Source organism: Mangrovimonas futianensis, assembly GCF_021245805.1.
Classification (GTDB): Bacteria; Bacteroidota; Bacteroidia; order Flavobacteriales; family Flavobacteriaceae; genus Mangrovimonas; species Mangrovimonas futianensis.
Map to the genome: position 1 here is coordinate 57,672 of NZ_JAJJNF010000001.1, position 230,686 is coordinate 288,357.

General features: G+C 35.8%; 207 protein-coding genes and 3 tRNA genes (2 of these 210 only partly in view). 94 read left to right on the forward strand and 116 right to left on the reverse strand.

The features are described from left to right. Positions 1-81 carry the 5' end (the start) of a RadC family protein gene (radC, locus tag LOK78_RS00315; protein WP_232633085.1) on the reverse strand. Its footprint begins 618 nt before the window's first position, so the window shows 81 of its 699 coding nt (coding positions 1-81); its start codon is at positions 79-81; the stop codon falls past the left edge of the window. Positions 82-132: 51 nt separating this feature from the next. Here radC and LOK78_RS00320 point away from each other — a divergent pair, with 51 nt between their 5' ends. Next, complete coding sequence (locus LOK78_RS00320; protein WP_232633086.1) at positions 133-582, forward strand: DUF1569 domain-containing protein; 450 nt, start codon at positions 133-135, stop codon at positions 580-582. A gap of 142 nt (positions 583-724) precedes the next feature. Here the strand turns inward: LOK78_RS00320 and LOK78_RS00325 are convergent, their stop codons facing one another. Further along, positions 725-2,131, reverse strand: a complete 1,407-nt coding sequence (locus LOK78_RS00325) for a hypothetical protein (protein WP_232633087.1) — start codon at positions 2,129-2,131, stop codon at positions 725-727. 87 nt (positions 2,132-2,218) lie between these two features. After that, a complete protein-coding gene (locus LOK78_RS00330) occupies positions 2,219-3,577 on the reverse strand; it encodes an MATE family efflux transporter (protein WP_370465551.1) in 1,359 nt (452 codons plus the stop codon). A gap of 338 nt (positions 3,578-3,915) precedes the next feature. Between LOK78_RS00330 and LOK78_RS00335 the strand changes: the two genes are divergently transcribed. Next, positions 3,916-4,482, forward strand: coding sequence for a hypothetical protein (locus LOK78_RS00335; protein WP_232633089.1), 567 nt, complete (start codon positions 3,916-3,918; stop codon positions 4,480-4,482). A gap of 46 nt (positions 4,483-4,528) precedes the next feature. Here the strand turns inward: LOK78_RS00335 and LOK78_RS00340 are convergent, their stop codons facing one another. Together LOK78_RS00340 and LOK78_RS00345 are read right to left on the reverse strand one after the other, a co-directional pair. Continuing rightward, positions 4,529-5,884 carry a UDP-N-acetylmuramate--L-alanine ligase gene (locus LOK78_RS00340; protein WP_232633090.1) on the reverse strand — a complete coding sequence of 452 codons (1,356 nt, stop codon included), beginning with the start codon at positions 5,882-5,884 and terminating at the stop codon, positions 4,529-4,531. A 77-nt stretch (positions 5,885-5,961) separates the two neighbouring features. After that, positions 5,962-6,690, reverse strand: coding sequence for a tetratricopeptide repeat protein (locus LOK78_RS00345; RefSeq protein ID WP_232633091.1), 729 nt, complete (start codon positions 6,688-6,690; stop codon positions 5,962-5,964). Positions 6,691-6,815: 125 nt separating this feature from the next. Between LOK78_RS00345 and LOK78_RS00350 the strand changes: the two genes are divergently transcribed. Next, entirely contained in the window at positions 6,816-13,391 is a 6,576-nt protein-coding gene (locus tag LOK78_RS00350) for an alpha-2-macroglobulin family protein (RefSeq protein ID WP_232633092.1), read from the forward strand. A 33-nt stretch (positions 13,392-13,424) separates the two neighbouring features. On the opposite strand, the gene LOK78_RS00355 is transcribed toward LOK78_RS00350, so the two are convergent. The 5 genes from LOK78_RS00355 to LOK78_RS00375 all read right to left on the reverse strand — a co-directional run bounded on the left by LOK78_RS00355 (position 13,425) and on the right by LOK78_RS00375 (position 17,585). Then, complete coding sequence (locus tag LOK78_RS00355; protein WP_053971482.1) at positions 13,425-14,141, reverse strand: SDR family oxidoreductase; 717 nt, start codon at positions 14,139-14,141, stop codon at positions 13,425-13,427. A gap of 16 nt (positions 14,142-14,157) precedes the next feature. Continuing rightward, entirely contained in the window at positions 14,158-14,709 is a 552-nt protein-coding gene (locus tag LOK78_RS00360) for a mycothiol transferase (protein WP_232633093.1), read from the reverse strand. Between the two features lie 69 nt (positions 14,710-14,778). Further along, on the reverse strand, positions 14,779-15,300 hold the full coding sequence (locus LOK78_RS00365) for a DUF4136 domain-containing protein (RefSeq protein WP_232633094.1): 522 nt from the start codon (positions 15,298-15,300) through the stop codon (positions 14,779-14,781). A 46-nt stretch (positions 15,301-15,346) separates the two neighbouring features. Further along, positions 15,347-16,345 carry a GTPase ObgE gene (gene obgE, locus LOK78_RS00370; protein WP_166957382.1) on the reverse strand — a complete coding sequence of 333 codons (999 nt, stop codon included), beginning with the start codon at positions 16,343-16,345 and terminating at the stop codon, positions 15,347-15,349. A gap of 130 nt (positions 16,346-16,475) precedes the next feature. Then, positions 16,476-17,585 (reverse strand): adenylate kinase, encoded by a 1,110-nt coding sequence (locus LOK78_RS00375; RefSeq protein ID WP_232633095.1) that lies wholly within the window; start codon positions 17,583-17,585, stop codon positions 16,476-16,478. 129 nt (positions 17,586-17,714) lie between these two features. On the opposite strand from LOK78_RS00375, the gene LOK78_RS00380 reads away from it, so the two are divergent. From LOK78_RS00380 to LOK78_RS00430, 11 genes are all read left to right on the forward strand, one after another. Continuing rightward, complete coding sequence (locus LOK78_RS00380) at positions 17,715-18,869, forward strand: 5-(carboxyamino)imidazole ribonucleotide synthase (protein ID WP_232633096.1); 1,155 nt, start codon at positions 17,715-17,717, stop codon at positions 18,867-18,869. Between the two features lie 3 nt (positions 18,870-18,872). Next, positions 18,873-19,355, forward strand: coding sequence for a 5-(carboxyamino)imidazole ribonucleotide mutase (purE, locus tag LOK78_RS00385; RefSeq protein WP_232633097.1), 483 nt, complete (start codon positions 18,873-18,875; stop codon positions 19,353-19,355). Positions 19,356-19,556: 201 nt separating this feature from the next. After that, complete coding sequence (locus LOK78_RS00390) at positions 19,557-21,590, forward strand: M3 family metallopeptidase (protein ID WP_232633098.1); 2,034 nt, start codon at positions 19,557-19,559, stop codon at positions 21,588-21,590. Between the two features lie 187 nt (positions 21,591-21,777). Then, the gene (locus LOK78_RS00395; RefSeq protein WP_053971474.1) at positions 21,778-21,999 is read left to right on the forward strand and encodes a CDGSH iron-sulfur domain-containing protein; all 222 of its coding nucleotides are present in this window, start codon (positions 21,778-21,780) and stop codon (positions 21,997-21,999) included. Between the two features lie 141 nt (positions 22,000-22,140). Then, complete coding sequence (locus tag LOK78_RS00400; RefSeq protein WP_053971473.1) at positions 22,141-22,644, forward strand: GbsR/MarR family transcriptional regulator; 504 nt, start codon at positions 22,141-22,143, stop codon at positions 22,642-22,644. A gap of 50 nt (positions 22,645-22,694) precedes the next feature. Continuing rightward, on the forward strand, positions 22,695-23,099 hold the full coding sequence (locus tag LOK78_RS00405) for a DoxX-like family protein (RefSeq protein ID WP_255673725.1): 405 nt from the start codon (positions 22,695-22,697) through the stop codon (positions 23,097-23,099). After that, complete coding sequence (locus LOK78_RS00410) at positions 23,068-23,835, forward strand: DUF2071 domain-containing protein (protein ID WP_232633100.1); 768 nt, start codon at positions 23,068-23,070, stop codon at positions 23,833-23,835. The genes LOK78_RS00405 and LOK78_RS00410 overlap by 32 nt, the downstream gene beginning before the upstream one ends. Continuing rightward, positions 23,802-24,554, forward strand: coding sequence for a class I SAM-dependent methyltransferase (locus LOK78_RS00415; RefSeq protein ID WP_232633101.1), 753 nt, complete (start codon positions 23,802-23,804; stop codon positions 24,552-24,554). Before LOK78_RS00410 ends, LOK78_RS00415 begins: the two co-directional genes overlap by 34 nt. A 9-nt stretch (positions 24,555-24,563) precedes the next feature. After that, the gene (locus tag LOK78_RS00420) at positions 24,564-24,959 is read left to right on the forward strand and encodes a hypothetical protein (RefSeq protein ID WP_232633102.1); all 396 of its coding nucleotides are present in this window, start codon (positions 24,564-24,566) and stop codon (positions 24,957-24,959) included. Positions 24,960-25,012: 53 nt separating this feature from the next. Further along, entirely contained in the window at positions 25,013-25,564 is a 552-nt protein-coding gene (locus tag LOK78_RS00425) for a sigma-70 family RNA polymerase sigma factor (protein WP_053971470.1), read from the forward strand. Positions 25,565-25,567: 3 nt separating this feature from the next. After that, positions 25,568-25,843: a hypothetical protein gene (locus LOK78_RS00430; RefSeq protein WP_082316561.1), complete on the forward strand. Its 276-nt coding sequence runs from the start codon at positions 25,568-25,570 to the stop codon at positions 25,841-25,843. Here LOK78_RS00430 and LOK78_RS00435 read toward each other — a convergent pair. After that, positions 25,805-26,644 carry a UbiA prenyltransferase family protein gene (locus tag LOK78_RS00435; protein ID WP_232633103.1) on the reverse strand — a complete coding sequence of 280 codons (840 nt, stop codon included), beginning with the start codon at positions 26,642-26,644 and terminating at the stop codon, positions 25,805-25,807. The two genes, LOK78_RS00430 and LOK78_RS00435, sit on opposite strands and share 39 nt — an antisense overlap. Before the next feature lie 119 nt (positions 26,645-26,763). Here LOK78_RS00435 and gcvP point away from each other — a divergent pair, with 119 nt between their 5' ends. Then, positions 26,764-29,613 (forward strand): aminomethyl-transferring glycine dehydrogenase, encoded by a 2,850-nt coding sequence (gene gcvP, locus LOK78_RS00440; protein ID WP_232633104.1) that lies wholly within the window; start codon positions 26,764-26,766, stop codon positions 29,611-29,613. Positions 29,614-29,707: 94 nt separating this feature from the next. Beyond that, positions 29,708-30,766: a 3-oxoacyl-ACP synthase III family protein gene (locus LOK78_RS00445; RefSeq protein WP_232633105.1), complete on the forward strand. Its 1,059-nt coding sequence runs from the start codon at positions 29,708-29,710 to the stop codon at positions 30,764-30,766. Between the two features lie 14 nt (positions 30,767-30,780). On the opposite strand, the gene LOK78_RS00450 is transcribed toward LOK78_RS00445, so the two are convergent. Further along, complete coding sequence (locus LOK78_RS00450) at positions 30,781-32,946, reverse strand: T9SS type B sorting domain-containing protein (protein ID WP_232633106.1); 2,166 nt, start codon at positions 32,944-32,946, stop codon at positions 30,781-30,783. Positions 32,947-33,209: 263 nt separating this feature from the next. Between LOK78_RS00450 and LOK78_RS00455 the strand changes: the two genes are divergently transcribed. Both LOK78_RS00455 and LOK78_RS00460 read left to right on the forward strand, forming a co-directional pair. Then, the gene (locus tag LOK78_RS00455; RefSeq protein ID WP_232633107.1) at positions 33,210-33,734 is read left to right on the forward strand and encodes a class I SAM-dependent methyltransferase; all 525 of its coding nucleotides are present in this window, start codon (positions 33,210-33,212) and stop codon (positions 33,732-33,734) included. Continuing rightward, the gene (locus tag LOK78_RS00460; protein WP_232633108.1) at positions 33,735-34,583 is read left to right on the forward strand and encodes a glycosyltransferase family 2 protein; all 849 of its coding nucleotides are present in this window, start codon (positions 33,735-33,737) and stop codon (positions 34,581-34,583) included. Here the strand turns inward: LOK78_RS00460 and LOK78_RS00465 are convergent. Then, entirely contained in the window at positions 34,580-35,386 is an 807-nt protein-coding gene (locus tag LOK78_RS00465; RefSeq protein WP_232633109.1) for a DNA/RNA non-specific endonuclease, read from the reverse strand. The two genes, LOK78_RS00460 and LOK78_RS00465, sit on opposite strands and share 4 nt — an antisense overlap. Next, positions 35,386-38,019: a valine--tRNA ligase gene (locus LOK78_RS00470; RefSeq protein WP_232633110.1), complete on the reverse strand. Its 2,634-nt coding sequence runs from the start codon at positions 38,017-38,019 to the stop codon at positions 35,386-35,388. Before LOK78_RS00470 ends, LOK78_RS00465 begins: the two co-directional genes overlap by 1 nt. Positions 38,020-38,196: 177 nt before the next feature. Here LOK78_RS00470 and LOK78_RS00475 point away from each other — a divergent pair, with 177 nt between their 5' ends. Continuing rightward, the gene (locus LOK78_RS00475; protein ID WP_053971461.1) at positions 38,197-38,622 is read left to right on the forward strand and encodes a DUF1573 domain-containing protein; all 426 of its coding nucleotides are present in this window, start codon (positions 38,197-38,199) and stop codon (positions 38,620-38,622) included. A gap of 46 nt (positions 38,623-38,668) precedes the next feature. On the opposite strand, the gene LOK78_RS00480 is transcribed toward LOK78_RS00475, so the two are convergent. Then, positions 38,669-40,000 carry a PDZ domain-containing protein gene (locus LOK78_RS00480; protein WP_232633111.1) on the reverse strand — a complete coding sequence of 444 codons (1,332 nt, stop codon included), beginning with the start codon at positions 39,998-40,000 and terminating at the stop codon, positions 38,669-38,671. Positions 40,001-40,129: 129 nt separating this feature from the next. On the opposite strand from LOK78_RS00480, the gene LOK78_RS00485 reads away from it, so the two are divergent. From LOK78_RS00485 to LOK78_RS00535, 11 genes are all read left to right on the forward strand, one after another. Then, positions 40,130-41,320, forward strand: a complete 1,191-nt coding sequence (locus tag LOK78_RS00485) for a pyridoxal phosphate-dependent aminotransferase (RefSeq protein ID WP_232633112.1) — start codon at positions 40,130-40,132, stop codon at positions 41,318-41,320. Next, the gene (gene murB, locus LOK78_RS00490) at positions 41,320-42,333 is read left to right on the forward strand and encodes a UDP-N-acetylmuramate dehydrogenase (protein ID WP_232633113.1); all 1,014 of its coding nucleotides are present in this window, start codon (positions 41,320-41,322) and stop codon (positions 42,331-42,333) included. The genes LOK78_RS00485 and murB overlap by 1 nt, the downstream gene beginning before the upstream one ends. Positions 42,334-42,404: 71 nt before the next feature. Next, entirely contained in the window at positions 42,405-42,938 is a 534-nt protein-coding gene (locus LOK78_RS00495) for an RNA polymerase sigma factor (RefSeq protein ID WP_053971457.1), read from the forward strand. A 7-nt stretch (positions 42,939-42,945) separates the two neighbouring features. Beyond that, positions 42,946-43,773, forward strand: coding sequence for an anti-sigma factor domain-containing protein (locus tag LOK78_RS00500; protein ID WP_053971456.1), 828 nt, complete (start codon positions 42,946-42,948; stop codon positions 43,771-43,773). Positions 43,774-43,875: 102 nt separating this feature from the next. Then, the gene (locus LOK78_RS00505) at positions 43,876-44,079 is read left to right on the forward strand and encodes a hypothetical protein (protein WP_053971455.1); all 204 of its coding nucleotides are present in this window, start codon (positions 43,876-43,878) and stop codon (positions 44,077-44,079) included. Positions 44,080-44,085: 6 nt separating this feature from the next. Continuing rightward, entirely contained in the window at positions 44,086-45,207 is a 1,122-nt protein-coding gene (locus LOK78_RS00510) for a glycosyltransferase (RefSeq protein ID WP_232633495.1), read from the forward strand. Then, positions 45,198-45,746 carry an RNA polymerase sigma factor gene (locus LOK78_RS00515; protein WP_053971453.1) on the forward strand — a complete coding sequence of 183 codons (549 nt, stop codon included), beginning with the start codon at positions 45,198-45,200 and terminating at the stop codon, positions 45,744-45,746. Before LOK78_RS00510 ends, LOK78_RS00515 begins: the two co-directional genes overlap by 10 nt. Then, the gene (locus tag LOK78_RS00520; protein WP_232633114.1) at positions 45,743-46,957 is read left to right on the forward strand and encodes an Nramp family divalent metal transporter; all 1,215 of its coding nucleotides are present in this window, start codon (positions 45,743-45,745) and stop codon (positions 46,955-46,957) included. The genes LOK78_RS00515 and LOK78_RS00520 overlap by 4 nt, the downstream gene beginning before the upstream one ends. 51 nt (positions 46,958-47,008) lie before the next feature. Further along, positions 47,009-47,890 (forward strand): lipoyl synthase, encoded by an 882-nt coding sequence (lipA, locus tag LOK78_RS00525; protein ID WP_232633115.1) that lies wholly within the window; start codon positions 47,009-47,011, stop codon positions 47,888-47,890. Continuing rightward, entirely contained in the window at positions 47,890-48,888 is a 999-nt protein-coding gene (gene gap, locus LOK78_RS00530) for a type I glyceraldehyde-3-phosphate dehydrogenase (protein ID WP_232633116.1), read from the forward strand. The genes lipA and gap overlap by 1 nt, the downstream gene beginning before the upstream one ends. A 24-nt stretch (positions 48,889-48,912) precedes the next feature. Then, a complete protein-coding gene (locus tag LOK78_RS00535) occupies positions 48,913-51,159 on the forward strand; it encodes an ATP-binding protein (protein WP_232393909.1) in 2,247 nt (748 codons plus the stop codon). On the opposite strand, the gene lpxK is transcribed toward LOK78_RS00535, so the two are convergent. Next, positions 51,156-52,163, reverse strand: coding sequence for a tetraacyldisaccharide 4'-kinase (gene lpxK, locus LOK78_RS00540; protein WP_232633117.1), 1,008 nt, complete (start codon positions 52,161-52,163; stop codon positions 51,156-51,158). The two genes, LOK78_RS00535 and lpxK, sit on opposite strands and share 4 nt — an antisense overlap. A gap of 111 nt (positions 52,164-52,274) precedes the next feature. On the opposite strand from lpxK, the gene LOK78_RS00545 reads away from it, so the two are divergent. The 3 genes from LOK78_RS00545 (at position 52,275) to msrA (ending at position 54,940) form a co-directional block, all read left to right on the forward strand. Continuing rightward, on the forward strand, positions 52,275-53,369 hold the full coding sequence (locus LOK78_RS00545; protein ID WP_232633498.1) for a Nif3-like dinuclear metal center hexameric protein: 1,095 nt from the start codon (positions 52,275-52,277) through the stop codon (positions 53,367-53,369). A 3-nt stretch (positions 53,370-53,372) separates the two neighbouring features. Continuing rightward, the gene (locus LOK78_RS00550) at positions 53,373-54,155 is read left to right on the forward strand and encodes a zinc ribbon domain-containing protein (RefSeq protein ID WP_053971446.1); all 783 of its coding nucleotides are present in this window, start codon (positions 53,373-53,375) and stop codon (positions 54,153-54,155) included. A 128-nt stretch (positions 54,156-54,283) separates the two neighbouring features. Beyond that, positions 54,284-54,940, forward strand: a complete 657-nt coding sequence (gene msrA, locus LOK78_RS00555) for a peptide-methionine (S)-S-oxide reductase MsrA (protein ID WP_232633118.1) — start codon at positions 54,284-54,286, stop codon at positions 54,938-54,940. A 66-nt stretch (positions 54,941-55,006) separates the two neighbouring features. Here the strand turns inward: msrA and LOK78_RS00560 are convergent, their stop codons facing one another. Together LOK78_RS00560 and LOK78_RS00565 are read right to left on the reverse strand one after the other, a co-directional pair. After that, positions 55,007-58,486: a T9SS type A sorting domain-containing protein gene (locus LOK78_RS00560; protein ID WP_232633119.1), complete on the reverse strand. Its 3,480-nt coding sequence runs from the start codon at positions 58,484-58,486 to the stop codon at positions 55,007-55,009. 349 nt (positions 58,487-58,835) lie between these two features. After that, positions 58,836-59,642 (reverse strand): class I SAM-dependent methyltransferase, encoded by an 807-nt coding sequence (locus LOK78_RS00565; protein WP_232633120.1) that lies wholly within the window; start codon positions 59,640-59,642, stop codon positions 58,836-58,838. Positions 59,643-59,974: 332 nt separating this feature from the next. Between LOK78_RS00565 and kynU the strand changes: the two genes are divergently transcribed. The 4 genes from kynU to LOK78_RS00585 are packed head-to-tail and all read left to right on the forward strand — an operon-like array spanning position 59,975 to position 63,429. Beyond that, positions 59,975-61,246, forward strand: a complete 1,272-nt coding sequence (gene kynU / locus LOK78_RS00570; RefSeq protein ID WP_232633121.1) for a kynureninase — start codon at positions 59,975-59,977, stop codon at positions 61,244-61,246. Next, positions 61,239-61,586: a hypothetical protein gene (locus LOK78_RS00575; RefSeq protein ID WP_232633122.1), complete on the forward strand. Its 348-nt coding sequence runs from the start codon at positions 61,239-61,241 to the stop codon at positions 61,584-61,586. Before kynU ends, LOK78_RS00575 begins: the two co-directional genes overlap by 8 nt. Positions 61,587-61,616: 30 nt before the next feature. Beyond that, the gene (locus LOK78_RS00580; protein ID WP_232633123.1) at positions 61,617-63,014 is read left to right on the forward strand and encodes an FAD-dependent oxidoreductase; all 1,398 of its coding nucleotides are present in this window, start codon (positions 61,617-61,619) and stop codon (positions 63,012-63,014) included. Between the two features lies 1 nt (position 63,015). Beyond that, positions 63,016-63,429, forward strand: a complete 414-nt coding sequence (locus LOK78_RS00585; protein WP_232393916.1) for a RidA family protein — start codon at positions 63,016-63,018, stop codon at positions 63,427-63,429. A gap of 14 nt (positions 63,430-63,443) precedes the next feature. Here LOK78_RS00585 and LOK78_RS00590 read toward each other — a convergent pair whose 3' ends face one another. Then, positions 63,444-63,794, reverse strand: a complete 351-nt coding sequence (locus tag LOK78_RS00590; RefSeq protein ID WP_232633124.1) for a hypothetical protein — start codon at positions 63,792-63,794, stop codon at positions 63,444-63,446. Between the two features lie 104 nt (positions 63,795-63,898). Here LOK78_RS00590 and LOK78_RS00595 point away from each other — a divergent pair, with 104 nt between their 5' ends. The 6 genes from LOK78_RS00595 to LOK78_RS00620 all read left to right on the forward strand — a co-directional run bounded on the left by LOK78_RS00595 (position 63,899) and on the right by LOK78_RS00620 (position 69,012). Next, entirely contained in the window at positions 63,899-65,341 is a 1,443-nt protein-coding gene (locus LOK78_RS00595; protein ID WP_232633125.1) for an aldehyde dehydrogenase, read from the forward strand. Between the two features lie 78 nt (positions 65,342-65,419). Next, positions 65,420-66,202: an SDR family oxidoreductase gene (locus tag LOK78_RS00600; RefSeq protein WP_232393918.1), complete on the forward strand. Its 783-nt coding sequence runs from the start codon at positions 65,420-65,422 to the stop codon at positions 66,200-66,202. A 91-nt stretch (positions 66,203-66,293) separates the two neighbouring features. Beyond that, positions 66,294-66,830: a 3-hydroxyanthranilate 3,4-dioxygenase gene (locus LOK78_RS00605; RefSeq protein WP_232633126.1), complete on the forward strand. Its 537-nt coding sequence runs from the start codon at positions 66,294-66,296 to the stop codon at positions 66,828-66,830. Between the two features lie 21 nt (positions 66,831-66,851). After that, positions 66,852-67,934, forward strand: a complete 1,083-nt coding sequence (locus LOK78_RS00610) for an amidohydrolase family protein (RefSeq protein WP_053971434.1) — start codon at positions 66,852-66,854, stop codon at positions 67,932-67,934. 1 nt (position 67,935) lies between these two features. Then, on the forward strand, positions 67,936-68,577 hold the full coding sequence (locus tag LOK78_RS00615; protein ID WP_232633127.1) for an O-methyltransferase: 642 nt from the start codon (positions 67,936-67,938) through the stop codon (positions 68,575-68,577). Positions 68,578-68,580: 3 nt separating this feature from the next. Then, positions 68,581-69,012: a TlpA family protein disulfide reductase gene (locus LOK78_RS00620; RefSeq protein WP_232633128.1), complete on the forward strand. Its 432-nt coding sequence runs from the start codon at positions 68,581-68,583 to the stop codon at positions 69,010-69,012. Positions 69,013-69,019: 7 nt separating this feature from the next. Here the strand turns inward: LOK78_RS00620 and LOK78_RS00625 are convergent, their stop codons facing one another. The 5 genes from LOK78_RS00625 to LOK78_RS00645 all read right to left on the reverse strand — a co-directional run bounded on the left by LOK78_RS00625 (position 69,020) and on the right by LOK78_RS00645 (position 73,855). Continuing rightward, the gene (locus LOK78_RS00625) at positions 69,020-69,304 is read right to left on the reverse strand and encodes a twin-arginine translocase TatA/TatE family subunit (RefSeq protein ID WP_157492138.1); all 285 of its coding nucleotides are present in this window, start codon (positions 69,302-69,304) and stop codon (positions 69,020-69,022) included. Positions 69,305-69,380: 76 nt separating this feature from the next. Continuing rightward, positions 69,381-71,693: a M1 family metallopeptidase gene (locus LOK78_RS00630; RefSeq protein ID WP_232633129.1), complete on the reverse strand. Its 2,313-nt coding sequence runs from the start codon at positions 71,691-71,693 to the stop codon at positions 69,381-69,383. A 73-nt stretch (positions 71,694-71,766) separates the two neighbouring features. Next, positions 71,767-72,267: a DUF6702 family protein gene (locus tag LOK78_RS00635; protein WP_232633130.1), complete on the reverse strand. Its 501-nt coding sequence runs from the start codon at positions 72,265-72,267 to the stop codon at positions 71,767-71,769. Positions 72,268-72,303: 36 nt separating this feature from the next. Then, a complete protein-coding gene (locus tag LOK78_RS00640) occupies positions 72,304-73,098 on the reverse strand; it encodes a peptidase associated/transthyretin-like domain-containing protein (RefSeq protein WP_232633131.1) in 795 nt (264 codons plus the stop codon). Continuing rightward, the gene (locus tag LOK78_RS00645; protein ID WP_232633132.1) at positions 73,061-73,855 is read right to left on the reverse strand and encodes a carboxypeptidase-like regulatory domain-containing protein; all 795 of its coding nucleotides are present in this window, start codon (positions 73,853-73,855) and stop codon (positions 73,061-73,063) included. The genes LOK78_RS00640 and LOK78_RS00645 overlap by 38 nt, the downstream gene beginning before the upstream one ends. Positions 73,856-73,971: 116 nt before the next feature. On the opposite strand from LOK78_RS00645, the gene pepE reads away from it, so the two are divergent. Further along, positions 73,972-74,679: a dipeptidase PepE gene (gene pepE, locus LOK78_RS00650; protein WP_232633133.1), complete on the forward strand. Its 708-nt coding sequence runs from the start codon at positions 73,972-73,974 to the stop codon at positions 74,677-74,679. Between the two features lie 36 nt (positions 74,680-74,715). On the opposite strand, the gene LOK78_RS00655 is transcribed toward pepE, so the two are convergent. Beyond that, positions 74,716-74,788, reverse strand: a tRNA-Gly gene (locus LOK78_RS00655). Between the two features lie 135 nt (positions 74,789-74,923). Between LOK78_RS00655 and LOK78_RS00660 the strand changes: the two genes are divergently transcribed. Continuing rightward, positions 74,924-75,868: a GNAT family N-acetyltransferase gene (locus LOK78_RS00660; RefSeq protein WP_232633134.1), complete on the forward strand. Its 945-nt coding sequence runs from the start codon at positions 74,924-74,926 to the stop codon at positions 75,866-75,868. A gap of 62 nt (positions 75,869-75,930) precedes the next feature. On the opposite strand, the gene LOK78_RS00665 is transcribed toward LOK78_RS00660, so the two are convergent. After that, positions 75,931-76,317, reverse strand: a complete 387-nt coding sequence (locus tag LOK78_RS00665) for an ankyrin repeat domain-containing protein (RefSeq protein ID WP_232633135.1) — start codon at positions 76,315-76,317, stop codon at positions 75,931-75,933. Positions 76,318-76,575: 258 nt separating this feature from the next. Here LOK78_RS00665 and gpmI point away from each other — a divergent pair, with 258 nt between their 5' ends. Together gpmI and LOK78_RS00675 are read left to right on the forward strand one after the other, a co-directional pair. Further along, a complete protein-coding gene (gene gpmI / locus LOK78_RS00670) occupies positions 76,576-78,093 on the forward strand; it encodes a 2,3-bisphosphoglycerate-independent phosphoglycerate mutase (RefSeq protein WP_232633136.1) in 1,518 nt (505 codons plus the stop codon). Positions 78,094-78,170: 77 nt separating this feature from the next. Beyond that, positions 78,171-78,584 carry a BT0820 family HAD-type phosphatase gene (locus tag LOK78_RS00675; RefSeq protein ID WP_232633137.1) on the forward strand — a complete coding sequence of 138 codons (414 nt, stop codon included), beginning with the start codon at positions 78,171-78,173 and terminating at the stop codon, positions 78,582-78,584. A 3-nt stretch (positions 78,585-78,587) separates the two neighbouring features. Here LOK78_RS00675 and LOK78_RS00680 read toward each other — a convergent pair whose 3' ends face one another. Next, positions 78,588-79,859: an acetyl-CoA hydrolase/transferase family protein gene (locus LOK78_RS00680; RefSeq protein WP_232633138.1), complete on the reverse strand. Its 1,272-nt coding sequence runs from the start codon at positions 79,857-79,859 to the stop codon at positions 78,588-78,590. A gap of 121 nt (positions 79,860-79,980) precedes the next feature. Between LOK78_RS00680 and map the strand changes: the two genes are divergently transcribed. The 6 genes from map to LOK78_RS00710 all read left to right on the forward strand — a co-directional run bounded on the left by map (position 79,981) and on the right by LOK78_RS00710 (position 86,514). Continuing rightward, the gene (map, locus tag LOK78_RS00685; protein ID WP_166957472.1) at positions 79,981-80,799 is read left to right on the forward strand and encodes a type I methionyl aminopeptidase; all 819 of its coding nucleotides are present in this window, start codon (positions 79,981-79,983) and stop codon (positions 80,797-80,799) included. A 7-nt stretch (positions 80,800-80,806) separates the two neighbouring features. Then, positions 80,807-81,589 (forward strand): DUF3050 domain-containing protein, encoded by a 783-nt coding sequence (locus tag LOK78_RS00690; RefSeq protein ID WP_232633139.1) that lies wholly within the window; start codon positions 80,807-80,809, stop codon positions 81,587-81,589. Between the two features lie 3 nt (positions 81,590-81,592). Continuing rightward, positions 81,593-82,357: a class I SAM-dependent methyltransferase gene (locus LOK78_RS00695; RefSeq protein ID WP_232633140.1), complete on the forward strand. Its 765-nt coding sequence runs from the start codon at positions 81,593-81,595 to the stop codon at positions 82,355-82,357. A gap of 85 nt (positions 82,358-82,442) precedes the next feature. Beyond that, positions 82,443-83,075: a peptide chain release factor family protein gene (locus tag LOK78_RS00700; RefSeq protein WP_232633141.1), complete on the forward strand. Its 633-nt coding sequence runs from the start codon at positions 82,443-82,445 to the stop codon at positions 83,073-83,075. Positions 83,076-83,363: 288 nt separating this feature from the next. Next, positions 83,364-84,413 (forward strand): DUF6340 family protein, encoded by a 1,050-nt coding sequence (locus LOK78_RS00705; RefSeq protein ID WP_232633142.1) that lies wholly within the window; start codon positions 83,364-83,366, stop codon positions 84,411-84,413. 394 nt (positions 84,414-84,807) lie between these two features. Beyond that, positions 84,808-86,514, forward strand: coding sequence for a T9SS type A sorting domain-containing protein (locus tag LOK78_RS00710; RefSeq protein ID WP_232633143.1), 1,707 nt, complete (start codon positions 84,808-84,810; stop codon positions 86,512-86,514). 41 nt (positions 86,515-86,555) lie between these two features. Here LOK78_RS00710 and LOK78_RS00715 read toward each other — a convergent pair whose 3' ends face one another. Continuing rightward, complete coding sequence (locus tag LOK78_RS00715; RefSeq protein WP_232633144.1) at positions 86,556-87,530, reverse strand: FAD:protein FMN transferase; 975 nt, start codon at positions 87,528-87,530, stop codon at positions 86,556-86,558. After that, complete coding sequence (locus tag LOK78_RS00720) at positions 87,531-87,908, reverse strand: DUF8840 domain-containing protein (protein WP_232393933.1); 378 nt, start codon at positions 87,906-87,908, stop codon at positions 87,531-87,533. A 183-nt stretch (positions 87,909-88,091) separates the two neighbouring features. Here LOK78_RS00720 and LOK78_RS00725 point away from each other — a divergent pair, with 183 nt between their 5' ends. Beyond that, positions 88,092-88,547, forward strand: a complete 456-nt coding sequence (locus LOK78_RS00725; RefSeq protein WP_232633145.1) for a Na(+)-translocating NADH-quinone reductase subunit F — start codon at positions 88,092-88,094, stop codon at positions 88,545-88,547. Positions 88,548-88,611: 64 nt separating this feature from the next. Here the strand turns inward: LOK78_RS00725 and nqrF are convergent, their stop codons facing one another. The 7 genes from nqrF to LOK78_RS00760 all read right to left on the reverse strand — a co-directional run bounded on the left by nqrF (position 88,612) and on the right by LOK78_RS00760 (position 96,665). Then, complete coding sequence (gene nqrF, locus LOK78_RS00730; RefSeq protein ID WP_232633146.1) at positions 88,612-89,919, reverse strand: NADH:ubiquinone reductase (Na(+)-transporting) subunit F; 1,308 nt, start codon at positions 89,917-89,919, stop codon at positions 88,612-88,614. Position 89,920: 1 nt separating this feature from the next. Then, positions 89,921-90,670: an NADH:ubiquinone reductase (Na(+)-transporting) subunit E gene (gene nqrE / locus LOK78_RS00735; RefSeq protein WP_166957492.1), complete on the reverse strand. Its 750-nt coding sequence runs from the start codon at positions 90,668-90,670 to the stop codon at positions 89,921-89,923. 73 nt (positions 90,671-90,743) lie between these two features. After that, positions 90,744-91,388, reverse strand: coding sequence for an NADH:ubiquinone reductase (Na(+)-transporting) subunit D (locus tag LOK78_RS00740; RefSeq protein WP_053971407.1), 645 nt, complete (start codon positions 91,386-91,388; stop codon positions 90,744-90,746). Positions 91,389-91,391: 3 nt separating this feature from the next. Then, positions 91,392-92,189, reverse strand: a complete 798-nt coding sequence (locus LOK78_RS00745) for a Na(+)-translocating NADH-quinone reductase subunit C (RefSeq protein WP_053971406.1) — start codon at positions 92,187-92,189, stop codon at positions 91,392-91,394. A gap of 4 nt (positions 92,190-92,193) precedes the next feature. Then, positions 92,194-93,393: an NADH:ubiquinone reductase (Na(+)-transporting) subunit B gene (locus tag LOK78_RS00750; protein ID WP_053971405.1), complete on the reverse strand. Its 1,200-nt coding sequence runs from the start codon at positions 93,391-93,393 to the stop codon at positions 92,194-92,196. A gap of 38 nt (positions 93,394-93,431) precedes the next feature. Beyond that, positions 93,432-94,787 carry a Na(+)-translocating NADH-quinone reductase subunit A gene (locus LOK78_RS00755; protein WP_232633147.1) on the reverse strand — a complete coding sequence of 452 codons (1,356 nt, stop codon included), beginning with the start codon at positions 94,785-94,787 and terminating at the stop codon, positions 93,432-93,434. A gap of 480 nt (positions 94,788-95,267) precedes the next feature. Continuing rightward, on the reverse strand, positions 95,268-96,665 hold the full coding sequence (locus LOK78_RS00760; protein WP_232633148.1) for a glycosyltransferase: 1,398 nt from the start codon (positions 96,663-96,665) through the stop codon (positions 95,268-95,270). Between the two features lie 223 nt (positions 96,666-96,888). On the opposite strand from LOK78_RS00760, the gene LOK78_RS00765 reads away from it, so the two are divergent. Beyond that, positions 96,889-97,227 carry a PadR family transcriptional regulator gene (locus LOK78_RS00765; RefSeq protein WP_232633149.1) on the forward strand — a complete coding sequence of 113 codons (339 nt, stop codon included), beginning with the start codon at positions 96,889-96,891 and terminating at the stop codon, positions 97,225-97,227. Continuing rightward, positions 97,224-97,643: a GldL-related protein gene (locus LOK78_RS00770; RefSeq protein ID WP_232633150.1), complete on the forward strand. Its 420-nt coding sequence runs from the start codon at positions 97,224-97,226 to the stop codon at positions 97,641-97,643. The genes LOK78_RS00765 and LOK78_RS00770 overlap by 4 nt, the downstream gene beginning before the upstream one ends. Here the strand turns inward: LOK78_RS00770 and LOK78_RS00775 are convergent. After that, complete coding sequence (locus LOK78_RS00775) at positions 97,640-99,124, reverse strand: pyruvate kinase (protein ID WP_232633151.1); 1,485 nt, start codon at positions 99,122-99,124, stop codon at positions 97,640-97,642. The two genes, LOK78_RS00770 and LOK78_RS00775, sit on opposite strands and share 4 nt — an antisense overlap. A 214-nt stretch (positions 99,125-99,338) precedes the next feature. On the opposite strand from LOK78_RS00775, the gene LOK78_RS00780 reads away from it, so the two are divergent. Continuing rightward, a complete protein-coding gene (locus tag LOK78_RS00780; protein ID WP_232633152.1) occupies positions 99,339-100,592 on the forward strand; it encodes a type IX secretion system plug protein in 1,254 nt (417 codons plus the stop codon). A gap of 99 nt (positions 100,593-100,691) precedes the next feature. Continuing rightward, positions 100,692-101,078 (forward strand): Co2+/Mg2+ efflux facilitator ApaG/CorD, encoded by a 387-nt coding sequence (gene apaG, locus LOK78_RS00785; RefSeq protein ID WP_053971399.1) that lies wholly within the window; start codon positions 100,692-100,694, stop codon positions 101,076-101,078. Here apaG and LOK78_RS00790 read toward each other — a convergent pair. Further along, positions 101,071-102,063, reverse strand: coding sequence for a DUF6695 family protein (locus LOK78_RS00790; RefSeq protein ID WP_232633153.1), 993 nt, complete (start codon positions 102,061-102,063; stop codon positions 101,071-101,073). The genes apaG and LOK78_RS00790 overlap by 8 nt on opposite strands. Then, a complete protein-coding gene (locus LOK78_RS00795; protein WP_232633154.1) occupies positions 102,056-102,781 on the reverse strand; it encodes an NRDE family protein in 726 nt (241 codons plus the stop codon). Before LOK78_RS00795 ends, LOK78_RS00790 begins: the two co-directional genes overlap by 8 nt. Positions 102,782-102,927: 146 nt before the next feature. Between LOK78_RS00795 and pruA the strand changes: the two genes are divergently transcribed. Further along, positions 102,928-104,553: an L-glutamate gamma-semialdehyde dehydrogenase gene (gene pruA / locus LOK78_RS00800; protein WP_166957508.1), complete on the forward strand. Its 1,626-nt coding sequence runs from the start codon at positions 102,928-102,930 to the stop codon at positions 104,551-104,553. 132 nt (positions 104,554-104,685) lie between these two features. Continuing rightward, on the forward strand, positions 104,686-106,326 hold the full coding sequence (locus LOK78_RS00805; RefSeq protein WP_232633155.1) for a T9SS type A sorting domain-containing protein: 1,641 nt from the start codon (positions 104,686-104,688) through the stop codon (positions 106,324-106,326). Positions 106,327-106,329: 3 nt separating this feature from the next. Here LOK78_RS00805 and rsmG read toward each other — a convergent pair whose 3' ends face one another. Continuing rightward, entirely contained in the window at positions 106,330-106,959 is a 630-nt protein-coding gene (gene rsmG / locus LOK78_RS00810) for a 16S rRNA (guanine(527)-N(7))-methyltransferase RsmG (protein ID WP_232633156.1), read from the reverse strand. Between the two features lie 141 nt (positions 106,960-107,100). On the opposite strand from rsmG, the gene LOK78_RS00815 reads away from it, so the two are divergent. Next, positions 107,101-108,204, forward strand: a complete 1,104-nt coding sequence (locus tag LOK78_RS00815) for a fatty acid desaturase family protein (protein ID WP_053971390.1) — start codon at positions 107,101-107,103, stop codon at positions 108,202-108,204. Between the two features lie 12 nt (positions 108,205-108,216). Then, complete coding sequence (locus tag LOK78_RS00820) at positions 108,217-109,401, forward strand: pyridoxal phosphate-dependent aminotransferase (RefSeq protein WP_232633157.1); 1,185 nt, start codon at positions 108,217-108,219, stop codon at positions 109,399-109,401. A 502-nt stretch (positions 109,402-109,903) separates the two neighbouring features. Here the strand turns inward: LOK78_RS00820 and LOK78_RS00825 are convergent. Both LOK78_RS00825 and trkA read right to left on the reverse strand, forming a co-directional pair. Then, positions 109,904-111,397, reverse strand: a complete 1,494-nt coding sequence (locus tag LOK78_RS00825) for a TrkH family potassium uptake protein (protein ID WP_232633158.1) — start codon at positions 111,395-111,397, stop codon at positions 109,904-109,906. 9 nt (positions 111,398-111,406) lie between these two features. Further along, positions 111,407-112,756, reverse strand: a complete 1,350-nt coding sequence (trkA, locus tag LOK78_RS00830; RefSeq protein WP_232633159.1) for a Trk system potassium transporter TrkA — start codon at positions 112,754-112,756, stop codon at positions 111,407-111,409. 132 nt (positions 112,757-112,888) lie between these two features. Between trkA and ubiE the strand changes: the two genes are divergently transcribed. Both ubiE and porT read left to right on the forward strand, forming a co-directional pair. Then, entirely contained in the window at positions 112,889-113,620 is a 732-nt protein-coding gene (gene ubiE / locus LOK78_RS00835) for a bifunctional demethylmenaquinone methyltransferase/2-methoxy-6-polyprenyl-1,4-benzoquinol methylase UbiE (RefSeq protein WP_232633500.1), read from the forward strand. Between the two features lie 5 nt (positions 113,621-113,625). Next, a complete protein-coding gene (porT, locus tag LOK78_RS00840; protein ID WP_232633160.1) occupies positions 113,626-114,342 on the forward strand; it encodes a type IX secretion/gliding motility protein PorT/SprT in 717 nt (238 codons plus the stop codon). Here porT and LOK78_RS00845 read toward each other — a convergent pair. Continuing rightward, a complete protein-coding gene (locus LOK78_RS00845; protein WP_232633161.1) occupies positions 114,329-115,060 on the reverse strand; it encodes an RNA methyltransferase in 732 nt (243 codons plus the stop codon). The two genes, porT and LOK78_RS00845, sit on opposite strands and share 14 nt — an antisense overlap. A gap of 104 nt (positions 115,061-115,164) precedes the next feature. Here LOK78_RS00845 and tamL point away from each other — a divergent pair, with 104 nt between their 5' ends. From tamL to LOK78_RS00865, 4 genes are all read left to right on the forward strand, one after another. Next, on the forward strand, positions 115,165-117,687 hold the full coding sequence (gene tamL / locus LOK78_RS00850) for a translocation and assembly module lipoprotein TamL (protein WP_232633162.1): 2,523 nt from the start codon (positions 115,165-115,167) through the stop codon (positions 117,685-117,687). A 49-nt stretch (positions 117,688-117,736) separates the two neighbouring features. Further along, positions 117,737-118,804 (forward strand): class II fructose-bisphosphate aldolase, encoded by a 1,068-nt coding sequence (gene fbaA / locus LOK78_RS00855; RefSeq protein WP_232633163.1) that lies wholly within the window; start codon positions 117,737-117,739, stop codon positions 118,802-118,804. Positions 118,805-118,900: 96 nt separating this feature from the next. Then, the gene (gene accD / locus LOK78_RS00860) at positions 118,901-119,758 is read left to right on the forward strand and encodes an acetyl-CoA carboxylase, carboxyltransferase subunit beta (protein WP_166957523.1); all 858 of its coding nucleotides are present in this window, start codon (positions 118,901-118,903) and stop codon (positions 119,756-119,758) included. 181 nt (positions 119,759-119,939) lie between these two features. After that, positions 119,940-122,456, forward strand: coding sequence for a T9SS type A sorting domain-containing protein (locus LOK78_RS00865; protein ID WP_232633164.1), 2,517 nt, complete (start codon positions 119,940-119,942; stop codon positions 122,454-122,456). Between the two features lie 39 nt (positions 122,457-122,495). On the opposite strand, the gene LOK78_RS00870 is transcribed toward LOK78_RS00865, so the two are convergent. Then, positions 122,496-123,317, reverse strand: a complete 822-nt coding sequence (locus LOK78_RS00870) for a hypothetical protein (RefSeq protein WP_232633165.1) — start codon at positions 123,315-123,317, stop codon at positions 122,496-122,498. A 187-nt stretch (positions 123,318-123,504) separates the two neighbouring features. Here LOK78_RS00870 and rpsO point away from each other — a divergent pair, with 187 nt between their 5' ends. From rpsO to LOK78_RS00895, 5 genes are all read left to right on the forward strand, one after another. Next, a complete protein-coding gene (gene rpsO, locus LOK78_RS00875; RefSeq protein ID WP_053971378.1) occupies positions 123,505-123,774 on the forward strand; it encodes a 30S ribosomal protein S15 in 270 nt (89 codons plus the stop codon). Positions 123,775-123,951: 177 nt separating this feature from the next. Further along, a complete protein-coding gene (locus LOK78_RS00880) occupies positions 123,952-126,219 on the forward strand; it encodes a polyribonucleotide nucleotidyltransferase (protein WP_232633166.1) in 2,268 nt (755 codons plus the stop codon). A 263-nt stretch (positions 126,220-126,482) separates the two neighbouring features. After that, on the forward strand, positions 126,483-127,289 hold the full coding sequence (proC, locus tag LOK78_RS00885; RefSeq protein WP_232393954.1) for a pyrroline-5-carboxylate reductase: 807 nt from the start codon (positions 126,483-126,485) through the stop codon (positions 127,287-127,289). 2 nt (positions 127,290-127,291) lie between these two features. Continuing rightward, positions 127,292-128,068, forward strand: a complete 777-nt coding sequence (proB, locus tag LOK78_RS00890; RefSeq protein ID WP_053971375.1) for a glutamate 5-kinase — start codon at positions 127,292-127,294, stop codon at positions 128,066-128,068. 4 nt (positions 128,069-128,072) lie between these two features. Beyond that, positions 128,073-129,272, forward strand: a complete 1,200-nt coding sequence (locus tag LOK78_RS00895; protein WP_232633167.1) for a glutamate-5-semialdehyde dehydrogenase — start codon at positions 128,073-128,075, stop codon at positions 129,270-129,272. A gap of 39 nt (positions 129,273-129,311) precedes the next feature. On the opposite strand, the gene LOK78_RS00900 is transcribed toward LOK78_RS00895, so the two are convergent. From LOK78_RS00900 to LOK78_RS00925, 6 genes are all read right to left on the reverse strand, one after another. Then, positions 129,312-129,677 carry a hypothetical protein gene (locus tag LOK78_RS00900; protein ID WP_232633168.1) on the reverse strand — a complete coding sequence of 122 codons (366 nt, stop codon included), beginning with the start codon at positions 129,675-129,677 and terminating at the stop codon, positions 129,312-129,314. A 132-nt stretch (positions 129,678-129,809) separates the two neighbouring features. Continuing rightward, complete coding sequence (locus LOK78_RS00905; RefSeq protein ID WP_237692812.1) at positions 129,810-130,727, reverse strand: sterol desaturase family protein; 918 nt, start codon at positions 130,725-130,727, stop codon at positions 129,810-129,812. Between the two features lie 2 nt (positions 130,728-130,729). After that, positions 130,730-131,344 (reverse strand): DUF6134 family protein, encoded by a 615-nt coding sequence (locus LOK78_RS00910; RefSeq protein WP_232633169.1) that lies wholly within the window; start codon positions 131,342-131,344, stop codon positions 130,730-130,732. A gap of 303 nt (positions 131,345-131,647) precedes the next feature. Continuing rightward, the gene (locus LOK78_RS00915; RefSeq protein WP_232633170.1) at positions 131,648-132,865 is read right to left on the reverse strand and encodes a radical SAM protein; all 1,218 of its coding nucleotides are present in this window, start codon (positions 132,863-132,865) and stop codon (positions 131,648-131,650) included. After that, positions 132,858-134,543 (reverse strand): hypothetical protein, encoded by a 1,686-nt coding sequence (locus tag LOK78_RS00920; protein ID WP_232633171.1) that lies wholly within the window; start codon positions 134,541-134,543, stop codon positions 132,858-132,860. Before LOK78_RS00920 ends, LOK78_RS00915 begins: the two co-directional genes overlap by 8 nt. Before the next feature lie 452 nt (positions 134,544-134,995). After that, entirely contained in the window at positions 134,996-136,123 is a 1,128-nt protein-coding gene (locus LOK78_RS00925; RefSeq protein WP_232633172.1) for a helix-turn-helix transcriptional regulator, read from the reverse strand. A gap of 274 nt (positions 136,124-136,397) precedes the next feature. On the opposite strand from LOK78_RS00925, the gene LOK78_RS00930 reads away from it, so the two are divergent. Both LOK78_RS00930 and rpe read left to right on the forward strand, forming a co-directional pair. Next, positions 136,398-137,261 (forward strand): sigma-70 family RNA polymerase sigma factor, encoded by an 864-nt coding sequence (locus LOK78_RS00930; RefSeq protein WP_053971370.1) that lies wholly within the window; start codon positions 136,398-136,400, stop codon positions 137,259-137,261. Between the two features lie 139 nt (positions 137,262-137,400). Further along, on the forward strand, positions 137,401-138,063 hold the full coding sequence (gene rpe, locus LOK78_RS00935) for a ribulose-phosphate 3-epimerase (RefSeq protein ID WP_232633173.1): 663 nt from the start codon (positions 137,401-137,403) through the stop codon (positions 138,061-138,063). 15 nt (positions 138,064-138,078) lie between these two features. Here rpe and LOK78_RS00940 read toward each other — a convergent pair whose 3' ends face one another. The 31 genes from LOK78_RS00940 to LOK78_RS01090 all read right to left on the reverse strand — a co-directional run bounded on the left by LOK78_RS00940 (position 138,079) and on the right by LOK78_RS01090 (position 171,389). Beyond that, positions 138,079-140,424: a GumC family protein gene (locus LOK78_RS00940; RefSeq protein ID WP_232633174.1), complete on the reverse strand. Its 2,346-nt coding sequence runs from the start codon at positions 140,422-140,424 to the stop codon at positions 138,079-138,081. Next, on the reverse strand, positions 140,421-141,209 hold the full coding sequence (locus LOK78_RS00945; RefSeq protein WP_232633175.1) for a polysaccharide biosynthesis/export family protein: 789 nt from the start codon (positions 141,207-141,209) through the stop codon (positions 140,421-140,423). The genes LOK78_RS00940 and LOK78_RS00945 overlap by 4 nt, the downstream gene beginning before the upstream one ends. 68 nt (positions 141,210-141,277) lie before the next feature. Then, positions 141,278-142,429, reverse strand: coding sequence for an MraY family glycosyltransferase (locus LOK78_RS00950; protein WP_232633176.1), 1,152 nt, complete (start codon positions 142,427-142,429; stop codon positions 141,278-141,280). Positions 142,430-142,644: 215 nt separating this feature from the next. After that, positions 142,645-143,403: a glycosyltransferase family 2 protein gene (locus LOK78_RS00955; protein WP_232633177.1), complete on the reverse strand. Its 759-nt coding sequence runs from the start codon at positions 143,401-143,403 to the stop codon at positions 142,645-142,647. Further along, positions 143,400-143,957: a WcaF family extracellular polysaccharide biosynthesis acetyltransferase gene (locus LOK78_RS00960; RefSeq protein WP_232633178.1), complete on the reverse strand. Its 558-nt coding sequence runs from the start codon at positions 143,955-143,957 to the stop codon at positions 143,400-143,402. The genes LOK78_RS00955 and LOK78_RS00960 overlap by 4 nt, the downstream gene beginning before the upstream one ends. Before the next feature lie 4 nt (positions 143,958-143,961). After that, complete coding sequence (locus LOK78_RS00965; RefSeq protein ID WP_232393965.1) at positions 143,962-144,909, reverse strand: UDP-glucuronic acid decarboxylase family protein; 948 nt, start codon at positions 144,907-144,909, stop codon at positions 143,962-143,964. 1 nt (position 144,910) lies between these two features. Next, positions 144,911-146,050, reverse strand: coding sequence for a glycosyltransferase (locus tag LOK78_RS00970; RefSeq protein WP_232633179.1), 1,140 nt, complete (start codon positions 146,048-146,050; stop codon positions 144,911-144,913). Continuing rightward, positions 146,043-147,029 carry a glycosyltransferase family 4 protein gene (locus LOK78_RS00975; RefSeq protein WP_232633180.1) on the reverse strand — a complete coding sequence of 329 codons (987 nt, stop codon included), beginning with the start codon at positions 147,027-147,029 and terminating at the stop codon, positions 146,043-146,045. Before LOK78_RS00975 ends, LOK78_RS00970 begins: the two co-directional genes overlap by 8 nt. Continuing rightward, positions 147,026-148,285, reverse strand: coding sequence for an O-antigen polysaccharide polymerase Wzy (wzy, locus tag LOK78_RS00980; RefSeq protein ID WP_232633181.1), 1,260 nt, complete (start codon positions 148,283-148,285; stop codon positions 147,026-147,028). The genes LOK78_RS00975 and wzy overlap by 4 nt, the downstream gene beginning before the upstream one ends. 30 nt (positions 148,286-148,315) lie before the next feature. Beyond that, positions 148,316-149,047 carry a glycosyltransferase family protein gene (locus tag LOK78_RS00985; protein WP_232633182.1) on the reverse strand — a complete coding sequence of 244 codons (732 nt, stop codon included), beginning with the start codon at positions 149,045-149,047 and terminating at the stop codon, positions 148,316-148,318. A gap of 406 nt (positions 149,048-149,453) precedes the next feature. Then, on the reverse strand, positions 149,454-150,473 hold the full coding sequence (locus tag LOK78_RS00990) for a CgeB family protein (RefSeq protein ID WP_232633183.1): 1,020 nt from the start codon (positions 150,471-150,473) through the stop codon (positions 149,454-149,456). Next, positions 150,474-151,601 (reverse strand): glycosyltransferase family 4 protein, encoded by a 1,128-nt coding sequence (locus LOK78_RS00995; RefSeq protein WP_232633184.1) that lies wholly within the window; start codon positions 151,599-151,601, stop codon positions 150,474-150,476. Beyond that, on the reverse strand, positions 151,602-152,597 hold the full coding sequence (locus tag LOK78_RS01000) for an acyltransferase family protein (protein ID WP_232633185.1): 996 nt from the start codon (positions 152,595-152,597) through the stop codon (positions 151,602-151,604). Further along, positions 152,594-153,424, reverse strand: coding sequence for a hypothetical protein (locus LOK78_RS01005; protein ID WP_232633186.1), 831 nt, complete (start codon positions 153,422-153,424; stop codon positions 152,594-152,596). The genes LOK78_RS01000 and LOK78_RS01005 overlap by 4 nt, the downstream gene beginning before the upstream one ends. Before the next feature lie 9 nt (positions 153,425-153,433). Continuing rightward, on the reverse strand, positions 153,434-154,483 hold the full coding sequence (locus tag LOK78_RS01010) for a glycosyltransferase family 2 protein (protein ID WP_232633187.1): 1,050 nt from the start codon (positions 154,481-154,483) through the stop codon (positions 153,434-153,436). Between the two features lie 7 nt (positions 154,484-154,490). Then, positions 154,491-155,366: a glycosyltransferase family 2 protein gene (locus LOK78_RS01015; protein ID WP_232633188.1), complete on the reverse strand. Its 876-nt coding sequence runs from the start codon at positions 155,364-155,366 to the stop codon at positions 154,491-154,493. Between the two features lie 59 nt (positions 155,367-155,425). Next, positions 155,426-156,361: a beta-1,6-N-acetylglucosaminyltransferase gene (locus LOK78_RS01020; protein WP_232633189.1), complete on the reverse strand. Its 936-nt coding sequence runs from the start codon at positions 156,359-156,361 to the stop codon at positions 155,426-155,428. Between the two features lie 62 nt (positions 156,362-156,423). Further along, complete coding sequence (locus LOK78_RS01025; RefSeq protein WP_232633190.1) at positions 156,424-157,374, reverse strand: sulfotransferase domain-containing protein; 951 nt, start codon at positions 157,372-157,374, stop codon at positions 156,424-156,426. Between the two features lie 85 nt (positions 157,375-157,459). Further along, entirely contained in the window at positions 157,460-158,170 is a 711-nt protein-coding gene (locus LOK78_RS01030; RefSeq protein WP_232633191.1) for a sulfotransferase family 2 domain-containing protein, read from the reverse strand. 117 nt (positions 158,171-158,287) lie between these two features. Then, a complete protein-coding gene (locus LOK78_RS01035) occupies positions 158,288-159,268 on the reverse strand; it encodes a glycosyltransferase (RefSeq protein ID WP_232633192.1) in 981 nt (326 codons plus the stop codon). Further along, positions 159,265-160,065, reverse strand: coding sequence for a hypothetical protein (locus tag LOK78_RS01040; protein ID WP_232633193.1), 801 nt, complete (start codon positions 160,063-160,065; stop codon positions 159,265-159,267). The genes LOK78_RS01035 and LOK78_RS01040 overlap by 4 nt, the downstream gene beginning before the upstream one ends. 13 nt (positions 160,066-160,078) lie before the next feature. Next, positions 160,079-161,242, reverse strand: coding sequence for a glycosyltransferase (locus LOK78_RS01045; RefSeq protein WP_232633194.1), 1,164 nt, complete (start codon positions 161,240-161,242; stop codon positions 160,079-160,081). Positions 161,243-161,251: 9 nt separating this feature from the next. Next, positions 161,252-162,346, reverse strand: a complete 1,095-nt coding sequence (locus LOK78_RS01050) for a glycosyltransferase family protein (RefSeq protein ID WP_232633195.1) — start codon at positions 162,344-162,346, stop codon at positions 161,252-161,254. Next, positions 162,346-163,401 carry an NAD-dependent epimerase/dehydratase family protein gene (locus LOK78_RS01055; RefSeq protein WP_232633196.1) on the reverse strand — a complete coding sequence of 352 codons (1,056 nt, stop codon included), beginning with the start codon at positions 163,399-163,401 and terminating at the stop codon, positions 162,346-162,348. Before LOK78_RS01055 ends, LOK78_RS01050 begins: the two co-directional genes overlap by 1 nt. A 12-nt stretch (positions 163,402-163,413) precedes the next feature. Then, entirely contained in the window at positions 163,414-164,547 is a 1,134-nt protein-coding gene (locus LOK78_RS01060; protein ID WP_232633197.1) for a glycosyltransferase, read from the reverse strand. Positions 164,548-164,556: 9 nt separating this feature from the next. After that, positions 164,557-165,795, reverse strand: coding sequence for a glycosyltransferase family 4 protein (locus LOK78_RS01065; RefSeq protein ID WP_232633198.1), 1,239 nt, complete (start codon positions 165,793-165,795; stop codon positions 164,557-164,559). 6 nt (positions 165,796-165,801) lie between these two features. Beyond that, complete coding sequence (locus LOK78_RS01070) at positions 165,802-166,965, reverse strand: glycosyltransferase family 4 protein (RefSeq protein WP_232633199.1); 1,164 nt, start codon at positions 166,963-166,965, stop codon at positions 165,802-165,804. A gap of 27 nt (positions 166,966-166,992) precedes the next feature. Then, positions 166,993-167,877 (reverse strand): hypothetical protein, encoded by an 885-nt coding sequence (locus tag LOK78_RS01075; protein ID WP_232633200.1) that lies wholly within the window; start codon positions 167,875-167,877, stop codon positions 166,993-166,995. Continuing rightward, the gene (locus LOK78_RS01080) at positions 167,871-169,112 is read right to left on the reverse strand and encodes an ABC transporter ATP-binding protein (RefSeq protein WP_232633201.1); all 1,242 of its coding nucleotides are present in this window, start codon (positions 169,110-169,112) and stop codon (positions 167,871-167,873) included. Before LOK78_RS01080 ends, LOK78_RS01075 begins: the two co-directional genes overlap by 7 nt. Positions 169,113-169,119: 7 nt before the next feature. Beyond that, positions 169,120-169,962 (reverse strand): ABC transporter permease, encoded by an 843-nt coding sequence (locus LOK78_RS01085; protein WP_232633202.1) that lies wholly within the window; start codon positions 169,960-169,962, stop codon positions 169,120-169,122. Between the two features lie 35 nt (positions 169,963-169,997). Beyond that, the gene (locus tag LOK78_RS01090) at positions 169,998-171,389 is read right to left on the reverse strand and encodes a UDP-glucose 6-dehydrogenase (protein ID WP_232633203.1); all 1,392 of its coding nucleotides are present in this window, start codon (positions 171,387-171,389) and stop codon (positions 169,998-170,000) included. Between the two features lie 511 nt (positions 171,390-171,900). Here LOK78_RS01090 and LOK78_RS01095 point away from each other — a divergent pair. The 6 genes from LOK78_RS01095 (at position 171,901) to LOK78_RS01120 (ending at position 177,700) form a co-directional block, all read left to right on the forward strand. Next, positions 171,901-174,564, forward strand: a complete 2,664-nt coding sequence (locus LOK78_RS01095) for a T9SS type A sorting domain-containing protein (RefSeq protein ID WP_232633204.1) — start codon at positions 171,901-171,903, stop codon at positions 174,562-174,564. 101 nt (positions 174,565-174,665) lie between these two features. After that, positions 174,666-174,860: a hypothetical protein gene (locus LOK78_RS01100; protein ID WP_166957614.1), complete on the forward strand. Its 195-nt coding sequence runs from the start codon at positions 174,666-174,668 to the stop codon at positions 174,858-174,860. A gap of 4 nt (positions 174,861-174,864) precedes the next feature. Continuing rightward, complete coding sequence (locus LOK78_RS01105) at positions 174,865-175,566, forward strand: hypothetical protein (protein ID WP_232633205.1); 702 nt, start codon at positions 174,865-174,867, stop codon at positions 175,564-175,566. Beyond that, a complete protein-coding gene (locus LOK78_RS01110; protein WP_232633206.1) occupies positions 175,539-176,015 on the forward strand; it encodes a hypothetical protein in 477 nt (158 codons plus the stop codon). Before LOK78_RS01105 ends, LOK78_RS01110 begins: the two co-directional genes overlap by 28 nt. Beyond that, positions 176,012-177,055 carry a nucleotidyltransferase family protein gene (locus LOK78_RS01115; protein ID WP_232633207.1) on the forward strand — a complete coding sequence of 348 codons (1,044 nt, stop codon included), beginning with the start codon at positions 176,012-176,014 and terminating at the stop codon, positions 177,053-177,055. The genes LOK78_RS01110 and LOK78_RS01115 overlap by 4 nt, the downstream gene beginning before the upstream one ends. Positions 177,056-177,127: 72 nt before the next feature. Further along, complete coding sequence (locus LOK78_RS01120; protein ID WP_166957620.1) at positions 177,128-177,700, forward strand: hypothetical protein; 573 nt, start codon at positions 177,128-177,130, stop codon at positions 177,698-177,700. Between the two features lie 220 nt (positions 177,701-177,920). On the opposite strand, the gene LOK78_RS01125 is transcribed toward LOK78_RS01120, so the two are convergent. The 15 genes from LOK78_RS01125 to mraZ form a co-directional block, all read right to left on the reverse strand. Then, a tRNA-Arg gene (locus tag LOK78_RS01125) sits at positions 177,921-177,994 on the reverse strand. 13 nt (positions 177,995-178,007) lie between these two features. Beyond that, positions 178,008-178,457 (reverse strand): GatB/YqeY domain-containing protein, encoded by a 450-nt coding sequence (locus LOK78_RS01130; RefSeq protein WP_232633208.1) that lies wholly within the window; start codon positions 178,455-178,457, stop codon positions 178,008-178,010. Between the two features lie 102 nt (positions 178,458-178,559). Next, a complete protein-coding gene (gene ftsZ / locus LOK78_RS01135) occupies positions 178,560-180,527 on the reverse strand; it encodes a cell division protein FtsZ (RefSeq protein WP_232633209.1) in 1,968 nt (655 codons plus the stop codon). A 15-nt stretch (positions 180,528-180,542) separates the two neighbouring features. After that, a complete protein-coding gene (gene ftsA, locus LOK78_RS01140) occupies positions 180,543-181,874 on the reverse strand; it encodes a cell division protein FtsA (protein ID WP_232633210.1) in 1,332 nt (443 codons plus the stop codon). A gap of 3 nt (positions 181,875-181,877) precedes the next feature. Next, positions 181,878-182,513 (reverse strand): cell division protein FtsQ/DivIB, encoded by a 636-nt coding sequence (locus LOK78_RS01145; RefSeq protein ID WP_232633211.1) that lies wholly within the window; start codon positions 182,511-182,513, stop codon positions 181,878-181,880. Between the two features lie 73 nt (positions 182,514-182,586). Further along, on the reverse strand, positions 182,587-183,939 hold the full coding sequence (gene murC, locus LOK78_RS01150; protein ID WP_232633212.1) for a UDP-N-acetylmuramate--L-alanine ligase: 1,353 nt from the start codon (positions 183,937-183,939) through the stop codon (positions 182,587-182,589). Between the two features lies 1 nt (position 183,940). Beyond that, positions 183,941-185,035, reverse strand: a complete 1,095-nt coding sequence (murG, locus tag LOK78_RS01155; protein ID WP_232633213.1) for an undecaprenyldiphospho-muramoylpentapeptide beta-N-acetylglucosaminyltransferase — start codon at positions 185,033-185,035, stop codon at positions 183,941-183,943. Continuing rightward, on the reverse strand, positions 185,036-186,229 hold the full coding sequence (locus tag LOK78_RS01160) for an FtsW/RodA/SpoVE family cell cycle protein (RefSeq protein ID WP_232394008.1): 1,194 nt from the start codon (positions 186,227-186,229) through the stop codon (positions 185,036-185,038). Between the two features lie 8 nt (positions 186,230-186,237). Further along, positions 186,238-187,572, reverse strand: coding sequence for a UDP-N-acetylmuramoyl-L-alanine--D-glutamate ligase (murD, locus tag LOK78_RS01165; RefSeq protein WP_232633214.1), 1,335 nt, complete (start codon positions 187,570-187,572; stop codon positions 186,238-186,240). A gap of 6 nt (positions 187,573-187,578) precedes the next feature. Beyond that, complete coding sequence (mraY, locus tag LOK78_RS01170) at positions 187,579-188,820, reverse strand: phospho-N-acetylmuramoyl-pentapeptide-transferase (protein WP_166957636.1); 1,242 nt, start codon at positions 188,818-188,820, stop codon at positions 187,579-187,581. Next, positions 188,821-190,284 carry a UDP-N-acetylmuramoyl-L-alanyl-D-glutamate--2,6-diaminopimelate ligase gene (locus LOK78_RS01175; RefSeq protein ID WP_232633215.1) on the reverse strand — a complete coding sequence of 488 codons (1,464 nt, stop codon included), beginning with the start codon at positions 190,282-190,284 and terminating at the stop codon, positions 188,821-188,823. Continuing rightward, positions 190,281-192,239 (reverse strand): PASTA domain-containing penicillin-binding protein, encoded by a 1,959-nt coding sequence (locus tag LOK78_RS01180; protein WP_232633504.1) that lies wholly within the window; start codon positions 192,237-192,239, stop codon positions 190,281-190,283. The genes LOK78_RS01175 and LOK78_RS01180 overlap by 4 nt, the downstream gene beginning before the upstream one ends. Before the next feature lie 61 nt (positions 192,240-192,300). Then, positions 192,301-192,618, reverse strand: coding sequence for an FtsL-like putative cell division protein (locus tag LOK78_RS01185; RefSeq protein ID WP_232633216.1), 318 nt, complete (start codon positions 192,616-192,618; stop codon positions 192,301-192,303). Positions 192,619-192,622: 4 nt separating this feature from the next. Then, positions 192,623-193,519 (reverse strand): 16S rRNA (cytosine(1402)-N(4))-methyltransferase RsmH, encoded by an 897-nt coding sequence (gene rsmH / locus LOK78_RS01190; RefSeq protein ID WP_232633217.1) that lies wholly within the window; start codon positions 193,517-193,519, stop codon positions 192,623-192,625. Next, on the reverse strand, positions 193,506-193,973 hold the full coding sequence (mraZ, locus tag LOK78_RS01195) for a division/cell wall cluster transcriptional repressor MraZ (protein WP_166957642.1): 468 nt from the start codon (positions 193,971-193,973) through the stop codon (positions 193,506-193,508). The genes rsmH and mraZ overlap by 14 nt, the downstream gene beginning before the upstream one ends. A 285-nt stretch (positions 193,974-194,258) precedes the next feature. Here mraZ and LOK78_RS01200 point away from each other — a divergent pair, with 285 nt between their 5' ends. The 3 genes from LOK78_RS01200 to LOK78_RS01210 are packed head-to-tail and all read left to right on the forward strand — an operon-like array spanning position 194,259 to position 196,291. Then, on the forward strand, positions 194,259-195,026 hold the full coding sequence (locus tag LOK78_RS01200) for an alpha/beta fold hydrolase (protein ID WP_232633218.1): 768 nt from the start codon (positions 194,259-194,261) through the stop codon (positions 195,024-195,026). Between the two features lie 6 nt (positions 195,027-195,032). Then, positions 195,033-195,635, forward strand: coding sequence for a ribosome biogenesis GTP-binding protein YihA/YsxC (gene yihA, locus LOK78_RS01205; RefSeq protein ID WP_232633219.1), 603 nt, complete (start codon positions 195,033-195,035; stop codon positions 195,633-195,635). Continuing rightward, positions 195,632-196,291 (forward strand): hypothetical protein, encoded by a 660-nt coding sequence (locus LOK78_RS01210; RefSeq protein ID WP_232633220.1) that lies wholly within the window; start codon positions 195,632-195,634, stop codon positions 196,289-196,291. Before yihA ends, LOK78_RS01210 begins: the two co-directional genes overlap by 4 nt. A gap of 28 nt (positions 196,292-196,319) precedes the next feature. Here LOK78_RS01210 and LOK78_RS01215 read toward each other — a convergent pair whose 3' ends face one another. Together LOK78_RS01215 and LOK78_RS01220 are read right to left on the reverse strand one after the other, a co-directional pair. Continuing rightward, positions 196,320-197,408, reverse strand: coding sequence for an ABC transporter permease (locus tag LOK78_RS01215; protein ID WP_232633221.1), 1,089 nt, complete (start codon positions 197,406-197,408; stop codon positions 196,320-196,322). Between the two features lie 7 nt (positions 197,409-197,415). Then, a complete protein-coding gene (locus LOK78_RS01220; protein ID WP_232633222.1) occupies positions 197,416-199,542 on the reverse strand; it encodes a carboxy terminal-processing peptidase in 2,127 nt (708 codons plus the stop codon). 229 nt (positions 199,543-199,771) lie between these two features. Between LOK78_RS01220 and surE the strand changes: the two genes are divergently transcribed. The 5 genes from surE (at position 199,772) to LOK78_RS01245 (ending at position 204,628) form a co-directional block, all read left to right on the forward strand. Then, a complete protein-coding gene (gene surE, locus LOK78_RS01225; RefSeq protein WP_053971310.1) occupies positions 199,772-200,554 on the forward strand; it encodes a 5'/3'-nucleotidase SurE in 783 nt (260 codons plus the stop codon). Next, on the forward strand, positions 200,547-200,828 hold the full coding sequence (locus tag LOK78_RS01230) for a hypothetical protein (protein ID WP_232633223.1): 282 nt from the start codon (positions 200,547-200,549) through the stop codon (positions 200,826-200,828). Before surE ends, LOK78_RS01230 begins: the two co-directional genes overlap by 8 nt. A gap of 11 nt (positions 200,829-200,839) precedes the next feature. Then, positions 200,840-201,955, forward strand: a complete 1,116-nt coding sequence (gene lpxB / locus LOK78_RS01235) for a lipid-A-disaccharide synthase (RefSeq protein ID WP_232633224.1) — start codon at positions 200,840-200,842, stop codon at positions 201,953-201,955. A 63-nt stretch (positions 201,956-202,018) separates the two neighbouring features. Continuing rightward, a complete protein-coding gene (locus tag LOK78_RS01240; protein ID WP_232633225.1) occupies positions 202,019-202,573 on the forward strand; it encodes a C40 family peptidase in 555 nt (184 codons plus the stop codon). A gap of 21 nt (positions 202,574-202,594) precedes the next feature. Next, complete coding sequence (locus LOK78_RS01245; protein WP_232633226.1) at positions 202,595-204,628, forward strand: ComEC/Rec2 family competence protein; 2,034 nt, start codon at positions 202,595-202,597, stop codon at positions 204,626-204,628. Positions 204,629-204,631: 3 nt separating this feature from the next. Here LOK78_RS01245 and LOK78_RS01250 read toward each other — a convergent pair whose 3' ends face one another. The 4 genes from LOK78_RS01250 to LOK78_RS01265 all read right to left on the reverse strand — a co-directional run bounded on the left by LOK78_RS01250 (position 204,632) and on the right by LOK78_RS01265 (position 210,852). After that, positions 204,632-205,180 carry a thioredoxin family protein gene (locus LOK78_RS01250; protein WP_197276717.1) on the reverse strand — a complete coding sequence of 183 codons (549 nt, stop codon included), beginning with the start codon at positions 205,178-205,180 and terminating at the stop codon, positions 204,632-204,634. Between the two features lie 84 nt (positions 205,181-205,264). Next, on the reverse strand, positions 205,265-207,037 hold the full coding sequence (locus LOK78_RS01255) for a peptide MFS transporter (protein ID WP_232394021.1): 1,773 nt from the start codon (positions 207,035-207,037) through the stop codon (positions 205,265-205,267). Between the two features lie 11 nt (positions 207,038-207,048). After that, positions 207,049-208,611 (reverse strand): peptide MFS transporter, encoded by a 1,563-nt coding sequence (locus tag LOK78_RS01260; protein WP_232633227.1) that lies wholly within the window; start codon positions 208,609-208,611, stop codon positions 207,049-207,051. A gap of 18 nt (positions 208,612-208,629) precedes the next feature. Next, positions 208,630-210,852, reverse strand: a complete 2,223-nt coding sequence (locus LOK78_RS01265; protein WP_232633228.1) for a S9 family peptidase — start codon at positions 210,850-210,852, stop codon at positions 208,630-208,632. A gap of 127 nt (positions 210,853-210,979) precedes the next feature. On the opposite strand from LOK78_RS01265, the gene LOK78_RS01270 reads away from it, so the two are divergent. Both LOK78_RS01270 and LOK78_RS01275 read left to right on the forward strand, forming a co-directional pair. Continuing rightward, on the forward strand, positions 210,980-212,326 hold the full coding sequence (locus LOK78_RS01270) for a hydroxymethylglutaryl-CoA reductase, degradative (protein ID WP_255673735.1): 1,347 nt from the start codon (positions 210,980-210,982) through the stop codon (positions 212,324-212,326). Then, entirely contained in the window at positions 212,323-213,216 is an 894-nt protein-coding gene (locus LOK78_RS01275) for a GYDIA family GHMP kinase (RefSeq protein WP_232633230.1), read from the forward strand. Before LOK78_RS01270 ends, LOK78_RS01275 begins: the two co-directional genes overlap by 4 nt. Positions 213,217-213,270: 54 nt before the next feature. Here the strand turns inward: LOK78_RS01275 and LOK78_RS01280 are convergent, their stop codons facing one another. From LOK78_RS01280 to LOK78_RS01310, 7 genes are all read right to left on the reverse strand, one after another. Beyond that, complete coding sequence (locus LOK78_RS01280) at positions 213,271-215,397, reverse strand: peptidylprolyl isomerase (RefSeq protein WP_232633231.1); 2,127 nt, start codon at positions 215,395-215,397, stop codon at positions 213,271-213,273. Positions 215,398-215,498: 101 nt separating this feature from the next. Further along, the gene (locus LOK78_RS01285) at positions 215,499-216,785 is read right to left on the reverse strand and encodes a hemolysin family protein (RefSeq protein ID WP_166957670.1); all 1,287 of its coding nucleotides are present in this window, start codon (positions 216,783-216,785) and stop codon (positions 215,499-215,501) included. Continuing rightward, entirely contained in the window at positions 216,782-216,976 is a 195-nt protein-coding gene (locus tag LOK78_RS01290; RefSeq protein ID WP_053971298.1) for a hypothetical protein, read from the reverse strand. The genes LOK78_RS01285 and LOK78_RS01290 overlap by 4 nt, the downstream gene beginning before the upstream one ends. 50 nt (positions 216,977-217,026) lie before the next feature. After that, positions 217,027-217,581 (reverse strand): LPS export ABC transporter periplasmic protein LptC, encoded by a 555-nt coding sequence (lptC, locus tag LOK78_RS01295; protein ID WP_232633232.1) that lies wholly within the window; start codon positions 217,579-217,581, stop codon positions 217,027-217,029. Next, the gene (locus LOK78_RS01300) at positions 217,581-218,954 is read right to left on the reverse strand and encodes a tetratricopeptide repeat protein (protein ID WP_232394026.1); all 1,374 of its coding nucleotides are present in this window, start codon (positions 218,952-218,954) and stop codon (positions 217,581-217,583) included. The genes lptC and LOK78_RS01300 overlap by 1 nt, the downstream gene beginning before the upstream one ends. An 18-nt stretch (positions 218,955-218,972) precedes the next feature. Beyond that, on the reverse strand, positions 218,973-220,298 hold the full coding sequence (gene bamG / locus LOK78_RS01305) for a BamG family beta-barrel-assembly machinery protein (protein ID WP_232633233.1): 1,326 nt from the start codon (positions 220,296-220,298) through the stop codon (positions 218,973-218,975). Continuing rightward, a complete protein-coding gene (locus LOK78_RS01310) occupies positions 220,295-221,023 on the reverse strand; it encodes a type III pantothenate kinase (protein WP_232633234.1) in 729 nt (242 codons plus the stop codon). The genes bamG and LOK78_RS01310 overlap by 4 nt, the downstream gene beginning before the upstream one ends. 101 nt (positions 221,024-221,124) lie before the next feature. On the opposite strand from LOK78_RS01310, the gene LOK78_RS01315 reads away from it, so the two are divergent. Continuing rightward, positions 221,125-221,200 (forward strand) — tRNA-Phe (locus tag LOK78_RS01315). A gap of 121 nt (positions 221,201-221,321) precedes the next feature. Here the strand turns inward: LOK78_RS01315 and LOK78_RS01320 are convergent. Continuing rightward, positions 221,322-221,963, reverse strand: a complete 642-nt coding sequence (locus LOK78_RS01320) for a DUF6266 family protein (protein WP_232633235.1) — start codon at positions 221,961-221,963, stop codon at positions 221,322-221,324. A 429-nt stretch (positions 221,964-222,392) separates the two neighbouring features. Between LOK78_RS01320 and LOK78_RS01325 the strand changes: the two genes are divergently transcribed. Further along, positions 222,393-222,989, forward strand: coding sequence for a hypothetical protein (locus LOK78_RS01325; RefSeq protein ID WP_232633236.1), 597 nt, complete (start codon positions 222,393-222,395; stop codon positions 222,987-222,989). 173 nt (positions 222,990-223,162) lie between these two features. Here the strand turns inward: LOK78_RS01325 and LOK78_RS01330 are convergent, their stop codons facing one another. Further along, on the reverse strand, positions 223,163-224,215 hold the full coding sequence (locus tag LOK78_RS01330) for an endonuclease (protein ID WP_232633237.1): 1,053 nt from the start codon (positions 224,213-224,215) through the stop codon (positions 223,163-223,165). Positions 224,216-224,891: 676 nt separating this feature from the next. Here LOK78_RS01330 and LOK78_RS01335 point away from each other — a divergent pair. Continuing rightward, the gene (locus LOK78_RS01335) at positions 224,892-225,035 is read left to right on the forward strand and encodes a hypothetical protein (protein ID WP_232633238.1); all 144 of its coding nucleotides are present in this window, start codon (positions 224,892-224,894) and stop codon (positions 225,033-225,035) included. A gap of 523 nt (positions 225,036-225,558) precedes the next feature. Here LOK78_RS01335 and LOK78_RS01340 read toward each other — a convergent pair. The 5 genes from LOK78_RS01340 to LOK78_RS01360 form a co-directional block, all read right to left on the reverse strand. After that, positions 225,559-226,122 (reverse strand): hypothetical protein, encoded by a 564-nt coding sequence (locus tag LOK78_RS01340; RefSeq protein ID WP_232633239.1) that lies wholly within the window; start codon positions 226,120-226,122, stop codon positions 225,559-225,561. A gap of 17 nt (positions 226,123-226,139) precedes the next feature. Then, positions 226,140-227,174 (reverse strand): putative phage abortive infection protein, encoded by a 1,035-nt coding sequence (locus LOK78_RS01345; RefSeq protein ID WP_232633240.1) that lies wholly within the window; start codon positions 227,172-227,174, stop codon positions 226,140-226,142. 62 nt (positions 227,175-227,236) lie between these two features. Further along, positions 227,237-227,674 (reverse strand): hypothetical protein, encoded by a 438-nt coding sequence (locus tag LOK78_RS01350; RefSeq protein WP_232633241.1) that lies wholly within the window; start codon positions 227,672-227,674, stop codon positions 227,237-227,239. A gap of 123 nt (positions 227,675-227,797) precedes the next feature. Next, on the reverse strand, positions 227,798-228,943 hold the full coding sequence (locus LOK78_RS01355; RefSeq protein ID WP_232633242.1) for a DUF3800 domain-containing protein: 1,146 nt from the start codon (positions 228,941-228,943) through the stop codon (positions 227,798-227,800). Then, positions 228,943-230,686, reverse strand: partial view of an Eco57I restriction-modification methylase domain-containing protein gene (locus LOK78_RS01360; protein ID WP_232633243.1) — the 3' portion only. The gene runs 1,220 nt beyond the window's last position; 1,744 of the gene's 2,964 nt are visible here — the last part of the coding sequence; its start codon lies beyond the right edge, outside the window; its stop codon occupies positions 228,943-228,945. Before LOK78_RS01360 ends, LOK78_RS01355 begins: the two co-directional genes overlap by 1 nt.

A 230,686-nucleotide genomic window follows, 5' to 3' on the forward strand; every position in this document is an offset into this window, starting at 1 on the left:
ACCCTTGTCCCGCAGTTTCTCTCGAGGTTGGTCGTCTTGGGACCAATGTTTAATTGAAAAAGAAGCGTTTTTTTGCGTCATGTAGTAAATATAAATATTGTAACTTTCAACTGCAATTTTTAGCACCTTGTTATGCTATCATTATTTGACCCGACCTCCTATCAAGAGATTTTAAGCCGCCTGGAGCAACTGCAACCTGATAGTGCTCGCCAATGGGGCACGATGGATGCTTCCCAGATGTTGTGGCACTGTCAAGGGCCTTTAAAAATATCATTAGGGGAACTGAAGCCCGACAAGCCCAATGTTTTTATGAGGGCTATGTTCTCGCTGTTTAAATCTTCTTTGTACAATGACAAGCCTTGGAAACCCGGATTGCCCACCTCCAAAGAGTTTGTAGCAACGGAAGCCAAGGATTTTGAAAGCGAAAAGGAAACCTTAGCAAAACTTATTGAGGGGTTTCATGCTAAAAGGGATGCGGGTAGTCTTCCTCCACACCCTATGTTTGGCGATTTTACCATGCCCCAATGGGGACAAATGCAATACAAACATTTGGATCATCATTTTAGGCAGTTTGGGGTGTAGCCATTGGATTTCTTATCTGCCATCGGAAAATTTATAATAAATACGATGACATTTTAAAGTTAACCCAAGAACTTATGGCGCAAATTGAAAGGTAGTTGCGCATTATTTCATGGTTCCTGTAATGAATCATGGTTTATAATTTCTACTTATTATCAGAAGTTATAAAAAACTCATCTATTAAAAGTGGATATATCGTCCTTAGTTTCTCTTGCTCCTCTTTGTAAGCATTACTTTTGTCATATCTGTGCTGTTTAAAAACCGTCTGTTTTTGCTCTCTTAATTGAAAAGCCGCTTTGTAGTGCGCTGATAGGACATCAATATAATTTTGATAAGAAACATCTTTTTCGCATTTATATTGGATTAAGGTTTCCGAATTGATAAAAGGTTTTAAAATAGCAACCAATTTCTCTCTTTGAACCGGTGTATTGTTAAACAGGTAATGCGTTTTACTGAGATAGATCTGCAATGTATCAGTGTATTGTATGGATGATTCATCAAACAATGGAGGAATATGAGGTTGATTTTGACTGAATTTTATTCCTTCCATTTCTTTGTAACTTCTTTTCCTGATAAATTTCCTGTCAAATAGTTGGTACTGGTAGTTATCCTCACCCAATTCATAATTAAACCTATGTATCCCAGCCCATATAACCTGGGCTTCTAGTGATTTTATGTAATGCAAATCTATATGTCTATTGGCGGAAATGGTAACCGAAGTAAAAGGTATTAATTCTGATCTAGTCCTTGATTTGAAGGCAAGCACTTCGGCTGTTACTTCTTCAAGGGTAAACCTTGTTCCCATAGTATTTTGAATAATAACTTCACCATTTTCATCGTAAACAATTTTAAATTGTAATTCTAAACTACCATCAATGAAATGATCCTCCTCGTAATAAAATGATTGAGGCAGCTCTACTATGGGATTTAAATAAAGCATTTGCTTGTCTATTTTATTATAATTGATAACCTCCCATTTGCACAATATTAATGAGAGCATCACTAGGAATAGGGAATGGCCCCCCATCCATTTATACCCTTTTCTTCCTAAGACCTGAGAAATTGTTTTCCAGCTATCTAAAAAGAATACCAAAGGCAGCAATAAAGAGACTTTCAAAAAAACACTGATCTGCTCAAAGGTCAAAAAGGTCATCAGACTGGCTCCCAGCATAAATCCCATTCTTAATGCCCAATATGCAAAATTGAAACTCAGGAAGATTTGGTCTGTTAATATCCTAGAGCGCTTCAGGTTCCTTCTCGAAAAAACTTTTTGAGGCTTACTAAGTAAGAAATTGACCATAATCCCATTTCCAAAAACCAGAGATAAAGAAGCAAACAATAGGTTAGACCACCACCTATCCTGATCGCTCAAGATTTCTGGAATTCTGACAAAGGAAAAGGACATTACTCTAAAAACCTCCCTAATAGTATAGGCAAAAGCATAAATAACCATGGTAGAAGCCAAACCCAACAGAATTCCTACTACCCATGTTTTGATAGAAATCTTTCTAAAATTGACGGATGCGTCATGGAAAACATGATTAAGTTTCATAGTGGGCTAGTTATGCTTTATAGGTGTCCTAATTTCCAAAAAAGTTACTATTGGAAGCAATTACTTTCCTAAAAACAATTGAGCTTCCTAAACCTTAACCAATTTCCAAGCTCCTCTTTTAAACCAAATAATGCCAACAATGGCTATAAGGACTTCTGCCAAGGTGATGGCCAAAAAGACAGCCTTAGGCCCCCAGTCTAAAGTGATAGCGGTCAAGTAAGCAAAGGGTAATTGAAACAACCAAAAGCAGAAAAAGTTGATATAGGTAGGCGTTTTGGTATCACCGGCACCGTTAAAGGACTGGATCACCACCATGCCATAGGCATAAAAGACATAACCCGCAGCCAAAACCCGTAAACAAAGCGAACCATAGGTTATGACCTCGGGCTCATTAGAAAACCACATGATGATCTGTTTGGCGAATATGAGATATACCAGTGACACCAACCCCATAAAAATGGCATTATACTTACCCGTTATCCAAACCGATTTTTCGGCTCGATCGGGTTGTTGGGCTCCTAGATTTTGACCTACCAAAGTAGCTGCTGCGTTGCTCATGCCCCAAGACGGCATGAGGGTAAACATCATCACCCTGATGGCAATGGTATATCCTGCCAACACTTCACTTCCAAATTCGCTCATGATACGCATTAAGAACACCCAACTGGAGGTTCCTATTAAGAATTGGCCAATCCCCCCTAGCGAAACTTTAATCAAGTTGAACATGACCGATATCTTGATGGCTATGTCCTGAAGGGTTACCTTGATTTTCCCAATACCATAAAACAATACCACCAATTGATATAAAACGGCTGTACCACGACCAATAGTAGTGGCAATGGCTGCCCCTTTTACGCCAAAGGCGGGAACAGGACCCCAACCAAAAATAAAAATGGGATCTAAAAGGATGTTCAAACCATTGGAAAGTATTAAGGTCCACATGGCAATGGAGGCGTTCCCCGCACCACGGAAAATGGCATTGATCATGAACAACAGCATAATGGTTAAATTACCACCTATCAGAATTTGGGTATAGCCATAGCCTTCGGAAATGAGATCGGGTTCGGCGCCCATAAGAGCCAAAATTTCCTTGGCATACCATATACCCACGATACTGACTATAATGGATACCAAGATTCCCAAGATAATCACTTGCACCGAGGCCTGTGATGCTCCTTTGAGATCCTTCTCTCCTATTCGGCGTGCCACAATGGCTGTAGCAGCCATACTAAGCCCAATGGCAACGGCATAGACCAAGGTCACCACCGATTCTGTTAAACCGATGGTTGCCACCGCATTGACACTTACCCTAGAGACATAAAAAATATCGACCAGGGCAAAGATGGACTCCATGAGCATTTCGAGGATCATGGGTATGGAAAGCATGAAGATGGCCTTACGAAGGCTCCCGGATGTAAACTCCTGTTCGGCTCCTGAGAGTGCCATTTTGAAATATTTAAATAGCTGTTTTATAGAGGGTGTGGATTGCATGGGATTAAAATAGTTAAATGAAACACTTCAAACTAGTAAAAGCTACTACTTTATCATCTCATTTTGAAATTAATAACTTTTTCAGGTTAATACCTAAAATCGTTTCTCTTTTAATTTTTTTTTACTTTTGATTCATATGAAAAATCCCACATCTTTATTTTCGCCATAACCAACCTCTTTAGATTTACCCAAACAAGAATTAATGAATCATTTAAGACACTTAAAATCAGATATATCTAACTTTATATTTAAGAACAGGTAATCACTTTTATTGAAAAATAAAACCAAAAGACATGAAACAACTTTTTCCTCTAATTGTATTTTTTTTGATTTTCAACTGTAAACCCAAGCACCAAATCACTAAAAGTCAATCCATATCAAAAGAAACTAAATTCACTTATGTGAACCCAATCTATACCTACAGCAGCAATCAAGTATTTCAAAATCTATTCAATCAATTTGAAAAATCAACAAACAAAACCATTGATTCTTTATTTCAGGTAGATTCCAATCAATATAGAATTGTCAACAAATCAAACCTTACACCACAGCCACTAAAAGAAAGTGATATTACTTCTTTTTTTGAATCAATAAGGGAAGGGTCAGTTTTTGTTCCAGAAGCTATTAAGCTGGAGACAACTCAAGATAGACATCCTGTTATGTTTATTTCCATTTCTCCAAAAGCTGAAATGTTCCAAGGTAAAATACCACTTATATCAGACTCAAAAGTAGAAATAGCGATTGTTAAAAAGGATTCTTTAATCTTCTATGATTACTCCTCTTCCGGAACTACTTTGAACAAAGGGTTTAGGAGAAACTTATTAACTGATTTAAATAAAATTTATTCTAATTTAAATTAAGCATATTTGATTTTGATTTATAAAACAGGTATTGAAAATTATTTTTTTAATTAATCAACTCGGTTACCTCATCAAAATCCAAACCACCATAATTACCAGAACTCATTAACAACAAGGCACTGTTTTCTAGATTTCTTGAAAACAGATCGGTTTTAAAATCTTCTGGATTGGTGAAAATGGTCAGGTCTTCCCTGTTAAAAGCCTGTTTGATTTGCTCATGGGTGACCTCATCTAGTTTTTTAATCTCCACGGCATGTGGCGAATAAAATACCACCGCAACATCGGCAGCGTCTAGGGCTCCTTCATATTGTTTTAAAAACTCGGCATTGAGGCTGCTATAGGTATGCAGTTCTAAACAAGCCACCAATTTTCTATCTGGATATTGGTCTTTTACCGCCTTTGTGGTAGCTTCAACTTTGGAAGGAGAATGGGCAAAATCCTTGTATGCCACACTGGTTTTTCCCTCGGCAATTTTCTCTAGTCGTTTACTGGCGCCCTTGAATGTAGAAATAGCTTCATAGAAATCATCTTCATCGATGCCCATGTGCTGACAAATCCATTTGGCTCCGGCCAAGTTGTTTAGATTGTGGGCTCCAAACACTTCAATGGGGAGTTCGCCTTCTGGTGTTTCCAAAAGAGTTTCGCCATCTTCTACCTTATATTCTGGAGTATGATATGGTAACTTTCTGATGGTATTTTCACTAGCTTCTACCACCCTAACTACTTCGGGATCTTCGGCATTGTAGGTAATGCTTCCCCCCTTGACAATGCTATCTACAAAGATCTGGAACTGCTCCACATAGTTTTCATAGGTAGGAAACACATTGATGTGGTCCCAAGCGATGCCACTCAACAAAGCGATGTTGGGTTGGTACAAATGGAATTTTGGACGCCTGTCTATGGGCGAACTTAAATATTCATCGCCTTCTAAAACAATAAAATCATTGTCGTCGGTTAGTTTTACCATGACATCAAAGCCTTCCAGTTGGGCACCCACCATGTAATCTACTTCCATCTCATGGTAATGCATCACATGGAGAATCATGGACGTGATGGTGGTTTTCCCGTGGCTACCTCCAATAACTACACGCGTTTTATCTTTGGACTGTTCGTACAAAAACTCAGGGTAACTGTATATTTTTAAGCCTAGTTCTTGAGCCTTCAACAATTCTGGATTATCCTCTTTGGCATGCATTCCCAATACGATGGCATCCAACTGGGAGGTGATTTTTTCTGGAAACCAACCAAAGGCTTCAGGCAACAAGCCCTTAGCCTGTAGACGCGATTTTGATGGTTCAAAAATAGTATCGTCGCTTCCGGTAACTTGATATCCTTTATTGTGTAAGGCTATGGCCAAATTGTGCATTGCTGCTCCTCCTATGGCTATAAAATGTACGTTCATATGGGTGTAGAATTGTGAATCAAAGATAGGGGATTTGTATTATTTGATAAAGCTTACCGCCTCATTTTATTAGGCTCTTACTCTCCAGATAATTCTTGTAGCTTGTTTCTTAAATCGTCATCCTGTATAGCCTCTACCCCCTGTTTAAGAACTTGTTTGGCCTTTTCCTTTTGGTTGGTTTCCATATATAATTGAGCCAACTCCAAATAGCAGGTTTTAGAGCCTCCTATTTCTAAAGCCCTTTTTAAATGGGTTTCGGCCTGGTTATAATCTTCATTTTCCTTAAAAATAAAACCCTTGGCTAGATGTCCATCTACTGGGGAAAGGGTCTCAAGTTGATTGGCAAATTCTAAGGACTTGTCTGTAGAACCTCCTAAAATGGCAGGCAATTCCATATAAAACTTCACAAGAGCCCACCTTACATCAATATGCCTAGGATCTAATTCGGCAGCCTTTAATAAGGAAGCTTTCACATCTGATATTAAACCGATACCTGCCAGTTTATTGGATGCCGCTTTCATTCCTAAGGCACCGCCATACTTGTATTGGTAGTTGGCATTATCGGGATGTTTGGATTTCAATATGTCATATTGCTCAACGGCTTCATCCCACATTTCTTGATGGGAATAAATATCTCCCAAAAGTTCTACGGTCTCCAAATCATTTGGGTTGGCCTCCAATTTCATTTCCATATAACTTTCTACATCTGCAAACTGGTTGTTCATCAAGATGCTCTTAACCTCATCATCCAAGGTTTGGGATAAGAGGCCTATGGGAAATATAAATATGATACCTAGTCGCCACATATTCCAAAGGTAATTTTTCTTTTTGACTTGGTAAATACCTACTTTAACTCAACAGAACACGTAGTTGCCTCAATATCTATTTTTTGGTACAACTTTTGAACTGTATTTTGTAGAAAATATATTACATGAAACCACTTGCCATCACCTTCTTAATAAGTCTTATGACCCTAACAGGTTTTTCCCAAACCGATCCCTATCCTAAACTTTGGAAACAGGTAGAAAGCTATGAGCTTGACAATTTGCCCAAATCTGCCCTAGAAGTTGTTAATGATATTGCCACTTTAGCGAAAAAGGAAGGTAACAAGCCGCAGGAAATCAAGACCCTTATTTACAAAAGCAAGTTTGCCTTGATTCTGGAAGAAGACGCTCAATTAAAAGTGATTCAAGATTTCAAAACCGAAATACACCAAGCAGAAGCCCCTACCAAAAATCTGTTGGAAAATATGCTAGCCACGATGTATTGGCAATACTTTCAGCAAAACCGCTGGAAGATATACAACCGCACTGAAACTACACAGAAAGTAGATTCGGTGGATTTCAGAACGTGGGATTTGAACACGCTTTTTAAAGAAATACAAAAGCACTATCAAGCCTCTTTGGAACCCGCAGATGTTCTAAAAGAAACACCTATTGAAACCTTTAAGTTATTACTTACCGAACAAAAGGATTCTAAGATTTATAGACCAACCCTTTACGATTTGTTGGCACACAATGCTTTGGAATTTTATAAGACCGATGAGAGTAGCATCACCAAACCAACTGAAGCTTTTGAGATTGACAACGACCGATTTTTATGTCCTGCTGATAAATTTTCAAGCTTAAACATCACTTCGACTGACTCTACTTCGCTACCATTGCAAGCCTTGAAGTTGTATCAGGATTTGATTCAATTTCATCAAACCGACACCCAAGCGGATGCCCTAGTAGATGTTGATATTGAGCGTCTCAACTTTGTAGAAAGCTATGCCAGTTTCCCCGACAAACAGGACATCCTGATTCGTACTTTAAAGGAAAGTCAAGACACTTATTCTGGTCAAGCGGTGAGTACCCTTTATGGTTTTGAGGAGGCTCAGCAATATTATTATCAAGGACAAGGTTACCAACCTCGTACCCAAGAAGAGAACCGTTGGAAAGTCAAAAAAGCTTATGACTTGTGTGAGCAACTTATTAAAAATTTCCCTGAAAGTATAGGCGCTGAAAAATGTGAGGTGCTTCAAAGTTATATCTCCAGAGAAAGTTTAAACTTAATGACCGAAAGCCATCTTCCCATTCAACAGCACAGTAAAGTTCTGGTAACTTATAAAAACATCCAAGCTTTAGAATTTAAGGTGTTTAAACTTACCGAAAAACAATACAAGACCTACCAAGAAAACCATAGGGAAGACTTGCAATGGGAATTCATTAAAAAGTTGACCGCTAGCCATGTTTGGGAAACCACCCTAAAAGACGAAGGTGATTACCAGTCTCATAATACAGAAGTATTGGTGCCTCCATTGGACAACGGCAGGTACCTTATGGTAGCTCTCGTGAATAATGAAGCAAACACCTTTGCTGCCCAAACTTTTCAAGTGACCAACTTGGCCATTACTGAAACTTCTGATGAGTTGAATCAATACTATCAAGTCATTAATCGAATCAATGGCGCACCTATTGCTAAGGCCAAAGTGGTATTAAGCTATCAGAAGAACTACAATGGCTCTTATATTACCAAATCGTTTACTTCGGACTCAAAAGGAATAATCCAAATTCAAAAACCCAATGAGTATTGGAGAAACATAACTATGGAAGTGACCTATGGAAACGACCGAGCCCACTTTGGGAATCATTATATCAGTCAACACTACAATCGTTCTGAAACCGATGTGGATTATAAAGGTTTTGTGTTTACAGATAGGAGTATTTACCGTCCTGGTCAAACGGTTTATTTTAAGGCCATTGCCATGAAAACAGTCCAAGGAAAGTCTGAAGTCATTCCCAATCAATTGTTTTATGTGGATGTGTATGATGTGAACGATGATGAAGTTGCTGAATTGGAATTAAAAAGTAATGAATATGGTTCTGTTGCTGGGGAGTTTATATTACCTAGCTCCGGTCTAAACGGACAATACAACATCAATTTTCATGGAGATGGTAATGATTTGGATGTTGAATATTACTTTTCGGTTGAAGAATACAAACGTCCCAAGTTTGAAACCAAATTTACGCCTATCACTGATACCTTTCGCGTAAATGATTCAGTTACTGTCCATGGAACTGCCCTTGCCTTTGCCGGTAGCAACATTACCGATGCCAAGGTGACCTATCGGGTGGTGCGCCAAGTGCAATACCCTATTTGGTACCGATGGAATCCTCGTGCCTATTACAGTGAACCTCAAGAAATCGCTCATGGAGAAACTACCACTAATGCTCAAGGTGAGTTTGAAGTGGTATTTAAGGCGCTTCCGGACACTGCAGTGAGCAAGGAAGATCAACCCACCTTTCAATATGAGGTTACAGCAGATGTAACAGACATCAATGGAGAAACACGTTCGGCTACCGCTACGGTAAATGTGGGTTATCATGCCTTGACAGCTAGTATCCAAGCTCCGAACAAATGGGATAAAACCTACAAAAAAGAGTCATTGACTCTTATCACCAACAACTTAAATGGGGCATTTGTTCCTACTGAAGGGTCTTTAAAAATTTATAAACTACAGGCTCCTGAGCACGTTTTGAGAGATCGTCCTTGGTCAGCTCCCGATTGTCCTTTGATGACCCAAGCCGAATTTAAAACACATTTTCCCCATGAAGCCTACCAAGATGAAAACGATGTTAATACTTGGGAACTTGGGACTTTGGTCAAAGACATGGCTGTCAACACAAAGGATTCTAAAGAGGTGATTTTGGGGAACATGAAATCCTGGGAATCTGGTTTGTATAAAATCATTTTTGAAACCAAGGACCGCTTTGATCAAGTGGTTAAAGCTGAGCAGCAAATCACGGTGTTTAGCCCCAAAGACAAAACGCTGGCAGACCACCAACTATTCCAATTCCATACAGATAAGGATCGCTATCAAGTGGGTGAACATGCCGTCATTTCGGTAGGATCTGCTGCTGAGAACATCACTGTGACCATAGATATTGAGAAGAACCACCAAATTGTAGAGACCAAACTCTTGACATTGAATAACGACATGGTTTCATTCGAAATCCCCATCACCGAAAAAGATTTGGGTGGTTTTGCCATCCATTACAGTTTTGCCTTTGCCAACGGTTTTGAAAACGGTAGCCAAACCATTCAAGTCCCTTATCCAAGTAGCGATTTACAGATTGAGACTAAGACCTTTAGAGATAAGCTGCAACCGGGAAGTGAAGAAACTTGGAGTTTTATTATTAAAGGACCAAAAGGGGAAAAAGTTAGCGCCGAGTTGTTAGCCAGCATGTATGATGCGTCTTTAGATCAATTTAAAACCCATGATTGGCGTTTTGATCCTTTGTATCAACTTATTTACTCCAGTCGAGGCCATAGAAGTTCTGGACAAAGTTTTGGCAGTAGTAATTTTCGGGTTTTTAATGATACACGTCAGCCATTAAGTTACCCTCATCAAAGTTATGATGGTTTGAATTGGTTTGGGTTCCACTTAAAAAACAAGTGGTTTAATAAACAATATCTCAATGAGATCAGAATAAGGGACATAAAAAGCAAATATGATTCTAGTATAAGTAAAGGATTTATTTCTGGAACAGTCACGGATGAATACGGATCACCATTACCAGGAGTAAATGTGGTCATTAAGGGCACTAATAATGGAACCCAAACGGATTTTGATGGCAACTTCTTAATTCAAGCAGATAATAATGACCAACTTATTTTCAGTTTTGTTGGATACACTAATTTAAATTACCAGGTAAAAACAGATAATGCTCTAGTTATATCCTTGACTCCTGACAGTAACAATTTGGATGAAGTAGTTGTTACAGCTTTAGGATTTAAGAGAAAAAAAGATGAAATTACTACGGCTAATCAGATTGTTAAAGCTGAAGAATTAACGCAACCCCAAAACTCTGATGTCGTTCAAGGTCTTTCCGGTAAGGTATCTGGACTCCAAATAAATACAAATGGTGGTGGCTCCAGAATAGTTTTGCGCGGAAACCGATCAGAAACAGGAGATAAACAAGCCCTCTTGGTTCTCGATGGAAAGATTGTTTCTATAGAAGAATTGGAAAGTATGGACCCAAGTCTTATTGCAAATGTAAATATCCTAAAAGGTGCCAATGGCACAGCTCTTTATGGATCGCAAGGAGCCAATGGGGTTTTTATAATTACCACAAAAAAAGCCATCTTACAAAATGTAACAGCTAGAAAAAACCTTCAAGAAACGGCCTTTTTCTTTCCGCAGTTGCAAACCGATAAAGACGGGAACCTGAGCTTTAGTTTTACGACGCCAGAAGCCTTGACCCAATGGAAACTGCAACTGTTGGCGCACACCAAAACACTGGAAAGTCAAGTCACCCAATTAAACACCATGACCCAAAAAGAATTAATGGTGTTGCCAAACGTGCCACGGTTTTTAAGACAAGGTGATGCCATTTCCATCAGCACCAAAATTTCCAATCTTTCAGACAACGCTTTAAGCGGTAATGCCATGTTGCAACTGCAAGATGCTAGCACGGGTAAGGATATTACAAATGAGTTACTATTCCTTGGACAAGCTCAGGATGACAATCAAGGGATACTACCTTTCTCTGTTGAAAAACAAGGGAACACCCAAGTCTCTTGGAACCTTCATATTCCTGATCATGTAGATGCACTTCAATATAAAATTGTGGCACAAGCTGGGGAGTTTAGCGATGGCGAGCAAAATGCTCTACCTGTGCTTTCCAATAGAATGTTGGTTACCGAAACCCTACCCATGTGGATTAAAAGCAACGAGACCAGAACGTTTACGATGGATAAACTAAAAACCAACACCTCAACCACTTTAAAACACCACAAACTCACTTTGGAAATCACTTCCAATCCGGCGTGGTATGCGGTACAAGCGTTACCGTATTTGATGGAATATCCGTATGAATGTAATGAACAAACCTTTAGTAGGTATTATGCCAATGCCTTGGCAAGTCACATTGCTAACAGTAATCCTAGAATTAAAGAAGTGTTTGACCAATGGCGCAACTCCGATGCTCTAATAAGCAATTTGGAGAAAAACGAGGAATTGAAAAGTCTGTTGATACAAGAAACCCCATGGCTGCGTGATGCTCAAAGCGAAACCGAACAAAAGAAACGTATCGCTTTGTTATTTGACATGAACAAAATGACCAATGAGCTGCAAAACAGCTTGAAAAAACTGGAGCAAAACCAAATGGGTTCTGGAGCTTGGGCTTGGTTCAACGGTGGGAAACCTAACCGTTTCATCACGCAACATATTATTACTGGGTTTGGGCATTTAAGACAATTGGGAGTCACTACAAACAAACTTGGACAAGCTCAGGGTGACACCGAAATGATAAGAAAAGCTCTGAATTATCTAGATCAAGAATTTGTTCAGGAATACAAGGATTTGACCAAATACCGTAAAGATGTGGATCTATCAAAAGACCATTTAAGTTACAGTCAGATTCAATATTTATACATGCGTAGTTTCTATCTTGAGGTTGAACTTTCAAAGGAAGTGGCCACCATCAAGAGCTACTACATGAATCAGATCAAGGACTATTGGACTTCCAAATCCTTATATGCCAAAGGAATGATGGCTATGGTTGCCTTTAGAAATCAAGATTCAGTAACGGCTAACAAGATCCTGAAATCCTTAAAAGAAACCAGTATCACCAATGACGAATTGGGTATGTACTGGAAGGACAATGTGGCTTCTTGGTATTGGTATCAAGTACCTATTGAGACGCAAGCCTTAATGATTGAAGCATTTTCTGAAATTGAAAACGACACTGAAACGGTAGACAATCTAAAAATCTGGTTATTGAAAAACAAGCAAACCAATCAATGGAAAACTACCAAAGCCACTACCGAAGCGGTGTATGCTTTGTTGCTTCAAGGTAGCGATTGGTTGAGCGTCACCGATGCTGTGGAGGTTCTGGTTGGTAATCAAAAAATTGAGCCTTCTAAATTAGAAAACGTCAAGGTGGAAGCTGGTACTGGGTACTACAAAACATCTTGGAGTGCTTCAGAGATTCAACCTGAGTTAGCTGATGTCACATTATCCAAAAAAGGAAACGGAATTGCATGGGGTAGTTTATACTGGCAATATTTTGAAGACTTGGATGCGATTACCTCTGCGGAATCGCCACTTTCTTTAAAAAAGAAATTGTTCTTAAAAACAAATACCCATACAGGTGAAAAGATTTCAGAAATCACAAAAGACACCTCCTTAAAAGTAGGTGATTTAGTGAGAATTCGTATTGAATTAAAGAGTGACAGAGATATGGAGTTTATACACATGAAAGACATGCGCGCTGCAGGCTTGGAACCTATCAACGTACTTTCTGCCTACAAGTATCAAGACGGCTTGGGGTATTATGAAAGCACCAAAGATGCCTCTACCAATTTCTTTTTTGATTATTTACCCAAAGGTGTTTATGTTTTTGAATATGATTTAAGAGTCAATAATGCTGGAGAAATGAGCAATGGTATTACTAACATACAAAGTATGTATGCCCCAGAGTTTAGTAGTCATAGTGAAGGACAACGCATTCACATAAAATAGAAACAAAAAATCCCGCAATTGCGGGATTTTAATTTATTTGGATGGTGGCATACTTGGCCTGACCTCAATTTTACTTGGTAACGTTCGGGGATTCATTTTAATTAAATCGACCACCAACTCACCGATGTCTTCTATCTGGATTTTCCAGGAATCACTGTCATTTGGTTCATGACCATTGAAATAAGTCGATACTGACCCCGGCATAATGGTACTCACCTTGATTCCATATTTTCTCAAATCTAACATAGCTGCTTGAGTAAACCCAGTAACACCAAATTTACTAGCATTATAAGCCGATCCGCTAGCGAAGAAATTAGTCCCAGCCAAACTGGAAATAGTGATGTAATAACCTTCAGTATTTTTTAGAGCATCCACACTTGCCTTTAATGTATAAAAAGCACCTGTCAAGTTGGTATCGATTGTTTCCTGCCATTGCTCTAGTGTCAAATCTTCGATGGGAGCAAAATGTCCCAATCCGGCATTGGCGATGACAATGTCTAGGTGTCCAAATTCATTCACCACATCCTTGACCGCCTCTTGTATGGAATTAAAATCAGTCACATCTCCTTTTAATCCTACTGCTTTGGCCTTAGTTGTTTTATGGGCATTTAATCTTCCAGCAGCATCATGAGCCGCAGCGCTGCTTCTACTGGTCACTGCTACATGTACTCCTTGTTCTAAGAGTGCCTGTGCAATTCCAAATCCGATGCCTTTTGAGCCACCTGTGATTAAAGCTACTTTATTTTCCATTTTTTTGATATTTAAATTATTCTTTCGGTAATCTTTTGGTTAAATAGGCCAATTGTCCCATATGGTTGGCTTGATGCTCCATCACATGAAACCAAGCCCAATGATTGGACATGCCTTTATTGGTTTTTGAAAACCACTTATCATCTTTGGTTTTCATGAGTTCCTTTGTTTTGTTTCTCACTTCATTATATAAATCCATGTAATACTGAATGGGTTTTCCTTGAAATTCTGCTCTAGCTTCATCCCCAAGGCTTAGTGCCATCATCCATTTATCCTTTTCAGCTTCATTAAAGTCTCGCTTTTCAAAGGTAAATACTTGGTAATAGGCCTCAGTTGCGGCTAGGTGATAAATGAGTGCGCCAATTCGGTTGGAATTATCGTCCAACAGAAAATCTGTCTGTTCCTGATTTAAATCTTTCACTAAATATTCAACCCTACCCTTTAAATTGTCAAGCATGACAATCATATTCCCTATATCATGGGAATATTCTTTGGGAGGTTCAATGGTATACTGGGCCTGTAAATTGATACAAACTAATAGAAAAGTAATAAGGATTGCTTTTTTCATTATTTTTTGGATTGGTTTCCAACGAAGTTAAAACAACCCAAGAGTAATCAAAATAGCCTTAACAGCATCTTAACGAACTTCCTGAGGAGGCGGGAACTTTTCAAAGGCTTTCTCTACAATATTTTGCATGTGCTTGGTGCGCTCATCTGGTGTAGCCTTATCAAAATAGGGAGAATCCATTATCGCTTGATAAATCAACCCATTTTGATCTAAAACATCTATTTGTATCACCCGGTTTGTTTTATCCTGACCTAAAGGAATACCAACCGAAACACCACCGCCTACCTGGCCTCCACCACCGCCTAGACCCAATCCAACAGTGCTCTGCTGCATGGAATGATAATCGGAAGTTTTAATATTTATAAGCAACTCGGCATTCTCTGATAAGGTAAGTCCTTTGTTTGTCAAATGAGCATCAATGGCATCCAACAACCTATTTTCATCCAACTCACTCAACCCAGAGTTCATCTGTGGGTAATAGTTAAATGTTTTGTATTTGGAAAAATCAATATTTCTATCGTAGTCATGAGTAACCTGAATACTGTGGCACCCCATAAAAAGCAATAGAAAAAGAAAACTTAATTTTCTCATATCTTTTATTTTAAAGATATAAAATTAGAAATTAAGAAGGGGCCTTTTAGTCATTCAACATGCCCCACAATTTATCTTTCAAAGTTTGAAGTCCTTGATGTGCCACCGAAGAAATAAACATATAATCTATAGGTAAGATAGCGTCCAATTCGGTTTTCATCTCTGCCTTTAATTCTTCATCCAACATATCACTTTTGGAAATAGCAATCATACGCTGTTTATCCAACATCTCTGGATTATATCTTCTAAGCTCATTTAAAAGGATATCATATTGTTCCTTGATATCTCCCGCATCGGCAGGAATAAGAAACAACAATACCGAGTTTCTCTCAATGTGTCTTAAGAAATAATGCCCCAAACCTTTACCCTCTGCAGCTCCCTCAATAATACCAGGAATATCGGCAATTACAAAAGTTTGATAATCTCTATGTTGAACAATACCTAAATTAGGTTTTAGGGTTGTAAACTCATAATCTGCTATTTTAGGTTTGGCAGCTGTGACCACAGATAACAACGTAGATTTTCCTGCATTAGGGAATCCCACCAAACCAACATCGGCAAGAACTTTAAGTTCCAGAATAATCTCCTTTTCTTCACCAGGAATACCTGGTTGTGCATATCGAGGCGTTTGGTTGGTGGGACTCTTAAAATGCCAGTTTCCACGACCTCCCATACCACCTTGAGCGATGATTTTTTCTTCGCCATCGTCGGTAATTTCAAAAAGGATTTGATTGGTTTCTTTATCACGAATGACCGTTCCCAAAGGCACTTCCATGTAGATATCTTCTCCATCTGCCCCCGTACTTCTTTGCTTACCCCCATGTTCACCATGACCGGCCTTAAAGTGGCGCTTAAATTTATAATTGTAAAGCGTCCAAAGGTTTTTATTCCCTTTCATTATCACGTGACCTCCACGACCACCATCGCCTCCATCAGGTCCACCCTTGGCTATATATTTTTCACGGTGTAAATGTGCAGATCCTTTACCTCCATTTCCAGAAGCTATATGAAGCTTCACATAATCAACAAAATTCCCTTCAGTCATATTTCTAAGTAACTGCCTATTTATTTAATGATTTTTTTATATCCCTAAAGTAAAGGGTATATAAAGAGGTTTCACTTTTACAAAAGTCAAACCCCTTGCAACTTTTCAAGTTTAATTTACAAACTTCGTATTAAAGTTTATCGATCACCTCGCTTAAACGCTGGGTGATTTCTTCAATACTACCAACGCCATCTACTCCAAAATATTTATCTTCCTTGGTGTAGTAGTCTTTCAAAATAGCTGTTTTACTGTAATACTCTTTGATTCGATTTCTGATGATGGATTCATCAGCATCATCGGCTCTACCACTGGTCTCTCCTCTTTTTAACAAACGTTCCACCAATATTTCATCATCTACTTCTAAAGCAATCATGGCGTTAATTTGAGAATCCTTCTCATCCATTAACTCTGCTAAGGCATCTGCTTGAGCAGAAGTTCGCGGAAAACCATCAAAGATAAAACCTTTGGCATCTGCATTTTTTTCTACCTCAGCATTCAACATATCAATGGTTACCTTATCGGGTACCAACTCACCCTTATCCATATAGGATTTGGCCAACATACCTAAAGCGGTCTCGTTTTTAATGTTATAACGAAACACATCTCCAGTAGAAATGTGAACCAGATTATACTTTTCCTTTAAAAATTCTGCTTGTGTTCCTTTACCGGCACCTGGAGGGCCAAATAGGACAATATTAGTCATATGTTGTGTAGTTTTTAATTGATAAATTTCAGGCAAATCACGTCCCAGACCATTATAGTCAAGGCCATAACCAACAATAAATTTTTTCGGTATTTCGATACCTTTATAGTGAATTTTGAAATCCTTTTTGTAAGCTTCCGGTTTATAAAACAAAGAGGCTATGATAAGTTGTTTTACTCCTTCGTTATTAAATATTCGATGCACTTCATGAAGGGTGTTTCCAGAATCGATAATATCCTCAAGTATCACCACTGTTCTTCCTGATAAATCTTGAGTCAAGCCTATGAGACGTTGTATATCCTCTGTAGATTTCAATCCCTCATATGAAGCCAATTTTATAAATGTTACCTCACATGCACTGGGGTATTTTTTAACAAAATCACTGACAAACATGAAAGAACCGTTGAGAATACCCACAAACACTGGAATTTCATCCTTTAGGTCACGAGAAATTTCATCAACCATTCGTTGCACAACGGCATCTATTTCTTGGGCTTTAATAAAAGGTCTGAATTCTAAATCGTGAAGTTTTACCACCGGTTTATTTATTTTGGAAAACAAAGATAATCAAATGTTAAAAGTTTTGCGAATTTGACGCCACATTGTTGCGCTTTTTGTTTTATCACAGGCATTTGATTTGTATTTTTGCCCAAAAACAAAGCCTTCATGAATTTATTTTCTTCAGATTTTAAACTAGGTATTTTAGGTGGTGGTCAATTAGGAAAAATGCTCCTTTACAATACCAGAAAATTTGACATATACACCAGCGTTTTAGACCCCAGTAACGAAGCTCCTTGTAAAATTGCCTGTAACGAATTCCATCAGGGAGACCTAATGGATTATGATACGGTGGTTGCTTTTGGGAAACAGGTTGATGTTTTGACTATAGAAATTGAAAACGTCAATGTAGATGCCTTGGAAACCTTGGAAAAAGAAGGCATTAAAGTGTACCCTTCTTCTAGAACACTAAGAACCATTCAAAATAAAGCCAAACAGAAGCTTTTTTATGTAGACAATCAAATTCCAACAGCTGATTTTAGTCGGTTTGCTTATACTTCAGAAATCAAGGAAGCCATTAGCAATGGCGGCATTCAATTACCATTTGTATGGAAAAGCGCCCAATTTGGATATGATGGAAATGGTGTTAAAGTGGTACGCAAAGTTGAAGATTTAGAAGGACTTCCCAATGTGGAATGTATTACTGAAACAATGATTCCTTTCAAAAATGAGCTTTCGGTCATTGTAGCCAGAAACCCAAAGGGAGAAATTAAAACCTATCCTGTGGTAGAAATGGAATTCCATCCTGAAGCTAACCAGGTAGAATATGTAATCTGTCCTGCCAGAATCGATGAGGGTGTAGCAAAAAAAGCTCGTGAGGCAGCTTTAAAGACTTCTGAAGCATTTAACCATGTAGGGCTGTTGGCGGTAGAAATGTTCCAAACCCAAGAGGACCAAATTTTGGTTAATGAAGTGGCCCCTAGACCGCACAATTCGGGGCACCAAACCATTGAGGCAAGCTATACGTCTCAGTTTGAACAGCACCTAAGAGCCGTTCTCAACTTACCTTTAGGAAAAACGGAAAGTACTGTTGGCGGAATTATGGTAAATTTGGTTGGCGCTGAAGGTTATACCGGTGATGTCATTTATGAAAATATTGAAGCCATTATGGGTATGGAGGGTGTAACTCCACATATCTATGGGAAAAAACAAACCAGACCATTCAGAAAAATGGGACATGTGACCATAGTGAATGAAGATATAAATGAGGCCAGACAAATAGCCGAACAAGTAAAAAAGACCATTAACGTAATCAGTAAATAAGTTATGAGCAAAGTAGGAGTTATCATGGGAAGTAAAAGCGACTTGCCAGTTATGCAAGAAGCTATTGATATATTGGAAGGATTTGATATTGAGGTGGAAGTTGATATTGTATCGGCACATAGAACACCAGAAAAATTATTTGATTATAGTAAAAATGCTCACAGCAGAGGCATTCAGGTCATCGTTGCTGGCGCTGGCGGTGCAGCTCATTTACCCGGGATGGTAGCATCATTATCCCCTCTACCTGTCATTGGGGTACCCGTTAAAAGTAGTAATTCCATTGACGGTTGGGATTCTGTTTTATCTATTCTTCAAATGCCAGGAGGTGTACCAGTTGCTACCGTAGCATTGAATGGTGCCAAGAACGCTGGTATTTTAGCCGCCCAAATTATCGGGAGCTCAGACAAGTGTGTTTTAGATAAAATTATTGCTTATAAAGAAGGCTTGAAGATGAAAGTCTACGAAGCTGCGAAGGATTTAAAATAAAAGCCTCGGTATCCCTACCGAGGCATTCAAGCTATTAATCAATCATCTTAAAGAGTAAACTTTTAAACTCTTATGAAAAATCTTCGGCAAAAGTAAAAAAACATTTCAGATTACAAAGAAAAAAATTTGTTAATGTTATGCTAATCAAGTTCTTAGTAAGAAAAAAAGGACGTTATTCTGATTAAAGAAATTTACAAAAAAATGAACATTTTAAATAAACCATTTGACAATCAATATCATACAGCTCCCTTCTCAAAAATAAAAAATGAGGATTTCCTTCCGGCTTTTATTCAGGGAATTGCAGATGCTAAAAAAGAAATTGATGAAATTTGTGAGAATAAAGAGGCACCAAGCTTTAAAAATACGATTGAAGCCTTAGATTTCTCTGGAGAACAACTGGATAGAATCTCAAGTATTTTCTTTAATCTAAATTCGGCCGAGACCAACGACGAGATCCAAAAAATAGCGCAAGAAGCTTCTCCACTACTTTCTGAGTTTAGCAACGATATCACCTTAAATAAAACGCTATTTGAACGAGTTAAAGCTGTTTACGATCAAAAGGAGCAATTGAATTTAACCAAGGAGCAAGAAACACTTCTTGACAAAAAATATAAAAGCTTTTCCAGAAACGGAGCAAATCTCCCTGAGGACAAAAAGCAACAATTACGTCAAATTGATAAAGAATTGAGTCAACTCAAATTAAAATTTGGAGAAAATGTGCTTGCTGAAACCAATAAATACGAACTTCATATAACGAATGAAGAAGATCTGGCTGGTTTACCCGAAGACGCTAAGGAAGAAGCTAAACAAACAGCAGAAGCCAAGAAAAAAGAGGGCTGGGTGATTACACTGCAATACCCAAGCTACATTCCTTTTATGACCTATGCAAACAATAGGGAATTACGGAAAGAACTGGCTATTGCCTTTGGAGCCAAAGGATTTCATGGAGATGTATTTGACAACCAAGAAATAGTTCTCAAAATAGCTAAATTACGCCATCAAAGAGCCAACCTTTTAGGCTATCCTACTCATGCCCATTTCGTTTTAGAAGAGCGTATGGCAAAAAATCCTGAAACGGTTACTACCTTTTTACAGGATCTCTTGGAAAAAGCCAAACCAGCAGCTGAAAAGGAATTTGAAAAGTTATCAGCTTTTGCCAAAAAATTAGATAGTATCGACCATTTAGAAAAATGGGATGGCGCTTATTATTCAGAAAAATTAAAACAAAAATTGTTTGATTTAGATGACGAGAAATTGAAACCCTATTTTAAACTTGAAAATGTTATCAATGGTGTGTTTACAATCGCTCAAAAACTATATGGCTTACATTTTGAAGAAATTGATACGATTGACAAATATCATGAAGATGTTTTGACGTACAAAGTTACCGATGATAACGGAAATTATGTTTCTATTTTCTACGCTGATTTCTTTCCTAGGGAAGGTAAAAGAAATGGTGCCTGGATGACGGTTTACAAGCCGCAATATGTGAAAAATGGCATTAATGACCGACCACATATTTCCATTGTTTGTAATTTCACTAAACCCACTAAGACAAAACCATCTTTGCTTACATTTAATGAGGTGACCACCCTATTCCATGAATTTGGTCACGCCTTACATGGCATGTTGGCAAACACAACTTATCCAAGTTTATCTGGGACTAGTGTTTTTTGGGACTTTGTAGAATTACCTAGTCAAGTTTTGGAAAATTGGTGTTATGAAAAGGAGGCCTTAGAACTTTTTGCCACCCATTATGAAACCGGTGAGGTAATCCCAATGGATTTGGTTGAAAAAATTAAGGAATCTGCCACCTTCCATGAAGGAATGCAAACCTTAAGGCAGTTAAGCTTTGGTTTGTTGGATATGAGTTGGCATGGAATTGACCCAACTGATATTTCTAATGTAAAAGTTCATGAACTGAAAGCTTTTGAAAGTACGAAATTATACCCTGACGTAGCAGAAAATTGCATGAGCACGTCATTTTCACACATCTTTCAAGGTGGTTACTCTTCTGGGTACTACAGCTACAAATGGGCGGAAGTTTTGGATGCCGATGCTTTCGAATTTTTTAAAGAACAAGGCATATTCAGCAAAGAAGTAGCTAGTAAATTTAAGGATAATGTGTTGTCTCAAGGGGGCACAGATGACCCCATGGTGCTTTACAAACAATTTAGAGGTAAAGAACCACAACCAGAAGCCCTATTAAGGAGAGCTGGATTGATAGAGAAATAAGGGATAAAGAAAAGGGTGATAATCATCGCCCTTTTCTTTTGAATTCTATGCACATCGCGAAACCGTCTTAACTATTTAGCAGCAATAATAAAATTCATAATAAACTTTTTAGGTTACCTATGATTCAAAACTTTAGACCAAGTTTTAAAAATGTGTATCTTACCACCTATAACCAATACATTTAAACATGTCTAAAACCAAACTCACTATACTTAGCAACGGAAGCGTAAAAGTAGATGGCGATTTTGAAATTGTCGATAAAGAAGGTAACGTTTATGGCCTGGGAGGCCGAACTTTAGTTTCACTTTGCCGCTGTGGAAGATCAGAAAACAAACCATTTTGTGATGGTAGTCATCGCAACCATTTTGAACATGAGGCAAATGCATTTGATCTTCCACCAAAACCCTAAAGATTTATAATCAAATTCAAAAGTCTTTTAAATAGAGCCTTAGTTTTAAAGGTTTTAGTAGTTTCCTTTTAGAACTAGTTCTTGCAGAAAATAAACTTTCAATTATTATTGAAAGTTTAAAATATTTTATATATTTGACTCATGAACTATCAAGAAGCCAAAGAAAAGTTTATCAGCACTTGGGGGAGTTTAGGCTCCCTATGGGGCATCAATAAAGCCATGGCACAAATTCAAGCGCTTTTATTTATCTCTACCAAACCCTTGTCTATGGAAGACATCATGGAAGAGTTAAAAATTTCAAGAGGTAATACCAGTATGAATTTAAGACAATTGATGGACTGGGGTATCGTTACCAAAGAAATCATTCCAGGAGAACGTAAAGAATATTTCACAACAGAAAAGGATGTGGAAGAACTGGCCAGACATATAGCCAAAGAACGAAGTAGACGTGAATTAAAACCTGTATTGAAGGTTTTAAAGGAGGTTTCAAATATTGATAGCGATCAAAGTGAAGAAACAGAGGAATTGAAGAAACAAACCAAAGCGCTTCATGATTTAACCCAACAAGCCGATGACATGCTTAACAAAATAGCTGACCAAGATCTTAATTGGGTGACTAAAACATTTATCAAGATTATGCGTTAATTTTTTTAATACAATGTTTCATTTTTTTCTGAAAGTTTAATAATTAAAAAATGTTTAAAAATTTATCTATTTTATTTATCGCCTTAACCTGGTTAACTAGTGGACTATTTTTTAAAATAATTCCAATGAATCAAAGGCATGAAAATATAGTTGCCAGAATTTTGGGTCATGCATTTGCTTCTGAAATGACACTTTTAATCGGATTTTTAGAGGTCATTCTAGGCATATGGATTCTTTCCAAAAAATTAAATCATTTAAATGCCTTCATTCAATTGATTACGATTTTAGCCATGAATATTTTGGAATTCACTCTTGCCAAAGATTTGCTCCTGTGGGGTCCATTTAATATTGTATTTGCATTTCTTTTCATGGCCTTTATTTGGTATACCTATTTCCAAACAAGAACAATTAAAAACCACGATTATGCTCCAATTACTAAAAAATCATCCCTTTGATGTCAAAGCGCATTTTGACATGTCTTTAGTATTGACCTTTGCATTACCTAAAGAAACACTTAATCCCTTGCTCCCTCCCTGCTTGCAGTTGGACACCTTCAAGGATACTTATGGGTTTTTAGCAGCTGCATTTGTAAAGACAAGAAACCTAAGACCTTCTATTTTTCCTGAATTTACAGGTCAAGATTTTATATTGGCAGGTTACAGAATATTTGTAAGGTACCAAACAGCTCAAGGAAAGAGATTGAGAGGTTTATACATTCTAAAATCAGAAACCAACAAAAATAGAATGGCCTATTTAGGCAACATATTTACTCATTATAATTATACCTCAACGGATATTGAAATGGAAACCAGCATAGCCGATGAGCTCATTATTCGTTCCAAAAAGTCTAAATTAAAAATCGTTTGCCATCCTGGAAGGGATGATTGCGTCTTACCTCAAAATTCTCCATTTATCTCATGGAAAGAAGCTAGAAGATTTGCAGGACCATTACCTCACACTTTCACTTTTAACGAACATACAAATGAGGTTTTAATTGTGAAAGGTCTTAGAAACGATTGGCACCCTAGACCTGCGTCCATCAAAGAATATCATATACCATTTTTGAATACATTAAACTTGGAACCGACCCCAGCTTTAGCCAATGCTTTTATTGTTGAAAACATTCCCTACCAGTGGAAAAAAGGAAAAATTGAATCATGGAAACAAACAGAACAAAATTTCAAGGCGTAAAAAATATATTAAACTTTAATCGCCATTATTATTACCTAGGATTTGGCGCATTAATTCTTTTCAGTCTTGTTGCCTATATATTTGAAATACCCACTTTTTGGAACCAATTAGTCATTATATTTATTCTTCTAGGTTTGGCAATGCCTTTATTAGTATCGGCATATGTGTATGATTATTCCGGATACTACAAACTTGAATGGCTTGAAAACAAACGAATAAAAACATCAAACTCTTTAAGCATTGTCAACATACATGCAGGCTTTGATGAAACTAGTCATTTGTTGAATAAAAAATTTCCTAAATCCAATCTTCGAGTCTTTGATTTTTACAACCCGAAAGATCATACGGAAATTGCCATTCAACGTGCCCGAAAAGAAGGCATAAATCATTCCAAGACAGAACAGATTTCGACAGACCTTATTCCATTAGAAACCAACTCCTCAGATCTAATATGTCTGCTATCGGCGGCCCATGAAATAAGATCAAATCAAGAAAAAGTGATCTTTCTTAAAGAATGTAAAAGAATTTTAAAATCTACAGGTAAAGTTATTATGGTTGAGCACTTAAGGGATCTACCAAATTTTATGGCATTCCATGTAGGTTTCACTCACTTCTTTTCGAGAAAAACTTGGAAAAAAAGTTTAAAACAAGCTGGATTCTCAAAAATAAGCGAAGAGAAATTCACTCCTTTTTTATCAATTTTTACAGTTGAACCTTAAAACAATTCCATGGAAACTCATATTCAAATTATCGGCATCTTCTTAGTTTTACTGGCCTTAGTCCACTTTATATTCCCGAAGTATTTTGGATGGAAAACGGAACTTCAAAAACTAGAACTCATAAATAAGCAACTCATGGTTGTCCATACTTTTTTTATTGCTTTAGTAGTATTTTTAATTGGTATTCTTTGTATTTTTTATTCCTATGAATTAACCCATACTTATTTTGGTAAAATAATAGCATTGGGTCTAGGCATTTTTTGGTTTATCCGATTAATCTTCCAATTACTAGTTTATTCCCCAAAACTATGGCGAGGAAAATCATTTGAAACAGTTGTTCACATTTTCTTTATTATCATGTGGACTTACATGAGTTCCAGCTTCGCTTTAACATATTATTATTAAATCAGTTACCAACTCATTTTTTTAGTTTAAATTTGAGTAAAAGAATTGCTGTTATGCCTAGCCACAAACTAGATCCCAACCGGTGGATTGATAGGTATTCTGATTACCTATTCAATTATACCATATCTCGAGTGAACGACCGGGAAATGGCCAAGGATTTAGTACAAGAAACTTTCTTTGCTGCCTTAAATTCCATGAAGAATTTTAAAGGTGAAGCATCTGAGCGTACCTGGCTTATATCTATTTTAAAAAGGAAAATAATTGACTATTATCGTAAGATAAACTCCAAAAAGGGTCAAGCCGAAGTTAAGATCAATTACAATGAGGAAGACAACAACGGTGATTGGCTGGAAGAGCAAGTTTCTGATCCCTTTGATAAAACAGCAGAAGACCAAATGGAAAACGATGAACTTGGAAATGCTATTTTTCAATGTTTGGATAAACTTCCAGAAAAACAGGCCGCTGTATTTAAAATGAAAACTATAGAAGGTTTGGATACTGAAACGATTTGTAATGAATTAAACATCACTGCGTCTAACCTGTGGGTGATCATTCACAGGGCAAGAACAGCCCTAGCTGATTGCATGGAAAAAAACTGGTTTTAACCTATGTCTGAAAAAAAATCTATCTTGTTTATCTCCTGTGATGAAGCATATCACATTTGTGACAAGTCCCAGTATAATGATGCCTCCCTTTGGGAAAAACTAAAACTGAATTTACGATTAATTTGGTGCAAGCACACCAGAGGCTACATATCAAAAAACAAAAAGCTGACCCATTCCCTCAAGCAATCCAAAGTGCAATGCATGAAGCATTCCGAAAAACAATCCCTTAAAGACCATTTCTCAAAAGAACTCCAAAAGCAAAACCAAAGCCAACCATAAAACAGGAATGCCTTCCACCCAGAAAGAACAATAATATTCAAACTGTTCCTTTTTGGATGCCCAAATAAATGCCAAAGTAACCAAAGCAATAAAACAAACGGCGGTTAAAAAATGACAAGTAACCGAGGCCTTGAACAATTCCAAAATCACAAACAAAAGCATCAAAATGACACCAACCATTTTTGTGTTTTTGATTCCTATTTGCTGCGGAATCGTAGCCAGTTTTAGGCTATCATAATTCAAATCCCTGATTTCAAAAGGAAGCATCAGTGCTAACACAAATAAAAATCGCTGCACTAAAGTAATTAGCGCATCAGAATTCAATTGAAAATCATTATTGACCAAGGGTAAAATGACGGTTACCCCAGCCCATGTCAAACCAATGATATAAACCTTGACTCCTCCTACATTTCTTAAATTTTGTTGGTGGTCAAAAAGAAATTTTCTAGGCAAAAAGGGTATGGCATATAAAAATGTTACGATTCCAAAACCTACAATATATAGCCAGGTCATTTCCTTTAGTTTCAGTCCGAAATAAATCATGGCCAAGAAACTCAACAATGAAAAAACTTGAATCACTTTAAGCCAATGTGCCAAACTCCTGTGATGAAACCTAGCCAAACCAAAATATTTCACAAAATTATATCCTGTTATCGAGGCAAAAAAAATGAATCCGATAAGAAGGGCATCCCAAGGAATACCAAACTCCAATAAGGTAATCCATGTAAGAGCACACACCGACAAAGCCACATGAATACTGCTATTAATATAAAAATTGAATAAAGCCTTAAATCGAGACATATAGCAAAAATAATCAAAGTGTTAATAACCGTTTTTTTTGGTTAAAAACTTTAGTCTTCAATAACAAAAATACATATAGAAATGCGTACTTTTGCGCCTTAAAACACAACTTAAATTTGATGGATACAACCTCTTTTGCACTTCGTCATATAGGACCTGATCAACAGGAACAACAAGATATGTTAAAAACCATTGGTGTAGATAGCTTAGACCAACTGATCTATGAAACCTTACCTGATGGAATCAAACTAAAAAAAGAACTGAATTTGGATGAACCCATGAGTGAACAAGAATACCTAGTTCACATCCACAACTTATCCAAAAAAAATAAGGTTTACAAAACTTATATCGGTTTGGGGTACCACCCTACCATTCTTCCGGCGGTCATTCAAAGAAATATTTTGGAAAACCCAGGATGGTATACGGCCTATACTCCCTATCAAGCTGAAATTGCTCAAGGAAGATTGGAAGCTTTATTGAATTTCCAAACCATGATTACTGATTTGACTGGAATGGAATTGGCAAACGCCTCCTTGTTAGACGAAAGTACTGCAGCTGCAGAAGCGATGAGTCTGTTGTTTGCTGTACGTGAAAGAGCTCAGAAAAAAGAAGGCATTAATAAATTCTTTGTTTCAGAAGACATTCTTCCACAAACCCTCTCCCTATTACAAACAAGAGCTTTACCAATTGGTATTGAATTGGTTATTGGAAAAGAAAGTGAATTTGATTTCTCACAGGAATTCTTTGGGGCTATTTTACAATATCCAGGAAAACATGGTCAGGTTACAGATCTTAAATCCTTTATCGAACAAGCCAAAGAAAACGATATAAAAGTAGCTGTTGCGGCTGATATATTAAGCCTAGTAAAGCTGGAAGCACCAGGATCTTTTGGTGCTGATGTTGTGGTTGGCACAACCCAACGTTTCGGTATACCAATGGGTTATGGTGGACCTCACGCTGCCTTTTTTGCAACTAAAGAAGCCTATAAGCGTGACATCCCAGGAAGAATTATTGGTGTAACCAAAGATTTGGACGGTAATCGTGCGCTACGTATGGCACTTCAAACCCGTGAGCAACACATTAAACGTGACAAAGCAACTTCCAATATTTGTACTGCTCAAGTACTATTGGCAGTTATGGCCGGAATGTATGCTGTGTACCACGGACCAAAAGGACTTCAGTTCATTGCAGATCGTGTACATAGCGCTACGGTTCTATTGGCTGATGCCCTTAAAAAATTAGGTTTCAAACAAGTCAACACAGACTATTTTGATACCCTTCAAATAAAAGTAAAAGCTAAAAAGGTTAAGAAAATAGCCAAGGCTAAAAAAGTCAACTTTTATTATCCAGATGATGAAACCGTTACCATTTCATTGAATGAAACCACAACGGTTCGTGATTTGAATTATTTAATATTGGTATTTTCTGAAATTGCTGGAGAAGAAGCCTTCACTATTGACGACATTACCTATGCAAATGCCATTTCTGACAAGTATCAACGTCAATCAGAATTCCTCACATTAGATGTATTCAATTCTTACCATTCTGAAACAGAATTGATGCGTTACATCAAGAAATTGGAGCGCAAGGATCTTTCTTTGAACCATTCTATGATTTCTTTGGGATCTTGCACCATGAAGCTTAATGCAGCTGCAGAGATGTTACCTCTAAGTATCTTTAAATGGGCTAATGTTCATCCTTTTGTTCCAGAAAAACAAGCAAAAGGATACCTAACTGTTTTAAAAGAGCTTGAAGATCAATTGACAGAAATCACAGGATTTGCTGCAACATCCTTGCAACCTAACTCAGGAGCACAAGGTGAGTATGCTGGTTTAATGGTTATAAAAGCTTATCACGAATCTAGAGGTGAAGGACACAGAAATATTTGTTTGATTCCTTCTTCTGCTCACGGTACCAACCCTGCTAGTGCGGTTATGGCTGGTATGCAGGTAGTAGTGACCAAATCTACTGATAAAGGAAATATTGATGTAGAGGACTTACGTGAAAAAGCTGAAAAATATAAAGACAATTTATCTTGTTTAATGGTGACCTACCCATCTACTCATGGGGTATATGAATCTGCCATTAAAGAAGTCACTAAAATCATCCATGACAACGGCGGACAAGTCTATATGGACGGAGCCAACATGAATGCGCAAGTAGGATTAACCAATCCTGGTAGAATTGGCGCTGATGTTTGTCATTTGAATTTACATAAAACATTCGCCATTCCTCATGGTGGTGGTGGACCTGGAGTAGGACCTATTTGTGTTGCTAAGCAATTGGTACCGTTCTTACCTGGAAATCCAGTAATAAAAACAGGTGGAAAGAAAGCTATTACAGCTATTTCGGCTGCACCATTTGGATCTGCTTTGGTATGCTTAATTTCATACGGTTACATCAAGATGTTAGGAGCACATGGTTTAACCCACGCCACCAAAACAGCTATTTTGAATGCCAACTATATGAAGCAAAGACTACAAGGGCATTTTGACACCCTGTATTCTGGAGAAATGGGTAGAGCAGCGCACGAGATGATCGTAGACTGTAGACCATTTAAAGCTAATGGTATTGAAGTAACAGACATTGCTAAACGTTTGATGGATTACGGTTTCCACGCGCCAACGGTATCATTCCCTGTAGCTGGAACCCTAATGATTGAGCCAACCGAAAGTGAAAGCAAAGAAGAGTTGGATCGTTTTTGTGATGCCATGATTTCTATTAAAAAGGAAATTGATGCTACGTCTAAAGATGATGTCAATAATGTATTGAAAAATGCACCGCATACCTTGGAAATGTTAACATCGGACACATGGAATTTCCCATACTCAAGAGAAAAGGCTGCATTTCCATTACCTTATGTTGGAGAAAATAAGTTTTGGCCAACCGTTAGACGTGTTGATGATGCGTATGGTGACCGTAATTTGATATGTACTTGCGCCCCAATAGAGGACTATATGGAGGCATAAGCCATTTTTGGACATCGTATAAAATTATAAATTAAAATTTGCTTTTAGTTTATTATGCCTACCTTCATGGCCTAATAAATTAAAAGCATTTTTTATGGGCATCAAAATAACTGGTGTAGGAAGTTATATACCAGAAAACATTGAGAAAAACTCTGATTTTAATCAACACTTATTCCTAAATGCCGACGGCTCTCAAATCAGTTCCCCTAACAGTGTTATAGTTGAAAAATTTGAAGCCATTACAGGCATTCAAGAAAGGCGCTATGCCGACAGGCATTTGGTCACCTCTGATATGGGAGCTTTTGCAGCCGAAAAAGCCCTAACCGATGCCAATATAGACCCAGAAACGCTCGATTACATAATTGTGGCCCATAATTTTGGAGATGTTAAATATGGCACCAATCAAGGTGACATGGTTCCTGGGCTTGCAGCAAGAATCAAACACACCTTAAGAATTAAAAACCCAAAATGCGTTGCCTATGACCTCTTGTTTGGCTGCCCCGGATGGCTAGAAGGTGTTATTCAAGCCCAAGCATTCATCAAAGCAGGAATGGCTAAAAAATGTTTGGTTATAGGAACCGAAATGCTATCAAGAGTTATTGATAAACATGATAGAGACTGCATGATCTTCTCTGATGGTGCAGGAGCTACGGTTATTGAGGAAACTGAAGAAGAAGGTGGCATATTGGCTTTTGATACGGCGAGTTACACCTTTGATGAGGCCTATTATTTATATTTCGGCAATTCTTATAATCAGGACCAATCTAAAGCGAATAGTTACATAAAAATGCAAGGGAGAAAAGTTTACGAATTTGCATTGACCCACGTTCCTCAAGCTATGAAAGCTTGTTTGGACCAAAGTGGCTTGGATATAAAGGATGTAAAAAAAATATTTATTCACCAAGCTAATGAGAAAATGGATGAAGCTATTGTGAAGCGTTTTTATAGAGCATACCGTATGCCAGAGCCTGAGAACATCACCCCCATGAGCATTCATAAACTAGGTAACAGTTCCGTAGCCACCATTCCTACTCTATATGATTTGGTAAAGAAAAATAAATTGGAAAATCATGTTGTAAATAAAGGTGATGTCGTCATTTTTGCCAGTGTAGGTGCCGGAATGCATATCAACGCCATGATTTACAAAGCCTAAATTTAAAAATCAAACTAGCGTTTTAGAGTAAAATGAGACCTGTAGAATCCAGGATTCCCTTGATCATCTAAATATTCTACAGTAAACCAATAATCATCTGAAGGCATTTGCTGACCCTCATAGGTTCCATCCCACCTGTAATCACGTGGACTTAAAACGGCCAGTTGTTTTCCAAAGCGATTGAATATTCTTAAAGTATAATCACAACTTTGAGATTCTGCCTCTGGCCCCCAAAAGTCGTTTTCTCCATCTTGATTAGGAGTGAAAAATGATCTTAATTTGTAACATCCAAAACCATCCAAGCATCCCAATCTAACGGTCTCTATAACACCTACACAGCCGCTACTTACCTCAACCAAGGATAATCCATCATAAATCCCAGAAGAGAGCCCTAGCAGCGTAAGGGTCCCGTCAGAGTCTGAGCTAAACACTTGGTATTCTCCGTCATCCTGGATGCCCCCAGAAAAATAAATCTGGTACTGTTCGTTTGGCAATAAGTCATTAATGATAATTTCACCATCTGTGGCAGCACAGTTTGAAGGGATAATAGGTTCAAAATCTAAAACCAGATCTTGTGATTCTATTTCAAAAGAACCCAATGTTTTGGAACATCCAGAACTCAACTCCAACACTTCCAGAGATCCATAGGTCCCTGCATCAAGTCCCATAATTGTAAGAATGCCATTGGAATTACTTTGCAAATTCAGCGCATATGGAGAACCGCCATGAGAATAACCCACTTCATAGGAAGCATTTGGCTGCAAGCCATACATGTAAAGGGCAGCATCTGACTCTCCACATCGTGATGCGGGTGCCACGTCCAACTCGATCTCCAATTCAGGTGCAGAAATCAAAACATCTTCAAATTGGGCAAAACAGCTAGTTTCAACTTCCACCAGTGTAAAACTGGTATACAAACCTGCTGACAAACTTGTAAACTCCAATTGACCTTGGGAATTGGACATTTGAATAAACTCCCCCGTTTCACCATTACCATTCACATAGCTTAAAGAATACTCCATTTCTGAATTCAATTCTGAGAACATCAAAGCGCCATCAGTAGTATTGCAAGCCGTTGTTCCGCTTATATTCAAAACCGTTTCCATTTCGGGAGCAATGAGTTCAACTGGCTCGATAGTTCCGTGACAGTCATCATTACCTATTTCTGAAATGGAAAAATTATCGTACAGACCAGTTCCCAGGCCGGTCATAATAAGCTGGCCAGTGTCCGTTGATTCAATAATGAGGTTTTGGGGAATTCCATTAAGAGTATAGGCAATTTCAAAAGAAGTTAACGGATTTAAATCTAGACCCGTAATGGTGATCACTCCATTTGTAGCTAGACAACCCGAAGGCTCAGCAAAATACCTCGCCAAACTTAAAATAGGGCTAGGAATCTGGTAATACCCTAAATCATCAAAACAGCCTGTTTCAATATTTGTTATAGCAATGTCATAATAGTATCCTGGCTCTAGATTATTAACCACCATGGCCTCTAATCCCGAAGTTGAAACTACTTCAGAAAAACTTTGATTATTTATGGAATAAGTAATCTCATAAACAGCCGGATTAGAATCAGAAACGGCAAAAGACATAACTGCGTCCTGACTGTCACAGCCCGAAGGAGGAATGATAGAAAAACCCGCATCAAAAAGATCTCCTTCAATTTCAATTGCATCAAACTCTACATGGCACCCGGTATTGATATCTTCAACCGTAAGATTAATATAAAACCCAGGCGCCAATCCAGAAACTGTTATTAACCCAGAAAAATCTGAAGTAAGTGTAACATCTTGAAAACCCCCAAAAATATAAGTCACATCATAATCTGTAAAGGGCTCCAGACCAGAAATCTTAATATTACCATTTGCAAAACACTCACTGGCATTTACTACAGCTGAAATAACTGCTGGTAGAGGTACGTGAGGGACCTCTACAGTGCCAAAGGATATTTGGTCACCTAAAACCAAGTTTGTTAACATCAAGTTTTGATAATCTCCTGACGGCAAATTATTAATGGTCAAAGTACCATTGGTATTGGTCGTCAAGGTTAATGTTTGTAAACTACCGTTGTGATATTGAACCTCATATGCTGTATTGGAATCCAATTCAGTAATTATAATAGCCCCGTCCATAGAGGAGCATGAACTAGGAGTTATTACCTCCAGTTGAGGGTCCAAATTATTTTGAATAACGTTACCCCTAGCAACACTAAAAATATGAAACCAGACTAAGCTTAAAATAACTAGAAAGATCCTGATATTTTGGAAAGATATTTTCAAACAGCAATTTTCTATAAATATAAATCAATCAAGCCTTTAAAAAAAATCCTACGTGAAAATTATGAATTACAAAAAAAGCCTACATCTTCTTTAACAATTATAAATTATAACAACTTTATTTTGAAATTATATATTTGCACCATGTCATTTATTCCTACCAGATGTACGAGAAAACATATCCAAACAAAAGATTTAAAAACACATTAGAATTCTTATACAAACATATTTCAAAGGATTCAAAGGTTTTAGATTTGGGGGTTTCAAATCCCTTTTCCGAAATCATGAAAAAGGAAGGATTCCAGGTATCTAACACCAAAGGTGAAGATTTGGATTTAAATACCGAAGCCATTGAAAACTCTAATGCAGACGTGGTCACCGCTTTTGAAATCTTCGAACATTTACTCTCTCCTTTTACGGTTTTAAAGTCAATAAAAGCAGACAGATTAGTTGCAAGTATTCCTCTGAGACTTTGGTTTTCTCCTGCATACAGAAGCAAAACAGACTTGTGGGATAGGCACTACCATGAATTTGAAGACTGGCAATTTGATTGGTTATTAGAAAAAGCAGGTTGGAAAATTTTGGATCGACAAAAATGGACCAATCCAACAAAAAAACTGGGAATTAGGCCCATACTAAGATGGTTCACTCCTCGTTATTATATTGTTTATGCTGAAAAAATTCAATAATTGAACTTTTACATTGTTATACCTGCCCATAATGAAGCGGATTCCATAGGAGACACCTTAAATTCTCTAGTCCATCAAACTTTATTGCCAAAAAAAATTGTGGTAGTCAATGATCATTCTTCAGATGATACTCCAAACATTGTAGAAGAATTTTCAAAATCCCATAACTTCATAGAACTAGTAACCGTTACCTCTTCCAATGAACATTTACCTGGAACCAAAATCATCAACGCCTTTTATAAAGGATATGATACCTTAGATGAAGCATATGATGTTATTTGTAAATATGATGCTGATTTGATCTTTCCATTGAACTACTTGGAATCATTAGCAAATCACTTCAAAGAATCACCTAAATTGGGAATGGCAGCCGGTGTTTGTTATATTGAAAATAATGGTCAATGGGTCTTAGAAGATTTAACAGGAAAAGACCATATAAGAGGTGCGTTAAAAGCTTACAGAAAAGACTGTTTTTTGGAAATAGGCAAGCTAAAAAGAACCATGGGCTGGGATACCATTGATGAACTACTAGCTAAATTCTACGGCTGGAACTTCTTTGCAGATGACACACTTCATGTCAAACATTTGAAACCCACCGGAGCTTCTTATAATAAAGCCGCCAAACATTTACAGGGTGAAGCAATGTACAAAATGAGGTACGGGCTAATACTCACCACCATTTCAGCTCTAAAATTAAGTGTTAAAAAGAAAAGTTTCAATTATTTTAGAGATTACATAGCTGGCTACCTTAAAGCCTTAAAAGAAAAACCTGAATTCACGGTCACCAGCGAAGAAGGTAAGTATATTAGAAATTACAGATGGAAGGGGATTCTTAAAAAATTATATTAAAATTTCCATCCCGATCCATCCCATTTGACTTCCATTTCTTCCTCTAATCTATCTTCCATTTTTGGAAAAAAATCAATGCCAGTTAACTTCTCTATAGAATCGACAGATACAATATATGGCTTAATTTTTCTTTCCAAAGCCCGATTAGGCATCAAAAAAGCAATGGCTTTGGGCTTACCCTCATTATAATCCAGGATTATTTTATAAAAGTATTCTGGAACAGCCACCTTCTCTGACCCGATGGTTTCAAGGCCCGGTTTTAAAACACCGCCTGTGACCACATAAACCCCATGGTATGATTTAGCCCAATAACGCACCTTTTGCTCCAGACTATTCCAGATACCAGAATTAAATTCATGATTCTGTGGAGAAATATTACTAGTCAAAAAAGTTTCGTTGAATAAGTCCTCATCAAATTGCCTATCTGCCGCAGGACATAAATGTCCTCTATCGTAACCCGAGTTTTTATAATTTCTCCAACTAGCAGCACCTGTTGGTATGGCTTCATCGACTTCAAAGTAAGGCCGTTTTCGGTCCACATCAGAAAGTTGATCCTCCAAAAGCTCATAAGCAACCCATTCTGCTTGCTCATAGGCTTCACTATATGACAAGGAATAGCCTTGATGATGCACGATCACACCGGTTGTACTACTGGGCAAAAAAAAGAGATTGGTTCGATCACCAATCTCTCTTCCTTCTTTAACTATGCTTTCTTTTTCCTTTTGATTTAAAAAAGTTTCAAAGGAAAATATCCCAACCACAATAGCAATCGCAATTATGGTGTAGATTTGATTCTTTTTCATCACTTCAAAGAAGACAAGCTTGCTTTTAATGTATCTATTTTTGCCAAAGCATCCGCTTCCTTTTTTCGCTCAGCTGCAACAACCTGCTCTGGCGCATTATTTACAAAGCGCTCATTGGACAGCTTCTTTTGGACAGATTTCAAAAAGCCTTCGGTGTAATTCAACTCTTCCATTAATTTTTTCATCTCCTCTTCCACATCAATAGCACCCGACATAGGGATGAAATATTCATTGGATTTCACCCTAAAAGTAATAGCCCCATCAACAGCTTCGTTGGTATACTCAACACCTTCTAAGTTTCCTAATTTTTGAATGACACTATCAAAAGTAGGCTTAACCTCTTCATTATTTATTACCGAAAATGCCACAGCATCTTTAAAAGCAATGTTCTTATCTTTTCTAATCGTTCTTATACCCGAAATCACTTCTTGAGCCATTTCAAATTCTGAAATTAAAGCTTGATCAAATGACTTTTGAGCGGGCCACTTAGCTACAATCAAAGCCTCTTCTGGTGTACGATCTGAGATAAATTGCCATATTTCCTCAGTAAGGAATGGCATAAACGGATGTAAAACTTTTAAATTGTCTTCAAAAATGGTAATAACACCTTGAAGGGTTTTAGCATCAATAGCTTCTCCGTATGCTGGTTTAATCATCTCTAACAACCAAGAGCAGAAATCATCCCAAATCAACTTATAGGTTGCCATCAAAGCATCACTTAATCTATATTTTGAAAAATGGTCTTCAATCTCTACAAGAGTTTGCTGAAATTTAGCTTCAAACCATTCCAAGGCTATTTTACTAGATTCAGGTTGTTCGATAGTTTCATCAACATCCCATCCTTTGATTAACCTAAAAGCATTCCAAATTTTATTTCCGAAACCTTTTCCTTGTTGACAAAGTGCTTCGTCAAACAACAAGTCATTTCCTGCTGCAGAACTTAATAACAGTCCTACTCTGACACCATCTGCACCAAACTCTTCAATCAACTTCAAAGCATCTGGAGAATTACCCAAAGATTTGCTCATCTTTCGGCGCTGCTTGTCTCTAACCAGACCTGTCAAATACACATTTTCAAAAGGTCTTTCTCCCTTATACTCATACCCAGCAATAATCATTCTGGCTACCCAGAAAAACAAAATATCTGGTCCTGTAACCAAATCGTTTGTTGGATAGTAATATTTGATTTCCTCATTTTCTGGATTTCTGATACCATCAAAAACACTCATGGGCCATAACCAAGAAGAAAACCAAGTATCCAAAGCATCAGAGTCTTGGGTTAAATCTGAAGTCTTAAGTAGGGCATTTCCTGTCTTTTCTTGAGCCAAGACAAGAGCATCCTCCATAGTTTCTGCAACGACAAAATCTTCCTTTCCATCACCATAGTAAAAAGCAGGAATTTGCTGCCCCCACAATAATTGTCGGGAGATGTTCCAGTCTCTGATGTTCTCCATCCAATGGCGATAGGTATTTTCGAACTTTTTAGGAAATAATTTAACTTCCTCATCCTCTAAAACCGCCTTAATGGCTGGTTTCACCAAATCTTCCATTTTCAAAAACCATTGATCTGATAATCTTGGTTCAATGACAGCTTTGGTTCTTTCTGAAGTTCCTACTTTATTGATGTGATTTTCGGTTTTTACCAAAAATCCTTTTTCTTCCAATTCTTTGGCAATTTCCTTACGAGTAACAAAACGATCTTTCCCCTCATATTGCAATCCGTAGCTATTTAATGTGGCATCCGCATTAAATATATCAATCACTTCCAGGTTATGCTTCTCTCCCAGGTTCTTGTCATTTTCATCGTGTGCAGGTGTCACCTTCAAGCAACCCGTACCAAATTCTACATCCACATATTCATCCTCAATGATAGGAATGACTCGATTACAAAGTGGCACAATGGCCTTTTTGCCTCTTAGATGGGCATATCTTTCATCATTAGGATTGATACAAATTGCCGTATCTCCTAAAATAGTCTCTGGTCTTGTGGTAGCAATAGTTACCGTCTCATCACTGCCTTCAATAGGATATGATAAGTAATATAATAATCCTTGACGCTCCTCATAAATCACTTCTTCATCTGACAAGGTCGTTTTTGCCTCTGGATCCCAATTCACCATGCGGTACCCTCTGTAAATTAACCCTTTGTTATAAAGATCTACAAACACCTTAATTACAGATTCACTCATTTCAGGATCCATAGTGAATTTGGTCCTTTCCCAATCGCAAGAGCAACCCAATTTTTTAAGCTGTTCCAAAATAACCCCACCGTACTCATGAGTCCAATCCCAAGCATGCTTTAAAAACTCCTCTCGACTTAAATCGTTTTTATCAATTCCTTCCGATTTCAATTTAGCTACCACTTTAGCTTCAGTAGCTATGGATGCGTGGTCAGTTCCGGGCACCCAACAAGCATTTTTACCTTGTAAACGAGCTCTTCTAATCAACACATCCTGTATGGTATTGTTCAACATATGTCCCATATGAAGAACTCCAGTCACATTTGGAGGTGGAATAACAATGGTATATGGTTCCCTATTATCAGGTTTAGAATGAAAGTAATTGTGTTTCATCCAGTAGTCATACCACTTACTTTCAACTTGGTTAGCATCATATTTTGATGGAATATTCATACTTTGGAATAGTTTTTGGAATATATCCCGCAAAAGTACTTATATTTTGTTGTTTTTCGAAATAAGATTTAGGCCTTAAAATCAAGGATTTCCATTTTTTTTGGGCGCATTACATCTAATTTTTTTGCGTTAGGCACAAAAAGTGAGTATGTTTACAATGAATTAAATAGAAATATTATGAAAAATTTAATTACAATCTTGTTTGTTGGATTATTGACCTTGAGCGTTTCAGCACAGGATAAGGTAGCTAAAATTGAATTTAAAACAGACGTTATTGACTACGGAACCATAGAAAAAGGCGCTGATGGTGTCAGAACATTTGAATTCACCAATACTGGAAATGCCCCACTGATTATAACTAATGTGAAGTCAAGCTGTGGTTGTACGGTACCTGAGAAACCAGACGGACCAATCATGCCAGGGGATACAGGAGAAATCAAAGTTAAGTATGACACAAAACGTGTGATGCCTATTAGAAAATCGATTACTGTAACTTCTAATGCTGAAACTCCTACTGTAGTTTTAAAAATCAAAGGAGAGGTCATTGACCCTAGTAAAAGTAGCGTTCTAGAAAAAAAACAGAAAAGCTTAATGGAAAAATAATTCCATAGGAAGTATCATTTAATAAAGCCTTGAGAAATCAAGGCTTTTATTTTTTAAACGGGGATTCTAATTCAAATTTAAATTCCAAAACATCGCCATTCCTATCTACTTCAAGCTCTATTTCCTTACCTACCTCTTCATAAAATTTTAACATCACCTCTTGTAGTGTATATTTTTCGCACGGTCTACCATTAACAGATAAAACTACATCACCCAATTCAAGACCTGCCCTCTCTGCCGCAGATCCCGGTCTAATCTCAACAATTGAAAAAGCTGGTTTTAATGCCAATTTATAGCTGGGATTCAAAACTATTTTAGTTGAGGGCATATTATTATCTTCTCGATTAACTTGTTGCATTTCATAGTAAGCTTTTTCTTCTGTTATTAATCGAACTCCATCGTGCTCCAATTCAATCCCTGAATTATTATAGCTGAAAGGATCCTTAAAATGTCGGTTCTTTTTAAAACTAATTTTTGAATTGGGGTAATCGACCACCAAATTAAATCGTTTCAAAATGTTTCCTGCCAAACTGCCATCTCTGCCTTTAATTTTTTTGATATAGGCTATATCAGATGTGTCAGGAAAAGACACATTTGTATTCTTTAATTCAAATTCTTTTAAGATAAACTTCTTTAACTTGGAACGTTTACCATGAACACTTCCGCTTAACCCATGCCCCAAGAAATCATTGAAATAAGATTGATTGTTTACAATCCTCTTATTTTCAAATAGCCAAAGTGCGTCACTCCCGCCTGTATCAACCAATAACTTCACAGGAATTTCCTCTTCCATTAAAACTACAGCTACATCAACATAGGGTTTGTTCTTATGTAATTCCATTTCCAAGGACACACAACTTTTGCAGTGCCTATAACGAAATATTTTGGGATCTGTAATCCGAATAAATCTTGAAGAATAATTGATTTCTACTATCAGGTCTTTAAAAAGGTCAAAGCCAATGATTCCATGCAAAGGAAAACCCAACCTTGGCGTAAAATTCAATGCCGAATCATAAATGATGTACAGATCTTGATTGACATTAATGGCATCTCCCAACTGCACTACATTTCCCTCTGACTTGATGGATTCCACAGCTTGACCCTCACCCAAACCTCTAAGAAAAATGGTTGATGTTTTTTCTATTTGAAGGGAATCTGTCAGATTTAAGAAATTAAAAATAATAGGTTTGCTTACCCCAGTATCCAAAAGAAAAGACAATTCTACCCCATTCACTTTTATCGGTATGACTATTAAATTATTAACTAATTTAAAATGGATTTTATCCGATCCCTTTTTGTTTTGAATCACATATCGTCCTTGAGCCAAACTGAATTGAAAGGAGCATGCCAAAATCAATGTCAAAACATACCGCATCATAAGCTATCAAGCGATTCTATTTCATTGAATTTACAAATCTTTAGGAAACCTATAATTTTTTGCATTTATTTTTAAATAAAGTTTAAGATTATTTCGAAATTTGCACTCCAATAAAATTAAAAAAATACTATGCCTGCAATATCCAAAAAGGGGTTAGACATGCCTCAATCCCCCATAAGAAAATTGGCACCTTACGCTGAAAAAGCCTATGCTGAAGGAAAAACGGTTTACCATTTAAACATTGGTCAGCCAGATATTAAAACGCCTGAAATTGCATTAGATGCTGTAAAGATTCACAGTTTGGATATTTTGGCTTACACCAGATCTGAAGGTTCTGATGATTACCGTCAAAAAATTGCAGGTTATTACGAAAAAAATGACATTCACGTTTCCAAAGATGATATCATCGTAACTACTGGTGGTAGCGAAGCCTTACTCTTTGCTTTTGGAAGTATTATGGATATAGATGACGAAATTATTATTCCAGAACCTTTTTATGCCAATTACAATGGCTTTTCTACGGCTTCAGGAGTTAATATTGTTCCTGTCATTTCTAAAATAGAGGACAACTTTGCGCTTCCTGCTATTGAAGAATTTGAAAAGTTAATCACACCCAAAACAAAAGCTATCCTTATTTGTAATCCTGGAAACCCCACAGGATACCTTTATTCAAAAGAGGAGATAAAAAAACTTGCGGCTATTGTTAAAAAACATGACTTGTTTTTAATTGCTGATGAAGTTTACCGTGAATTTGTTTATGACGGGATTGAGCATTACTCTATTATGCAGGAAGAAAGCATTCAAGAAAATGCTATAATGATTGATTCGGTTTCTAAAAGATACAGCATGTGTGGCGCTCGAATAGGTTGTTTGGTTTCTAAAAACAAGGAAGTTATTGCAACAGCTCTTAAGTTTGCTCAAGCAAGATTAAGTCCACCTACCTTAGCTCAAATTGCCAGTGAAGCCGCCTTGAACACGCCTCAAAGTTATTTTGATGAAGTAAAAGCTGAATATGTATCTAGAAGAAATACCTTAATCGAAGAACTAGAAAAAATTGAAGGCGTAAAAGTAGCCAAACCCAAAGGAGCCTTTTATTGTGTTGCGGAGTTACCAGTTAAAAACGCCGATGATTTTGCCCAATGGCTTTTGGAACATTTTGTTGTTAATGGAGAAACTGTTATGGTTGCGCCAGCTGCCGGTTTTTATTCAACCCCAGGAGTTGGACTGAATCAAATCAGGATTGCGTATGTTTTAAATGAAAACAGTTTAAGAAAAGCCGTTAACATCCTTAATGAAGCTCTTAAAGTTTATCCCAATTAGTGATTATTCATAAAAACATATCACTAAAACCTTATAACACCTTTGGAATAGACGTTAAAGCCAGTTCATTTATCTCTATATCAGATGTTGAAGAATTAAAGGAGGTTCTTGATTCAAAAGAATACCCTGATAAATTTATTTTGGGAGGTGGCAGCAACATGCTCTTGACTAAAGATGTGGATGCACTGGTCATTCATGTAAATCTGAAGGGAATAGAAATTTTAAAGGACGATTCAGAACATGTTTGGGTTAAGGCAAATGCTGGAGAAGTTTGGCACGAATTTGTTCTGTTTTGTCTCAAAAATAACTTGGGTGGAATAGAAAATTTATCGCTTATCCCCGGGAACGTAGGGACCGCCCCCATTCAAAATATTGGCGCCTATGGTGTGGAACTTAAGGATGTCATGGAAAGTTGCGAAGCCTTAAACATCAAAACCAAGGAAATTAGGAGTTTCTCAAATGCTGAATGTCAGTTTGGATATAGAAATTCTATTTTCAAAACTCAAGAAAAAGGAAATTTCATCATCACTAGTATCACTTTTAAGTTGACCAAAAGAAATCACGTTTTACACACAGAATATGGTGCCATTACTCAAGAACTGGACAGTCTTGAGATACAAAACCCTACCATACAAGATGTTTCTCGAGCAGTCATAAATATTAGAGAAAGTAAACTTCCTGATCCAAAAGAGATTGGAAATAGTGGTAGTTTTTTTAAAAATCCTGTCATTTCTTCCAAGGCATTTGAAAAGCTCAAGGAAAATTTTCCAGATATTCCTGGCTATGTTCTTTCAGACTCTGAAGTAAAAGTCCCTGCTGGTTGGCTTATCGAGACGGCTGGATTTAAGGGAAAAACGTTTAAAAACTACGGTGTGCATACCAAACAAGCGTTAGTACTCGTTAATTATGGTGGCGCTTCAGGGCAAGAAATTTATCAACTGTCAAAATTAATCCAAACGACCGTACGTCGAATTTTTGATATTTCAATTGAAGCAGAGGTAAATATTATTTAATTTGCCCAGATTTCTATATTTTTGGAAATCTGCTTTGATTGAACTTATAAAACACTTTAACAAATAATAGCTTGATTTCACCCATTGAACAAAGAATAGTTGACTTGTTGGAACGAGGCAACAAACAAGCCATATCCTTGCTTTATGAAAACTATGCAGATGCGCTTTTTGGTGTTATAAAAAAAGTTCTATCAGATGATGACCTTGCCCAAGATGCATTGCAGGAAACATTCATTAAAGTTTGGAAAAAAGCCAAGACTTATGACCCTTCCAAAGCCAAACTCTTTACATGGCTGTATCGCATAGCGTATAATACTGCTATTGATAAAGTTAGGTCACAAACAAATAAGGATAGTAAGGAAATCCAAATCGACATTTCAAACGTATATAAATTGACTTCCGAAAGTATCAATCAAGATGTTCTAGACATCAAAGAGCATTTAAAAACTTTGGATGAGAAATATCAGATTGTATTGAATGCCCTATTTTTTGAGGGTATGACGCAACAGGAAGCAAGTGAGGAATTGGATATTCCTCTTGGAACAATTAAGTCAAGATTAAAAATTGGACTTCGTGAGCTAAAAAAGATTTACGATCCAAAATAAAAAAGTCATGAATGATAAAATAAATACTTTCTTACATTCTGGTCTGTTGGAAAAATATCTGATGGACGAAACAACATTGCAGGAAAGCTTGATGGTGGAAAATTACATCGCCAAGTACCCTGAAGTTGAGAATGCATACAACACCTTGCAACACAATTTGGAAATCGTAGCCAAAAGCAATGCTGTTGAAGCGCCTCAAGCGATCTTGGACAACATCCTTGATGAACTTAATGAAGAAGACACTTTTGAAAAGGAAACCCCGGTTATTAATTTAAATTCTAGAAAAAAGACAAAAAAGTGGTACCACCTAAGTATAGCAGCTAGTATTGCTACACTTATTTTTGCAGGAACCTCTTATTTTCTATACACCCAAAATCTAGACTTAAAAAATAACTTAAGCCTTCAAAAGCATGAAAGCCAAGTAATTGTTGATGAAATTTTTGATCTCAGAGGAGACATTGACAAGATTATGAAGCAGTTCAAGCAATTGAACAATCCGGAAACTGAAAAATACATCATTAATGGAAACCAACGCGCCAAGAACTTAAAGACTGTCGCTTATATTAATCCCAAAGAAAGAACTTCTATGATTGATGTGGTTTCATTACCTAAATTACCTGAAGACCAAGAGTATAAAATTTGGGCTCAATTGCAGGATAAAATGGTAGACCTGGGAATCTTAACTGAAACCGATAGGCAGCTGAAAGAAATCCCTTATACCGAAAATGCTCTTGGATACAGTATTACTATTGAATCTAAAGGGAATGAGCATGAAACGGCTACAAAAGAAAATAGTGTTGCTGAAATTTTATTAAAAAATAAGAGCAACCAATAACTAAAAATAACACTACTGAGAAAAGAAAGCGGGTTTCAAAATATTGGAACCCGCTTTTTATGTTTTGAACTTAAAATTCCTAACTTTGCAAAAAGAAAAATTATGAAGCTTCTTTTAGTTACTTTAATATTATTAGGTTTGGGATTTGCTGGTATTGCAATTAAAATCTGGGCCAAAAAAGATGGAAAATTTGCAGGAACTTGTGCAAGTCAAAATCCGATGTTGAATAAAGATGGTGAGGCATGCGGATTTTGTGGAAAAACTCCAGACCAATTTCAAAACTGTAACGAACCTCAACATTCTTAATATTTGATGACCTGGCTTGATTGGGTTTTCTACTTTTTTTCTGGAGTAGTAGGTATTCAAGTAATCTATTATCTATTTTTTTTAAAGTTACTCCCATCTGGTAAAGATAAAAGGAGGCAAATAGGTGTATCTCCCAACTTACCTGTTTCAGTTATTGTTTGCGCTAAAAATGAAGCTGAGAACTTAAAATCATTTCTCCCTTCTATTTTAAATCAAGACTACCCTAAGTTTCAAGTTATTTTGATCAATGATGCCTCACGTGACGATACACTAGAAATCATGGAAGCATTTCAAGAACAATTTTCAAATATCAAAATTGTTAATGTGAGGAACAATGAAACCTTTTGGGCCAATAAAAAATATGCTCTAACCCTAGGTATCAAGGCAGCAGAATACGAACACCTTTTATTTACCGACGCCGATTGCAAACCGGTTTCCAACCATTGGATCTCTGAAATGAGCAAACAATTTTCAGAGTCAAAATCCATTGTTTTGGGTTATGGTAGCTATGCCAAGATTAAAAAATCTTTTTTAAATAAATTAATTCGGTTCGAAACGCTTTTAACGGCTATTCAATACTTTTCTTATGCTTCTTGGGGCAATCCTTACATGGGTGTTGGTCGCAATCTAGCCTATACCAAAACTGAATTTTTTAAGGCTAATGGCTTTATCAACCATATCAAAGTAAGATCCGGTGATGATGATCTTTTTATAAATGAAGTGGCCAACGGGAAAAATACCACTATTTGTTCTTCTGAAGAAAGCTTCACGGTCTCACAACCTAAAACCTCTTTCAAGGCATGGATTCATCAAAAGAGAAGACATATTTCAACGGCGAAACTTTATAAATCGAAGCATAAGCTTCTTTTGGGCCTATTTTACAGTACCCAATTACTGTTTTGGACCCTTCCCATTGTCCTTTTGATATTTTTATTTCAATGGCCTTGGGTTGTCGGATTAATTTCGTTTCGATTTCTTATTCAATGGGTTGCATTGGGAAAAGCTTCGAAAAAATTAATGGAAAAAGACCTTGTTCCAATAATTCCCGTTCTAGAATGTTTTCTCATCTTTTTCCAATTAATTATCTTTATAACTAACCTCATATCCCCGCCCAAGCATTGGAAATAAAAGAAGCCATAAAAAAAGCCAAGGAAAATGATCAAAAAGCATTTAAATTTTTATTGGATTCCTTTTGGGATTATGTTTATGGTTACCAAATAAAACGTACCGGTAATGAAAATGAAGCCGAAGACATTACCATACAAGCATTTTCAAAAGCCTTTGATAAAATAGCCACTTTTGACGAATCATATTCGTTTCAAACTTGGATCATTACCATCTCAAAGAACATTCATATTGATATGGTACGGAAAGAAAAAAATAAAATTTCCCAAACTATTTCCAATCAGGATGAAGATTCCCTAAATCAAATTCTAGATGAATCGCCTTCTGCCGAAGACCAGTTGATCATAGAACAAAACTTGGCTAAATTGCTTAAAGACATCAAAAAGCTCAAGCCCCATTATCAAGAAATCATCAACCTTAGATATTTCCAAGAGCTAAGCTATCAAGAAATATCAGATGAGTTAAAAGAGCCCATGAACAATGTTAAGGTAAAACTTTTAAGAGCCAAAAAACTGCTTGCCGAAATCATTAAAACAAAATGAAATCGCGGTTAAAAAAACTAGGCCCTGGCTTAATGTTTGCTGGAGCCGCCATTGGGGTATCGCACTTAGTACAATCTACAAGAGCAGGAGCCGATTTTGGATTTGGATTGCTTTGGGCACTTTTCTTCATCAATATCATAAAATATCCATTTTTTCAATTTGGACCAAAATACACCTCAGCCACTGGGGAGAGTCTACTGGATGGCTATCATAAGCTAGGAAAACCCATTCTATGGATTTATTTCCTACTGAATCTGGCAACAATGTTTACCATCCAAACAGCAGTTACAATCGTTACCGCTGGATTGGCATCCACCCTCTTCGGGTTTAATTTACCTATTGAATGGTGGGCATTTATTGTTTTAGGCATTTGCTTTTTTATTCTATTAAATGGCAAGTACTCCTTTTTGGACCATTTAATGAAAGTGATCGTCATCACCCTCACTTTAAGCACAATTATTGCCGTGATTATAGCCATCCCAAACACGGATCAACCTTTATCATTTGAACAAATAATTCCATCAGACACTTTAGCCATTTCTTTTTTAATTGCTTTTATGGGTTGGATGCCAGCACCCTTGGATGTATCCATTTGGCAATCTTTATGGACTCTAGAAAAGAAAAAATTGAATCCCGAATTATCCCAAAAGTCAATTTTATTCGATTTCAATATTGGCTTTATGAGTACCATATTAGTAGGCTGTTGCTTTTTAGCTTTGGGAGCCCTAGTCATGAACCATAGCGGCGAAACATTCAGTCCGCAAGCTTCCTCATTTGCCAACCAACTCATTACTCTTTATACCCAAACTCTTGGCAATTGGACCTATTTAATAATTGCTTTAGCTGCTTTTACCACCATGTTTAGCACAACCTTAACTACTTTAGACGCTTCTCCTAGAGCCATGTCCAAATCGGTAGAACTCCTTTTTAACAAAAATTATAATAAAGGCTATTTTTATTGGATGGTAGGATTGGCAATAGGTACCTTAATTATTTTTGTTTTTTTCCTATCCGAAATGGCTATGTTAGTAAAAATAGCCACAATTCTCTCCTTTTTAACAGCCCCGTTTTATGCTGTTGTTAATTACATCTTAATTACAAGCAAACATACACCCAAGGAATTAAGACCTAAAAAAGGAATGCGCTTCTACAGCATCATTAGCATCTTACTTTTAATAAGTTTTAGCATTTGGTACTTAACAACTGTTTAGTATCCTATGTGATGAATACTTTGTATCTTTGCAGCCTTAGATTTTAATGTTATGGATACCGCAACAACTTCAAATTTAAAACCAACAGAACGACAACCAAAACCAAAATGGTTACGAGTAAAACTTCCTACCGGAAAGAAATACACGGAATTAAGAGGTTTGGTCGATAAATATAGCCTGAATACTATTTGTACCTCGGGTAGCTGTCCGAATATGGGTGAATGTTGGGGAGAAGGGACTGCTACTTTCATGATTTTAGGTAATATTTGTACGAGATCATGCGGTTTTTGTGGTGTAAAAACAGGTAGACCGGAAACAGTGGATTGGGATGAACCTGAGAAAGTTGCAAGATCTATTAAAATCATGAACATCAAACACGCTGTTTTAACTAGTGTAGATCGAGATGATTTAAAGGATATGGGTAGTATATTATGGGCTGAGACTGTTAAGGCTGTAAGAAGGATGAACCCCGAAACAACTCTTGAAACGCTCATCCCAGATTTTCAAGGTATGGAAAGGCATATTGATCGTATTGTGGAAGTAGCCCCTGAAGTCGTTTCACACAATATGGAAACCGTAAGAAGACAGACCAGAGAAGTTCGAATTCAAGCGAAATATGACAGAAGCCTGGGAGTATTAAAATATTTAAAAGAACAAGGACAGCGTAGGACTAAATCTGGTATCATGCTTGGACTTGGAGAAACAAAGGAAGAAGTCATTGAAACGCTTCATGATTTAAGAGAAAGTCAAGTAGATGTTGTGACCATTGGTCAATATTTACAACCTAGTAAAAAGCATTTACCTGTTCAACGCTTTGTGACACCCGATGAGTTTAAGGCTTATGAAGAGATAGGCCTGGATCTTGGCTTTAGACATGTTGAAAGTAGTGCTCTTGTACGCTCTTCTTATAAAGCACAAAAGCATATCGAATAATGATCCGTATTGGTATTAACGGATTTGGTCGTATTGGAAGACGTGTATTTCGACTGGCTTTAGAAAGACCAGATATTGAAGTTGTAGCCATCAATGATTTGGCAGATGTTCAAACTCTAAGCCATCTTTTAAAATACGACAGTATTCATGGTGTCTTGAAACAGAATGTTTCCTATTCCGAAGGATTCATAAACGTGGATGATCAAAAAGTCTCCATTTTAAACCATACCCACCCTAAAGATATTGATTGGTCAGCTTTCAAATTGGATTTCGTAATTGAATCTACCGGTAAATTTAAGGATAGAGAAAGCCTACAATACCATATTCAAAATGGAGCCAAACAAGTTATTCTAAGTGTCCCTCCTTTAGAAGATGACATTAAGACGATTGTTTTGGGCGTTAATGACCACATTTTAAATGGTCAAGAATTGATCATTTCTAATGCCTCCTGCACTACCAACAATGCTGCCCCAATGATTTCTATCATCAAAGATTTGTGCGGAATAGATCAGGCTTATATTACAACGGTTCATTCTTATACCACAGACCAAAGTTTACATGACCAACCCCATAAAGACCTGAGGCGAGCCAGAGCCGCTGGACAGTCAATTGTGCCAACTACTACTGGTGCTGCGAAGGCATTGACGAAAATTTTCCCAGATTTAAACGATGTCATAGGAGGATGTGGTATTCGAGTTCCAGTAGCCAATGGCTCCTTAACAGACATTACATTTAATGTGAAGAGAGAAACTTCCATTTTAGAAATAAACAATGCTTTTAAGACTGCTGCCGAAAACCGTTTAAAAGGTATTTTGGAGTATACTGAAGACCCTATTGTATCTATAGATATTGTCGGCAACCAGCACTCTTGTATCTTTGATGCACAGATGACCTCAGTCATTGGAAATATGGTTAAGATTATAGGTTGGTATGATAATGAAACGGGCTATTCTTCACGAGTTTTAGATTTAATTTGCAATTTATCGATAAAAAAGTAACTTTTATCGAATAAATATTTATATTTGTCACATTGGCAACTAAATGTGATGTCCCGAATCAGTATTTACATATATGCTTTCCTTCTGCTATTAAGCTTTAAAGCGCTTTCTCAGGATTCAGTTAAAGATGATCCTGAGACCATTCAGAATGCGATAAATTATCATGTCAATCAAGCACAATCTGATATTGAAAACGGCAGGTATTTTGAGGCACAAAAAACACTGGACGAGGCTTTGGTGCTTGCTAATAAAATTGATAATACAAAGAGCCAAGGTATCATCTATTCCAAACTTGGAAAACTGCAATATTTAATAGACGAACCTGAAGAGGCTATTAAATACCTTATAAAAGCCAATGAAAAGCAACGTTTCGCAAAAGATGACGCCAATCTTGCCGAAACTTATAAGACCATGGGAAATGTCTATTTCAGCATGGAACAATATCAAGATGCACTAGATTATTATACATCCTCAAAAACTTTATTTCAACAGGAAGGACTAAATGAATATGTAGCTGAAGTAAATCTAAATGAAGGAAGAACCTACATTAAACTGAAGGATTACAGGAGGGCTAAGATGTTATTAAGCCAAAGTACTGCAATGGCTAAACGCTATGAAAATTATAAAATATTAAGTAGCGGTAAAATACATTTAGGGTATGCTATTTTTCATTTAAAAGATGAAACAGCAGGTTTGCAAGAAGCAAATGAGGGATTAAGAATTGCCCTGGAACATCAATTTGATGATGTATTAAACCATGGATACCTGCTTTTAAGCGAATTGAATCATAATGTTGGAAATTTCAAAGAGGCCAATGATTTGCTATTAAAACACATTGCTTTATCAGACTCCATTTTAAAGGCAAAACGAAACAGCCTTTCTGAGGAAAAGAAGATGCAGTTATTAATAGAAAACCAAACCCAATACCAAAAAGAAAAACTTGCAGATCTTGAAGAAGAGCGAGATGCCAATAATCTAAACAAGCTTACCACCATTTTAAGTATCGCTTTAATTACAATCCTTTCACTTTTAACCTTATCGTTGTACAAAAACAACAACATTAGGTTAAAAACCAACAACATGTTGCACAAGAAAAATAGTGAATTGATTATAGCCAAAGAAAAGGCCGAATTAGCATCTAAAACGAAAGCCAACTTCCTTTCCACAGTAACCCACGAATTACGTACACCTCTTTATGCTGTAACCGGTTTAACCAATATGCTATTGGAAGAAGAGCCCAAACCAGAACAGATTCAGCATTTAAAATCATTGAAATTTTCTGGTGATTACTTACTAACCTTCATCAATGACATCCTTCAAATCAACAAAATTGAAGCTAATAAAGTTGAGTTAGAACCAGAACCATTCAATTTAAAGAAAAAAATAACCAATGTTATCGCGGCTTTGAACAACTCTGCTCTAGATAACAATACCAAGCTTCATTTTAAATTTGAAAATGGCTTACCCGAAAATTATGTTGCTGACCAAATTAAAATTTCCCAAATTCTCATTAATCTAATCGGGAACTCCATTAAGTTCACAAAAGATGGTGACATCTGGATTAAAGTGAGTAAAACAGAACAAAAGGGAGACATTTATAATCTGAAATTTGAAATTCAGGATAACGGAATTGGTATCAGTAAGGAAAAGCAAGACCAGTTGTTTGAAAGTTTTGCACAAGGTTCCATCCAAATTAATAGAAAATATGGAGGTACGGGATTAGGACTTTCCATTGTAAAAGGGTTAATTAAGATATTGAACGGTAAAATATACCTTGACAGTGAACTTGGGAAAGGATCTACTTTCACCTTTGAAATTCCCATGAAATATTCTGAAAAAGAAATCATTGAGGAAACTAAGAGCTACTTCAAAGATGTTCAAGATGTGGACTTAAAAGACATCAAGATTCTAGTAGTTGAAGACAACAAAATCAATCAGATGATCACCAAAAAAATCTTGACAAAGATGAAGTTACAATGTGAAGTTGTAGACAATGGTGAGGCAGCTGTTGAAAAAGTTAAAACGAACCGTTATCATGTTATCTTGATGGACATTCACATGCCAGGAATTAGCGGTTTAGAAGCTACTAAGCTTATTAGAGAGTTTAACAAGGACATTACTATATTTGCCTTAACAGCCGTAACCCTTGAAGATAAAATGCATGAATTTGACGAAGCAGGATTTAATGATATTATCTCCAAACCATTCAAGCAGGAAGACTTTGAGAAAAAACTATTCCACGCTTTGATTAGTGAAGGCTCACCATCCTAAAAGGAATTGACAAAATCCAGTACTTTTTGATTAAACTCTTTGGGTTTGTCCAATACTATTTCAATGGGCAAGTGGAACAATTTATCCTTTAATTGAGAGTAGTCTTTCAATCTCATATAATCCTTTTCGGTAGTAACAACAGTTTTACTTTTTGCAATCATTTCAATTTCCTGATCTGAAAAATGGTGGTGATCTGGAAAATTTGAATGTTTAAACTTCAGGTTTTCTAGATTTAAAAATTCCAACAAAGGCTTTGGATTGGCTATTCCAGTCACCAAGGTAAAATCTTCTAATTCTTTAAGCTGAAGAGAACGATTTTCTGAAACAACAGCATCACTATATTTGATGTGACTAAAAAATACCTGCTGATGAGGCAAAGGTTTCAACCTTTTGGCAATTTGTGTCTTTTCAAGCTCATTCAAACTGCTTGGGCACTTTGTGACCACAATAACATCTGCCCTTTTAGCTCCTGTTTTAGGCTCCCTTAAATCCCCTGCAGGGAGCATGCAATCATCTGTATATATATTATCATAAGCCGTAAGCAATATATAAAAACCAGCCTGCACCTTTCTATGCTGAAAAGAATCATCCAATAAAACGACCTCCAAACTGGGGTTCCATGATTTTAAATGCTCTATCCCCCTTTGCCTGTTTTCATCCACAGCAACCTGTATTTGATCCTTGAATTTTGAAAAAAACTGAAACGGCTCATCACCAATAGATACCGCCGAGTCTGATGCATCAGCTAATTTGAACCCGGTGGTTTTTCTTTTATATCCACGACTTAAAGTAGCCGTTTGAAAATCTTTAGACAGTAATCTAATTAAATACTCAATCATCGGACTCTTTCCAGTACCTCCCACGCTCAAATTCCCAACTCCAATAACTGGAAAACCATATGATTTACTTTTCAACCACCCATAATCAAAGGCTTTGTTACGCCAATAAGTAACCACATAATAAATGGGGTTCAATGGATAAAGCAACTTCCTGAAAAATTTCATGAAACTAAAGTATTATTTTTTATTCACCTGAAATGAACCAATTCGTAAAAAATCCACCCACAAGCACTTGAAAAAATTTTGTAGGTTTGATGAAAATAGGCTCAAAACATGATGACCATACAAGATGTAATAAATCACCTAGAGATATTTGCCCCCCTCCATTATGCAGAGGATTTTGATAACACAGGCTTACTAGTGGGTGATGCAAACACCCCTTTGAAAGGTATCTTAGTTACCTTAGACACTTTAGAACAAGTGGTTGACGAAGCTATTGAAAAGCAATGTAATTTAATCGTTAGCTTCCACCCTATTATTTTTAAAGGTTTAAAAAAAATTACAGGAAAATCCTATGTGGAACGAACTGTTTTAAAAGCCATTAAACATGATATTGCTATATATGCGATTCATACGGCTTTAGACAACTCTTTCCAAGGAGTGAACGCTATGATTTGCGACCAACTTGGTTTAAAAAACAACCAAATTTTAATTCCTCAATCTGGCACAATTAAAAAGTTAACAACCTTTGTTCCCAAAAATGAAGCAGAAACGCTTCGTCAGGCTTTATTCGCTGTGGGTGCAGGAGGCATTGGTAATTATGACTGCTGTAGTTTTAATGTTGAAGGAACTGGCACTTTCCAGGGGAACGATCAATCCAACCCAACCAAAGGAAGTCGGGGTTCCATTCATTATGAGGAAGAAACACAAATTTCAGTTACATATGCAAAACATCTTGAAGGAATCATTTTAAAGACATTGTTTGAAACCCATTCCTATGAAGAAGTAGCCTATGAGATTGTCACACTAGAAAACAAGAACCAACATATAGGTATGGGAATGGCAGGAGAACTGGAGACTGCAATGGATGAGGAATCCTTTTTAGCCTTTTTAAAAAAGCAAATGAAAACTTCATGCATCCGACACACAACCCTTCTCAACAAACCAATTAAGAAAGTAGCTGTTTTAGGAGGATCTGGAGCATTTGCTATTGGAGCTGCTAAGGCTGCAAAAGCAGACGCTTTTGTAACTTCAGATTTGAAATATCACGACTTCTTTTCCGCTGAAAATCAAATTATTTTATGCGATATCGGCCACTTTGAAAGTGAACAATACACAAAAAATCTTTTAGCCTCTTATCTTACAAAAAAAATTACTAATTTTGCAGTCGTTTTATCAACGACCCAAACCAATCCAGTAAAGTATTTTTAATATATGGCAAAAAAGAAAGAAACAACTGTAGAAGAGCGCTTAAGAGCCTTATACGATTTACAACTCATCGACTCACGTATTGATGAAATTAGAAATGTTCGTGGAGAGCTTCCTTTAGAAGTTCGTGACTTAGAAGATGAAGTTGCTGGTTTGAATACTAGATTAGAAAGACTTGAGTCTAGTTTAGAATCGATTGATCACCAAATTACTGACAAGAAAAATTTAATTGAAGAATCAAAAGCTTTGATTAAAAAATACAGTGAGCAACAAAAAAATGTTAGAAATAACAGAGAATATAATTCCTTAACCAAAGAAGTTGAGTTCCAAGAACTGGAAATTCAATTAGCTGAAAAGCACATCAAGGAATTCAAAGCTCAAATTGAGCAAAAGAAAGAAGTTATTTCTGAAACTAAAGACCGTCTTAAAGAGCGCCAAAAACACTTGAAGCACAAAAAGGGTGAATTGGATGCTATTTTAGCTGAAACTGAGAAAGAAGAAAAGGCCTTGATTGAAAAGTCTGACGACTACAAATCAAACATTGAAGAAAGATTGGTTAAAGCTTACACTAGAATCAGAGAAAATGTTAAAAATGGTTTAGCTGTTGTACCTGTTGAAAGAGGTGCTTCAGGAGGATCTTTCTTTACCATTCCACCACAAATCCAAATGGAAATTGCTTCACGTAAAAAAATCATTACAGATGAGCACAGTGGTAGAATTTTGGTTGACCCAGCATTAGCTGATGAACAAAAAGAGAAAATGGAAAAATTATTTGCGAGCTTAGCTTAATATAATTTACAACATACTTTAGAAGGCCTTTACATTTGTAAAGGCTTTTTTATTTAATAAAACTTTCACTATTTAGAATTAAGGATATGCATTTTCTTACGACTACTACAATTAATAAAATCAATCTCATGAAACATATTGCAGCCCTTTTTATGACAATTTTCCTATTTAATTGTGAAAACAAAGCTCAATCCAACTCAAAAAAACAAGCATTACTAGAAGTCACACCTATGGAGGTTCCAATTCAAAATGGCAAAGCTAAAGCCTATTTCGCTAGTGGATGTTTTTGGTGCGCCGAGGCTATTTATGAAAGCATAAAAGGTGTTGATGAAGCCATTTCAGGTTATTCTGGCGGATTCACAGACAATCCTAGCTACAAATCCACAAGCACCGGGGCAACAGGACATGCTGAGGCCATCGAAGTCATTTATGATCCAGAAGTTATCAGCTTTGAAGAGTTAGTAGAAGTGTATTTTAGTTCGCAAGATCCGACCCAAGTCAACGGTCAAGGTCCTGATAAAGGGTCGCAATACAGATCCATTATATTTTATCAAAATGACGAGCAAAAACAAATCGCAGAAAAGAAAAAAGCAGAATGGGGCAAAAAATTAAATTCCAATATAGCTGCTGAAATTGTACCCTTCCAAAAGTTTTATGTAGCCGAAGATTATCATCAAGACTTTGAAAGACTAAACCCCACAAACCCCTACATCAGAAATGTCTCAAACAAAAGACTGCAGCAATTAAGACAATCGTGCCCCCTTTTATTGAAAAAGGAACATTAAAAAAGGTGCCAGATATTTTCTGGCACCCTAAAGACTAATTCAAAAAACTACTAATCAAAAATATCACTACATTTTGTTCTGGACGAGCTTCCCTGTAAAGCGTTCTCCATTAATGGATAAAATGTAAATCAATGTATTTGAATTTAATGAAGGTAAATTGACCTGATAATGATTACTACCCTCTTTTATTTCACCTGAAAATACGGTCATTACGCGTTGGCCTAACAAATTCATCAATACCAATTCCCCTTCACTTTTACCCGGAACATCTACTTTAAAATTAACCTCATTGTTGAAGGGGTTTGGATAGGCTTTTATAGCTGGCTTTCCAACAACCTCTTTAATTTCTTCAATTTTGGGTATTTCAGCCAGTTTAACTGCTTCCTCTTCCGGTTCCTCACAAGTAGCAGCATCTGAAATACATGTTGTATCATCTGTTCGTCTTGCTTTAATACTAAAACCATCACCGGCATTAATATTAAAATAAACTGACGATTGCCAGACACCACCAAATTCCAATTCATTTATGTATTGATATTCACTACCAACTGGACTTACAACCTGCAAGGTCATTTGAGCAGAGGAACACGTCGCTGGATCCGAGACTTGGACTACAGGCGTTGATGGAACATTAGGTGCTGCATAGATAATTTTACTCATTCCATTGGAAATACAACCATTAATTGTCATCGCTCTGATGACATACGAACCTGGTGCTAATCCAGAAAAAACACCAGTATTATTGGTAAAATCCTCGGGATTTTCACTATCGATACTAAAGGTTAATCCAGTAATAGTTGAAGTAACCGCTATGGTACCTGTGGTTAAACCACAAGTTGGTTGAGTAACGTTTCCTGTTAAATCACCGGGATTTGGATTGACAGTCAAAATGACATCATTCGTTGCAGAGGAACAAACTGGGTCAAATCCACTTGTACAAGTTAATCTTAAAGTCACTGTACCAACCCCCGATACACTAACTGTTCCTGTTGCAGAATTAGGACTATTGAAAGATGCCGAAGCTGTTCCCGTTGAAGAAACTTGGGACCATTGAGGAGTTCCGTTTAAAACAGCACCGTTCAAATTAAATACAGTTGGACCACCGGGTTTAGACTGACACAAGGCTTGAGGAGAACCTGCATTGGATGTTGGATTAGGATTAACAATTAAAACAACCGTACTGTTAATCACTCCACAGGATGGACTTTGGTCACTTGTTGCCGTTAATTTTAAAGTTACTGTGCCTATTCCAGAAATTGACACGTTAGACGTTAAAGAAGTATCGTCCGTAAAACTGACCACATCTGCAGTTCCCGTTGAACCCTCCTTAGTCCATTTAAAAGTAGCATTTGTTCCTGTACCTGCTAAAGTGAAATCTGTTGGACCTGTTGGCAGGGTTTGACACAAAGCTTGATTACTTCCTGCATTTACCGTTGGATTAGGATTAACGGTCAATACAACCGTACTGTTAATACTTCCACATGATGGATTTTGGTCACTTGTTGCCGTTAATTTCAAAGTAACAGTTCCTGTACCAGAAATAGACACATTAGACGTTAAAGAAGTATCGTCGGTAAAACTTACCACATCTGCTGTTCCCGTAGATCCCTCTTTGGTCCACTTAAAGGTGGCATTTGCTCCTGTACCAGCTAAGGTAAAATCGGTTGGGCCCGACGGCTGGGTTTGGCATAACGTTTGAGCACTTCCCGCATTTACCGTTGGATTAGAATTAACTGTCAATACGACTGTACTATTGATTGTACCACAAGAAGGGGTTTGATCACTAGTACCCGTTAATTTTAATGTTACCGTACCTATCCCGGAAATAGAAACATTAGAAGTCAATGAGGTATCGTCAGAAAAGCTGACCACATCTGCTGTTCCCGTAGATCCTTCTTTGGTCCACTTAAAGGTGGCGTTTGTTCCTGTACCAGCTAAGGTAAAATCGGTTGGTCCTGTTGGTAAAGTTTGACATAACGCCTGATTATTTCCAGCATTAACGGTAGGGTTTGGATTTACATTAAGAACTACTTGATCTGAAGGCGTACCGCAAGATGGGGTATATCCACTTGTTGTTGTCAATTGCAGTGTAACTGAACCTATACCAGAAACTGAAACATTGGTCGTAAGAGACGTATCATCATCAAAACCAGAAACATCAGCAGTTCCTGTTGCTCCTACTTTGGTCCATTTAAAGCTTCCGTTAGACCCAGATCCAGCCAAGGTAAAGCTTGTTGGTCCCGATTCACCAGACTGACACAATGTTTGATCTATACCAGCATTAGCTGTAGGCAACGGATTTATGACAACAGTATCCATTGCGGGATTTAAACAAACATTACCTGTGGGCGTATAAGTAATCGTATAACTCCCAGCAGAACTAGCTGCCAAATCTATAATACCATCATTGGACAATTGACTATTCCCAGCAATTGGGTTACTCCATACCAAACCAGCCGGTGACGCACTAAATGTTCCATTGGGAACAACAGGCGCATTTGGTGAAGCAGTTCCTGACTTACAATAGGCCGCATCATAATCCAGTTGAGCATTTCCAAATTGAAAATCGACAGGGATCGGATCAACAAAATCCTTTAATGCAGCATTATAGGAGTCAGAAGCTTTAGTCTTAACAAACACCGTTTTTATATTTGCCGATAGACAATTTGCATTAAAAATAGCATCAATATTAATAGCCGCTTCCACAAAAGCATAGGCAATATAATTATTGGACCCAAAGGCTTCATAAGGAACCGAAACTCCTCCTGATTCATTAGTTGCGCCATAGGCACTGGGTTGCATTGCAACCACTGGAATTTCCTTTTCCACAAACTGGTAGGAAGAACCCGAAGCCTCCCAAACATAAAAATGCACATTGGCATTGCCCCCACCATTACTGTACTCCATAGATAAAACAAAGTCTCCAATTGTTCTACCGTTGGTTGATGCCAAGGAAGATGTTCCATCCGCACCCACGGAGGTAAATGTTCCTCCTTCATTTTTGGTAAACACCCCTTGAGAAAATTCAAAATCTATATAACTAGTTCCGTTTGTCACCAATCGATCACCGGCTAGCATAAGCCATTTTTCTGTTCCGCTTGTAGATTGGTGAAGAATAACGGTATTAATATCACATTTACTGGTCGCTTTACTATTGGTCCAACTCCAAGTATTGGGATTGTCTCCAAATGAACTACCACCTGTAAAACTATTATCAGAAGTTGTATTATAAAGATCACGTGAAAACTTCGTGTTATTGGCATTAATTGGAACGTATTCTGACCCATTATATTGAAGAACAAATCCACCAATAGTGGACGCATCACCGTCATCAATCCAATCTCCTTCAGAATCAGAAAGCAAGTTTCCGTCTATATCAAAACCACCAATAGGCGGATTCACAGGAGCGACTTGTCCAAAAGACATTATCGAAACTAAAAAAAGAAGTAAAAAAATTACATAGAAAGATATTGGCATCCTTTTGGATTCCACTAAGGGATTTAATTTTTGGGGAGCATTTTTGCTTGAATAGTCGTGTTTTTTCATTGGAAAAAAGATTTAATTGATTAATAGCATGAGGCCAAGTCAATTAGACCGGGGAATAAAACACCACTTTTAAGTAAGACAATCCTTGGAAGTCTAGTTAGTACCCACAACAATGAAAAGACATGATAATTTTGAGAGGTTTAATAGAAGTGTATTAAACCATGGAGGTTTGCGGCTTGAACCACTATCAATTAATTGGAGAGAAAAATATTATAATTTGATTAACAGCTAATTAAAGATAATCAAACCTTATTACACCATCGAAAAAAGACGTCAGAATGCTATTTTAAAGCTTAAACTACTCGTAAATAAGGAAATAGGACTACAAATGCATTTAAAAAAGTAATTCCTATTTCAATGGTTTTGATGCCTTTATTTCAAAAATCAATGGATATAATTGATGATTAGCCACATACATCCCTGAAGAAGTTTCTGTTAAATCTGGCAACACATCATAGGGACTTTCATAATGCTCTTTTAAATATTCAATCTGCAAACCAGCCTCTGTAAGGGAGCTAATGATTTCACCAAAGCCATGATTCCAACCGTATTCTTTGCTAATCATTTCAGAATCTGTATCAGCGTAGGTACCTTCATACTCCTCATAGATGGCTTCCTTTTGCATGTATCCATACTTCATCACAGCAGGTTTTTCCAAGTAGTCAAACATCCAAACTATGGGATGAAATTCTGCCATATAAAAAACCCCTCCAGGTTTTAACCGCTCCGCAATCATTATCGCCCACGGTTTTAAATCCGGCAACCAACCTATCACCCCGTAACTCGTAAAGATAATATCAAACAAAGAGGCCACATACTTTGAGGTATCCAATACATTGCAACAGAGAAACTCTGCATCCAGTTTTAAATCATCATTGAGTTGCTTTGCGATTTCTAACGCCTTATCACTAATATCAACTCCCATACACTTAGCGCCCAACCTACTCCAACTTAAGGTATCCTGCCCAAAATGACATTGCAAATGCAATAATGATTTGCCAGATACATCACCCAAAGCCTCCAGTTCATAAGAATTTAATGAAGATTTCCCTTTCTTAAAATCACTTAATTGATACATATCACTTTGAGAATGTACCTCAGCCTTTTTGTTCCAGGTATTCTTATTAGTTTCAAAATATTTTGTTAAATCTTCCATAATCAAAGAATTACATCATCCAAATGCATCATGCATGCGTAAATATAATAAACTTAAAAATTCCGCAATACGCGTCTCTATAAATCGAAAAAGCGCTTCCACTATCAGTCGAAGCGCTTTTTCCTTTCTTGGATTTCAAAACCTTAGTCCAAGTACCAGAATAAAAGCAAATTTCTGGTTTCCAAACTATAGTAATTTCTTTTTGAATACACTTTCGTCATCCTTTGTGCTTTTCTTAAAAATTCAAATTTCAAACCTAATTTAAGATACCTCTAAAACTTCATAGCTTGAATTAGAATTCTTATTTTTACCGAAATCAAAACACAAACAAATTGACTAATCACAAACTAGGTCTTGATTATGCTAAAGAACAAGACCAAAATGATCCTCTAAAAGAATATCGAAAGAAGTTCCATATTCCCACGGATCAAGATGGAAAGGAACTGGTTTATTTATGTGGTAACTCTTTAGGGCTTCAACCAAAAACCACCAAAGACTATATTGATCAGGAATTGAATGATTGGGCCCAATTGGGAGTAGAAGGACATACAGAAGCCAAAAATCCGTGGTTACCTTATCACGAATTTCTGACCGAAAATATGGCCAAGGTTGTTGGAGCCAAACCCATTGAGGTGGTTGTCATGAACACCTTAACAGCCAACCTCCATTTTATGATGGTATCGTTTTACAAGCCTACCACTAAGCGATATAAAATACTTATCGAAAGTGATGCCTTCCCTAGCGATAAATATGCCGTAGAATCCCAATTGCGTCATCATGGATATGACGATAAAGATGGGCTTATCTTATGGAAACCTAGAGAAGGTGAAGAACTTTTGAGATATGAAGACCTTGAAGGGCTTTTGGATAAACATGGTGAGGAAATTGCACTTGTATTAATTGGAAATACAAACTATTACACGGGGCAATTTTTTGATATGAAACGCATTTCAGATTTGGGACATAAACATGGTTGTATTGTTGGTTTTGATTGTGCCCATGGTGCTGGAAATGTCAATTTAAAGCTTCATGACTCGGATGCTGATTTTGCGGTTTGGTGTACTTATAAATACCTAAATTCTGGTCCAGGAAGTTTGGCCGGCGCGTTTGTGCATGAAAAACATGCCTATGATAAATCACTGAATCGCTTTACAGGATGGTGGAGTCATAACAAACAAACCCGCTTTAACATGCGACATGAATTTGATGTGTTGCCTGGTGCCGAAGGTTGGCAATTAAGCAACCCTCCTATTTTATCTATGGCAGCTATCAAAGCTTCTCTAGATATTTTTGGTGAAGTAGGCATCGAAGCTTTAAATGAAAAATCAAAAAAACTTACAAGGTATTTTGAATTTCTTTTAAAACAGTTGGGAGAAGACACTATTAGAATTATTACTCCTGAGGATCCAAAAGAAAGAGGTTGCCAACTATCCATTCAAGTAAAAAATGCTGATAAAAACCTATTTGATAAACTTACCAAATCGGGCGTCATTGCCGATTGGCGTGAACCTGATGTGATAAGATGCGCCCCAGTGCCATTATACAATTCGTTTGAAGATGTTTACAGAATGGTGGAAAATCTAAAATCGATTTTAAATGGATAAAGAAATAATTTTGAAACCCTATTCAAAAGAAAAACATATTTTATCTATTGACAAAAAGTCGGAAGTAGGGTTTTGGAATTATCAAATGTTCGGACTATTCAGTTTCTTTTTGAACAAAAAAAGAGATTGCTTAATCATTACCGAAAATAGAATTATTCTAATCCTAGAAAATAAATTAGTTACAGAAATTGAACATGATGGTGTTCTAAATATCAAATTTAATCCCTTGAATGATTCCATAAGTTTTAATCATCCAATAAAAAATTCTCAAGAATTGAGTTTAAGAAGTCTGAGATTAACTTATGACGAGATTCAGAAAATAAAAAATGTATTGCATTAAATTGAATTCATATTCTCTGAAAATAAAAAAATGAAAGATAAACAACAAAACATACTAATTATTGGTGCCGGACTTTGTGGCTCTCTTTTAGCATTACGACTTGGTCAACGCGGTTACAATGTAACTGTTATGGAAATGCGTCCAGACATGCGCAAAGTTGACATAAGTGCCGGAAGATCCATAAATTTAGCCTTTTCCGATCGAGGAATTAAAGCCATGAACATGGTCGGCATTCTAGATAAAGTGATGCCACTTTGTATTCCTATGAATGGAAGAATGCTTCACGATTTGGAAGGCAATACCATCTTATCCCCTTACAGCGGGCGCGAAGAGGAATATATCAATTCCATCTCCAGAGGAGGCTTGAATTCATTATTGCTCGACGAAGCAGAAATGCATGATAATGTTACCATCCATTTCAATAAAAAATGCCTTTCTGTCGATTTCGAGAAAACCACTGCTACTTTTAAGGATTATAATAGCCAATCTGAGTTTGTTGAAGATGCTGATGTCATTTTCGCGACTGATGGTGCTGGATCAGCAATGAGAAAAAGTTACTATTTGAGTAAAAAATTCCTTTTTAGCTTTTCTCAAAATTGGCTCTCTCACGGCTATAAAGAACTTTCTATTTTACCCAATGAGAATGGTGATTTTAAAACCTTTAAAAATGCTTTGCATATTTGGGGACGTGAATCGTTTATGCTTATTGCTTTACCCAATTTGGATGGCAGTTTTACAGTCACATTGTTCTTAAGTTATGATGAAGGGGAATACAATTTCAACAACCTAACAACCAAAGAAAACGTTTTGGAGTTCTTTGGTAAATATTTCAAAGATGCTTTGGAATTGATGCCTAATTTGGCTGAAGACTTTTTTGAAAACCCTACATCGCCTTTGGGAACAGTGAAATGTTCTCCTTGGCATTACAAAGGAAACACCTTGTTGATGGGTGATGCAGCTCATGCCATTGTTCCTTTTTATGGGCAGGGAATGAATGCTTCCTTTGAGGATGTAACGGTCTTAGATCAAGTATTGGAAGAAGGACATAAGGATTGGGAAACCATCTTTAAAATTTATGAATCCCGACGCAAAAAGGACACCGACGCCATAGCTGATTTAGCTATTGACAATTTCCATGAAATGAAGGGTCATGTCAATCACCCTAACTTTAGGGAAAAACGAAAATTGGAAATGGCTTTGGAAAAAGAATTTCCAGAGTACGCTTCAAAATATTCCCTAGTGACTTTTAATGAAGATATGGGATATCAAGAAGCCATGTTGAGGGGACGTGCCCAAGACAAAGCCATTTTAAACATGTTGGCCGAAGGCACTTTAAATATGGAAGATGATTTAAAAACCAATTTTGAAAAAGTTAAAGTAGAAACCGATCATATTTTAGAAGAAGATCGCATTGCTAAAAACGCATAAAATGATGAGTGAAGAAAAAAAAGTAACACCTAGAGGCGCCTATCCGCATGTAAAAGTAGTTGGCGATTTCATTTTTGTCTCAGGTACTAGTTCTAGGAAACCAGACAACACGATTGCAGGAGTCGAATTGATAGATGAGATGAACACCAAAAAACTGGATATAGAAGTTCAAACCCGTGAGGTCTTAAAAAACATCGACCGAAATCTTCAAACCGTTGGAGCTAGCATCAAAGATGTCGTAGATGTAACCACCTTTTTGGTGAATATGAATGATTTTGCTGGTTACAACAAAGCTTATGGGGAATTCTTTGAGAAAGAAACAGGCCCAACAAGAACTACGGTAGCAGTACATCAGCTACCTCATCCTGATTTAGTTGTAGAGATCAAGGTAACGGCTTATAAGAAACAAGAATAATAAAAAACTAGAGTCTATTTCCCAAACTTATTAACTAAAGCCTTTTCCGTTTTCAACCCTATAACGGCAACTCCAATAACAACAATGGAGATGGCGAGGATAAAACCAACCATCATTTGGAAATTTAACAAAAGGCCCAATATACCTAAGCCAATAAGAATGCCTGAAAATTTTAAGTAAAGGTTTCCTCCATAGCTTAAGGAAAAATACCAATGCTCCGGACTTCTTCCGGCTCGCTTGGATTTAGAAAGCATTTTAAAGTCCTCCTGGTATTTAGGTGGTTTTTTGGTTTGCCACCAACCTGTAAAAAACATTAATACAGAAGTGGTCAAAAGAATAATCGAGAAACTGTTTTCAACATTCATAAGACGAATTACTTAGACCAAAATACAAAATATGCACGGGATTTTCATGGGGTAGCTTCCTTAATTTATTTGTACTTTTGGAATCAAACCAACTATAATATTTTGTGGAAAAAATCCAAAATTATATAAACGGAAGTTTTCATAATCCATCATCTAACGATTGGATTGACAACTACTGTCCTGCCAATGGAGAAGTATATGGCCAAATCCCTAATTCAACTAAAGAAGATGTTGAAAACGCTTATTTAGCAGCCCAATCTGCTTTTCCTAATTGGTCGCAAACGACTTTGGAAGAACGGAGCCGTATCTTGATTAAAATATCAGAATTACTGGAGGCCAATCTAGATCGATTTGCAGAAGCTGAAAGTAAGGACAATGGCAAGCCAATAAGTTTGGCCAAGTCGGTAGATATTCCCAGAGCCGCAAGTAATTTTCGTTTTTTCGGAAATGCCATTACGCAATTTGCCAGTGAAAGTCATGAAAGTGTAGGTCAGCAAGCTATTAATTATACCCTAAGACAACCTATAGGCGTTGTCGGCTGTATTTCGCCATGGAATTTGCCTCTTTATTTGTTTACATGGAAGATTGCCCCTGCATTAGCAGCTGGCAATTGTGTTGTTGCCAAACCCAGCGAAGTTACGCCTATGACAGCCTTTTTACTGGGAGAAATTTGTAATGAAGCAGGTTTACCTAAGGGAGTTTTAAACATTGTTAATGGTTTGGGAGCCTCAACAGGTCAAGCCATTATTGAACATCCAGACATTAAAGCCATTTCCTTTACGGGAGGTACGGCAACTGGCGCCCATATTGCAAGAGTAGCAGCCCCGATGTTTAAAAAGCTATCGTTGGAATTGGGCGGAAAAAACCCCAACATCATTTTTGCAGATTGTGATTATGAGGATATGCTTAACACAACGGTACGTTCTTCATTTGCTAATCAAGGGCAAATTTGCCTTTGCGGAAGCCGAATTTTTGTAGAAAAAACTATTTACGACCAATTTAAAGCCGATTTTGTCGCAAAAGTTAAAGGACTGAAGGTAGGTCATCCTGCAAAGACAGATACCAATATTGGTGCCTTAGTCTCCAAACCCCATATGGAAAAGGTTTTAAACTACATTGATATTGCCAAAGAAGAAGGCGGAAGCATACTATGCGGGGGCACCCAGGTAACTGTTGAAGGTTTTGAAAATGGCTATTATTTGGAGCCTACCGTCATTGAGGTTAAAACGGATGAATGCCGCGTGAATCAAGAAGAAATTTTTGGCCCAGTTGTAACTATCATGCCTTTTGAAACCGAAGATGAAGTTTTACAAATGGCTAATAAGGTAAAATATGGCCTCTCCTCTACCCTTTGGACTAATGACCTAAAACGCACCATGCGAATGAGTCAACAATTGCAGGCTGGAATTGTTTGGGTTAACACATGGATGTTACGTGATTTGCGTACACCCTTTGGTGGAGTGAAAGCCAGTGGTGTAGGTCGTGAAGGCGGCTTTGATGCCTTACGCTTTTTTACCGAACCTAAGAATGTTTGTATTAAATACTGAAATAGAACATAGATAAGAGAGAAAAGAACATAGATTAAGACGCTGTTCTCAATACTTTCTTCGTTAATCAAAATAATAATGAATCTAGAATTAAACAATAAATACGCCCTAGTTTGTGGAAGTACTGCTGGTATAGGAAAAGCAACTGCTATTTCATTAGCCAACGAAGGCGCAACAGTCACTTTAGTGGCTCGAAATGAAACCAAGTTAAAAGAAGTGTTGAGGGATTTACCAAATTCAGACAAGCACAATTATTTGGTTGCTGATTTTTCAAACCCTGAAGAACTACAAGAAAAGGTAAACACGTTTATAACTCAAAACCATGGCTTCCATATTTTGGTAAATAATACAGGAGGTCCTGCTGGAGGCCCAGTATTTAGTGCCAAACTCGAGGAATTTGAAAATGCCTTTACCCAACATTTAAAATGCAATCACGTGTTGGCACAAGCGGTTGTTCCTTTTATGAAAGAAGCTGGTTTTGGAAGGATCATAAACATTATTTCCACCTCCGTAAAACAACCTTTGGATGGTTTAGGGGTGAGCAATACCATTCGTGGTGCTGTTGCAAACTGGAGCAAGACTCTAGCCAATGAGTTAGGACAATTTGGAATCACGGTGAATAATGTCCTACCCGGTGCAACAGGAACAGAGCGATTGACGGAAATCATTAAAAATAAATCGGCAAAAACAGGTAAAAGTGAAGATGAAGCTGCCGAGGCCATGAAACAAGCGGTGCCAGCCAAACGTTTTGCCCAACCCGAGGAATTGGCTGATGCCATCACGTTTTTAGCAAGTTCTCGCGCCAGTTATATCAACGGAATTAACCTTCCTGTTGATGGTGGTCGAACAAAAAGTTTGTAAATTTAACCAAAACCCGCGTGAGGGGTTGAAGCTAGCTACCGTGTAGCGCGAAAAACCCGACCCGAAAGGGGCACGCCCAAAAAAATAACATATGAGCCAATTAGTTTCTCCTATAAATTTCAAAGAATGGATTGAAGAAAACCGTCACTTGTTAAAACCTCCTGTAGGGAATAAAGTGGTTTGGAAGGATGGCGAATTTATTGTCATGGTAGTTGGTGGGCCTAACAGCCGTAAAGATTATCACTACAATGAAACTCCTGAGTTTTTCTATCAAGTGGAAGGAGATATTGTATTAAAAGTTATTGACCAAGGTCAACCTAAAGACATTCATATAAAGGAAGGTGAAATCTTTCTTTTGCCTCCAAAAGTTCCTCATTCCCCACAACGTGGTGCTAACACTGTGGGCTTGGTTATAGAATACCCAAGAGAGAAAGGGGTTCAAGATGCCTTGTTGTGGTTTTGTGAAAACTGCACCACCAAATTGTATGAGGAAGATTTCACATTGGACAACATTGAAACTGACATGCCCAAAATTTTTGATAAATACTATGGCGATGCCGGTAAGCGAACCTGTCCCAATTGTGGGCAAGTAATGCAACCACCTAAAAAAGTACAACTAGAAGACTAATATTTACTACCGACTACCAACATGAAACGCAAACTAAGAATTAATGGCCATTCTCACCTATTGCCCTATCCCGAGGAGATTCCTCAATTTATGAAGGATAAAGGTATTTTTTGGGTTGACAAAGACAGAAAATACATGCTTCAGAAAGACTGGAGCAGACCTGTAACCGATTCGAGTTTTTTCTTAAACGAGAAGCTTGAATGGATGGAGCGCTACAAAATAGATCATGCGGTGGTACTCAATTTGTCGCAGTTGTATGGTAACGGTCTGCGTTTGGAAGAGATGAAGCAGGCCCTTAGGTTTCAAAATGATTTTAATGGTAGAATACAAGCCGAAAACCCAAGTAAATTCACGTGTGGATTTGTAGTACACCCTGGATTTGTTCGCGGTGCTTGCTGGGAAATTGAGCGTTGTGTGGAAGAGTTAGGCATGAACTTATTATGCCTTCCCACCCATTATATGGACACCATTGGAACTTGGCGTTGTATTTTTGATGAGGAAAACGAACCTATTTTTGAGTTAGCCAACAAATATAATTTGGCCGTTGAGATTCACCCATATGATGGTGAGAAATTCATAAAACTTCAAAACACTGCTTGGAGATTTCATTTGATCTGGATGTTAGCACAATGCGCAGATGCATATCACTTCCTTACCTTGAATGGTTACTATGAGAAATATCCAAATATGCGAATTTGTTTTGCTCATGGCGGACAATTGGCCCAGATTAATTTAGGACGACGAATTCAAGGGTTTGATGGTCGTCATGATTTATTTGAAGGTAAAGTACACCCTAGAAAAGCTGTTGGGCATAAAAACATATTCTTTGACACCCTAGTACATGATACAGGCTCTCTTCAATTATTGATAAAAAATCAAACGGCGAAACAGGTGCTAATTGGCTTGGACGATCCGTATCCATTAGGGGAAATGGAAAGCACTACCCAATCTTCATATCCAGGGAAAATTTTGGATTTAGCCATTGAGAGGAATATCATCGACGAAACTGAAAAGGATGCCATGTGGGAGGATAATGTATTACAGTGGTTATTTGGTGATGATGAAGTCAAAAAGCAAAATTTAGTAAACAAGATTCTGGCTTAATATGCATTTTCTGCCTGAACATATTGACAACTATGTTGTAAAGCACTCTGAAAATGAGCCGGAGCTTCTGCAAAAGCTCAACAGAGAGACCCATCAAAAAATTTTACAACCAAGAATGTTAAGTGGGGACTACCAGGGAAGGGTTTTAAGCATGCTTTCCAAATTAATTCAGCCTAAATACATATTGGAAATAGGGACCTATACAGGATATTCTGCGCTTTGTTTGGCTGAAGGCTTAACAAAGGGTGGTGAATTACATACCATTGACGTAAATGAGGAACTGGTAGATTTTCAAAGGAAGTATTTTGACGCCTCACCATTTGGAGAACAAATTTATCAGCATTTAGGAAATGCCTTAGATATCATTCCAGAACTTGATCACACTTTCGATTTGGTTTTTATTGATGCCGACAAACCAAATTACATCAATTATTTTCATGCTATTATAGACAAATTGAGGCCTGGAGGTATCATCCTTTCAGATAATGTTCTTTGGAGTGGCAAAGTAGCCGAACCTATTAATGATAAGGATACGTCAACAAAACTATTGGTTGAATACAATCAACTATTGAAGGAAGATTCTCGTGTTGAAACCGTTATTTTGCCCATACGTGATGGCTTAACAATAAGTAGAAAGCTTTAGATAATGGATAACCAATTAAATTCGATAGTGGTTCAAGACTTTAATCAAAATCCAGTGGATTTATTGTCAATTTACAAAAACCAAAACCTGCTACTCTTACTTTATAACAACCAATGTTTAGGATGCACTGGAAGAGCTGTGCCATTAGCCTACAAGCTGCAGAACATGCATAAAAACGTAACTGTTATTGGCATTCACAGTAATTTTGGCACTCAAACAACCTCGGAAGAAGACATCAAAAGTATATTCACTTCAAAAGAACTACCCTTCCCCATCTATTTAGATGAAACACATGAGATTTATGATTTCTTCCAAAGCGAAGGAACACCTCAGTGGGTACTAATTACAAAAGATAAAACGATATACCGCTCGGTTTTTGGCTCTCAGGCCAATGCTGAAAATCGTTTGCTTTATGCTTTGGAGAGTTTAGATTAGAAGAAATCTACATGTTCCTTTTAATTGAGCCCGTAAAGTCTTCTAGATCGTCTTTGACTTTATTGAGTTCGTCTTGAACATCTTTGGTGATATTGGTATCAATGCCCATCTTATCACTACTGTTATTAATCTCAGATTTAATATCATTGGAAGCGTCTCGAAGCATACGCATACCTTTCCCTAAGCCTTTGGCTACTTCTGGAATTTTATCCGCTCCAAAAACCAACACCACGATAAAGAGAATGAAAATCACCTCTGGTGTACCTATAAACAATATAATCGCACTTGCTATCACGATGCAAATATACTAAGATGAATTATATGAAAATTAAAAAGGCCAGTTAATTCAACTGGCCTTTTGTTAATTTTTAATCTCTTACCTGATTTTTAAATTTATCAAAATCACTTTGTTGAACTTCTTTTGGCCAACTGTTATTTGATGTATCTATATCTGCAGTTTCCAGGTTAGGATCTACCGTAATCTTTACGATTTCCTTATCAGAAGCCACAGATTTGCTAACTTCTTTATCGTTGTATCTCCATATTTGCGCTGGATATGTTTCTGTTTTAGAAGTTCCATCGCTATAGGTATACTCAACAATAATAGGCATTACCAAACCTCCTGGTTTTTCAAATGTAATAGAATAGAAATATTTTGGTTCTTTAATATTCTTTCTTTCATCTGCTGTGAAATTGTCCATAAGGTATTCTTTTAATGTAGATGAATTTTCAACCGCAGAACCATTCTTTAAACTTTCCTTATAATCTTCACTTCCCTCTTCTACCATGTATACTAACGGAGGTAAATCTGATATTTTCATTCCTCTTTGTGCCACGATATCTTTAACATATTTGTTTGGTTCAGAAGACACATAGTATTTTTTAACATCCTTCACTCCTATGTCAACCCAATCTGTAGTGTAGAACCACCCTCTCCAAAACCAGTCTAAGTCAACTGCAGAGGCATCTTCCATGGTTCTAAAGAAATCTTCTGGCGTCGGGTGCTTAAACATCCATCTTTGCGCATAAGTTCTGTAGGCATAGTCAAACAATTCCTCGCCCATAATGGTCGTTCTTAATATATTAAGAGCCGTTGCTGGCTTGCTGTAAGCATTGCTTCCAAACTGATAGGTATTTAAACCTTTAGTCATTATAGGGGCAATGAAATCTTGATTTCCTCCCATGTAAGGGATTATTTTAGCCGCAGGCCCTCTTCTCGATGGATAGGTTTCATCTCCTTCTGATAAGGCATCAGGATACCATTTACCAAAATCCTGCTCCGCCACATATTGGGTAAATGTGTTTAAGCCTTCATCCATCCAAGTCCATTGACGCTCATCACTATTCACAATCATCGGAAAGAAGTTATGTCCAACTTCGTGGATAATAACACTCATCATTCCATACTTGGTACGGTCACTATAATTTCCGTTTTCATCAGGACGACCATAGTTCCAACAAATCATCGGATATTCCATTCCTTGGTTCTTAGCATGAACTGAAATAGCCTTGTGGTATGGATAATCAAATGTCATTCTTGAGTAAGACTTCAAAGTACTAGCCACAGCTTTGGTAGACCAATCTTCCCATAACGGATTCCCTTCTTTAGGATATAAAGATACTGCCATGATGTCTTTTCCACCGATGTTAACAGCCATCATATCCCAGATATATTTTCTGGATGTTGTGAAAGCAAAATCACGAACATTCTTAGCGTGAAGCTTCCACGTCTTAGTCTTAATTGATTTATTCTTTTCAGCAGCTTCTGCTTCTGCTTGAGTTACTATAATCACTGGTTCGTCATAAGACTTTTTAGCCTTTTCATAACGATTCATCATTTCTTTAGTAAAAACATCCTTACGGTTTACCAACTCTCCTGTACCATCCAAAATATGGTCAGCTGGAACGGTGATGTTCACTTCAAAATCACCAAAAGGTAACGCAAATTCATCACGTCCCCAGAATTGGGAATTTTGCCATCCTTCTACATCATTATAAACGGCCATTCTAGGGTAAAACTGAGCTATAACATATGCTCGGTTATCATCCTTTTCAAAATATTCATATCCAGATCTTCCTCTTCCATCTACGTGATTGTTGATGTTATACCACCACTTGATTGAAAATGAAAATTTCTCTCCAGATTTTAATGGCTTTGGTAATTCAACGCGCATCATGGTTCTGTTAATAGTATGTTGTAAAGCCTTTCCGCCCGCTTCTTTTACCTCCATGATATTGAAACCACCATCAAAAGGTTCTTTCATATAAGTTGAAACAAAACCAGAAGGTTGTTGAGCAGGTGCTACACCACTTCCTTCAATTAAAGGCGTTTTAGAATCTTTGGCTCTCATGTTTTGATCCAATTGAACCCATAAATAGGTTAACTCGTCTGGAGAATTATTGTGATAAGTAATCGTCTCAAATCCAGAAATTGTAGCCTTATCATCATCCAAGGTGATGTCCATTTTGTAATCTGCCTGCTGCTGATAGTAGGATGGACCCGGAGCACCAGAAGCCGTCCTGAACATATTTGGGGTTGAAAATTCGTCATACAATTGCTTAAATTTATTGTTATTGGTATGACCGGTTTTTGTTTCGGGCTTTTCTTGTTCCTGTTCTTGTGCAAAAGCTTGAACAGATAAAAAAGCCATCGAAAGAAAGAAATACTTGTAGATTTTCATTATTCTTTTGAAAAGTTTGTTAGTGGTAAAAAATTCGGCGGAAAATAGCAAAAAATCAATGCAAATGAGACATTTAATCGTAATTTAACATTGCTTTATCATTTTCTCTAGTGAGGATAAAGGATTTATTCTTGGAGTTAATTTTCGTGCGAATGATATTTTGTTGCTCCTCATACAAATCATAGAGCACGGAATTGGTAATTTCAATAGAGGAAATTTTCTTCACATTTTCAACCTCCAAATAAACGATGGCAATATCATCTTCATACTCTTTCCCTATGTAATTTAAGGGTACCTCTTGGCCGTTAATTTTAATTCCAAATTTACTCCTTATGTATTTTTCAACATAAAGATCTACTTGCTTATCCTCATTTTTATAGGCCATCACCAAATTTTCATCATACCTGGCTTGTAGGACATCTTCTAGGTCATCAATAAAAATTCGTGAGATAAGTTGCAACGATTTTTTCTCAGAAACATATTCCACTTGGGTAATACTTACATAGTATTTATGCAAACTGGAAAATGCCATAAGCGGCACCACGAATAAAATAAATAGGTATTTCAATTTCATTTGATTTTTATGACTTCTTTACAAAAAGTGTTCCAACTAATCGGTTTTAGTTTGCCACTGTTTTTTAAACTCTTGAAGCTTGACCAATAGCATTTCTAAAATTTCAATATCACCACTCACTTTACATCGTTGGATAAAGATATCGTCTTCAGAACAAAAGTAGAAAAATTCATTACGCCTTTCTTCTGGTAAGTCTTCCATTTCAAATAATTTATCTTCAAGACTTCTTCTTATCTCATACATTAGATCATCTCGGCGTTCCAACTTAATTCTATTCTTGAGCATTTTTGTTCGTCCCGATATGGCATTAAGAATAGGGTTCAATGGAACAAATCCTCCCCCAGTAGTAGCTTCCTTTAGCCTTCTTTCACTTTGGGTAAGAGGTGGACCCTCATAACTTGGTATACCTAATTTTCTTGCTGTGATGGGTTCGCCTTCTACAGCCGAGACATCATCGCCTAAATCACCTGTTAGTATCTTGCCAAGAACCACTTCATTCAATTCATAGGTTGTTTTAGTCAATGAGACTTCCACAATTCCTTCTTCCATCATCTTTTGGTAGACCACAAACTCCTTTGGGTGATGTAGTAGGGAAGAAAGCAATATGGTATCATGGAGTTTCACAGATATTTGAAACTCGCCTTTTTCATTGGTAATAGTAAACCTACTTGAAGTTTTATTAATTACATGGATATTTTCTACATCCTCATTTGAAGTAACCCTACCTGATAACAGCACTTCCTGAGAGAACAGAACATTGGCAGAAAGAAAAATGACAATAAAAAAGATTACATCAATCTTCCCCATTACCCAAACCTCTGAACTTTTCACTCATTTTCACCATATACTCAATCAGCTCTACCTCATTTTCATCCTTCAACAAATCGGCATCAAATCCCTTTTCATAGCAGAAGGAATAAAAAGCTTCTATTTGATCCTCCGGAATATGAAACTGTTGGGTTATAAACGCATGGGTATATTTTTCAGAAATATCAACAATTTGATCTTCTCTCTTCAGTTCCTGGTGTTTAGGAAGTGGCTTGGATTTTTTCTTAAAAAACACACTTAATAGGGCCGCAAAATCAACGCCATTGTAAAATTGACCTTGTCTGGTTATGAAATTATCCACTTTGGTTAAATGATCTGTCGGGAAATTCATGTTCCTCACATCTCCTAAAGTCAAATTCCCCAAGGGGTCAATTTTCATCACTTTAACACTATCTACATCAACACCCAAATTACCCGTCAGTTCCGAAGAAAAGACATAGACCTCATTCAAACTATTGACCTGCTCGGTTAGCCAAATCTTCAAAACGCCTGTAATCATGGTCTCTTTGGCTACAGGAAAGGATACCGGAGTATATTGAAGTGCCGATATCTCTATTATATCACCCTCTCCCATTAACAAGGTAAACTCGCCAAACTGATCTGTTATAGTTCCTTTGGAAGTAGATTTATTATAAATGGTTACACCTTCTACATCATTGTCATTGGAAACCACTTGGCCGGTAATTTCCTTTCTAATGACACCTTGTGAAAAAGCTGAAATAGTGATTAAAAAAAAAGTGAAAAGTAAAAGTTGTTTCATGAGATCGCTTTAAAGTTTTTATTAAAGGAACTATTTTTCAAATGAATATTATCCTATTAAGATAATAAACTTTTGTTAAACCTGATATTGTCTACCTTTACAAAAAACAACATTAAATGAAACAAATTATAATGGCTAGTACTTCAACCATTCATGGGAGTGGCTATTTGGAATACCTGCATCCAGAACTTGAAGTGTTTTTCAAAAATATAACGAACATCTTGTTTATACCTTATGCCAGACCGGGAGGCATCAGTCATGATGCATATACTGAAATTGCACAAAAGGGCTTTTCAAAAATTGGTAAAAACATAACGGGGATCCACACGTATAATAACCCTATTGAAGCAGTAAAAAATGCCGAGGCTATTTTTACAGGGGGCGGAAACACCTTTGTTTTGGTAAACCAATTAAACAAAAACCAGTTAATCGAACCTATAAGGGATGCCCTTTTCAATGGAACAAAATATTTAGGAACTAGCGCAGGAAGTAACATTTGTGGGTTAACCATGAACACCACCAATGATATGCCAATTGTTTATCCGCCAAGTTTTAAAACGTTAGGTATGGTTCCTTTTAACTTAAACCCTCATTACTTAGACCCCATACCTGGAGATAAACACATGGGCGAAACTCGAGAAACCAGAATCAAAGAATTCCATCAATTTAATACGCAGCCGGTGGTTGGTTTAAGGGAAGGCAGTTGGCTACACATCGAAAACGAGAATATCACCTTAAAAGGTGAATTAACAGCCAGGGTATTTGAGTGCGGTAAAACCCCTTATGAAATAGAAACGGGATCATCATTAAACAACCTGAAATAAATAAAAAAAGTCTCACATTTGTGAGACTTTTTTTTGAGCGGGAGACCGGGTTCGAACCGGCGACATTCAGCTTGGAAGGCTGACGCTCTACCAACTGAGCTACTCCCGCGATTGCAGTTGCAAATATATTACTTACTTTTATTTCCAAACAAATTTTTCTTCTTTTTTTTGGAAAATTAATTGTGTTCTTTAATTCATAAATAACAAAAAACAACCTGCTTTAAAGCATACCAATTGAAACTCAATGACTTTAATTGCTGAAACAAATCGTTTGTATTTAAGAGAGTTTAATGCTTCGGATGCTATTCATTTTTTTGAGATGAACAAGGATCCTGAAGTGATTCAGTTTACAGGCGACTCCTCATTCTCCTCACTTCAAGAAGCTCAAAAATTTATTGAAGCCTATGACCAATATAAAACATATAATATGGGCAGATGGGCCGTTATCAGAAAGGAAGATAATGCTTTCTTAGGCTGGTGCGGTTTGAAATTTCATCCAAAAGAACATTTGGTTGAAGTTGGATATCGTTTCTACAAAAAGTATTGGGGGCATGGTTATGCCACAGAAAGTTGCAAAGCATCCATTACCTATGGTTTCAAAACACTGAAATTGGCGACTATTTACGCCCATGCCCATAAAGACAATTTGGCTTCTCATAACGTCATTATAAAATCTGGTTTAAGTTGGATCGGCGACGGCTTTTATGATGGCATGCCCGCCAAACTTTATAAATTGAATAACCCTGATTTAAAGGTAAAAATAATCTCATCCTTGGAAACTCATGAAGTTAGACATCCTGTCTTACGGGAAGGCAGACCCAAAGAAGATTGCGTTTTTAATGGCGATGATGATCCTGACACATTTCATTTGGGACTCTATCTCTTAAACGAACTTGTGGGAGTGGTTACATTTATTAAAAATCATCATCCAGACTTGGCTAATCCGAAACAGTATCAACTAAGAGGGATGGCTGTTCTATCATCAGCACAAGGCAAAAACTATGGCAGTCTATTGATTGATGCTGGAAATAAAATTCTCATGGAGAAGAAAGTAGGATTGGTTTGGTGTAATGCCAGAGAAAAAGCACTTAATTTTTATTTAAGAAACGGTTTTGAAATCTTTGGTGAACCTTTTGAAATACCTCAAATAGGAACCCATTTCTCAATGTTCAAATCGCTTAAACATTAAAAGAAAAAGCCTCAGTGACCTGAGGCTTTTTCAACTAACCAACCGATGAAAAATGCTATTGATTATTTATCCAAAGCGCTTTTAATAGCAGCTTTGGCCTCAGTAGCATTAGACATTTCTGCATGTTCTAAGGCTGTATGGCCTTTGTCGCATTTTGCTTTAAGGTTTGCACCGCTTTCAATAAGGTAGTTTAAAATTTCTACTCGGTTGTATCGAGCTGCGTACATTGCTGGTGTCATTCCAGCTGATTTTTCGTTGACATCAACACCTAGACCCAATAATTTTTTTACTGTTTCTGTATCTCCCTTAACTATTGACATACATAAAGGACTAATTTTTGGTCCGACTACGGTTTCCAATGCAGTTGATGATACTGGATTGTGATTGGCATTTACTAGACTAAAAGAAAAGCCTAATGCGATTGCAAGAATGACTGCTGTTTTTTTCATGATGAAAGATTTTTGATTAATGATTTTTTTGATTGTATTAAAGAGACGATTAATTTTTTGGATTGTTACACAAAATATTTTTTATAACATTTTATTAACTATCAGAGAACAAATCTGTTAAATTTTGTACATCTCTCGTTTTTGAGTTCCAGTTCCTTTCAGAAATCATAAAAATTCCATAAAGTCATTTATTTTAAAGTCCCATATTTATTCAAGACATTTATATGAATTATCTTTACAGTACCAAAGTTTGTAAACATGAATAAGAAAGTAATTTTAATGATTTTAGACGGGTGGGGAAAATCTCCAGACCCAAAAGTTTCAGCTATTGACAATGCCAATACTCCTTTTATAGATTCGCTATATACCAAGTACCCAAATGCTAGTTTGAGAACCGACGGACTTAATGTTGGTTTGCCAGAAGGCCAGATGGGAAACAGTGAAGTTGGACACATGAATTTGGGTGCTGGCCGTATTGTTTATCAAGATTTGGTAAAGATTAATATGGCTGTTGAAAAAGACACTCTAAAAGATGAAAAAGTCATTAAAGATGCCTTTGAATATGCCAAAAGAAATAACAAACCAGTTCACTTTTTAGGATTGGTAAGCGATGGAGGGGTTCACTCGCACATAAAACACTTATTTGGCTTAATTGACGCTGCCAAAGACTATGGTGTACCATCGTCTTATGTACATGCTTTCACAGATGGCCGTGACGTAGACCCAAAATCAGGCTATGGGTTTATAGAAAGTCTGGAGAATCACGTAAAAGACACAAATACCAAATTAGCAACCGTCACCGGTCGTTATTATGCCATGGATAGAGATAAACGCTGGGAACGTGTCAAATTAGCATATGACGCCTTGGTTAATGGAGAAGGGAGCAAATCTCAAGATGCTTTGGCTTCTATCCAAGAAAGTTATGATCAAGACGTTACTGATGAGTTTATCAAACCCATCGTCATGGTCGATGAAAACCAGGAACCTGTTACTAAAATTCAGGAAGGGGATGTGGTGCTGTTCTTCAACTTTAGAACTGACAGAGGCCGTCAATTAACAGAAGCCCTTTCACAATCAGATTTCCATGAGCAAAACATGCACAAGTTGTCACTTTACTATGTCACCATGACTACTTATGACGACACCTTCCAAAACATACATGTGGTATATACCAAAGACAACTTAAAGGATACTCTAGGGGAAGTTTTAGAAAAACATCACAAAAAACAATTGCGTATTGCAGAAACTGAAAAGTATCCACACGTTACATTCTTCTTCTCTGGAGGAAAAGAAGAGCCTTTTGAAGGGGAAGAAAGAATTTTAAGAAACTCACCAAAAGTGGCCACTTATGATTTAAAACCCGAAATGAGTGCCTATGAACTCAGAGATGCTTTAGTACCTGTTTTGCAAAAAGGGGATATTGATTTTGTATGTCTCAATTTTGCCAACGGTGACATGGTAGGGCACACTGGCGTCATGGAAGCTGCTATCAAAGCATGTGAAGCTGTTGATGAATGCGTAAAAGATGTGGTTACAACCGCTCTTGAAAATGATTATTCAACTTTGTTGATTGCAGACCACGGAAACTGTGAAACCATGATCAATCCTGATGGCACACCAAATACAGCCCACACGACCAATCCGGTCCCAATTATTTTGATTGACAAAGACTTGAAGGAAATTAAGGATGGTATTCTAGGAGACATGGCTCCGACTATTTTACACATGATGGGGGTAGAGCAGCCAGAAGCTATGACACAAAAATCATTAGTTTAAATACCTGATTCTTAGGGAAAATCAACCATAAAATAAAATATTATTTAAAGTTGTAATTTTACGACCAAGACCGAAACATGAATTTTACAAACAAGTTAATCATTGCCGTAGATTTTGATGGAACCATTGTAGAGGATGCTTATCCTAAAATTGGAAAACCTAAACTATTTGCCTTTGAAACCTTAAGACAGCTTCAAGAAGATGGACACCGACTAATCCTTTGGACTTACAGATGTGATGTTCGCCTAGAAGAAGCTGTAACGTTTTGTAAAGAAAATGGAATTCATTTCTATTCGGTGAACAAAAGTTTTCCTGAAGAACAATTTGACTATACAAAGAGTAGGAAAATCCACGCTGATTTATTCATAGACGATAGAAATATTGGAGGCTTTATAGGCTGGGGAGAAATTTATCAAATGCTATCTGACCCAAACAATGAACCTCTAAAGCCTCCAAAAAAAAGGGGATTATTTTCGTTTTTTAAAAAATAACTTTTATCCGTTTATTAAATCAAAGTAGGTTCTAGCAATGTCCTCTCTATGATCGGGATGCGCTATTTCTGTCAAAGCTTTTACACGTTGCTTAATAGTTTTTCCATATAAATCAGCTACTCCGTATTCAGTCACCACATAGTGAACGTGTGCCCTTGTTGTTACCACACCTGCTCCTGGATTTAAAGAAGGAACTATTCTACTGATACCTTTTCTGGTAGTTGATGGTAATGCAATGATGGCTTTTCCTCCTTCACTTAACGAGGCGGCTCTAATAAAGTCCATTTGCCCACCTACCCCAGAGTACATGTTTGATCCAATAGAGTCGGCACAGACCTGACCGGTTAAATCAATTTCAATAGCTGAATTAATGGCTACCATTTTAGGGTTCTGCTTCACAACCGAAACGTTATTCACATAATCAGAGCCTCTCATTTCCACAAATGGATTGTCATCTACATAATCATACAAACGTTGAGACCCAACCAAGAATGTGGCCATGGCTCGTCCTCTATTAATCGATTTATAGTTACAGGTGATAACATTATTCAAGATCAAATCAATAACTCCATCAGAAAACATCTCGGTATGAAGACCCAAATCTTTGTGACTGGTCAACTTTGATAATACGGCATTTGGAATACTTCCTATACCCATTTGAAGGGTGCTTCTATCTTCTATAAGACCTGCCACATACTCACCTATTTTATTCTCTATCTCAGTTGGCAACACTGCTTCATGACCAAAAATGGGCGTGTCATCCTCTACAAATGCGTCAATTTCTGAAATATGGATAATTCCCGCCCCATGGGTTCGGGGCATTTTAGGGTTCACCTGGGCAATCACATGCTTAGCATTGTCAATCGCTGCTAAAGTAGCTTCAACCGACACCCCTAAAGAACAGTACCCGTGTCTGTCTGGAGGTGACACATGAATTAATGCCACATCTAACTTTAATATATTTCTCTTAAATAAAATGGGCAATTCACTTAAAAATACAGGGGTATAGGACCCATTGCCTGCTCTTAAAGTATGTCTCACATTTTTTCCAATAAAAAAGGAATTAACATGAAAACTATCTTTATATTCTGGATTGGCATACGGTGCCGGACCTTCGGTGTGTAAATGGCATACTTCCACGTTTCTAAGTTCTTCATGTCTTCTTGCAAGTGCTTGAACTAAAGATTGTGGAGCGGCAGCGGCTGCTTGAACATATACCCTATCGTTTGATTTAACTACTTTTAGTGCTTCATCAGCTGTAATAGACTCATACATGGCTTCTAATTTTCAACAAATTTAAAGACAAATAATAGGGAAAAACATGTCAAAAATCATAAAACGAGTTGATAAATAGACATCCATAAATTTTAAGTAACTTTGCCGATATTTTTGTGATATGATTATAGTAAAAACTAGAGAAGAAATAGAATTGATGCGTCAAAGCGCACTCGTTGTTTCCAAAACTTTGGGAATGCTAGCCAAAGAAGTAAAACCTGGTGTAACCACCCTTCAATTGGATAAAATGGCTGAAGAATTTATTAGAGATCATGGCGCGGTTCCTGGCTTTTTAGGACTTTACGGATGTCCTTCTACCCTACTTTGCAGCGTTAATGAAGCCGTAGTTCATGGACTTCCTACAGACAAACCACTTGAAGATGGCGATATCGTTTCTATTGATTGTGGAGCTTTGATGAATGAGTTTTATGGTGATCATGCCTATACCTTTGAAATTGGTGAAATTGCTCCTGAAACCAAAAAACTACTTGATATTACTAAAGAGTCTCTTTATGTAGGAATTCGTGAGTTTAAAAACGGTAACCGAGTTGGAGACGTAGGTTTCGCCATTCAAAAGTTTTGTGAAAATGAAGGCTACGGAGTTGTAAGAGAGCTTGTAGGTCATGGATTGGGTAAAAAAATGCATGAAGACCCAGAAATGCCTAATTATGGAAAACGTGGTCGTGGTAAGAAGTTCATCGAAGGTCAGGTTGTCGCGATAGAGCCCATGATCAATATGGGAACGCATAAAGTCAAGCAACTTAAAGATGGCTGGACTATTGTGACTCTTGATGGCAAACCAAGTGCCCATTTTGAACATGATGTGGCCTTAGTTGATGGTAAACCAGAAATTCTTTCAACATTTGCTTATATCTACGAAGCACTGGGAATTGAAAGTGATGAGGAAACTGAATTTAGACAAAAAGCTTTAGTCCTTTAAACAGTATATGAAACGAATTGAATTTGTAGAAAAGGAGCTCTCAAACCTGAGAACTACTTTAAACAACCATCCAGTTTATAAAGCACTTTCCCATATGGATGATGTAAAAATCTTTATGGAACAACATGTGTTTGCCGTGTGGGATTTTATGTCCCTTTTAAAGGCGCTTCAAAACCAACTAACTTGTACGAAAACACCATGGGTTCCAGCTCAAAATGCCACAACGGCTCGATTTATAAACGAAATCGTATTGGGTGAGGAAAGTGATTTAGATGAAAATGGCATTCCGAAAAGTCATTTTGAAATGTATTTGGACGCCATGAATCAAATAGGAGCCAACACACATACCATCCAAAATTTTATTGATCTCATTTCGAAAGGAGCATCTATTGATTCTAGTTTGAATAATGTAAAGATTCAAAAAGAAACTGCCGACTTTATCAATTTCACGTTTGATATCATTGCCACAGGAGAGCCTCATAAAATTGCTTCGGCTTTTACTTTTGGTCGAGAAGATGTCATTCCCGATATGTTCTTTCAGATTATCAATCAATCACAAACCCAAGATCAAACCTATTCCAAACTCACCTATTATTTAAAGCGACATATTGAGTTGGATGGCGATGAGCACGGGCCCCTATCTCTTAAAATGATTGAGGAGCTATGTGGGGATAATGACCAAAAGTGGCAGGAGGTTTTGGAAGTAGCCAAAGAAGCTTTGAATAAAAGGATTGAACTCTGGAATGGTATTTCTGAATTAATCAATTCAAACCAACTACAAGAAGTCTAGGGATTGAAAAAACTTTTTAAAATATTGCTCAATACCATACCGAGACCTATTCTCATTAGGCTCAGCTATGTGGTTAGGCCTTTCATGGAATCATTTTTAAAAGGCTCTACCTATACCGATCCTATCGACGGCAAAAGTTTTAAAAGTTTTTTACCCTATGGTTATGGAGAGCAACGGCACAATGTCTTATCTCCGTCCACGCTTTCGTTGGAAAGACATCGATTACTATGGCTGTTTCTCACAAAGGAAACTAACTTTTTTACCGACCATTTGAAAGTACTTCATTTTGCTCCTGAACAGGCATTTTATAAGCGATTTAGAAATATACCTCATCTGGACTATACCACAACCGATCTCAATTCACCTCTTGCAGATATCAAAGCCGATATTTGCAACCTTCCTTTTGATGATAACACTTACGATGTGATTCTTTGCAATCATGTATTGGAGCATATCCCAGATGATACCCAAGCCATGAAAGAACTGTATCGCGTTATGAAGCCTGGTGGTTGGGGTGTTTTTCAAATTCCGCAGGATTTAAATCGGGTAACCACTTTTGAGGACGATAGCATAACGGATAAAAAGGAACGAGCCAAAATCTTTGGTCAGTATGACCACGTGCGCGTATACGGCAGGGATTATTTTGACAAATTACGAAGTATCGGTTTTCAAGTAGAGGAAGTTGATTATACCAAAACTTTTGAAAAAGAAGACATAGAAAGGTACTGTTTGGCTCAGGGTGAAATTATTCCATTTGTGCGCAAATAAATAGCCGCTAATAAATCCAGAAAAATCTAACATGTTCTGAGAGAAATACTCATAAAAGGGTATATTTATCTTCCTATAATTAGTTGTGCAACATAAAAAAAGCCACCTGAAAACATTAAAAAACGTATTACTGATATTGGTTTTTACAGTTATCGGATGTAAATCCGAAAGGAAGCTAGACGGAAATTATTGTACTTGCCACAATGGACTTTATGCTGAATTATATATTGAAAATGACTCTATGCAATCCGCAACTAGTTTGGGTTGGATCTCGAATTGGAGAGAGTTTGAAATAAAAAATGATACTATTTATCATTTATATTTTGGAGAAGGTTCAAAAAAAGCAAAAGCCAAGATAGGTTTTAAAGAAAGAGGTGGATTTGAACTTTACTATCCAATGGACGGTGTTACTCATTCCTATAATAAGTTAAACTTGATAATTGAAAATGATATCACATCTGAGCAATTTTGGAATGAATTCAATCAACGAAAAATAGAATTTGACTGTTTTACTGTTTCTGAGAGATATTTAGAGCTCGAAAGATATTTCGGAAAGGAAAATATAAGAATTGATTATAGTGGAGAAACCCATAATGAAGTTAAAATTACTCATATTCCCTCCGGAATAGTTGAAATCGAAACGGAACAGAAAACACAAGTGGAAAACGCAATTATCGCTATGAAAAGAATAAAATTGGAAATTGAAAAATCCAAATAGCATAACTTTGCAAAAAATTTAAAAATAATTGGTAGGTCACTGCTCGCAGGAAAGTCCTTCGGACCTTCCGAACATCTTTTCCGTTTCGCTTTCTTAAGCCCTTGAAACAATGTATACCCGCAGTCATATTTTAGGACAGCCATTTATAGATTCCTGTATCAAACCACTAATTTTCATTCCATTAAATTAAAAATGTTATCTTTATCCCGATGCAATTACTTTCCCCAAAAAGTCTTGCACATTAACTAAATATCTAAAATAACAGATTAACCCAAATCTAATTTAGACATGAAACCTACTACTATCCCTATTTATGCCCTAGTTATAGGGGCTCTCCTTTTGACTGGTTGCCAGTCTATGAACCATCTTACCATGAGTGTGACAGAGCCTGCCCCTGTTCATGTATCTTCTCAAGTACAGCGTATTGGTATCCTTAACCGAAGTGAATCGACTTCCAACAAAACCTTAGATCAAATGGATCAAGTCTTTTCTCTGGAAGGAAAATTATTGGATAAAGAAGGTGCCCAACGTGTCGTTCAAGGCATTTCAGATGAATTTAAAAAACTAAACCAGTTTGAGACGGTCACTTTTGTAGAAGCAGATCAAGTTGAAAATCCAGGCTTGGGAATTTTTCCTAGTAATATGTCTTGGGAAACCGTCAATCAATTGTGTCAAAAATATCAGGTGGATGCATTATTTGTCCTATCATTTTATGATACGGATGCCCACATTACTTACAGCAATCAAACCGTACAAAAGTTAAACGCTTTTGGCCTTAAAATTCCTGTGATTGAGCATACGGCCAAAATAACAACCAATATTAAAGCTGGTTTTAGAGTTTATAATAATCTTACCAAAGAAATACTGGATGAGTTTGTAATTGACCAATGGTCTACTTCAGTAGGCAAAGGTGTAAATCCTGCCAAAGCGCTAGAGGCCATCAGTGGACGCAAAGAAAATGTACTTCAAATAAGTGACCACTTAGGACATGATTATGCCTTACGAACCTTTCCATATAAAATTCGCGTGACTCGTGAATACTACGTAAAAGGTACGGAAAATTTCGAAATTGCAAAAAGGCGAGCTCAAACAGGAAATTGGGATGGCGCTGCAGAGCTTTGGGAAATGGAAACCAACAATCGTAAAGCAAAAGTAGCGGGACGCGCTTGTTATAACATGGCCATTATCAACGAGATTAATGGTGATTTAGAGGCAGCAACTTCTTGGGCTTCTAAAGCCTATACCGATTATGAAGACGGTAATGCCTTACGATATTTAAAGGTTCTTAATAATCGAATTGCTAAAAGTCAAGTTTTGGTGTATCAAGAAAATGATTGAAAAGTATTCTCAAGGATACCTTTTAACCCATTGTTTTGATTGACCTGAAATCAAGAAATTCAGCTTTAAAATTTACGCTATTCTAGTGCCTCTTTTTAAAGAAAGGATTGCTTTGAAGCAGTTTGTTTCTAATGTAGGTTAAAAGCATTTAGCATAAATAACCTAGGAAAAGGGCAGACTTTTTTACCATCTACAATCATTTCCAAAGATACATGACCAAAGGAGTTCATAGATATTAGCTCATCGGGAGACTAATTATTTTCCTGTCATATACCTCTCTAAAAGTAAATTCAACAGTTAATGCTTCTCAAAATGAGAATTTATTAAAAATCGAATTGCCCTTACACATGTAAGAAATATTTTACTACTTTAAAGACTCTCTTTAAACATAACTATGAAAAAATATTACCTTCTCCCGTTTATTTTAATCACTTTTAGTTTACAAGCACAGATTCCTAATGTTAATTGGTTTGGACACGTGGGCGGTTCTGTATTAGATCAAGTAAACTCCATTACCCTCAATTCTGAAAATGATTTTTTAATAACTGGATATTATGGTTCTAATAGCGAATTTGATTGGATAAATTCCGACTACACCCTAACAGGCATGAGTGGTAATGATGCTTTTTTAGCTAAATATACCAACGAGGGTATTATTGAATGGGCTGTTAAATTTGGTGGAAATTTAAATGATGGTGGAGGTGATGTTGCTGTAGATAACTCGAATAATGTGTATTCGGTTGGGACTTTTACAAATACAGGCGATTTTGACCCAGGGCCCAATACTTACAATTTAACCTCTACTCAAGGCGCATATTCATGGATTGACATCTACATATCAAAACTGGATACGGATGGTAATTTTGTATTTGCCAAACAAATTATGGGAGAGGCAGTTAAAAGACCCAGCGCCATAAAAGTAGATACAGCCGGTAATTTTTATGTTGTAGGGTATTACAATAACCCGCTTACCTTGCCATCTGGAGGTATTATTGACATTCCCACTCCAGACGACTTGAGTCTCTATTCAATGTTTATTATAAAATTTGATGCAAATGGTGATGTTGTATGGTATCATAACCTAGGTGAAGCCAGTAACTTGCAACGCATTGAAACCTTAGACCTAGATGCCAATGGAAACCTATATATAGGAGGGCAATTTCATACCGAAACAGATTTTGACCCAGGTGCTGGAGAGGTTATACTCACCCCACACACAATGAATTATTCTGATATGTTTATTTTAAAATTAGATTCAGATGGAAACTTTGTATGGGTGAAACAATTTGGAGGAGATAATACCAACTCTCTTCGAGGTTTAAAAGTTTCTGAAACTGGAGATATTTATGCGACTGGTTATTTTTATGGCATGGTTGATTTTGACCCTAATGCTGGTGAACATCAAGTAACCTCAGCTCCTGATACGGGATACAACCCCTTTCTATTCAAGCTTGACAATACGGGGAGTTTTCAATGGGTAAAAGATTTTAGAGGTAATGGAAGAGGGTATACCGTATCCACCTCGGCAGAAGGACAGGTATTTTTAGGAGGCGATTTTAATAACACCTGTGATTTTAGTGGTGGATTAGAAACCGCTGTCATTACGCCCGAAGGCGATATCGATGGTTTTATAGCTGCTTATGATGCCGCTTCTGGAGATATGATTTGGGTGAAGACCATGGGATCTGATCTAGAGGCTAGAGTGACTGCTCTTGACGTTGACCAAGAAGGAGCTCTTTTTGCCGTTGGTAGTTTTGATGAATTTGGACATATTAGCAACGACGTAGATGACGTAACTGTAACAGGAAATGGCATGAAAGACGGCTTTGTTTTGAAAATAAGCGAAGAAGAGCTGAGTTTGCCCGAAGTAACTACAGATGTATTTTATCTATATCCGAACCCCGTTTCAGATTTGGTATCGTTTCATCTACCAAACGACTATCAAGCCATTAGTATAAAAATATATAATCTGACAGGTCAACTTGTGCATCAGGAACGTTATCAATCGCAAATTTCCTTAAAACATTTGGCTTCTGGTCTATACATCATGCAACTAGAAAATAACTCTCAAAAACTAACAGGCAAATTAGTGAAACAATAAAAAAAGGTCCAAGATAATATCTCAATGAACTTTGAAACACCTTATTCTGGAAAACCATTTAAAGACTTAGTTTCCAATTCACCATTCTCATTTTCAAAAATTAAAAAAACTTGAAGTTCGGGATGAGAGACCAAGAATTCCTCTATACGATCCATTCCCATACTTTTAAAGGCCGTGGCATAGGCATCAGCAGTCATACAATTCTCTGCAATGACCGAAATGCTCAATAAGTTTGTTTTACTAGGGTAACCTGTTTTTGTATCGATAATATGGGAATACCGGTTGCCTAGAGAATCAACCTTGAACTTCCTGTAGGTTCCTGAAGTAGCCATAGCCGCATTTTCTAAATCGATGGTACGCATGACGGATTGACTTCCATCAAAATGAGGCATTTCAACACCTACTTTCCATAGGCTTTCCTTTTGAGCGTTATAACCTCTACATCTTATTTCACCTCCTATCTCGACCAAATAATTATTGACTTGCTTGCTTTCTAAAAATTCTCCAATGACATCCACACCATAACCCTTAGCAATGGCATTAAAATCAATAAAAGCATTTGGAACTGTTTTCTTCACATGGTTATCAACAATTCCCATTCTATTAAAACCTACTGATTTCATCAAACTATCTACTTGGGTACTGTCAATATTTTGAATAGCGCCTTCAGGACCAAAATCCCATGCATTAACCACTCCTCCTATCGTAGGGTCAAATGCACCTTCGGTATATCTATAAATAAGCTTAGAGGCCTCAAAAACCGTTTTAAAATGATTGTCAAGTTCGACATCTTCTCCTCGATTTATCCTTGAAATTTTAGAATCTTCAATATATGTAGACATCGATTCATTGACTTCATTAAAAAGCCTATTGAAATCTTTCTGATAATTTTCAGTTCCTTCATAAATCACAGAATAGGACGTGCCGAAAACAGGTCCAGACAACTTAGTGTTTTGAGGTGGTTTGGAACAAGAAAAAGCTATTAATAAAAATAGGGCAAGTAACGAATATTTCATTTAGTTCAAATTGGTTTCTACTACTTGAATACCATTATATTCCATAAGGTATTCTTCATTGAGGTAAATGGGTAAATCTTCGCCATTGGGATTTCCCAAACCTACGCCGGCATAAAGTACTTTCGCATTCTTTTCACGAGCATGCTTCTTGAAAGACTCCATCCATAGCACATCATAATTGTTTGGATTTTCTGGTAGCATTACAACCTTTACAATTACAAAATAGTATTGAGCATTTTTATCAATGCAAACAAACTGAGGGTGTCGTTTCATTTTACTATTGACCGCTATAAACTCAAAACCTCTTTGTTCTAAGTCCTTACCTACATGGTTCATAGCTAAATTATGCATTTCCTGTTTAGACAGTGGCTTTCCCATGCCACAAAGGTATTACAAAACCCCTAGAAAATGCAAAGAATTCCTACCTATGGCCAACGTCTTTAATACATAATTCTGGATATGCCATTAGCATGTTATCAAAAGCATATAATCGAATTTTAATAAACCTATAACCACCCGATTCAAATAAATTCTGTAATTTAAGGATCATATTCAAAAACTATGAGAACAAGTAACCGGTTTAATTGTGCCATAGAAAAGTTATACCAGGCATTCCACAGCAATAGACTACACCCCGAATGTTGTAAACAATGTGCCGTAGGTAATATATTGGATGGTCAAGATTTTTGGAAACACTTGTCAGACGATCATGGCTCTACCCAATTAAATCTACTTGGAAAGCTTCACCAGGCAAAAGGAAAACGCTTCAATGGATATACTCCACAAGAGTTACTTTACATCGAAGTTTCATTTTTAAATGCCTGTGGTTATGAATTACCCGTGCATTACAGAAATAATAAACCTGATAACCCTCAGGATAAAGATTTACTTTTTCAAGGCCTATCAGCAGTGGTGAGTACTTTGTGTGAATTGGATCAAATTCCAGATGTTATGGATTGTACACAACTGTTTAAATTCAGGGCAAAAAGCAAAAAAGCTTCAGAGCTAATCGTATAAAAAAGCCGATTCCAAATGGAATCGGCTTTTCTTTTCTAAAATATATTTTTGATTTGGTATTATTCTATCCCCCGAAGTCATCAAATCGGATATTCTCATCTGGGATACCAAAATCTTGTCCCATTTTCTCCACTGCTTTATTCATTAATGGAGGTCCACAGAAGTATAATTCGATATCTTCTGGTGCATCATGATGATTCAAATAATTTTCAATCACACAATTGTGTATGAATCCAACAAAACCATCACCAGGTGCATCTATATTCTCTTTTACTTTCCAGTTATCTTCTGGTAAAGGCTCAGATAGTGCCAAGTAGAACTTAAAGTTAGGGAATTCTCTTTCTAATTCTCTAAAGTGCTCTAAGTAGAATAACTCACGCTTAGAACGACCACCATACCAATAAGTCACTTTTCTACCAGTTCTTAAAGTTTTGAATAAGTGGTATAAGTGTGAACGCATTGGCGCCATACCAGCTCCACCACCAACGTATAACATTTCAGCCTCTGACTCATTAATAAAGAACTCTCCATAAGGTCCTGAAATAATAACTTTATCTCCTGGCTTTTGATTAAAAATGTATGAAGAGGCAATTCCTGGATTTACATCCATCCAACCATTTTTAGCTCGATCCCATGGCGGAGTTGCAATACGAACGTTCAACATAATATCACGTCCTTCTGCTGGATAAGAAGCCATAGAGTAAGCTCTCTCAACAGTATCATCATTTTTCATCACTAATGGCCATAAACCAAATTTATCCCATTCAGCTTGAAACTTATCAGGCGTTTCATGCTCTTCAGGGTGAGCAGTGATATCAATATCTTTATAATTAATTGTACATGGAGGAATTTCTATCTGAATGTATCCTCCTGCCTTATAATTCATATCTTCAGGAATACGTACAACAAACTCCTTAATAAAAGAAGCCACATTGTAATTACGAATCACTTCAGCTTCCCATTTTTTGATACCAAAAATTTCTTCTGGAATTTCAATTTCCATGTCTTGCTTTACCTTCACTTGGCATCCAAGACGGGCTCCTTCTTTCAATTCTTTTCTAGTAAAGTGAGGCGTTTCAGTTGGCAATGCTTCACCTCCTCCAGACAATACATGACATTCACATTGAATACATGTACCTCCACCACCACATGCTGATGGTAAAAATATTTTCGCATTTCCTAAAGTAGACAATAAAGTTCCTCCAGAAGCTACCTCTATTTCCTTTTCACCATTAATTTTAATGGTTACAGGACCTGATGGAGATAGTTTTTGCTTGACAAATAATAACAGGGCAACCAATAGAATGGTTACTATTAAAAAGGCGGCTACCGTTGCTACTACAGTTCCTAATGTACCTGCGGCTAAAATCATGTTACTCGTTTACTTTAGTATTATTAGCTAATGTTTTTACTTCTTCTTTAACCTCTTCCTTTACCACTTCTTCATTTGGTGTTGCGGGTTGCTCTATGACAGCAGATTTCTCCTCCTTCTTTCCAGCATCATCTCCACCTGTCAACATACCTCCAAAACTCATAAAACCGATGGCCATAAGCCCAGTAATGATAAAGGTGATACCTAATCCTCGTAATGGAGCAGGCACGTTTGAATATCTAATTTTCTCACGGATAGCAGCAATGGCCAAAATAGCCAAGAACCAACCTATACCAGAAGAAATTCCATAATTAAAGGCCAAACCTATAGAAGGAATTTCTCTAGACTGCATGAATAATGAACCACCCAAGATGGCACAGTTAACAGCAATCAATGGCAAGAAAATACCTAAAGAATTATACAACGCTGGAGAAAATTTCTCTACTACGATTTCTACCAGTTGAACCATGGTTGCAATGGTAGCAATAAACATAATAAAAGAAAGGAAACTTAAATCATAAGAAGCATATTCTTCTCCTAACCATTTTAAAGCACCTGGTTGAAGTACATATTGATCAAGTAACCAGTTTACCGGCACAGTTACAGCTAATACGAAAATAACTGCTGCCCCTAGACCAACTGCTGTACTTACTTTTTTAGATACCGCAAGGTAAGAACACATCCCAAGGAACGTGGCAAATACCATGTTATCTATAAATATTGATTTGAAAAATAATTCTACGTGTTCCATTTGATATTAGTTTTTAGTTTCTTGTTATTAGTTGCTTGCCTTTAGACCATCAACCTCTAACCATAAACTAAATTTAGTCTTCAATTAAATCTTTATTTCTACTACGTTGTACCCAAATAATGATACCCACAACAATCAAGGCCATAGGCGACAATAACATAAATCCGTTATTCTCGTAACCTATTGAATACAAACCTGTCTTTTCAATTGGGTCTCCTAAAACTTTAAATCCTAATAAAGTTCCAGAACCTAAAAGCTCTCTAAAGAAACCAACGATTACAAGGATTAATCCATATCCAGCGGCGTTACCAATCCCGTCAAGGAAAGATCTCCATGGTCCGTTACCTAGGGCAAAAGCTTCAAAACGTCCCATAATGATACAGTTGGTAATAATTAATCCCACGAATACCGAAAGGGTTTTACTCAATTCATAAGAGAAGGCTTTTAAAACCTGATCTACTATAATTACCAAGGCAGCTACTACAACCAACTGCACAATAATTCTAATTTTTGAAGGTATAATGTTACGTATTAAAGAAATAACTACGTTACCAATTCCTAACACGGCCATTACCGAAATAGCCATTACAATAGAAGCTTTTAATTGCGCTGTAATTGCTAAAGCTGAACATATTCCTAATACCTGAATAGTAATAGGGTTGTTATCTGCTAATGGATCTGTAATTAACTTGGCGTCTTTTTTAGATAAAAGTCCCATAAATTAATTGTTTTTTAAATTATCAAAATAAGGCTTGTAAAGCTTCAAATCACTTTTCAACATGGCTGCTACACCGTTTCCAGTAATAGTAGCACCTGCTATGGCATCAACCGCGTTATCTTCTTTGTCTTCATTCTTAGGATCGGCATTACCTTTAGCAACATCAATTCCTTTAAATGATCCTTGAGACAACAAATACTCACCAGTAAAATCATCCATAAAGAAACGCTCTTTAATATTGGCTCCTAAACCAGGTGTCTCACCAGCATGATCAAAAAATACGCCTTGTACGACCATATTTTCATCCATTGAAACAAATCCCCAAATAGCATCCCATAATCCTTTACCATAAACTGGAGCGATGTAAAAGGTTTTTCCATCCTTCTCTCCTATGAATAAAGGCAAACGTCTTTGTTCTTTATTTGCTTTCTCTTTTTTGATGTCCATTAAATAAACATCAGTTCCATAGTCATCTTTAGGTTGGGTTTCATAATCCTTAACGATTTCTCCACCTTCTACTTCTTTAATAACTGAACCATTAAGGTCTAGAACCAATTGCTTTTTGATGTACTCATTGAAAAGCTCTGGTGCTTGGTTAGCATCCACAAACACAGCGCTACTCTCGTCATTATTATTGACACCCATAGCATAAAGTATGTTTTGCTGCTTTTCAATCTGCTTATTCTTATCAATTCTTGGTCTTAAAGATGAAGCCGTAAAAGCCAACAATGCTCCAACTATAATCACCATTGCAACGGCAAATAATACGGTATATACGTTACTGTCTGTTTTATTACTCATTGTCTTAAGCTGTTTTTGCTTTTAAACGTTTCATTCTTTTCTTCACATTACCTTGAACCACATAGTGGTCAATAGTAGGTGCAAATACGTTCATCAATAATATGGCCAACATTACTCCCTCTGGGTAAGCTGGATTGAACACACGGATAAGGATAGAAATAAATCCTACCAAGAACCCGTAAATCCATTTTCCTTTATTAGTTTGTGAAGCTGTAACTGGATCTGTAGCCATGAAAACGGTACCGAAGGCAAAACCACCAATCAATAAATGGTGCCAGAATGGTGCACTCATTAATCCGTAGAACTTACTACCCTCTACAATCCAACCAGAACTTACAACACCGTTAAAGATTAAGCCCATTGCTATGGCTCCCAAAACAGAAGACAGCATAATTCTCCAACTTCCTATTTTGGTAAAAATCAAGAAAAGACCACCTAGTAAAATCAAGAAGGTTGAAGTCTCTCCCACCGAACCAGGAATAAAACCATAGAACATATCCATCCATGTATAATCAATGGTCTGCCCCTGAGCTAAACTACCTAGTATAGTTTCACCAGACATGGCATCGACATTGGCTCCTGAAGCAATTTCATTAGCTCTTTCCACGGCACCATGTACCCATACTTTATCCCCTGACATCCAGGTTGGATAAGCAAAGAACAAGAAAGCACGAATAGTTAAAGCCGGATTTAGGATGTTCATCCCAGTTCCTCCAAATACTTCTTTTCCGATAACAACACCAAAGGCTACGGCTACAGCCAACATCCAAAGTGGTAGATCTACAGGTACGATTAAAGGAACCAACATTCCTGTTACCAAATAACCCTCTTCCACTTCATGTCCCTTGATAGTAGCGAAAAGGAACTCAATTCCCAATCCAACACCATAGGAAACAATAACTAGTGGTAATACTTTTATCAATCCAATGTAAAACGCATCCCAAGACAAAAAGTCAACAGGTGCACCAGCTGAAATATAATGCTGATATCCCGCATTGAACATTCCAAAAATCAAACATGGTACCAAGGCCATGATAACGATATTCATGGTACGTTTTAAATCATCGGCAGCCTTAATGTGAGTTCCACCATGGGTGGTATCATTAGGCATATATAGAAAAGTATGCAACGCATTGAACGCTGGTGCCATCTTGGTACCTTTATACTTTTCTTTTAAATTATGTAATGTACTTTTTAAACTCATTATTTCTTATTTTTCATTCTGAAGAACAAAACGAATCATTAACCTATTTCTTTAATCATCAAATCCAATCCTTCTCTAATAATCTTTTGATGTGGTTGTTTAGAAACACAAACAAATTCAGTTAAAGCAAAGTCCTCTGGCGCTACCTCATACATTCCTAAAGCTTCCATTTCATCTAGATCTTTATACATACAAGCTTTTAGAATTTGCATTGGATAGATATCTAAAGGAAAAACTTCTTCATAATTACCAGTTACCACAAAAGCTCTATGCTCCCCGTTAGTATTTGTATCCAGTTCAAATTTCTTCTTAGGAGATAACCAAGAAAAGGTCAACGCTCTAGAAGTCGATATTTTATTAAATATAGGTCTATTCCACCCGAAGAAATCATAATCATCTCCTTCTGGAATAACCGTTATGGTATTGCTATAATAGTCTAATGCACCATCTGGCTTCACTTGTTTCCCGGTTAAAACGTTCCCAGAAATAATTCGGTCGTTACCGTTTTGCTCCACTCCATTGTCATAAACCATTGTTGCTACTTCACTACCTATTTTGGTTTTAAAGTATCTTGGTTTTTTCACAGAAGATCCTGCTAACGCCACAACACGTTCTGCATTAAACTTACCTGTAAGTAACAATTCACCTATGATCACCAAATCTTGAGGATTAACCGTATAAACAGTTTCACCTTTATTAACAGGATCAATCCTATTGATTTGAGTTCCAACATTTCCAGAAGGGTGAGGACCACTTACTTTGTGAAGTGTAATTCCAGACAATCCTGCTAGAGGCGAATTGGAATTAGTTCCAACACTTACATGGATTTTACCTGATGTCAACTTCCCTAAAGCATCAATAGCGGCTTGAAGTTCAGCTTCTTTACCTTGCAGAGTAAAATCATAATCTGCAGCCAAAGGCGCTGTACCATAAGCTGAAATAAAAATAGCTTTTGGCGATTTTGAAGGGTTAGCAATTACATCATAAGGACGTTGCTTGATAAAAACCCAAGCTCCTGATGCAAGCAAATAGGACTTTACTTTTTCTGCATCAGCTCCAGCGATATCAAATTTACCATGATCTACATAGCTTTGCTCTTTATCGGCTTTAATCTTGATAGCCATGATACGTCTTCTCGCTCCACGCTCTACTTCAACTACCTCACCAGATACTGGAGATACAAACTTCATTTCTTCAACATCTTTGTTGTAGAAAATAGTTTCACCTGCTTTAACTTTAGTACCCTCTTTTGCGATAAGTTTCGGAAGAACTCCGTGGAAATCTTCTGGTCTGATGGTGCAGAAGTTGCTAACAATGGCATTTTCCAGCCTTTTCTCAGCTTCACCAACAAGATTAATGGTCAGACCTTTTTTAATCTTAATGTCGTTTGACATAGGTTCAATATTGAATTTAATTGTGCAAAAAATCGACGCAAATTTACAAACTTAATAGAAATAATGAACTTTTTAATGAATGCTAATTATTTATTTATACTTATTCTAAATAGCTTTAAACAGTACATTTTAAATATCTGTTAATCTGACAATTAATACAATATTTCTCCTGGTAAAAGGCCTTTATACCCCGTATACTGAAATTTCCATATCAATTTCGCACAAATATTTCCTTTAAACAATTAAAAAACCGCACCCTTATTAAGACAAACCCACCTTCTTAATTTCAAAAACCATGTACTTCATAAATAAGCATTATTTCTTCATCATTTAATTCAATACAAAAGATATCACATTAGAAATTTAATTAAAAGGCTGCTCTTTAAGCACAATTAAAGGAACTAAATGAATTTCGAAATAGAAAAAAGGCCTGCTTCTTTTGAAACAGGCCTCTCTCACCATATGCCCCTTATTATTATTTTAAGCTGTTGGTAAATCCCTAGTTAACCAACCTCTTCTACTGGCCGTAGCAATAGCATATGGCGTAATCCAAAACAATCCAAATGTATACAGGATACTATATGAATAGGCCCAAAAGGACTCAGAAAATTTGTACCGTTTGGCATAGAAAAGCATTGGGAAACTTGAAAAGATTAAAATACCCAACAACGTCGAACTAATAAAAAGCACCGGATGTGTTAATATGAATAGTAACATAAATATCAAAAATGGATAACACATCACAATTTTAAAGGATTGGTTTAAAAAGAGAAGTCTAGCTCCCGACTTTGAACCTTCCCTAAAATTGGTGAATACATATTTAGCCATGGCAATATTTTCCCTGACATTACTCCTACCCCATCTAATGAACATTTTGTAAAGGCCTTTATACTTTTCTGGCACGTTTGTATAAGCATAAGCATTTCTTTGGAATAGAACATAATACCCTTGCTTCAATATCATGTTAGTCATCGCTCGGTCCTCTCCAATGTCTGATGGCTGTCCCATAAACGTCTGATTAATCCACTCATCCAAACATGCAAATACAGCAGATCTTCTATAAGCCGCTAAAGCCCCAGGGGTACACAATACTGAATTTAATTGACTTTCGGCTGACCTTACGAATTCAAAACTTAGCACAAAACTGACATTAAGCATTTTCGGCAACAATGCCTTCTCATTATTTAGAACTCTAATGTTTCCAGCTACAGCCCCACATTTCTCATTAACAACAAAAGGACTTACCAGGTTTTTAAGTGTATCAGAATCTACAACTGAATCACTATCAACCGTGACAAAAATATCTCCTTTACCCATTTTAAAACCACGATAGAGCGCATGCCGCTTCCCATGATTTTTAGGTTGCTGCAGGATTGTAACGCGATCTCCCAAAACTTTTTTAGCCTCATTCATCCAGAACCAAGTATTATCTTGACTTCCATCATCTATGGCCAACAATTCCAATTTATCTTCAGGATACTCGCTTTGAGCTAGACTCAATAAAGTAGCATACACTTGTTTCCCTTCATTGTATGCAGGAACAATCACAGTACAAGTAGGCAATTCCTCATCTGAAACTGCCTTGACTGAGCGATATCTAAAATATAAATAAAGGGTGTAAAGGAAGTAACCTCCTTTGAAAAAGAATAAACCAGTGGCTATCCAAAAGAAAATGGCTCCAATAGTAGAGTTCAATCGCTCTTCTCTAAAGGCTAAAAATTGTTCTTGATAATATACAGCAAGAAAAGCTGCAATAATCATTAGCAGAAAAGTTCCCGCCAAAACAAAAGTATTTCGTGGATTGAAAGTTTTATTTGTTTGATGATTTTGATTTGGATGATCCAAATTCAATTCTGAGGGAATATTATTTTTTCTCATTAATTATGTTTCGATTTGTTCAATTTGATTTCACAGACTCCTATTCAATCCCTGTGCCATTCAGAAAAACAAACAAATTAAAGGCTCTACTAGCCTTCATCGATTTCAAAACCGTATAATTTTTACACAAACCAGGGACAGATTACACACTTTCTGATACACCTTCTATTAAAATAAATCCTTAAAAATTTTAATACATAAGATATTTATGTATATTTGACTTATGTATTCAAAAGATCTAATAAAAGGAACACTTCAACCCATCATTTTAAAACTTCTTGAGGAGAACAATAAAATGTATGGTTATGAAATCACTCAAAGAGTAAAAGAACTTACCAATGGTAAAATTGAAATTACTGAGGGCGCTCTTTATCCCATGCTTCATAAATTGGAAGCTGACAAAATTTTAAGTACAGAAAAAGTGTACATAGGCAAAAGGGTAAGAAAATATTACCACTTGACCCAAAACGGCAAGCAGGTAGTAGGTGAAAAAATTAACGAGCTATCAGACTTTCTATCTACCATGCAACTTATTATCAAACCTAAAACCAATATGATATGAATCTAACAGAAAATCATATAGCTCAAATAAAGCATGATATTATGTTGAGAGGTGTTACACTTGAAGATTTATCCGATAGTTTGCTAGACCATATTTGTTGCGTTCTGGAACAAACTTCAGAAACTGATTTTGAAACGGCTTACGAACAGGCAATTGATGCATTTGGAGAAGCCGGCCTGGAACATATTGAAATAGAAACACAATTATTAATCACCCATAAAAAGCAAATTACCATGAAAAAAACCATGTATTTCTTAGGTTACATCGCCGTAGCAATTAGCACGACCGGTGTCTTGTTTAAAATCCAACATTGGCCGGGTGCTAGTGTTTTAATCACGTTGGGAATTGTCATCCTAAACTTCGGATTTCTACCCATGTATTTTTATGACAAATACAAAAACGCTATCAGTAGTTAGTGATTAAGTTTTTTTAACTTCGGTAACAAGGGCGCATTTTTATCTTGATATTGCTCCATATGCTCAATTATTTGATCCAACAACTCGATCGCTCTCAAAATATGAGGACCTTTGTTTAGCATAATACATTCCGCCTTTGTTGCCGTTACTGCATCAGTAATTTCAGACCTACTGGGAAGTCCTTTCTTAGCCAGCTTTTCAAGAACTTGAGTAGCCCAAACAATGGGAATATGGCAGGCATTGCACAATGCCAGCATTTCCTTTTGGATGTAACCCAAATCCTTCCAACTTGTTTCAATAGCCAAATCACCTCTCGCTATCATCACTCCTACCTTTGGCGCTTTTAAGGCTTCCAATAAAATATCTTCCAAATGGTTAAATGCAGCTTGGGTCTCAATTTTATAAATTACTCCTAAAGACTCAAAAGCATCCAATTCCTTTAAACATTCATGCATTTCCTGAACATCACTAACAGAGTTAACGAAGGAAAAATTGACAATATCGGCATATTTTGCAATAAACTTTAAGTTCACCCTATCGGTGTGGGTCAAACCTCTTATATTGAGATTGGAATCAGGAAAATTAATTCCTTTATCCGCTTTCAATTTGACACCTTTTTCATCGGATCTAAGAATTTTAACGGTGGCAATATCTCCTTCCAAATCCACTATTTCTCCCTTTATAGCACCATCATCAAAATACACCCGATTTCCCTCATGGAGATAATCAAAAACTTCGGGCAATGTACAGGCAATGATTGCTGGTGACCGCATAGTACCGTTTTTATCATATTGCGCCTTTCTCCCAACTAAAGGGACTCTGGACAATTGTAACTCATCACCTTCATAAAGAACAATACCTTTTTTTACTTCCCCAGTTCTTATTTTAGGTCCACTTATGTCCATGGCAATTATGGTTCTTCTCCCAAGTTTTGCATCTACGGCCTTAATATGTTGTATGATATCGAACCAATCTTCTTGAGTGTCATGAGCACAATTTATACGCGCTATTTTCATACCCTTGACAATCATTTTTTCAACGGTTTCTCTATCATTTGCAACATAACCAGGCATGGTCACCATGATCCTTTGTTTTCTATTTTCAGGGGACCTCCCAAACAAAACATTGGTTTTTTCAGTCAACAATCGCTCACTATCTAAAATTGAAACCTTAAAATCCTGCGGCCAGTCAATAGACTTATTAAGCAACTTCAACAAATAGTAGCGCGTAATTTTCAAACTAGCCTCAGTATGGGCTTCTGCCCTAGCCAATCTAGACATTCCCAAAATACCCAACTGATGTTGCAATTCGCGTAGATCAAACGAGCGTAAGGTGAGATAATGTATCAAGTTAATCGCACTCTTTTCATGGTCCGGGTGAATATCCTTGAGCACACGTTTGTAATTGTGTTGATCTTGAATTAATTTCTCAAGAATCACATCAATTTCTTCTACCATTTTTGTAAGATCTGTTGTCTCCATAACTTTCTAAAACAAATTTCCCTAAAACTTTCTGGAAAAATGATGATTTAGATCAGTTTAGCAACCTCCCTAAATCTCAACCTATTGAAATTATTGTAAAGTTAATAATATCAACCGCTCCAACCTTTTTTAAAAGGTTAATTTTAGGGTCATCATGAACCCTTTATAACAAGGCATAAAATTTGATTATATTTACAAAACAAATGACAAACGAATGGTAATCCGACTAACTCTAACGCTCCTATTTCTTCTTTTTTCAATTAACATCGATGCTCAGGTCACCAGAGAAGTCAACCCGCCCGAACACATTAAAACAATCACTTTTAAAGGAGACACCAACGAAAGTCAGCTCCCAGTTATCAAGTTAGGAGATTTTATTCAATTGGAATTTGATGCCTTGAATGGGGAAGAAGCTGACTTCTACTATAAAATAGAATATTATAATTTTGATTGGACACCTTCTGTATTAGCTAAAGCGGAGTTTATGGATGGCTATGATAATCAAAGAATAAGGACCTATCAAAATTCGTTCAACACTTATCAAATTTATTCTCATTACGAGCTTACTATTCCTAATGAAAGAACACGTGGCTTAAAGATTTCTGGAAACTACATGATTCATATTTACAATGAGTATGATGAATTGGTATTTTCTAGAAAATTCATGATTTATGAACAAAGTGCTCAAGTTGGAGTTGCTATTAAACGATCTAGAGATGTTAGGTTTATTGAAGAAAAACAAAGTGTCGATATATCCATCAACTCTAGCTCTATTGAGTTCACCAATCCTGATCAGACGATAAAAACCTTAATTATTCAAAATAATAATTTAAACTCTGCTATCTCCAACCTGAAGCCTCAATACACCATGGGTAATGAATTAATCTACAAATACACCAAGGAATCTAGTTTCTGGGCCGGCAATGAGTACTTTTATTTTGACAATAAAGACATAAGAGCGGCCAATAATGCCATTCAATTTATTGAATTACATGACCTTTATAACAATTATTTATTTACCAATATTGCCAGAAAAGATCGTCCATATACTTACAATCCAGATATCAATGGAAATTTCATAATAACCGCCCTTGACGTAGAAAATCCTAGTATTGAAGCCGATTATGCTTGGATTCATTTCTCCTTATTGGCCAACGAACCATTCCTGGGCAAAACACCTTATATATATGGAAATTATAACAACTATGCTATAAGTAAGGAAAATGAAATGACCTATAATGCAGATAGAAATGTCTATGAGGGATTCCTTTTATTGAAACAAGGATTTTACAATTACAAGTATGTTCTTGTAGATAGAAAAGGAAATATAGATGAAGGAGCTATTGGCGGCAATTTTTATCAAACCGAAAACAACTATAAAGTCTTAGTTTATTTTAGAGATTTAGGTAGTAGATTTGATCGTTTGGTTGGAATGGGAGAGGCTAGCTCTATTAATATTTCAAACTAAAATGCTGACAATCATCATTAACATCTATTTTTTTACATTTTACAATTAAAATTTCTTATTTTAGCAAGAACCAAAACTTTTTTAAGCGTTTAGCCAAAAATGGTACAGCAAGTCACGAGGGGGATTAAAATTTCTGTAGAAACCACTTTTGAAGGAACTTTCTATAAGAATTATAGGATTCAATTTGCCTATGGATACAAAGTAACAATTGAGAACCAGAGCAAAGATGTGGTTCAATTACTTGCCCGACATTGGACCATTAAAGATGCATTAAATCACATTGAAACCGTCAATGGAGAAGGAGTTATTGGAAAAAAACCAGTCTTAAACCCAGGAGAATCACACACCTATACTTCAGGCTGTTTGTTATCTTCTCCTTTCGGCTGCATGAGCGGTCATTTTAATATGGTCAATTTTTCTTCAGCCAATAAGTTTCAGGTGATTATCCCAAGCTTTAAGCTAAGTGCTCCATTTGCACTTAATTAATACCTCTATTAAACCGCACAATTTTATCCTCCTGCTGTATATGAAAATATTTACAATTGGAGTGATGTGTAAATTCAAATGGACTATTCCAATCGATAACCGCAGTTTCTGTTGAAAATACATCATGCACATCAATATGTCCATTTGGGGAAATTCTTCTGAATACAACTCGGCATCCATCGGTCTCTAAAATTTCAAACCAAGCACCAGAACCAATACCAGATAGCCATTGAGCCTTTTGACCCGCGTGATCCACTTTTTGGGGGATCAAAGTTCCTAAAGAACTGGGCTTGAAATCCTTTAAAGGATCAAGCAGACATTCTTTGTTTATCTTACCAACACCAGAGGAAAAAGGTTCGATAATTCCACTTTCTGAAACTTTAAAGACTCCCAAATCATTGGCCGCAGCCACAACATTTCCTATCGTACTAGGAGTAAATCTCTTTAAACGGATTAATTTTTTCTGGGTCACTTTATTAGTCGTTGAAGCTATCAAAACATCTGTTACAAATCTGGCACAATTAGAGGCCCTCTTCACAAAAGCCCCATACCTAATAAGTAACTTATCCTGCATTGCCTTAATATAGGCTTGGGCCCTATCAAAAGCAACCTCATCACAAACAGATGCATACATATTACCTTCTCCATGGGTAAATTGTGGTTGTGTAGCCAAAAAAGACAAGATTTCTTCCAAATTTGTCATTTGACCATTCGTAAATTGGGCTTCCAGTGAAAAATCCAATTCACCATCTGTTTCTTTACTTCTCACTCGCCCCATTGGCTGTGGGGTAATATATCTGCCAAAGTCATAATAACAGATTTCACCTTTGCCCTTTTGAATAAGCACTAATGCTGCATGACCTGCCCTTACATAATCCCTTTTTCCTATTCCTGCATATTTCAATAATGGCGAATACCACTCATTAGACACCTTAACAATAGTCTCTGGATAAGCCAAAACAATAATGATTCCTGAGTTACTCATGAACAAAATTGGTTTTCGAAAATGTCTCCTGAACCATAGAATCTTCCTCTTGAAGATTTAAAAACTTAGTCTTAATTTCTTCCTTTTTCATCACTATTTGAGTGATACTGGTCGTTTTGACAAAACCACGATCCATAATAATACCATACTCCTTGTTCAAGTTATACGTTTTGTGAAATTTCAGAAGAGATTTTTCATTTAGACTATGACCCTCTTTAAATTCTTTAAACCATTGATGTCGTTCCGATTTCATTTGCTCATCATATAATGTCGTTGAGGACCAAATATGGGTTTTCAATTCTAATTTCTTTTGATGCACCTCTAATCCATCCCAAACGATTTCAAAAAAACAAAGCGAATCATTCCAATCGGCAGCTACAATGGTGAACGGTTCAACATCAGAAAAGTCAAATTTGGAAATACAATTCAAAAAATTATCAGCTATTAATAATTCCTTCACAACAACCCCACGGCTCATTTTGTATTTATCCAGTCGTTTGTGTCTCGTGAAGCCGCCATTAAGGAGACAAATAACCCGTTGCTTATCACTTAAACCAATCCATGTTCCTCCAGCCACTTTATCCTTAGGACACCAAATAGTTACTCCTTCCTTAAAATAAATCTTTGGAGCAATGGTCTCCCTCTGCGGATCTTCATCCCTATTAGAAGTTAATACAAATCCACTATCTCCTATCGCAACTAGCGTTACTGTACACATAAATTAAGCAGTCTAAAATACTGGCGTGTAACTTACAAAATTTATGGCATTTAACTTTGTTTTGATACTCTTGTTACACTAAAAACCACATAAAAAACATACCTTTGTACTCCAAAATTTAGTAACACCATAAAATCATAAAATCTATGGCGAACGCATTTTTCAATGTCCCAATTGCTGTAAATGAACCGGTCAAATCATATGCTCCAGGTTCTCCAGAAAGGGAAGAGGTTTTGAAAGCATACAAAGAGATGTTCAATGGTCAAATTGATGTCCCTCTTTATATCAATGGTCAGGATGTTTCCACAGGAAATACCAGAACCATGTCTCCTCCACATGACCATAAACATAGTGTAGGAACCTATCACTTAGCAGAAAAAAAACATGTAGAAGAAGCAATCTCAACAGCTTTAGAAGCTAGAAAATCTTGGTCTCAAATGCCATGGGAACAGCGAGCAGGTATCTTTTTAAAAGCTGCAGAATTAATTGCTGGCCCTTACAGGGCTAGAATTAATGCCGCCACCATGATTGCTCAATCCAAAACCATTCATCAAGCCGAAATAGATGCTGCTTGCGAATTAATTGATTTCCTCCGTTTCAATGTGCAATACATGACTGACATTTATGCAGAGCAACCTGAAAGCACATCAGATGCATGGAACCGTGTGGAATATAGACCTCTTGAAGGTTTTACTTATGCTGTAACACCATTTAATTTTACTGCAATTGCCGGAAACCTACCTTCATGTATGGCTTTAATGGGCAACGTGGTTGTATGGAAACCAAGTGACAGCCAAGTCTTTTCAGCAAAAGTTGTCATGGATGTTTTCAAAGAAGCAGGAGTTCCAGATGGTGTCATTAATGTTGTTTTTGGAGATCCAGTTATGATTTCGGACACCATTTTATCGCACCCAGATTTTTCTGGATTGCATTTTACAGGTTCTACTTTTATTTTTAAGGAACTGTGGAAACAAATTGGTAATAACATCCACAATTACAAAACCTACCCTAGAATTGTAGGCGAAACTGGTGGTAAAGATTTTATTATCGCTCATAAATCCGCCAATGCAAAACAAGTAGCGACCGCTATTTCAAGAGGTGCCTTTGAATTGCAGGGACAAAAATGTAGCGCTGCTTCAAGAGCATACATTCCAGACAACCTTTGGGAAGATGTGAAAAACTATGTTATTGAAGACGTCAATTCCTTTAAAATGGGATCTCCAGAAGATATGGGTAATTTCATAACAGCTGTCATCCATGAAGGCTCTTTTGATAAATTGGCCAAATATATCGACCAAGCTAAAGCTGATGATGATGCTGAAATTATTGTTGGAGGTGGATATGACAAATCTAAAGGTTACTTTATTGAGCCTACGGTTATTTTGACCACTAATCCGAAATACACAACTATGTGTACCGAATTGTTTGGCCCTGTCATCACCATATATGTTTACGAAGCTGACAAATACTCTGAAACTCTTCAATTACTTGATGAAACTAGTGAATACGCCTTAACTGGAGCCGTTTTAGCAACAGACAGGTATGCTATTAATGAAGCTACAAGAGCACTTGAAAATAGTGCTGGTAACTTCTATATCAATGACAAACCTACAGGAGCTGTTGTTGGACAACAACCATTTGGTGGAGCAAGAGCTTCAGGAACTAATGATAAAGCTGGAAGTGCACAAAACTTATTAAGATGGGTATCACCTAGACTTATTAAAGAAACATTTGTAACTCCAACAGATTATAGATATCCATTTTTAGGATAATCTAAAATCAAATAAAAAGAAAAAACCTTGAAGTAATCTTCAAGGTTTTTTTATTTCTTAAACACCTGTATTCAAGTAAATTATTAGTAAAAAGTTTATCTTTAAGAAGTCAATTATTGAAAAAACTTACTTATGAAACAATATTACCTCTTTCTACTATTACTTTTTCCTATATACAATTTCGCCCAACCTGGTGGCGAGAGTGCCATTTCAACTATCAATTCAACCATTCCATACCAAGGTTATGATGAACCCATGCCCCAATTGGGAACTGGAGAATATAAAATCTATTACGACAATGTGGACGGCGTCCTGGACAAACCCATTTTTGTGGTAGATGGATTTGATCCTGGTGATGATCGAGACATTTCGCTTATCTACCCTCTACTTGACTATGGTAATGGCGAAAACTTGGGAGATGACGTTAGAGATCAAGGGTTTGATATTGTAGTTTTAAATTTCCCCATATACACGAGTTCTACAGATGGAACTACCATTATAGATGGCGGTGCCGATTTTATCCAAAGGAATGCCTTTATATTGGTGGAGCTCATTAATACTATTAATGGGATGAAAACGGGTACTGAAGAGAATGTGGTTGTTGGCCCAAGCATGGGTGGATTAATTTCCCGCTATGCTCTGAGATACATGGAGCAAAATAGTATGGATCATGACACACGTTTGTTTATTTCTTTTGACACTCCCCATTTAGGAGCAAATGTTCCTATTGGCATCCAATATCTTTTCAACTATATGGTGAATGGAGATCCTTCACTTACTGAGGCCGAACCTTTTGTTAATAATTTATTGAATAGTGCAGCCGCAAAACAAATGTTGATTGACCATTACTTAGGTCATTTGCAATCCGGTTCCAGTTATGAACAAGATCCAAATCAAACTTTACCCATTGGCGCACCAAACTTTAGAGATACTTTCCAATCAGAACTCGATGCCATGGGATTTCCTGAAGATGTCAGAAACGTGGCTATCTCTAACGGAAGTGGCACTGGCATGATGACCGGAATACCAGGAATGGAATTATTAAATCACACCTTCGATACGGGACAGGTTGGCGGCCTTGATACGCAAGCTATCATCACATTACATTTTACTCCTTTGTCGAATCAATCCATAGAGGTAAACCATTTTATTGGTCAGGTTAACTTTTGGGGATGGCAGGACGTTTATACCTTTTCAGCAGATTCAGAAGCTACTTCATTCTCGGATGGTTTAGATAGTGCTCCTGGAGGACAATTTAACATGTATTCTTTTGATAATGGCAGTAACCCTTTAATCGCCGAATTTGTTGCTAACCTAAACACGCAATATTTCAATTTTATCCCAACCTTAAGTTCTTTGGCAATTTCCGATTTGAACTGGTATAATACACCCAATTTAGACAACTCCCCATTTGACAACACTTATATTCCTTCAAATAATGAACCTCATGTGACTTTGACTAATGGAAATGCAGCATTTGCTCTCAATGAAATATTTAATGAAACCTTGACGAGTGAAGATGCATTGCAGAATAACATCAGCATAAGACTTGAAAAAAATCCAATTTCCGAATCCCTTTCGATAATTTCAAGTCATCAGTTGAATGATGCCGAAATATCCATTGTAGATTTAACTGGTAAAACGGTATATCAACAACACATGGATTTATCATTTAAAACCCAAATCCCTTTGCGATTGACTTCTGGCCTTTATGTTCTTAATATCAAAACGCAACAGAATGGCATTTTCCAATCCAAACTGATTGTTAAGTAAGACTTATCCTTTGAATTTAATGGGAAGGTGGACTATTTTTTTGGTTTCAAAAAAGTCTTCATCAAAATATTGGTTCAACTCAAATATTTGTGCTGTAGAAAAATTCTCCAGTTCATCTGCCAAATCACCTCCTTTAAGATAAATCACCCCATTTTTTATTTCATGGAGACTCTTTTTAGCCACTTTCCCATTTATCCATCTTACAAAGGTTGGCATTGCCGCCACCGCTCTGCTGACAATAAAATCATAAGTCTCATTGATTTCCTCAACCCGAGTATGTGTGGTTTTCACGTTTGTAAGTCCCAATCCTTCAACAACCTCATTGACCACTTTCAACTTTTTAGCAATACTGTCAACCAGATGAAACTGGCAATTTGGAAACATAATAGCCAATGGAATCCCTGGAAATCCTCCTCCTGTCCCTACATCCATAATTCTTGTATCATCCTTAAATTGGATAAACTTGGCAATAGCCAAAGAATGTAAAACATGTCTTAAATAAAGTTCATCAATGTCTTTTCTAGAGACTACATTGATTTTCAAATTCCAATCTTGGTACAATTCCTCAAGCTTTCGAAATTTATTAATTTGGTCTTCCGTTAGATCAGGAAAATATTTAAGGATTAGGTCCATACTCTAAATTTTCGACAAAAGTAGGTAAATTATTGTGCATATTTTTATGAAAACTTTTTAAGGATAGGTTCACATTATATGTATCTTTGGCACGTTATAGTGTCAGGTAAGCATGTAACAATTTATGAAAATATTTGAACGATGACGAACAAAACTTTATCATTTTCGAGAACAGATTCAGCTAACTTTTTTAGAACATTAAATAAGAGAGTTAACACCTATTTCAAAGAAAATGACATTAAAAGAACAGGAAATTGGAAACTTTGGGTAAAAACCATTGTCATGTTTTCTTTGTTTTTAGCCCCTTATTTTATACTACTCACTTTGGACATGCCGGGTTGGGCTCAATTACTTTTGACCATTGTCATGGGAATTGGAATGGCCGGAGTTGGCATGAATGTGATGCATGATGGAAACCATGGCTCCTACTCGAAGAAAGAATGGGTTAACCGTTTAATGGGTAGCAGCATTTACATCTTAGCAGGTAACGTTTATAATTGGAAAGTGCAACATAATGTGTTGCATCATACGTATACCAATATTCATGGTCATGATGAAGATTTGGAAGCCGGAAGGATTCTTAGATTTTCAAAACATGCTGAATGGCGTTGGTACCATAGATTCCAACATTTTTATTCCATTTTACTTTACGGTCTACTTACCATTAATTGGGCAATAACGACCGACTGGCAGCAAATGAAACGTTACATGAAACGTAAATTATCATATGGGAAATTTCCAAATCCGGTTTGGAATTGGAGTAAATTGGTAATCTCAAAACTTATCTATGTAAGTGTTTGGATTGTATTGCCCCTTATTATCATGGATCATGTGACATGGTGGAAAATCCTTCTTGGTTTCTTCGTTATGCACTACACGGCAGGATTGATTTTGAGCGTGATTTTCCAATTGGCTCATGTCATGGAAGAAGCAGAAATGCCATTACCTGAAAAAGATGGTACAATGAAGAATACTTGGGCCATTCACCAATTAAATACAACCGTTAATTTTTCCACCAAAAACAGAATTGTCAACTGGTTTACCGGTGGTTTAAACCACCAAGTGGAGCATCATATATTTCCAAATATAAGCCATGTTCACTATTCAAAAATCTCTAAGATAGTTAGAGAAACTGCAAAAGAATTCAATTTACCGTATAACGAATATAAAACAACCAGAAAAGCAGTAATCGCTCATTTCAGATACTTAAGAGAAATGGGAATGAAACCTGCCTTACAAGCATAATTTTTTATGGCGATGGACCAACTGTCTGACAGAATCAAAAGTTTGCCAAGTTCTGCAACCTTGGCTATGGCGGCAAAAGCAAGAGAGCTTAGAGCCGAAGGAAAAGATATTATAGGATTAAGTTTGGGAGAACCAGATTTTAACACTCCTGACTTCATTAAGGAAGCTGCTATACAAGCAGTGAATGACAATTACAATTCATATTCTCCAGTTGATGGATATGTGGATTTAAAGGAAGCGGTATGTCTTAAGTTTAAACGAGACAACGGCTTAGATTATAAACCAAATCAAATAGTGGTTTCTACTGGGGCTAAACAATCTATTGCCAATGTAGCTCAAGTGTTATTGAACCCAGGTGATGAAGTATTATTACCTGCTCCATATTGGGTAAGCTATTCAGCCATTGCAACCCTATGTGAAGCCACTTATAAAGAGATTCCTTCTTCCATTGAAAATGATTTTAAAATCACTCCTGAGCAATTGGAAGCCGCCATTTCTCCAAAGACCAAAATGATTTTCTTCAATTCGCCAAACAACCCAAGTGGGACTATTTATTCTGAAGAAGAATATAGAGCGTTGGCTAAAGTTTTAGAAAAATATCCAGATATCTATATTTTGTCTGATGAGATTTATGAGCATATTAGTTATGGTGCCAAAAACTTTAGTTTTGCTGCTATTCCAAATATGTACGATCGCACCATTACCGTTAATGGTTTGGCAAAAGCTTTTGCTATGACGGGTTGGCGTATTGGATACATCGGTGCCCCAGAATGGATTGCCAAGGCATGTACCAAAATGCAAGGACAAATAACTTCTGGAACCAACTGTATTGCACAAAGAGCTGCTATTACGGCATTGACTGAATCTCCAGAAAGAATCCAATTCATGGTTGAGGAATTTAAAGAACGTCGTGATTTAATTTTAAAACTTTTAGGTGACATTGAAGGATTCCAATGCAATGTTCCTGAAGGAGCCTTTTATGTGTTCCCCAATGTTTCAGCCTTTTTTGGAAAAACTTTTAGAGGAAAAACCATCAACACGGCCTCCGATTTTGCCATGTATCTTTTAGAAGAAGCAAACGTCGCTACAGTTACTGGTGAAGCTTTTGGAAACTCCAATTGTATCAGAATTTCTTATGCTGCTTCCACCGAACAAATTATTGAAGCTGTTAAGCGCATAAAAGAAGCGCTATCATAATTATTGAAATTGTAACGAATTATAATAAGCCACCCAATGGGTGGCTTTCTTTTTTTAGAACATAAAATAGATCATAATAGATAGGACTACAAGAATGCAACATACTAATAAGAACTGATTAAAAAGTGTTCTTTTTCTAACTTGAATTTTTTGTTCCCGAATATCCCGAAGCATTTTAGGTGTTGCTTTTGGGTAATCTAAATTTAATTTAATGTTTTCATAACTACCTGAAAGGCCTTTAGACCTTGATCTCTGAGCCTTCATCTTCTCATTGTTTTTGAGAATAGTTATCATAGCTTGAGCTCCACCACCAAATCCCATAATTACAGATTTTAAAAGTTAGACAAGTTAATCATACACCACTTGGCGTTATCAAACGTCAAGTATGGAAAAATAAAAGATATTGGTGAGTGATCAGCTGACCAGGATATCAGTTAAGGATCTTTAAACGAAAAGTAACTTTAATATATAAGTAGCAACTATAAGAAAAATGTTACAAACTTTATTTCTTGGTCCAAAAGAATGGTGTCAAAAGAATCAAAACCGTAAACAACTCCAAACGACCAATAAGCATTAAAAATGAAGCCCACCATTTACCTAAGGGTGGCAATCCGCCATAATTGTTAACTGGACCAAAATCTCCCAAGGCCGGACCCACATTACCCAAACTGGATGCAGCCAAACCAATAGCCGATTTAAAGTCAATATTAAACATGGAGAACACCAATGCCCCCACTATAAATGAAAGCATATAGAGAATAAAAAAACCTTGGATATTAAAAACAATACCTCCTGTAACCGCCCTGATATTATAACGAACGGGAACTACAGCACTAGGGTGTAAGGTTCGTTTAAATTCTAAAAAGCCATTTTTGATAAGAATAAGGTGTCTAACAACTTTGACTCCCCCAGATGTACTTCCTGCAGATCCACCTAAAAACATCAACCCAAAGAAAAATACCACCAAAAAGGGTGTCCAAGCCGTATAATCCGCAGTAACAAACCCTGTGGTTGTAATTACCGAAAGCACCTGAAATAAAGCATGTCTAACCGAACTTTCAGCCCGTCCCCAAACCATGGGGTGATAAATAGTAGATTGATTGATATCTGCCTTGAAGTAAATAATTATTGCAGAAATTAAGGTGAAAATGGCTATGAACTTGAAATATAGTTTAAACTCTTCATCCTGAATAACCTTTTGAACCTTGCCTTTAAAAGCAAAATAGCTCAACACAAAGTTGGTACCAGCCAAAAACATGAAGAACATGATGATATACTGTATAATAGGCTGATCATTCCAATAAGCCACACTTGCATTTTTAGTTGAGAACCCGCCTGTAGAAAGCGTGCATAAGGAATGGTTAATGGCATCAAAAAAAGACATCCCAGCAACTTTCAATAGAATTGTTTCGGCTGCTGTGTATCCAAAATATATAAGCCATAGTCTTTTTGCTGTATCCGTTATTCTGGGATGCAACTTATCCGCACTTGGTCCTGGAGCTTCAGCTGCAAACATTTGCATTCCTCCTATTCCTAGAAGCGGTAGAATTGCTACTGCCAATACAATAATTCCCATTCCCCCAATCCAATGGGTTAAACTTCTCCAGAACAAAACCCCTTCAGGAACAATCTCTATATCATTGAGTATCGAGGCTCCCGTTGTCGTATAACCAGACATGGTTTCAAAAAACGCATCAGTAAAACTTGGAATAGCTCCAGAAATCATATAAGGAAGTGTTCCAGACAATGTCATGATAATCCATCCAAAAGTCACCACCACATACCCCTCTCTTTTATTCATTTCCTTAGAATGGTCCTTTGTATTATACATGGCCAGCAGACCCAGTAATACAGCGACAGCTCCTGAAATCAATAAATCGAAAGTAACGCCATCTTGATAAATCAAACTAATAAGTGCAGACAACAACATAAACCCACCGTTAAAAACTAACAGTAAGCCCAAAAGATGTAAAATGATTTTATAGTTTAATTTCACTTAATGGAATTATAAGAATAATTTCTCAACCTGTTTGATAGCTTTTGGCATACAACAAACCACGACCTTATCGGCTTCCCTTATTTGAAAATCTCCCAATGCAATAATACCTTCACCATCTCTTACGATTCCACCAATAATTGCCGATCTTGGAAAATCTATATTCTTTATAAGTTTGTTGCATATTTTGGAGGTTGGTTTTACATTGAATTCCAAAAGCTCCGCATTCATATTGTTAAGCTTGGTCATAGCAACTACCTCCCCTTTTCTAATATATCTAAAAATGGTGTTAGCCGCCAATAATTTTTTATTGATCAAGGTATCAATTCCAATGGAATGGGATAGCTCAAAATAATCCATATTTTCCACCAGGGCAATAGTTTTTGATACTCCCTTGGACTTGGCCACTAAACAAGACATAATGTTAGTTTCAGAATTTCCAGTAACTGCAATAAAAGCATCCATATCTGTCAAACTTTCTTCTTCCAACAAATCAAAATTTCTACCATCACCATTAATGACCAATACTTTTGGTAATTGATCTGCCAGGTCAAAAGCTTTATCCTTGTCCTTTTCAATTAATTTGACATTGGGATATGACAAACCAAGATCTCTGGCTGTTTTAAAACCAATTTTACTTCCACCCAAAATCATAATATTCCTGATTTCGGTATTGGTTTTTCCCGTTAACCTACACAATTCATCAGCTCCCGTTTCAGCAGTGATAAAAACCACATTATCATTCTCTTTGAATTCGGTATCCCCTCTTGGAATAATTGTAAATTGCGTACCCGTACGTTGGATAGCAATTGGAACAAAATGTATTTCGGAAAATGTTTCTGCCGCTTGTTTAACTGTTTTACCTATAAAGGTGGTGTTTTTTGACAATGTGAGTGCTACCATGGTAAGGGCACCATCATCAAAAGAGTATGTATCGCTAAATGCCGTTTGATTTAACAACAATTCAATCTCTGCCGCAGCAAGGGATTCTGGAGAAATCAATTCATCAATACCCAAAGCATCAAAACCAATTTCATCTTTATACTTCAAAAATTCAGTATTGGAAATTCTTGCAATAGTTCTGCCCGCTCCCAATTGTTTCGCCAACACACATAAAGCCAAATTAGTTGCCTCTGAGGAAGTTACAGCAATTAGCAAATCGGCATCATTAACTCGGGCGTCTTTTAATATAGAAATAGAGGTTGCATCTCCTTTAATCACTTTGATATCCAAGTGGTTCTCGGCATATATCAAACTCTCCTTGTTGGTATCAATAAGAGTGATTTCCTGTGATTCGTAAGACAATAATTTTGCTAAATGAAATCCAACTTCACCAGCTCCAGCAATAATTATTTTCATGTAGTAGCCATTAGTTACACTAAGGCAAATATACTGTAAAATAGATTGATTGATAAAATTACGGTTATATATAATTATTGGGCAACAAACTATAAATGCCCTCATAAAAGATTATATTTGGCAAAATTTTTCATTGTGAGTAAAGTGACCCCATATAAAGACAGCGAACTTGGTAAAAAGGAGCAGGTTACAAAAATGTTTGATAATATCTCAAAGGAGTATGATGGCTTGAATCGTGTGATCTCATTTGGTATAGATGTATCATGGAGAAAAAAAGTGGTAGCCTTGGTAGATAAAACGCAACCAAACTCCATTTTGGATATTGCCACCGGAACCGGAGATTTAGCCATCCAATTGGCCTCCTCCACTCAAGCCAAAGACATTGTTGGATTGGATATTAGTGAGGGCATGTTGGAAGTAGGAAGAAAAAAGGTGACTCAAAAGCAGCTTGACAATAAAATTAAATTGGTTCTAGGTGATTCTGAAAATTTACCTTTTGAAAACGACACCTTTGATGCCATAACTGTAGCTTTTGGTGTGAGAAATTTTGAGAATTTGGAAAAGGGACTTGCAGAAATATTTCGTGTACTGAAACCAGGAGGTATTTTTGTTATTTTAGAAACTTCAGTTCCCACAAAAACACCATTTAAACAAGGGTATAAACTTTACACCAATAACATCATGCCACTGATAGGAAAAGTATTTTCCAAAGATCGTAGTGCCTATCGCTATTTGAGTGATTCAGCTTCGGTTTTTCCTTATGGCGAGGTTTTAAACAATATTTTACGTAAAATTGGGTTTATAGATGTGAACGATTTGCCACAGACTATGGGAGTGGCTACCATTTATACGTCATCGAAATAAATTTTATGAGAAACTTCTTTTTTCTACTAGTATTCATAGGTTGCTATCAATTTGCTTCAGCACAATTATTCAGCAAGGAAAAAGTTCTGAATGATGAAAATTTTGACAAGAAATTTTTAAGCTATGGTTACTTCATAGGCTTTAATAGTTATGACTTTAACTTTGACTACAAGGAAGACAAAAAAGATATTTTAGTTAAAAAAAGCACAGGATTCAATGTGGGATTGGTTGGTAACATGCGTATTAACGACTACATGGATTTACGACTAGAGCCTGGACTTTATATGACGACTAGAACTCTTCAATATGATGAAAGTTATTTTCAAGGTTTTGAAGATTTCAGACCATCTGATTTAGAGCGGGAGATAAAATCCACCTACATTCACGTGCCTTTGTTAATAAAGTTCTCTACCAAAAGACTTAATAATTTCAAGCCGTTTGTGGTAGGCGGGGTATCCACAGCACTAAACCTTTCTAGTAACGAGAAGAACCCTGACGACAATTACAACGGTAAGTTCCGAAGCAAAAAAAGCATGTATTTTTATGAATTAGGTTTTGGAATCGATTTCTATCTATACTACTTTAAATTCACCCCTTCCATAAGAGGCGTATTCGCCATCAATGATGAAGTTGTTAGAGACAATGACCCTAACAGCCCGTGGACTGGAAACATTGAAACCATGAAAACCAGAGGGGTTTTTATCAATTTTACGTTTCAGTAGAATTCCTTTTAAACTCACTTAAAAGAATGGCTGTCGCTGTGGCCACATTAAGGCTTTCTGTTTCCTGTAATTTACCAAATCTAGGAATGGATATTCTATCGGTTACAAATTTTTCAACCTCCTTGGAAATACCATTAGCTTCATTACCCATTATTACAAGCCCCTGATTGGGTAACGCTTTTGAATAAACATTTTCACCATCCATAAAAGCTCCAAATATTGGATAATCAAAATCAGACAGTAAATGAGGTAAATCCAAATAATGGATATTTACCCTTATAATAGAACCCATAGTAGCCTGAATCACCTTTGGATTAAAACAGTCCACTGTACCAGTTGAGCATACTAAATGCTCTATTCCAAACCAATCACACAACCTGATAATCGTTCCCAAATTCCCGGGATCACGAACTTCATCTACCGCCACAATTAATTGTGATTTATCCAGAGGTAATACTTTAGGGATTTCAAATAAAGCCAACGCCTTGTTGGGCGTCGTTAAATAACTAATTTTCTTTAATTCATGGTTTGTAATCAATGTCTCCTTTTGAGAGTCCAATTGAAAACTTTCTGTTGTAAATAAATGATAAAGCTTAATTTGGGAAGCCAGCAACTCTTCAATTGTTTTGATTCCTTCAGCCACAAATAGCCCATGCTGATTCCTGTATTTTTTTTGTTTTAAACTGGCTACTAACTTTATTTGATTTTTGGATAACATTCAACCAATAATTAAATATGTAATCTTAGGAAATAATGTATTTTTGAGTTTGAACGGGAATTTAAAACCTCAACTCTATTCTTTACAGACTAATTTATTTGTATTTGAAACTTAATTCTTCAAAAATAGCATTAATTCTTTTAATTGCGGGTCTATTATTTTCCTGTAATTCTGTAAAGAGAGTTCCCGAAGGTGAACATCTACTTACCAAAAACACCATTTTTGTTAACGAAAAAAAGGAAACTTCCGAAAGAATCAATAGCCTGTTATATCAGAAAAAAAACAGAAGCGCTTTAGGCCTACCCATTAGGCTATACATTTACAATTTAGCCCGACCCAACATTGATTCTATTTTAAATTCTCGTTTGGACGCTAATCCAGGGCGAAGGGAATTTTGGGAAAGTGTTCTTTCTAAAAAGCAACATCAAAACTACCTTCAATTTAGACATGGTTTCAACGAATGGTTGAAAACTACGGGGCAAGCTCCCATTTTGGTGAATGATGATAAAACAGTTAAATCTGAAAACCAATTAATGGCTTATTATTTTAATAATGGCTGGTTTGATGTTGAAGTTTCCAGCGAAACTAAAAAACAAGAAGACAAAAAAGCTTCGGTAGAATATTATGTAAATACCAAAGAGCCCTATATCATCGACTCCATTTCAAGTAAAATTCAATCTCCTGTAGTAGATTCCCTGTTTCAAATGCAATTGAACAAATCTTACATCAAAAAAGGTAGACGTTACAGAACTGCTTATTTTGAAGAAGAGAAACGTCGAATAACCGAACAAATGAGGAACTCTGGTATTTATCATTTTGGTGAAGACTATGTGTTTTTTGAGATGGATACCGTTAACACTAATAAAAATGTTAATGTAGAAGTACAGATATCAAGCAGACAGGTAAGGAAACAGGACTCTGTTTATAGAATTCCGTTTCAATCTTATAAAATAAAAGAAGTAAACATTTACACCGACTTTCAGTTTGAACATCAAAATAATCAACCAAAAGATTCAGCAACCTACAACGGAATAAACCTCTATAGTTATGAAAAAATGAGGTTTAGACCACGGGCCCTAACCAATGCCATTTTTATTACCCCAGGTATGGTTTATCGTGATAAAGACCGCTCTAATACCTATCGCCATTTAACAGAGTTGCGTACTTTCAAGTATCCAAACATCGAATACATTGAGAATCCAGATACAACGATCACCACTAATATATACCTTACTCCAAAGAAAAAATTCGGACTTAACTTAAGTGCTGAGGTCTCTCAAAGTAACATTCAAACCATTGGACTTTCCTTTAGTCCCGGGTTGGTTATGAGAAATGTCTTTGGTGGTGCCGAAACCTTAGAATTTAGCGCATTTGGGTCTATTGGATCTTCCAAGGATGCTGCTAATGATGAGGATCGCTTTTTTGATATTACAGAAGTAGGGGCCAATTTAAATTTAACCATTCCTAGATTGTTTTTCCCTATCAATACTGAGAACCTGATACCAAAATCTATGTTCCCCAGTACCCGATTCAGTATTGCTAGTTCAAGTCAAACAAACATCGGTTTAGATAAACAAACTTTTACAAGTGCGTTAAGTTATAAATGGTTTCCAAGGAACATTGTAACCAACCTTTTTGACTTATACAATGTCCAGTACGTTAGAAATTTAAACCCAGACAATTATTTTGGGGTTTACACCAACTCCTATGAAAGCCTAAATGACGTCTCCAATAATCTAAACTACAATAATGGTGAAGACCTTGAATATCCCAATCAAACAGATGCCTTTATAAATGATGTCTTAAGCGGAAACACTTCACTTACACCTAATGATAATGATTACCAAACAGTTTCTGCCATTAATGAAAGAAAAATAAGACTAACGGAAAACAACCTGATATTTTCCACCAGTTTTAATTACGTAAAAAACACTAAGGAAACCTTGTATGATGAAACGTTCACAATCTTTAGATACAAATTGGAACTGGCAGGAAATACATTTTCATTAATTTCCAGATTGGCCGATTTAAAGAAAAATTCCAATGGGCGCTATGAAATATTCAATGTCCCCTATTCACAATATGCCAAAGTAGAGTTGGATTTTATAAAACACTGGGAAATTGGAAGAAGAAAGGTTTTTGCAATTAGGACATTTGCTGGAATTGCAGTTCCCTACGGAAACTCTAATAGCATACCTTTTTCCAAAAGTTTTTATGCAGGAGGAACCAATGACAACAGAGCTTGGACAGCCTATAGCTTGGGCCCAGGAAGTTTGGATTCCAATGAAGAATTTAATGAAGCCAATTTAAAACTCGCTTTTAGTGCAGAATATCGATTTAATGTATATGAAGGAATCAATGCCGCCCTATTTGTAGATGTTGGTAATATTTGGAATGCTCTTGACAATGTAGAAGATGATCGGGCTACTTTTGATGGATTAAAATCGTTAAAAGATGTAGCTGTTGGTTCTGGTTTTGGAATCAGATATGATTTTGGGTTTGTTGTTGCCAGATTTGATATTGGATTCAAAACGTATGATCCATCTTTATCAACTAATAACAGATGGTTTAAAGATTACAACTTTCAAAATGCGGTTTATAATATTGGTATAAATTATCCTTTCTAACCGCTTTAAATTTCTTATTTTTGTAACTCGAAATTCAAAAAAACAACCTATGTCACATCATATTAAAGCAGGAGTTGCTACAGGAAAAGAAGTTCAAGAAATCTTCAAATTAGCAAAAGAAAAAGGCTTTGCCCTACCTGCTGTAAATGTTATCGGTTCAAATTCTATTAATGGGGTGCTAGAAACAGCAAAAGCTATGAATGCACCTGTAATTATTCAATTCTCTAATGGCGGTGCGGTATTTAATGCCGGAAAATCGTTAAATAACGAAAATCAAAAAGCAGCTATTGCTGGTGCTGTGGCTGGTGCTAAGCACGTACATGATTTATCAGTGGCATATGGGGTACCTGTTATATTGCATACTGACCACTGTGCCAAGAAATTATTGCCGTGGATTGATGGTATGCTAGATGCCAGTGAAGAGCATTTCGCTAAAACTGGAAAGCCTTTATTTAGTTCTCACATGATCGACTTAAGTGAAGAACCTATTGAAGAGAACATAGAAATATGCAAAACCTATTTGGCTAGAATGAGCAAAATGGGAATGACCTTAGAAATTGAACTTGGAATAACTGGTGGTGAAGAAGATGGTGTTGACAATTCTGATGTTGATGATTCTAAATTATATACCCAACCAGAAGAAGTGGCCTACGCTTATGAAGAGCTAAGCAAGGTAAGTGATCAATTTACTATTGCAGCGGCATTTGGAAACGTTCACGGCGTATATAAGCCTGGAAATGTGAAATTGACTCCAAAGATTTTAAGAAATTCACAGGAATATATCACTGAAAAGTATGGTGTTGGTCAAAATCACATTGACTTTGTTTTCCACGGAGGATCTGGTTCTACAGTAGAAGAAATTAGAGAAGCCATTGGATACGGAGTTATTAAAATGAATATTGACACGGATATGCAATATGCTTTTATGAGTGGTATCAGAGATTATATGACTGAACATGCCGAATACTTAAAAACTCAAATTGGAAATCCTGATGGTGATGATTCACCAAATAAAAAGTACTACGACCCTAGAGTTTGGTTACGCAAAGGAGAAGAAACCTTCGTTACTCGTTTGAAGAAGGCCTTTGAAGATCTTAATAACGTAAATACCTTATAGTTAAGGTTCAAAAAACAACTTCACAAGACAAACTCTTGTGAAGTTGTTTTTTTTATAACTACATTTAGTTCCCGTTGACTTAAAATTATAGCAAACATGTCTTGGTTTAAAAGAAAAGAAAAAGGAATACAGACTTCTACAGAAGAGAAAAAAGATACCCCGAAGGGCCTTTGGTACAAATCTCCTACAGGAAAAATTGTTGACACCAAAGAACTTGAACAAAATTTTTATGTAAGCCCTGAAGATGGTTATCACGTAAGAATAGGAAGTAAAGAATATTTTGAGATACTTTTTGACGACAATAAATTCAAGGAATTGGATCCTAATTTGGAGTCAAAAGATCCGTTGAAGTTTGAAGATACCAAAAAATACCCTGACCGCTTAAAAGCAGCCATGGAGAAAACCAAACTTAAAGATGCGGTAAGATGTGCCGTGGGGAAATCTAAAGGAAATGATTTGGTTGTAGCCTGCATGGATTTCAGTTTCATTGGTGGATCTATGGGAAGTGTTGTAGGTGAAAAAATTGCCAGAGCAGCCGATTACGCCCTAAAGAAAAAAGCTCCTTTCATGATTATTTCAAAATCTGGAGGTGCTAGAATGATGGAAGCCGCTTTATCCTTAATGCAATTGGCTAAAACTTCCGCAAAATTGGCTCTTTTGGCTGAAGCCAAAATACCATATATCTCCTTATGTACAGATCCAACCACCGGAGGAACCACAGCTTCATTTGCCATGTTAGGAGACATTAACATTAGTGAGCCTGGAGCCCTGATTGGTTTTGCTGGTCCACGTGTGGTAAGAGATACCACCGGAAAGGAATTGCCTGAAGGATTTCAAACGGCAGAGTTTTTAATGGAACATGGGTTCTTGGACTTCATCACCCATCGAAAAGATTTAAAAAACAAAATAAATCTCTACTTAGATTTAATACAGAATAACCCCATTCGGGAATAAGATAAAGCGAGTCAAATGACTCGCTTTTTTGTTTCTCTAAATTTATCCACTTCTTTTAGTTTTACTTTATTATTTCGAGAATGTTTCTAACAATTTCACAATAATACAAATGATTCTTTTTTCCATTTTATAAAGCTCTATGTATTCCTTAAATTGCGTCAGAATTAATCAACTTAATTATATGAAGCAATATTACTCTAAAAAAGCATGGATCTTTTTTCAATTATTACTCCTAACCTTTTTCCTTGGAAATGCCCAATCCAATCAATACCTCCATTTTGATGGAGAAGACGATTTCACTTCTTTGCCTAATGGCGCACAATATGTTTCTGGATCAAACACCATATCGATGGCTGGATGGTTCTACTCAGACAACCCATCGTATGGAGAGGGAATGATGAGCATTAGAGGTGGAGGAACTGGAAATGGTGAAATGTACCTCATTCAATTAGGTAACGGAACTATGGAGTGCAGATTGGTAACAACTACAGGCTTACATGAAGTTGTGGCTCCAGCCGGAACCATTCAAGCTCAACAGTGGCAACATATTGCCTGGGTATTCAATGAAACAACAGTTGAGTTATTTGTTGATGGAGTTTCAATTGGCAGTAGTACTGCTTCCGGAATTTTTGGTTCAAATGACAGACCTTTTTCAATTGGAAAATGTATCCTTTCAGGTTTTAATTTCATATTTCAAGGAAGAGCAGATGAAGTATCTCTATGGAGTAAAGCCTTAACTCAAGCGGAAATTCAGGATATGATGGCCAACGAGCTGGAAGGCAACGAGGCTAATTTAGAGGTTTATTACAAATTTGATCAAGGAACTCCCGGAGGAAACAATACAAGCATCACTCAACTTTTGGATTTTAGTGGTGATGCATTAAAGCATTCTGAGCTGAACAATTTTGCTTTAGAAGGTGAAACTTCAAATTTTAATGGAACGTTGGAAGGTAATTTCCAAGCGATTAACTTTCCTCAAATTTCTCCTAAGCTAATTACAGATGAACCATTTCAATTGGAAGCAACTGTAAATTCGAACTTACCTATTAGTTTCGAAATTATTTCTGGACCAGCGACTGTTGAAGGTGATTTATTGACATTAACTGGTGAAACTGGTGATGTAACAGTAAAGGCTAGTCAATCAGGAGATGAAAATTACGATCCTGCAGCTGATGTTTTTGTAACCTTTCCCGTTTTAGATCCAAATGCTATTCTTGTGGAGACTGAAGGTTTACATCCATTAGCAGGAACTGCCTATGCATCAAGTTTAATACCTATTCAAATAGCTTTTAGAGCTGGAATATCATATCCAGAGTTATTTTCAATCGAGTCCGTTTCTGCTGCTGTTGACGGCGATAATGTAGAATTAACCAGCTATGGAAATGGTTACTACACCGGTTGGTGGACGCCTACATCCTTCGGAAACCACGAACTTGTCGTTTCTTCTACCAATAATTTTGGTGCTAATGGGGACGAAACCATTAGTTTCAATTTAGTAGAAAACGGTGTTGATCAAACAGTCAATGCAACAGAAGATGTTTGGGTCAATGGTGACATCCCAACGGTAACAGTGGAATCTGATTTACCGAGTTATATTGGTGCATTCGATGAAATTTCAGCTACTCTATTTATTGATTGTCCAGACGGAGGTTGTGATCCTTGGGACCGCGTTTCGTCTATTGATGTTATGGGTAAAAATGGAGAATGGTATGAGATCATCAGATATTTGACGCCTTATGGTGTGAGTTGCCAGCATGAAATTGACCTAACAGATTTTATGTCTCTACTAAGCGGTAGAACAAAATTCAGAGTGAATTTAGGCACACAAGGAAACGGTTTCCTATATACCCTTCAGTTAGATTACACTGCAGGTACTTCTGAGCACCCATACGGTCATGTAGAAAAACTTTGGAATGACACCTACCAATTTGGAGACCTGGCAGATTTACAACCAACAGAGGATTTAAATAAGCCTTTTCCTGAAAATACTGAAACCGCCAAAATTAAACTACTTTCAACCGGTCATGGTTGGGGCGAAAACAATACAGATAATGCAGCCGAATTCAATCCTAACACGCACCATATTTGGGTTAATGAGGCCGAGACATTTACGCAATTCAATTGGGTAGATTGCAACCCCAACCCAGATAATTGTAGTCCCCAAAGTGGAACGTGGTTCTATAATAGAGCAGGTTGGTGTCCAGGAAGTATTGCACAATATTTTGACTATGATATGACTCCGTTTACTACAAACAGTAGTGTAGATTTGGATTATGTTTTTGATGAATCTTATGTAGATTATTGCCATCCAAACAATCCAGAATGCGTCACTAATGTTACTTGTGCCGATTGTAATGACGGGTTTAACCCACACCTTATTGTCAATTCCTATTTGATTTCTTTTGGAGATTCACCTCTTGAAAACGCTTTAAGCATTGATGAAAATGTTATGACATCCAATAACTTTCTTCTTTACCCCAATCCATCCGGGGGAATATTCTTCGTGGAATTTCAAAATGAAAATCAGGTAGACTCAATAGAAATCATGGATATGATGGGGCGAACTATTCTTGAAACTCCTGTGATAACTGGAGAAAAAATCAAGAAATTTGACATGTCAGGATCTTCGGGCATTTATCTTGTTAATCTGAAAAATGGTTCCAACATTGTGACCACTAAAAGAGTTATCATAGAATAATTATTTTAAAAAAAAGCGAGTCAGTTGACTCGCTTTTTTTTAATAATCAAGCACCACATCGATGACTGTTCCATCGGTCAGGGTAAAAGTGGCTAAATTGTCACAATCTCCTTCCCCAAAATCAAATACACCAGATAAAACAGGTCTTTGGACATCCATAGAGCCACTCACAAAATGACTACATGTTGCCTCCCTTCTTAATGGGTTTAACACTTCATAGCTATAAACATTCCCATTAACAAATGTGGAGGTCCAATAGCCTGAAATCAAATAAACATTATCTGCATAATCCGTGTTCCCGTAGCCTTCAATCCATTCCCTTATTTTCTCCCCTTCTCGATGAATTTGTTGCTCATTTGGCCAAATAACGGTTAGGTTTAAACTATGTGTTGATTGCGGATTTCCATTATCATTGGCAATTTCATAAAGAATGGAAGAATTTCCTTGAACCTGTTTCGCCCCCACATAGAAATCAATCAATTCACATTGTACCAAAACTTGATCTGCATCCGGCAGACTATTCCAATTCATTACTATTTGTCCTTGTAGCACATAACCTTGAAAGGAACAACCATTAGAACCAAAATCCAAAGTCAATTCAGCACTGTTTTGCCCCACCACTAAGGTAGCGGTAGCACATGTAGGCAAACTTGGCGGATTAAACATTCTTCCTTCCTGCATACTTGCGTAATTTTGAACACTGACAACAACAAGATCATTGATTAAATTTTCGGTATGGTCAACTTCTATGGAAAGTGCCAAATTTGAATTATCAGGTTCCACATCATTTGGAATTTCGTCGCCCTCGTTGCACGCTAACATGAATAGGGCCCAAACACTAATAAAAAGTAGTCGTTTCATAAAAATTAGAATTAGTTCAACATAGATTCGTTTCTATTTAACGTATAATTAAGACAATAGCGTATACCGACAGTTCAAAAACGCATTATTTTCAACACAAAAAACTTGTAAATATTAAAAAAGAACTATCTTTGCAGCTTGAAAGAAAGCCTTTCAAATACATAAAAATCATTTAAATAATATTGGAATGTATTTAACCAAAGAGACAAAAGAAGAAATCTTCGCTAAACACGGTAAAGGGAAAAACGATACTGGTACAGCTGAAGGACAAATTGCATTATTCACTTACAGAATTAACCATTTAACAGAACACTTAAAAAAGAATCGTAAAGATTTCAATACTGAGCGTTCTTTGGTAAAATTGGTAGGTAAGCGTCGTTCTTTACTAGATTATTTAGCAAAGAAAGATATCATGAGATATCGTGCGATTGTAAAAGAATTAGGATTAAGAAAATAATCTTATGGAAAGAGGCTTTTATTAGCCTCTTTTTTTTTAAATGGTCTATTTTAGGCCCAACAAAAAGCTGATATAACAGTTTTTCATTGGTAACACACAACACTTCAACAACACAACAACCAATGTTTAACAGTATTTCGCAGTAAACGAATATGCGAAAAACAATGAATTAAATTTATGATTCCACAAACTTTTAGAGAGGTAATTACTCTCGCAGATGGAAGAGAAATTTCCATCGAAACCGGAAAATTAGCCAAACAGGCTCATGGTTCGGTAGTAGTACAAATGGGTAACGCCATGTTACTTTGTACCGTTGTATCTAATTATGATGCAGCAGATGTAGACTTTTTACCGTTAACGGTAGATTACCGCGAAAAATTTGCGGCCGCAGGACGTTATCCTGGAGGATTTTTTAAGCGTGAAGCAAGACCAAGTGATGATGAAGTACTAACTATGCGTTTAGTAGACCGTTGTTTGCGTCCGTTATTCCCAAAAGATTACCATTCTGAAACCCAAGTTATGATTCAATTGATGTCTCATGACGACGAGGTTATGCCTGATGCCTTAGCAGGTTTAGCGGCTTCAGCAGCTATTCAATTAAGTGACATCCCTTTTGAAACACCAATTTCTGAGGTACGCGTTGCTCGTGTGAATGGTGAATTGGTAATCAACCCAAGTAGAGCTCAACTGTCTGAAGCAGATATTGACATGATGGTTGGAGCATCAGCTGATTCAGTGATGATGGTTGAAGGTGAAATGGAAGAAATCTCTGAAGAGGAAATGGCAGAAGCCATCAAATTTGCCCATGAGGCGATCAAAGAACAATGTGAAGCTCAGGTAAAATTGGCAGAAGCTTTTGGTAAAAAAGAAACCAGAGAATACGAACCAGAAGTTGAGAACGAAGAGTTAGAGAAAAAAATATACGATGCTTCTTATGACAAGTGTTTTGCTATCGCAAAAGCGGGATCTTCAAAACAAGAAAGAGGATTGGCTTTTAGTGAGGTAAAAGAAGAAGTCAAGGCGCTTTTCTCTGAAGAAGAGTTGGATGAATTCGGCGGACTAATTTCCAAGTATTTTGGGAAGGCTCAAAAAGAAGCCGTAAGAAACCTAACTTTAGAAGAAGGTTTACGATTAGACGGAAGAAAAACAACTGATATCAGACCTATCTGGTGTGAAGTTGACTATTTACCTTCTACTCATGGTTCTTCAATTTTTACAAGAGGTGAAACTCAAGCTTTGGCAACTGTTACATTAGGAACTTCTAGAGAAGCTAATGTAATTGATTTGCCAACTTTCCAGGGTGAAGAAACATTCTATCTTCACTATAACTTCCCTCCTTTTTCAACAGGTGAGGCAAGACCAATTAGAGGAACATCTCGTAGAGAGGTTGGTCACGGGAATTTGGCGCAACGTGCTCTTAAGAAAATGGTTCCAGACGACTGTCCTTATACTGTAAGAGTTGTTTCTGAAGTATTGGAAAGTAATGGTTCTTCATCTATGGCAACTGTTTGTGCTGGAACGATGGCCTTAATGGATGCTGGTATTCAATTGAAAAAACCGGTTTCTGGTATTGCTATGGGATTGATTTCTGATGGTGAAAGATATGCCGTATTAAGTGACATTTTAGGTGATGAAGATCACTTAGGAGATATGGACTTTAAAGTTACTGGAACGGCCGATGGTATTACTGCTTGTCAGATGGATATCAAAATTAAAGGTTTAAGCTATGAAATATTAGTAAAAGCTTTAAAACAGGCACGTGAAGGTCGTTTGCATATATTAGGTAAATTGACTGATACCATTGCAGAGCCAAATGCTGATGTTAAAGCTCACGCACCTAAGATTATCACTACTACGATTCCTGCTGACCTTATTGGAGCCTTTATTGGACCAGGTGGTAAGAACATTCAAGAACTTCAGAAAACAACTGAAACTACGATTGTTATTACTGAAGATGAAGCAACCGAAAAAGGTATTGTTGAGATTTTAGGTACAAACCAAGAAGGAATTGACAAAGTATTGGCTAGAATTGACGCCATGACCTTTAAGCCTGAAGTTGGAAGCGTTTATGAGGTGAAAGTAATCAAAATGTTAGATTTTGGTGCTGTAGTTGAGTATATGGAAGCTCCAGGAAATGAGGTGTTGCTTCACGTTAGTGAGTTAGCTTGGGAACGTACCGAGAATCCTAGCGACGTTTTAAAATTAGGAGACGTCATCGATGTGAAATATTTCGGAATTGATCCTAGAACCAAGAAAGAAAAAGTTTCTAGAAAAGCCATCTTACCTAAACCAGAAGGTTACAAGGAAAGACCACCTAGAGATAATAATCGAGGAAGAGATAACAGAGGTTCTCGAGATAATAATCGCGGAAGAGATAACAACCGTCGCGACAACCGTCGTGATGACAGAAAACCAAGGGAAGACAGAAATAACGACAACGATTAATCTATTTTTCCTTTATAATTTAAAAGCCTTGAGACATCCTCAAGGCTTTTTTTATTCACCAACCCGACAAGATGTCACCCGACAAACCGACAATTTGAAAAATTCTTTTTTCACAATATGCAAGCATTGACATGAAATTGTGTGTACCTGTTAAGTTTCAGCGTTAAATGTTTAAGGATTCATAATTCTTTAAATTACTCAAATCATTTGGCACTTTCGAACAGTTCTTGTGGCTAATACCGTGTTAAACAATAAAAAACAAAATGAAAGTATTAGTTATTGGAGCAGGAAATATGGGTTTGACCTATGCCGAAGGTATGTCAACCTCAACTTTATTGGGCAAACACCGTCTCAATATTTATGATACTGATCCAAAGAAAATTGAAAGTTTAAGAAAAGAAGGACATTTTAATGTTTATGAAAGCTTGGAGGAGTGCCTTCCATCTTCAGATATCGTATTTATAGCGGTAAAACCTTACCATTGTGAAAGTTTATTTGAAGATATGAAGTCTTTAGTAAACTCTCAGCAAATCTTTGTATCACTTATGGCAGGTGTTACATTACAAACCATTCAAAATCATTTAAATGTTCCAAAAATAGTAAGAGCAATGCCTAATCTGCCCGCTAAAGTAGGTAAAGGAGTGACTTCTTACACTGAAACAGAAAATGTAAGTAAAGTGGAATTAATTGCGGTAAGAAATTTATTAGACACCACAGGGTCTTCCATTCATGTTGACAATGAAACTTTTATAGATGCTTCTACCGGTATTTCAGGAAGTGGTCCAGCATATGTTTTCTATTTCATGCAATCCATGCTCGAAGCAGCCCACAAAATGGGGTTTTCAGATTATGACTCTAGAGTTCTGGTGAGCAACACCTTTGAAGGAGCCATAGAGCTTTTTAATCAATCGGACATTTCGCCTAAATCTTGGATAGATAAAGTAGCCTCAAAAGGAGGTACAACTCAAGCAGCGATAGACTCCATGGAAGATAACAATGTTAAAGAGTTGATTCAAGAAGCCGCATACGCTGCATTCAATAGAGCAACCGAACTTGGTAAAACAAAATAAGAATGGAAGATAGTATTAAAAGAGTCGTAGTTAAAGTAGGGACCAATGTTCTTACCAATAAAGACAATAGAATTTTAGGTCCCGTTCTTAGAGAACTTGTTAGGCAGATAGCTGTTTTATATGAACGTGATATTATGGTTGTTTTGGTTTCATCTGGTTCTGCAATCGCAGGAATGGAAATATTAGGAGACACCAAAATAACCGATAAAGCGATTCGAAGACAAGTTTATTCTTCTGTTGGTCAACCTAGAATGATGAGACATTATTACAGTATTTTTCATGATTACGGTATGCGATGCGCACAGGTTTTGGCCACTAAAAGAGATTTTGATCCTGGAAAGCACAGGCAAAATATGATTAATTGTTATGAAGGTTTATTATCGGAAGGTGTTATACCAATTGCCAATGAAGATGATGCAGTATCCCTTTCAATGTCCATGTTTTCAGATAATGATGAGTTAGCCAGTTTAGTGGCTGAGTTGTTAGATGCCGATAGATTGATTATCTTATCTGATATGGACGGGCTTTACACCGGCCACCCGGACGATGAAAATTCCAAAAAATTGGATGAAGTCAAAGTAGATCAAAATGTTGAAAAATACGTTAAAGAATCTGGAAAGAAAGAAGGAGAAGGACGTGGCGGTATGGCCTCCAAATTGAAAATAGCCAAAGGAACTGCCAAAAAGAACATACCTACCTATATCGCTAATGGAAAACGCGAAAATGTGATTGTAGATATTATTAATGATAAAGAAGTAGGAACAAAATTTATACACTAGAAACATGAAACTAATAAACACAGAGATAAAAAATAAAGTTCTTCAATCGATGATTAACATCTTAGATAAAGAACGAGAACAAATTATTGAAGAAAATAAAAAAGATTTAGAAGCTTTTGATAAAGACGATCAGGCGCTTTACGATAGATTGGTGGTGAACTCATCTAAAGTAGATGGTATGATCCAAGCAGTAAAAGAAGTGATGCAACAAGAGGATCCCGTTGGGCAAACGATTTCTGATATCACTTTAGACAGTGGTTTACAAGTCACAAATAAGACGGCACCATTTGGAACCATTTTAATCATATACGAATCCAGGCCAGATGTCACAATAGAAGCAGCAGTTTTGGCATTTAAGGCCAATAATAAGATTCTATTGAAAGGCGGAAAAGAAGCCATAAACAGTAATTTAATTTTAGAAAAATGTTGGCATAAAGCCTTAGAGGAAAATGGCCTCACCAAAGATTGGATTAGATTACTTCATCTCAAACGAGAGGAAACTCAAGAATTTCTTAGAAATCCATCAGAACCATTAGATTTAATAGTGCCACGTGGCGGGGAACGACTAATTAAATTTGTGAAAGACCACGCTAGTTGTGCCGTACTTGTGAGCGGACGTGGTAATAATTTTTTATATGTTGCTGAAGATGCGAATTGGGAAAAAACTGTTCAGGTGATAGTCAATGCCAAAACGGATAAAATTTCTGCTTGTAACGCTTTGGATAAGGTTTTAATAAGTAAAAACATCCCTAATTATGAGACTAAGGTTAAAGAGTTGCAACAAATATTAACGAATCTCAAAGTCGATATTTTGGTAGATGGCCAAGTTGGTAAAATTTTGACGGATGCTTCCAAAATTCCAAATCAAGATACCTGGAGTGAAGAATTTTTAGCTTTAAAAATTGTCTTGGCCGAAGTTGAAAATTTAGATGAAGGTATCCATAAAATCAACCAATATTCCGGAGGGCACTCAGCCGCCATTTTAACTGAAAGCAAGGAGAAAGCAGCTAAATTTATGGAGCAAGTAGATAGCGCTGCCGTTTATCATAATGCCTCTACCCGGTTTACAGACGGGGGACAAATGGGTGTGGGTGCTGAATTAGCCATAAGCACAGACAAATTACATCATCGAGGACCTTTGGGCCTTAAACAATTGGTCACCAACAAATACTACGTTTTTGGTGATGGACACATCAGAAAATAACTAAAATAGAAAAGCTATCTTCAAGAGATAGCTTTTTTGTTAATAATAATCAATGGAAGAATTAATTTCATTCTCAGTTACTTTTAAAACAATAATACCTCCCACAATAGCTGGACCTATTATGGCAAGTGCTGTAGACAATTTTTTATCCTTGACTTTTATTTCCCGAATTTCTTCCTGTTTTAACTCGTAAATAAACTGATTAGAGCCTTCTTCCTTAACTCCATAGTATTTCCCGTCTTCAATTATAATTCTTTTGAATTTAATGACAGCTCCTGATTTTCCCTGAACTTTGGATGGTAAATTCAGATCAGAAGCAGTTTCTAAACTGACAGGTTTATTTTTATAAACCGTACATGACAGCATCATAAGTCCTAAAGCTAGAATTTGAATAAATGTTTTCATAACTAAAAATTTTAAAATTAAAGTTTAATAATATATTTAACATGTTCCGCTTACTCCAAAGTCCAATAAAGAGGGCAAACGATCTGAAAATTTATTTACAACCTATTTACAGAACAAGCAACTTCTGACCACCTATTCTAATTGCTCTTGCAATTGTTTAACTGTTAAACTTGAACCATCAGGACTCCAACCTGGTGGTCCAAAAACATACATAAAAGCCTGGTGAAAATTTTTAGAAGATTTCACATCTCGCCAAATAGCTATATATCCATGCGTAAGTATATCAAATGGGTTATTAAGATTGGGAGGATGAGTTACCCCATATTCTATTTCAATGGATTCATCATAATCTCTCCAACTCCCAAATATCTTATCGAAAATGGTAAAAATGCCTCCATGGTTTTTATCAAGATATTCTACATTTTTAGAATGATGCACCTGATGGTGTTTGGGTGTAATGAAAACGATATTGAAAAACTTCAGTCTAGGACAAAAAGATGTATGAAGAAAAAACTGATAAACCATTTCGATACCATAACAAAATAAAAGCATTTCTGGATGAAAGCCAATGGCTGGAATCCAAGCATAGAACAAAGGTTTATATAGTTTCGATCCCCAATCCAATCTAAAGGACGTCCCAAAATTGAAATGCTCTGAAGAGTGATGAACTATGTGTGAAGCCCACATAAATCTAATCGTATGGTTCCATCTATGTACCCAATAATGGCTAAAATCATCCAAAAAAATACAAATGCCCCATAAATACCATGCCCAACCAAAGGATTCATATCCCAAAAAATTCATTCTGACCCCGTCTATTTCTAAATTAAATAAGTGATAACTGAAATAAAAAATAGCAGCAGCAGAACCAAACTTGAAAACGAACTCCATTAACAAAACACCCGTGGTCATAAAGGAATTCACCAAGAAATCCTTATAACTGTATACATGATGCAATCCTTTAAGCTTGCAATACAACCACTCCCCCAAGATAAAAAGAAGGAATATGGGGCTTGACCAAAATACTGGATTTGAAAGAACGATTTCCATGATTATTGTTTTATTAATTCTACTTTAAAGAATGTCCCCTTCACTGTTACCGATTGACAAATTCCATTGGAATATTTATAAATATTGTAATCTCCATTAGGAAATTGCACTAGATAGACATGATCTTCTATTTTTTCAATAGGAAGTATACAATGAAATTTATCAGAATAAACCTTTTCAAAACCAGGTTCATTGATGAAAAGAGGAATCAGATTCTGAGGAATTCTTGAAAAGTGAAGCACTTCCTCTTCCCCTTTGTCATTTAATACATACTTCCCATTTTGCCATTGTATGGATTGATTGACTTTAATTCGACTATTAATTTTCCTGAATTGCGAAGAATAGAGCAGTTGTCCTTTGGAAAAAATCACCGAATCTTTCCCAGAGGCAATAAAATTGACAATGAACCGGGCCTGAACTTTGCTTTTGGCTTCATAAAATACCATGTCTCCCTTTTTTAATTTAGAAACTTTCAAAAAGCCTACTGAAGAATCATTCTTGAGTACGTTAAACAGTACCTCTTCCTTATGACTATTTGATTTGTTATTGGGCGAAACAATCACCAACAAACAAAAACAAATCACTTTTATAAAACTGAATTTTAATATAGAAAACATCTTTTTTTGGTTTTGAGATAGTAATGCAATAACCAAAACTACTTAAGATGCTTTTGATTTATTTCCGATTTCATGAGAGCAAGTGAAATTGGGAAGTCCAACGATAATTCCGGACTATCCTAAAACGCCATTTTGGTACTCAGACGGTGTTAGGGAGGTGAATTTTTTAAAACAGGACAAAATGAAGATTTGGATGAAGGACACATCAGAAAATAACTGAAATAGAAAAGCTATCTCTTGGAGATAGCTTTTTTATTCCGATTCAATGACTAGATTCATGTGAGGGAATTTATGGTGCAACTCTTAATTTACTGGACATCCTGTTTGGCTGAGTGCTTGTAAAGATTCTTTATAGTCCTCGTCTAAAATATTACCAATAGCATTATGGCAAAACGAACAGGCATTAATATTTCCATATTGGTCAATATACATGCCTTTTTTACCTCCTAAAAAACAACCTACCCTTCGTTGATAATACTCGTGATAGGTAATCACTGGATAATCTAAATAATTGTTTGAAAAATTATAAGCCTCATATAAAGACTCTAATAGTTCAATATTATCAGGTGACAAGGCCGTTTGTTTGTCCTTATAGTTCCCCACAGGCTTAGACTCTATAAATTGAACATAATGAACCCCTATATTTTTAGCCAAATTCATATATCCTTTCAAATTGTTATTTGAAACAAAATCATTTCTCAAACACAGGGAAAAGGCAACTACCAAGTCATTCTTCAAGGCATTTCTAGCTCCTTTTATAGCCCAATAGTAAGCATCTTTATAATTTCGGAACGCATTATGGGAACTTTCCTCAAAATGATCTAGGCTAATAAAAATCCCTGTGAGACCAGAGCTTTTTAATTTTTTTGCCGCCTCATTAGTTAAACCAAATCCCGAAGTATTGAGCCAAAAGTTTGTTTCTTCTTTGGCTTCTTTCATAAGAGACTCCATAAGGGAAATTTTTAACATAGGCTCCCCCCCTGTAAAGTGAATTTGACATACTCCTAAATCCTGTAACCTTTCAATAATTATCTTAAAATCAGACTCTGTTAATTTATCTCTTTTATTCAAAAACTCTGATGCATAACAATGTTCGCACTGTAACGGACACTTATTGGTGATTGCCAATTGAACATGATTATATCGGTAGGGATTGACATCATTGCTTTTAAAATTTAGAAGTTCAGAACCGATAAATCTTTTAAATATGTTGTCATTCCATCCCGGGGTATACAAGCTCAAATAATACTTTTTATCTACACGGATCATTTTCTTCAACCTAAATGGCCCAAAAAAAGATTTCCTCAATTGAATTAAAAAAACTAGGCTTTTAAACCAATCTAATGGGTTCTTGAAAAGAGAAAAGGCTATAAAAAACAGGGTTGTTTTCAATTTGAAATGAATCCAATTTTTTCTCCACCCCGAAATAATAGGAGATTCGAACTTTTTAACAACGCCATCTTCCCTATCATTAGTTAAAATAACATTCTTCTTCCCTATTAATGATACCTGACTATTCATGGCCTTGTACAATATCAGATTTGTAATTTAAAAACTGGAAATAGTATTCTTCTGAAAACTTAGTAAATGCTTCCTTCTCCCTAAATCTCTTCAATTCTCCAAAATCGGGAGTACCTTTATAATCTCGAATGTAATTGTAGTACCCCCTACTTTTTAAATAAAATGTCTGATTTTCACTTTTATTTTCAACATTGAAAAATACTTGAACCTCGTCACCGATGTTTTCTTGTTTTAAGTAAACTTCATCTTGAGTACCCAATAATTTCGTCACATTTTCACCATAATTAGTAATGGCTTTATTTGGCTGGATAGTTTTTGTTTTTACCGGAAGGTCTTCAGAAAAATCCATTGCCAAGTAATCCAATTCCCAAAACATAAAACCCGTTTCCAATTTCAATTCTACGGTATTAGTGCTTACACCCTTCAATGGAATTGAAACCACTAAATCCCTAGTAGCAAGAGGACCAACCGTTCCCAAATTTTCAACCAATTCCCATCCATTTAGTGTTTTTACACTTACTGCAAGTGGTATGTGCTGATCGTTAAGCCATCTTTCAATTTTATCATATGGTTCATTCTGTTGTTTCTTTTGAAACTCATTATAATAATTCCCAAATTTCTCATTGAATTTTCCATAGATATAATCTAACCAAGGTGAATTTTTGACAGTAAGTACTAACTTGCCATTGGTCACATCTGCCGGTTTTTCAAATTGAAATATCATTTCTCTTGAAGGTGAATCGGATGAACCTACCCCATCAAATTTAAAATCTTTCAAATCGCCTTTTTCCATTATTGGGTCACTAGAAACTCGTTCACCACTTTGCATAACCAACTGGGGCGTTTGTAATTGAGAAATGGTATGAGCCTTTCCTTCTTGATCTATCAAAATTTGGTCAGCTCCATCTGCCTCTAAAACCATTAGATGGACATAGTCCGTATAGTCTATTTCTTTAAGCATATTAGCTATTTTGATTTCAAAAACCCCATCCGAATTAGGTTTAAAAGCTCCCAATGGCAAATAATCATCATGTTGCATATTGGGCGTAATAGTACCAGGGTATAGTTCTCCCGTAAATGCATATCCCTGATCATTTTTCACATATACAAAAGGACAGGAACTTTTCATTGCCAAGGCTACCAGACCTGCAACAAGAAAAACCCCTCCAACAATAGAAACTCCAGTCAAAATGGATGTGACCGTAGATTTAGTTTTATCATATTCATTAAAGGATATTTTGTCCACGTTGTCAAAAGGGATAACAACTTTTGAGTTATATTCAAACGTTCGATTATCCTTTAAATAAAAATGCACCTCAATTAATGGTTTCTGTTTCTTTTTACTGTAAAGGATAGATTTTTTCTTTTCTCTACTCTTTTTATACAAATGTTCACTCGAAATAGACCCAATCTCTCCTGAAAAGGTTTGATTATCCTCATTAACAACCATATTTCTCAGACTCCAGAACTTTGCTCCAGAATGAATAACCACATACTTTTCAGCAGCATTTAGTCGGTTAATTTCATTTGAGACCTCCTCGTTAGAAACCATAGGAACATCCTGAACTTTAAAATAAGAGCAGGATATGGATAGATTAAGCACTGCTAATGACGTCAATATTGACATCCATTTCAAAATGTATTGGGGGATCTTAATTAAACTGCCTGTAGCTTTCATACGTTAAGTTATTTAAATTCCACATCGATCTTTTATAGTCATCAACCCGTAACAATTAAGGAAGTAATTTTATGGTTAACCTAGGGCTGTAAAATTTAATAATGAGAATTTCTAACTATTTCTATAACAAGAGATGAGATAAAGTAGCTGTAGACATTACTCCAATTGATTTGAAGTAATTATTTGGGTCCTTAATTGGGCCAACTGCCCAAATAAAGAGGTTTTAGAAATTATAATTGGTTTCTTAAATATACAACTTTAAAGCAAGTACTTTATTTTTTGTATCCACATTTATTCAGGATAGAATCTTAAAATAAGTATATACAATTCATTCTTTAAGTTTGCTTTAGCTTCTCATAATTATATATAAACAAATCTCGCTTTAATTATTCTTTCAAAATTCCGAAATCATCTGTTTGGACAATATCTGGAAGTCCAACTATAATATTGGACTATACAGAAATACTATTTTGATATTCGGAAGGTGTCATTGCAGTGAATTTTTTAAATGCAGAATAAAAGGTTGATTTTGAGTTGAAGCCACATTCCAAGCCAATTGATATGATCGTATAGTTTTTAAATGCGGGATCTCCCAAGAATTCTTTTGATTGTTCAACCCTGAGAGCATTTATATAATCTGAAAAATTATTGTTACCATAAGTATTGACTAATTTTGACAAATGACTGGAGCTCATCTCAAGATCCTGAGCTAAGCCATTCATGGTTAAATTAGGATCTAGGTATTTTTGGTTATCAACTATAAAGTTGTTGACCTTTTGAAACTCTTGTTCGTGTTTCTCACTTAAATCAGCCGTTACCAAGTTCATTCTTATTGAATTACCCTTTTCAGCTAAGTTTTGCCTAAGCTTCATACGATCCTTCACTACATTAAAACGATAAAGCCCATGATATCCAATCCAATATAAGAGTACAGATGAACTTAATTTCAAAAGGCTGTAAAGCGACTTATCGCCAAAAAAGATATCAAACACTTTAGCCAACATCCAAAAGAGCATAATGAGTGAACCTAGTTTTAAAAATAATTTGATCCAACTTATATCATCAAAACTCAAAATGTTTCGGTATTCATCTTGCCGTTTGAAAACTAAAACACTGCTTTTGTAAAAAACAAACAAACTAAAAGATAAGGTGAAAACATCTTCTATAACAGTATACTTTGCAATAAGATTTTCATCAACCAACCCATCATTATTTTTAACATAAATAATCAAGCAAACCCTAATAAAGACTTGAACCATAAAGACAATTACGGTAAATCTCATAAAGGTTTTCACTTTATCCTCAACCTGCAGGAAATATCTTAAAAAAGAAAAGAAAGCAGGCAATATAAACACATGCCATGGAACTAACATTTGTTTTAAAAAGAAAACATTATTAAAAACCCCATGGTAGGTAATCCATGCCTGTAAATTATTTAAAGCAATGAAAAGAACTGTCAAGTTCAAATAAAAAACAACTTTATGCACATTGCTTTTTGATAACCAAGTAATCAAATTAAATACAAAGGCCTGTAAAACACCCGCAATAAGAAAAAAGTTAATTATTGAATTAAAATCCATTTGGAAATTGACTAGTTAGTTAAAAAAATCCAAGAATTGGAGCCCTTTTCAGTAACTTAATTTACAAAAAAGTATGGTAAATAAATCAATATTAAAATTACATTAAAAAGACAAAATGTTTACAATTCTGATTTTCAAGTAAATAAAACACCCGATTTGTAATTCAAATATTTCAATTCTACTTTATCTCAATTTTTTGTAACATTTTCTTTTGATTTTACGTATAAATAAAAGCATAGCGCATAAACCTTAATATTATTATTCCATTATTTAGATGAGACAACTAAAAATTACGAAGCAGGTTACCAATAGAGAAACTGCATCGCTGGATAAATATCTTCAAGAAATTGGTAAAGTTGACTTGATTACTGCCGATGAAGAAGTAGAATTAGCACAACGTATTAAAGCCGGAGATCAAGTTGCTTTAGAGAAACTAACTAAAGCTAATTTACGTTTTGTGGTTTCGGTAGCAAAGCAGTATCAAAACCAAGGGCTTACCTTGCCAGATTTAATTAATGAGGGAAATTTAGGGTTAATTAAAGCTGCCCAAAGATTTGATGAAACTCGAGGATTTAAATTTATTTCCTATGCTGTTTGGTGGATTAGACAATCTATTCTTCAAGCATTAGCTGAACAATCAAGAATTGTTCGTCTTCCATTAAACAAGATTGGGTCTATCAACAAAATTAATAAGACTTTTGCCTTTTTAGAGCAAGCTCATGAACGTCCACCAAGTGCTGAAGAAATTGCTAAAGAATTGGACATGACTATTAATGATGTGAAGGAGTCTATGAAAAACTCTGGTCGCCATGTAAGCATGGATGCGCCATTGGTAGAAGGTGAAGATTCTAACTTGTATGACGTTTTAAATAGCGGTGAGTCTCCTAACCCAGATAAAGAATTATTACACGAGTCCTTACGCACTGAAATCGAAAGAGCATTGGAAACATTGACTCCGCGTGAGGCCGATGTGATACGCTTGTACTTTGGTTTGGGAAATCAACATCCTATGACTTTAGAAGAAATAGGAGAAACCTTTGATTTAACTCGTGAACGTGTTAGACAGATTAAGGAAAAAGCGATTAGAAGACTAAAACATACTTCAAGAAGTAAAATATTAAAAACCTATTTAGGTTAGTAATTTTAATAAATTACGACTATATTACCAGCACAACAGTTACAAAACATAACTGTTCGTTTTTTGATTGATGAAAGAACCCTCGGAGTGATGACCGAGGGTTCATTTTTTTATCCTATTTTTGCAAAAAATTTATTAAATGGACTCAAAAATTATAGCACCCTCACTTTTAGCCGCAGATTTTGCAAATCTTCAAAGAGATATTGAAATGGTTAATCAAAGTGAAGCCCAATGGTTTCACATTGACATTATGGATGGTGTCTTTGTTCCTAATATTTCATTTGGCATGCCAGTTTTACAAGCCATCTCTAAGCACGCTAAAAAACCATTGGATGTCCATTTAATGATAGTTGATCCAGACAGATATATCAAAACTTTTGCTGATTTAGGAAGCACCAATTTAACAGTGCATTTTGAAGCCTGCACACATCTACACAGGACTTTGCAAGCCATTAAGGCAGAAGGTATGAAAGCTGGTGTTGCCTTAAATCCGCATACCAACATTAATCTTTTAGAAGACATCATTAACGACATTGATTTAGTTTGCTTAATGAGCGTTAATCCAGGTTTCGGAGGCCAAAGTTTCATTGAGAATACATACCATAAAGTTTCTCAATTAAAAGATTTAATTGACCGTAAAGGTGCTAAAACTCTAATAGAGATTGACGGAGGCGTTACCAATCAAAATGCTAAGGAACTTATTGATGTTGGAGCAGACGTATTAGTAGCTGGAAGTTATGTTTTTAAAAGTGACAACCAACTTAATACCATTAAAGACTTAAAGAAACTTGCCAATTCCTAAAGCTTTGTCTCAGTTTTAGGAATTACTTCCATATCCATAACTGTAGCCATAATTGTAACCATAGGATTTCCCAGAAGTAACACCATTTAAAACATATCCCATATTTTTAAGTCTTCCTGATTCATGTAATCCTTTGGAAAACTCTAACAGATTTTTCTCTGTATAATTGGCTCTTATTAAATAAATTGTTGCATCTGCAAATTGAGAAATCATGGTCGTATCTGTAACCAAAATGGTTGGCGCCGTATCTACAATGACATAGTCGTAAATTTCCCTTGCCTCATTTAATAATTCTTCAAAACGGCCATTGGTTAATAATTGTGCTGGATTGGGAGGAATATTTCCAGAAATTAAGATGTCATGGTTATTATGCTTTTCAAATCCCTTGAGTAAAGATTTTTTCCAGTCAAATTTAGGATCGTGAAGATAATTAGAAAGACCCGCAGTATTTTTACTGATCCCTTTTTGTATATAATTATGAATTTGAGGATTCCTTAAATCAGCACCAATTAAAAGAATTTTTTTATTTAGGCTGGAAAGGGCCAACGAAAGGTTTAATGCCACGTACGTCTTACCCTCCCCCTTAATAGTAGAGGTGCAATATATAACTTTCCCTTTATCAACATCAATTTTCTGATTACTTGAAGAAATGAGGTAATTCACATTGGATCCCAAAATCCTAAAGGCCTCAGCTTGAGTTGAATTATCATTAGGATCAACAAACACAAGGTGGTGGTCTTTTACTATAGGTAGTTCTGAAATTATTGGAACCTCTGGAATTACAAGCTCAACATCTCTTTTACCCTTTACCTTCGTATTCAAAAGAAAAATTAAATACAATATTCCAAACGGCAACGCTAACCCCGCTATCAACGAGGTTAAATATACATTCTTTGGTGATGGCGAAATGGGAATCGAATTTGATAAAGCGTATTCCACAACCTTAACTGAAGGCTCTGTGATAGCTAAATTGATAGCAGCTTCTTCTCTCTTTTGAAGCAAAAATAAATAAAGACTTTCCTTAATTGATTGCTGTCTTTGAATAGCTCTAAACACCTTTTCTTTCCCTGGTAATGTTGAAACTTGAGATGTAAACATCCTATTTCTTGATTCAAAACTCTTTCGAGAAGCCTCTAATTGATTTTTGTAAGCTGTTAAGGAAGCATTAATATTTTCCTTGACATCAGCAATTTTAGAGTTGAGCAATTTTACGGTAGGATTATTCTCCATGGCACTCACTCCAAATTTATTCCTCTCAAAAATTAATTCATTATACTGATCGATTAAAGAATTAACATCTCCACTTTCTAGACCTATATTAGATGGCAATAAATCAGAAATAGTATCAGAAGCATTTAAAGTTTCGTCTAACAAGTCAGATAACATTATTTGGTTCTCAACATCGAAAACCATTCTTTCCGACTCGGTCATACTACTCACCTCTAAAGCCGCATTGGCTTCAAGGGAAATTAAATTATTTTCCTGCTTAAAGTCTTTTATTTCTCCTTCAATGGAATCTAACTCCCTTGCTAAATAATTAAATCGTTCATCAATGAAATTAATGGTTCTTCTAGAAACTTCTTGCCTGTCATTCTTACCATCTTCGTTAAATATATGAATTAGGGTATTGATAACAGTTTCTAATTTTTGAACACTTTCACCAGAATAATTTATTTGTAACAAATCACTATTATTACCTACCACACTAACCCCAATCTGACCTTTGAGCCTCTTAGCAGCTTCCCGAACGGGAACAAACTTTAAAAGATAGGTTTTACCTACATAGGAGTCTACCTTCGAATTGTCACTTAGTTTAATTTCAAAAGGCAAATTGTGCTTTACCTTATAAGTATTAAAATCAGGAATATTAATCGGTGTTTCTGATTGACCTGTATAAATATCAAATCCAGCCTTGGTTACTTCAATAGTATAAGCTCCCCAATTCACACTATCATTATCAATCGTTTTTAATAACTGAAAAGGCAAACTGCCTATTTCTGTTGTTCTTATATTACCAACATCATAAAACTCCATTGTTAGGTTTAACTCCCTAACAACTCTCTCCATGATACGATATGACTTAAGCACTTCTATTTCATTAGCAAGATTGATATTAGATCTACTGAAAACAAAAGCAGCTGTCGGGAGCTCCAGTCCCTTGCCCTTATTTAGAATTTTAATTTTAGCCGTTGAAGAATAGACTTTTGGCTGATATCTTAAATACAATACTCCAAGAATCAAAAAAATAACAACCGTACTTACAAATAAATACCAATATTTACTGTACTTAAAAAATTGTTGTTTTATAAAATCCCCTTGATTATTTGGTGATCCATTTGTATTTGAAGCAATAGGCGTCATAGATTTGAAATTAAGAGTACGGTTGAAATAATTAAGGTTAAAAATCCAACTGTTCCAGTAATATCTTTTAAATATCCTGCCTGCTTGACCCTTGGACTATTTGGGTTAACAATAATTAAGTCATTGGGTTTTATTTGATAATAAGGACTATTAAAGACCTCTCCAGACCTGATGTCGATAGTAGCTATTTGTCTTTGGCCATCCCGCTCTCTAATAAACATAATATCATTTCGCTTTCCATTAATCTGGAGGTCTCCTGCCATTCCTATAGCTTGAAAAATGGTAATATTATCTTCACTAAAGTTATAAGTTCCAGGACTACCTACCTCACCTAGAATCGTAAAACGTGCATTTAGTAAACGAATCATAACGGTAGGATTAACCAAATGTCCATCACCCTCCAAAATTCCAATTAAATCTCTTTGTAAGTCCCTCACTGTTTTTCCTTCAGTAGATATCTCTCCAAGGATAGGCAAATTAATAGTGTTCTCAGGCGAAACCAAATACCCTTGCATTAACATCATGGCATTTGATCCACTACTTCCTCCTCCCATGTTTGTATTTTGTTGACCAGTTGCAGGCTTATTATAAGGCTTAGCCGTTTCTTCAACCAAAGCAGCTACATCAATTTTTAAAATATCGTTGGGTTGAATTTTTGGACTCTCATATTGATAGTTTGTATTGTTGTATTGTTCAGAATCCTGTAAATACCAAATCTCCTTTTTTGTGGCACACGAAGTTACCAAAAAAATTATGGGAAGATAAATTCGAAGTATGTTTCTCATTGAATGTACTATAGAGTTACAAATATAACCCATTATAAGAACTAACAAAGTTTTACAGAAAATAGAACTTAAAAAATATTCAATTGTTCAGAAACACGTAAAGCTATTTGTGAGATTTTAGTATTCAACTTGACACGTTTTATCCAATTGTAAATAAAGAATATGGAATATAATGTCACCCCTGAGGAAATGAGTGTAAATAACTGCACGTGGATATCCCAGTCACTGCACCAATAAGTAATCATAACTAGAACGCCATTGATTGCAACTACCCAACCTGTGGTTTGTATATGTGAAAAGCCAAGTTGTAGAAATTTGTGATGCAAATGATTATTGTCAGCCTCAAAAGGACTTTTTTTCAAAATAAACATTCTAAACAGAAAAATTCTTAAGGTATCCAATAAGGGAAAAAACACAAAAGAAAGTGCAAGAATTGGTGCCGATTTATAATACTGACTGTAATCCATACTTTGTGAACTACCTATAAATCTTACTGCAAAAAAGGCAATTAAAAAGCCTACTAGCATCGATCCGGTATCACCCATAAAAATCTTATGATTTCTTGAAAAATTCAATCTTAGGAATGGAACCAGCGCTCCAATCAAAGCAATTGAAATAGTTGCCATACTAACATCTTTAGCAGATATAAATACAATGGCAAACATGGCACTTGCAAATAACCCCAAAGAACCAGCTAACCCATCAATACCATCAATTAGATTAAAGGCATTGATTATTAATAGGTATACGAAGAGCGTGAAAATAACAGAAACCCAATAAGGTAATATATAAATATCTAACAATCCGTGCAGACTTGAAATCCTTGTATCGGTAAAAATCATTAACAATCCGGCTGCTATTAATTGACCAACAAATTTCTTTTTCGGAGATAAAATCAAAAGATCATCTTTCAAGCCCAAGAAAAAAAGTAGTGTCAACCCTCCAAGAAGTAACAATAAAATTTTAGTATCCAATAGTGCTCCTATTGTTGTAATAACAACAACAATACTCAGGAAAATACCTATTCCTCCTAGTGTTGGAATTTTTGTTGAATGCATACTTCTTTCACCTGGCTCATCCATTAAATGCTTTTCATGAGCGACAAATAAAATAGTTGGAAAAGACAAAAAGGAAACTATAAAGGCTAACACAAAAGTAATAGTCAGCCAAATTCCCAAGTAATCTACAGGATTGAAGTAATCAAGTATTTCCTTTATCATATTAATTAATAGCTTTATTAAGAATCCTAAGATTCCTAACCTTTAACAAATTTACGACAATAATCTACAAATTAGACGTCTTGGGATAAAATTACTGAATATGCAACGATTCTTCGTTTAATTAATCCTTTCATAAATTAAACACTAAAATATTGCAATTTTAAGGGATTTTTCCAAAATTAATGTTAAAGCTATTAAAAGGAATTGTTATCAAACTACTTCTTAATCCATTGAGGAATCTTAGAAATATTCTTGAGACCAACAGTAACCAAGGGCAAGGGTAAACCATTTGATTTTGCAGCAATTAGATCTTCCTTAGTTTTTCGAATTAGATTTTTGATGCTTTTATTGCTAGCACCACCAACCCGCATTTTTACAACCGTTTTTTCTAAGAAAGCAAACTTAAATTCAGGGTTTTTAAAAATTCTAAGAATGAAATCATAATCCGCTGCAATTTTAAACTTTGTATTGAAAGCACCTTCTTCTTTATAAATACTACTATTCAAAAATAAAGTGGGGTGAGCTGGCATCCAGCCACGATTCAACAAAGATGGTTTGAAAATTTGACTCTTCCAGTTCCTAATGACATGTGAACTATCATTAAAATCAACATAATGAAGGTTGCCGTAAACTCCATCTACTTTTTCTGAATCAAAAAGTTCCACTATATTTTTCAAAATATCCTTTGAAGCCAAATAGTCATCTGAGTGCACAAATCCAATAATATCTCCTGTCGCCAATGCAATCCCCTTATTCAGGGCATCGTAAATACCATTGTCCTTTTCAGAAACCCAATTAACATTGCTTTTCGTATTGGCATATTCTTTAACTAAGTCCACGGTCCCATCCAGCGACCCTCCATCAATAATAATATGCTCAACATTAGAAAAGGTTTGGTCTAAAACTGAATCAAAACAAGTTTGGACCGTTTTTACGCTATTGTATGTTGCTGTTATTATGGAAACTGTTTTCATTTAGAAATTTTTCTTTCCTTAACGATTTCTGCAGGATTTCCTTTGTAAATCATGTTAGGATTTAAACGTTTTGTTGCAATTGAACCAACAGTTAAAACACTACAGGATCCAACCACTACTCCGGGTCCAACTACTGATTTCGCACCTATCCAACACCCATCTTCCAAATTGATTTCTCCAACCAAAAGATCAAATGTACTCTTTTTAAAATCATGATTTCCACAAAGCAACAAGGTTCCTTGAGATAGACAAACATTCGTTCCTATTGATACTTGAGCTAAATTATCAATCCAAACGCGTTCTCCTATCCAACTGTTGTCTCCAATTGATAATTTCCAAGGATATTTGATGTTCACATGAGGTTTAATGACCACTTTTTTACCAACTTCAGCTCCAAACATTCTCAAGAAAAAAACTTTTAACCTAGATGATGGAAATAGTCCCGTTTGAAAGAAAATTTCATTTATAAAATACCAACAAAGTCTTTTAATGATTCCCGCTCCTGGCTGGTACCAGGAATTATCAAAAGCAGACAAATCGACTTTGTTAGCCATGTTTTTAGTTTCCTTTCTTTAACAAATCATCGAAATAGGCGATGGTTTTAACCAAGCCTTCTTTTAATGGAATCTTAGGCTCCCAACCATTCAGTTCCTTTTTAGCCAGATCTATAACCGGTTGTCTTTGTAAAGGATCATCCTGTGGCAAAGGCATATGGATAATTTTGGATTTGGTTCCTGTAAGATCAATGACTTGTTGAGCCAACTCCAACATAGTAAACTCTCCAGGATTCCCAACATTTACGGGTCCAACAAAGCCATCTCTACTATTCATCATTCTGATCATTCCTTCTACCAAATCATCCACATATTGAAAACTTCTTGTTTGTGTACCGTCACCAAAAACTGTAATATCATCTCCTTTTAGAGCTTGAACGATAAAATTTGAAACTACCCTACCGTCATCAGGATTCATTCTTGGCCCGTAAGTATTGAAAATTCTAACAATCTTAATATCCACATCATTTTGAATATGATAATCCATGAATAAGGTCTCAGCACAACGCTTCCCTTCATCGTAACAAGATCTTAAACCTATCGGATTTACGTTCCCCCAATAACTTTCTGGTTGTGGATGAATAGCAGGGTCACCATAAACTTCAGAGGTAGAAGCCTGTAGAATTTTAGCTTTGACTCGTTTAGCCAGTCCCAACATATTAATAGCTCCCATCACAGAAGTCTTAATGGTTTTAATAGGATTATACTGGTAATGAACTGGTGACGCTGGACAAGCCAAGTTATAAATCTCGTCAACCTCAACCATATAAGGATTAGTTACATCATGTCTAACCAATTCAAAATAATGGTGATCCATGAGGTGCTCAACATTTCTTTTGCTTCCAGTAAAATAATTATCCAGACAAATGACTTCGTTGCCTTCACTCAATAATCTTTCACAAATATGAGAGCCAACAAATCCTGCTCCTCCAGTTACTAAAATTCTTTTCATTCTAAAAAAATATGTTTTTGGTACTTTCTATTAGTTTTGGATTCTCTGTAAATATCTTTGCGTAATTATATGATGATCGTGACCACAAATTAAAGGTTTTCTCATCCATTAAAGAAAATGTATTTAACATTTCTACAAATTCTGAGGATTTGGAAAGTGATATATCGCTTCCTATTTGTTTATCCTTTAGATTTCTCCAAGGGGTTTGATCAGAAATGATTACAGGACATCCATTCTGCCAAGATTCCATAATCACATGTCCGAAATTTTCATGCATGGTGGGCAAAAGCAATACATGCTGTTCTTTCAGGACCGTAGCCAATTGAAAATTAGGTATGGCCCCCAAATAATCAACACTAACATTTAAAGGCATACTATTTATAATTTTCTGACATTTATCCCAGTAATCTTTTTCATCAATAGGGCCAATGATACTAAAGGTAATTTTCATATCCTTTTTGGTCTCTTGAAGAAAATTAAGGGCATGGATCAATCCTTTTTTGAAAGCAATTCTAGACAGAAAAAAGACCTTTAAATGATGAACCTCTTTTGTACTTTCAACAAAAGAAGCCATTTTTGATGATAAATTGGGAGCTATTTTGATCTCTAGATTATCACCTAATTGCTTTATAATTTCATCTTTTTCAAGTTCGGAGGTAGCATGCCAAACAACCTTTTTGTGAAAACCAAGCCATCTAAACAATTTCAAAAACACTTGCTTTTTTAATGGTTTAATAGCTAAAGCTCCAGCTCCTAACATCCCCCTTGGTGCCAGAACTTTTTTTATTTCAACAGATCTATAAACCCATTGTGGAATAAGACTGAACTTAATGGAAAAGAAGGAATTAAAATAAATGGCATAAAAATTTGCTTCCTTGAGGAGTCTCAAGTACACCGCCTTATTTTGATGGGCTTCATCTAGATAAATAATATGATAGCTCTGTTTATCAATCCAAGAATTGAAAAGAATATTTTGATAAGGATCCTTTTCTCCCAGATCTTTATTTGAGGTCACTACATAAAAGTAAAACTCATCATTAAGATGAGAAATCATATTATTTACCGATTGAATAGGCCCCCCAGCCTTATATCCGGGCAAAAACCAATCGATAAAAATTAATACATTTTTTTTTCTATTCATCAGCAATCTCCTTATATAAGCTTAAATATTGGCCAGCAATTACTTTCAATTGAAAACGTTCCACATTTTTCAAACCTTTCGCAACAATTTCAGACCTAAAAACTTTATTGGATATAACCTTTTCCAGACCAAATTTAATCTCGTTAACATCAAAAGGATTTATTAAACAAGCACCCTCTCCAGCTATCTCCCTCATAGCTCCAAAATTGGATGTTATAACGGGTCTCCCTATGGATTGCGCTTCTATAATTGGCATTCCGAACCCCTCATAAGTGGAAGGAAACAACACCAAATCACATTGTTGATATAGGCGCACTATGTGCTCGTAAGTAATATTCTGAAAATTCTCATATTGCAAACCATATTCATCCAACAATTTCTTTTGTTCTATTGAGAGTTTCCCAACAATCCATAATTGACACGTAATATGTTTTAAAGCTTCAATGCTACGTTCTAAATTCTTATTTGACTTTGTACCAATTAAAAGAACAACTGGATTACCCTCATGAAATTCACTTGGGGAGAAATCAAGCTTTTCATTTATAGAATTATAAATAACTACCACTTTAGATTTCGCAAATGGAACTAACTTGATGAATTCTTTTTTAGAAAAATTTGAAATAACCGTTATCCTATCAACTAACATCGAAGGTATCCAAAACCAAAATAATTTGATAAACAATCTATGAAAAAATGAACCATAAAAAGCTGATTTAACATCATGCACAGTCAACACGCTTTTTCTCCCCAACACCAAAGCTAAATAGTTTACATGGCCTGTTATGTGATTAATTTCTCCTTTATTCCTTTTTGCTTGTTTTAAATTCTCTAGTACACTTCTGATATCTGCTCCAGCATATTTTAATTGGACTTCCTTTACTGGAATATTTTTTTCAATTTCTCTTGAAATATTATGGAAAAGTTCTTCAATACTATTGAATTGAGGAAGCCTGTGTCTATAAAAAAAGGTTAATTTCATACGATTTCCTTCAACGGCCAATTTAAATATTTTCTAGCTGCCCAAAAAAACAAAGCGACGACTATTGAGGCTTTAAAAAGGTGATTAAGAACAACTACCAACTCGGTTTCTGCCTTCACCACTTGAAGAAAAAGAACTGGTAAAAAAAATAAAACCAAGGGATATTTTAAAGCTACTTTCATCAAATTATTCCAATACCATGCCAAAAAAACTCCCCATACAATCATGAATACGATACCATTTATCACACCAAAATTTGCATAACTTTCTCCGATAATACTCATACCCATGGATGTGTTATCTCCTAATGGCAAGCCCGTGTATTTCTCAAAATTCTCTTGGCCTCCAGCAAGCTTTTTATTTGGATTTAGAAATCTTGGAAGAATACTTGAAAAAATAGCCTCCTTTATAGTATCTCCTCCAGCATATTCCTGAAAACTTGGAGTATAATACATAATAGCCGAAATAATCCAACCTTGATTTAATCTTACGTTTAATTCTTCGGTACTATCCTCCTCTTCAAAATATCCACCCGATATCCTATCATCCAACAAACTGACAAATAATTCAAGTTTGTTCCCAGAATAACCTTGCCAAACATTTTTTCTAAAAACGCCTTTAACTGACTGAATACCAATAGCAAAAATAATCCCTGCAAAAATTATTGCCATTTTCTTTATCATAGTGGGTTTATTTTTAAGGCACCAATACATAAACATAAAAACCCCCCAAAGTAATAAATCATGAAATAGGGCTTTAGCCAAGGAATTTGCAAACAAATATAACAGTGCGCCATAGAAGAAATACTGATCACTTTTTTTAGGTGAAAAATAAAGTAGGATAGCCCCTATGAATTTGAATTGAGCAACCAAAAACAAAAAAAATGCAACGCTACCAGGAGCAAATGAACCTAACATATCAGCCGCAACCCCAATAAAGAGTAAGGTTTTGGAATAGGGCTGGTATTTTAAAAAGTTGATTTCTGAAATATCTTTGTAACTTCTTAAAATGAAAAACAAGGGCAAACAAAACACTAAGAATCCTGGAACTATATAAGACATATAAGTACTTTGATCTACATACATATAATACTTATAATGACTGTTATCTTGCCCATAACTAATGTAAGGTCCGATAATCCATTGTAGTCCAGCAATCAACATTAATAGTTCCAAAATTGGAAGTCTTTTTCCCAATCCAGAAATAAACTTCCATGAAATAAAAACTACCAAAACAATCCCAACAATTGACCACATATTCTACTTTTCAAATCTCATTTTATGTTTCTACACCTTGTTATCACCAATCAATAAGCCAATTAAATCACCCAACTCTTCTTCGCAATTAAACGGAGATGCCTCAAAAGCATTTGAAAAGACTTTCTTCGTTTCCAAAAGTGACTTTTCATTTAAATTAGTGTAATCTACCTCCAAGACCCCTGGATTCTTCCCTGCATTCAAATAAGGTTTACAGCCTTTTAAATTTGCAGAAACCCAAACTGTTAAACCACAAGCCAAATACTCAAACAACTTGTTTGGAGCATTGTGAATGTAATTTTGATTATGCCCTTTATAAAGGACCAAACCAACATTATAATTTGATGATATTACAGGGATTTGATTATACTCAACACCATCTAAATGGCATCTTACATTCCTTAGGTTTAAAGCATTCAAGTAATTCTTCACATTATCCTTTAAATTGTAAGAGTATATATCCAACTCAAGAAGCTCTGCATTATCTCTAACAAATTCAATTATTTCCTCAATATAAGTGTTCTCAAAAGATAAAGCACCTATGTACAATAATTTTATTTTACTCTCATCATTTCTTTTGGAGTAGTATGATCTCCAAGATTTTGGAGGGAAATTTGCCAATGTTTTTAATTTATCCTTCTCAACCCATGGGTAATCTTCAGCAAATAGATCTAATCTAGATTGATTAGTCTGTGAAATCCAACAAGCTTTACGAAATAAATAATTAACTTCTCTTTTATTAAAAAACTTAATCAAAGACATACCATTACCATTGAAGTCGGTTTTGGAATAATATTCATGATAATGAATAAAAACATTTACATTCCTATTAAAATATCTTTTGTAAAGGTAAACAGGGTATGAACTATGCGGTTCAAAATAAATAACATTGTGAGGCCTAAATAAGAGCATTCTCAGAAGTGGCCCGCAAACCATTATTATGTAACTAATTATTTTCTGAAAAAAATTAACAGAATAGGAAGGGTAAATAGACCTGTAAATCCTTATCAATTTATTGGAATAAGGCTCTCTACTTTTATTGTTAGTAGTTGAGTAGGCTACTACTTTTAAATTTTGATTCCTTGAAAGTACGTTTAAAAAATTTGTTACTGGAGGATAAAATTCCAAAGGCAAAATATGATGCACAAAAGTTCTTCTCATTTCATTGCTATTTTACAAAACCAATTTTAGAACATATCTTTTTCAATTGACTTTCATAATCAAGGCCACATTGATGAACAATATCATGGCCTTTTAAGGTCATTTCTTTCAAAGATTCAGTATCGTGAGCTAATTGTTTTATGTTTTCCAACAATTCTTTATAATCACTAAAATACAATACTGCCCCATCATCAAAATATCCTTCTATCTCAGAGTTTTTCTCAGTAACTAAAAGCGTTCCACAAGCCGGAATCTCAAATGTACGGGTGGTGTGAAGTTCTGGAAACCTTTTAGACAATAATCCCAACCCAAAAAATGCTTTGGAAATGGTTAGCGCATATTCATCTTTCAAAAGACTATCACCCAAAAATTCTAAATTTTCATAGGTATGTGAATTTAGAAATGAATCCCATTTTTTACCAGCCAATTTTACCCTAATTCCATTATCCAATAAAACCCTCAAAATTTCACCTCTTGATGGCTCAAAGAGTCCAATAAAAACAACATAGTTTTCCTTTTCTTGAAAAGACACTCTAGGATAATGAACTTGTTTATCAAAACCTTGCGGTATTAGTATAAAACTTTTGGGATCTATTAGTTTTAAATAATGTTCTCTTTCAAATGATTTGGTTGAAATTATCCAATCATACCATTTAATACTTTTATAAAAATGTGAAGATTCATTTTCAAAAAAAGCGGTATCCGGTGTGTAATGGACAAGACAATTTCCTCGGGACTTTAAAAATTGTGTTGTGGATTCTTTAATAAAAACTCCTTTATCTATCCAAATCAAATCATAATTTCCATATACCCTCTTCCTTATAAATTTATTCACACCTCTAATTAAAGGTCCCTTTTTAAATCTGAATCCCAAGGATCGCCAAACTCTCAAAGTCTGAAAAAAAGGTAAATGGGTGTCTATTACTTGAAAATCTGTTGGGTTCAAAATATCCCTTAAAGTTTCCCCTCTCATTTTTGAAGTTGTTCCATCAGTAAACTGACCTATATACAAAACCCTTACACTCATTTAATTTTCAAGTAATGTTTTATCAATTATTGTTTTCAAGTTTAGACCTATTTCATCCCAAGAAAAATTTTCATGATTAAATTTCCACGCCGCTTTTCTCATCATTAAATACTTCTCTTTATCATTCAACAAAGATGAAATAGTCTTTTTAATCAAGTCACTCCCTGGATTATAGGGCAATAAAACTCCGGTCTCCATTGATTTAATTAATTCTGGTATAGCAAATTGATTCACAGAAACACTAGGACAACCAAAATATCCTGCTTCGGTAATTACCAATGGATTGGTATCCTCTCTGGTTAAATGCATCAAAAGAAATGATTTTGAATACAATTCCCTCAATTTTAAATTATCCTGGTGATTTTCCTTATTTAATCTTCCATGATAAATGACCCCAGAATGTTTTAGAACTTTATCTTCTGGCTCCCCACCAACAATATGAAACCTTAATCGACTATATTTTTTGTATAATTCCTTAAATACCTCGAAGACTAAATCACCTCCTTTTTGATAAAAATTATTGGCGACCAATAATAAATCAGCCCCTCCATTGTATGTGTCAAATTCTGGTATTTGTATACTTCCACCTCTACCTAACCCCAAAAGTTTGTCTTGAGATAACCCATATTGTTCTTGACATCTTTCTGAACCCCAAACAGATTCAAAAAACACTTTTTTAGAATTTGACAACCATGCCTTCTCTGTATCGAAAATACGTTGAATGTCACTAGACTCAAAATCCTCATAAGAGAAGGTGTTTTCAAAAAATTGCTGAAAATTAACATCATTATAAGCCATATAAGGAACTGTGGGCTTACATAAAATCCAAGGAGTAAAGCCTCTAAAAAATATGAGATCATAACCACTTGCTACTTTTTTAAACTCTTCAGAAATCTTTTTCAATCTGGAAGATGAATAAAAACTAAACTTACCAGGTTGATTAATAATCTTCCTTAGAAATTTTGACAAGTACTTTTCAATTAAATTTTCTGGAGTCTTTATTTGATAATATCCGCAATTAAAATGTTTTTGAAGTTCCTTGAATGTATGAAAGTTTACAGCATTTGCACCCCCAGTTTGACTCTCTTTTGGCAAAGTCGATATGTAAAGGATCTTTTTAGAATTCATTTAAATTATATTTCCATTTAAAATTTTAAATACCCTTTTGAACCTTCTATTTAAAAAAACACCAAGTCCTAAGGCTATTAAAAATCCAATAATTGGAAAAACCATTTTTGCTTTGGACAAATATCCACTGAAATATCTAAAAATCACTAATTCCATCATAAAATATATGGCCGGATGATACAAATAGATAAATAAAGTGTACCGTCTTCCCAAATTTGACAATATATCCTCCTTTTGAAATAAATAAAGCGAAATCAAAAAAATAGAAATTCCCATCACAACAGATCCAATCAATAATTGATGATTATACATATGGTAATGATAAAATTTCCAAAAACCATAAGCTTCTAAAAGCTGAAGAAACCATCCGAAAAGAAATAAGGAAATAAGAGATATGGTGGTTACCTTTTTTGTGGGAAACAAAGAAAAAATTAACTCTTCCTTCCTTCTAACTATAATTCCAATATACATGAAAGGAATCGAACTTAAAAATCTAGGTAAATTATAGGAAATATTGAATCCCAGTATTTGATCATAAGAATCAGAAAAAAGAGCCGCAATGAGTATTATCAAAGCTAGAATGGGCAGGTACTTTTGAGTGTTTAAAAAATGTAAAAACCAAATAATGAAATAACCAAAGATCATTGAACCAATAAACCAAAGATGATGGTAAGTTCCAATAAAGATATTTTCAATACCAATTGTTCCCGTTTTAGAATAAATATCAATAAAATAATAACCAACACTGGAAACCAATAAAACTGTAAAAAGCTTAACTATGTTCTTTTCAATTTGGACAAATGGTAGGCTACCATTTTTAAATTTACTTCCAAGAAAATATCCAGTTACTATAAAATAAAAAGGCACAGCCCAACGCCCAAGTAACCTTAACTGAACCTCTACTCCACTATTTAAATCACCCATTGAAGTATGGAGCAGCATAATGCAAAAAGCTCCTATAAACCTTAAACGGTCTATACCTTGAAATCTATTCATCTAAGTTTTAAATAAAGACTTCTTAAAAAAGTTGTAATTCTAGGGACAAATCTCACAACTATATTATCCAAAAATTTAATAGATAGTTTTGAATTTCTTGATAATTCATTTTGCAACTCTGAGGGAACAAAGAATTCCCTTTTAGAAAAATTGATTATTTCAAGATTAGAGAATAATGCTAAAAATTTGGCATTTTTCAAATAATGCCTGTATCTAGTTTCGGTATTCAACTCTTGTCCCTTTATTTTCATACCATCAAAACTACTACCTCCTCCTTCTCCTGTGACTTTATTCAATCCATCATCTGTAAATTCTAGGCCCAACCTTTCTGATATTACTTGTCGATAAGCAAGGTCAGACTTCCATCGATTAAATGATATAGTTACTAAACCATCACCTAAAAGATTTGTATCCCCTTGATATTCTCTTAAGTATTGAAGATATAATTGCCTTAAATTAAGGCCCAAATAATGAGCAGGGTTTGACATATTTGACTTAAGCCTACTGGCATACCAGTTAAACGGGTCTCTTAAAATTAAGATTGAAACTCTTTTCTTTACTATCGGGTGCTTTCTTCCTTTTATTATTCGCTTAAATATGCGAAGGTTATAATCCTCAAAACTTATTAATGAAACCTTAGCACTTGAACCATCTCCCCTAAATTGTTTGGGGTTACCTTTATATGGGTCATTAGGCCAAACATCATTGTAATACAAAAAGTCACCTTGAATTTGAGGAAGAATCCAATTTATTATGGCGTGATTTCCAGTTCTTCTGAGTCCGATAACCATAAACTCCCTGTCTATATTATTTATTTCTTTCGGCATATGAATTCTTTAATTGCTGGACACCTTTTCACCCTTTAGGGCATGTGCTATTTTGTTTTTAGTTTTTAATTTTAAAATGGCTTGCCATCCGTATTCATAAGCCAAGTTTTGTATTCTGTAAGTAAGCTTCCAACCCAATACCCTATTCAACAAATTAAATAGACTTCCACCTCTTGGTTTTAGATCGCTTCCTCCAAGAAAGGTAATATATTCTTCCGCCTTACCAATAAGATCCTTGTGATTTGGATACATTATATAAATCCAACTTTGAAATCGGTTAGCCAAAATTCTTTTTATTCTATCCGAATTTTCCACACTCAAAAGTGATTTCATGGCTAATATAGTTGTGTCAATAGCTGATTCCATCGCCATTCTAGAGGTTGTTCCAGAAAGAGCACTTGTAACTCCCTTACGATAATAAATTTTTGCTCCCTCAGCAAACATCACTCCCTTTGAAGCCACTAGTAACCTAGTTGAAAAATCAAAATCATTGTTCAGTGTTAAATCTTCATTCCAATAACCTGCTCTCTCCAATAATCTTCTAGGGATTAACCACATCCATGCGCCCATCATTCCCTGATCATATTCATGGGAATCAAAAAACCAATCCATTGTGTTACTGTAGTCACGATGAGTTACTTCTGACGGAAATGTTAAATCCTCAAAGTTTTGATAAAAATAGACCCATTTACATGATGCCAGTTTATCTTCAGAACGGGATAAAACTTTAAATTGCTGCTCTAAGTGCTCAGGATGTAATATATCATCTGCATCAAAAAACTTAATATATTTCCCTTTGGAAATCTTAATACCTTTGTTTGAAGTTTTTGTCTGCCCGATATTTTTTTGACTAAAATATTTAATCCTCGAATCTTCTATTGATGAAATAATCTCTTCAGAATTATCTGTGGATCCATCATTTATAATGATTAACTCAAAATTCTTAAAAGTTTGATTTATTACAGACTCAATAGCTGAAGCCACATATTTTTCTGCATTATATACAGGCATAATGATTGAAATTTCAACTTTTTGAGTAGCAATTCTAATTTCTTCCATCTATTTTTTATTTCATAGACCTTAATAATTCCATCAAACTATAGTCACAAGACTGCATTACCTTTAAACACTCTAAGAACTTACCTCTTAGAATCAACATTTTAAAAAGATGCCTCCCAAACCGTCTTTTTAGTTTAACTTGAGCTAAATCCAATTCTTGATTAGTCAATGGGATATGAGGATTTTTTAATGTGCTGTCTGCTAAACTATATCGCATTTTTATAATGTCAATCCCCTTTCCCTTTTCCTTCATGATTTCTTGTTCCTCATGTTGTCGCCAAAAAGTTAAGCCAGGGACCATTTTTACAATTGGATATTGTAAAGCCATTTTATACCACATTTCTGTATCACCGATATATCTTGTACCAGTAAATTTACCTAAGTCTTCAAACTCCTTCCGTCTCATAATGGCTCCTGTAGGACCGAAATTTAGAACACCACGTTTTAGAAATTCCCGTCGAAAAGTTTCCTTAGGTTCCATTAAAAAGGGATAGGGTAAATAATCTTCGGCTACCTCTTGAGATATACCCAAAACCGCCATAGGAAATTGCTCCATTGTATTTACCATTATTTCTAAGCCATGAGGATAAATCAAATCATCTGCGTCTAAATATTTTATAAAGGTCCCTTTGGCATATGAAGCTGCTTTATTTCTATTATGATAATCACCTAAATTAGCGGTGTTTTCAAAAACCTTAATTCGGGAGTCCTTTGCCTCATATTGACGAGAAATCCTTACGGAATCATCACTAGACTTATCGTCAACAATTATCATTTCCCAATTTTGAAAAGTAGACTTGATAACACTTTCAATACAAGCGCCAATATATTTTTCTCTATTGTAAACGGTAGTCAGAATAGATACTTTAGGGTGATACTCCATGAAATAATTTAATTATAAAAATTCAGTTTTAATACTCAAGCAATCTAACTCTTTTATGGTTAACAATTAGCATCGATTAGATCTAAAACATGTGGAGATGTGCTCATATCGAACTTTCTGGCAAACAATTTGGAACTCGGTTGATTCATTAGTAAATCGACATCTTCAATTCCAAAAGTAACAGGTAAAGGCACATTTTTCCTGGACCAATCTATAAAATGAATATTATTTTTAATTAATAACTGTTTTCTTTTATTATTTATCTCCATTAAAATCGTTTGAAAAAATTGTTCGTCTGCACAAAGCGTATATTTATAGTATTGATCTATTTCCTGTTTATTTTCCTCATAAAAGGCATATAATTTCTTAATTGTGCATGTTCTTAAGCACCACCATTGAGATCCTTTATGATGATAAATGAAAGGTGACTTTCTGCTCCTGCATAAAAAAACACCCAGCTCTCGAGGCTTGATTTTGTTCTTTAAAAACAATTTAAAATATTGAAATATATTTTTGTAAGACGAATTTAAAATTGGATGAAGTAATATGTAACTGTCTTTTAGAGATGAGAAATTAACTTTAAACATATTAATCCTAGAATCATAAATATTAGATTCCTTTACCATAGGGCTCTCAGAAAAACTTATAAAATCTGCACTTTTATTTTCTATAAGGTATTCATTAATTCCTTTTAGGGGCTTGATGGGATAATCTTGACCACTCAATAAAATAAAATAACCTTCATCAGCAATTTTCAAAGCTTCCTTTATCAAATTCAATGTGGCCAAAACTTGACTGTAATCCCCCCAAATACAGTCCAAACGATCCTTAATAAAATGAACGTTCGACAAAGTCAATTGAGCCTTAAACTTTTCAATATCTGATTTTAAATCAATATGAATAAAAAAATAGCTCCTTTCGTCTTGTAATTTATTAACTAAACGACTTAACTGATCGGGATTTTTATGAGCCAGAACGAGGTAATATTTATTCATGGATTGAAAATAAAAAATCAATTTCTAGTAAAAAAACATAGGGTAAATTCTTTACTATAGATCTAAGTTGCATTTAGAAAAAGTGTTAGTTCAGAACTATTGGGGGTTGAGTCAAAATTATATATGTTTTTTAAGCCAAAATGTTCTAAAATCCTCAATCCTGATTCATATTCCACATCATTAATTGAGTTTCTCCAGCTTGATATGCTAAATGTTTTCTTTGAAGATGTTTTTGATGGTTCATTAATACTTTCTGTTTTTAAAGTAGCATCAAAATCATTAACATGCCCACCTAAAAAAGCACTTACTCGATTTAACTCTTTTTGAGGATTCATCACCCAATCTTCATAAAAGGAAACACAAAGCCGTCCGTTACTCCCAAATTGTTTTAATGGGACATAATTAATGATAGCCCAAATCAAAATATGTTTCTCTAGTGGAGTTCCATTTTTAGAAATTTCTAAAATGTAATCCTTATACGGATTTAAAAAATCATCGCACAAATTAACTTGGTTTAAGAATTCGCCGGGGTCATTTAGCCAATCCCATCGACCTTTATCCACTTTTGACAACGCAACCGCAAACGGATTCCTCAATAATAAAACAGGCTTAATTTGGGCATATTTTTCACAAACCGCATGTGCCATTAAATTCACAAAGACATCTTTAACAAGAATACTATCCTTATTACCGAACAAAATTTCAGAAGTTAAATTTTCTACTCTCGGATTATAAATCTTTCCTGAGAAAATTTTTATCACCCTTTTGTCCAAAGCTCCACTCAAATCACCTACTCTCAAATATAAATGATGACGAAAATTTACTTTAATCAAATCTTTAAAAGAAGAATGAAAGGGTTCAAACAATTCCCTATAATTTTCCTTATGGTTGATAAGTGAAGCAACCCAAGTAGTGCCGCTTCTTCCAGACCCAAAAAGCCATACCGTTTGATTATACCTTCTAGGAAAATATAAACTTGACCAAATTAAAAGTTGTTTTTTAATATTACCCATTAATTATTTGATATCATGACGCCAAACGCAATTAATTACTTTCTGATATGAATTTAAGTTATCTTTTAAATTTGTTTCATGTAAATCATTCATTACCAAAATTGTAAGCGAAAATATCTATATCCCTTTTATAAATCTTGTATACTTTATGTTTTAATTCCTCATTATAGTAATCCTTATAACTTGACTTATTTTTTGTAGATACATTTTTGTGCCCTATTCCCCCTTTTAAATCAACTTTTAATAATTCCACAACTTCATTTAAATGCGTTTCAAAATTTTCAAACCTACCTAAATAATCCAGATTATTAAGATCAATCAGTTTTGACTGTAATCGTAAGTGATGATCACATGACTCAATATCCAATTCACTCACATAATCAACAAACTTTTCAAAGCTTTGTAATTCTTCTAGTTTCTCACTTGAAAAATTAAAATAATTACAATCAACAACTTTATTTCTCCAACAAGAGACAATCCTTTCCCAAGGGTTTCTAACAAAAGCAAATTTAAAATAGTCCTTATATAAATTTACTGGATATCGACAAGCCATAGGGTGCTCAACGTCTATTTTAATTTGTGCTTGATCAAACATATCAAATATGGTTCTAGTTCCAACCTTAGCTACCCGAAACCAAATAAACTTTCTTTCATGACTAATTGTGATATTATAGCCTTCATTAGAAGGTATATACGGAATGTATTTTAACAAAGAGTGACAAAATTTTTGATAGAGTTTGCTTCCATAGTTCAATTCATAGGAATATCCATTTGTTTGTTTTACTGTCTTTAACATATTTTTATTTACTATTATCGATAACCCGCCTCTTCTAAAATTTCTTATGCTCCATTTAGTTTCGCTTTATCCATAAATATCGAAACTTAATAATTCATAAGGTTTAAATCGTCCAATCTATTTTAAAAATTTTTTGTATTGTAAAATAAATCGCAACCACCTTCCCCACAATCTAAAATCACGATTACATTTGAAAAACGCCTTTGAAACGACTACTAAACCCTTAAGGTCCCTTGCATTCATCAAATATGGAATATAATTTAATAGATAAACTGAAGCTGATTTGTTTCGGCCTCTCCTTATACGCTGTAAAATACTGGTTGGAAGGTACTTTTCCATTATCTCGAAAACCTGAAAAATAGTACCTACCCGTTTACCTCCTTTAATGGATTGGGTCGAGGAATTTCCTTCAAAAATTCGATAATATGCAAATGTTTTTGGAGTATATACAAATTTAAAATAAACAGAAGCTCTAACATAAAACTCCCAATCCTCCATATATTTCAATCTTGAATCATAGCCCCCTAAGCTTTCGTAAACTATCCTTTTAAAAACAATGGAGGGTGGCTGAATTTGTTGCCAAGTAGCAATGGTTTCGTTAAAGTCATCAAGAATTCCTTCACTTGATGCAAGTAACTCTGTCTGTCCTATTATTTGATTATTTTCATCCACATACTGGCAATGACAAAAAGCAGCCGATGCCTCAGGATAAGAATGAAAAAGGTCACCCATTTTAGAGTAGAAACCAAATTTTACCATATCGTCTCCATGCAATAAATGCACATATTCCCCCCTTGCCATTTTTATGCCCGTGACATAATTTTTAGATTTACCTACGTTTTGAGGTTGCTTAAAAAAAGTTATCGGAACCGTAAACTCTTTCACTACTAATTCAGGATCATCTGTAGAAAAATCATCAACAACGATAATCTCCATCAATTGATTTCCTGGAAATTGCTTTACAACAGACTTCAAGGTTTGCCTTAAATAAGTAGCACAATTGTAAGTAGGTATTACCACAGACCAAAGTGGCCGATGAGTTAATCCCTCAACTTTTTTAATTGCTTCCCGATATGAATCATTAAACTTATCGATCATGATTTATACCCAATTAAAGGGAATTTCCTTCTTAAAACTACTTCGATAAATTTTCGTGCTAATCGAACCGGAATCCAGTTATTTATTTTTTTTATGTCATAATGATATTTACCAAGTTTATTTTTCTTCAACACATTGTGTTGAATTGTTTTAAAAAGGCCAAACACATTGTGTGGATATTTATATCGATAGGGAGGAGAAATCCTGAATATATTATCCGCTTCCTGATAAACTACAGCCCTTTGTCCTTCATGCATATGAAAAACCTTAATACTAAAAGCTGGATTTAGCACATTATACCCAGCAGTTTCCAAATCATACATAAATCTATTATCACACCGAGGTACTCCAAGAGGGTAAGGTGCCTTTAAACCTTCCTTTATGGAACCTTTAAACACCCATACATCTTGACTATCATTGTGGTTATACAAAAGTGGTTTTTCACCTTCAGTGGTGTCATATCTGGATAAAGCAAAACATGTATTATTCCAATTCAAATCATTTAGGACCCCTATATTTTCATCAAAAAAAATATCTGTATTTGCTATCATATGAAAATCATCTGAAGAACCTTCACTGTTTATATAACCTATAAAATCATCATATAAAGGTCTCTTATCAATTGAGACTTCTATAAGCTTAGAAGGCATCATAGACTTTAAAGAATTGCCTTCATTAAAGACAACAATGGAAGATATTTGAGGATTATTTGCGTTTTTCAACAAACAACTAATAAGTTCCTGTCTTCTAGCGCTATTACTTTCATTATAAAACGTAGTATATAGATTAATTCCCATACTTTGTGAATCGCTACTTTAACCCTTTCTTTATTAAAAAGTTAATCGTTTTTATTAATCTTTCTTTTAGAGGTTCCTGAAAATAGGAATAATACCACTTGGGGATGGGGTATAGATACTCCATTACTTTCATACTTATTTGATTATGTATGATATCCTTTTTCCTAACCAAACTTAGTTCTTCGCCTTCCGTTTTATAAATAATATTAAGCTCAATTGGTTTTAAGTCTAACCCAAATGAAATCATTTTATTTTTGGCCGGCAAAAGCGTAAACACCAATTCCTCATCACCTATTGCATGCAGCTTAGATCCAAAAAAATCGATATGCACATCTTTAAAGTTCAATTCAGTTGTGACGCTAACTAAATAGTTAGGTTCTATCATAAAGGCATCATCATATTTTGGAATACTCTCTTTAATTACAAATAGATTATCATCAAAATCTAGCGCCAAGGAATTGGAAAAAACATGATCTCTTTTTGAAATATTAGTTCCCTCCTCCTTCATGTTCATTGAAAATGAGACATAAGGATAAAGTACATACCTATTCGTTTCCTTCAAATAAAGAAAATAAGGCTTTTTCCATGAATTTTCAGACCATTTAATAATTCCATCTGGGAGTTTATTAAAGTCTAAACTCCTTTCGTTTTCCTTATACCAGTTTCTGAAGGATTCCCACTGATTTTGAGTCCATGTTTGCCCCCATGAACAGGGCACCTGCATTAAAAAAAAGTCACTTGAACTCTTTAAGGCCTCAAAAGGTACCATGGCAGCTTCGTTAAATGTTGCATGGTACAAAGATACCTGAGCTACTTCTGGATTATTGTCAATTAAAGACAAGGTACTAACAGCAAACTGATAAAACTTAGGAGAAACTATCAAATCATCCTCCAGCATAATTATGGCCCCATAATGTTTGGTTAAGTCTCCACATGTCAACACGTGCTGTTTCAAACCTAAATTTTTAGGCTGCTTGATTATCTTTTTTTGTCCCTTCCAAAAAAAGTCCTCTGCAACTTGACTAACCGCCCCTATAAATTCACTGGAAAAATCAATACTGATAATTATATCTGGATAGTATGTATCATAAAATGCAGTACTTATTGATTTTAATAATCTATTTAGACTTTCTGGACGATTATAGGCAACCACAACTATGGCCGGACGACTTGACATAATATGTTTTTAATCTTTTCTAATTGAATTTAAATAGAAATTATAATACATTTTAGAAATTTCTTCAATGGACCATTCCTGGTAAGCTAAGGTTTTACTTTGTTCACCTAGATTCGTTTTTGATAAGGTAAATGCTTCCTTGACAGCTTGCTCCAAGGACTCATCATCACCTACCTTAAACACAGGATTTCCCGTTTCCTTTAGAATTTCTCCTATATCTGCGTCATCTTTACCAACCACAACCAAACCGAAAGTACATCCTAAAGTTATATTTCCAGAATTTAATTCATCTGTACGGGGTATCAACAGAACATCTGCGGCATTCAAGTAAAAATGAGCTTCTTCTTCTTGGATAAACCCTAAGTTTATACGTCTTTGTTTCTTTAAACTTGCTAACCATACCTCAAAATTAAAGACCCACTCCCTTAGTCTAATATAGCTGATATTCCTTCTCTGAACCTTCCAACCTGGAGCCAAAAGAACTTTGTTTTTATTTGGAACAGCGTTAAAGGCTTTTTCAATGATTTGCTTTTCATTTTCTTTAATAGCTCCAAAAACCAACAAAACATCAGCTTTAATATCTATCCCTAAAAAAGATCTAGCTTCTTCCTTGCTCGATTTATCTGGTAGAGATGCATAATTTTGGTGAGGTATAACCTCATGATTCACGTGAACATGTTCTGGATAAAAAGACTTAAACTGTTCTATACTATAATTAGCAAAATGAGCCACATTTATACAGTAAGAAGACACGATCCTGTATAATTTCAAAAATTCCTCATCATGTCTTTTATGTGGAAACTGAACATGCCTTGTATAAACAATTGACGCATTTTTTTTCCAGTATTCTAAACAATCTATTAATTTATCCCATAACTTTTGGGGAAGCGGATTTTCATTCAGCAAATAAGACTCTATTTCAAACGACAAATACTCAGGCCAATGAATGTGAACAACATCAAAATCTTCATTTTTACTCCAAAACAAATCACAATCCCAAGTAACATCTGCATATGGCTCAAGACCTTCCTGAAGATCTAGCACAAACCGGTTACCTGGCGTTGGAATATTTGCAAATAGTACTTTTAACTTTCTTTGATTCATTATAGATTCCCTGCCGCTTTTTCACGTTCCATCACCGCGTCATAAACGCGCTTCATACCTTCTTTGATTGATATTTTTGGCTCCCAACCTAAGTTTTCTTTCACCCAGGTCATATCGCAATAACGACTATGAACCCCTACTGGTTTATCTAGCAAGGGCTTAATTTCTGGGCTGTATCCAGCAAATTCACAAAAGATACCGATCAAATCCCTAAAGGACGTTAAAATACCTTGACCAATATTAATCGCTCTTCCATCATGAATTTTATCCATGGCCACCTCTACACAATCCAACACATCATCTATATGCACAAAATCCCTACCCTGATGACCAGAGCCCCAAACCTCAAAAGGAGCTTCTTTAAAAACAGCCCTTCTTGCAATAGCTGGTGTTGGGTAGGAATAATCCTGATCTTCTCCATACCCAGAAAATGGTCTGATGCAAGTTATATGAACACCATAGTGTTTGGCCGTAATTTGGGCCAAAAATTCACCTGTTAACTTCGTCCATCCATAGGTCATATCAGGTTGACCCATATTATCAAAATCAATATCTGATTCCCTCAGCTGTAGGGTATTAGATTCTGTTTGCAAACTGATGGGGTAGGCAGCACTCGAGCTTGGATACAAAACTCGTTCAGGCTTGTGCCTACTAACCCAGTAAAAAAATTCGGAATCAATTGCTAAGTCTAAAGCCACCTGAATTGGGTCACCATCTATTTTGGCACGACCCCCAACAATGGCTGCAAAATGAAAAACATCTGCAAATCTATCAACTCCCAAATTATATTTTACATTAAAAAATTCAGGGTCCTTTTCCAACTCGTGCAGAATAGCTCTAAAATCAGCTTTCAAAAACATCAATCGCCCATCTTCACCGTAGATTTCTAAACCATCAACTTCCTTGTACTTTGGAATATCCAACCAAGAATCTGGATGAGTTCCAACAGACAAATCATCTATAAATACAATTCGGTCATTAGTTTTTTTAAATAGGCGTTTTACCATATTTCGGCCTACAAAGCCACAACCTCCCGATATTAAATGTGTTTTCATTAAAATATATTTTTACAACTTTGCTTCTTTAATTATTTGGTTTAAAACACCAATGTGTCTATCTATATTATAATTTGTTTTGATATGGTTCCTTCCTGCCTCACCCATTTCTCTGCATAAATCTTTATCATTAAACAATTTTAACATATACTCAGACATGCCTTTGGAATCATATTCATCCACTAAAAAACCTGTTTTTTCATGTATAACAGCCTGAGGTATTCCTGCGTGTTTTGTTGAGACTACTGGTAATCCCGAAGCACTTGCCTCTAAAATAGTGTTCGGTGTCCCTTCCGCATCCCCATAGGACGGTTGTACAGAATGCTGAACAAACATGCAGGCATTTTGAAAATAGGGCATTAACTCATCATGCGGCACACCTCCCGTAAATGTGATTTTATCCTCAAACTCCCAAGCCTTAACCAAGGCTTTGCAATTTTCCAATAGCTCTCCCGTACCAACCATCACTAGTTTAGCCTCAGGGCAAGTTTTCACTAATCGTCGAAACGCATCTAAAATAAGTATGGGAGATTTGATATCGGTAAAACGCCCAACATAAAAAATGGTATTACCATAATTAGGTTGGTTATCATAAAAAAAAGGTCGAGGACCATAAGGATTGTATACAATCTTTTCTTTAGGTGCCCCTAATTCTAATAAGGCATCTGTCATAAAATGCGAAACACTAACTATTTTAGTGGCATACGCAAACATAGCTTTGTAAGCTTCTAATTTCGGTTTAATAAAATCCGTGCGATGAGCATCATGACCATGAAAATGAACAATTAAGGGTATTCCTAGCTTTTTTGCATGAGGTGCTAAAGCCGCCCCATTATGACCAAATTCCGCAAAAATCAATTTCACCTTGAATTTCTTTACGAGGCCCTCAATAGCATCATGCCTACCTTCAAAGCCTTCCCTTTGTTGGGCAACATATTTGTGATATATAAATTGAGGTAACAACTTTTTAAGCTTAAACAACAAAGGTTTGGCGCTGTAAAACAATTTTATTTGCCTACCGTTGTGCATTAGATTATGAGAGGGTCCTCTTAAAATGACTTTATCACTATCTATCAACTCCTCATGAGCCCTTATAAATGAACCACTGAAATTACTTAATCCTGCTTGAACTAAAAGAATAGCCATTGTTATTTTTTAAAATATTTTTTGTTTGATAGCACGCGCTTTAAATTTTATTTTTTCTATCAATGATAGTTTTGGCTTTCTCCTGTCAGCTCTTGCAAGATATGGATTAACAGGCGGCAATTCAAACTTCTTAGGCATCTTTATTTCCTGAAGCAAAGAACTCACTTTCAAACCATTGAAAAAATCTGCATATGCCTTGTGACATCTTGCTTGAGAGAAGTTATCCTCAATAAGTTTTCTGGCATTATTAGACAAAAGGTCCCACTGTTTATAATTGTGTTTGATACTTGAAATGGCATGAAAAAAATCATGATTTCTATCCTTAACAATATATCCTGTAACCCCATTTTTAACTTGTTCTGATATACCGCTTTTCATTTCTAGGCAAATAGGAACAACCCCACAAGCCATGGCCTCTAAAATTGAAATCGGAAGTCCTTCATAATCAGAAAGCAATACTATAACATGAGAATCCAATAACTTCTTTTGAATCTCTTCACTAGGGATATTACCTCCCAAAGAAATTGGCAAATCTTTCCCATCTGCCTTCAGAATCTCCTCAACATTATTTTTATCTGGGCCATCTCCATAAATAATCGCTTCAACTCCATTAATGGATACTACCATTTTACAAAATGACTTGGTCACTTCAGTAATTCGCTTTTGTTCTTCAGACAACCTGCCAACATAAACAACCCTTAATGTATCATCAGACCACATAGATTTTTGTTCTGGAATAATGACCCCGTATGGAATTCTTTTTAAGACAATTTTTTCTTTATTAGGAGATTGCTTCAATTGAAGTTCTAGCTCTTTAGATACTACTACCATGCCGTCTAACCTAAAAGAAGCTTCTCCATCTATAAACTCCTTTTGAATGGCATGATAGAAAGGATCATCTGAATGGGAAATACCCACCACCTTTATCCCTGCTTTTTTTATCCATGGGAGGGCCAAATAGGCTGGCACAACTAAATTAGGAACAAACACATGAGGGATATCAGATTGTAATTGACCTAATAACCAAGAAATATTTTCTTCTGTATAATAATTAAACTGAGTACCCTTAAAAGGGATTTTATTTTTTAAAAGGTGAGTTGTAAGCGGACCACTAGACCCCACGTGATAAAAAATTAGACAATTCACCGAAAAACCTGCTTCCTGTAATGATGGCAATAAATGCATCAACCAAGTCACTGGACCACCTACACTGTCTGGTTTATCATATGCGCAAAAGGTAATCTTCATTTGCCCCTAATTTCCATTATAAATATTATCCAATTTCTTTGAAACCACCCTCCAATCATACTCTTCTAAAACCCTTTTCCTAGCTTCAAGACCAATCTCTTCATCTTTCAATGATTCTAAAGTTTTATTTTTCAAATCCTGGATATCACCCAATTCATAATAATACCCATAATTACCATGATCTATCGCCTCCATACTGCCCGGCTCATTAGAAACAACCACGGGTTTTGAATGAGCCATACCTTCTAAGACCAAGGTTGGCAATCCTTCACGTTTAGCAGTACTTACCAAGACCGAACAAGCTGCTATATAATGTTGAATATCCTTTTGAGAAACACCATCCATTACCAATAAATTGTTTGGAACATCCACTTGGTATTCTTCTTTCAATAATTCATCACTTAATCCGTGACCAATCATAACAAAACGATACTCTGGTAAACTAATAGCCAGCTTAACGAATTCTCCAGGATTTTTGACAGGATCATGTCGACTCACATTTAAAATGTAATCTTTGAACCCTAGTTTTTTGAAGGCAATTTGATCATTTCCTTCATCACACAGTTCCACATCAACTCCATTCGGAAGATAAATAGTATCAATATTGTTATTCTTTTTAAGAAACTCCCGTTGCCACTTTGCAACAGAAAGTTTAACATCGGCATGCTTTGCTTCATTTTCAAGAGCCTTATTGTAATCATCTTGCCACTTTTTCATGGCTTCATTATTGGCATGCTCGGGAAAATAAGGCAGATGATAGGTATGCACCCAATAGAAACCTTGAGTTTGTTTTAATCTACACCACTCAATATACCAAGGATAAACATGGGAGTGCAAAACGGTTCCATGTTTGGGTTTAAATTTAAAAAATAAGTCTTTGAATCTTTTCTCAAAATCCCACGCATTAAAGCGTTCCATCATTTGATCACTAGGAATTAAATCAATTTTTAAAGACGAGTACTTTTTAATTGCCACAATATGGTTTCTAACCCCCCCCTTTAACGCAAAATTAGCACCTATAAAAACCTTAGTATTACTATTACCTAATTCTCCTAGCCAATTTTCAATCCTTCTTTTCTTTTTCCAAAGATTAAATTTATTGCTCTTTTGTAGATAAAACTGTTTAAATCTGAATATTATCGATGACCACTTGGGCAATCTTGTTCTCATAATTTCATTATTTATTCAAAAGATTAATTAAGAAGGCTGAGCAAAATAATTTTGCTTTATAAAAACTTCATCAAATTTATCTAATACTTCTTGACACAACTTTTCAATCTCAGGGTTAATTTCAATATTTTCACCCTTTTTAATCGAATCTGTTCTAAATACAAATTTGTCTTCTGGAAGTTCAAAGGTATACCCCCAAAGCCCACATATTTTTTTAATTACTTGATGATAATTATTCATGAAGTACTCGTATTTAAGCACTTTTAAAGTTGAGATATTTTCAAACTCATATTCAAAAAAGAGCATGTTTCTGATATACCAGTACAATGCTGTGGAATCATAATTTGTCATACCCTTATTCTTAAAATCAATAGCCAGCTGCCTTAAATGATGGGGAACTCTTTCGGCTCTCCAATTATGGGAAACATTTCTAATAATTAAATCTATATGATGTTCACCAACATTTTCTCCAAATTTTTTATGAAAGGAACTAATAACATCCTTATAATTGCGATACATCCATATTCCTACTGAATTTTCAAAATCTCTCAGAACTATATCGGCCATTTGGGACTCCACTAAGGGTTTAACTAGTACAAAAGGCTCTTGATTTTCATTTATTCTTTTTTTCACAGCATCATTGGATGGAAATCGCAACTCCTCATCGCCATCTGCTGTTAAGGCACTAAACTCATGATATCCCTTGACTCCAAATAACTTCATTAAAAAGTCAATGGTTATTGTAGTACCAGAACGCTGAACTCCAAAAATGAAAAGTATTTTCTTCTCCCCTGCTACCTTCAGATAGAATTTTATCAGCTTTTTTAAAAATTTATATTTAACTCTATCTGCATACTTTATTCTTTCCAAGTAGTGATAAAGAGAGGCATTATTCCAATTGGTAATCAACATTTATTTTGGTTTTCGGAAATTTGGTTCCATTTTGAAGGTAATAAAATATGAGCACCACTTGCAAATTGAGCCGACATTGTGAAACTAGCTAGATTATCAATCCTACAATAATGTTTATCCATTTCTGGTGAATTTACAATTACTGAAATGGCATGCTTCCCTGAGTTTAGTTTCAAATCAAACAAATTGAGTTCTAATTGGTGAACACCCGACTGGTTATTATTCAATATGTAACCCGTTAAGTTTTCATCTAAAACATCTATAACTGGCAACAAGTCTTGATTCCAAACAACTAATTGTACCGAAACGTCGGGCACGTGCATGTCTAACTCTAAGGTCATTTTAATATTCAAATCGGCACCATGGGGCACCAATAATGAATTTCCCTCATAAGATGATTCTTCTTCATTAGTGGACAACTCAAATTTGGTAACCCTAGCCTCTCCCGTTCCCATGATTTGGGTTTCGCCATTGCTAAACATATCCAAATAAAGCTCTACACCTCTACCAATCTCTTGACTGTGGTGTAATACCTTACCTTTTTGCATCAACATGACCTCCGTACAAATTCTATAAACTTGAGGCATTGAATGTGAAACAAAAATAACTGCTGCATTTTTGATAATCTCGCCTATAGCATTTAGACATTTGAACCTAAATCCAACATCACCTACTGCCAGAACCTCGTCAATAATCAAGACATCAGGCTCCATTTGTGCAGCTACAGCAAATCCAAGCCTCACCTTCATTCCAGAACTATAATTTTGAACTGGGGAATCTATAAACTCTCCTATTTCTGAAAATTCAATGATAGCATCTAGTTTAGCATCTATTTCCTTTTTAGAAAAACCCAATACCGCACCATTATTGTAAATATTTTCCCTTCCTGTCAATATAGGATTAAAACCAGCACCCAATTCAATTAAAGCTCCGACCCGACCTTTAATTTCTATAGACCCTTCATCAGGTTTTATCAATCCATTTAACATCTTAAGTAACGTACTTTTTCCCGCCCCATTATGACCAATAAGTCCCAGACATTCCCCCCTCTTTAATTGAAAATTCACATCTCTTACAGCCCAAAACTCGCCTTCTCTCAATTTTACCTCCCCATGGTCTTCACGAGAAGAAAAAGATTGAAATAAATCAACCACTCCATACTTTAAACTTTTCTTTAAGTCCTTACAGAATTTCTTAGAAACTCCATCTGCTTTAATTAAAATATCCTTTTCCATACTACACTTAACTATTTCTTTCCACTATAATTGGAATAGAATACCTATAAAAAACCCATGACACTAGCATAATAATAATGGTCATGAACATCAACACTCCAAAATAGAACCATTGTTCAAAAGGCAAACCTACAAATGAATTTCTCGCCAAATTAATAAGACAAGTAGTTGGATTTATTCTTATGATTTGAGTAAGGAGGCTTTGATCTTTTGGCATACTATAGACCACTGGGCTCAAATACATCAAAAATTGCATCGCCATGGGAATCAACCTTACAACATCATTATACAACATACCTATAGGAGTCAAAAGAAGCCCGATAGAAAAACCGAACAAAATGAAACCAGTGAGTACCAAAGGCAGTAATAAAATTTTATAATCTGGAACTACTCCAAAAACCAATAAGACCAATAAAATTAAACCTATCTTTATTAAAGTATTACCCCCTATTTTATATAGACCAGACAAAAGCAATGCCTCTTTCGGAAAATTGATCTTACTTATTACACCTTTGGATGCATTAGTCTGTTTGAGTGGCATATTAATACTTTCAGACAATATAGACCACAACATAGTCCCAGTCAAAACATAAGCCGGATATGGAATACCCGAGGAAGAAATTTTCACTGCTCCAGAGGCATTTAAAAACATCCAAACCAAAGCACTCATCAAGGGGGTGATAAACACCCAAAACGCTCCAAAAAAAGATTGTCTATATTGCCCTTTAAAATCTCTTACTGTTAATCTCCAAGCCAAACCACGGGAGGCCATAAGATCTTGAAACATCTCAACGAATAGACCTTTAAAACTTTGAGAATTCTGTGAAGATGTATATTTTTTAATTTGCATAAAGCGGATAATTTGGGTACAAAAATTATGATAAATTACCTACCTATTGTATATAATTTAAATCCAAACCCTTCCATTTTATCTTTCTCCAATAATCTACGTCCATCAAATACAAAAGCTGGTTTCATCATACTTTCGTAAACCTTACACCAATCATAAGATTTAAATTCGTCCCACTCGGTTAGAACGGCCACTGCATGAGCATTATCCATAGCTCTGTATGGGTCATTAACCACAGTAACCCGGTTCATAATATCTTCAGAAGACAAAGTTCCTAGATACTCCAAATCTGAATAGATTTGCTCCTCAGTTACTTTTGGGTCGTAAACAACAATATTCGCTTGCTCTTGAAGCAAATGTTCTGCCACATAAATTGCTGCACTTTCTCTAGTATCATTGGTATCCTTTTTAAAGGCCCATCCTAAAAATGCTATTTTTTTGTCTGCGATCGTATTATAAAGCGTAGTTATAATTTTTTTAGCAAAACGATACTTTTGATAGTCATTCATAATAATGACTTGCTCCCAGTAATCTGCCACTTCATTTAACCCAAGAGACTTGGAGATATAAACCAAGTTTAAAATATCTTTTTGGAAACAAGATCCTCCAAAACCTACAGAAGCCTTTAAAAACTTAGGTCCTATCCTAGAGTCTTTCCCTATGGCTCTTGAAACTTCATCAACATCAGCCTCGGTTGCTTCACACAACTCAGAAATAGCATTTATGGAAGAAACTCTTTGCGCTAAAAACGCATTGGCTACCAATTTTGATAATTCTGAAGACCAAACATTGGTCGTTAGAATTTGCTCTCTGGGCACCCAACTAGCATAAATATCCACCAAGGCCTGCATTGCTTCTTTTCCTTCAGGTGTATCTTCACCTCCAATCAAAACTCTGTCTGGGCTTTGCAAATCTTCCACGGCTGTTCCTTCAGCTAAAAATTCAGGATTGGATAAAATCGAAAATTTATGTCCATTTCCTGTGTTTGCCAAAATACTTTTTACCGCTTGTGCCGTTCTAACCGGAAGCGTTGATTTCTCAACTACAATTTTATCGCCTTTAGAGACTCTAGCGATTTGTCTCGCACATAGCTCAACATATTTTAAATCAGCCGCCATCCCCTTTCCTTCTCCATAGGTTTTAGTTGGCGTATTTACCGAAATAAACACCATTTCAGCAGCTTCTATAGCTTGGTCCACTTCAGTAGAAAAGAACAGGTTTCGCCCTCTCGCCTCCTTAACAACCACATCTAAACCAGGTTCATAAACAGGGAGGTTATTAAGATCTTCATCATTCCAAGCAGCAATTCTTTGCTTGTTCAAATCGACTACCGTCACATTAATATTGGGATTTTTTTGGGCAATGACTGCCATTGTAGGACCACCGACATAACCAGCTCCTATACAACAGATATTTTTGATTTTCATTAAGATATTATTTTGAAAATAACTTTATTACGAAGGTCAAATATAGGTAGTTTTTAATTAATTTGATTTAAGAAATCATTAGGATTTAGACTTTAACAATTTCTTTTAATTAGAACTATCTATAATTGAAAATACTCTGATAAATCACACTGAAATTTAGAAATATGCCTATTATATCAAAGTAAAACCTATTTTTCGGCAAGAAAAACCAGAGTCACCAGATCACATTAGGATCAAAATATATCATTCTCATTCAACCTAAATATTAACTGAAAATTCCTCAATAATTTCACCTCAAATAATTAATTTCGAATATAAATACCTATAAATATTTGATTCCCTCAAAAACAACATAAAACAGTTGACCCAGAAGATAAAAAACCTCGGGAGCTTTTAAATTGTAACACCTTATTTAACAGCGCATCTAATCGATAAAAACAGTGCAATCAACGTATTAATTTTTACTCAATACTATTTAATTAGTTGATTTGTATTAAATCATCTTATACCCATGAAACAAATCTTACTATTTTTTGCTATTCTAATGACCTCAATAAGTTTTGGTCAAACTATTTATCAAGCCGATTTTTCAACTAGTGTTGGCTTCACTCACTCAAGCAACAACCCACCAGCAGCAGCGCCACCGGAACAAATTGCCATTGGCCCCAATTTTTATTTGGGTTACGATGTTACTCCTGCTACAGACAACCAACAAGGGGATAACTATTTTAGGACCAATGGGTCTGTTATCGAGTCTCAAGATTTTGGAGGAGAAGCTTATTTTGAAAGTTTTCCCATTGATATTTCTAGTATAACATCTTTGAGTATTATAGGAATTGGAGACATCACTGGCGGAAACCCTTTTAATGGAGGCGGTTATTTGCAATGGTCTTATCAAATTGACGACCAACCATGGGTATACCAAACCCCTGCAATCACAAGTAATGCAGCTAATTTAAACACTCCTGCCGCTTGGACGAATATCACTGGTGTCGCTGGAAATGAGCTAAGAGTTCGTTTTTATTTTAGCTCTGAAGGAAATGCTAGTTTTGAGGTGAGCAGTATTGTTGTTGACGCATTGGAAATGACCAATTATTGTGACTCCAATTCTACTCCTGGAGCAGAAACCCTAACTTATATTTCTGGATTTGAATTAAATACAATCTCCAATTTAAACAATGGTGCTTCGGGATATTCAAATTTCACAAGCCAATCAACTACCTTGGAAGAATTGAGTACTTATACGGCAACAGTCACTGCCGTAAATAGTTTCCCATCAACATTTGTTCAAGGCTTCTCCGTTTATATTGATTATAATGGTGATGAAGATTTTGATGACCCATCAGAATTAGCCGCATTTATAGTTGACCAAGTATTACCTGGTGCAGCTCCAACTGAAATTGAACTTACATTCACTGTACCACAAAATGTGACAAGCGACCCAACCAGAATAAGAATTATAATGGGCAACGGATCAATACCACCTGCACCTTGTGGGAGCTATCCAATAGGAGAGACCGAAGACTACTCACTTAACTTTATACCACCAACTGGACCTGTTGTTTACACATACAATGAAACAAATGGCGGTTGGGCGCCAGCCGATCCAAATGGTACCGCCGCAGCTGATAGCCAAATTATTGTTGAAGATGGAACAGCTAATTTCTACGCAAGTACTAATTTCACAGTTATGACTGTAGAACCTGCAGGAAATATTACTGTAGATTCTGGAGTTACTTTGACTGCTTCAAGCAGCATTAATTTTGTTTCGTCCTCAACACAATTCCCAAGTATGATTTTGGATGGAGACATTGTCGGAAATATGACATATTCCAGACATGTGAATGAATACATTCTTGGACCTAATGGAAATGATTTTATTTCAGCTCCATTAACGGGACAAACCTTTGGTGACTTTGCTAGTAATTCTACAAACAATATTAACCTATATTCTTATCCTTCAGACCCATCTGAAAAGTTTTTTGGGCCTTTTGAAAAATCCTCAGGTACATTTTTAACCTATAATGTTGACATTCCTGCTGAGAGCGGTGTCATCCTAGAACCAGCCATTGGTTTTAGAACAGGATCTGTTGACAATACAACTAATAGTACTTTTGTATTTGCCGGCGAAGCACAAAAGACAAATATTTCAATCCCAGTAAGTCATTCTGGAGCTAGTTATCCTTCTTGGAACTTAATAGGAAACCCTTATCCATCATATATTGCGGCAGATCAATTCCTTGCAGATAATTTGACTTTATTTGCTTCAGATGCGGTAGGTATTTATGGTTATAATGGCTTTGACAGCTATACCGTTTGGAACCTATCTTATGCCGTTGCAAATGATGCGAAGTTAGCACCTGGACAAGGTTTTATAATCGCTATACCTTCAGGAGGTGATGGAAATGCACTTTTCAGCACAGCAATGAGAACTACGGGGGACACTGATGATTTTGTGACTGGACGAGCTTCAAACATGAATATAGCCGAAATTAAATTGAAATTGACTAATGACTATCAAAGCAACTTAACAGGATTGTTTTTCCTAGACAATGGAACTTCTGGTTTAGATACAGGTTATGATACAGTTGTATTAGGAGGAGAAGCTGAAGAATTCGCTCTATTTTCCTCATTATTAGATGCTTCATTATCTAATAAGGATTTTGCTATACAAACGTTATCCTATGAAGATTTAGGTTCAGAAGAGATTGCAATACCTTTAGGAGTTAATGCTGTTCAAGGCCAGCAACTTACAATTAGCATGCTTGAATCTTCCATTCCAGATGGAGTAACTGTTTTCTTAGAAGATACTCTTACTGGCACTTTTACTCTCTTAAACAATAACGACTATACCTTTAACTCTAATCAAGATTTATCAGGTACCGGCAGATTCTTTATAAGGTTTACGAATGAACAGAATTTAAGTATAGATGAAAATCAATTAAGTGATATTAAAATTTACAGTAAAAACAAAACCATTTTTATTACTGGTCAAACAATTGGAGATTCAATTTTTGAAGTAATAGATATTCAAGGAAAAAGACTAATCACGTCTTCGACCTCTAAGAATATCATGTATCACGAGATAGATGCCAACCAATTAAGTTCAGGCGTTTATATTTTAAAAATGAAAAATAAAAACCAAAACATTACCAAAAAACTAATTATTAATTAAATTGCGTGATTAAAATTGTAAATCCCATAAATTTTAAAGCTATTTATTGGTTTGCAATTATAATTAAGTACATTTGACCTAGTTTTTATTTAAAGAATCTTATGGAGAAAAATAATAACGACCAAATCACCAGAAAAGAAGCCATTAAGAAAATGGGTAAATATGCAGCTCTTACAGCTGCAGGCACATTTCTCATACTTAATCCTTTAAAGGCTCAAACCGAATCGCCTCCTCCCGGAGGTGGTGATAGACCAGGTAATTCTGGAGATAGTTTCGATGAATTATTTGAACAATAGATAGTTGAAAGGTAGCTTAAAACCTACATTTGCAAAATATATTGGAGGCAATTACATTATTTGGTTTGAAAAAACAAACCAATATGTAATTGCCTCTGACTTTTTATATCATCTCATAACCATCTTTTTAAATTCTGAAAACATAACAGAATTCAAACGACACAACAAGAGCACGTTTGATGAAGCACAAGCTCGATTAACCTATAAGGAGCTTTCATCCTTTTTGTACGAAGCCAATTCACTACAAGTTGAATCTATCCCCAATATAAAATTTTCTGATACCAAACTGGACTTAACTCCCGTTTCCAACTATTACTATTATATTGGGGAAAAATCATTGAATTTAAGATTTTCAGATGACCCCATATTTAATCTAATCAAGGAAAGGTTAAGTCAATTTAAAGTTCGTAAGGCAAATGAAAATTTAATTTGCTTTGATTTTAAGATATCGAACGGTATTGCATATCTTGAAAAACAAGGACAACTAATTGCCAAATATCCTTACTCCAAAATGCATTATTTATTTGGGAAATTTTCAATGGAGTTAATCAGCAATCTTTACTCATTCCCGACTACCAGCTGGTTAGCCACTTTACATGCATCGACAGTTTGTGATGAAAACCAAGCTATAATGCTAGTTGGAGAATCTGGAAATGGTAAAAGTACATTAGCTGGACTATGTTTATTAAATGGCTATCACTTCTAGCAGATGATTTCACTCCGCTATCAAGCAAATCCCTTAAACTTTATAAAAATCCGAGTGCTATATCAATAAAGGAAGGAGCTTTTAATCAATTTAAGAACATCCCAGACAACTTGAGAATTAGTGAGGCTAAAATAAATCCGAAAAAACAAATTGCAGTAAGGTATTTACAAGAGAAAGCTATTGATTTAACTAAACCTTCAAGGAGATGCAACAAAATTGTTTATGTCCAGTATAGTAAAACAGAAGGGCAATATTTAAAATCAGTTTCTTCTGATAAAATTTTGAAATCATTGATTCCAGATTCTTGGATATCCCCAAAAAAAGAGCATGCAGAATCTTTTTTAAATTGGATTGGTGAATGTCAATTTTATGAACTAATTTATCATGAAAATAAGTTTGCCATTGAAAAGATTAAAACTTTATTTAAAAATAACCATATTGTTGATTGAATCATCCAGATTTGAAAACAGCTTACCATCTTTTAGGGAGTATATTATCCCAGACACAGAATGAGAAACAATTAAAATCTCTATTTCTTTCAAATGAAGTCAATTGGGAAGAATTTATTAAGATTGCCAGTAGTGAACTTATGCTTCCTGCAACTTATATAGAAATAAAAAATAAGCAACTGTTAAAATACACTCCAGAAGATTTAAACTCATATCTGGAAGAAATTACGAACATCAACCGAAATAGAAACAGAAAATTACTTTCTGAGGCAAAAGAAATTTCCCTAGCCTTTGATGAAAATCAAATCGATCACATATTTATAAAAGGCATTGCCTTAATTGCAATCAACCCTTTGGAAGATATCGGTTTTAGAATGATTGGCGACATCGATATCCTAGTTGATAAAGCCAAAATTGATCATGCATTTCAACTTTTAATTTCCAAGGGTTATAATGATTTAAGACCCTTTAATTATGAAATTAAGGACTACAGACATTACCCAAGACAAATTTCAAAGGAAAAATTTGGAGCCGTTGAATTACACCGAAATTTATTGACTACCAAAACTAATAATTTGTTAGATGCCTCAGAAATACTAACTAATAAAAGGTACTATTCAGGACTACCAGTGCCCAATCAAAAGGACGCCATAAAAATAGCCATTTACACCACACAAATAAATGATAAGTGTCAAAGTATTCCGAATGTGAAATTTAAATCAACCTATGATTCTATAATTTTGGGATTAAATACTCAATCAAAATTATTTCATGACTTAAAAGGCAATACTTTTTTTAAATTATTTACTAGCTTATCATCAATATATTTTGAAGAATTAAAACCTTTAGTTAATTACAAGGACAAACCTATTAAATACATCATTTTTAAATTTTTCTCAAAAAGACCTCAATCAAAAAGAATTTTAATCAGTTCTTTAACAAAATTTCAAGCTGTAAATGAAAGATTACATCTTTTCACAACTAATAAAAGTTACCGCAAGCATATTTTATTAAATAAAATACTGAACAATAAGCCTTAAGAGAGGACAATTAATACAAGTAATTTTTTTTTATTATCAACTAAAACTCTATTTTTGAACAAACCATTTTTTATGAAAAGACTCTTAATTTTAGCATTTCTTGTATCTACTTTCACAAGTGGTTATAGCCAAATGCGTTTGGAAAATGACCCAACCGTCTTGGTGAGCTTAGGTGTTAATGGCTTGGTGACAGAAGGCACCAGAAAACCATGGAAGGATTTTGACGAAATTGCTTTCCATATCCCAATCGCATTTTCAGTTGAATTTGGTCTGAATGGTTATTTATATTTTGAACAAGATTTTCAATTGAATGGCTACAAAAAAGGAGAATGGATTGACAATGGAGTTTTGGATGAAGACAAAACCTATATAAGTACCAATACTTATCTTAAATTTTATTATTCGGACTTACTGTTTAAAAGAGAGCCAGATTGGTTAGATCTTTATGTAAGTACAGGTCCAGGGTATTTTTCTTTAAACGAGTCCAATTTCTCTTGGAACTTAGCACTAGGGGGCACTGTATGGGTTTCTGACAACATTGGAATACGACTTCAAGCTGCGGGTAAATGGGCCTTTCATAGATTGGACAGACAATATGACAACAACCATTATCAATATTATTTAATGGGCGTCTTTAAGCTTTAAAAGGTATCATAATTATAAAAAAATAAAGGGACATAATCTTATGTCCCTTTATTTTTATCAATGTTCAGCCAAAAATCAAATAGACTCTAAAGCTTTATCATCTATTAAAAACTGACCGCAGAGGATTATATTTCCCTCAACACTCCTTATTGAAAACAAAAAAGCCTCACTTAATAATTCAAGTAAACTTGATTTATCGTGAGACTTATTTATCTATCTGTGACCGCGGAGGGATTCGAACCCCCAACCCTCAGAGCCGAAATCTGATATTCTATCCAGTTGAACTACGCGGCCAAAAAAGTATAATCTAACTCAATTTAGCCTTTACAATGGTTGATATAGTTTTTCCATCAGCTTTTCCAGCCAGTTCCTTACTAACAAGTCCCATTACTTTTCCCATATCTTTCATACCACCTGCACCAACATTCTCGATTGTAGCAACAACCACCTTTTCAATTTCAGTTTCAGAAAGTTGCTCTGGTAAAAATTGACTAATAACTTTGGCTTCATCCATTTCAGGTTGCGCCAAATCTTCTCTTCCTTGTTCTAAATAAATAGCTGCACTGTCTTGACGTTGTTTAACCAGTTTCTGAAGTAATTTAAGCTCCTGGTCTTCGGTTAAACCATCACCAGCACCAATCTCAGTTTGTGCTAAAAGAATAGATGATTTTATGGCTCTCAAAGCAGTTAAAGCTGTTTGATTCTTTGCTTTCATGGCCTCTTTCATACCATCCATCACTTTATTCTGTAAACTCATAATTCGTTTATTTTGCGTTTGCGAAGATACTAAAGAAAACCCGAAAAACCATTACTGATTCTTCGGGTTTCCAAGAAGCTTAAACACTAAACTTAATTGCTATTAATCTACATTGTCATGAAGAAATGAATTGTTATTTCTCATCTGTATATCATTATTGTCATCCAAACTAATACTGGTACTGGACATACTACTTGAATCTGACGAATGTGGGGTGTCATTTAAATCTACACCTTGTCTTTTGTATGCAGGTATTTTTTCAATATCATCAATCTTATTCGTGTTGAATTTATAATTAAAATCCTTCATCTTTCTCCTTCTTTCCTCCGCACGCTCTTTTAACATATCAGATATTGGACTGTTCATAGGATCTATATCCCCACCAGACTCAGCTCCCTGTTCAACATCCTCTTTTAGAGTTTTCTTTTCAAATACTACATCCTGTTCCTCAATGACCACCTCATTCTTTTTAGGGTTCATTTCAGACTCTACTTCAATGTAGTCATCTAAGGCATACCTCACTTCTCCCTTTTCATTAGACTCCGTGACAGGAATTACCTCAACAAAATCCCTTACAGGCATTTTTTTAACATTCTCATCCAACTCATGCACAACAAAATCATTATCCTTGCTAGTAATTGGAGACTCACTTATAGGTAAATCAAAGGTTAATGTAATTTGTTGCTCCTCCTCACCATACTCATCCTCATAACTTTCTTCCACTGCCTCAGGTTTTATTTCAGTGATGATATAATCATCCTCTTCTTCCTCAATTTCAGCAGTTACCTCTTCATAAGTAACCTTAATATTTTTAATTTCCTCATTTGTCTTAATCAACCCCGAAGGCTCTTCAGAATGATTTAATTTAGGAGATGGATCTGATTTAATTTGAAAATCATCCAATTCCTCAATATCTAATGTATGCTTGACAACCTCTTCTTTTTTCTCCTCTTTTAATTCTATGTTGGGAGTAATAATAGCGGGTTGCTTTTCTTTCTTTGTTAAATCCTTTTCAAAGGGCTTATCATCTTCCAAGGCGTGGATTACTTTTTTAATCTCTGTATTAGAGATTTCATTCTGTTGATCCAAATCAAAACCAGTGGCAATAATTGTTACGGCTATAGATTCATCTAGTGACTCATCCTCACCAACTCCCATAATGATATTGGCTCCATGACCCGCCTCGTCTTGAATATGGTCATTGATTTCCCCAATTTCATCGATAGTGATTTCCTGAACACCAGAAACGATAAGCAACAATACATTCTTAGCACCCGTAATCTTATTATCATTAAGCAATGGCGAATCCAATGCCTTTCTGATAGCTTCATGAGCTCTATTTTGACCAGATGCTATTGCAGATCCCATAATAGCTGTACCACTATTGCTTAATACAGTTTTAGCATCACGTAAATCGATGTTTTGGGTATAGTGATGAGTTATAACTTCAGCTATACCACGAGCAGCTGTTGACAAGACTTCATCTGCCTTGGAGAACCCAGCTTTAAAGCCTAGATTACCGTATACCTCTCGTAGTTTATTATTATTAATGACTACCAGAGAATCAACCATAGACCTTAGGTTGTCAATTCCCTTTTGGGCTTGTTGGTTTCTTAATTTTCCTTCAAATTGAAATGGCATTGTTACGATTCCTACAGTAAGAATATCCATTTCCTTTGCCATTTTAGCTATAATTGGGGCAGCACCTGTTCCAGTTCCACCTCCCATTCCCGCAGTAATAAAAACCATTTTGGTATTGGAATCCAACATGCTGCTTATTTCCTCAAAACTTTCAACGGCTGCCTTCTCTCCAATTTCTGGATTGGCTCCAGCACCTAACCCTTCAGTTAGGTTAACCCCTAATTGAATTTTATTAGGAACACCGCTATTTTGAAGTGCTTGGGCATCGGTATTACAAATTACAAAATCGACTCCCTTAATTCCTTGTTGGAACATGTGGTTAATAGCATTGCTACCTCCACCTCCAACTCCAATAACCTTGATAACATTTGACTGATTTTTAGGTAAATCAAATGAGATACTGTTTTCAATTCCTGTGTTGCTGCTCATGAATCTTTGGTTTTATTATTCTGCGTTATCTAAAAAATCCTTCACTCTTTCGGTTAGTTTGTCCAAGAAAGAGCGACGTTCTGGTTTTGGTTCTTTTATTGGTTCTTCAGGCTCTTCATTAGTTTCTTGAGCCTGTTCTTTTTGTTCTTCATACTTTTCTTGCGCTTTGGCTTCTGCTTTCTTTCTTTCATGTCGTTTTAATCCGTCCATGACCAAACCTACAGCTGTGGCGTATAACGGACTAGTCACTTCGTCATCACTATCTCCAGCCAAATGTTCATTGGGATAACCTATTCTTGTATCCATTCCGGTAATGTATTCCACTAATTGCTTTAAATGTTTCAATTGACTTCCTCCTCCTGTCAAAACGATACCTGCAATAAGTTTTTTCTTTTGTTCTTCATGACCGTAATTTTTGATCTCCAAGTACACCTGTTCAATAATCTCCACAACTCGGGCATGAATAATTTTGGATAAATTTTTAAGCGTAATCTCCTTTGGCTCCCTACCTCTTAAACCAGGAATGGAAACAATTTCATTATCCTTGTTTTCCCCTGGCCAGGCAGAACCGAATTTGATCTTTAATAACTCCGCTTGTTTCTCAATTATGGAACAACCCTCTTTGATATCTTCAGTAATGACATTACCTCCAAACGGAATAACAGCTGTATGACGAATAATGCCATCCTTAAATACTGCTAAGTCAGTGGTTCCACCTCCTATATCAATTAAGGCGACACCAGCTTCTTTCTCCTCTTGGCTTAACACTGCATTTGCAGAAGCTAATGGCTCTAATGTAATTCCCTCCAGATTTAAACCAGCACTTTTTACACACCTTCCAATGTTTCTAATAGAAGATACTTGCCCAACCACAACATGGAAATTTGCCTCTAAACGTCCTCCATACATCCCAATAGGCTCCTTAATCTCGGCCTGTCCATCAACCTTATATTCCTGTGGCAAAACATGTATTATTTCCTCTCCAGGAAGCATGACCAACTTATGAACTTGATTAATTAATTGCTCAATATCTTCTTCGTCGATTACTAACTCAGAATTGGGCCTAGTGATGTAATCACTATGTTGTAAACTACGGATATGTTGGCCAGCAATACCCACCGTTACATCCTCAATTTTAATATCTGCAGCCGCTTCAGCTTCTTGAACTGCAGCTTGAATGGACTGTATTGTTTGCGTAATATTATTGACCACACCACGGTGAACACCCAAGCTTTTGGATTTTCCAATTCCCAAAATCTCCACTTTACCGTATTCATTTTTACGACCAATCATGGCCACGATTTTCGTGGTTCCTATGTCTAATCCTATTGCAATGTTGTTTTCCATTGTTTACACTTTTGTACAGACTACTTGACTTTCAAATCTCAGATTTATATTGCTGTAACTGTTTAGCCTATTTTCTTTATAAGCCTTTTTATAAAATGCCTTGAGATTGTTTATTTTTTTATCTAAGCTAGTTGGTTTTCCTATTTCTACTATAAAATCATATTGTCTCAACCTGAGATATATATGATTCTTTTTGTCTTGCCTTATTTCAAATACGTGTTTTTTTAAAAACTCATCATTTTGAATTTTTCTGGCAACTTCAAATACATTTGACAAATTATTTTTGTCGATACTTCCGGTTACAAGTGGTACTCTGGCAGAATAATTGGACGACAAAGGCATATAACTACCCTGATCATCGATGTAATACGATGCATTTGTACGCACTCTTGCTATAGGTTTCTTTTGGACTACATCTGCCTTTAACACGCCATCTACAGTCACATAGACATCTGCAGTTTTAATCATCGGATTGGAATTCAGGGCATGTTCCAATTCATTCAAATCTATAATTTCTTTAAACTCCTTTTGAGACCTTTGCGGATTTTGTATTAACAATTTACTAACAGTTTCCTGTGTGATATACATGTTGTTATCGCCTATGAAACTTATATCCACACGAGAAATTTCCCGATTCATTTGTCTATCTGCTGAAAAAGCGAACAAAAAAACCACCAGGCAACCTAAAACCACCAATTTTACTATGTTCCAATCAACTCGCAACACTCAAGCTTTCTTTAATACGTTGAACTTCCTCTCCAATATCTCCTGCTCCCAAGGTTAAAACTATGGGAGCATCACTCTTTTTAATTTCAGATATTATCTCATGCTTTTGGATGAGCCTCTTATTAGAATTCTGAATTTTTGACAAAAGCCATTCAGATGTCACACCGGCCACGGGTAGCTCCCTAGCAGGATATATGTCCAGCAATCGCACTTCATCAAACAGTCCTAAACTGGATGCAAACTCTTCAGCAAAATCTTTGGTACGACTAAACAAATGCGGTTGAAACACAACCAATACTTTTTTATCCGGATACATTTCACTCACCGCTTGATACACCGCCTTAATTTCCTCGGGATGGTGGGCATAATCATCAATATAAACAAGCTCTTCTGTTTTAATGTGATAAGAAAATCTTCTTTTCACACCTTGATAGGAAATTAAAGCCTTAGCGAGCTGTTGGTGAGGGCAACCAAATTCCACAGCCATCGCCAAGGCAATTAATGCATTCGACAAATTATGTCTACCGGGTAGGTTAAATTTAAAATCGTTTATTATTCCATTTGGCGTTCGCACATCAAACAAATAACTCCCATTTTCTATTCTTAAATGGATAATGGCATAGTCTGAATCATCTTCTATCCCATATGTTATCCCTTTAAGAGGTAAGCCATTTTTAACAAATAACTTCCCTGTATCTTTTACTTTTTTGGCAAAGGCCTCAAAAGATTTTATCAATTCAAATTTATCTCCATAAATATCCAAATGGTCCGCATCCATAGAGGTTATACAGGCCAAATCTGGGGAAAGCGTTAAAAAGGATCTATCAAACTCATCGGCCTCCACAACAGATACCTCAGTACCGTTTAGTATCAAGTTGGATTGATAATTTTCGCTTATTCCTCCTAAAAATGCTGTCACAGGGACATCACAAACATTCAACAAGTGCCCCAAAATGCTGGTCGTTGTTGTTTTTCCATGTGTTCCTGCAACCGCTAAACAAAAAGTGTTTTCAGTGATAAGTCCCAAAACTTGAGATCGCTTCATCACCCAAAACCCCTCTGTTTTGAAATAATTTAATTCCTTATGATCAGAAGGAATAGCGGGCGTATAAATTACAAGCACCTGTTTACTTTTGAGAAAAACAGGATTCACCAAACTTATATCATCAGCAAAATGAATATCCATACCTAGGTTTATTAACTCATCAGTCAATGTGGTTCGGGTTTTGTCATAACCTCCAACAGTTAGTCCTTTGGCATGAAAGTACCTAGCTAATGCACTCATACCAATACCTCCTATTCCGATGAAATAAACGCTATGTATGTTTTTTAAATCCAATTTAGTTTTTAAGTAATTTTTCTACTTCATTTACTATATCCTTGGTAGCATTTACTAATGCCAGACCCTTAATATTCTTACCCAACTCCTCCTGCTTTTCAGGCGAAGCCATCAGTTGGGAGAATTTATTTTCAAAATCCACATCCAAATCTTCCTCTTTAATTAAAAGAGCAGCCTGCCTATTCACAACAGCCATTGCATTTTTGGTCTGATGGTCCTCAGCCACATTGGGAGAAGGAATGAAAATGACCGGCTTTCCCACAATACATAATTCTGACACCGAGCTTGCTCCAGCTCTTGAAATAATAATATCTGCGGCAGCATATGCCATAGCCATGTCGTTGATAAATGCATGAACTTGCACATCCTTGGTATGGTTATAAATTTTATACTTTTCGTAGTATAATTTTCCACATTGCCAAATGATTTGTATGTTATGGATTTGTAAAAAATCCAATTCCTTTTCAATAAGTTGATTGATTCGTCTAGCTCCCAAACTCCCTCCTAAAACCAGTAATGTTTTCTTATCTGGCTTAAGAGAAAATAGCTCATCTGCAGCCTCTTTCTTATTGTCAATTTTCAATAAATCCTGCCTTACGGGGTTTCCTGTTTTAACCATTTTTTTAGCCGGAAAGAAACGTTCCAATCCATCATAAGCCACACATATTTTATCCGCCTTTTTGCCTAATAACTTATTCGTAATTCCAGGAAATGAATTCTGTTCTTGGATAAGACTCGGAATCCCTTTAGAAACTGCCATTTGCAACAAGGGCCCACTAGCAAATCCACCTGTACCAATGGCAATATCCGGCTTGAATTGATTCACAATTTTCCTTGCCTTCAATAAACTGCTTACTAGCTTAAATGGGAAGCTTAGATTTTTCAAAGTCAATTCTCTCTGAATTCCTGAAATCCACAATCCTTTGATGTCATAACCAGCTTGAGGCACTTTATCCATCTCCATTTTATCCTTGGCACCAACAAACAAAATTTGAGCATCTGGATACCTCAATTTTATTTCATTGGCAATGGCAATGGCCGGATAGATATGACCTCCCGTTCCTCCACCAGATAATATGACTTTAATTGCGCTCATTTATATCGTTTCTGAAAGAATCTCCAAAGGATTCTCCTCAGCATTTTCTTGTTCTTTTATTTCTTCTCTTTTTACACTGACACTCAGTATAATCCCTACAGATAAACATGTCATCCAAATAGAGGTTCCACCACTACTTATCAAGGGCAATGTTTGACCCGTTACCGGGAACAACTGTACCGCTACAGCCATATTAATCAAGGCTTGAAACACTATAGGCAAACCAACTCCTAACACCAATAATTTCCCAAAGATGGTTTCAGACTTTTGTGCCACAATCACGATCCTAAACAATAGCCACAAATAAGATACCATCAAAACAAGCCCCCCTATCAACCCATATTCTTCCACAATAATAGCATAGATGAAATCTGAAGAAGATTGTGGCAGAAAATTCTTCTGTAAACTTTTACCTGGCCCAACACCTCTAATCCCTCCAGATGCGATAGCTATTTTTGCCTTTTCAATTTGATAATCCTCTTCGGTCACCTCCTCATTTGCAAAACTCTCTATTCTGCTCATCCATGTATCTACCCTATTTGGCATTGCATCTGGAAATGCCTTGGCAACCAATATAAACATGGTCAAGGACAGTATTCCAGCTCCAATAATCACTGCTAAATACTTAATAGGATAACCACCTAAGAACACCAACATCATAACCATCACAAACATGATAGCCGCCGTAGAAAAGTTGGCCGGCAAAATTAAAATAAGTATTAAGAAAACAGGCATCCAAAGTGGTAAAATTGACTCCTTAAATGTTATTTTTTTATCGTTAATTTTTGACATGTATCTAGCCACATAAACCATGAGTACCACCATGGCTAGAGTCGAGGTTTGAAAAGACATGTTTACAATAGGGATTTGTATCCATCTGCTCGCATTGGCTCCATCAATAGTAGTCCCTTGAAGCATAGTAACAACCAACAATACAACAACAACAGGCAACATAACCATTGACAAACCTCGAAAATAACGATACGGAATTTTATGAATCCCATACATGATAGAGAACCCTAAAAAAAGATGTACCAAATGCTTTATAAAAAACCCAAAAGTATTTCCATTGCCACTCACATAAGCCAAATTACTTGCAGCGCTATAAACGGGCAAAAATGAAAATATAGCCAATAAGGCCGCAATGGACCAAATCAACCTATCTCCTTTTAGATTCTTTAATAAACTCTTCATTCTATCTTTTATAAATTCCTTACCGCCTCTTTAAATTGACGTCCTCTATCCTCATAATTTTGAAACAAGTCAAAGCTGGCACAAGCTGGAGACAATAAAACATTGTCACCAGGTTCAGCAATCTTGTAAGCTATCTTTACGGCCTCACTCATAAATTGAGTCTCTACAATAACGTCTACCATTGGAGCAAAATTCTCAATCAACTTTTCATTATCTATTCCCAAACAGATAACCGCCTTTACCTTTTCATTTACAAAAGGAAAAAGCTCTTGATAATTATTCCCTTTATCTTCACCCCCAACAATCCACACTGTAGGGGCATCCATGCTTTCTAATGCATAATAAGTTGCATTAACATTCGTTGCCTTGGAATCATTGATGTAGTTTACTTTATTAATTTTTAAAACTTGCTCCAATCGGTGTTCTACACCATGAAAATTTTCAAGACTTTCTCTTATGGTCTGCTTTCTAATTTTCAATAAATGCGCTACGGTTGAAGCAGCCATGGCATTTTTAATATTGTGTTTTCCTTCTAATGCTAAATCTTTTGTTGGCATAATAAACTGGTTGTTATCTATAATTACTTTTATGTTTTCGTTTTCTATAAATGCACCATTCTCAAAAGTTTTCTTCAGTGAAAACGGCAATAATCTTGATTGAACTGGGTTGTTTTCCAACCATTCCTGAATTACCTCATCATCGGCATCATAAATGAAATAATCTTCTGGAGTCTGATTCATAATTATCCTAAACTTTGAAGCGATATAATTTTCAAATTGATAATTATATCGATCCAAATGATCTGGAGTAATATTGGTCAAAACAGCGATATGAGGCTTGAAGTCCAAAATATCATCCAATTGAAAACTGCTTATTTCAAGGACATAATTTTCATAATCATGCTCCAATATTTGCTTAGCAAAACTGTCTCCAATATTCCCTGCCAAACCTACTTGCCGTTCTTGTTTCAAAATATGATGTGTCAAGCTTGCAGTAGTTGTTTTACCATTACTACCAGTAATACCTACAATCGTTGCCGAGGTATACCGAGATGCAAACTCAATCTCTGAAACAATTTGGATTCCCTTCTCCCTTATCAATTTCACCAAAGGTGCTTTTTCTGGAATACCAGGACTCTTCATTACCAAATCAGCATTGAAAATCTCCGACTCAGTATGTTTTTCATCCTCCCATTCAATCTCATTATTTATAAGAACTTCTTTATACTTATCTTTTATGCTCCCCTTATCGGAAACAAAAACTTCAAATCCCTTTTGTTTTCCCAAAAGTGCTGTTCCCACACCACTTTCACCTCCACCTAGTATCACTAGTCTTTGAGTCATTCTTCTCTATCTAATTTTCAAGGTCACAATGGATACAATGGCGAGCATGATTCCGATGATCCAAAACCGAGTCACTATCTTGCTTTCGTGGTAACCCGATTTTTGATAATGGTGATGCAAGGGCGACATTTTAAAAATTCGTCTTCCTTCTCCATATTTTTTCTTGGTGTATTTGAAATAGCTCACCTGCATGACCACAGATAAATTTTCAGCCAAGAAGATGCCACACAAAACAGGTATTAGCCATTCTTTTCTAACAGCAATAGCAATAACTGCAATAATTCCACCAATAGTCAAACTACCCGTATCACCCATGAACACCTGAGCTGGATAAGTATTGTACCATAGGAAACCAATTAATGCTCCTACAAAGGCCGTTATGTAAATGGTGATTTCCTCAACTCGAGGTATGTACATGATATTTAAGTATTCTGAAAAAATGATATTACCAGACACCCAAGCAAAAATTCCCAAGGTCAGAGCTATGATGGCAGAAGAACCTGCCGCCAGACCGTCAATACCATCAGTAAGATTAGCACCGTTTGATACTGCCGTGATAATAAAAATAGACACCAAAATAAAGATCACCCAAGCATACTTCTTAAACTGAGGACTTATCCAAGTAATCAAGCTTGCATAATCAAATTCGTTTTTCTTAACAAAAGGAATGGTTGTTTTGGTCGATTTTTCTTCAGCTTTAAACAATTTGGAAGGTTCTGCATTAGGATTTTCGGCCAAAATCTCTTTTTGTTGCTCAACTGGCAACTTTTCTTTGATGGTTACATAATCATTGAAGTATAAAGTGGTTCCCACAATAATCCCCAAACCAACTTGCCCCAAGACCTTAAACTTACCTTTAAGACCTTCTTTATCATTTTTAAACTTTTTGATATAATCATCAATAAACCCAATAGTTCCCATCCATAAGGTGGTAACCAGTAATAAAATGATGTAGATGTTCTCCAATTTGGATATTAAAAGAACAGGAATCACGGTAGCCATTATGATGATGATACCACCCATGGTAGGCGTTCCTGCTTTCTCAACCTGCCCTTCCAAACCTAAATCACGTATGGTTTCCCCGACTTGCTTTTTTTGAAGGAAATTGATGATTCGCTTTCCAAAAATCATGGAAATAAGCAAAGACAAAATCATCGCAACCGCCGCCCTAAAAGTGATGTAACCAAACAAGGCAGCCCCAGGTAGTTGATAATGCTTTTCTAAATAGTCAAATAAGTAGTACAACATCTATTTTTGTAATTGCTTTAAAAATTCCTTTACTATTTTAAAATCATCAAAATCAAATCGTTCTCCTTTGATTTCTTGATAGGTTTCATGCCCTTTACCAGCGATTAGAATGATGTCCCTGTCATTAGCCAGTTGACAAGCCGTTTTAATGGCTTGTTTCCTATCAGTTATGGACATGGTTTTTTTGAAATTTTGAGGTTCTACTCCAGCTTCAACCTCAGAAATAATGGTCTCAGGATTTTCACTTCTGGGATTATCACTTGTAAAAATGACTTTGGTGCTTAACTGAGAAGCAATATGTCCCATTTTTGGTCTCTTGGTTTTATCTCTATCGCCACCACATCCAACAACCGTAATCAACTCTTCATTTTTGGTGCGTATACTATTTATAGTTTCCAACACATTTTTTAAAGCATCTGGCGTGTGGGCATAGTCAACAATAGCAGTAATCTTACTTGAAGACATGAGATACTGAAACCTACCTGAAACACTTTCCAAATCACTTATCAATCTTAGGATTTCAACCTTCTCAAGTCCCAGCAAATCTGCAACTGCATAAATAGCTAAGATGTTATATGCATTGAAATTGCCAATCAATTTTGTCCATACTTCATTGTCATCTATCTTGAGCAACAAGCCACTAAATTGATTTTCTAGAATCAGCGCTTTATAATCGGCATAACTTTTTAAGGCATAGGTGTATTTTTTTGCCTTCGTATTTTGCAACATAAATGACCCATTTTTATCATCTACATTAACCAAAGCAAAAGCAGATTCAGGCAGTTCATCAAAAAAGCGCTTTTTGACATCTCTGTATTCGGCAAAGGTTTTATGGTAATCTAAATGGTCGTGAGTCAAATTTGTAAAAATTCCTCCTGCAAAATGAAGACCCAAAGTTCTATTCTGATGAATACCATGGGAGCTCACTTCCATAAAGCAATACTCCACCCCTTCATCATTCATCATCTTGAGATATTTATTAATCGTCAAGGAATCTGGTGTTGTGTGAGTTGCTTTATACTCCTTTGAATCGACCATAACTTTCACTGTAGAAAGCAAACCAACTTTATAGCCTGCGTTCTTAAACAACTGATACAGTAAAGAAGCTATGGTAGTTTTACCATTCGTACCTGTCACTCCTACTAATTTCAAATTTTCGGATGGCATGGAATAATAATTAGATGCCATGATAGCCAAGGCGCTTGATGCATTTTCAACTACTACGTAAACCACACCATTGACTAACTCAATAGGTAATTTTTCACAAATAATAGCTGAAGCGCCTTGACCAATAGCCTTATTAATGTAATCATGGCCGTCTGTAACAGTACCTCGAATTGCTACAAATATGTCGTTCTCAGAAATAGCCCTTGAATCAAACTCAATTTTGTTTACAGACAAAGAAGTATTGCCCACAACAGAATTGAGAGAAACTTTATATATTATGTCCTTTAATTGCTTCAAGATGCTTTTATAATTATTGTTTGATTTTGTTTTAACTTTTCACCCTTACCTATGGACTGGGATTTTACTACTCCATTTCCTTCAACTTGAACCTTAACTCCGATATCCATATTTTCCAACAAGGAAATGGCATCCATAAGAGGTAGTCCAGTCACATCTGGCATAATTGTTTTATGGTTTTGAGCCAATTTGAAAAAGGACTCATATTCACTCCCTACTTTAAGGTCATTGACTTCAAGAGACTCAACTTGATCAATAATAGGTGTATCGGTAAATATTTTTTGGGCAATTCTTTTAAACACAGGACCGGAAACATCCGCTCCATAAAATCCCTTTTTAGTACTTGGTTTATGAATTACTACTATACAAGAGTACTTAGGATTTTCAGCCGGAAAATATCCCGCAAAAGAAGACACATATCGTCTATTCTCTTTCCAACCATCCATCCAATATTCAGATCTTGCCGTTCCTGTTTTTCCCGCCATGGAGAAATATGGTGAATACAATGAGCTCCCCGTACCTCTTTCCACAACATGCTTCAATATATCTTGAACCTCCTTTAATGTCTTATCCGAACAAATCTTATCGTTCATTATTTCTCCTTCAAAGGACTCCAAGGATTTATTCAATTCCTTTACCTCTCTAATAAATCTAGGCTTCACCATAACCCCATCATTAGCTATGGCATTATAGAAAGTTAGCGTGTGAAGTGGTGTTAATTCCAAATTGTAACCATAAGCCATAGAAGGCAACGCGTTTCTACTCCACTTTTCGTGACCAGGGCCAGGAATATCTGGTGTTCCCTCACCGCTTATTGGCAATCCTAATGGCTCATTGAGCTTCCAATCTTTCAATCGGTTAATAAATTTTTCCGGATTGTCTTTATAACCCTCATCTAGAATAGTTGCCAAACCTATATTTGAGGACACCTCTAAAGCTCTAGCAGCTGAAATTTCACCAAAACCACCACGATGGGAATCATTAATTGTACGACCATAGAAGTACTTCTTACCGTTTTTAGTATCCACAACGGTTGATGTATCGACCAACTTATCTTCCAAAGCAGCCATTAAAGCTATAGTCTTAAACGTAGACCCAGGCTCCAATGCCTCCCAAACAGCATAATTGCGTTTTTCATAGTAAGTCCCCTCACTTGTTTTTGCTAAATTGGAAATAGCTCTTATCTCACCAGTTTTTACTTCCATGACAATCACACATCCGTGATCTGCTTCATAATACTCCAACTGCTGCAATAAGGAATGATGTGCGATATCCTGAATATTGGTACTTATTGTGGTATAAATATCATATCCATCTTTAGGTTCCACTTGATTATAGTCAGTCATTGGCTTCCATTCTCCTTTTCCTATTTTCTGCTTTAGCCGCTTACCGTCTGTGCCTCTTAAATATTTAGCCCCAAAAGCCCCATCTATTCCAGCTCTTGTAACATTACCTTTTTCATCAAAACGCTCATACCCAATTGATCTATGAGCAATTCCTCCCATGGGATATTCCCTTTTAGTGGTTTGCTCAACAATCAATCCTCCTTTGTATGCTCCAAGATTCAGCATGGGAAAATTTCTTAAACGCAAATAATCCGAATAGCCAATATTTCTAGCTAATAGATAATAGCGGTTTTTATTAGCCCTAGCATTTCTAATGTTTTTCTGATAGTATGAAGATGGCTTCCCTGAATATTTTGAAAGGGAATCACATAATGGCTTCAAGTATTTTTCAAAGGTTTTGGCAGAAGGGGTTACAGCGTCGATCCGAATATCATATTTTGGAATACTCGTTGCTAACAAATTCCCCCCTACAGAATAAACATTTCCGCGATTTGCCGGAATAACAACTTGTTTCACCAATCGACTCTCAGCTAACGCTCGATACTTTTCACCATTGATAAATTGTATACTGAAAAGTTTAAACACAACTAGAAGAGCGAAGATGAACATACATCCTGCTAAAAAATACAATCGGTTTAATATGTTCTTCTCGCTTATTGCCAAGTTGAACCTAATTTTTAGAATTTACTTTTATTTTTGTCGGCGGTATTTCTGAAATCATGATACCCTTCTCTTTCATCAAGACTTCCACAGTAGTCTCATTTTTCAACCTCATCAATTTACTCCTCCCCTCTACAAAAGCCGAATGAAGTTCTTTCACCTCATTACTCAAACGAGCTATTTCATGGACTTTAGCATCTGCACTATGAGAACTAGCAATCATAACCATGGCCAAAACAGACAAGAACAGGATCATTCTCCAATTCTTAAACGAATCATCACTGACCAAAAACGTTCCTTTTAATATGCCTGAAATTTTACCGCTCACTACTTTATAATTTTTCAGCTATTCTCAATTTTGCACTCCTAGCCCTACTGTTCATTTCTATCTCTACTCGAGAAGGCACGATCAACCCTCCTATTTTTTTCATCGGCACCTCAAAATTCCCAAACATATCCCTCTCAGGCTCTCCTTCAAACATACCGTTCCTTATAAAGCGTTTTACTAATCTATCCTCCAACGAGTGATACGATATGACGCTCAGCCGACCTCCTTTTTTTAAAACTTCAGGAACCTGCTCCAAAAACTCTTTCAGCACTTCTATTTCCTGATTTACTTCTATACGTATGGCTTGATAAATCTGAGCCAAAACCTTATTCTCCTTCTTATGATTCAAAAAACGTTTCAGCACGTCTTTTAAATCACTAGAAGTCTTAATTTCTTTTTGATTTCTTTGATGAACTATTTCTCTCGCCATAACAGGAGCTTGTCGCAACTCGCCATAATCTTTAAGTACCCTTCTTAGGTCACTCTCATCATATTCATTCACCACATGATAAGCAGACAATCTACTTTGTTGATTCATCCTCATATCCAAATCGGCGTCAAAGCGAGTAGAAAATCCTCTTTCAGCGACATCAAATTGATGTGAAGACACTCCAAAATCACCTAGCACACCATCCACCTCCTTCACACCATGAAACCGTAAAAATCTTTTCAGATATCTGAAATTCTCATGGATAAGTTGAAATCTCGGATCGTCAATTGTATTTTTAAGAGCATCTGGATCCTGGTCAAAGGCATACAATCTGCCATTCTCTCCAAGTCTATTTAGAATTTCCCTGCTATGTCCGCCACCTCCAAAAGTGACATCTACATAAACACCATTCTCTTTAATGTTTAGACCATCAACGGTCTCTTTTAGCAAAACTGGATTATGATATTCCATCTTCATCATCTTGTCCCATTACCTCTTCAGCCAAATCTGCAAAATCAAGGGCAGCATCATCAATCGCCTTTTCATAGCGATCTTTATCCCACACCTCAACAATATTGATTGCCGATGACAACACAATCTCTTTCGAGATATCTGCAAAAACCACCAAATCCTTAGGAATTAACAACCTACCTGAATTATCCACTTCAATAATTTTCACTCCCGCTGTAAACCTCCTGATAAAATCGTTATTCTTTTTCTTGAATCTATTAAGCTTATTCACCTTTTGCATCAAGGCCTCCCATTCATCCATAGGATATAATTCAAGGCAAGGTTGAAAAACAGCTCTCTTTAAAACAAACCCCTTCTCCAAAACAGGCATTAGCTGCTTTTTAAGCGGAGCAGGCAACATCAGCCTCCCTTTCGAGTCAACTTTGCATTCGTATGTTCCTATTAATGAGTTCAAAAGCCGTATAGATCTATAAAAACCAAATATATTGAAAAATATACCACTTTTTACCACAATCTCCCACTTTGTTGATAATTTTTCGACCAAACAAATCTTTAATTCGACATGAACACTTGCCAATGCCCTAATTCAAAGAGGTTCATAGTTTGGAAAAAAGTGGGAGAACTACACGCCCTAAATTGTTAATATCTGTCAGCTCACATTTAAATTCAGGTTAAAGATTTAGAACATATTAATTATGATTTACCTATATTTGTTTTTGATGAATAGACCAAATTATTAATGGCTCATAGACTTAAAAAAGAGAAGAGTTACAGCTATATTGAAGTAGGAGAAGGAACCCCAATCATTGTTTTACACGGTTTGATGGGTGGGTTGAGTAACTTTGATTCCGTTACTGATTATTTCAGTAAAAAAGGTTTTAAGATTGTAATTCCGGAACTCCCCATTTACACCATGTCCCTTTTAAAAACGAACGTAAAAAGTTTTGCTAAATACCTTTACGATTTCATTGAATATAAAGGCTTTAAAGAAGTAATCCTGCTTGGAAATTCGTTAGGAGGACATATCGGACTTTATCACACTAAACTTTATCCTGACAAGGTTAAGGCTTTAATCATAACAGGCAGCTCTGGTCTTTATGAAAGTGCAATGGGAAGTGGATATACAAAAAGAAGCGACTATGAGGTGATCAAGAAAAAGGCTGAAGAAGTTTTTTATGACCCTAAAGTAGCTACTAAAGAAATTGTTGACGAGGTTTTTGCAACAGTCAATGACCGAAATAAACTAATAAAAACACTTGCAATTGCTAAAAGCGCCATTAGACATAATATGGCAAAAGACCTCCCCAATATGGACATCCCAATTTGTATTATTTGGGGAAAAAATGACACGGTAACACCACCTGAAGTTGCTGAAGAATTTCACGAACTTCTACCCGATTCTGACCTCTTCTGGATTGATAAATGTGGTCATGCGGCTATGATGGAACATCCTGATGAATTCAATGAGATATTGGATAATTGGCTTACCAAAAAAGGCTACAAATAAGATAACATGGAAATAAAGTCAGCGGAATTTGTGATGAGCAATTCTGACGTTGCAAAATGTCCTAAAAACAATTTGCCAGAATACGCATTTATAGGACGAAGCAATGTTGGTAAATCTTCTTTAATTAACATGCTGACCAATAGAAAGAGTTTAGCAAAAACCTCTGGAAGACCGGGCAAAACACAGTTAATCAACCATTTTATAATAAATGGCAATTGGTATTTGGTGGATCTTCCTGGGTATGGTTACGCGAGAGTTTCTAAAAGTGCCAAAAAAACATTTCAGAAATTTATTACTGAATATTTCAGCAAAAGAAAACAACTGGTGTGCGCCTTTGTTCTTGTCGATATTAGACACAAACCCCAACCTATAGATTTAGAATTCATGCAGTGGTTAGGCGAGAACATGATCCCTTTTTCCATCATTTTCACCAAAGCCGACAAACTAAAACCGGGTGCTATTAACAAGCATATTGAAGACTATAAAAGTGATATGCTTCAATTTTGGGAGGATATGCCCAATTATTTTATAACCTCCTCATCCAAAAACGTAGGTAAGGATGAGCTCTTGAATTATATTCAAGATCTTAATCAGAATTTGTTTAAATGAAACAAATCCTAGTCGTTATAATCATTTCGATATTAAGTTTTCCCACATTTTCTCAAGATAAAATTTACCTTGATACAAATGGGAACGAAATTAGCTGGAAAAAATTCAGAGCTAAATGGGGAGCGGATTCCCTTAATTCAACATGGAGCTATTTTAAAAATGACACCCAGTACTTTCAACTTTCCAAAAATTTATATTTGAAAGGTTTGTTTGATTACAGCCAAATACGGAATCAATTAGAAGTTATTACACCATATAAAATCCCCCACAACTGGTCAATAGTCATAGAATACAGATACAAAGATGACCTTTGTACAAATAACAGAGATAACATTTGGGATAACATAGAAATAACTGACCGAAAAATGTTTCTAAATGACATCCAGAAATTACTAAACGAAAATGAAATTTATTTTATCGTCTTGTTTGAAGAGGGAATCAAATTAAAAAATAGAAAATCATTTAAATCAGAATACTTTTTTAATGACCCGGACAATTTCTTTAAGAACAAACTACAATTAACTCCTACACTTTGCGGAACCTTTATTGCCATAAACCCCAAAGGGGAAACCTTAATAAGAAATGGCGAATATCGGGCCGACCAAATGGCCGATCATCTTCTCCCTGTCAATTGGAGTCAATTTTTTCATGATTAAAAAAGGAAAGCTAAATCCTTAGAGAACATTAACCCTTAACATCCAAAGCGTCTCTCAATGCATTCCCCATGAGCATAAAGGCCATTACCAAACTCATAATGCACAATCCTGGAATAATGGCTAAATAGGGTTTTCCTAAAATGATGTAGTTATAGTGATCCTTAATCATGGCGCCCCAACTAGCCATGGGTGGTTGGGCTCCAATTCCTAGGAAACTCAAACCACTCTCTATCAAAATAGCTGATGCAAAATTAGCTGCCGAAATAACAATAACCGGAGCCATAATATTAGGTAGGATATGTTTTGCAATAATCCTAAAATCATTGTAACCCAAAGCCCGAGCTGCCGTTACATACTGCATTTCCTTCACACTCATAATTTGACCTCTTACCACTCTAGCCACTTCCACCCACATAGTCAAACCAACAGCAATAAAAACTTGCCAAAACCCTTTGCCCAATGCCAATGTTATGGCAATTACAAGAAGTAATGTAGGGATAGACCAAGTCACATTGATGACCCACATGATAACAGCATCTATTTTCCCTCCAAAATAACCGGCTAAACTCCCCATGAAAATCCCAATAATTAAGGAAATAAAAACAGCCACAAAACCTATAAAAAATGAAATTCTAGCTCCCACCAACACTCGGCTCAACAAATCGCGACCGTATTTATCCGTTCCAAAATAGAAAGTCTTTTCTTCCAATAATTCCTTTTCTGAAATACCATTAAGAGCCAAGTATTTCTCCTGCCCTTCAAGCCCATCTGCAGCATACTCTGTATAAAAAAGAGTATCCTTTTTAACTGTAAAACTGGAAATTGGAACTTCGGTTCCCGTATTTCTATCACCAAAAAAAAGTTTACTAAAAAAACCTTGATTCGAATTCAACTCAGAAGGAATGGAAATCATTTGAACCTTAAATCCTGGTTTTTTAGAATGGATTGCCAAATGCATCTGATTGGCATTTTGGGAATTATCAGGTGCCAATGGATAAGCGAAAATAGCAACCAATCCCACCAAAACAATAAAAACAAAACTAAAAACGCCCCAAAAATTCTGTTTGAATTTTTGGAGCGCTAATTGCCACAATGAGTTGTTATTAGCTTCACTCATTCTTTATTTATTCCTTTACTGAAGAAGCTGCCACTTTTTTGATAGAATAAGTCATTTTTAGATCTTCCAAAACATTTAAGGCTTCCTCGATGTAAACATCTTGACTTAACGATTTATGCCAACTATCTCTTCTGTCTTTGAGAACCGTATCATTAGCAAATAACTTTTGTTCATAAGGTAAAGATTCAAAAACAAGATTGGTTTCATATTTGGAAATCTTATCAAACTTTTTAGCTTCCTCCTCATTCTTCTCCAACATTGCTTTGTAAGCCTCATAATTTAAGGAGTGTTGGGTTTCATCCATTCTAGCTTTCACCCATTTAGCATTCTCCTCAATTAATTTCAACTGCTCATTATCTGCCATTCTCTTCTTACTATTGCTTATAGTAGTATCATAATCAAAATAACTATCCCATAAATCATAATCAACGGCATCAATCTTATCCCAAGGAAGCGGATTCTGCTGATCTTTCTCACCAATATTTATAAAACTATATCTATCAGGTACAACTACATCACTCTTAACACCTTCCAATTGTGTAGAGCCACCATTAATTCTGTAGAATTTTTGAGTGGTTATCTTAAGGGCTCCCAAATCACCTTCTTGATTGTTTCTCACCATTCGGTTTAGATCATAAAGATTTTGCACGGTTCCCTTTCCAAAGGTCTGCTTGCTACCTATAATGATTGCTCTTTTATAATCTTGCATTGCTGCTGCTAAAATCTCTGAAGCTGATGCCGATAATTCATTTACCAAAATCACTAACGGACCATCCCAAACAATGCTGCGATCATCATCTTTCAACACTTCTTTCTCCTCGTTAGATCTAACTTGAACTACAGGACCGTCTTTGATAAACAAACCAGCAATATCCACTACGGTTTGAAGCGACCCTCCTCCATTATTTCTCAAATCCAAGACGAGCCCTTCCATACCTTCTGACTTCAATCTTTCAATTTCCTTCTTTAAGTCTGAAGCGGCATTTCTGTTTTTGTAATCTTCGAAGTCAACATAGAATTTTGGCAAATTAATAACTCCGAATTTCTTATCGTCTTTTCCTACCATTGCAGACTTGGCATAAGTTTCTTCCAATTCCACAATATCCCTGGTTATGTTTATATCTTTAATTGTTCCGTCCACTTTCTTGATGGTCAATGTTACTTTGGTACCTTTAGGACCCTTAATTAACTTAATCGCATCATCTAAACGCATTCCAACAATATTTACTGCTTGGTCTTCGTCTTCCTGACGAACCTTCATTATGATATCCCCTACTTCCAACTCTTTACCTTTCCATGCTGGCCCTCCAGAAATCAATTCTACAATTTTGGTGTTATCCATTCTTTTCTGAAGTCTCGCTCCGATACCTTCTAATTTCCCAGACATTTGTTGGTCAAATCGCTCTTTGTCCTCTGGAGCAAAATAAAAAGTATGGGGATCAAATTCACTGACAATGGCATTCACATACATGGCAAACCAATCCTTTCTCGCTAAATCGTCTACATAATCCGTGTAATACATATTGATGGACTTCAAGGTTTCTTCTCTAGACTTTGATTCCAACTCAGACATAGACTTCTTATCAGTTGAAGTTGAATCATTTTCCTGCATTACAATTAAATCATCATAATTGGCAAGATTGGTAAATTTCAACTGCTTTCTCCAACGGTCACGCATTTCTTTTTTAGATGACACATAGGCCTCATTCTCATAGTCTGAGCTATAAGTCTCGTTCACTGTATAATCAAAAGGCTTGTCCAAAACATCCTTATAAATAGCCTTAGCTTCCTCGATTCTTTTAATCAATCTATCATGCGTCAAACTAAAAAATGAAATGTCATAGGCTTTTAATTGATCATCAAGCTCATACTTATACTTTTCAAACTCCTCAATATCTGATTTGTAGAAATATCGCTTCAGGGGATCAATTTGATCTAAGTAGTTGTTATACACCTCTTTTGAAAAGTCGTCATTAAAGTCCCTTGGAGAGAAATGCCCCCTTTGAAGGACATAGGTAATAACTTGAACTAACAGTTTGTCTTTATCTGGATCATCAAAAGTCTTGGTGGTAAAACTACAAGATGCAAATGCCAACAACAACACCAACATCAACACTTTATAATTCCTTTTCATAAATCTTATCATATTAATATAAAATTAGCCCAATATAGGTGTTTTTTGGAAATATCATAGCACCTGTAAGAAATCGGCTAATTCTCTTAGGGTTTAAATCTTAATTCTACTAAAATAAAGAAAAAACTATGCCAATAAAATCTGCCGCTGATAATTTTTTGTTAAACAGAATAGCATGGGCTTTCCGTTGGAATTTATGTATTTTAGCGAAACTCAATAAAATTTGCTTATGACGACTAAAAAGCCCTTGATTTTGGTAACCAATGATGATGGGATTTCAGCCCCAGGTATTAGATCTTTAATTGAAGTTATGAATCAAATAGGCGATGTTGTAGTAGTGGCTCCAGATAGCCCTCAAAGCGGCATGGGACATGCGGTTACATTAAACTCCACGCTTTACTTAGAGAAAGTGGTCATAGACCAAGGAAACCAAGAAGAATATAGCTGTTCTGGAACTCCCGCCGATTGTGTGAAAATGGCCATCAAGGAGATTTTAAAAAGAAAACCAGACATATGTGTTTCGGGTATTAACCATGGTTCGAACTCATCCATTAATGTTATATACTCTGGAACCATGAGTGCCGCAGTTGAGGCAGGAGTTGAAGGCATACCTGCCATAGGTTTCTCATTATTAGATTATGATTACAATGCCGATTTTTCTGCTGCAAAAGAAATAGCTAAAACAATAACCCAATCAGCCTTGAAACATGGCATTCCTACAGATGTAGTTTTAAATGTGAACATTCCTAAGGCCACAAAAAATGAGATTAAAGGGATTAAAATATGCAGGCAAGCCAGAGCCAATTGGGAAGAAGAATTTGACAAACGGAAAACACCACAAGGCAAAGATTACTATTGGCTGACTGGTAAATTTGTAAATCTTGATCAAGGTGAAGATACGGACGAGTGGGCTCTAGAAAACAATTATGTCTCTGTGGTTCCCATACAATTTGATTTAACGGCTCACCATGCTATACAAAATTTAAATACTTGGGACTTTAATCATGAATAAACAAGTTATTTTAGGCATGCTCATTGGGTTTGCATTCACCCTTTTGGGCTTTATATTAATTCTATTAGTGTTCAGTTCCCAAGTAAGCGTCACAGAAGTTATTGAAGCAGCCATCAAGGAAGGTTATTTAGTAAAACTTATCAGTTTTGCAAGCATCATTAATATCGGTCCGTTTTTTTATTTCATAAGAAAAAGAAAAGATAATCGTGCTAAAGGAGTGATTTTTGCCACTATTTTGATAGCTCTTATCATGATAGTTTTTAAATTTATATAATTTTCAATCCGATGAAATATTACATCATAGCTGGAGAAGCCTCAGGAGACTTACATGGCTCCAACCTCATGAAAGCATTGCTTAAGGAAGACCCTCAGGCAGATTTCAGATTTTGGGGTGGCGACTTAATGGCTTCGGTTGGAGGCGAATTGGTAAAACACTATAGGGATTTGGCTTTTATGGGTTTTGCCGAAGTTGTTATGAACCTTAGAACCATTACCAAAAATCTAGCATTTTGTAAGGAAGATATTTCCAAATTCAATCCCGATGTACTTATTTTCATTGACTACCCAGGCTTCAATCTTAGAATTGCTAAATGGGCTAAGGAAAAAAATATAAAAACTCATTATTACATTTCCCCGCAAATTTGGGCTTGGAAAGAAGGTCGCATTAAAGATATCAAACGGGATATTGACCACATGTATGTGATTCTACCATTTGAGAAAGACTTTTACGAAAAGAAACACGGTTACCCTGTAGAATTTGTTGGCCATCCACTTATTGATGCCATTTCAAGCCGAACTCAAGTAGACGAGTTTGAATTTAGGGAAACGCATCAGTTGGGAGACAAACCCATTATAGCCTTATTACCAGGGAGCAGAAAACAAGAAATTACCAAAATGCTTTCTGTCATGTTGTCCTTGGTTGAAGATTATCCCGATTATGAATTTGTTATAGCCGGCGCACCAAGTCAAGAGTATAGCTTTTATGAGCCCTTTATCAAGAATAGCAATGTGCATTTTATTTCAAATAAAACTTATGACCTTTTAAGCGTTTCCACAGCTGCCTTGGTAACCTCGGGAACTGCAACTTTGGAAACAGCCCTTTTTAAGGTGCCTGAAGTAGTATGCTATAAGGGTAGTTGGGTTTCATATCAGATAGGAAAACGTTTGGTAAAAAACATCAAATACATTTCTTTGGTAAACCTCATTATGGACAAAGAAGTTGTTACTGAATTGATACAGTCCGATTTTAATAAGACCCGATTAAAAAAGGAATTGGATATCATTTTGGATGATTACGAGCGAACCAAATTCTTCATTAACTATTATGATTTGGAGAAAAAATTAGGAGGCAAAGGCGCTAGTGAGAAGACAGCACAACTCATTTATCATAACATACAATAGCGTTACACATCTTTTTTGAACCCAAACCAAGAATTTCTATAGGATATTTTTTATTTTGGCAGGATGCAACGAATCTTAACCTTCCTTTTTGCCTTTATGTTACTTGCTTCTTGTGGTGCTTCCAAGAAAGCAAAAGTAGTTACTAAAAGAGATAAGCAAACCAGCTCGTCAACCTCTTCTGCCAAAAGTGATAATTGGTCTACTAATGCAGAGAGCACCTCCACTGCAGACTATTCCACCATTAAAAAAATTATCAAAGAAGCAGAATCCTACAGAGGAACAAGATACAAATATGGCGGAACGACTAAAAAGGGCATGGATTGCTCTGGATTGGTCACCACTGCTTTTAAGAGTGAAAATATTGCTCTTCCACGATCTACAGGCGAATTGTCTTCATACGGAGATTGGATTGATTTGAAAGAAGTCAAAGAAGGTGATCTCCTGTTTTTTGCCACATCAAAAAATAGCCGTAAGGTGAACCACGTGGGATTGGTTGTAAATGCCCGACCAGGTTTTGTGCAATTTATTCACTCCACAACAAGCGCAGGAGTCATAACTTCCCAACTTTCAGAACGTTACTGGTATTTCGCCTTCGTTCAGGCGCGTCGAGTTATGTAAGTTTTTTACTATCTTAATAGGATGAAAGCCTTGAATTTCATCCTCATAAAACTTACCTTGTGTCTTGTTTTGGGCATTTGGCTAAGTAGAACATGGCAAATTTCTTTATCCATTTCGGCTCTGCTATGTAGCATTTTTATACTAGCGTTTACAATTGCTTATTTCTATCAGAGAAATTCAACAAAAAACTTTATTTGGTTCGGTTTTCTAGGTTTTGCAACCATGATTTTGATTGGATGCTTGACTGAAAACATTCATAAAGATTTGAATAACAAAAATCACTATTTATATTCCGAAGCATTTCAGAATCAATCCCCAACTAAACTCACCTTCAAAATCAAGGAAACATTAAAGTCCAATTCATTTAGCGACCGCTATGTTGTCTCCATTTTAGAATTAGATTACAAAAAATCCATGGGAGACGCACTTTTACTTGTTAAAAAAGATTCCACCTTAAGAGAACTCAAAATAGATGATATAGTTCTTAGTAAAACCAAATTAGAGCCCCTTAAACCCCCATTAAATCCGGGACAATTTGATTATTCAGCCTATTTAAGCAACAAACAAATCTATAGTCAAATATATGCGACCAACACCCAAATCTTAAAAATTGGAGAACAGAGAAGCCTAATAGGATTAGCTGATCAGGTAAGAAATACCATTCATAAAAAACTGTCTAAGTATAATTTTTCAAAAGATGAATTGGCGGTAATCCAAGCACTTTTACTTGGTCAAAGGAATCATATAAGCAGTGAACTTTACAATGACTATACTAATGCTGGGGCCATACACATTTTGGCAATTTCTGGATTGCATGTGGGTATTATTTTGCTCATACTTCAATGGCTTTTAAAACCCCTGGAACAATTTAGATATGGTAAATGCTATAAAATGGTTTTGATCATTTTTCTCATTTGGAGTTTTGCAGTCATTGCAGGTCTTTCAGCTTCAGTTACTAGAGCAGCAACTATGTTTACAGCGATTGCTATTGGCTTAAATTTAAACAGACCTACAAACACCATTAATAGTTTGGCTATTTCTGCTTTTGTTCTTCTCGTTCTAAAACCCTCCTTCCTATTTGAAGTTGGTTTTCAGTTAAGCTATTTGGCCGTATTGGGCATTGTTTTGTTTCAACCCTTTTTTGACAGATTTTGGAACCCGAAAAGCATCATTCTTAAAAAATTCTGGCAAGCGGCCACAGTATCCTTGTCTGCTCAATTTGGCATTTTTCCATTAACGCTCTATTATTTTCATCAAATTCCAGGATTATTTCTCCTTTCAAACCTCGTTGTCATTCCTTTACTAGGATTCATTCTTGGCTTGGGAATTGCTTCCATTTTAATGGCATTACTCAACATACCTCAGAATCCCATTTTTGATTTGTTTGGCACATCCATTGAAACTATGAATCGCTTCTTTGGATGGGTTTCAAAGCAGGAACCTTTTCTTTTAAAAAACATCTATTTCAATATGACGATGGTTTTGCTATCCTACATCATAATCGCTTACATGTATAGGCTTAAAAACAATCCCAGATTTAAACACCTTATTTGGATTACGTTTGTAATTATCCTTTTACAACTAAGTTTTATATATGTCAAATTCCAAAACCAACAGAGCAATCAATTAATCGTATTTCATAAAAGCAGACAGACCATTCTAGGTATAAAACATGGTAGGAAACTTCACATTCAATCAAAAGATTCTAGCGATAACCTTTACTTTTTAAAAGACTTTAAAACAGAAAGATTTATTAATCAAATCACATACGATAGTATTCATCCATATTATAGCCTTAATAACACACGAATTATAGTGATTGATAGCTTGGGGATTTACGGTTTAAAGGCTGAAAAGGCAGATATTATCCTATTGCGACAATCACCTAAAATTAATTTAAAAAGAATGATCGACTCTCTTAAACCAAAACAAATCATTGCAGATGGCAGCAATTATAAAAGCTATATAGAGCGTTGGAAGGAAACCTGTAAAATAGAAAAACTCCCCTTTCATTCTACAAATGAAAAGGGAGCCTTCATCATTAATTTGAATTAGTCCTTAGTTCGAAAACTCTGGTTTGAATGCTTGAAAATAAGCATTAAAATCCTCTTGAGTTTTCATATTTTCATGAGCGTTATCCTTAAATAACTTCAAATACAATTCCAATTGTTGTGGCGTTTTATAACCAATTATAGGTGAAAGATATTCGGCATTTTCATCCATAAACACTAATGTGGGATAAGAACGAATCGAAAAATACTGAGACAACTGGTGTTGTGAATTTCTTCGATTGGCCTTTGCAGGATCATAATTAGGATTGGAAAATGTTTTCCCTTTGAAATTGATAGTTTCATCACCTTCAGCATTGAACTTTACTGCATAGTAATGCTCATTCACATATGCTACCACATCTTTGTTGTGAAAGGTATTTTTATCCAACATTTTACAGGGACCACACCAATTGGTATAGGCATCCATAATTATTTTTTTTGGGTTCTTTTTCTGAAGTGCTACCGCCTCTTCCAATGTCAACCAATTAATTTCTTGTGCAACACTGCTCAAGGTCATCCCTAAGACAGCTATTAAAACAACATATATTTTTCTCATAATATTTAAAGTAGTAAAAGTGGACAATAACTTACAAAAGAGCTAGAAACTAAACCAATTTCCGACCCAATTTAACGTTTTCCACTAGCGAACACCATGCATAAGTTTCTTAATCCAAGGATAAAGTACCATGGACAATACTGCTAATGCAAATGATACACCCGTTAAAATCCAGAAGAAATAGCTAATTCCATGTTCATCTGCTATACCCTCGGAAGATTCAGCAAACATCCCTGCCAATTTCATACCAATAGCTATGGCTAAATACCATATACCAAACATGGTCGCAATCATTCTAGCAGGAACCAATTTACTTACATAGGATAAACCTACTGGCGAAATACAAAGTTCTCCCATGGTATGGAATAGATAAACAAGGATCAACCAAATCATGCTCACAGAAGCCGTTTCCTGTCCAGGTGCAATTCCATTTGCTCCAAAGGCCACACAGGCCATTCCAACACCCAATAACATCATCCCAATTGCCCATTTCATGTTAGCATTAGGATTGTATTTGCTTTCCCACCATTTTGAAAATAAGGGAGCCAGCGTTATGATAAATAAGGAGTTTAATACAGAGAACCAAGAAGCTGGAACTTCCGCTTGGTCTTTTTGGAATTCAGAGATCAACATCCAAATAGCAATTGCCCATACTATCAAGAAACTTAGACCAAGAAAAATATTAGATAAAGAATACTTAGAAAAAGTCTTTCTAAATAGCATTCCTAAAACCCAAGTAATTAATCCAAGTGGAACAATCGTTATTAATGAGTTGACAATTTTAAAAGTCAATCCAGCACCGCCCTCTAAAGTTCTTTGGGTATAATCCCTAGCAAAAACGGTAAGTGAACTTGGAGACTGCTCAAAAATGGCCCAAAAGAACATGGTCACGAAAGCAAAGAAAATGATGGCAATCATTTTTTCCCTTGTTGTTTTCACATACTTAGGAATCCTAATAAATAATAGCAGAATAAAAATTAACAAAGCCATCAAAATGATTATCGTTGGTCCTGTCAAACCGAAAGCCTCAAAACTAAACAAATTGATACGGCCTTCTGATATCTTTGAAATTGGGTCATTTAGAATCCATGCCAAACCTAATACAGCAGAGACCAAAATCATAACCCTCTGTAATGGTGTAAAAGGATTCAGTTTATCTTCAGATTCAGGGTCAATGGGAGAAGTTCCCGCCACTATATCTATAACATCTTCATTCTTATTTTTTGGTTTTAAGGCGATATTACCAAATATTCCTTGAGCAAACCAAAATTGCAACAAGCCAAACAACATAAAAATACCGGCTACTCCAAAGCCCCAAGACCAACCTACCTTTTCTCCAAGATATCCACAAAGTAAAATTCCTAAAAAGGCTCCGGCATTTACTCCCATATAAAAAATGGTATAAGCTCCATCTTTCTTTTCGGGTTTCTCTTTGTACATTTCAGAAATAATAGAAGTCATGTTTGGTTTGAAAAATCCACTTCCAAATACCAAGAATGTTAATCCCAAGTAAATAAAGAATGTTGTTTCCAAAGCCATACAAGCGTGGCCAAGTGTCATTAATAAAGCTCCAATCACTACGGCCTTTCTAATACCTATTACGTTATCTGCAAAATATCCTCCCAACATTGTGGAGAGATATACCAAAGATGTATAAGTTCCAAATATGGCGTATGCCCATTCTGGTGGCCAACCCCATCCTTCATCCATAATAGAAGCTGTGAAAAATAGGATTAAAAGTGCTCGCATTCCATAATATGAAAAACGCTCCCACATTTCAGTAAAAAACAAAACAAAAAGTCCTGCAGGATGCCCTAGAACTTTATCCTTAAACAGATTTTCGATGTCAGTATTCATAGTATAATTAGTTAATTAATTTTCTCATCTGCAAGTTCAAAGCCTTCTGTTAAATCATCATTTATTTCTCTTTCATTGTCTTCAGCTCCATGGGTTAATCTCTTAAGAGGTTTTAATAAAAATATAAAAATTGTACCGATAATAACCGTAAAGACTAGTATTCCTAAAAATACAGCATACTCCCCAAATTCTGATGCAGACTCTCCAACTATTCCTGCTACTTTGCTGCCTAAACCTGTAGCCGCAAAATAGACTCCCATCATTAACGATGCATACTTTATAGGAGCCAATTTTGTAATAAAAGATAATGCAACTGGAGATAAACATAATTCACCTATAGTATGAAAGAAATAAGCTAAGACGAGCCATATCATACTAGATGATCCAGATTGTTGAAATTCCATAGCCGCGAACACCATGAATAAAAATCCAAATCCCATAATAATGATTCCTAAGGCCATTTTAAATAAAGATGAAGCTTCTTTTCCTTTTAACTGTCTTTTTGCCCAAATACCCGCCACAATGGTAGCAAAAATGGTTATGAACCCAGCATTTAGACTTTGAAACATCACAGTAGGAATTTCCCAACCAAAAAGAACTCTACGTGTATTTGATTCTGTATATAGGTTCATCAACCCTCCTGCTTGTTCGAATGCCCCCCAAAAAATGATAACCATAATAAATGATAACAATAACACAAGAAACCTATCTTTGAAAACTTGACTTTCTAACTCCTTATAAATCATCATCAAAAGGGCTGTAATAACAGTAAGAAAAACAAACAAAAGACCATAAGCCCATCCCAATTTATACCACCCAAAAAGAGACACTACAAAAAGAACAAATGAAATAAATAATTGTTTTTTACTCGTGAATAATTTACCAAATAATTCTCCGTATGAAATCTCATTTTCATCATTTGAATGCCGATCAATATCTCCTACATGGCTTAAATACTTCAATCCAGCAATATAATTTATTAATCCTAAAACCATCACAACTCCTGCTAAACCAAACCCTGCGTGCCAACCCCATTCTGCAACAACCAAACCAATTATTAGAGTTGCTAAAAGAGAGCCTAAGTTTATCCCGATGTAAAATATACTGAACCCTTTATCTCTTCGAATATCTCCTTCCCGATAAAGTCCACCAACCATTGTTGATATATTTGGCTTTAACATACCTACTCCTAGTATAACTAAACCAAGACCAGTGTAAAATGCCCAAGTGTCAGTTAAAACCAAAACACCATGCCCCAAACAAAGGACTATGGCTCCTATCAATACCGCCTTTTTTTGTCCTAAAAGTTTGTCAGCGATCATTCCTCCAGGAATAGACATTACATAGACTAACATGGTATACCATCCATACAGCGCTAATGCTTCTTGATCGGTCCAACCTAAACCAGCTCCCCTTGGATCATTCCCTAAAGCTGAAGTTGTCATATATAATACCAGTAACGCACGCATCCCGTAATAGGAAAAACGCTCCCACATTTCAGTTAAAAATAAAATATAAAGCCCTACGGGATGCCCAAAAAGTTCTTTTTGTTTAACTGTTGTTGAATGAGTCATAATATAAAGTTAGTTAGTTTATCCTTTGATTTCTGATTTTTCTTCTTGTTCCAAATCTTCTTTTTGGATTTTGTCCCCTAAGGTTTTATCAATAAAATGGGACATTTTTTTATAAAGATGAAGTCTCGTATTTCCGCCATAGATGCCATGATTTTTATCTGGGTAAATCATCCACTCAAACTGTTTATCTGCCTGAATTAAGGCTTCCACCATTCTCATGGTATTTTGTAAATGCACATTATCATCTGCAGAACCGTGAATTAACAAGAAGTCCCCCTTTAATTTATCTACATGACTTAATGGCGAATTCTCATCATAACCCGTAGGATTTTCCGAAGGTGTAGTCATATAACGTTCAGTATAAACTGAATCATAAAACCTCCAGCTCGTTACCGGCGCAACAGCTATAGCCATTTTAAACACATCATTCCCTTTAAAAAGGGCATTACTACTCATAAAGCCTCCATAGCTCCATCCCCAAATTCCAATTCGTGATTGATCAATATAAGAACGTTCTCCCAATTTTTTAGCTGCGGCAATTTGATCTTCGACTTCATACTTCCCTAATTGCTTTTGAGTGACTTTCTTAAATTCAGCTCCTTTAAAACCAGTTCCTCTCCCATCAACACAGGCAATAATGTACCCTTTTTGGGCCAAATATTGAAACCAATAATCATTACTACTATTCCAGCTATTGCTTACCGTTTGTGAACCCGGACCGGAATATTGATACATGAATAAAGGATATTGTTTATTTTCATCAAAGTTTGCAGGCTTGATCATCCACATATTTAATTCCTCTCCATTCACTTGAATGGTACTGAATTCCTTTTGTGAAGTAGTATAATCTTGTATTTTCTCCGCTAATTTATCATTGTCTTTGATACTCTTGATGACATTTCCATTTTTAGCATCATTTAAAGTATATTCTGGAGGGGTTGTAGCACTAGAGAAAGTATTGATGAAAAATGAAAAATCTGCGCTAAATGACGCATTATTCGTTCCTTCACTCTTTGTTAAACGTTCTTTATCCCTTCCATTTAATTTAACCGAGTAAACATCTCTATTAATGGATCCATTTTCAACAGATTGATAGAATATTTTCTTTTCCTTTTCATCATAACCGTAATAGTTGGTTACCTCCCAATCTCCTTTAGTTACTTGATTCACGAGCTTACCATGTTTGTCATAATGGTAAATGTGATTGAACCCATCTTTTTCACTAGTCCAAATAAAACTATTGTCCTTTAAAAAGGTTAAGTTATCAGTAACATCTACATAAGCCCCATCTCTTTCCTCCAATACCAATTCAGGATTTCCTTTTTTGGTGTCAATCATCCAAAGATCCAATTCATTTTGGTGACGATTTAGATATTGAGCACTTAAAACATCTGCATCTTGGCTCCATTTTATTCTTGGAATATAAAAATCTGTGTACGATTTGTTCACTTCAATTTCTGATACTTTATCAGCGTTCAAATCATATAGATGTAGTGAAACTTGAGAGTTAGCTTCTCCCGCTTTTGGGTACTTGAACGCATCTTCATGAGGATATAAATCCATTCCATAAACATCCATAGTGAATTCTGGAACCTCAGTTTCATCAAACTTGATAAACGCAATTTTATCACCATCGGCATTCCAATCAAAGGCTCTCACAAATGCAAATTCCTCTTCATATACCCAATCGGTAATACCGTTGATAACTTTATTCTTCTCTCCATCAAAAGTGAATTGGGTGGTCTCCCCTGTTTTCAAGTCTTTAACAAAGAGATTATTCCTTTTTCCGTATGCTATTTTGTCACCTGAAGGAGAAAAGGTAGGCTCTTGAATCTTATCTTCAGAAACTAAAGTTAATGCACCTGTTTCTACATTATAAACATAGTACTTTCCAAGTGCCGAATGTCTGTAAATAGCCTGCATTTCTGTAGCCAAAAGAATTTGACTTTCATCTTCACTAAAAGTGTAATCTGTAAAATATCTCACCTGATCCAAATCTTTTGAATCCACCAAAGTTCTGACCTTCTCCAAGGTTTGATAGTCATAGACCTCTATGGAAGTTGAGGCTGTATTTCTATTGAAGTTTAAAACTGAATATTGTTGCCCATTGGCCATAGAATGCAGAGCGTCCATTCTTTCGGTTCTGAAAGTTCCGGTCCATATGTCTTCTAAGGTTATTTCTTTATTTTGGGCTGATATTAAAAAGGTTGCTAAAAAATAAAAAAGGAAGAATTTTCTCATTGAATTTGAATAAAAAAATGGTTTTTTCAAAATGTTGTCAAGTTTACTAAAAATTATACAAAAAACCGTATTTATTAACAGTTTAATAGGCTTTTAAATGCTAAGTTAAATGCAATTTACAGGAAGAATGTATCTTTGTAATTTCAACTATCATTCCATGACAAAATCCATCTCTGGTTTTTCAAGACTATCCAAATCCAAAAAGATTGATTGGATTGTAGACACCTACTTTACCAACAATAAAAATGCTAAAAAAATAATCAAGCAGTATTGGAATACCGATGAGCAGTTGCAATCGCTTCATGATGAGTTTATAGAGAATACCATTACCAATTATTACTTGCCATTGGGAGTAGCTCCAAACTTTCTTATTAATGGAACTTTACACACCATTCCCATGGCCATAGAAGAAAGTTCGGTAGTTGCTGCAGCTAGTAAGGCAGCTAAGTTTTGGCTGGATCGTGGCGGATTTAAAGCAGACGTCATTTCAACCACCAAAATAGGTCAGGTTCACTTCAAATATTTCGGAAACAAGGAAAAACTAGTTTCCTTTTTCAATGAGTTAAAACCAGCCCTTTTTAAAGAGACCGAAAACATCACCCAAAACATGGTGAAACGTGGCGGAGGTATCAAGGACATTGAGCTTAAAGACAAAACTCACAAAATTGAAGGTTACTTTCAATTGCACGCCACTTTTGAAACGCTAGACGCTATGGGCGCCAATTTCATCAATTCCTGTCTGGAACAGTTCTCAAAAACGTTGAAGGAAAAAGCGCTAAACTATGTCGCATTTGATGAAGAAGAAAAAGATATTGATGTTATCATGAGCATCCTTTCTAACTATGTTCCTGAATGTTTGGTAAAAGCTGAAGTAAGTTGCCCAATTTCAGAATTAGCAGAAAGCACCGATATTGACCCTTATGAATTTGCAGATAAATTTGTTCAAGCAGTACAAATCGCAGAAGTAGAACCTTATCGCGCCGTAACCCATAACAAAGGTGTCATGAATGGTATTGATGCCGTTGTTTTAGCGACTGGGAATGACTTTAGAGCTATTGAAGCTTGTGTGCATGCCTATGCTTCCAGAAATGGCTCCTATTCCAGTTTAACGCATGCTTCTGTAGAAAACGATCAATTCAAGTTTTGGATTGAAATTCCTTTGGCTCTTGGAACAGTTGGCGGACTCACAAGTTTACATCCATTGGTTAAATTATCTTTGGAATTGCTCCACAAACCTACAGCCCAAGATTTAATGAAAATTGTAGCGGTTGCCGGTTTGGCTCAAAATTTTGCAGCTTTAAGGTCCTTGACAACTACTGGGATACAGAAGGGGCACATGAAGATGCACCTCAAGAATATCTTAAATCAGTTTCAAGCTACTGATGAAGAAAAAATAAAACTTTTGGAGCAATTTAAAGATCAGGTAGTAACACATAGTGCCGTAGTAGAAGCTATTGAAAAACTGAGGTCTTGAAGCAAGAATTCTATAGTAACGGGAAATTACTCCTGTCGGGAGAATATGTAGTATTGGATGGTGCTTTATCTTTAGCCTTTCCCACAAAATATGGTCAATCCCTTACCGTAAGTCCTTTAGACGAGGATTTTGTTACTTGGCGAAGTTTTGATGAAAACAATTTATGCTGGCTGGAAGTTCAACTGCCCCTTAATTTAAAAGCAGATGGAAGCTCACCCCTGGAAGAACGGTTGATTCAAATTTTAAAAGCTACAAGAACCTTGAATCCGGATTTTCTTAGTCAAGGAGCCTTGATAGAAACCAAGCTAGACTTTCCTCGTAATTGGGGTTTGGGAACATCTTCGACTTTAATCAATAACATAGCTCAATGGGCAGAAATAAACCCATTTAAGCTATTGAATTCTACATTTGGAGGTAGCGGTTATGATATTGCATGCGCGCAGACCAATTCGCCTCTATTATATCAAATAAAGGATCAACAACCCTCTTTTGAACCGGTGGCATTTAATCCTTCGTTTAAAGAGCATCTTTATTTTGTTTTTTTAAACCAAAAACAAAATAGCAGAGAGGGCATCAAAAAATACCATCAAAGAAAGGAGAATACCCAACAGACCATTTCAGAAATCAATGAAATCACACAACAAATGGTTTCATCTCAAGATTTGGAATCCTTTAGCCATCTGATGAACGCTCATGAGAATCTCATTTCTAAAGTCATTCAAATGCCTACCATAAAGACGAAATCCTTTCCAGATTTTGAAGGCTCGATTAAAAGCTTAGGTGCTTGGGGAGGTGATTTTATTCTGGTAGCAAGCCAAAAAAATCCAACAACTTACTTTAAGCAAGAGGGATTTGAAATTATCATCCCATTTAAGGACATGATTTTATAGCATAAAAAAACCTCGCACTTAGCGAGGTTTTTTGATTTTATGTTTGGACTAAAACTATTGTACAGTTTCAGCTCTGTTATCCTCAATCGTTGAAACCTCCTTTAATGCTTCATACAATTTAGAGTTTACAGTATTTACTTTAGAAGCTCCAACTCTATTAGCATAGCTTTGGTAATTCTCTAATTCTACTGCTGGAGTTTTCTTGGTTACTTCCACCATGAAAACACCCTTTTCTCCTTCAATTAAACCAGAAGTTTCACCTTCGTTCAATCCAAAAGCTGTACCAACAACCAAAGGCTCTCTACCAGCACCAGTGATAGTAGGATTACTCATACTCACTGCCATAGCTGAACGAACTGAAGTATTCTCTGCAGAAGCTACATCTTGAAGTGTAGAAGCAGAAATTCTTTCCTTGATTTGTTTTGCTTTCTTCTCTTTTCTAATTGCTGGTAATGCAGTAACAGATGCTTGCTCTACATTCATTAACCCTTCAGCATGCTTTGCAGTTAATTGCACAATGGCAAATCCGTTAGGGATACTAAATCTCTTAGATTTTCCAACTTCAGTAGTTTCTTCAAATGCCCAACGAACAATAGCTCTTTGGCTTCCTAAACCAGGAATGTTTTCATCTAAAATCTTGATACCATTAACTGGCTTAACTGCATAATCGCTTTCCTTAGCCACTTGAGTAAACTCACCTTTTTCAAGAGCTATTTCAAAATTGGAAGCGTTTCTAAAAACTTGATCAATAGTTTCTTCCGATGCTTCAATCTCTCTAGCTATAGTAGCCACTTTAATAACTCTTTGAACATTTTTATGGCCTTCTACTTCAATTAAGTGGAAACCATAAGCTGACTTAACAACTCCCATAGATCCAGTTTCATTTTCAAAAACAAAATCACGGAATTCAGGAACCATTCTGTTGTAAGGGAAGTACTCATAACGACCTCCATTAGCAACGCTTCCTTGGTCTGAAGAAAATTCAGTTACAAAAGTTTCAAACTTAGAACGATCTCCTTTTAATACTGTCAACAAACTATCTGCAGTAGCCTTAGCCTCTTCTTCTGTTTGCGTAACATCTGGTTGCGTGCTTGCTGCACCTACAAATGGAATCAAAATGTGTCTTGCTTGAGCAGAATCTGGGAGGTTCTTCTCAGCTACAATTTTAGAAAGCTTGTAATAGTTTCCATCCTTGTAAGGACCGTAAACTTCACCAACATTTAATTTAAATAAACTGTCAGCTGTACTTTCTAACATACTATTTCTAAATACGAATTGATCATTGTATTTCAAATCTGAATTTGAGTTTACAAATGCTTCAATATTGGCAGCATGTAAGAAACCTCTAATCGTATCTGTAGTTTTAGTTACCTCACTGTACTCCACTTTGTCATTCAACATAGCTTTTAAGACCCCTTTGATAGCTTCTTCATCAGCAGCGGTTGGAGTTTCTCTAAACTCTACATAACGAATATCACGAGTAGCATCTACTTCGTATTGCTTTTTATGCTTTTTTATATAATCTGAAATTTCAGAATTAGAAACCGTAATCGTACTATCTGCTATAGAAGTATAAGGAATTTGAACAAATTTCAAATCTACTTTTTCACCTTCCATTAAATGCTCCAATTTTCCTTCAGCAAGGGTTCCGCTCATTCCAGCTTTTACCATATTGAAGTAATCTTGTTGAAGAGCACTTGTTGCCATACTATTTTCATAGTCTACCCATTGTTGGTAAGCAGCAGCAGAAGTCTCTTTTAAGTTAGCTATATACTCGTTCAACTTATTTTCATCAAATAAACCAGCTTCATTTTGAAAGTTTGGATTATTAGCCAAGTTGGACTTTAAAATGTCACGCATTTGATCTTTCTCCACAGTAAATCCTAGCTCTTCAAACTGGGTTTCAAGAACTGCCTGTCTTACCTCTTGATCAAAAACGCGGTTCATAGCTTGTGTGGTAGTACCGTTTGGTCCTAGCTGTCTTTGGGCAGCTTCCACTTTTTGCATGAAATCTACACGGTTGATTTCTTTTCCATTGATTGTAGCAACAACATCCTGATTTCTATTCCATAGGGAGCTACCACTTCTAAACAAATCACCAATCACAAAAGAGAATAATGCTAATGCGATGATGATGATCAAGAAAAGTCCTTGTTTTCTAATTTTATTTAAAACTGCCATCTTCTTTTCTAAGTTGATTTAAAATTATTGTGCGCGAAAATACCATTTTATATTAAATAATAAAAGGACTAAGTGTCAATAATAAAGAAAGTTTTTTTTAACTAGTCGGTCTCTAGAATTTTGAGTTCCACCAAGTCAATCTTAGTGTTTGAAACTTCTAGGATAGTGAATAGAAAGTGATTTATTTGAACAATTTCATCCTTTTGTGGGATTTCCTCAGTATGCGCCACGATAAGCCCCCCGAGCGTTTCATAATTTTCTTCCTCAGGCAAGTTAAGCTTATAGGATTCATTTAAGTAATCGACCTCCAACCTGGCTGAAAATCGATATATATCTTCCTCTACAATTTCCTCAATTAGCTCCACTGTGTCATGCTCATCTTCGATTTCCCCAAATAATTCCTCAACAATATCTTCAACTGTCATTATTCCCGATGTTCCACCATACTCGTCTAATACTACGGCCATACTTTTACGCTTCTTGATTAAGACATTTAAGATGTCTTTGATTAACATCGTTTCTGGTACAAACTCAACAGGCATTAATATAGACTGAATAGTTTTAGGTTTTTTGAACAATTCAAAGGAATGGACATATCCCAAAATATCATCGATTGAATTTTTAAAAACCAAGATTTTGGAATACCCTGTATCTACAAAAAGTTGGGTCAAATTTTTAGGAGATTCATGCAGTTCAACAGCTGTAATTTCAGTTCTGGGAACCATGACCTCTCTAGCTTTTACTTCTGAAAACTCCAGAGCATTTTGAAAAATTTGAATTTCAGAATCTACCTCATCATGCTCCTCAACATTCTCCATTTGTTCACTAATATAATTCCCTAGTTCTACCTTAGTAAAAGCCAATTGAACCTGATCCCCTTCCGTTTTAAAAAATTTCTTTAAAATGACATCAGAGATCCAAATAACAAAGGTTGAAATGAAGGTAAACAACCAATAAAAAACATAGGCTGGAAAAGCAAAAACTTTCAACAGGGTATTGGCATAAACTTGAAAAAATACTTTTGGAAGAAACTCTGCTGTTATTAAAATAACTAAGGTAGAAATGATGGTTTGGGTCAACAAACTTAAATCCGTCAATAAATAAGTAACCACATCAGAAGCCGGCAACATACTTTGAAACCAGCGCACCAATAAATCACCCATAAAAAACCCATAGACAACCAAGGCAATATTATTACCTATCAACATGGTTGCAATAAATTTGGAAGGCTTTGCTGTTAATTTGGTTAACAGTTTAGCCAATAGACCTTCCTGTTTTTTCTCTATTTCAATGTGAATTTTATTGGCAGAAACATAAGCAATTTCCATGCCTGAGAAAAAAGCAGAAAGCAATAAAGAGATAACAATAATAATTATCTCAGAACTCATTTAGGATTGTCTTTATTATCAAATTTCTTGAAATACCTGCGTCTAAAAAAGAACATAAACAAAGCGAGCACAGCCAAAAACAAGGAAATATAATTAATAGTATTGGATTCCATATACGTTTTAATCACATCATAAATAAAAATAATAGCGAATAATAAATAGGCGTATTGGAAAAACTTGAAAAATTTCATGGTCAATAATTCTATAAAGTAAAGATAATTAAAAAAAGTAATGGAGGTGATTAATCTTCTACGGGTAAAATTCCATCAATCTCTAGCACTAAAGCCTTTTTAAACTTAGAGTCAGAATCAAAACCCTTTCCATTAATGATACTTTGTCCTTGCCTAAAGGTCACAGGTTTATTAGTAAATAACCACTCCCTCTCATCGTCATAATAGAGTTGTTCTGCAAATAATGTATCATTACTAGCGGTTGAAATAACTACATGCCCCCGAAGATCAATCAGGCCTGTACTTTGGTAAAAAATACCATAATCTGCTTTGATGTTGCTCTTTTGATTCTTTTCATCAAAAAGATCCAAATCAACGGTTTCTGGGAATTCCATGTAAGAAAACGATCTATTGGAATAATCTAGCATTTTAGGACTCTTTAAGTTGGCCGTCACCCTACCCGAGTCGGTGTATTTTAAATTGATATTCTCAGCAACCCCTATCGGTTCATTTTCAGAAACCCCAAGTTTCTTTACATCCTCCAAACTTCGGTTGCATGAAAAAAATATAGTCATGGCAAAAGCCATGACTATATTTAGAAAATTATATGTTTTTATTCTTTTCATTATAGGCTAGGAACCTTAACGCTTCCTCCAATCCAACAACCAATGTTTATAGTTGTGCCGGCATTACCTGCATCGAAAATATCAGCTTTAGAAGGTGCTTTAGCTCTATAATTAGCAGCTGTTTGACTTGCAGCCTTACCTAAAGTAGCATCCACCTTTCCTGCTTTCTCAGCTTCGGCAGCAGCCAACCAGAAAACAGCTCTTTTGTTGAAGTTTGAATCTCCACAATCGTTGGCACTAGAAGCATACATTTGAGCAATAGCCAAATAAGGTCTTCCATTAGATGGATTTAACTTAATAGCTTCTCTAAAGTAATTTCTAGCTTGACCATATTGACCTTTTTTCTTTAAGATCAAACCGATTTTATAGCTTTTGGTACCTTTCTTATAAGCATCTTTCTCAAGCTCCAAAGATTGCTTGAAGTAATTTAAAGCTTCATTAGTTTTACCATCTTTTAACAACAACCCTGCAACGAAGTATTTTGTATCTGCAGAAGGTGCTGCATTGTCATAGGCTTTTACCAATTTAATGTATAAAGGATCATCTGTACAATCTTTGTTGAACATTCTATTTACAGCTCCTTTTAACCAATCAGCATTGTTCTTATTCTCCTCAAAAGATTTTTCATATAAAGGAATCAAAGTTTCACAATTAGCTCTTTCTCCTAATTTTTGATCAACTCCAGCAGCTACTTGGTCATAAGCTTTTAAATAACTTTCATAAGATCTCTTATATCTTTCTTCCTTGCTAGTTAAAGCTGTACCAGCTTCTTCCTTTTCAACATAAGGATTCAATTTCTCTGAATAGTTCTGAACTTCCTGCTCTATTTTGGCAACCACATCATCATACTTAGTAAACAACTCTTGAGCCTCTTTCTTACCATCATCAAACAAATCTACCATCAATGAGAAATAAGTATATAGCGCCTTAGGGTTGGTGAATGTATCTGGGTCTGCCTTATAAGCTTCATCAAAACACTTGTAAAGCTCCTCTGTAGATAGACCTAAAGCCTCTTTGTAGTCATATTTTAGTTGACAAGATTTAGCTCCAAACTCTCCTTTTGGCGTTTTGCTTGCAAAATTATCTTCTCTCTCACCGTACATTTTTACAAGGTCATTAATGAATGCCACTTGCTCAGCACCAGTAGATTTCTCGATTTTGTGCTCAAGAATTTTTTCACCATTGGTATAAATACCTAAGTGATATTTAGGGTTTCTTTGTCTTAATTCCATAAAAGGTTTGTAAGCTTCATCAAACTTCTTGGCCTTAACCGCCTCGGTCATCAATGATAGAGCTTGCAAATCCTGATCTTGGGCAAACGTCCCAAAACTTACAAAAAGCACAGCTATTAATAATGTAATTCTAGTTTTCATGGTCATTTCAAATTATGCTTAATTATATTTTCTTTTTTCAAACCATCTATCATTTAGTGATAGACTTATCTGGAAATTAATAAAGTTTTCTTGTATTAAATTTCTATCAAGGGTCCCTCTTCTACCGAATTCAAATCCAACGTTGGCATTAGAAAAGAAATTCCCCATCGGTATTCCTACTCCAAAAGACATGCCAAACTCATTAATAGACGTGTCATTGATGTTTAATCCTGTATTTTCAAACCTGAATCCAGTTCTATAAACCATTCTTTTTAAGTAACTTGAAAACGAATTGTACTCTGGAATATAAAACCCTCCAACTGATAAACCTATGGCATCCTCATAGCTCAAATTACCAGCTGAATTACTTGCTTCGTATAATTCATTTTTAAACACGCTGTAGTTTTGAAAGGTTAATTCAGCTCCAGCAAACCATTTTCTTGGCTCTCCAATACCAGCTCCAAAAGAAAGTTTGGAAGGTAAACTCAATTTTGTATTAGCTAAACCAGTTGCATCTAGATCTGCTGTAATTGAATTTATAGGAGTTTCTGCTCCTGAGCCAGAACTTATGGTAATAGTCTCAAAAATGCGTTCGTTGTCTGAGTTAATATTCGTTTTTGGCTTGTATGTTAATCCAGCCTGCAATTCCAGTTTGGTGGAAATCATTTTTTGGTAAGTAACCCCCAAATTCACACCAAAACCACTTAACTGTGATTTGTTTTGTTCTCTTGTTTGATACTGGATGATGTTTTGCTCGTCATCATATAGATACCTAATGAAGGAGTTTTCCAATTTACCGAAATTATAATTGGCATCAACCCCAATACTTAAACCATCCATCACCCGATATCCAACTGAAAGAAATACTTTGTTCACACCACCTTTTCCAGAAAACCGTGTAGAAAGTGCATTAAAATCAGTTAGACTCTGTAATTTATAATTTACGGTTGTGTAGGGCATAATCCCCAATCCTACGCCAAAACGACCCATTGGCAAGGATAAAGCCATATAATCAAAAGAAGTTGAATTAATCCTGTTTTCGTTGCTATTGGTTTTTAAATTGGTAGATGTATGAGTACCTCCAATGGCAAATTTAACAGGTCTCCCTTCATTATTGTAATATCTTAGATTACTACTAGCGTAAGAAGCTGGATTTCTCAGGTTGACATGAATACTATCGTTATAAATACTCAACCCTCCCATACTTCTATTTTCCACTGTTCCTTTGAACTTCAAGCTTCCTATTCCATAGTAGGAATAAGGTGATGCATTTTCAACATCAAGTTGCGCATATCCTTTCAGCCCAAAAACGATAGCAAATACCAGTAAAAACCTTTTAATCATTCGCTTGTATTATATTCCAATATATTATTAAGTCCTTCTAAGAGGAAATTAGAGTTGGCAAATATGCCACTTTTTAATCGCTTACACAAAATTTTACTGTCTCCGCCTGTTAAAATAACTGTTAAATCTTTGTAATTGGTTTGATATTCTTTAACAAAACCATCAATTTCATTTACAATTCCCAACACAACACCCACATGCATTGAACTATTTGTTGAATCCCCAAAAAAACTTTGAGGTTCTTCCATTTCAAGTAACGGAAGGCTTGCTGTTTGATTGTGCATGGATTTGTACCTCATTTGAAGCCCTGGAGAGATGGCACCACCAAGATATTCATTGTTTTCATTAATGAAATCATAAGTAATGCAAGTACCTGCATCAATAATCAAAACATTAGAGTCTGGAAATTGGGCAACTGATGCACTTACCAATGCTATTCTATCTACCCCTAGAGTTTGGGGCGTAGCATACCTATTCTTAAAAGGAACTAAGGTTGTATGATCTAGAAAAAGACAATTTAAATGCTCGTTTAATAAATCTCTATTTTCTTCATTTAACCTCCCTACAGAAGATACCAAACAATGCTTTATGGTGTATTTAGACAATAAATCAAAAAAAAGTTGCTGAAATTCCTGAACAGGAGCAGAAACCTTACTCATTAAGCCACCCCCCTGAAAGACAGCCATTTTAATCAATGTGTTACCTACATCTACAACTAAATTCATGTCTGAATTTTAAGTCGCAAAGGTACAAAAGACAATTTTTATATTTTTATTTTTGTGAATATTAAAAATGCCCTTATATTTGCATCCGCAATTATGCGACTGGTGCCTTAGCTCAGTTGGTAGAGCAAAGGACTGAAAATCCTTGTGTCCCTGGTTCGATTCCTGGAGGCACCACCAGAAAGACCTCGTAAACTCAAAGTTTACGGGGTTTTTTGTTTTTAGGGTGCAAAATAGGGTGCAAATAAAAAACCGTTACAACTATTGCAACGGTTTTAAACATGTGTATTTTCAATAAATCCTATGACGCCGTACCTGAGCCTAAATACACACTATTTGATACTTGACTCCCATCCGCAGTGATAAAGGCCATAAAAAGCTCTACAGTATCCCCTGCATAGGTATTTGGAATCGTAATGACTTGTGAACCCACTGTTCTTTCTGCACCATCAACCATATACATCGATTCTTTCTTCACTGGATTATAGACTAAAATCATTGCCTTATCCGTGGCATTTGCATTTCCTTCAGCCGAGTTGTCATCCCATGAAAATGTTACTTGACCCGCTACAGAAAGATCGGTTGTAGGGTTCAATGCTCCAGACAATGATCCCCTACTTAATAAAGCTAAAGAATAATCTACCGTAAAGTTGGGAGCAGTACCTGTAATGGCATTATTTAAAATATAGGACATAGCAGCATTAAATTCTGTTTTCTGAACAGCATATGCCTTATAACCCTTTTGAATAAAGCCTAAATTTGGCTGTAGATACTCTAAAGTAACCGTAAACTTAGTTCTTTGGTTAACTTGTCCTTCTGTCCGTGGATTTGCCACACTTGCTGGCTTGATTCTAAGGTAATCAATACCTTTCCATGACGCTCCAACTACATTTCCTACTTTTCCTGAAATACCGCCCAGGATTCCTTGTGATATTACACCCATAAAATATATAAATTAAAATTAAACTTCATTCGGACATGGTACGGCCTTTGTATGGATTTACGGTTATTAATTATACGCAAAAAAAACTCAAAAAACCTATTTTACAGACACTTGACACACGGTTTAACTCCTTTTATAGCCAATTGTTTTCTTTTGTTACCTCCGAAACCCTTTCCTATTATTTTTTTGAAAGAAAAAAAGACAGCTACCTCAATTGTGGCACGGATGAGACTGTCAAGGTTTTTGGATAAAAATTTTTTAAGACAAATTGATAATAGAGGTTAAAAAAGGTGAAAGAAAAAAGTTTTATTCAAAACCCGGAGGGCTTGACCTTGATAGGCTTGAGGGTGGACTGTGGGAAGCCACATTACTTTGCAGTCTTTTTTTATTATTTTAGTAGCCCTATCGCAACCGACAATACACATTATAATGACCGAAAAAAGAAGCAAAGCCAGCCTTAAAAGAGAAGAAATACGAAAAAGCCCTAAAACCCTTCAATTTAAAAAAGAAATATCAGAATTTCTAGAAGACAAATCTTCTATTTTAAATTATGCGATTAAAAGAGATTTGGCCTGTATGACCAATATGCCTTTTTACAAGGATCGACCAGAAAAAATAAAAATAGAACTTACCCATAGAGAACTCCTTGTTGAATATATGAAAGCCTTTGTAAAATATGAGGACAAAGAATTTGTGATAAGGCTAATTAAGGCACTTAACAAAAATCAAGCACAAACAATAAGGAAAGTAGCACCTAAAATAGGGGCTAAATCGGAAGTCTGGGAACACACAATTCCTGCCGCCGTAATAGTGAATGCATTAATTAGTATGATTGAAAATGAAGACATTTCTGATTTGGACAAACTACTTGATGTTTACGAAGCAGCCGGACAAAGAGGCATCACAAAAGAACAGGATTCATTACTTTCAGAAATGAAAAGTACTATGCCTGGAAACTGGGACTGGCAAGATGAAGACGTCAATCCATTAATGAGACATGAAGCCGTGGGCATATTTCATGAATAACACCAATAGAATTATGAGTATTTAGAATGAAATCTGCTATAACTAATTTTAAAATATCACAACAAATACAAGTGAGCAAATCTATGAATTAAAGCATAGACAAGCTTTTGAAAAAATGGGATGGAGTGAGTTAAATAAAGCTAAATGAAAGGTTGTAATTTTATGGTAGGCAATCAAATTTTAGAAAATTTAAAATGTTTGAAACCACCAAAATATTCTACCCACAAAACATATAGCCCGCCTGATAATTTAGTAATATCCAATTTGTTATTAACCAAAGGGATTTTTATTTCTTGACCATTAATTGAATAAATGGTAGTATGTAATTTTTGGTTTGTGGGATTAGAAATGTAAAGGGTAGTACTTGCAGGATTGGGATATACTGCAATTTGTTTTTTTTCAGTCTCTTGAACACTTAAAAGAGCCCAAGTATCTTCGGCTTGTTCGCCACCCCAGATTAAGGTTGCCAAATAAGGATTGTCAATAAAAGGGTTTCTATTACCTTGCAGACCTTCTAAAACATCATTTCGTTGAATCTCGACTTCCGAAACAGGGTCTTGTTGGTTCCAATCTAAGAAAACATCTGGCATTTCTGTACTGAAAGTATTTAAACTTGAAGCTGTATTATTAGCTGAACACTGTGTAGGATATCTTAAATACATATACATTATTATTCTAGCAACATCACCCTTCCATTCATCACCAGGATACCACTCACCACTATTTGTAATATGAGAATTGCCTGTACTATCTTCAAATAAACGATTACCTTTTGAGGAATTCATATCTCCATCACAAGCCCTTAGGTTATGAACATCTGTACCGGAACCTGGTTCGGTAGTGATTAACGATGGTGTTGCCAATGATCTTGCATAAACATGCTCCCTAGTCCAAAGGCCACTACAACCACTTACATGACATGACAAATCTTTATCTCTTGTGTAATCTGTTTGGGTATCGTTATCATTATTATCGTAACCGTAAAATAAATAGACTTCATCTGTATTAGATAATACTTCATCAGTTTGCTCTACTGCATCCCAAGTATCTAACTGACTTGATGTATATGGTAAATCTGTTGTGTGAGTAGTTTCAATTAATGTAGCCAACTGGCTTTTAATTGTTTCTGGAGACTCATTGAAATCGATAGAACTGTAATAAACAGGGATTTGTGCCTGGACAAGAGAAACAAAAAAGAATAATATTAAAAAATACTTTGTTTTCATTTAATGGCTTTACCACAAATATAGCCTAAAAATTGGGGTTTAATAATTTAGAACTAATTGGCTTTAGGCAGGTAATCTAAAAGGCGCGAGCCGACTGCGAGTTTAGCAAGGGTGGCGTGGTGATAGCACGTTGCAGATATGCAAAAGTGCGTGCCACGGCTACGGTTTACCGCAAGGGTGGCGCATTTTTTGATTTTTCCTCACCCCTAGACAAAATAATATTGAAAAGATAGATTACTAAATTTAAGGCAAGTGCAAGGATTGAGGGAGGCAATGAAAGGTTTGGGAATAGTTTTTCATTATAGGTTTTGGCTTTAACGACTTTAACAAACAGCAGAATATTGGAATAGCTAGATGACTTTTAAATAAAAGAAGCATAAGCCAAACCGTGATGTAAAACTATTGGAGACGTGCTGGAATTGCCGACTGAATGAGTTGCTCTTGTATCTTTCAGCAAATGGGATAATCCGCAGTGTGCCAATATGCTCTAATTATTGTTTGAAGTGAGATATTATATATTGTTTTACCATTAAACAGAAGCAGTACTGCGGTTATCTTATTTGCCTTTGAACAGACCCAAAAAATGTGACACCCGTAAACCTACCTTAAAAAAGAGGTGCTTATCGAGAATAAAGAAAAACACATGGGTAGACGAAAGGAGTAAAATATTACGTTATTGGTAGGTTTTGCCCGCAGCGACCCGCAGGCTCGCATCATATTAAGTAGCGGTTGTACCCCAATTAAAAATGACATGCGCGATAGCGCATACCTTATTGGGGTTTGGGGTGCAAGAGTAGCTACGGGTGAGGAAGGTATGTAGTGTGTGAAACAAAACAAATATAAAGTATCAACGAGGACGTGTCGCCGCAGTGGTGCTTTGTATGGTATATGCAAGCCTTTTAGAAGCCTATATAATAATTAAAATAGATTGCTTCACCGCGTTCGCAATGACAATTATAAAGTAAGGATTTGGCTTGCAGATATGTTTTGTGGAACTAAATGAAGTGCCTGACGAACACCTTATTACCTGCCCTTCCTACACTTTCAGTTAGACTGTATGCTAATGAAATAGAAACCCTCATTTTCCTTAAATCATAAGTTTTGAAAACACTTCTATAAATGCAAAAACCCAGAACATGGCCGGGTTTTGTTTTGTGGGGATTTAAAAAGACAAGACCCTACAAATGTAAGGCCTTGGAATTTTTAACTTCGATGGGCTGTCCAAACTTAATCCTGCTATAAAGCTGTCCAGATTAACGTTCTGCCCATTTGATGTTACAAATATACGAATAATTGCTTAAAAAAAGCCTAAAATTCTAATTTTTAATAAAATAGTGAAGATATTAATCTTCATAATCATAGGAATCGACTTTAATCATACTGTTTTTGGAGTATTGAATTAAATCCGAATAAACACCTTCAAACTCTATACCAAACTGACCTTCAGAGAATTTGAAATCATCAATTACCATAGCTGTTACTATTGTAATTTCAACCGTACTAAGGTCTATGAAATGAAATTCTGCAACTATGTTAAGAAATGAACCATCTTCTGTCTCTTCTCTTAAAATAATTCTAATATTTCTTCCTCCCTGATTAGGATGATTTAAAAATGCAAATTTTTTATGTTTTAAGGAATAGTATATAAGATGTTTAATTGACTTGAGAATAATAGTCTCTATATTTTCATATTCAATTCCTTCACGTTTTTCACCATCATCAGAACCAAACATATGTCTGTCTTGATAATGCTTATCAATCCAAATTTCCATGTTCAAGCTTTCATTGAAGTCATGAACCTTTTTTGCATTAGAAGAAGAAGCATTCTGAACAAAAGCTTTTTCATCAATAACAGGTTTACTATCCGCAACTACCTCTCGTATAATCCTTTTCCTTTTTTTATTCATTTTAAGAAGTAATTTGATTAAAGAGTATTTTGAAGTTTTGAAAGATGATTTGAAATATCGACAGGTTTTTTAAAAGCGGATTCTATATATAAATCCTTATAGAAATTAAATACCATATTATTTTTATCCATATTCTTAAAAATGGTGTACTTCTCAATTAAAGGTTTAAATTTCTCATTGCCATTGGAATGAATACAATTAAAAAACAACCAGACTAATTCATAATCGGATAATTGAGCTCTAATAATTGAAGTATAAGAATATTGTATTTTAAAGTTTGTAACCTCGTCTTTATCAAATTGCATTTCATCAATTATTTTAATCATACGATAAAGATTTCTAAAATAATGCCCGTAATCGGTATTATAAGCTATATAAATCTTGTGATAAATGCTATTGAAATCACTTTTAACCACATGGCCATTGAGGTTTATAGTGGATTCCTTAAACTTTTTAATTGATTTGTAACGCAAAAGATAAGCTTCAAATTCATGATGGTAAATGTTGTTTTTATCATCCTTTTGATATAACCTCTGATTAAGATAAATATCATCTTCTAAAAACTTTCTCAAAACCAAAGCGGATTGTTTAAAGACATCTCTACCTTTCAATATATCAGGCTTGTTGATATCATTATAAAGCAAGGATCTAACTTTATTCATGTGAAAAAAACCAAACAACCAAGATTTATAGCTTGCATATATAAGATTAGCAGGGGCATCTATATTTTCAACTATATGATGATGGTTATTCAATAAATTAAAAAATGTAGACTCAAAATTTTGCCTATAATCAATAATCTTTTGCTCTTTAAATTGCTCATTAATAAGCTGATTAGCATCAATTTGTGCTTTCAACGCTAAGAACACCAATATAGAACCAAAAAAGCTTAGGAATGGAGCGGTAATCCCTCCAATAGTATCCCCAATTTGCCCAGTATCCATGAAACTAACCCCAGATGAGAATTGGGAAAAGGCAATGGGCAACAACATTAAAAGTACACCTACAATACCAAATACAACCACTTCCCTTTTACTTAAATTTACTTTCATGCATTTTTATACTTTAGTGAATTATTTAACTAGCTCTAATTATTCTAGGGATATTAAGAACTTTATTGATCCAAAACGTCGGATTGCTTTCTTCGTAATAAATAATGATAGACATTTTGATTACCAACGGTTATGGCATAAGCCTGTAAAAACTCATAGCCATGTTTATCCATAAAGTTTAGAGCGTCTATCATTGAATAAAACTCTATTTTCTTACCATTACCATCAGTTAACTGAGTATCATTATGCTGGCTAAAGTAAGTTCTATCTTGACCGAAATCGATTTGAATAGTGACTTTGGCACTTAAAAATTTAGAAGTACCTACAATTCTTGCATATTCAACATCTAATTCTGAAATAGGGTGATCATTAATATATATTTCACCGGATGCTACTATAGCTGACTCCTTTCTTTCATCTAGTATTTTTTGACGCTCTTCCTTAGATTGTGAAAAACCAATAACAGGTAAAAGACACATAATAACCATCCATTTTCTCATATGATTCGTTTAGTTTAAATTAATATGCTGACAACAAATATTTTTTAATATCATCCATTGTTATTTTATTGCAAAAGATGGAAGCTAAAAGCAGGAACCTCCTTTCCATTTATTAATTTCAAATTACAACTGATTGACCTTTAAACTTTCGACTAAACCTTGAAGTTCTTTCATGTCTGCTAGAGGGATGAAATCACCTACCGTTTTATTGACAAAAACCGCATTAGCTATTTCTATTTTCTTCAACATTGGTAAAATATAATTGAGATAATGTGTAAAATATATATGAACATCAGATTTATTAACAGCTAGCTTATAACCGCTTTTACTTGATGATGATACTATAATTACACCTTTAAACCTTAACTCCTTGACAATTATCCTTAAATTTTCGATTGAAAGCGTCTTACCACTGTTGTACTTCAAGGCGTTTATAATCTCATAAGTTTCAGCATATTTAAATGGAAGAACTTTTTGATGCCATAGTAAATAATCAAGTATCGCTTTGGAGACCTCATCAACCGCAGCATCGTATATTTTAATCGCATCATTTCGGACAATTACATAGACCTCTGAATCAATTTCCTTCTCTGGATTAACAACAAAGGTCTTGTTGTCTAATTTATCAGGAAAAAATGTAATATTAGGTGTAATAGGCTTTAAAGCATTAAATATCTCTTCACTATTATTAGAAATAAAAGAAGCATTGAAGACTCTACCATAAGAACCTGCTATTAAATCGGCTAATTGGATTAGTGGCTCATCCTTATCATCAGATATATGATATTGTTCAAAAAAATTGTTTTGATAATTCTGCTTGATATAATTTTTAAGTTCACTACTATATTTTTCACTAATTAAATTATCCATAAAAATTTCAAACTCTGAAAAGTTGTTATTGATTTGTGAAACAAAAATCCCTCTGAAATATTTATAGAAAACTTCCTTAAACCTTAAACCTCCAGTATCCTTTGATAACTTTTCTTTATCTACAACAAGCAGATAAATAATGAAGTTTAGATTTTGTGTTAAATACTCTAAAATTTCAATTCTCTTTTTCTCGTTCTTTAAAATCTTTGAATTTGATTTTATTGGATTGCCTTTAAAAAAAACCTTACTTATTTCTTCCTGTATCGTTCTTGCATTGTCTAAATTTGATTCTTTAACTACAATTGCCGCATAAACAAAATGTGTAATATTCTTTACGTCATTTTGATGTAAAGTTGAAGTACCAAATTCATCTCCAAAAATGTAAACCTTCTCACTCATTAACTATTCTCTACTATCTCAATTTCCTCTTGGGTTAAACCATACAACTCATAAACCATTTGGTCTATTTCTTTATCTGTTTTGTCAATTTGTTGTTTTAGCTCTTGAGCTTTTTGTTTTTGCTCATTGAAGTACTGCATCCACTCTGCCTCTTCTGACAATGATAGCTTAGTATATTCTATACCGTTTTCTTTGGCTGAATTTTTACGGGATTTTTCTAATTCTTTAATGAACTCATCAAATTCTAATAAATCCCAAGAGAAAATCTTTTTTGATAAACCCTTTATTTTGAATTTGGATTTTAGCAATGACAAAAATACTTCTGATTGATTCTGAAGATTTATAGATTGCTCTGAAATCAAGGATACCGATGTCTTTATTTTTAGAATAAAATCATCATTAGCCTTTTTAAAAGGAAGCTTCCTAATATCACCTATTAACACTTTGGGGAATGTCGTTCTTTTTCCTTTCGGTGTAGTTTTTATGTTAAACCAAGAAATTAGTTTTGAATTAATTACAGCTAATAAATACTCTGTGGGTAATTTAGAAATATTAATACAAGAAATAATGCCAGGGTCATGGTACAATTGTTCAGAATAAATTGTTGCAGATATTCTTGGGGGATTCCCTCCTGTAATTTCTTGAATTAAAATACGAGAACCATTAAAATATTTTGGCTTTCTTGACCTATGCAACCAATCTCCATATTTTAAATATTGTTTTTCTGATTTATCAATACAATATCTTGAAATAGCTCTTCCTTGAACCCATTCGCCCCATTCAGATCCAAGACATGAATCATTATGGTAAATCCGTTCTTTTATTTCTTCTTTGGTTAAATGCTCGGCTGAATAAGGTACAATTCCTTGTGAAACATCTAATACTTCTAAACCAAAAAGCACATCCAATTTAATCTTTTCAATTATATTAATATCCATAGTTGATTGCCAAACCTGAAATTGTTTGTCGTCTGACTTTTTCCAAATATTAATATCTGATTCTTGAGTAATATTGTTGCTTAATATTAACCCTTTAGTTTTATCTTCTGAGTGAATTATTTTGCATGTATCTACAACATTACCTTTATCTAAAATAAATGCAATTGCATTTACACTCGCATCTTCAAAAACGGAATATGAGAAAGTAACAATGTTTAGAACTCCAAAACTTTTCAAAACAAACTCTCTTAACCTTTGTGCTTGAGGAATATTAATCCAAGTATCAGGTGTAATATATCCAGCAACGCCATTTTCATTTGATAAAAAATCAAGCAGTTCTATAAAGAAGAAGTATACCTCAAAATTACCCTGAAATGTATTAAACTTTTGAGAAAGAAAATTTTTATCTACTTGATTTAAATATGCCCCATAAGGAGGGTTACCTATAATCACATCAAAACCTCCTCTTTCAAATACTTTTGGAAATTCCTTTTGCCAATCAAAAGCTTTATCTCCTGCTACTTCAGGGTCGTCAATTAATGAGTTACCACATTTAATATTATTGTTTAATGAGGTGAGTTTTCGGCCTCTTTGTGCTGTACGTAACCATAAGGATAGTTTTGCAATCTCTACACTTTCCTCGTTAATATCTACTCCAAAGATGTTCTTCTCTAATATGTGGTTTTCTACACCTGGAAATTCAAAAGCATAGCCTAACAATTGTGACTCTAAAGAATCAATATAATGATGCTCATCCATCAAAAATTCCAAAGCTTGATTTAAAAAAGCACCACTACCACAAGCG

Coding starts and splice junctions, on each gene's coding strand:
- LOK78_RS00320 (WP_232633086.1), top strand. CDS start 133: ATGCTATCATTATTTGACCCGACCTCCTATCAAGAGATTTTAAGCCGC.
- LOK78_RS00325 (WP_232633087.1), bottom strand. CDS start 2,131: ATGAAACTTAATCATGTTTTCCATGACGCATCCGTCAATTTTAGAAAG.
- LOK78_RS00330 (WP_370465551.1), bottom strand. CDS start 3,577: ATGGCACTCTCAGGAGCCGAACAGGAGTTTACATCCGGGAGCCTTCGT.
- LOK78_RS00335 (WP_232633089.1), top strand. CDS start 3,916: ATGAAACAACTTTTTCCTCTAATTGTATTTTTTTTGATTTTCAACTGT.
- LOK78_RS00340 (WP_232633090.1), bottom strand. CDS start 5,884: ATGAACGTACATTTTATAGCCATAGGAGGAGCAGCAATGCACAATTTG.
- LOK78_RS00345 (WP_232633091.1), bottom strand. CDS start 6,690: ATGTGGCGACTAGGTATCATATTTATATTTCCCATAGGCCTCTTATCC.
- LOK78_RS00350 (WP_232633092.1), top strand. CDS start 6,816: ATGAAACCACTTGCCATCACCTTCTTAATAAGTCTTATGACCCTAACA.
- LOK78_RS00355 (WP_053971482.1), bottom strand. CDS start 14,141: ATGGAAAATAAAGTAGCTTTAATCACAGGTGGCTCAAAAGGCATCGGA.
- LOK78_RS00360 (WP_232633093.1), bottom strand. CDS start 14,709: ATGAAAAAAGCAATCCTTATTACTTTTCTATTAGTTTGTATCAATTTA.
- LOK78_RS00365 (WP_232633094.1), bottom strand. CDS start 15,300: ATGAGAAAATTAAGTTTTCTTTTTCTATTGCTTTTTATGGGGTGCCAC.
- obgE (WP_166957382.1), bottom strand. CDS start 16,345: ATGACTGAAGGGAATTTTGTTGATTATGTGAAGCTTCATATAGCTTCT.
- LOK78_RS00380 (WP_232633096.1), top strand. CDS start 17,715: ATGAATTTATTTTCTTCAGATTTTAAACTAGGTATTTTAGGTGGTGGT.
- purE (WP_232633097.1), top strand. CDS start 18,873: ATGAGCAAAGTAGGAGTTATCATGGGAAGTAAAAGCGACTTGCCAGTT.
- LOK78_RS00390 (WP_232633098.1), top strand. CDS start 19,557: ATGAACATTTTAAATAAACCATTTGACAATCAATATCATACAGCTCCC.
- LOK78_RS00395 (WP_053971474.1), top strand. CDS start 21,778: ATGTCTAAAACCAAACTCACTATACTTAGCAACGGAAGCGTAAAAGTA.
- LOK78_RS00400 (WP_053971473.1), top strand. CDS start 22,141: ATGAACTATCAAGAAGCCAAAGAAAAGTTTATCAGCACTTGGGGGAGT.
- LOK78_RS00405 (WP_255673725.1), top strand. CDS start 22,695: ATGTTTAAAAATTTATCTATTTTATTTATCGCCTTAACCTGGTTAACT.
- LOK78_RS00410 (WP_232633100.1), top strand. CDS start 23,068: ATGCTCCAATTACTAAAAAATCATCCCTTTGATGTCAAAGCGCATTTT.
- LOK78_RS00415 (WP_232633101.1), top strand. CDS start 23,802: ATGGAAACAAACAGAACAAAATTTCAAGGCGTAAAAAATATATTAAAC.
- LOK78_RS00420 (WP_232633102.1), top strand. CDS start 24,564: ATGGAAACTCATATTCAAATTATCGGCATCTTCTTAGTTTTACTGGCC.
- LOK78_RS00425 (WP_053971470.1), top strand. CDS start 25,013: ATGCCTAGCCACAAACTAGATCCCAACCGGTGGATTGATAGGTATTCT.
- LOK78_RS00430 (WP_082316561.1), top strand. CDS start 25,568: ATGTCTGAAAAAAAATCTATCTTGTTTATCTCCTGTGATGAAGCATAT.
- LOK78_RS00435 (WP_232633103.1), bottom strand. CDS start 26,644: ATGTCTCGATTTAAGGCTTTATTCAATTTTTATATTAATAGCAGTATT.
- gcvP (WP_232633104.1), top strand. CDS start 26,764: ATGGATACAACCTCTTTTGCACTTCGTCATATAGGACCTGATCAACAG.
- LOK78_RS00445 (WP_232633105.1), top strand. CDS start 29,708: ATGGGCATCAAAATAACTGGTGTAGGAAGTTATATACCAGAAAACATT.
- LOK78_RS00455 (WP_232633107.1), top strand. CDS start 33,210: ATGTACGAGAAAACATATCCAAACAAAAGATTTAAAAACACATTAGAA.
- LOK78_RS00465 (WP_232633109.1), bottom strand. CDS start 35,386: ATGAAAAAGAATCAAATCTACACCATAATTGCGATTGCTATTGTGGTT.
- LOK78_RS00470 (WP_232633110.1), bottom strand. CDS start 38,019: ATGAATATTCCATCAAAATATGATGCTAACCAAGTTGAAAGTAAGTGG.
- LOK78_RS00475 (WP_053971461.1), top strand. CDS start 38,197: ATGAAAAATTTAATTACAATCTTGTTTGTTGGATTATTGACCTTGAGC.
- LOK78_RS00480 (WP_232633111.1), bottom strand. CDS start 40,000: ATGATGCGGTATGTTTTGACATTGATTTTGGCATGCTCCTTTCAATTC.
- LOK78_RS00485 (WP_232633112.1), top strand. CDS start 40,130: ATGCCTGCAATATCCAAAAAGGGGTTAGACATGCCTCAATCCCCCATA.
- LOK78_RS00500 (WP_053971456.1), top strand. CDS start 42,946: ATGAATGATAAAATAAATACTTTCTTACATTCTGGTCTGTTGGAAAAA.
- LOK78_RS00505 (WP_053971455.1), top strand. CDS start 43,876: ATGAAGCTTCTTTTAGTTACTTTAATATTATTAGGTTTGGGATTTGCT.
- LOK78_RS00510 (WP_232633495.1), top strand. CDS start 44,086: ATGACCTGGCTTGATTGGGTTTTCTACTTTTTTTCTGGAGTAGTAGGT.
- LOK78_RS00520 (WP_232633114.1), top strand. CDS start 45,743: ATGAAATCGCGGTTAAAAAAACTAGGCCCTGGCTTAATGTTTGCTGGA.
- lipA (WP_232633115.1), top strand. CDS start 47,009: ATGGATACCGCAACAACTTCAAATTTAAAACCAACAGAACGACAACCA.
- gap (WP_232633116.1), top strand. CDS start 47,890: ATGATCCGTATTGGTATTAACGGATTTGGTCGTATTGGAAGACGTGTA.
- lpxK (WP_232633117.1), bottom strand. CDS start 52,163: ATGAAATTTTTCAGGAAGTTGCTTTATCCATTGAACCCCATTTATTAT.
- LOK78_RS00545 (WP_232633498.1), top strand. CDS start 52,275: ATGACCATACAAGATGTAATAAATCACCTAGAGATATTTGCCCCCCTC.
- LOK78_RS00550 (WP_053971446.1), top strand. CDS start 53,373: ATGGCAAAAAAGAAAGAAACAACTGTAGAAGAGCGCTTAAGAGCCTTA.
- msrA (WP_232633118.1), top strand. CDS start 54,284: ATGAAACATATTGCAGCCCTTTTTATGACAATTTTCCTATTTAATTGT.
- LOK78_RS00560 (WP_232633119.1), bottom strand. CDS start 58,486: ATGAAAAAACACGACTATTCAAGCAAAAATGCTCCCCAAAAATTAAAT.
- LOK78_RS00565 (WP_232633120.1), bottom strand. CDS start 59,642: ATGGAAGATTTAACAAAATATTTTGAAACTAATAAGAATACCTGGAAC.
- LOK78_RS00575 (WP_232633122.1), top strand. CDS start 61,239: ATGGATAAAGAAATAATTTTGAAACCCTATTCAAAAGAAAAACATATT.
- LOK78_RS00580 (WP_232633123.1), top strand. CDS start 61,617: ATGAAAGATAAACAACAAAACATACTAATTATTGGTGCCGGACTTTGT.
- LOK78_RS00585 (WP_232393916.1), top strand. CDS start 63,016: ATGATGAGTGAAGAAAAAAAAGTAACACCTAGAGGCGCCTATCCGCAT.
- LOK78_RS00590 (WP_232633124.1), bottom strand. CDS start 63,794: ATGAATGTTGAAAACAGTTTCTCGATTATTCTTTTGACCACTTCTGTA.
- LOK78_RS00600 (WP_232393918.1), top strand. CDS start 65,420: ATGAATCTAGAATTAAACAATAAATACGCCCTAGTTTGTGGAAGTACT.
- LOK78_RS00605 (WP_232633126.1), top strand. CDS start 66,294: ATGAGCCAATTAGTTTCTCCTATAAATTTCAAAGAATGGATTGAAGAA.
- LOK78_RS00610 (WP_053971434.1), top strand. CDS start 66,852: ATGAAACGCAAACTAAGAATTAATGGCCATTCTCACCTATTGCCCTAT.
- LOK78_RS00615 (WP_232633127.1), top strand. CDS start 67,936: ATGCATTTTCTGCCTGAACATATTGACAACTATGTTGTAAAGCACTCT.
- LOK78_RS00620 (WP_232633128.1), top strand. CDS start 68,581: ATGGATAACCAATTAAATTCGATAGTGGTTCAAGACTTTAATCAAAAT.
- LOK78_RS00630 (WP_232633129.1), bottom strand. CDS start 71,693: ATGAAAATCTACAAGTATTTCTTTCTTTCGATGGCTTTTTTATCTGTT.
- LOK78_RS00635 (WP_232633130.1), bottom strand. CDS start 72,267: ATGAAATTGAAATACCTATTTATTTTATTCGTGGTGCCGCTTATGGCA.
- LOK78_RS00645 (WP_232633132.1), bottom strand. CDS start 73,855: ATGAAACAACTTTTACTTTTCACTTTTTTTTTAATCACTATTTCAGCT.
- pepE (WP_232633133.1), top strand. CDS start 73,972: ATGAAACAAATTATAATGGCTAGTACTTCAACCATTCATGGGAGTGGC.
- LOK78_RS00660 (WP_232633134.1), top strand. CDS start 74,924: ATGACTTTAATTGCTGAAACAAATCGTTTGTATTTAAGAGAGTTTAAT.
- LOK78_RS00665 (WP_232633135.1), bottom strand. CDS start 76,317: ATGAAAAAAACAGCAGTCATTCTTGCAATCGCATTAGGCTTTTCTTTT.
- gpmI (WP_232633136.1), top strand. CDS start 76,576: ATGAATAAGAAAGTAATTTTAATGATTTTAGACGGGTGGGGAAAATCT.
- LOK78_RS00675 (WP_232633137.1), top strand. CDS start 78,171: ATGAATTTTACAAACAAGTTAATCATTGCCGTAGATTTTGATGGAACC.
- LOK78_RS00680 (WP_232633138.1), bottom strand. CDS start 79,859: ATGTATGAGTCTATTACAGCTGATGAAGCACTAAAAGTAGTTAAATCA.
- map (WP_166957472.1), top strand. CDS start 79,981: ATGATTATAGTAAAAACTAGAGAAGAAATAGAATTGATGCGTCAAAGC.
- LOK78_RS00690 (WP_232633139.1), top strand. CDS start 80,807: ATGAAACGAATTGAATTTGTAGAAAAGGAGCTCTCAAACCTGAGAACT.
- LOK78_RS00705 (WP_232633142.1), top strand. CDS start 83,364: ATGAAACCTACTACTATCCCTATTTATGCCCTAGTTATAGGGGCTCTC.
- LOK78_RS00710 (WP_232633143.1), top strand. CDS start 84,808: ATGAAAAAATATTACCTTCTCCCGTTTATTTTAATCACTTTTAGTTTA.
- LOK78_RS00715 (WP_232633144.1), bottom strand. CDS start 87,530: ATGAAATATTCGTTACTTGCCCTATTTTTATTAATAGCTTTTTCTTGT.
- LOK78_RS00720 (WP_232393933.1), bottom strand. CDS start 87,908: ATGGGAAAGCCACTGTCTAAACAGGAAATGCATAATTTAGCTATGAAC.
- LOK78_RS00725 (WP_232633145.1), top strand. CDS start 88,092: ATGAGAACAAGTAACCGGTTTAATTGTGCCATAGAAAAGTTATACCAG.
- nqrF (WP_232633146.1), bottom strand. CDS start 89,919: ATGATTTTAGCCGCAGGTACATTAGGAACTGTAGTAGCAACGGTAGCC.
- nqrE (WP_166957492.1), bottom strand. CDS start 90,670: ATGGAACACGTAGAATTATTTTTCAAATCAATATTTATAGATAACATG.
- LOK78_RS00740 (WP_053971407.1), bottom strand. CDS start 91,388: ATGGGACTTTTATCTAAAAAAGACGCCAAGTTAATTACAGATCCATTA.
- LOK78_RS00745 (WP_053971406.1), bottom strand. CDS start 92,189: ATGAGTAATAAAACAGACAGTAACGTATATACCGTATTATTTGCCGTT.
- LOK78_RS00750 (WP_053971405.1), bottom strand. CDS start 93,393: ATGAGTTTAAAAAGTACATTACATAATTTAAAAGAAAAGTATAAAGGT.
- LOK78_RS00755 (WP_232633147.1), bottom strand. CDS start 94,787: ATGTCAAACGACATTAAGATTAAAAAAGGTCTGACCATTAATCTTGTT.
- LOK78_RS00760 (WP_232633148.1), bottom strand. CDS start 96,665: ATGAGAAAAAATAATATTCCCTCAGAATTGAATTTGGATCATCCAAAT.
- LOK78_RS00765 (WP_232633149.1), top strand. CDS start 96,889: ATGTATTCAAAAGATCTAATAAAAGGAACACTTCAACCCATCATTTTA.
- LOK78_RS00770 (WP_232633150.1), top strand. CDS start 97,224: ATGAATCTAACAGAAAATCATATAGCTCAAATAAAGCATGATATTATG.
- LOK78_RS00775 (WP_232633151.1), bottom strand. CDS start 99,124: ATGGAGACAACAGATCTTACAAAAATGGTAGAAGAAATTGATGTGATT.
- LOK78_RS00780 (WP_232633152.1), top strand. CDS start 99,339: ATGGTAATCCGACTAACTCTAACGCTCCTATTTCTTCTTTTTTCAATT.
- apaG (WP_053971399.1), top strand. CDS start 100,692: ATGGTACAGCAAGTCACGAGGGGGATTAAAATTTCTGTAGAAACCACT.
- LOK78_RS00790 (WP_232633153.1), bottom strand. CDS start 102,063: ATGAGTAACTCAGGAATCATTATTGTTTTGGCTTATCCAGAGACTATT.
- LOK78_RS00795 (WP_232633154.1), bottom strand. CDS start 102,781: ATGTGTACAGTAACGCTAGTTGCGATAGGAGATAGTGGATTTGTATTA.
- pruA (WP_166957508.1), top strand. CDS start 102,928: ATGGCGAACGCATTTTTCAATGTCCCAATTGCTGTAAATGAACCGGTC.
- LOK78_RS00805 (WP_232633155.1), top strand. CDS start 104,686: ATGAAACAATATTACCTCTTTCTACTATTACTTTTTCCTATATACAAT.
- rsmG (WP_232633156.1), bottom strand. CDS start 106,959: ATGGACCTAATCCTTAAATATTTTCCTGATCTAACGGAAGACCAAATT.
- LOK78_RS00815 (WP_053971390.1), top strand. CDS start 107,101: ATGACGAACAAAACTTTATCATTTTCGAGAACAGATTCAGCTAACTTT.
- LOK78_RS00820 (WP_232633157.1), top strand. CDS start 108,217: ATGGACCAACTGTCTGACAGAATCAAAAGTTTGCCAAGTTCTGCAACC.
- trkA (WP_232633159.1), bottom strand. CDS start 112,756: ATGAAAATAATTATTGCTGGAGCTGGTGAAGTTGGATTTCATTTAGCA.
- porT (WP_232633160.1), top strand. CDS start 113,626: ATGAGAAACTTCTTTTTTCTACTAGTATTCATAGGTTGCTATCAATTT.
- LOK78_RS00845 (WP_232633161.1), bottom strand. CDS start 115,060: ATGTTATCCAAAAATCAAATAAAGTTAGTAGCCAGTTTAAAACAAAAA.
- fbaA (WP_232633163.1), top strand. CDS start 117,737: ATGTCACATCATATTAAAGCAGGAGTTGCTACAGGAAAAGAAGTTCAA.
- accD (WP_166957523.1), top strand. CDS start 118,901: ATGTCTTGGTTTAAAAGAAAAGAAAAAGGAATACAGACTTCTACAGAA.
- LOK78_RS00865 (WP_232633164.1), top strand. CDS start 119,940: ATGAAGCAATATTACTCTAAAAAAGCATGGATCTTTTTTCAATTATTA.
- LOK78_RS00870 (WP_232633165.1), bottom strand. CDS start 123,317: ATGAAACGACTACTTTTTATTAGTGTTTGGGCCCTATTCATGTTAGCG.
- rpsO (WP_053971378.1), top strand. CDS start 123,505: ATGTATTTAACCAAAGAGACAAAAGAAGAAATCTTCGCTAAACACGGT.
- LOK78_RS00880 (WP_232633166.1), top strand. CDS start 123,952: ATGATTCCACAAACTTTTAGAGAGGTAATTACTCTCGCAGATGGAAGA.
- proC (WP_232393954.1), top strand. CDS start 126,483: ATGAAAGTATTAGTTATTGGAGCAGGAAATATGGGTTTGACCTATGCC.
- proB (WP_053971375.1), top strand. CDS start 127,292: ATGGAAGATAGTATTAAAAGAGTCGTAGTTAAAGTAGGGACCAATGTT.
- LOK78_RS00895 (WP_232633167.1), top strand. CDS start 128,073: ATGAAACTAATAAACACAGAGATAAAAAATAAAGTTCTTCAATCGATG.
- LOK78_RS00900 (WP_232633168.1), bottom strand. CDS start 129,677: ATGAAAACATTTATTCAAATTCTAGCTTTAGGACTTATGATGCTGTCA.
- LOK78_RS00905 (WP_237692812.1), bottom strand. CDS start 130,727: ATGGAAATCGTTCTTTCAAATCCAGTATTTTGGTCAAGCCCCATATTC.
- LOK78_RS00910 (WP_232633169.1), bottom strand. CDS start 131,344: ATGTTTTCTATATTAAAATTCAGTTTTATAAAAGTGATTTGTTTTTGT.
- LOK78_RS00915 (WP_232633170.1), bottom strand. CDS start 132,865: ATGAATAGTCAGGTATCATTAATAGGGAAGAAGAATGTTATTTTAACT.
- LOK78_RS00920 (WP_232633171.1), bottom strand. CDS start 134,543: ATGAAAGCTACAGGCAGTTTAATTAAGATCCCCCAATACATTTTGAAA.
- LOK78_RS00925 (WP_232633172.1), bottom strand. CDS start 136,123: ATGGATTTTAATTCAATAATTAACTTTTTTCTTATTGCGGGTGTTTTA.
- LOK78_RS00930 (WP_053971370.1), top strand. CDS start 136,398: ATGAGACAACTAAAAATTACGAAGCAGGTTACCAATAGAGAAACTGCA.
- rpe (WP_232633173.1), top strand. CDS start 137,401: ATGGACTCAAAAATTATAGCACCCTCACTTTTAGCCGCAGATTTTGCA.
- LOK78_RS00940 (WP_232633174.1), bottom strand. CDS start 140,424: ATGACGCCTATTGCTTCAAATACAAATGGATCACCAAATAATCAAGGG.
- LOK78_RS00945 (WP_232633175.1), bottom strand. CDS start 141,209: ATGAGAAACATACTTCGAATTTATCTTCCCATAATTTTTTTGGTAACT.
- LOK78_RS00950 (WP_232633176.1), bottom strand. CDS start 142,429: ATGATAAAGGAAATACTTGATTACTTCAATCCTGTAGATTACTTGGGA.
- LOK78_RS00955 (WP_232633177.1), bottom strand. CDS start 143,403: ATGAAAACAGTTTCCATAATAACAGCAACATACAATAGCGTAAAAACG.
- LOK78_RS00960 (WP_232633178.1), bottom strand. CDS start 143,957: ATGGCTAACAAAGTCGATTTGTCTGCTTTTGATAATTCCTGGTACCAG.
- LOK78_RS00965 (WP_232393965.1), bottom strand. CDS start 144,909: ATGAAAAGAATTTTAGTAACTGGAGGAGCAGGATTTGTTGGCTCTCAT.
- LOK78_RS00970 (WP_232633179.1), bottom strand. CDS start 146,050: ATGAATAGAAAAAAAAATGTATTAATTTTTATCGATTGGTTTTTGCCC.
- LOK78_RS00975 (WP_232633180.1), bottom strand. CDS start 147,029: ATGAAATTAACCTTTTTTTATAGACACAGGCTTCCTCAATTCAATAGT.
- wzy (WP_232633181.1), bottom strand. CDS start 148,285: ATGTGGTCAATTGTTGGGATTGTTTTGGTAGTTTTTATTTCATGGAAG.
- LOK78_RS00985 (WP_232633182.1), bottom strand. CDS start 149,047: ATGTCTTTGATTAAGTTTTTTAATAAAAGAGAAGTTAATTATTTATTT.
- LOK78_RS00990 (WP_232633183.1), bottom strand. CDS start 150,473: ATGAGTGTAAGGGTTTTGTATATAGGTCAGTTTACTGATGGAACAACT.
- LOK78_RS00995 (WP_232633184.1), bottom strand. CDS start 151,601: ATGAATTCTAAAAAGATCCTTTACATATCGACTTTGCCAAAAGAGAGT.
- LOK78_RS01000 (WP_232633185.1), bottom strand. CDS start 152,597: ATGAATAGATTTCAAGGTATAGACCGTTTAAGGTTTATAGGAGCTTTT.
- LOK78_RS01005 (WP_232633186.1), bottom strand. CDS start 153,424: ATGCCGAAAGAAATAAATAATATAGACAGGGAGTTTATGGTTATCGGA.
- LOK78_RS01010 (WP_232633187.1), bottom strand. CDS start 154,483: ATGGAAGAAATTAGAATTGCTACTCAAAAAGTTGAAATTTCAATCATT.
- LOK78_RS01015 (WP_232633188.1), bottom strand. CDS start 155,366: ATGGAGTATCACCCTAAAGTATCTATTCTGACTACCGTTTACAATAGA.
- LOK78_RS01020 (WP_232633189.1), bottom strand. CDS start 156,361: ATGAATAAATATTACCTCGTTCTGGCTCATAAAAATCCCGATCAGTTA.
- LOK78_RS01025 (WP_232633190.1), bottom strand. CDS start 157,374: ATGGGTAATATTAAAAAACAACTTTTAATTTGGTCAAGTTTATATTTT.
- LOK78_RS01030 (WP_232633191.1), bottom strand. CDS start 158,170: ATGTTAAAGACAGTAAAACAAACAAATGGATATTCCTATGAATTGAAC.
- LOK78_RS01035 (WP_232633192.1), bottom strand. CDS start 159,268: ATGATCGATAAGTTTAATGATTCATATCGGGAAGCAATTAAAAAAGTT.
- LOK78_RS01040 (WP_232633193.1), bottom strand. CDS start 160,065: ATGGGAATTAATCTATATACTACGTTTTATAATGAAAGTAATAGCGCT.
- LOK78_RS01045 (WP_232633194.1), bottom strand. CDS start 161,242: ATGTCAAGTCGTCCGGCCATAGTTGTGGTTGCCTATAATCGTCCAGAA.
- LOK78_RS01050 (WP_232633195.1), bottom strand. CDS start 162,346: ATGAATCAAAGAAAGTTAAAAGTACTATTTGCAAATATTCCAACGCCA.
- LOK78_RS01055 (WP_232633196.1), bottom strand. CDS start 163,401: ATGAAAACACATTTAATATCGGGAGGTTGTGGCTTTGTAGGCCGAAAT.
- LOK78_RS01060 (WP_232633197.1), bottom strand. CDS start 164,547: ATGGCTATTCTTTTAGTTCAAGCAGGATTAAGTAATTTCAGTGGTTCA.
- LOK78_RS01065 (WP_232633198.1), bottom strand. CDS start 165,795: ATGAAGATTACCTTTTGCGCATATGATAAACCAGACAGTGTAGGTGGT.
- LOK78_RS01070 (WP_232633199.1), bottom strand. CDS start 166,965: ATGAGAACAAGATTGCCCAAGTGGTCATCGATAATATTCAGATTTAAA.
- LOK78_RS01075 (WP_232633200.1), bottom strand. CDS start 167,877: ATGTTGATTACCAATTGGAATAATGCCTCTCTTTATCACTACTTGGAA.
- LOK78_RS01080 (WP_232633201.1), bottom strand. CDS start 169,112: ATGGAAAAGGATATTTTAATTAAAGCAGATGGAGTTTCTAAGAAATTC.
- LOK78_RS01085 (WP_232633202.1), bottom strand. CDS start 169,962: ATGCAAATTAAAAAATATACATCTTCACAGAATTCTCAAAGTTTTAAA.
- LOK78_RS01090 (WP_232633203.1), bottom strand. CDS start 171,389: ATGAAAATCAAAAATATCTGTTGTATAGGAGCTGGTTATGTCGGTGGT.
- LOK78_RS01095 (WP_232633204.1), top strand. CDS start 171,901: ATGAAACAAATCTTACTATTTTTTGCTATTCTAATGACCTCAATAAGT.
- LOK78_RS01100 (WP_166957614.1), top strand. CDS start 174,666: ATGGAGAAAAATAATAACGACCAAATCACCAGAAAAGAAGCCATTAAG.
- LOK78_RS01110 (WP_232633206.1), top strand. CDS start 175,539: ATGTTTATTAAATGGCTATCACTTCTAGCAGATGATTTCACTCCGCTA.
- LOK78_RS01120 (WP_166957620.1), top strand. CDS start 177,128: ATGAAAAGACTCTTAATTTTAGCATTTCTTGTATCTACTTTCACAAGT.
- LOK78_RS01130 (WP_232633208.1), bottom strand. CDS start 178,457: ATGAGTTTACAGAATAAAGTGATGGATGGTATGAAAGAGGCCATGAAA.
- ftsZ (WP_232633209.1), bottom strand. CDS start 180,527: ATGAGCAGCAACACAGGAATTGAAAACAGTATCTCATTTGATTTACCT.
- ftsA (WP_232633210.1), bottom strand. CDS start 181,874: ATGGAAAACAACATTGCAATAGGATTAGACATAGGAACCACGAAAATC.
- LOK78_RS01145 (WP_232633211.1), bottom strand. CDS start 182,513: ATGAATCGGGAAATTTCTCGTGTGGATATAAGTTTCATAGGCGATAAC.
- murG (WP_232633213.1), bottom strand. CDS start 185,035: ATGAGCGCAATTAAAGTCATATTATCTGGTGGAGGAACGGGAGGTCAT.
- LOK78_RS01160 (WP_232394008.1), bottom strand. CDS start 186,229: ATGAAGAGTTTATTAAAGAATCTAAAAGGAGATAGGTTGATTTGGTCC.
- murD (WP_232633214.1), bottom strand. CDS start 187,572: ATGACTCAAAGACTAGTGATACTAGGTGGAGGTGAAAGTGGTGTGGGA.
- mraY (WP_166957636.1), bottom strand. CDS start 188,820: ATGTTGTACTACTTATTTGACTATTTAGAAAAGCATTATCAACTACCT.
- LOK78_RS01180 (WP_232633504.1), bottom strand. CDS start 192,239: ATGTTCATCTTCGCTCTTCTAGTTGTGTTTAAACTTTTCAGTATACAA.
- rsmH (WP_232633217.1), bottom strand. CDS start 193,519: ATGGAATATCATAATCCAGTTTTGCTAAAAGAGACCGTTGATGGTCTA.
- LOK78_RS01200 (WP_232633218.1), top strand. CDS start 194,259: ATGGCTCATAGACTTAAAAAAGAGAAGAGTTACAGCTATATTGAAGTA.
- yihA (WP_232633219.1), top strand. CDS start 195,033: ATGGAAATAAAGTCAGCGGAATTTGTGATGAGCAATTCTGACGTTGCA.
- LOK78_RS01210 (WP_232633220.1), top strand. CDS start 195,632: ATGAAACAAATCCTAGTCGTTATAATCATTTCGATATTAAGTTTTCCC.
- LOK78_RS01215 (WP_232633221.1), bottom strand. CDS start 197,408: ATGAGTGAAGCTAATAACAACTCATTGTGGCAATTAGCGCTCCAAAAA.
- LOK78_RS01220 (WP_232633222.1), bottom strand. CDS start 199,542: ATGAAAAGGAATTATAAAGTGTTGATGTTGGTGTTGTTGTTGGCATTT.
- surE (WP_053971310.1), top strand. CDS start 199,772: ATGACGACTAAAAAGCCCTTGATTTTGGTAACCAATGATGATGGGATT.
- LOK78_RS01230 (WP_232633223.1), top strand. CDS start 200,547: ATGAATAAACAAGTTATTTTAGGCATGCTCATTGGGTTTGCATTCACC.
- lpxB (WP_232633224.1), top strand. CDS start 200,840: ATGAAATATTACATCATAGCTGGAGAAGCCTCAGGAGACTTACATGGC.
- LOK78_RS01240 (WP_232633225.1), top strand. CDS start 202,019: ATGCAACGAATCTTAACCTTCCTTTTTGCCTTTATGTTACTTGCTTCT.
- LOK78_RS01245 (WP_232633226.1), top strand. CDS start 202,595: ATGAAAGCCTTGAATTTCATCCTCATAAAACTTACCTTGTGTCTTGTT.
- LOK78_RS01250 (WP_197276717.1), bottom strand. CDS start 205,180: ATGAGAAAAATATATGTTGTTTTAATAGCTGTCTTAGGGATGACCTTG.
- LOK78_RS01255 (WP_232394021.1), bottom strand. CDS start 207,037: ATGAATACTGACATCGAAAATCTGTTTAAGGATAAAGTTCTAGGGCAT.
- LOK78_RS01260 (WP_232633227.1), bottom strand. CDS start 208,611: ATGACTCATTCAACAACAGTTAAACAAAAAGAACTTTTTGGGCATCCC.
- LOK78_RS01265 (WP_232633228.1), bottom strand. CDS start 210,852: ATGAGAAAATTCTTCCTTTTTTATTTTTTAGCAACCTTTTTAATATCA.
- LOK78_RS01270 (WP_255673735.1), top strand. CDS start 210,980: ATGTATCTTTGTAATTTCAACTATCATTCCATGACAAAATCCATCTCT.
- LOK78_RS01280 (WP_232633231.1), bottom strand. CDS start 215,397: ATGGCAGTTTTAAATAAAATTAGAAAACAAGGACTTTTCTTGATCATC.
- LOK78_RS01285 (WP_166957670.1), bottom strand. CDS start 216,785: ATGAGTTCTGAGATAATTATTATTGTTATCTCTTTATTGCTTTCTGCT.
- LOK78_RS01290 (WP_053971298.1), bottom strand. CDS start 216,976: ATGAAATTTTTCAAGTTTTTCCAATACGCCTATTTATTATTCGCTATT.
- lptC (WP_232633232.1), bottom strand. CDS start 217,581: ATGAAAAGAATAAAAACATATAATTTTCTAAATATAGTCATGGCTTTT.
- LOK78_RS01300 (WP_232394026.1), bottom strand. CDS start 218,954: ATGAAAACTAGAATTACATTATTAATAGCTGTGCTTTTTGTAAGTTTT.
- bamG (WP_232633233.1), bottom strand. CDS start 220,298: ATGATTAAAAGGTTTTTACTGGTATTTGCTATCGTTTTTGGGCTGAAA.
- LOK78_RS01310 (WP_232633234.1), bottom strand. CDS start 221,023: ATGAATTTAGTTGTAGATGTAGGTAACACATTGATTAAAATGGCTGTC.
- LOK78_RS01320 (WP_232633235.1), bottom strand. CDS start 221,963: ATGGGTGTAATATCACAAGGAATCCTGGGCGGTATTTCAGGAAAAGTA.
- LOK78_RS01325 (WP_232633236.1), top strand. CDS start 222,393: ATGACCGAAAAAAGAAGCAAAGCCAGCCTTAAAAGAGAAGAAATACGA.
- LOK78_RS01330 (WP_232633237.1), bottom strand. CDS start 224,215: ATGAAAACAAAGTATTTTTTAATATTATTCTTTTTTGTTTCTCTTGTC.
- LOK78_RS01340 (WP_232633239.1), bottom strand. CDS start 226,122: ATGAATAAAAAAAGGAAAAGGATTATACGAGAGGTAGTTGCGGATAGT.
- LOK78_RS01345 (WP_232633240.1), bottom strand. CDS start 227,174: ATGAAAGTAAATTTAAGTAAAAGGGAAGTGGTTGTATTTGGTATTGTA.
- LOK78_RS01350 (WP_232633241.1), bottom strand. CDS start 227,674: ATGAGAAAATGGATGGTTATTATGTGTCTTTTACCTGTTATTGGTTTT.
- LOK78_RS01355 (WP_232633242.1), bottom strand. CDS start 228,943: ATGAGTGAGAAGGTTTACATTTTTGGAGATGAATTTGGTACTTCAACT.